The sequence below is a fragment of the Haloarcula sp. JP-L23 genome, assembly GCF_011602445.1.
Classification (GTDB): Archaea; Halobacteriota; Halobacteria; order Halobacteriales; family Haloarculaceae; genus Haloarcula; species Haloarcula pellucida.
Map to the genome: position 1 here is coordinate 1 of NZ_CP050016.1, position 230,686 is coordinate 230,686.

The window sequence follows — 230,686 nt, forward strand, 5'->3', positions numbered from 1 at the left end:
CGGCCATCGGGAGCAACGACTACTCCACTCAGTGGTATAAATATGTTGTATAGGCTGTTTAATTCCAGTCAATACTATCCAGTGACAATCAACCACCCATGATTCCAGCCTTGCTTGTTCTGTAGGCAGAGCAGGCAAAGGTACCTCGGAATCGTTCGGACATCTTTGATCTCCGTGATGAGACGCCGCCCATCCCGAACCACGTGACCTTGAGAGGGGTCGCGAATTGCGGCTTTCAGAGTAGTGCTGTACACAACTCCTGTGATGCTATGTCATGACTCAGTATCTTTTTCCGGATACCCAAGAAATGCCAATACGTTCACAGCTCGGTCGCTTCCGCGTCGACGAGAGGAAGCCTCATCCGGTGGATACGCTCTGAGGGAGCCGTCACCGGGACCGGCTGCGTTCGTTCGACTCGACATGAGAGACGAGACTGACCGAACTTACGTCATCACTGGTGCATCGAGAGGAATCGGCCGCGGCATCGCAGAGGCACTCGGCCGCGAAGGCGGGACTGTCGTCGTGAACTACCGGTCCTCGGAGGCCGCCGCCTACGACGTCGCCGACACCATCACCGACGCCGGTGGCACGGCCATCGCGGTGCAGGCAGACGTCTCGGAGTTCGACCAAGTCCAAGCCATGAAAGAGCACGTGCATGAGACAGTCGGCCCGGTCGACGTCCTCGTCAACAACGCGGGAATCACGGCCGACCGAAAATTTAGCAACATGACCCGCGAGGAGTGGGACAGCGTCATCGATGTCAATCTCGGCGGCGTGTTCAACTGCACGAAGGCGTTTTTCGAGGACATCAAGCAGACCGACGCAGGCCGTCTCATCAACATCTCGAGCGTCATCGGCAGGCAGGGCAACTACGGCCAAGCCAACTACGCCGCAGCAAAGAGCGGTCTCTTCGGGTTCACGCGCTCCATCGCCCTCGAACTTGCGTCCTCGGGATCGACCGCAAACTGCGTCGCGCCCGGCTACACCAGCACCGAAATGGTCGATGAGGTCCCTGAGAAAATCCAAGAGCGGATCCGCGACGACATCCCCCTCGACCGGTTTGCGGACGTCGACGACATCGCTGCAGCGGTCTCGTTCCTTGCGAGCGAAGACACCTCCTACGTGACTGGCGAAGTCATCGACGTCAACGGCGGACTCGATGTCTGACACGCACTGGTGACTGCGCGCTCAGCAATCACGAAACGAACAAACTCGCTTCGACGGGTGATTTGGGTGTAGTCAAACGCGTCAGGATGACTCAGCCGGTAGCTCCCCCTGGTCGTCTATGCTGTCTTCAGGGAGGGGATCGATCAGGACGATCGCTTCGCCGTCAACAAGCACGTCGCTGTCTTCGACAACGCGCGTCGAGAGTCGGTACTGGTCGTCATCTAACTCCTCGACGATTTCGCACGTCGCTGTCACTCGATCACCGACTCGGGCGGGGTTATGGAACTCGAGATCTTGGGAGAAATAGATGGGTAGCCCAGGCAACCGTGCCAGCGCCGCAGAAATAAGCCCGCTGACGAGCGTACCATGGACGATTCGGCCGCCGAAGCGAGTCTTCTCAGCGACCCCGTCGTCGAGATGCAGCGGATTCGTGTCACCGCTGGCGGCGGCGAACTGCTGGACGTCCGCCTCAGAGATGGTCTTGGCGAACTCGATGCAGTCGCCGACACTAAGTTGCTCCCGTTGGACAACAGTGCGCTCAGTGTCCCAGTTAGGGAGCGTATTGCCCGGTTCAATCTGGCTGGCGACCAGTCGGGAAGCGTCGGTTTCGGTGGGATGGATACCGGCAGCGATGAAAACGGCACGGGTCGCAGCCAAGTTTCTCTCCAGCATGTATGCCCATACCGTCATCCATCGATCAACGGAGTCCTCCCAGAGCGTATCGAAAAACGGAGAGACCATAAGACACAGCGAGAAGTTGGCTTCTTGTGCGTATGTATCCTTCGTCCAGTACAGAGGAACAGGCAGGAAGACACAGGTGTGCCACGAGTAGGATACGTCGATATTACTGACGGAAAGTGGGTTGAGTCCCTATGTATCGTCCTGCGTTTGCGGGCCGTCGACGACGGCTGTAACGAGCGTCTTGTGGGCATGTCGGAGCCGGTAGTGCAGCGTCGGCCCGGAGATGTCGAACGACTCGGCCAGTTCCAGACACTCATTCGCCTCAGTGCCGTCGCGTCGGTCTACGGGGCCAGTTGGATCGTCGCGAACACCGTTCTCCCGGGCTGGACATGGGTTCGTCGCGACGCTACTGGCCGTCGCGCCGGTCCTGCTCGTCCTCGGCGTCGCCTCGTCGCTGGGGTTCGAGTTATCGGGCGGGCAGTGCCGGGCGGCGACGGCCGACGGCGACAGATGCAGTCGGAACCGGCCACCGAACCAAGACTGTTGCTGGCAGCACCGTGAGTTGCATGACGTGACGCTCCACCCCGAGGGTGTCGCCGAGAAGAGCCGGGCCGTAGAGGACGACCTCGTGGTTCGGTAGGCTGTTCCGACCCGTAGGATATCTTAAAGGGGTTCTCAGGGTGGTTGGTTTCAGGACTGTTGGGATGAATAACCTGTTCAGTGGGTGTGCCTATGGAGCAAGTTGAGAGGTGTACTCCAATTAATCAACACAAAATTGAGCGTGAAATTCAACAGGTTGATTCGCATAGAGAGTGGTATGTTAACAGATGGTTGGTTACGGCATATGGGATGAGCCACCTCACGGCAACCCACCCTCAGCTAACGAAAAAGTAGCGAAACTTCGTCTTAGATTGAATCACCTCTCCCTTGTCGAATTAGAGGAACAAAGAGTGGTCAAGTGGGACAAAAATAGCCACGTTGTGAGGGAAGGCCCTAGATTCGACGAGAAAGAGACAGAAGTCCTGAAATAATGAGCGAGAACAAGAAAGAGTTCGTCGCTAAGCAAATTACCGAGGCTATAGCCGAGATAGAAGGGACAGACTCAGACCGTCTTGATATGTGCCTCTATAACAATGTCTCGATGGCTGCGATACGAGAGTTAGTGGCCCACGAGAGTAATGCGTGGAGGCTTCAATTCGAAACGGAAAACCATGTCGTAGAACTGGCGGGGAATGACACGGTCATCGTTGATGGCGAACGAATCCGACCAGACGTCTGAACACTGTCTTTCCTACACTGAGCGGTAGGTCTGTCATCTGTATTGGACAAAGAGAGGAGTTGAAGAACGGGTATGCAACCGTCGTATCAAACTCTCATCCCGACTTGTGCCGCTCGACACGCCGGACGTTCTGGGCGTACTCCCGCTCGGAGTCGTACAGCGGGTCGTCGGGGAACAGTTGCTCTCCCTCGGGGACGGTGACCGTCGGCCACTCGGTGTCGTCGACGGTGTCCTCCAGTTGGCCGACCCAGTCAGCATACACACCCCGTTTTTGCATGTCCTGTAGCCGCTCGAACACGGGGTCGAGGTCCGACAGATAGTCGTTCCACTCGGCCAGCCAGTCCTCGAGTGCGTCGACGTCGTCGGGCACGCCGGCGTCGGTCAGCGACTCGACCAGCGTTGCGCGTACCTCGTCGACCCAGCCACCGAGCGCGTGCCGGTTCTGTGCGTGGAGATCCTCGGCGCGATAGAGGCGATGCCTCGCGGACGATGTGCTTGTACAGGTCCGGTATCTGTTCGAGCGTGTTCAGTTCGCAGGCCCCGGTGCCCTTCCGCTGTTCCCACTCGTCGACGAGCGTGTCGTAGGCCTTCCCGCCCGTCCCAGTCTTGTCGGACTCGCTGATGGGCTTGCGTGGCAGGCCGAACTGGTCGACCTGTTCTTTCGTGACGGCGACCTGCTCGATGCACACCCGGTGATCGAGGTCGCCGCGCTGGTTCAGCCACGCGACCTTTCCGGCCATCGCCGAGGACATGTTGTCGCCCTTCGGGTCGAAATCGGAGAGGTAGCAGATGATGGCGGGTTTCCCGGCGTTGTTGACCCGCTGGACGAACTCGTGGGCGATGGTCAGCGAGAGGTCGCCCTCGACGATGACGTTGACCTGCAGGTCCTCGCAGAGTGCGTGGATGTAGTCCGGCAGGCCCTTCTCACACCACAGTTCGACGTGGAAGGGCTGCTGGCTGGCCGTGTCGAACTCGATTTGCTCCGCGAGCGACCGGGCAACGTCGTCGGCGATGTACTCGGCGACGTCTTCGGGGCCGTCGAAAGCCAGTTCCCCACGGTCGCCGGGCTCGGGCAGCGTCGGCAGGTCGACGCCCGACGGGATGGTCACGTCGCCGACATCGGCTGTTTCTCGATGCTCGCCGTACTGCGTGATGGTCCGCTGGGCGTGCTTGTTGTCGTAGATGCCACCCAGCGGGATGTAGCCGAGGATGCGCGCGAGCGTGACCCGCGAATGCGGATCGTTGCAGTCGGATACGGTATGTTCGGCCTCTACGGGCTCATCGTGTTCCTCGAATATCTCTTGATCCCGTACCTCCCCTACGCGACCCTCGAACTGCTCGAACACGCCAGTGCACTACTCATATTGGGCGGCCTACCACCAGTTCATCGAGGATATCTATCAGGAGAACGCGCTCTACCAGAACGAGCTCGTCCTGGACGGCGACCCCGTCGACATCGGGAACCTCACGATGCCGGTGTTACAGATTATCGGCTCGTTCGACCACCTCATCCCGCCGGAGGCGAGCAAGCCCTTCACCGAGGTTATTCCAAGTGAGGACACCGACATCTACGAGTTTCCGACCGGCCACGTCGGGATGGCCGTCTCGGGGAAGGCCCACGCGGAACTGTGGCCCCGCGTTGCAACGTGGTTCCGGGAGCGGTCGATAACACAGACTGAGGAGTCGGCCACGATCAGCCAAGGTGAAGCTGAAGCAGAGGCTGACCAGGATCAGTCGTTGCAGACGGTCGACGGGATCGGTCCGACGTATGAGGAGCGTCTCCACGACGCCGGGATCATGACGGTAACGCAACTCGCAGCCGCAGAATCAGTCCCGCTCGCTGACCGACTCGGTCTCAGTGAATCACGAGTGATGGCCTGGATCAAGCAAGCAAGGCAGTTCGCGGGCTCGTCCGATGAGAGTGCTGGAAGCAGCTGACCGTCGGTTCGTGACAAGCGACGAACGCTCACGTGACGACGATACCACCGTCGATCTCCATGTAGGCGTGGCCGTAGCCACAGTAGGTCAAGCAGCTCAGTGTATAATCGCCACGTCGTGCCGCACTTAATTGTCGAAAGACGGGTTTGGTGGCACTTCGGGGAAGTGCGATGGGGTGCATCATCATGCCACCACCCATATGGACCTGTCCGGACGGCATGATTGCGAGGCTGTGGTCGGGATACTGTTCGTTTGCCTCCTCCAGCAGTTCGTGGAAGCCGCCGCTAGATGGAGGTGGGATGCGCTCCTCGTTTCGCTCTTCGAGTGTTTCGTGGTCAGGAAGCGCGTCTCGTATCGAGGTCGGAAGGGCTTGTACAGCTTGATTCGCGCCGATATTGAATGCGATGACGCGGAGGACATCACCACGTTGCAGGTTGACACGCTCTTGTTCCTCGCCGCTAGTGTCGAGCATAACGAAGCCCCAGTGGTAGCCTCCGACGTAGATCGTCCTGTCGACGCCATCGCCACTGCCCGGGAGATTCCCGACGCATCCGGAGAGACCTGCGATGCCGGCGCCGAGGGCCGTGAGCAGCTCGCGTCGCTGTACTCTCGAGGACATGATAGCAGACTACTGCGACTCCTCGCGGCGGAGGTTCGCACGCCGTTCCTCGAACTCCTCCTCGGACAGATCCCCACGGGCGTACGCGACGCGGAGTTCCTCAAGTGCCTTATCGCCGGTCAGCGACGACCCGACGCCGCCGACGAGGCCGCGATAGAGGAGATATCCGATGCCGACGAGAACGATGAGCCAGACGAGCATCATCCCGATGCCCCACAGTGGTGAGAGACCTCCGGCCATCCCGCCGCCCCACCACCAGCCCATCATCCCCATCATCGGCATCGCGAACACCATCATCAACAGCGGGAACAGGACGATCACCGCGAGGACGATCAGAACAATGCGGAGCAAGCCGTCGGACGTGCGCTCTGTCGACATGATGAACCACTACGGACTTCGCCGGCTACATTCATAAAGTTGGACGACCAGTACTGCTCTATTGGTTGTTCCTGGGCTGGGTGGCGGCCAATACGTCGCTCCGTGTCTTGATTGAGTGAGTCCACTCAGCAGCAGTCGGGGTCGTCGGGCGACCACTCGCACGCGTCGCCAGTCGTCAAGCTGTTTTCGTCCACGTAGGTCGAGAGACACGCATAGTTGCAGAAGTACGTCGGCGACCCGCAGTCGTCGGTACAGTTGCGCACACAGATCGGATCGTGGTCGAAGATACGCGACCCGCAGTACGCACAAGCCTCATCGGCGTCGGGGAGTTCGACGGTCGTAGACATACCTGCGCTACGGGCACGAGTCTCAAACGTATTTCGCCAGCTGACCATCGATATACTCCGCCTCCGGACTGTCAGCGGTGTGGGAGTGACAAGGAGCGACTAGAACTCGATCGCTCCGATCATCGGTTCGCCGACACACTTCGGGCAGACATCGGTGTCGTATTCCTCCATACAGTGTCGGTGGCAGGAGATCCCGCAGTGCTCGCAGACGAACACCTCGTCATCGCTAGCGCATTCCGAGTCACAGATGTAGCACCGAACCATGGTTCCTAGAATGTAGAGTGGCGACCGGCATAAATCGCTGTGCTCATGCATCTCAGCTGTAGACACCCGATTTCGGCACGTATCGTCCAGCATCGAGACCGACGACTGGCTTGTGATCAATGGGCGTTGGAACCCCCACACACAGACCCCGACAGGCTTCAGTTCTCTTGATTCTGTACCAATCGTTCACGGCGTCGCTGGAACTCCGCTTCGTCGATCTCGCCTCGTGCGTATCGACGTTGCAGGGTTTCCATCGCGGAATCGTCACTCTCGGGAGGTACGCCACCTTGACTTAGTGCCCAATAGAGGAATCCGCCAACTAAGCCGAGCATTCCGAGTGCCCCGCCGACGAACGGCAGCCCGCCGAACCAGCCACTGTTCCGGTCGCTCATCATTCCAGGACCAGGCCCCATCCCAGGGCCCATCATTCCGCCACCGGAGTTCCCATCTCTTCCGGTGCTGGATCCATACGCTATCGCGCCCTGTACGACGATCGCGTCGCTTTCGGGCACGTCGCCGTCCGGAATCGGACTCGATTCGGCTGGCCCACCAGGACTGCCGACGACGATGCGACCGACCATCCCGACTGATTTGTGCGGGATGCAGTAGTAGTCGTACGTGCCCGGTTCCTCGAACGTGTACTCGAAGGCTCCTGACGAGATGGTTCCACTGTCGAATGCGCTGGCGTCGGCCGGAATCCGGTTCTCGTAGGCGGTCGCCGAGTGGGCTCCGGCCGCTAGCTCGAAGCGAACGGTCGTGCCGGGTTCGACATGGAGTCCGATCGGGTCGAAGTAGTTGTTCCCCATCTCGACGACGGGCGTCTCCTGTGCGGCGACTGGCTGGGTGAATCCCGCACTCGCGACTGTGCCGGCACCGAGCGCTCCCAGGAACTGGCGTCTACTGTAGTCTGTCATGGTAGTTGTTTGACTTCTGTTATCCGCGGATGATGCTGGCGAGCCGGTTCGCGAGTCCGGGCGATTGCTGGCCGGCGCTCTCGATAGTTGCCTCCAGCTCGTCCCGGTCGACGATGCCGATGAACTCGGCAGTTCGCTCCCCGTTCGCGTACACGAGCGTCGTGGGCGTCTTTCGGACACCGTACTCCTCGGCCGTCTCCAGATCGGTCTGGATGTCGACCTCCCGGAACTCGACATCCGGATACCCATCTTCGATGCCTTCGTTTTTCTCTCGCTGCGTTGCGCACGCCCCGCAGGTCTCCTGCGTGAAGAGGAGTACTTCCGTCATAGTAGTTTGTATGGTCTTGTACTTTTTGCACATTTCTATTCACATCCGAAAGCTGTGAGGCTCACAGATTTCGGATTCCAAGGAGGCGGACGTGAGTAACGCCGGAGTTGGTGGTCGGACCGTCACTCCGAGCGTTCGAGCTTGTTCCGACGCGCCTCGAACTCTTCCTCGGTGAGATCACCGCGGGCGTATGCCATACGCAGCTCCTTCATTGCAGGATTCCGCGACGACTGCGATGCCGTCACGCGACGGAAGACGAGATATCCTCCACCGAGCAGGAGGAGGAGGAAGACCAGCTGGACGAGCATCCCGACGAGTGGCCACCAGCCGCTGGTCGTCCCGTATCCGCCCATCATTCCACCGTAGCCCATCATCCCGCCGAAGCCCATCATCCCGCCGAAGCCCATCATCCCGCCGAAGCCCATCCCCATCGTGAGCAACGGGAGCAAGATGAGCGCTCCGAGGATCAGGAGGACGATTGTCGTGGTGTCGAGCTAGTTCGATGAAGACATCGAAGATCAGGCCCCCGACGTGGATCCTATTTCGTCGGTAACGGCCGAGAGAACACGCTCGAAACGCTCGTTGACCTCAGTCGCTATCGAGTCGAGCGCATCGTTGTCTGCGATGCCGACCAATTGCTTTGGATCAACGGCACTCACAACGATATCGCCGTCATCGGTTTCGTAGACGATGACGTTACACGGGAGGAGTGCGCCGAGTTCGATTTCTTCGGTCAGTCCCTCGTATGCCAGCGGGGGATTACATGCACCGAGAATGCGGTACTGGCGGAATTCTTCGCCGAGTTTCTCCTCGAGCGTCGCCTGGATGTCTATGTCACAGAGGACGCCGAATCCTTCGTCTTCGAGCGCAGCGATCGTCGTGTCGACGACGTCGTCGAAATCGCCAGTGACTGAAGTCTGTATTGTGTATTCCATGTAATATTATATCCCGTCCACGGGGTTAACGGTTGGGTGCCGCAACGGCGGGCGTTGGGAGTGTGATGTATCGGCTGGAACAGCAACTGTTCCAGTCATCCGGTGCGTTCGAGCTGTTTTCGCCGTCGATCGAATTCGTCGTCCGGGAGCTCCCCGCGGGCGTAGCGCTCACGGAGGACCGACAGCGACTGTTCATCGTTTCCACCGGATCCTCGGTTGAGGAGCGCATAGCCGATGTAGAGGGGGACGGCGATGAGGAGCCCCATCCAGAGGAGTCCCCAGAGGCCCATCGTTCCGCCGAAGAGACCCCAGCCACCGCCCATCATGCCGCCACCGTAGCTCCCGCCACCGTGGGCAGCAGCCGTTCCAGTCGCCGCGACCAGCAGCGGGACAGTGAGTATCGCGAGTCGACGAGCAGTGCGTCCGATGTGAGTGGTAAGTTGCGTCATTATCCTGCGTTGGTGAATCGTGGTGTTCGGTTGACGAGATCGAAACGGTCAGGGCCGTCAGCAGTGGCCCTGTCCGTACATCCCGCCGTTGTAGTCGTCGTTAGCCCCGTTGTGGTATTCCTCGCCAGCCATGTCCTGGGCCATCTCGTCGACGGTCACACCCATGTGCGACTCCATCCACTCGACAGCACCCGGACCCATGTGTTCGGTCATCTGCGCCTCCATCCAAGTGGCCCATTCATCTGCGGTGGCATTGTCCGTGGGCGCGTCGTCAGCGGTCGTGTCGGTGCCGTGTGCGCTGACCACGGGCGCGGCGAACGCGAGTCCGACGATCGCGAGCGCCACGAGCAGCCAGCGGCCGAGTGTGAAGTTGGTCATTGTCTTTCTCCTCGGTTACTCGTAGGACTGCTCGGGAGTTATCAACGTGGGTGTGAACTCGGGCAGGAGAACGTTCGAGAACGTGTATAAGACGATCTAACCGTCTTTCAAGACAAGGATCGTTCCTCCGGCCCGAATTCGCTGGGGCGGCCCCTCAATCCTTCCTCTCCCGGACAGGACCAAGACCACACGAACGATCCGAAACCGGGTTTTCAACCGACTCACTCGACGTATTTCACGACACGCGCCATTCCTGCATCGAGATGGTAGAGGTTGTGACAGTGGAACAACCACCGGCCGGGTTGTCGGCGTGGAAGTCGATCGTCACCTGCCCTCTATGCCCGGGCACGATGACCGTGTCTTTGATCGCGTTGCCGACTTGGAAGAAGTGGCCGTGAAGGTGCATCGGGTGAACGACCGGGCTCTGATTGGTCATCCGAATTCGGACGTGTTCGTCGGGCCGGACCTGGAGCGGATCGGCGTCTGGGTAGGCCTGCCCGTCTATCGTCCACGTGTAGGACTGGCCTCTGCCGCGTGAGAGCGTCAGATCGAACGTTCGATCCGGATCTCCACTCACCCCGTCGAGTGAGGAGATCGCCCGCAAGTCTCCGTACTGCAGTCGGTTACTGGCCGACGACGGACGCTGTGGGCTCCCCCGCCCGCTGACTCGTACTCGACAACAGCCCTGGCTGGTGGTTCGTTTCCATCGAGGGCATCCGCTTGAACGGCCCACGTGCCCGGGTTCGTCGCCTCAATCACGACGTCGTAGCGCTCACCGGCCCGAAGACGAACGAGTCCACGTCGACGGGTTCGACAGGTCGACCATCGGCGTGGGTCACCGTCATCTCGTGGCCTGCGATTCGTACACCGAAGACTGTCGCACTCCCGGCGTTCACGAACCGGAGGCGCACCCGTTCCCCTTCTGCCACTCCGAACGTTGGTGGATCCTCTGGAAGCCGACCGTTGATCAGGAGACCCTCGTACGGCGGCCGAACGTCTCCCATCATTCCGCCTCCTCCACCCATTCCACCACCGCCGCCCATTCCCCCGCCCGACGGAAGTTCCGGCTCTCCGGGGAGGTAGTCGTCGACGACGACGACGTACTCACGGTCGTACTCGACGTGCGGGTCACGCTCTTCGACGATTAGTGGGCCGAACAATCCCCGGTCGAGTTGGAGCCCGACGTGACTGTGATAAAAGTACGTCCCGGCGGGTTCAGCGCGGAACGTATACGTGAACGTGTCGCCGGGATCGACCGGGTCTTGCGTTACGTTCGGCACGCCGTCCATCGGATTCGCGACGGGAACCCCGTGCCAGTGAATCGTCGTCCCTTCTTGAAGGTCGTTGGTCAACTCGACCCTGAGTACGTCACCTTCCTGAACGCGTAATTCCGGTCCCGGAAATTGCCCCTCGTACATCCAGTTCGTCGTCGAAGTCTCGGGGGCTGGCCGAATCGTCCCGGACCCCGCGGTGAGGCTGACGGAGCTATCTGGCTCGGACGTGACTGTCGAGCGTGGCGTTACCTCACGACCACCCTCATCGCCGGTGCCCGGTAGCTGACCGGCACAGCCCGCGAGCGCTCCGAGAGTAGATGCGCCCGTCAACTGGAGAAGCCTGCGGCGGAGAATCCTGTGGAAGTCATTTCCCGTGTTTTCGTGCTCAGCGAGTATAGGCCTCGCGCTGAAGGAGGGTCATACGCCCATCGCTCGGTTCGATTTCAGCACCCCGGTGAATGGTTCTGAATCGGCGGAGATGGCCCGCTAGTTCATCTACTTCTCTCTTGTAGGTTGTCACTCGGATAGATACGATACGTCCGCCCTTGGCGCTCGCGGTACAACAGGCCGCGTTTCTCGAGGGCACTAACCGTCTGGCTCACCTTGCTCTTCGAGAAGTCCGAGCGATCCCGTAATTCGATCTGCGTGATGCCGGGCGAGGAAAGGACCGGTTCGAGGATGCGGCGTTCATCATCTGGCAAGAGGTCCAACACGCGGGCCTGCGGCTGAGACTCTGGATTGATGGCCCCATCTGGTTGTGTGGCCTCCTCCGGTGATTCGGCGATCTCGGGGTCGGTCGGCTTAGCCATCTCATTCTGTGAGCGGACGTTTACGTCTGTGCTAGTGAGGTCGTCTCGGATCGCGAGATACCCTCCACCGATGACAGCCAAGATGAGGAAGGTACCGAGGACGTACCAGAGCGGGTTCGTTCCGTGAACCGTCCCATCGACGTACCCATCATCGACCCCATTTGCTCGAAGGCTTGCTGTTGCTGGTACGCTTGCCAGCTGAGTACACCACCAACAATGAGGACAGCAACGAGCAAGCCACCGACTACTGTATCGGCTCTCCGTCGATTCATCCACCCCACCTCGATCTGCCAGTATCTCCGTTCATGCCTGAGAGTTGGCGAGACATCCGTGTACCAGTTGTGATTGGTCGAGACAAGACTCGGGGCTGCCTGGCCGCGATCCTTGGTATCACGCCGTGGCGTTCAGTGATGCTCATGGCTCTGGGAACCTCCAGCTCCTGAGACTTGGGGGTGCTGATGTGCAAATTCGGAGGGGTGTTTCTCGAACGATCGCTTGCACCGCTCCGAGCAGAAGTAGTACGTCTCGCCGTCGTGGGTGAGACTCGGCCCGCTGTCGTCGGTTCGCATCCCACAGACTGGGTCACGGTACTGGCCGGGTGCACCGAGTCCACGTTGGTAGACGTAGAGGAGGAAGCCAGAGAGGGCGAACGCGATGCTGTTGAGATAGAACGTGTAGTTGAGCTCGAAGTACGTCTGTTCGGCGGCCGTCTCCCCGCCGGCCAGATCCGGGACGATGCCGAGGACGTTGAACAGTTCCTCCATGAGGAAGCCCGTGAACGCCATCGTCACGAAGAAGACGCCGAGAATGTACAGCATCACTTTCCAGCCGTAGTACTTGCGGTAGACGTTCAGGACGGGAATCGTGATGAGGTCGGCGTAGACGAACGCGATGACACCCGCGAAGCTGATGCCGCCACCCCAAAGCGCGACGGCGAACGGGACGTTGCCCATGCTGCCGACGAAGCTGATTACGGCGATGGCGACGCCCATGATGGCGTTCTCGGCACTGACGAGGAGTCCATCACCCTGGAGGAAGAGCGTGTTCCACACCCACTGCGGGACGAACACGATAACGAATCCCGAGATGAGAAAGCCCGCAACGACGTCCTTCCAGATCATCGACCACTCCTTCCGGTACTGGTTCCCGATCTTGTACCAGCCACCCCACGAGAGGAGTTCGTTGCGCCAACCGCCGCTACTTGCGGCTTCCTGCTGGTACGTCTCCATGCAACCTTCCGAACAGAACTTCAGCGTCTCGCCCCCGTCAGTCACCAGCGAGTACTCGTCTTTGCCTTCCATCCCGCAGGTCGGGTCCGCTGTGATCCCTTGGTCGTGGTCGCGTTGATTCAGTTCTGCCCGTACTTGCTCGAAGAGGTTCTCTGGGAGGGTCAGATGAACGAGGACCGCCATCACGGCGATGAGGATGACGCCGCCAAGGAGTTCTGCAACCAGAAACTCCCAGCCGAGAAGGATGAGGATCATCAGCCCGAGTTCGACGATGAGGTTCGTCGAGGCGAACATGAACGCGAAGAAGTTCACCGTGTGTGCTCCCTTCTTGAACAACCCCTTCCCGATGGCGACCGCACCGAAGCTACAACCACTACTTGCCGCGCCGAATACGGTTGCTTTCGTGAGGCCACTCAGATTCCCTCTCCGAGTACGTTGGCCATCCGCTCTTTCGAGACGTAGACCTGAACGAGACTCGTGATGACGAGGCCCATGATGATTGCCCAGGCTGCCGTCCAGAGAAACCCGACACCTATTCGTAAGGATTCGAGAATTCCGTCGACGAGGACGGCTTGCATATCTAGACCATCGTAGCCATCTGTTTTGTTAGTTGTTCTTAAGAAACGGTGGCAGTTCGGTGGGGTAAATTTTGTATTCAAAGGCAATCCGTGCTATTAGCTGTAGTTAACCGTACGAGGAATGCATTCGCGCTCGCTGCGCGTTACTGATTCGGTTCGCTGGTTGCTGCTCGTTCTTTCGTAGAGAGGGTCCACAGAGATGAGCGTAGTACCGCTGTTTCTCCCACTATATTCCCGTGTCGTGTTCACAGAGTGACTCTCCTTTCGAATTGTAAGAGAAACCCGAATGAAGGAGTGGAGCGTATCTCTAGTCATGAGTACGACTACCACAAATCAGGACACGTACGAAACGGAATCCGCGACCAGTGTAATGCACCTCGATGCGCTGGCACTGGCGGGCGCAGCAGCAGTCGTCTCTGCCACCGTGATGCTCCTCCTCGGTGTCTTCGGAGCGGTCGGAGTCTACGAGGGGGCTGTCGAGGCGATGGAGCAGTGGCACCTCTTCTTCGAGCCGACCGTCGTCGGGACGGTGGCTGGCATGGTCGAAGCAGCGGTGATCAGCTTCGTCTTGATGTACGCATTCGCATGGCTGTACAACGCCTTCGTACGCTGAATCGAGGAGTCAAGCCATGTACGTCACCGACAACGCAGAAATCGTCATCGCTGCTACTCCGGAGGAGATTTGGGAGTACGTAACGGACCCCGTCCACTGGACGGCATCGAACCCCGAGGAACACTACGGACTCGAGTACGATACACCCGATAATCGCCCACAAGAGGGTGCGACGTTCCACCAGGCAGAAGAGGTCGCTGGGATGTACGCCGACTTGCACGGCCGATTCCAGTACATCGATCATCCACACGTGGCAGTCTGGACTGGGACAGCGTACTATCCGGTTCTTCGGGGGCTTGTCACCGTTCGTATCCCCGAAGGTGGTACGATTCGGCTCGAAGAGACCGAGGATGGAACCCGGATGTCACACGCCGTCTGGATGGACTTCCCGAACAACCGTCGGGGCCGGCTGCTAAAGCGGCTCTTCACCACCATTCTCGACGGGAAGGCCAAGCTCTACGATCACACCAACAAGGAGCTCGTCTTTTTCAAGGAACGCATCGAGTCGACAGCCCATGAGCCGCCAAAATGTACGAACGAGAATCCGTAGCAAAATCAACGCACTCATCCACCCATGTACACCGATATCCTCATCCCGACCGATGGAAGCGATAACGTCGAGCCTGCAATCCAGTCTGGACTTGATCTCGCTCACCGATACGACGCAACCGTCCACGCCCTCCACGTTGTCGACAGTTCGCCGATCGAACGAAAGCTGGAACTGACCGCGCTGGAAACCGACCTGGAGACTCTCCCAGACACATGGTATGATGCTGGCGATGCCGCCACCCAGCAGATCGCAACTCGAGCCGCAGAACATGGCCTCGACGCGGTAACTGAGGTTCGCCGTGGCATTCCAGCGCGTGAAATTCGTTCCTACATCACCGATACCGGGATTGACCTCGTCTGTATGGGAACCAGAGGACACACCGGTCTCGACCGAGTCCTGCTCGGCAGTGTAACGACCCGAATCGTCCGTACTGTCGATATCCCCGTGCTCAGTGTCAAAGCGAAGCAGGAGCTATCAGAATCCGAGATCCAGGGAGGCTTTGAGAATATCCTCGTCCCGACTGACGGGAGTAAGCCCGCACGAGAGGCAGTCATTCACGCTCTTGATTTGGCTCGGACGTACGATGCGACACTTCATGCCCTCTACGTTGTGGATAGGGGCGCCTACGCGTCTCGTCCGGGATGGACGTGGGACGAACTGCAGCAAGTACTGGAGCAAAACGGAGAGACTGTCGTAGAAGATGTCCAGTCTCGGGCAGCTGCCGACGGTGTTTCAGTCGCTGCTGAGATCACCCACGGCGTTCCTCATCAGGCAATAGGGGAATATTGCGATGAACACGGAATCGACCTCGTCGTGATGGGAACACACGGACGATCCGGCATTTCACGACGGCTCATCGGAAGTGTGACTGAACGGGTTCTCCGGAACTCAGATGAGCCAGTGTTGACTATTCGAGGAGTGTAGACGCGGCTTGAGCTACTGGCGAAGCGAGATGAGAAGGACCACGAATCCGAGACCGATGGCGACCGATTCGATGATGTGGACAATAGCGAGATCGAGCCCCCCGAACTCAAACAGTATTCCTTCGATGAACACACCGAGTGTGATGATTCCAAAGCCAATTGCAGCGTTTCGCATATAGTACGTCCCCGTTCGTCGATACGCCTCGAAACTGTAGTACGTGATCAGAATACCGAGTGCGAGTACGAGCGTGCGGACGACCAAGAGAATTGCTGTTGTCGTATCCACCATTCACTTAGTCCTCCAATTTCTTTGAGTCGCGTCCGTACAGAGCGTACAGGATCGTGAGCATACCAATCGCGACGATGGCCGTTGCCACCGTTCCTGCATTGTGGAACGTCAGGCCAACCACGTCGAACAAGATCCCCTCGATGATCGCACCGAAGCTGATGATGGCGAAGCCGACCGCGAGGTACAACATCGATTGACTGTTGCTACGTCGATAACCTCGATAGGCTTGGAATGCGATAATGAACCCGAGAGCCATTGTGACGAGCTTTGCGATGACGAGACCGATGTGCATGGTTATTCGTTCCTCATTGTGTTCCACAACCGAGCGAATCTGTCGGGAGCGTCTTCCCGAAGTTCGATCCGGACGTCGAATCCCGATTCGAGGAGCTGTACCTCAACACGGTCGAGCTGGGCTTCGTATTCGCGATAGTGGTGACCGTCGGGGTCAATATGCGTTCGCTCGATAAGCAGGTCGTACTCCAGTAACGTATTGACCCGTCTGGAAACTGTCGAGACTGACATGTCACACTCTTCGCTGAGTTCCTTGGCAGACATCTGTTTTCGGCGAGTCGCCTCAAGGATCGCGCGTGCATAGTCGTCGTCAAGGATTTCGAGAATCCCCGAGATGTCTCGCTCCTCACTCACAGGCTACGTTTCTGCGGAAGGGTATATAAAGAAACGCCGATTTGCTGACCCAGCAAATCTGCTTTCTGGACTATATCCCCTGAGCGTGTCGGTTCACCTGTAAGGTGACCGATGCCATGACCGACTCACTCACGCGTCGACGGATGCTCCAGCTGACTGGCAGTGCGGCAGTCGTTGGACTCGCCGGTTGCACCGGAACACAGACCAACGACGGCGGGGCAGCAAACGGATCGCCGACTGAAAGTGGCCACGACGATGGCGGCACGGAGACCGGTCACAGCGACGAAGAGAGCGGCCACGATGACGAGGGCGGTCACGACGAAGCGGTCGGAGCGCCGTCCGATACGGCCGAAGTGAACATGATTACCGAGGACGGGGGTTACCACTTCGAGCCACACGTCGTGCGGGTGAACGTCGGTGGCACCGTGACCTGGCACAACGAGAGCGGGAGTCACTCGACGACCGCGTACCACTCTGACAACGACCAGCCCCAACTCGTCACCGACGGCGCAGCGGCCTGGGACAGCGGCATCCTCTCCGAGCAGGGCGCGACGTTCGAACACACGTTCGAGACCGAGGGCGTCTACCACTACTACTGCACGCCCCACGAGAGCCTCGGGATGATCGGGAGCGTCATCGTTGGGAATCCGGACCCCCACGAGCAGGTCGCCCTCGAGGAACCGCCGGCTGACAAACCCGAGCGCGTCCGCGAGAAGCTTGAAGAACTGAACGGGATGATTCGGACAGCCCTCGGCGACGACCACTAATCCTTCTGAACGTTCTTTCAGCGGCGTTTCAATTCCTACTGTACGAGTAGGTTGTATCCGACGTGAACTATCGCGAGGCCGAGATACCCGAGGAGGAGTATCGCCAGGATTCGTCGAGAGGGCGACGGAAGACCGATCTCGTCGGTGCCGTGAATCTGCTCGCCGAGCGCGTATGCGAACCGCCCCGCAAGTAGTGCGAACGGCAGGTGAACGAACACCAGCGGTAGCACCAGCGAGTCGAACTGGGCTGTCGCCTCCAGACGCGATAGGAACTCGAGTTTGAGTACGAGTTCGAGAAGTGCGACAGTCAGACCGGAGGCCACAGTCGCGAGTAGTCCCTCGGTTTTCGAGAGGAGCTGTCCTTGCCAGTAGCTCCATCCATAGAAGACGAGTATCAGCGGGATGAACCGGACGAACGCTTCCTCAACGAGCCCTACCAGAAGCGTCCACGTGGTGACGGTCGTTACCTGGAGCAGGGCGAGTTCGAACTGGTAGGCGCTCCACACACCGATACCGGTCACGACGCTACTTACGACAACGAGTTCGCCCAGTGACCGATACCATGGTGGCATGAGTGACAACGGACGTATTATACGTAGGAGAGCGGCCAAAATAGGCGTACCCGTTCGAAGTCGGTACTGCGAAGAGTCTTTACTATCGAGTCCCATGTTACACGATAACACAAAACCCAACCGTAGCCGCTCACCATACTGCTATGTCATCCGACGAATCCGCTTCCGTCTCTCGACCGGCCGATACGGAGCGTGACGTAATCGACCGGATTGAAGAGACAGTTCTGTCACGCCGGGCGTTTCTTGCCGGACTTGGCCTGGGGAGCGTGGGAGGCGCTGGGGCAGTTTTCGGTCTCACGCGAGCAGGGGAGGGGTTCCAGTCGCTGGCGACGCTCGCTGGTGGGGCCACGCTTCCCGCACCAACTCAGTACTATCTTCCAGCAGTCGACGGCTCCGATAGCGGCCTCGTGATCCCGGTGACATTCGAGTTCGCTGACGGGGAGGGCGAGTTGTTTGTGAATCTGAACGGGATCGAAGTCCGTCATGATCTCCAGCTCGCACTCCGTGAAGCGATCGCAACAGCCGCACGTCTTACCGGCAGTTCGCTCGGCGACACGGCGACGCACGTCACGTTCGATCCTCCCACGTCCGGCGTGCTCGCGCTTCGCGGGAAGAGTTGGGAAGCTGGACTCACGATCGCCCTCGTCGCCAGCCTCCGTCGGCAGTCGCTCACACAGGAGACGCTCATCACAGGAATCGTCGACGACGAGGGAGCGTTGCTTCCCGTTGGGGAGATCGAGACGAAAGCCCGTGCGGCACGAGCTGTCGGTGCACAGGCACTGATCATTCCAGCGGGCGAACCGACGGAAATGGCTGTTCAGGGACTCCGAATCATCAGGGCACGCTCGATCTCGGAGGCACTCGATCGGATTCTGTGACCGAAATATCCGGCGAGTGACTACGCCGAGTGCGTGCATTGCCCAGTTATTGCGATTGCTGCTGGGCTATGATTCAAGGACTGGGTCGCTGTAGTCCACGGTATGGTCAAAATCGATCCATTCGACGCAATACGTGAGTTCGAATTCGACGGGAATGCCTACAGTATGGCGGACCTCACTGCTCTGGAAGAAGCGGGCATCTGCGAACTGGATCGTCTTCCGGTTAGCATCCGCGTCCTTCTGGAATCTGTCCTCCGTAACGTCGACGGTGATACCATCACCGCTGAGGACGTCCGGAATGTCGCTTCGTGGCAACCTGACGTCCCGGACGTCGAACTTCCGTTTACGCCGTCGCGGGTCGTCCTCCAGGACCTCACCGGCGTCCCTGCCGTCGTCGACCTCGCAGCCCTCCGATCAGCGGTTGACCGGAAAGGCAAGGATCCCGCGATCGTCGAGCCAGAGATTCCAATTGACCTTGTGATCGACCACAGCGTCCAGGTCGACTATTTCGGATCCGAGGACGCCTACGAGAAGAACGTCGAACTGGAGTACGAGCGCAACGGCGAGCGGTATCGAGCGCTCAAGTGGGCGCAGCAGGCCTTCGACGACGGCCTGAGCGTGAACGACGAACTTACTATCGTCGCTGAACGATCTGACGGATCGACCGTTGAATTCCCAGTCACTGCCCAGATTAGTACACCGGCTGCTGTTCGATACGTCGAAAACGGCGGTATTCTCCATCTCGTTCTTCGTCGCCTACTCACCCAAGAGTAGGTGCGAGGTTCTATTTCTCTCACTTCAACGTGCGGCGGGTTCGTCGCTTCTGGGAGAGTGTGGTTCGCAGCTAACTACTGGTTTCCGCAGAGCTTGTACGGCCTACTATAATCGGCGAGAGGCGCGTATCTTTATACGATGTTGACGAATCACTCTGTAGTATGTCACCACAGGAAGTCACGCTAGAAAGCACAATTGGCGGCTTCACGGCGAGCGGGAAGCTCCATACCTTAAGCGTCTGGTTTATTTTTGCGCTCAGGCTGATGATGGGGATTGCGTTCTTCCAGAGTGGACTTGACAAGGTCCTCTCGGGGAGTTTTAGTGCCGGTGGATATCTCACCGGGGCCGTGCCGAACAGCGGGAGTCCGCTTGCAGATTTGTTCGTCTCGATGGGGAACACGCCGTGGTTCGTCGACTTCGTGAACGTCGCAGTGCCGTGGGGTGAGGTGCTGATCGGCCTCGGGTTGTTATTCGGCGTGCTCACTCGGCTCGCTGCGTTCTGGGGGGCGTTTATGATGCTCATGTTCTATTTCGGCAACTGGGACGTCACACACGGCTACATCAACGGGGATTTTGCGTACATGCTCGTGTTCCTCTCTGTCGCCGCGTTCGGCGCTGGACGGATACTCGGCCTCGATGCGTATATCGAACAGTACGAGGTCGGCGGAGTGCCGCTCGTCGAACGGTATCCCTGGACTCGATATCTTCTCGGTTAATTTCCTGTATTTCGAGTCTCTCCGGGGAGATCCAACGTGTTATACGCACGATGGATGAGTTACATTTCCGCCTCCGAAGCAGATCGGTTTGTCATGATGACACCACTAATCAGCATCAGTACCGCGAGTGCGGCCATACCGAGATCCCACCCCATACCGGCGGTTATCGTCGATCCCATACTACCGGTCATTCCACCATCCGTTCCGGATCCCATACCCATCCCCCAGTTCGTGCTGCCGGTAACACCGACCAGCGCCTGGTTGATCAACATCACGAGCGAGTACCCGATCATCAGGGGGCCGCTTGCCTTCCCCAGCCGGCTCGCATAGGGCGTCAGCAAGAAGACCCCGTGAACCACGACTATCACGCCCAAGAGCGCCATGAGCAGGCCGCTGTTCGAGCCCATCATCCCGGTGCCACCAGTCGCTGAGACCAGCGAGTAAAGGCCCGAGACCAGTGCGATTGCCGCGCCGTACTGCCGTGTCGTAGCGGTTGTATTCATCGAATCCATTGTTAGACCCCGAGCATCATCCTAAGCGACCCTCTGACGCCCATCGGTAGCCCGATAGCCCCGATAAAGAACGTCATGAGCCACCACCAGGTGTGGTTCATTTTTGCTTTCGCATCCGCGAGGTACCACACAATCCCCCCGGTCACGAGAAGTTTGAGGACGAACGTCGACCCGGAGAACCCGGTCACCTGATAAACAAGGTTCGTCACGACCAGCTTGGGCGAGTAGTCGAGGAACGTGACGCCGATGAGGTTCTGCGCGCCATCCCACGTCTGACCGAAGACGGCGAGCAGGAACAGTGGATGCCGTAACGGAACACCCTCGACAACATCCGCGCCCCAGTAGTAGAGGCCGGTTACACCGAGGGCAATTCCGGTTGTCGCGACTGGCACCCACAGCCGAAGTGGCGCGGGGCTCGTCGCGCCGTGCCAGAATGCCCAGCCAACCGCACCGACGGCCCACACTACCCCGACCGCACCAACCGACTGCGGGATTGAGATGAATCCTCGGTCGCCAGCGAGTGCACCGATTCCGAGCGCGAGGACAGTAACAGCAGTGACGACGAAGTAGATTGAGGGCGTGATGAACAGCACGGCGTAGTCACCGAGCAAGCCGATATCTTCGAGTGCACGCATCGCGCCGCCGGCGACGATGATTGGCGCGAACCCATAGGCCAACCGAGCGTCGAACGTCACGTCGAGGTGGTCGAGATACGCTCGGAGGCCCGGGAGACTGTACACGACCGCGGCGAGGTACGTTACCGTGTTCACCGCGGTGTAGCCGCGGACGGCTCGAATTCCTTCGTATGCGACTGGTTGCCCGGCGGCGTCTGCAACGACTGGGCCCCACAGATACTGCCAGATGAATCGGTCGTAGACGAGCGTCGGAAACGAGAGAAATGCCAAACCGACGAGCACGATGGGGGTGAGGAGATACAGTAGCCACCATTCACGCGTACCAGTGTCGGGAAGCGCGGTTTCTACACGTCCGCTGACGGTGCTCACGACTCGCTCACCTCCAGTCGCCACGTCGTGCTCTTCGAGCGGCCCCACTGTTCGAGCGATACGTCGACGAGGCCGTCTTGGAGCTGACTGAGATACTGTGCGACAGCTTTCGGTGATGCGTCTAAATCATTGGCAATCTCCCGAGCACGGAGGTACGTCGGTTCGGAACTGGCCGTCTCGACGAGATACGCGTGTACTGTTTGGCGAGAGATATTGGACATGGGTCGGGCGAGTGACGTTCAGCGAAGGCGGCCGAGCAGCTCGTAATCGTGATCCGGAGTGTACCGACGGAACAGCAGGCTGTTCGACAGCACCGACACACTCGAGAAGGCCATCGCACCGGCCGCGAGCACGGGCTGGAGCAGCCCGAGTGATGCCAACGGGATCATCGCCGTGTTGTAACCAAGCGCCCACACGAGGTTCTGCTTGATCTTCTGGAGTGTCGCGTCCGAGATGCGGATGGCCTTCACCACGTCGAGCGGGTCGTCGCGCATCAGCGTCACGTCCGCCGCTTCGATGGCGACGTCCGTCCCGCTCCCGATGGCCGTCCCGACGTAGGCGACAGCCAGCGCGGGCGCGTCGTTGACGCCGTCACCCACCATCATCGCCTTGCGCCCTTCGTCCTGGATGGCCTCGACGGCGTCGGACTTGTCTTCGGGGAGGACCTCCGCGCGGACATTCTCGGGGTCGATCCCAACCTGCTCCGCGACGGCACGAGCAGTCCGCTCGTTGTCGCCGGTAATCATCATCACGTCGACGCCGCGCTCCTGCAGTTGGCTTACGGCCTCGGTCGCACTTTCTTTGATCGTGTCGGCGTCAGCGACCACACCGACGAGTTCGCCCTCGTAGGCGACGAGCATTGCCGTCTTGCCCTCGTTCTCGAGGCGCTCCATCGTCTCCTGAGCGGGCGAGGGGTCGATCCCGTTGTCGCGGAGGAGCTTCCGATTACCGACCAGTACCTCGCTGTCACCCACGGTCGCTTTGATGCCGTGGCCGGGGACGTTCTCGAAGTCGTCGGGGTCGCTCACGTCGATGCCGCGCTCTCTGGCTCCGTCGACGATGGCCCGGGCGAGCGGGTGTTCGCTTCCACTCTCGGCCGTGGCAGCGAGCCGCAACACGTCCTCCTCGTTGAGGCGGTCGCGTGCGGTTAGTTGGCCGCCATCGGCAGCGGTGTCGCCGCCGTCTGTGACAGGCTGTCCGTCACCATCGAAGACGACGACGTCGGTCAATTCCATCTCGCCTTTCGTCAGCGTGCCCGTCTTGTCGAAGACGACCGTGTCGACGTCTTTCGCGCGTTCGAGGATGTCACCGCCCTTGAATAGGACGCCGTTCTGGGCACCGATGGTCGTCCCAACCATCGTTGCAGCAGGCGTCGCTAACCCTAGCGCACAGGGACAGGCGATCAACACGGAGGACGCGAAGACGACGAGCGCGAACTCGAAGACTGAGACAGTGCCACCAGCCACGGCTGGTCCGCCAGCAACCGCTCCCCAGAGCGGGAGCCAGTCGACGAATCCGGCGAGTGCTTCGGGGAACAGGAACCACACAGTGCCCCACAGCAGCGCGTTCGCGATAACCGCCGGGACGAAGTACGCCGAGATACGGTCGGCAAGGTTCTGGATGTCGGGCTGGCGCGACTGGGCCTCCTTGACTGTCTGGACGATCTGCTGGAGGGCGGTATCCTTTCCGACCTTCGTCGCCTCGACGACGAGCACACCGTTCTCGTTGATCGTTGAGCCAACGACTTCGTCCCCTTCACCTTTCTCGACAGGGACCGACTCGCCGGTGACCATCGACTCGTCGACAGCACTCTGTCCGTCGACGACGACGCCGTCGGTCGGAATCTGCTCGCCGGGACGGACCTTCATACGGTCGCCGACGGTGACATCTTCGAGTGCCACTTCCGTCTCGTTGCCGTCCTCGTCGACGAGAGTGGCCGTCTCGGCCTCCATTTCGAGGAGCTTCCGAAGGGCGTCGCCCGCCTGCCCTTTCGAGCGCGCTTCGAGATAGTTCCCGAGGGTGATGAACACCAGGATGAGCGCGGCAGTATCGAAGTACAGGCTCCCCGCGATCAGTCCGGCGAGTACCGCGACCGAGTAGAAATACGCAGTGGACGACCCCAGTGCGATGAGAACGTCCATGTTGGCGCGCCTGTTGTTGACCAGCGCGTTGTACGAGTTCTTGTAGAACGGCCAGCCGAGCACGGCCTGAACGGGTGTCGCCAGCAGGAACTCGACCCACCCGAATTCGACGCCGAAGACCGTCTCCGGGAGAATTCCCCCGCCGAGCAGAAACTTCTCTGCGAGGAAAAACAGCATCGGGGCCGAGAGCGCGGCTCCGAACAGTGTCAGTCGAAGCTGTTTTCGAATCTCGCCCTGTCGTGCAGCGTCCCGAGCATCGTCACCCGATTCACCGCTGTCGCTGTCTTCACGGACCGGCGAGTACCCGGCGTCTTCGATAGCGTCGTAGAGCGCGTCGAGTGAGGTGTCCGCGGGGTTGTACCTGACCTGCGCTTCGTCGGTGGCGAAGTTCGCCTCGGCCGCGATGACACCCGGGGTGTTCTCGAGTGCGGTCTCGTTGGTCTGCACACAGTTGGCACAGGTCATACCGGAGATGCCGATGGTCACCGTGTCAGACACCGCACCGTAGCCGGCGTCCTCGATCGTCTCGTAAATCTCTGCAAGCGATACCTCGTCGGGGTCGTACTCGACGGAGCCCTCGTCCGTGGCGAAATTGGCGTTCGCCTCGACGACGCCGTCGAGTGACTCCAGGGCGTCGCCAACTGTCCCCGAGCAGTTGGCACAGGTCATCCCTGTGATGTCGAGATGTGCAGTGCGTGTTTCCATTGTCATACTATAGGGGCTACTCCGTTAGGTGAGTTTCTACTTCGAGAGTGGGGGTAATCAACGGCGTTTACTTTCGGTTCCAAACCGAAGTCAGCGCTACACGCCCTCTTCGAGACGCTGGTGTCGATCTTCGAATCGACTCTGACACGATGGACAACAGAAATGGTAGATCTCTCCGCCAATACGACTCGTCTCCCCCTCAGAATGCACAGTATTACTGCACTCGGCACACGTGAGCGCAAACTCGACGCCGTCGATCGATGGCGTCCACTCGACGTCGTCGACTAACGTGACTGTGTACTCAACCGAGTCAGCGCCATCGAGAAGCGTGTTCACCCACGCCCGGACGTTCTGTGCTTCTGCACGTCCATAGAACCAGAGGTCACCCTCCGACGTAATGAACACGTGTTCGACGGCGTCGTCGTTTCTGACCCGCTCACGAACCGCGTCGAACGACTCAGATGGGATATCTAGCTGGACGAGTACCGGTACACCAGCTCTGAGTTGGCTACGGTCAACATCGATAGTGAAGTGGTTGATGACCCCGGCCTCTTGGAGTCGTGTGACGCGATCTGAGACGGCTGGCCCCGAGAGGCCGACTTCCTCGCCGATCGCGCTGAATGGGCGACGGGCGTTCTCGGCTAACAGTGAGAGAATCTCCATGTCCGTTTCGTCCAGGTCACGCATACGAGGCGATAGGGACCCAGGATACAATACGATTCCCCAGCAGATACTTTGGAATACGTCGTTTCACGGCCGTTCGAACAGCAGTATCGAAGCAGCAAACGACAAAGAGGAGCCGTCCGTATCTCTCACTGGAATGAGTCAAACGATCACCGTCGAAGGAATGACCTGCGGCCACTGCGAACAGACAGTCGAAGAGGCACTTCAAGACGTGTCTGGTGTGACTGACGCCACCGCTGATCGTGAGGCCGAACAGGCGAGCGTCGATGGTGACGCCGACGTCACGGCCCTCGTGCAAGCCGTCGAAGACGCTGGATACACAGCCCACGCCTGAGAGCACCCAGAACGTTCGCGGACGACCGCCCCGTCGTTCTCTTCCGAGTCCGCCTGCCCTGATCGTCCCGCGCAGTATCAGGCCCCGGACAGAATAATGGGGTATGGCACCAACACCCAACCCATGAGCAACCACCTAGACCACGAGCGTACACGGGACGCTTCGTCGGAAACTGATTCCGAGGGACCCGTCTACTGCTGCCGTATCTGCCAGTTAGAAGCAGATGGAGGGAGGCGAGCGACAGATCCCTCATCCACCACGGAGCCTCCCCACTCACCCGAACACACGAACCACGACCGGACGGGCGAGACTACCACGGAACCCGAAAGCACCGACGAACACGCACACCACGATCACGAAGGCGAGTCCGGACACAGCCACGCCGAGGGTAACCACGCCCATCCTGGTGGAGACGAACACGAACACGATCACGACGCACACGACCACGGCGCGGATGTCCACGAGGGAGAGCACGAAGATCACGGGGCCCACACCGATCACTCGGGTCACGAGCGGATGTTCCGGCGGCGATTCTGGGTATCGCTCGCGCTCTCGGTGCCGGTCCTCTTCTTCAGCGAATTTATTCAGGATGTCTTCGGCTACACGGCGCCAACGTTCCCCGGAAGCGTCTGGATCACACCTGTCCTTTCGGTGATCATCTTCGCCTATGGTGGCGTGCCGTTCCTCTCGATGGCCCGGACGGAACTCGAGAACCGTGAGCCGGGGATGATGATGCTCATCTCGCTGGCGATCACCGTCGCGTTCGTCTACTCCATTGCGAGCCTGTTTCTCGAGGGGACGACGCCATTCTTCTGGGAACTCGTCACGCTGATCGATATCATGCTGCTGGGTCACTGGATGGAGATGCGGTCGGTCCGGCAGGCCTCCGGCGCGCTCGACGAACTGGCGAAACTCATGCCTGACACCGCCGAGCGTATCACCGAGGGTGGGGATACCGAGGAAGTACCCGTTTCCGAACTCGGCGAGGACGATGTCGTACTCGTCCGTCCGGGTGCATCTGTGCCGGCCGACGGCGAAGTTGTTGAAGGCGAGTCGTCGGTCGACGAGTCGATGATCACAGGCGAGTCCCGACCCGTAGGCAAGGAACCCGGATCAGAAGTGGTCGCCGGGACGGTCAACCAGGACGGGAGCCTCCGCATCAAAATCACGAAGACGGGCGAGGAGACGACATTGGCGGGTATCATGCGGCTCGTTGATGAAGCCCAGAAATCGAAGTCTCGAACCCAGTTGCTTGCCGACCGCGCAGCTGGCTGGCTGTTCTACGTGGCACTCGGCGTCGCGGCGATTACAGCCGTCGCGTGGGTCGTCGCCACGGGGTTCAACATCGGTGTTCTCGAACGCGTGGTTACGGTTCTCGTCATTGCGTGTCCCCACGCACTCGGACTCGCGGTTCCGCTCGTGGTCGCGATCAACACCTCGACGGCTGCCCAGAACGGGATGCTCATCCGCGATCGGATTGCCATGGAGGAATCCCGAAACCTCGATACGGTGATGTTTGACAAAACCGGGACGCTCACGAAGGGCGAGCAGGGCGTCGTCGGCGTCGAGACGGTAGGTGACTGGAGTGAGGAGCGAGCGTTCGAAGTCGCCGCTGGTGTCGAGGGCGACTCCGAACACATGATCGCTCGCGCCATCCGGGACGCCGCCGAGGAACGGGACGTCCAGCGAGCGAGCGTTTCGAACTTCGAGAACTTCCGCGGTCTCGGCGTCAGAGCCACTGTGGACGGTGAGACGATTCATATCGGTGGACCAAACCTGATTGAGAAACTCGGTATCGAACGCTCCGACGGCATCGCTGCCTTCGCTGAGGAAGCGGGAGCAAATGCAGAGACGGTTATCTACCTGGTTCACGACGAATCCGAAGTCGTCGCAGCATTCGCGCTGGCGGACGTTATCCGGGAAGAAAGTCAGCAGGCCATCGAGGCGCTACACGCGATGGATATTGAGGTGGCGATGCTGACCGGCGACTCCGAGGACGTCGCACGGGCTGTCTCGGAGGAACTCGGTATCGACCAGTACTTCGCGGAGGTGCTGCCCGAGGAGAAGGACACGAAGGTCGAACGGCTCCAATCCGAAGGGAAATTCGTCGCGATGGTCGGCGATGGCGTCAACGACGCGCCGGCGCTCACGAGAGCTGACGTCGGTATCGCCATTGGCTCGGGGACCGACGTCGCCATCGAATCGGGCGATATCATCCTCGTCGACAACAACCCGGTGGACGTGGTGCGGCTCATCCGGCTGTCGAAGGCGAGCTACCGGAAGATGCAAGAAAATCTTGTCTGGGCGACCGGCTACAACGTGTTCGCGCTCCCGCTTGCGGCGGGGATTCTCGCACCCATCGGTATCCTCCTGTCGCCGGCGATCGGCGCCGTGTTTATGTCGCTGTCGACGATCATCGTCGCGATTAACGCCCGCCGACTGGGGAATGTAGATCTCTCCCTGCCTGCCTAACCCACAATCTCACCCATGCCCGTCATCAAGACATCGCTGTTTGGCCTTGGACTCCTGTCCGGAGGGATACTGCTCGGTGGGCTTCTCGTGAGTATCCTGAGCCAGTCAGTCCGGTTCTGGCCCCACGGCACCCGCAACTGGACGTTCTGGCTCGGCTGGACAGCATGGATCGTCTACGTTGGAAGCCTGTTCGGAGTGGCGTACCTCGACTGGTGGAGTTGGTACCGTCCCTCGACGCTCCTCCAGATTGCCAGTCTACTGTTGCTCTTGGCTGGCGCGCTGGTCTCTCTCTGGGCGGTGTGGCGTCTCGGATTCCGCGAGAGTGCCGGTCTCGAAGGGCAATTAAACACTGATGGACCGTATCGGTATTCTCGGAATCCACAGTACGTCAGCTACGTCACGATGCTCATCGGTGGAGCGGTTATCGCTGGATCTTGGATGACAGCGGTGCTGGTCTTACTCGGAATCGCCTGGTTCCTGCTGGCGCCGCTCTCGGAGGAACCGTGGCTCCGAGACCAGTACGGAGCGGCGTACGAGGCGTACCGCGAGTCGGTTCCCCGATTCATCGGTCGTCCGAGCCAGCGGCCCGAACAACAGGAACACACCAACCCCTCACGGAGAAATGACCCATGACTGACGACACCCACCAATCGTTCGAAGTTGGGGACCAGACGATCTCTCCGGGCGAGAAGACGCAGTTCCGGTACGCCGTCGGAACGACGTTTCACGACGATCCGATCGAGATTCCGGTCACAGTCATCAACGGTGAGCAAGCGGGACCAACAGTCTTTCTGACTGCTGCGGTACACGGCGACGAACTCAACGGCATCAAAATCATTCAGGAGGTCGCGGACCACTACGAACCCGAAGATATCCACGGAGCGCTCGTCTGTTTGCACGTGCTGAACGTGCCCGGTTTTCTCGCCCAGCAGCGCTACATCCCGATCTACGACGAGGACCTCAATCGCTCATTCCCCGGCACTCCACGGAGTACGACAGCGAAACGGCTCGCGAACGAGATTTACGAGGAGTTCATCTCGAAGTGTGATCTCGGCCTCGACTTCCACACGTCGACGCGCAACCGGACGACGATGTACCACGTCCGTGCCGATATGCGCGATCCGGCCGTCGAACGGCTCGCTCGGGCGTTCGGTACGAGCGTGATTCTTGACGGTGTTGGGTCGGACGGGACGCTCCGAAGCGTGGCCTGCCGGGACGACATCCCGACGGTGACTGTCGAAATGGGCCGTGCCCACCGATTCCAGACGGCACACCTTGACCGGGCGCTCCATTGCGTCGCGAGTGTTCTCGCCGAACACAAGGTCCTACCAGATCACCCGGTTTCCTGGCCCGGCTGGACGCGCGTGATCGCCCGTGACGGAGAGAAGACGTGGCTTCGCGCTGACACCGGTGGGCTCGTCGAGATGGAGTGGGGACCCCACCCACTCGTCGAGAACGGCGACCCGCTATTCACTATCTCCGATCACTTCAAAGACGAAGTCGAAGTCGTGCGTGCGCCGTCGACTGGCCTCATCGTTGGTGTTCTCGAGAACGCAGTCGCATACCCAGGACACCCGCTGTGTCACTTTGTGAGTGTCGACGAGACGATCGCCGACATCATTCGCGACGACATTGAGCGAGGGATCTTCGATATCTACCGTGAAGGCGGCTTCCAGTGGCCCGAGCCGCGCTGGTACGCAACGCACGGACACGACGCAGATTCAGAACACCCAGAAAATGACTATGACACCAAACGAGAGGAATACAGATGACTGAGCCCGACCATCCGATTTTCGCACGACTGTACGACCCGGTGATGCGACCAGCAGAGCGAACCGTGCTCGCCGAACACCGCCGCTATCTCGTGGACGAGATTTCCGGGGCGGTTCTGGACCTTGGTGCGGGGACGGGTGCGATGTTTCCGTACTTCGGGGAAGCTACTGCTGATGGTGGAGATATCACGCTATTTGCGATAGAACCAGACTCCCACATGCGCCGGCAAGCAGTCGAACGAGCACGTGACCTGGAACTCGACATCGAGATCGAAAGCGCCGGTGCGGAAGCACTCCCGTTCGCAGACGATTCGTTCGATGTGGTCATCGCGTCACTCGTGTTCTGCACCATTCCCGATTTTGACGCCGCACTCTCCGAGGTGGCCCGGGTACTGAAGCCGGGAGGCGAGTTCCGGTTCCTCGAGCACGTCCGCGGAGAGGGCGCCATAGGTGTCGCCCACGACGCACTCGCCCCAGCGTGGCATACCGTCGCTGGCGGTTGTCACCTAAATCGCGAAACGGACGAGATGTTTCGAGACGATGATCGATTCGAGCTCGTAGATTACACACGACTGGAGGACATACCGCAGATCGTTCCAATCGTCCGTGGGACACTCAAACGCCGACGTGAGGGATCGATTCTTTCTCAGTTCGTGTGAGTAGTGACGTTGCGGTCATCTTTTCGCAACAAGGACGACGTGCTGCAGGAACGGCAACGCATGGTGTCCAGCCCTCACCTGCTCGGTGACCCCCGATGGATCAAGGTCATACGCTCGTAACAGTCGCTCAACGAGCGATCGGAGCGGGCTCCTGAGTAGCTGGAGGTACAGCGTCGTCCACCTCCGGAATCGCCCGACGCTGTGTCCCGTGATGTCTTCGACTGTTTTGAGTTCAAAACTCGCCTCGTCGAGAGCGGCGTTGTATTGTTCGACAGTACCTACCGACGGCATGTCCCACGCGTCTGCAAACGAGTCGACGTATCCTCGTTCCGTCTCGCTCACGTCGGACTGCATCACGAGGTCGGAGAGGACGAGAGCTCCCCCCGGTTCGAGGACATCCGCGACCGCGGCGAAGACGCTGTCCCGGTCAGGGAGATACACGAGCGCATCGATGGCCGTACACGCGGCAAACGAGTCGGTCGAAAACGGGAGTTGCGTTGCATCGCCGATAACGAACTCAGCCTCGACGCGCTTCTCACGTGCGTTCTCGGTTGCCTGTTCAATATTGTACGGAACGAGGTCCAGTCCAGTGACGCTGAATCCGAATCGATCGGCGAGGTGGATCGCCGGACCGCCCCGTCCACAGCCGACATCCAGAAGAGGCACCCCGTCCGTGGCGGGCAGGTGCGACGCGATCCTCGAGCCGACTTCCGTGACGAGACGGCGCTGACTCGACCCGACAATATGTGGTTGGTACCACTCCGAGTAGCCGAGATTAAGAAACTCGTCAGTGTCGAGCAGGAGGTCGAACGCCCGCCAGATGTCGGCTCGCTCGCCGCGGTAGGAGAACTGGTCGGTGATCCGCTCGTGGAGAGGGCTCTGATCCATTGGGCACCTACTCCAGTTCGGCAACCTCCGAGTAGCAGTATTCGGATTCGTCGCAGTATGCGAGGTCGGCACACCCACGGGGGCGCTGGTAATCGATCTCCTTGTGCCGTCGGAGATACGTCACGTAGCCGTCGTCGACGCGGTCCAGGATGTCGTGACAGACCCACTTCTCCCCGAACCAGGTGGCACCCAGATTCCGGTACGGGCACAGGAAGATCGTCCGTTCGACTGAATCGACCTGTGGCCTCTCGACGATCCGGACACCGACGAGGCGGTATGCGACCCGAAGCCGCTTGACGACTGATTCCGGCGTGTTCGCGCCGACGAAGAGAACATGTGCGATCACATATCCGAGGTCGTGGAGGAGTCGTCGAATCATCGTTCAAGCTATGGTCTGCCGTCCCAAAGTATCTTGACCAGTCGAAGGGCTTCGGGGAGGGAGGATTCGTGGATGCCCGGTCGACAGGGAGCAATAATAGCAGCAGTGGCGGACGTACTGCTTGCCCTCCGAGCTTCCTGCATAATTTCATTCACTGCCAGTATTGCGTATTGAAGGCACGCATCATTTCCATCCCCCGAGGTTGGGGGAAGTTGAGACTACAGCGGGCATATCAGGCCTGTGATGCGTTTTTTCGGCCGAGTCGACGAACGGAACCTGGCTCAGATCGCTCTCGAAACGCGTGTTCTTGTCGAACTGGAAACTAATTCGGAGCATTTCCGAGACCTCGGATAGTGTAGCCACTTCGACGTCGCGCTAACACAGATAGAGCCCTTCACTATCCGATTCCCGTTTCTTTCTTCAACAGTGTCAGTGTATTGTCGGCTGTTACGATCGGCGAATGCTCGTACTCACCGGTCAACTCAACCTGCACGAGCAGATCCACCGCTCGCCAGATCGAGTACAACAGGCAGGCGAATGCGAAGTAGAAGAACCGTAGCCCGAAATCCTTCGAGGTCGTCGCCGCCATGAACCGCTTAATCGATCTGTAGCCACTCTCGATTTCCCAACGGTAACCGTACTCCGTGAGGTGTCCGCTCCCTCGATTCGTCATGAACACCGAATACTGCCGGTGATCGTCGTGCTCTGAGTCCTCTTTCTGCCGGTAGATCAGCGTCGTCTCGTGCCATTCGTTCTTCCCAAGGTGGAGTTTCCGGTCGGTCTCGTATCGATCCTGATCACGTTGGAGCAGCCACTTGGCCTGCGCTTTCTCGCTGGTCTGCATTCGTTTGGGGACGACATATGAGAGCCCACGCTGGCTAAGCATCTCCAGCACGTGCTGGCTGTCGAACTCCCGGTCCATCAGCACGTTATCGACGTGAACGAGGTCCGCAGCCGAATCAAGCAAATCCTCGACGATTTCCAGTCGTGTCTCTCCCTTTCGGACGGGGCGCGCGTCCAGCACGATTGGGACGGCATTGCCGACCAACTGGACCGTCGCCCACTGGTAGGCGTATTCGTCGGTCTTCTCCTTCGTCCCGAGGATCTCATCCTCGTAGCCCGTTCGATCGCCGGTGAAGGGGGTAGCTTCGGTAATGTCGATCGCGACGACCCCCCGCTCGAAAGAACTGCTCTGTCTCCGCAACTTCGTTTAGGAGCCGAGTGATGGCCTGCCGGTACATCTCTCGAACCTCTTCAATCGAGAGGTCGCGGATGTGCTCTCGGTGGGCATGACCCAACGGCGTCCGATCCCGAGTCGATTTGTAGACGAAACTGCGAGCCCCTTCGTTAGCAGCCAGCCTCTCACGAAGTCCCAGTAGGCGTTTTCGTGGATCTCACAGCCCTCACCACGATCCAACGAGAGTGCTGGGAAGACGACGCGGCTGACGTGCTCCGTAATCGTTGCCGCCTCGTTGAGGACAGCTTGATCGTCTGGGTCCGATTCGTCCTCTTCGTCACCGTGAGATGAAAGATGTCGTTTTGGTTTCCGCGGAACAGTAACACCCGCGTTCTGGGCTTTGATGAGGATGGTCCGCGCAGCGGTCTCGACTGTACTGCGAAGCTCGGCAGTGAACCGTTTGCGCCAGCTGCGCCACAGCGTCGACTGGTCCGGTACACGTCCTAAGCCCAACTGTTCACAGAGTGCTGGGCGACGCTCGAGATACTCGATCAGCGCTGTTTCGTGGTCCCACCCGTGGCATTCTTTCAAGATGAAGACGCGAAAGAGCGTGTCCATCTCGTAGCGAGTCGACCCTGCGTAGCGGTCATACGCGTCGAATTCGAAATACGCCAGCGGGAGTGAGCAGACAAACTTCTCGATCGACTCGTGGCGGGCGTGTCTGAACCAGGTCTGTGAGACTGTCCGGATATCCGACTCCAGCCCATCAAGCGAACTTCGCTCGTACAGGGGCGTCGCATCGTACACTGGCCAGTCAGCGTGTGGACGTCGGGCGATCCGTCGAAAGACACTCCTGCTGGCTCAGAGTTCGGTCACCGAGAGTTGCTCGGACACCGTCGACTCGGTCGTCTCCATCGTGACTGCGGAGCTGAGCGCAGACAGTCGCTCCCAACGACCACCCAAAGCAGGGCTATCGTCGCAACGACTCGGCGACGTGAGGGAGTGGCAGTCATTAATTCTCCTCTTCGGTTCCCGAGTGCTTGAGCGTTGCACTGCTGGGCGTCCAAGCAGGACATATCCCCTCCACCTCGGTGGTGGAGCGGGGTATAGAGGGCTGCAGTACCTACTAGTAGTGATGTCCGAATCAGAAACGACCCGCTGGGAGTACGAGACGCTTCGCCCGCCGCGCGATGAGACCCAAAAAGAAGCAGAAGATCCGAAAGCGGAGTTGAATCAACTCGGTGCAGAGAGCTGGGAGTTTGTGGAGACAATTGACTACGAGGGAGGAGGCACCAAGTACCTCGTTTTCAAGCGACCTGCCCAATCGGATGAGCCAGTATGACTGACGAGACCGACATCAGTACGGCCAACACGATGCGTGAGCGCGCGGGAGAGAGTCGGATTAAACTCTGGGTGCTGCTGCGCGCGAACCGCCTTCTCGTCTCCAGTGTCCTGACCAGTGCCGTGTTCGTCATATTTGTGATTGCCGTTACTGTCCTCGATCCACCGTTTTCACGGCAAATCGAGTCCGGCGACATGATCGACACGATGTTCTCGACGATGATCACGGTCATCGTGACTGGGACGACACTCGTCGTCACGATCGGTCAGCTCGTTCTCACTCAGGAGAACGGCCCGCTCGGCGATCAACGCGAGCGTATGGCCAGTTCGATGGATTTCCGGGACTTTACTGAAGAATTGATCGGAGCTCCGAGTCCTGCCGATCCATCCGAATTCCTTCGGCAGATTATCGGAGTCACGGCACAACGGGCTACGGCTCTTCGAGAGTCTATCGGCAAGAATGTTGACGAGGATCTCCGAGAAGAGGTCGAGGAGTTTGCTGAAAGCGTCACTGGGAACGCTGGCACGGTACGTGACCAACTTGATGGTGCGCAGTTCGGCTCGTTCGATGTGGTATTCGCCGCACTGAATTTCAATTATAGCTGGAAGATTTTCCAAGTCGAACGTCTCGCGAACGAATACGAAGAGAGCCTCACTGAGGAAGAACACGGTTTGCTTGACGATCTCAAAACAGCGCTGTCTCTTTTTGGTCCGGCACGCGAACACATCAAGACGCTGTACTTCCAGTGGGCACTCATCAACTTGTCTCAGATGATTCTCTATGCTGCAGTCCCGGCAGTGGCCGTTGCAGGTATCATGGTCGCGATCGTCGATGCGGGAACGTTCCCGGGAAGCACACTCGGTTTCGATCACATCATCCTCGTCGTGGGCGGTGCGTTTGCGGTGACGCTCGTTCCGTTCATGCTGTTCGTCTCGTACGTCCTCCGCATCCTCACCATCGCGAAACGAACACTTGCCATCGAACCGCTGCTCCTCCGCGGATCCCAACGCTAAGCTCCGACGCAGAACTCAAACCTCAGACACCGTTGGATATGGACGCTTCATGAGGTACCTGAAAATGAATCTCCGGATCATTCGAGATTGGTCCAACCGGTCAGTACAGATGAATGATTGGTTAATATGGGAAGAATATCCACGCCGTCGTGATGGGAACGACAGGGAGACGCGGGAGCGATCGAATCCTTCTCGGGAGTGTCGCCGAGAAGATCGTCCGCTCTGTACCAGTTCCCATCATCACGGTTGGACATGGGGAGTAGCAGCTCTGTGAGATGGCTCGTGGCTATCGAACTCCTGTGCGTACGTAGCTGATTTCAGGCGTGAACTCTCGTGCTCATGGAGCACCGCAGTGCGCGTCAGCGAACGAGGAACACAGCAGGGTTGAGTGTAGCTTCAACCGTGGACTTGCGAGTAAATCACCCAGCAATCAAATAATAAATTCAGATCATCTTCCTGAAGCCGTGCAAGATACAACGCACGTATCTGGTATCGTAGTAGTCCATAGATTCGCTTTCATGCGAATCCCATACCTCTGCCGGTCGAGGGTCTCTGGACCTCCGACCGGCTACCATAATCCCGATCAGTCCACCACTGAATCATCCTCTTCACGTTCGTGGACCCAGACCGTCGAAATTCGGGTCCCCTCGACGCTCGTCACCTCAACGACGTACCCGTCGACCTCAACGCGATCGCCACGTTCTGGCGCACGGTTGAGTTGCTCGAGTACCAGTCCACCGATCGTTTCGACCTCTTCACTTGTGAACTCTCCCTCGATCATGTCGTTGATTTTCGATAGCGGGACGCCCCCGTCAATGTCGTACCCCTCCTCGCCACGCCGGCGAATCGAGGGTTCACGCTCGTCCACATCAAACTCGTCCCGGAGGTCTCCAACGAGCGCCTCGACGACGTCTTCAACCGTTGCAATCCCTCAAATGCCCCCACTCGTCGATAACTGCGACCATTTGCTGTTGATCTTCCCTGAACTGTCTCAGGAGATCGCTCAGTGTCATCGTCTCGGGAGCGATGACGATCTCGCGGGCGATGTCGCCGACTACCTCGGCGTCCCCGCCCTCCACCTCAGCTCGTAACACGTCCTTGACGTCCACGAATCCGATCACTTGGTCGCCGTCGTCGGCATCAAGAACTGGATAGCGCGTATGACCAGCCTCGAGGATAATCGACTGGAGGTCTGAGAGCGCGGCATCCGCCGGAACGCTCACCACGTCCGGTCGTGGAACCATGACCTCCCGCACCACGATGTCGTCGAGATCGAAGACCCGCTCGATCATCGTCACTTCCGAAACGTCGATGTCTCCTTCCTCACCGGATCGAGTTAGTACCCGAAGGAGTTCCCGCTCGCCGAGCGTCTCATCCGTTTCGGAAGCGGGGGGCACACCAAGTGCTCGCGTGAATGCGTTGGCAGCCCCGTTGAACACGACGATTCCTGGATAGAGGATGTAATAGAAGACTTTCATCGGCGGGGCGAGGAACAGGGAGAGTCGCTCGGTCTGAGCGATTGCGAGCGTCTTCGGCGCGAGTTCACCGAAGACGACGTGGAGGAACGTGATGATGCTGAAGCCGATTGCAAAAGCGACGAGATGGATGAGACCCACCGGGAGAATCGGCTCCAGTACGGGTTCGATGAGCGCCGCCACGGCTGGTTCGCCGACCCACCCCAACCCGAGCGAGGCGATGGTGATGCCGAGTTGCGTCGTCGCGAGATAGTCGTCAAGCCCCACCATCACTTCTTGGAGCGTCCCCGCGCCGGGGCGCCCCTCCTCAACAAGTTGGTCGACCGATGTCCCTCGTATCCGTACGAAGGCGAACTCTGCAGCGACAAAAAAACCGTTCAACACCACCAGAGCCAGCGCAAGGACGACTTGTGCTAGCGAGAGCGCGACATTTACCATCGGTGGGGCTGGGAGCTGGGGTTGCTCGATCGTCGTGTGTCCATATTTGTGGATCTCGTTCCATCTACTAAAATCATTTAAAATACTTCAAAGCGAGCTGACGGTTGTGAGTATCGAATCAGTCCTGTATATCTCCTCACCGAGACTGTCCTGTTGAACATCTGCTGAACTCACTCTCTGAGAGCATTGTAAGAAGGGGGGTAAGAGGGAGATTCATCCCTTGATATTCGGCGGCAGAGGGCTCAATTCGGAATAAATCATTATAAGTGCGCCCACACTCTCTAAGTCTTGCATCCTGTTTCTATCATACGGTCGGTTGTAACGATTTACCGGTGATTCGCCGGGCAGTCCGGCGAATCCTGGAAATGATATACAACCGACCGTATCAGAGGTTGGTACTACCGCCCGATTGATGAGGGGAAACACTCGCAAGAAGAGGGTTGAAGCTACACTGAGATACAGCATCGTCTTCATCAGGTGTACACTGTTCTGTTGCCGGCCCACGGGTCCAAAGCAACTCCTTGTGATCAGTTCTATAGGCTCTATTGAAATTATCCATATTTTATATAAACGGCGTGCGAGATGCAGAGAGTTCAGTAGAGAGGTAACCACAGATGGAGTTATTTCAGCACAGGCGGTCCAATTTGCGAGACGAGTGTGTTGGGCTGTTGTGCTATCGCCCTATGAGTCCCAGTATCCGTCTGTGAACGTCCTCGGCTGAGTCATATATTTCGTCATCAGTTGAAGAGAGTACACCCTCCAGGGATTTCTTGCCGCCCTGCGTTTCAAGTTAATAATCGCCATAGGCCTCATCCAACTCATTTGTCGTGGCTGGATAGTGGTGCGATTTGAGCGCTTCATCAAGATCACCAAGCCCCTCACCAGAGTCGACGCGCATCGGCTCTTCTTCATCGGCGCGGGTACGTGCCTCCTCTTGCATCCGCTCTCGCTGGCGACGTTTTTCGTCATCCGCTTGCTCATCTCGGTCCTGTTTATCATCTGCCAGACACTACGGTAGGGGATTCAGGCAGATAACAGTAGGGCTGCCTATCGGAGATGTGGGTCGAACTTCCCCTCCCGACTGACCCAGATCTCGAAGCCACTCCCCATGACCAGGAAAACGATTCAGCCGCCGACGGACGCGATCCCGGCGGCCCTGGCGCTGTTGCTGGTCTTCGGTTCCCACTGCTGGGTGTAGACCGCTTGGATCGAGAGGGCTCCTGAGTCGCCAATGGCTCGGGAGCACGACCCATGTAGTTCGCGCGCGGTATTCGGTGGATTTAGCTACGGTTAGGGTTTCATCCCGGACCACCTTCTGGAGCTTCTTGACCCACCAACGCCCGCCAATCCACCGCTCGGCTCACCACCGTCCGCCACTCCACCCTCCGCCTCACCAACGCCCACCCTACTACCGCCCGCGTTCCTCCGTTACCTCGCTCTACTCCTCGCGCTCGCCAAAGGGTTCCTCGTTCCGGTCGGAGGCGTCGCGGGTCCGCTGGAGGTAGTTCTGGAGTGTCTCGTGGACGGCCCGGCCGAGGTCATGTAATTCGCCGTTGATGGCCGAGACCGAACTCGAATCGAGCGATTCGGTCACGTCGCGCTCGCGCCAGTCCTCAGGCACCGTCGGGGCGTCGAAGCGGAGGTGGTCGTCCGTTGGATCACGGTAGAAATCGAAGGCCTGGAACAGGTCGAGGTCGTCGACGACTCGGACCTCCTCCTCGTCGAGATCCGTGTACTCCGCCCACTCCTCGAACCCCTCACGCCACGCGCCTTCCTGGAGGAGGTTCTCGAGATCCTCGCGGTAGAAGTCCTCGGATCCGAGGGTTTTCCGATTCTTCCCAGTCGAAACCGCTCGGTCGCCCCCGGTTCGAGAGATCGGGTGGCTCCGGGATGGATACGTCGAGTGACATACCGATAGTAGAGCGGGCACGACAATAAAGGCCCGTAGCGATTCCACGAGAAGGAAATCCGGGTGAAGTGGTAATCGACAGGTCGCTCCCCGACACGCTCTGCGGACACACCCTCCCGAACACCGCTCCCAGTCCCGGGACGGACAGTCACGGTGACTTGCCTGGCCTGCCAACGGACTCCCATGCAAGATTCGCGCTTTCTATGTAGCAGACGCTGAACGAAACCCCAGGCTATTGTCAGAACAGGCGTGGTCGACTTAGAGGGTGAATTCAGCAGATCGGTAACGATAGGCTACAGCGTTGATAGTATGATTCGTGGCTAATAATAATAATAACTCGTGACCCTGTTACTCCATTACATGGTCAACTGTGCTCGGTGTGACCGTGATGTGGATGACGTTCAAAATATCACGCCAGATGTTATCACGAAAGAACTAATCGATTCGATCGATCACGGCGAAGAAGACCTCGCCGAGGGTGGTATGGAAGTTTGCGCCGAGTGTATGGGTGAATTGAAGGGAGACTGAAAACGAAGCGGGTATGGTTACTGATGATCTCAGCTTTACACGTTAGCCTCGGAGAAGTCCGTAACCGGCATCATCCGTCTTTGATACCGCCTACGTCACGCTCCTACTTCAACGGGCAAAGCTGAGTGATGATTTCAGCATGTTCTGGGTTACAAGATTCGTGCCCTGTATGCAGCATAGAATCCGAAACATATCCTCGTGTGAGGGGTTCAACAGAGCCACTTTCCACTAATCCCCGCCCCGGACAACGTGACCGTATTTCAACAGGGCAACGAACACAACCCCGCCGACTGCGTTTCCCATCGTGGCTACCGCGAGGAACGATACGTAGTCAATCACTGATATGAGGGGTGACAAAAAAACGCCGAATAGTACCTCAACGTTACCGGCAATTGAATGCGGGAGGTGGAGGATACCGATTACACCCGTGACTATCCAGATAATAATGAGACGGCTTGTCGTCTCTTGCGCAGCAGTAACCAGCCACGCGAGCAGTCCCATCAGCCACCCCGCAAGCACGCCAGCGGCGAATAGCCATGTGAAACCGTGGGTAACGAGTGAGAGAGCGATGGTCTCAAAGGCCTCCGGCGAGGCGACACCTAGATCGGGCAGCAGCGTGACGATGAGTACGACGAACGCCGCACCACCAACGAGATTACTGACGTAGACCAAGCCCCAGAGACGGCCTAGTTCCGCGAGTGACGCTCGTCCGGCGAGGACCGGCATCACGGCCACGGTCGTGTGTTCGGTGAACAGTTCTAACCGTCCGAGGATGACAAACATGAATCCGACGGAGTAGACACTCGCAAGTAGCAACTCCGTTCCGAGATCACCATACCCACCCGGTGAGAGGGTGAGTATCACCGCCATCAATAATGGTCCAAACCCAATATCTAGACCAGCGGAGAATCCAGAAAGTAACAATCCGTTCGTCTCGCGGTTGATTTCGTGGAACCCGCTTTCGATCAACGAATCGAGGACCTCTGTAACTCGCGTTGGATCATCCGTGTTCTTGCTTTCCGGTCCTGATTCCTTCACATACTTCCTCTGTGTCCGTCGCTGCAAAAGCATAGTGACCGACACGAATCAAACTCATCTACGTGACCAGTTCGGGAGAGATCTACCCTGACCAAGGCAGAATGAACGGCCTTCAGTGACAGATACGCGCTCTGCATGCACCTATGGAAACGCTGCTACCCGGACAGACCACCGCTGGCGACAGCACGCCGCTCCTATCAGCTGTTACGAGTTTTCAACAGAGCCTCGAGATTCATACTCGAAGCTCCTGAGATTCATGATTGCGATAGACGACGATGCACGAGCACACCGCTCCGTTCTCGACCGTTACACGATGGGAAACAGCCTGTCAGCAGAGTCATCACCGTGAGAGCCGATAACAACTCATGGGTACCGAAATGCACCAGCAATGGGAATACAAGACACTCGAACCGCCGAAGGGATTGACCAAGCGAGAGACGGTCGATCCAACTGACGAACTCAATCGCCTCGGTGCAGAGGGCTGGGAACTCGCAGAGACGATCAGCTACGACGGTGGCGGCACGAAACTACTGCTGTTCAAACGCCCAGTCTCTCATGAGTGACCTCTCGACGGACAACACGCTACGTGAGCGGACGGACGTCAACAAGTACTGGTTCTGGTTGCTGCTCGGGGCCAACCGATGGGTCGTCGCCGGCGGGCTCGCTTTCCTGATTTTCCTCGTATTCATGATCTGGGGTATGATGAAGCCGGTGTCGTTGCACTCGACCATGCAGTCGAGCGACATGGTCGAGACGCTATTCGCCGGTCTCGTCGGCGCGATCATCACGGGAACGACGCTCGTCGTCACGATCAATCAGCTCGTCCTCTCTCAGGAGATCGGCTCGCTCGGGAGCCAGCGTAGTCGGATGGACACGACGATGGATTTCCGCCAGAACACCGACAGCCTTCTCGGGATGACGACACCCGCCGACCCTGCGGCCTACCTCTATGCGCTTATCGAAACGAGCGAACAGCGAGCAAAGACACTGCGAAACACACTCTCCGAGACTGGAAACCAGGCGCTCTACCAGAAGGTGGACGAGTACGTCAACGACCTGTTGGAGAACGCTGACTACGCACGCACCCACCTCGAAGACACGGATTTCGGTACCTTCGATGTCTTATCGCCTGCACTCGATTACAACTACGATCGGAAGATGCACGACGTTCGCCGTCTCGGGATGGAGTACGAAGACTCCCTCACCGACGAGGAGCGAAGCGCGTTCAGAAATTTGCTCGAGGTACTCACGATGTACGGGCCAGTCCGCGAGTACATCAAGGACCTCTACATCCAGTGGGCGCTGGTGAAACTTTCACGAGCCATCCTGTACGCCGCAGTGATTGCACTCACCGTTGCTGGAGGGATGGTCATCTTCGTCGACCCGACAACGTTCTCCGGCACGTTCCTCGGCACCGAGAGCGTTCTCTGGGTTGTTAGCGCCGCGTTTGCCATCTCAGCGCTGCCATTTCTCCTATTCATATCCTACATCTTGCGGCTCGCCACGCTCGCCAAACAGACTCTCTCGATGGGACCGCTCATGCTTAGCTAACCGACTACCGGATTCGAACGCGTACTACGCAGGTCGCCCACGGAGTCCGCGAAGGAGTCTTCCCACAAGTTCGAATCTTGGATCATCGGATTCGGTCCAATCGGATACCAGCCACGACGTCGGCCCGTCCCGACGCGCTTGGTGAATCGATCGACGATAGCGACTGTTGTCTCGCTCAGTTCGGACCGAGGCTCGTCGGACGGAGCCTGCTCGATCGGTACAATCGATTGCAGTCCCCGGAATTTGTCGTCGCCGAATGCAGACGCTGACGGATTTCAGGTGATGTTTTGATAATATGGGTGAAATACGGATGCGTTTTGGGTGCCTACCACCACACAGTAGTATGGAGTACGAGATCGGGGCGGGCGAATCAGTAAGTACGGCCGTGGTCCGTGCGGTGAGCGCCGTCGAAGGTCGTGATTCAGGGTCGCTTCGTCCGCTCGCGGACGTTCTCGATCCCGATGCATTGGATACCTTGTTCGGTCCGCGGCACGACGGCTCTCCTCGACTCGGTGGCCGCCTCACGTTCGTCTACAGCAAGTGCTGGGTCACGGTGGATAACGGCGAGTACCTCACGCTAGACCCGATCTACCCTCGAATCCGCGATGAACGGGATCTCGACGTCATTGACAGGGGGCCCCAGTGACGGGTCAACCGCCGGGCGTCCGCCGGGGACTCACGAGGCGGGGTCCCGCGCAGTCAGGAGCCCCTGTGCCATGAGTCGGCGGGCGATCACGACGAGACCGTTCCCGAATCCCTCACCGAAGATCGCCTGTTCCGCTTTCGTCTCCGGTACGATCGAACTGACGAGAATCGTCGAGCGGTCGACCAGTAACAGACGGCCGATAGCGGTCTCGTCTTCGATGGCGTCCTCACCGTGTAACCACTCCAGGCCCGAGATGAACGTCGTAGCGTCGGGGACCGCCGTCTGAATTCGCTCCTGTAGCGGTTCAGTCAACGCACTGATGAGCAACTCGACGCCGTCCCCGACCTCGTTGAGCGTGGCGATGAGGTCCTCGGTCAGCAGCGACTCGTCGCCGATGACGAGGACGATTTCTTCGGTAGCCCTCTCGATGAGTTCTTCCGTCCGGTTTTCGATCCCGCCATTCCCGGACATTGCCCACACTTGCTGAACTGGCACCTCGTCGTCTTCTTTGACGATGCCGATCGTATCGAGGGAGTCGTGAAGATGATCGATGCGGGCCTCGTATTGGTCGCGGAGGGTTTCAGTTGCTTCTTCGAGGGAAACCGCGCGGAAGCGCTGTGGACTCGAATGATGAATTTGGACTAAGCCCTGTGCTTCCAGCATCCGGATCGCGTCGTACACTCGTGTCCGGGGGACTTCGGTCATCTCGCTGAGTTTCTTCGCTGTTCCTGTCTCTAACCGTGACAGGCCCACGAAACACCGTGCTTCGTACTCCTTCAACCCGAGCTGCTGGAGTACCTCGATCGCCTCGCCTATGTTTTCGGATGCGTTCATTGTGTCCCAACCACTCGCTGCTGCGTGCTGAACTGGTCGGCGATGGTCCCGCCGCTCCCAACGGTCCGCCGGAGCGCGTCGAGAGGCCGCCCGAACCGGTGGGCGACTTGCGTTTCAGTCCTCTTGGACAGCGGAGATCGCTTCCTCTGGAGCACCACAGTTCGGGCACGTTTCTGGCAGCCCCTCATCCAGTTCGCCCATCTCTCCGCACTCGCCACACTTCCACATCAGGTACCCTTCTCCAAACTCCTGCCCCGGCCGCTCCTCGATCTCGCTCTCGTCGGGATCTATCGCTTCCACTTCGAACCCATCGTCGGTGAGTCCGCTCACGCGTCCCACCGGTCGCCCGTCGCTATCGTACACTACTTCTCCCGGTTCGATCGACGGACTGTGAACATTGTTCTGATCGTCCATACCGTGAGATTGGTTTGCACGATTCTTCAGTCTGTGGGGGAAATCTACGTGGAATCTGATCTACATGGGGGGTGAAGGTCGTTCGGCCGCGGGGAGGTGCCACATCTCGGTTCGGCACCGTGTATCCGTTCGCAAAACGGTTGGGCGGCTCTCGAGGACGAGTCCTACCTGCTGGTCACGTGTTTGCGTGGCGTATGTCCCGCGCAGAGGTGATAACTAGCCTACAACTTATACCTGTTCGACGACAACCCACCACATGGACGTTCGCCCTGCGGAGTCGGACGACCGGGAACGGATCAGAGCGATCGCGCGCGACTCGCTGCAATCATCATACTCGCTCAGCCCACAGCAGATCGAGACAATACTCGAAGAGGAGTTCGACGACACGTCACTGAACGAGCTGCTCAACGATCCTGATACGATGGTGCTCGTCGTCGACGAGACGATCGACGGCACGGAGACTGTTTACGGGTTCATCACCGTCGAAGTCGGAACACGAGCGACGATCCGGTGGCTCCACGTGGATCCAGAGGCGCGGGGCAAGGGCATCGCCACGGCGCTGCTCGATCGCGTTCGCGAAGAGTTTGTCGAGAAGTCGATTGCGGCGTGTGTCCTCGACGAAGCCGTCGAGGGCGGCAACTTCCTCAAAGGGTTCGGCCTCAAAGAGAGTGACCACGACCAGATAATACTCGGCGGGGAGGAGTTCGATGTCACCATGTTCACGGAGGGGCAAAAGACAGAGACGCCGAACGAACCCGCCGTCCCGATCCCCGAATCCGTTACCGTCGATGGAGTTGCCCGGTCCGTCAATCGCGATGAGAGTGTTCCCGGCAGGGAGGCCCCATTCTTCACGGTGTCCCGTGTGGAGGACGAGGAGGACGCGTACGGGTACTTCTGTTCACAGTGCGGCAGTACTGACGTCTCCGCCGACGGACAAGGCAGGCTCGAGTGCGGGAACTGTGGCAACGCTCACCTGGCTGACGAATGGGACGATGCGTATCTCTGAGATCGCCTGGTAATGGACGACACACAGGCGATGAATCACGACCCCTCCGACGTCGACCGGAGCTCCTCAGACGGTGCGGTACCTGAGGGCGATAAGGCGGATCAGCCCGACCAGCCGACTGTGGACGACTGGGGCGACGATGAGGCCGGGTCACCGATCGACGTGGGGATCCTCGTTGCGCACTCGCCTGGTGGGATGTCGAGCCGCTCCGGTCGTTCGCCGAGCGGATGGCGCTCCGGCATCTCGCGCTCTTCCGTGACAGGCCGTAGACCTTCGACACCGCCGGGTGAACGGGAAATGCGGCGCGTGACCTGCGACGCCACCACGTACGCAGCCATCCTTGGTACATACCCGCAAGATTTTGCGGCTGTGGACCGTACCTTATCGCATGAATTATCGATTACGGGTAGGTCCTCCCAGCCGTAGCGCTCAGGGGCCGGTATCATGAGTATCGCCAAGAGGTTCAGCCGTTGGCGGGACTGGTTTCCGGTCCCGAGTCGGAGCAGCGGATTCGCACTGAAGCGGTGGGTCTTACTCGAAGGGGACCGGCTGGCAGTGACAGGAGCGTTGCTTACGTTCGTATTTGCGACCTTCATGGGTATCGCCACTCTGTGGACCTTCGAGATGCAGACGCTGCTGACGGACACCTCTACTATCCAGACGATCCTCAACACCTTCCTGAGCGGGATGATCCTCCTGGTCTCCATCGTCGTCTCGATCAACTCGATCGTGCTCTCACACGACATGAGTTCCGTCACCGATCAAGAGGACCGCGTCCAGGGCACGATAAAATTCCGCCGGGACCTCAGTGAATTGACCGTTCCCGGAGAGAACCCGACCGACCCCGGGTCGTTTCTCAAGGTCATGTCCAGGATTATCAGCACCCGCGCGGACGCGCTCGCGGACGAGTTGGAGGGTGCCGATAAGGAACTCGTCGACGAGATCGACGAGTACTCGGGGTTGGTCTCGGACGCCGCCGAACACCTCGGGGCAGTCGATGAGACGTCCGGCGCCGAATTCGCCATCCTCTGGAAGGGACTCGGGTTCGACTACGGCTCACACATCGAGGGATCCCGGACGATTATTTCCTCCCGCGATACCCCACCCGAGCGCTTCGAGGACCTGATCGATGCGTTCGAACTGTTCGCCATCGGGAAGGAGTACTTCAAAACGCTGTATTATACCAAGGAGGTATCGAAGCTGTCCCAGACGCTGCTGATTATCGCGCTCCCTGCCATCCTGTTCAACGCCTCGATGATTATCGCGATCAACGGGCAGGTCCTCCCCAGCGGGTTGATGTTCGGCATCCCGCTGCTACAACCGTTCGTGGCGGTGGCGTTCACGGTCTCCATCGCGCCTTATCTCGTGTTGACCGCCTATATGTTCCGGCTCTCCACCGTCGCGCGGCTGACCGCGTCGGGTGGAATCTTTTCGCTGAACTAGTCGGACGTGAGAAAAGGCCCCGCTACCAATGCCTATCACACACTCGCTCGCACGAAACGTGACAACGAACGCAACGCTTGGGTGGGTATTCGTCGGTGTCGTGATCCTGATTGCCGCTGTTAGCCTCCTTATGACGCCGCTACTCTGGGGTTTGCTCGCACTGGTCGCTGCCGGAATCCTCGTGGTTCCGGCGGTGCTACGGCGGGACTGGCGGGTGATGCTCCCGTGGCCACTCGGGTTGGTCGTCGCTGTCGGAGTGACCGCGCGGACGTTCGGCGTCGCCCGGGGGTCACCGGGTACGTCGCCATCTCGTCCGTCGCGCTCGCGGTTGTCGTCGAGCTCGACTCGTTCACCGACGTGGAGATGAGTCGCCGCTTTGCAGTGCTGTTCGCCGTTATGACGACTATCGCCTTCCAGTCGTGGTGGACGATCGCCGGCTACTATTCGGACCAGTGGTTCGCCACCTCGTTTATCCACTCACAGGCCGAACTTCAGTGGGGCCTCGTCACCGCCATGATTGTCAGCCTCGTGATGGGTCAACTCTTTATGTGGTACTTCGACCGTATCGAACACGTCGGTTCACGTCACCGACCAGTCGTCCCGGAGGAGGCATCATGACAGTCTCCGAGTCTATCGGTCTCTCGGAGCGGAGAGAACGCCTGCTGACCCGACTGCTGCAGTTCGTGCTGGCGGGTGTCTTCCTCGCCGGGCTAGTCACGCTACGCCCGGGGATGGCAGTCAACGGGGCGTTCGGTCTGGCGCTTACGTTGATCCCGGCCGCGATCCGCCGGGAGTACGATTACACGATGAGTCCCGCGCTGGTCCTGTGGATTACCGTCGCCATCGGTCTCCACAGCGTCGGGTCGCTTGGCCCGTACTCGTGGTTCTCCTGGTTCGACAGCGTGACGCACACAGTCTCAGCGACTGTCGTCGCCGGGGTGGGATACGCGACCTTCCGCGGGTTTGAACAGCACTCGAAGGAACTTCACGTCCCGGCGAGCTTCCGGCCCGTGTTCATCGTCGTATTCGTCCTCGCTGTCTCCGTCGTCTGGGAACTACTCGAGTTCTCGTCCGGACAGGTAGCGCAGGTACTCGGTACCGAGGTACCGCTGGTCGTCTATGGTGTCGACGACATCGTCACAGACATGGTGTTCAACACGGTCGGCGGACTGATCGTGGCCGTCGGTGGCTCCAGGTACTTCGTTCCGCTTGCGGGATTCTTCAGTCGTCGGTTCGGCTCCTAGAACTCCGGGGTCCACCGTATCGACGAGGGACGGATGCGGGAGGAAGAGCTCGTAGAGCTTCTCGGCAGAACGTCGTGAACCATATCCGAGCACCAGATAAATTAGCCAACAACGCGGGTCGCATCGAGGCCTTCCTTTAGCTGTGCGGGGTTCTGAAGGACGCTCGACCGGAGTCGTCAGAGTGCCGGTACACCTGTGCGATCCGATTGTGTTCGTCTGGTCCGCTGATATGTTCGACTCGCTGGAAGAACCGGAGTTACTTCCGAATCGATATCGGTCTCCCCAACGCGTGTACGTCGACACCCATCGCTGGCGCAACGACAACGACATCGCAGTCGCTGTGGTATCGAATTCCGCTAGGCCAGGTATGACATGTCTTCCGGGCGGTCGAGGTGATGAATTCCGCTCGCGATAGCTGTCGGAGCCTCTGATCCCTGAACAGTCCCTTCCTTCACCAATATGACGACGGTGGGGCCTGCTCGTGGAGTGCACTCCGGACATCGTAGCGGGCATCCCCACGGAGTGAACTCACGACGGCGACCCTGGGATACGGGGTCACCCCCGGGTCGTGTTCGCTCCATCTGTATCCGACGTAGCCGTGTCGGCATCGTCTTCCTGCATCTCCTCCGCGTCGGCACCGGTCCCCTCGGCGAGGTAGGGTTCCGCCACGATGGGGTCTCCGTGGAGGAGTTCGGGGAGGACGATCCGAACCGTCTCCAGCATCAGGACGAACACGATGGGCAGGAGGAACAAGCCGTACCACCCGAACAGGATCGGGCCGAGGATGTAGGCAAAGAGGAGGAGCATCGAGTTCAGCTTTCGCCCGGAGATGTAGGGCTGGACGACCGACTGCGGGAGGATATCAAGCACGAGGAAGTAGACGACGAGGAGGGCGCCGAGGAAGACGAACTGCCGGCCTCCTGCTTGAACGGCGAGGTACGCGACGATCGGAATGTAAACTACCTTGCTGACGACTATGGGGATGAGGCTAGTGAGTCCCGTAAGAACTCCCAGCGTGAACGCCATCGGGATCTGCATCTCGGGCGGTGCGACGAGGTTCGTGATCGTGTACGCCGTCGTCGCCACCACGGACATGAAGAGGACGAACAGAAGATTCCCGAAGAAGATCGACTCGAGGTCGGTGTCCACGGCGAGGGCATACGCGAACACGGTCTCTTCCTGACCGCCGACCAACTTCGCGAACGCGCTTGAGAGCGCCTCGTCGTACACGAGCAGGGCGTACGACAGTGTCACGGCCAGGGATAGCAGGAGGATCGTTCCGGAGATCAGGTCGAGAGCCTGTAGTCCCTGCTGGAGGGCGTCCCCGGACAGCAGGTCAGTCAGTTGATCGAGCGACGGCGGATTTCTAAGCAGCGCCGCCGGACTCGTCTCTTCGACGTCTGGACCGAGGACCCGGGAGACGAGCATCGAAGACACGCTGTCGTCGAACTGCTGCTGGACCTGCAGGAGGATCCGTATCCCGGCGTAGAGCGCGAGTACCAGCACCGGAACGAGCACCGTTAGCGCCGTCAGCCCGGCTGCCATCCGCTTCGATTCGGTGACCCTCTCGAAGCGGGTAGAGATCGGCCGGGTCGCGTAGTACCCGGACACGCCCAGAACGAGCATGCCGACGAACGTGTGCGCGATAAACAGCGCCGCCCCCGCGAGGACGGATACGTACAGCCACCAGAACGTACCACCCCGGCCCGGTACCGTCACGATCCAGCCGCTCCCGTCCGTTGGCTCCTCGGGGAGGATGGGAGGTCCCTGTACCGGATCGGGGACGAACGGGTCCCCGGCCGTTTCTCACGCGCCGATGCTCGACCGCTCGCACGACTGGACGACCGGCGAGGGCGTCTCTTCCCCGACGATTCGGGCCCGTATCGTGTCTGTCCGTCCCATGGCGGTCTCATAGTGGGAGCAGCCGATGGCGGTGGTCGGCGGGTGTGGTCAGATACGCGATTGAAACGTGTACGACCACCATCACCGTGAGAAACCCAACGTTGATCCAACTAGCGTTGTACCAGACGAGGTCGATACCCCAGGACCCGTCGACGAAGGGCCACAGCGGTTCGATGGGCGTCGAGATATCGGGTGCCGAGAGCATGTCGGCGAACACGTGACTGAGGCCCCCGGCCAGGAATCCCAGAAACGAGAACACGAACAGGCGGGACCTGTCGAACCGCTCGCTCTCGATCCACTCGTCGATCCGATCGGTGAACAGCGCCGCGAGAACTGCTGCACCGACCAGACCCGCAACTGTCACGAATAGAACGGTGTGCGTCACCCCGTGGTGATGGACCCCGCCGGGGAATAGCATCACGAGCCACAGGTCGATGTCGGGGAAGAGCGATGCGACTGCCGCGAAGGCGACGAACACGACGCTGGCCCTGTCGTTCCAGACGAACCACGCCGGGAGCGCGAACAGCAATCCGAATGCGAGGTGGCCCATGACATCTACCATCGACCGCTACTTCGTACTGACTCGACAGGTATCATTCTGAGTCTACAGAATGAACGTGACAATCGCGAGAATGACGAAGATGATGACGAGCCATTTTGCGATATCCATACTGAGTCCAGCGACCCCCCGAGCACCGAGCACTGCTGCGACGACCGCGAGTATCAAGAAGAGGACTGCAAGCTCAATGAAACCACCTCCGAACTGCAACGGCACCGCCTGGACTGAGACGGCACTATCTAGAACTCCGTGTGGTGCTAACATAACCCACCTACGTCTCCTGAGTATTTTAACCCGCGACGTATTCACCCTCATCTTGTTTTTTGAGTAACCGGGTGACTCCATCTGTGTCAATAGTTCACTCGCTCGATCTGGTCATAGTCTCTTTCGGCTCTGTTGTATCCCTCTAGAGTTGATATTCAGAAGAGCACCACCTCACGCGAATTTCGCGAACCCGGTAAGAATCTGGCTTCTCAGCGATTCGCTAGGTATAGAGAGGATTTCAACAAAGCTGAATATTCTATGTCTACAGAGAGCCAGACCGTGGAAGTGCTTTCACGGCTGGTACCGTACCTCTCTGTATGTCCGATGAAACGCCAGGCGACCCAGAACGAGCAGAGGAAGCCAAACTTGGCAGCGAGATCGCCGATCACAGCACAGAGATGAGTTCGATATTGGGTGATGCCTATCGCGGAGAATTGGACCGGGAGACGACATGGCGGTCACGCCTCGACCAGACGACTACGTGGGGGGTAACGGTTGTGGCTGCGATTCTCACGTGGGCGTTTTCCAGTGGCGATAATCCACATTATATCATCCTCGTCGGTATTCTAGCGCTCTCTTTCTTCCTGTTTATTGAAGCACGGCGGTATCGTGACTATGATGTCTATCGCTCACGAGTGCGTCTCTTCCAACAGAACTTGCTTGCAGACGCGCTTGATCCGTCAGTCGGGGTTGAACATGAGGATTGGCGGAGCAAACTCAGTCGAGATTATCGGACACCGACGCTGAAAGTATCAACATGGGAAGCCACAGCAAACCGTCTTCGACGGATTTACCTTCCGCTGCTGGCTGTGTTACTCGTCGCGTGGCTGTTCCGAATCACGGCGTTCGCGCCAAACGAGAGCCCACTGACGACAGCCACCATCGCCGTCGTCCCTGGAATTCTCGTCGTAGCTGCCATCGCTCTCTATTACATAGCCGCCATTATAATTGCACTGTGGCCCCGGGAACGGCATGCAAAAGGAGAGTTTCATGAAGGCGATCCAGGGACGTGGAAAGAGGATGAGAACGACAATGGCTGACAACAGAAATCCAGTACCTGACGGCCAGAACGGGCCCACCTCGACCCGCTCAGACGGGAACGAACAGTGGGTCATCCTCAATCCGACGAGCGGAACGGCAGACCACGTCGACGACGTTCGTCAGTCCGCGGATGAACGGAACTATACGATCCAGGAAACGACACACGAAGAACACGCGGTGCAGCTCGCGCAGGACGCTGCCGCGAACGACGTTGATCGACTGGCTGTCGCGGGTGGCGACGGTACGCTCCACGAGGTCGTCCGTGGTCTCGTAGAGGCATCCGCTCTCGGGAAGGTAACTCTCGGAGTGATTCCGACGGGGACAGAGAACATCTTTGCAACCGCCATTGGGGTAGCGAGCGTCGAAGAGGGATTCGACCTGCTTGACCACGGTGAACGACGACGGATCGATATCGGGTTCGCCGGAGGGGAACCGTTCATTGTGTCGTGTATTGCCGGATTACCTGCCGAAGTCAGCGTGGCGGCATCAAGCGACCTGAAAGAACGGTTCGGCTCGCTGGCATTCGTCGTCGCCAGTCTACAGGAACTCACAGAGTTCGAGGAACTTCACATCGATCTCACTGCTATCTCGAACGGCGAGGAAACGACGTGGTCGGGAGAGGCGCTGTGTGTGCTCGTCGGGAACGTCCTGCGATTCGTCAATCGTGGCGGGCAGGCCAACGTTGAGGACGGGCTTTTCGATGTCGTCCTCATTGAACAGATGCCTGCGAGTGACATTCTGGCCGAAGCGACCGCGCAGCGAGTATTTGGTCGCGATACCGAACACGTGCGCCACGTTCAGGCGAGCCAACTAGAGATTCGAGAGCGCGGCAGTGATTCGATCACGTTCAGTCTCGATGGTGAGCTAAACACCCACGACGAACTCGTGTTGTATACGGATCCACAGTCGCTTACTGTCTGTGTGGGGTCAACGTACGAGGATATGAACTCAGATTAGTCACATCACGTGGTCATTCCCGGAACTATCGTCTCCAACGGTGGAGTAGAGCCATATACATTGAGAGCAGCAGTCTCCATTTCCCGCAATGTTCGGGAGTTGAGACTACGGTCAGGAGTGGCTGTACACGTAGCACGTGAGTGCTCGAAAGTGGCTACCGAAGTTCGTCGACGAGAGCAGTAGTTGCGGTATCGACGAGATCGTCCGCGAGACGGCCCTGCCAGAAATCGATGTCCTCGTGGCCAATTGATTGTACACCCCATGGAACGACCCGGCTCTCGTCTGGCGTACCGCCACGAAGCCACCTATCCTCGGGAATGTCGATGAGGCCGTCCATCCAGGATTTCGACGTCAACGTCAGCGCGATGTATTGCTCGCCGTAAAACGGCCGTCCCTTGTGGTTCGAGAGAATGAGCCAGGGCCGTCATCTTTGAACGGATCATCGCCGTAGACGACGTCTCCACGCTCGAAGATCGGAGCGTCTTCGTCGGTCACTGTTCATCCTCGACGCTCGGGTGGGGCTTCTGCGGTGCGTGCTCGCGCCACGCCTCCTTATCCTCTGTACCGAGTTGGTCGTTGAACAGTGCGGTCGCCCGTTCGTAGCCGCTGTATCCTTCGAGGCGCTCGGCGTCGTCGGTTATCGCCCAGTACGTCGCCTTGTGTTCGACCAGACCGCGGTCCTTCAATCGTGAGAGTGCAGTGCTCACCGCCCCCTCGTCAACGCCAATCTGAGAGGTGATTTCGCGCGCCTTGAACGCCCGATCCTCGTTGGCGGCGAGAAACCCGAGGACCTGATCAGGGACCGAAAGATCCGCGAGCTCGTCCTCGCTCGTGTTCTCGAACGTATCTCGGTCGATGGACATCGTTGAAAGGAGGTACGTCATCCGCTGTAAAGAGTGTTAGGTGTGAAAGCTACGAAATTGCTGAAGGTGAATTACTGTCCATCGCGAAGGAGTTCGAGAACCGTATGCATTGAGACGACCAGTCTCAACTACTGAACTGAGTGGATTGTATATCGATCAGTGATTTATTGGAGAGAATACGGACGGTTATATTCTCTGTGTCTGGTTACTTTTTATCAACATCGATTAAAATGGGAAGGCAGTCACAGTAGTCTGTAACAGCTGTCTGTTAGTGTTGTCTGTAACGACTGCGATTATGACCGTATTCGATACCAGTCAGGTATCGGGTGTGGCGGTTGGCGTTGGGAGAAGTCGCTGTCACAGATGTCTGTGATAGGTTACGAACCAAAGCCAGCTAGCGTATTGATCGGAGCCTGGTGATTATAATCGGCAGGTGACGACCGACTCGATTAGATCACAGACGCTAATCACAGATAGTCAATACAGATCTCTATAACAGAAACTGGCTACGTCGGATTGTTGACGACTGCCACAGATATCTGTAACAGATGCCTGTTACAGATAACCGATACAGTACTATAGAATGACTGGCATCACCGATATATCTCGGAAACTGCTAGACTCAAGACTCATAGATATCTGGTATAGGGACCTGTCACAGATATCTGTAACAGATAGCAGTCATGACCGTCTGACACAGATTTATGATACAGTGTGCTATAGCACGTGGTGTATGATTACGGCCGTGGTGTACTCAGAGTCGGGCGGGACGTACAAGACCACGATGACGGCCAACCTCGCCGTCGCACTTGAGCGGATGGGGCAGAACACACTCGTGCTGGATTTCGACCCACAAGAGGGGAACCTGACTAGCCTCTTTGATGTCGGCGAACACCGAAGCGACCCCGGCGCGGACAATCTGGTCAAGCATATCCTGGATATGCCCGACGGGGATTTCGGGGATCTCATCGAGACGACCGAAGAGGGAGTCGACATCATCCCGAGTCACGACATGCTCGGTGACTTCACGTCCAACTTGGAGCAGAAGATATCCTACGAGACGGGGATGCAAAACATGTCCCGGGAGGAATATCCACGGTTCGAGTTACTGTACGAACTCCTCTGGGAGAAACAGGCACTCCACGAGGAGTACGACGCGATCCTCATCGATCCCAACGCCCGTGCGGAAGACTTGCTGTATAACGCTATCTTCGCCCTTCGAACACTCATGGCGCCGGTCAAGCCCGCGGGGAAGGGGAACCTGAGTCTCGATGGGCTGGATGAACTGGTCGGCAACATGGAGACACAGCTCGACATCGAGATCGGTCTGTCTTGTGTCGTGCCTTCAGGCGTGGGACAGACAAATGCTCACCAGCAGTACCAGCAACAGTTCGAGAATACGGCAGAGTTCGCGACACCGGTCACCATCGGCAACCGCGAGAGCCTCATGGACGCGATGTGGGAGGCGCGAGGGTCTGCGTTCAAAGTGGTAGAAGAGCGCTGGAAGACCTTCGAGAGAGACGGCGAGATGACCAGTGAGCCCGGCCAGCGGCGTGTCCGTGACCGAGAGGTTGATACACTAGAGAAACTCTACGAACTGGCTCGCTTCATCGCAACGGAAACATTTGACGCCGAGATTGACCCAGTCCTCGAACTGGATATCGACGGCCACGACAATCGTCAAATCGACCTTGAGGAAGACGAGACGACGGAGGCGACGACCGCATGAGCAACTTCAAGTCCGGCTCCGGGAACCTCGACTTCGGGAGTAGTGACGATGACGCCGACGGTGACAAGTCGACGAATGAAGGAGACGAGAGCCAACAACTGTCCGCGGATAATCAGTCCAGTACAGCCGAGGAGAACGATTCGACGGCGACGGAGACCAACTCGGCAGACGCGTCCACCGCGACGTCATCAGATACCGAGGCAATGTCGGCAGCGGAGCCCTCAACGCCGGACTATCCATACTTCGTTCGCCGAAGCAACGTCGGCGACGAGCGTGACAAACGTCTAGAGATCCACCTTCGAGAGGAAGTCGCCGAACAGGAAGCCGCGTTCCGGAACGCACTCGCCGACGAACTCGACACGGACGAAGTCGCGAAAACCGACGCTCGTGAGTTCGCACTGCTCGCTGCGTTCCAGAACCCCGAGAAGGTCGCCGAGTTGATGAAAGACGAAGGATTTGGCGCGTTGGATTGAACCACTGTAGCGGTCTGTTTTCGTTCGTGTCGCTGGTCGAGTGACACGTCGGGCTCTCCTTGGTAACCAACACGGTGGCCGAGATTCATCTTGTGTTGGTTAGCGAGTGGAAGAAACCCGGGATGCGGTACGTCCGTCGAGGCCAACAGTCGTCTCGGCGGACGGGCGACAGTCAACTCGCCCTGAAGTCTGGAACTTTGGGTTCTCTGCGTCTAGCGGATCCGAGACGATTGCAGTACCGCACTAGTTACTGATCTGCGTCAAAAGCAGCAGCCAGCTGGTCACGCATATACTCTCGCCGGAGCTTCCGGGCCCGCGAATCCGAGAGATAATTCTGTAGGACGATATCGGCACTGGCACTGCCCTGTTCTGTCGCGATCTCGTCGAGACTGCGGAGAACGACGTCGAGTGAGGAGGAATAGGCATCGTACCAGAACCGTCGCCCCATCTTTGGAGCTGGCGACACACCATCGATTTCGTCGGGTAAACCCGCACGGTCGGCGAGCCGTGTAAACCGGTTCCAGACCGTCCAGCGAGAGATCGGGCTGCCCGATCCCTGGGGAGATGGAAAGAGATAGCCGTCCCAGTCGTCGTGATCGGCAAACGCGGCGAGACGGTCTTCGAGCACGTCCTGCCCGTAGAGCAGCGAGACCTCCCCAGGACCGTTCTTTCGCTCTTCGAAGTCAATGTACGGGATCTCGTCATCCGAGACATCAAGAACGAATTGGCGAGCACGGAGACTGGCAACCTCGTTCGGACGGAGTCCCCACGCACACAGTGCGAGGACGAGGAGGCGCTCTTCCTGATCGGTAGCCGCCTGGTAGAGTGATCGGACGTGGTCGGTGCTGAGACACGGCGTGTTGGCGTCGTCATCGCTCCCGTTCGACCAGTCGAACTCGTTGTCGAGGCCGTCAGCGGGATTGACGGCGGCCCATTTTCGCCGCACCAGATGAGCGTACCAGTTCGAGACCGCGAGATGGATCCGGCGTTTGGTCTGCCCGCCGTCGAGCTCCGCGTGGAGGCGATCAAATGCCGCCCAGCATGCATCAACTGCTTCGTATGGAGGAGTATCGCTGTCGCGAGCAACAGGTGTTACGAGGTCGCCGGACTCGTTTTCACTCTGATAGGAACGGATATAGCGGTTCAGTCGATAGCGGAGTGTATCAATCGATGAATCGGCGAGACCTTTCCGTTCTCGCCGCGAAGTGAGGAATGATTCGAGTGCTTCGATAGTTCGATCGTGATCAGTCGCCCAAGCATAGCCTGATTTCTCGACGTCGAATCCCAGATCCTCACGCCAAAACTCTGTGAACGTACGGTCGTGGTACTCTCGCAAAGCATACAGGAGTGGACGGAGGTTGTGGTCGCGAAGCCAGCTGTGCGTCGGCTTTTCCTGTTCAGGGTTGAGTCCATCTGCTTCCATCACTGGGGCGACGACGGCCCGGTACGCGTCGACGAGTTCCTCTCGGTCGAGGAGCGTCCAGGAGACGTCGTCGACGTCTTCCCAGTCGTGGTCGGTCGTTGATGCTGTAGTGTCGCTCATCGAGTGTTCCTCCAGTGTGTCCGCTGTTCGCTGCTGAAAATAGAGAGAAGGCGGCTCGCTGTGCGAGGTACCGATTCTAAGTCCGGCATGTTCTGGTGATAGCGCATTTCTCACAGTCTGCGTATATATTTTGGGGGCAAACAGACTATCAGAGTCTGTGGGGCCTCCGAAAATAGCTGTATTAGTGCCTGATATCGCATAAACCTTATGTCGATATACAGAATTGATTGGATGGCGCTGCGCACAGCTTCGGAGTTTGGGATCTGATGCGTGCCTTATTTTCACGCTATCTACAGATGGACAGGCTTGTGTCTGGCGATTAGTAGCCCGCCACGGAGTGTATCACTTAAAAAGTACACTGAGTTATATAAAATCAGAATCGCAAGACAGCACCTCTTTCACAGTGACTTCGGAAGAATAGAAGGCACGCATCAAATCCATCCTCCGAGGTGGTGCGCTGCGAATACCGCCGAATCCGTGCACAAGAACCACGTCTCTCGGTGAAAATCGGGCCAACGTACTGGCTGATCAAGGAGTCACGACCGCTACTCAGCGGTGGTGAGTAGCGGTCGGACAGGTAGTACGGGACAAACCAGCCGAATCCGGCGGTGATGCCTCTCACGAAGTGCTTCCACGGACCGGGGTTTACAGCAATGCGCTCACCTCCCGGCGAAGGCATGCACGAAACTCCACGACACCGATCAACGTCTGGACCAGAAAGTCTACCAGCAACCACAAATCGTACAACAGTACTGGGAATCCGAAATGAAACAGCCGAATCGAGAAGTTCGTCGAGGTCGTCCACGGCTTGAACTCCTTGATCTTACTGTAGGCGGTTTCGATGCCGCCGCGGCGGTTGTATCGGGGGATCTGCTTTTTCGTCCACTGTCGGTCGAGACCAATCTCGTCGTCGACGTCAAGATTGGTCGCAAACACCTGGAGTTCCTCGCGGTCTTCGTCTGGTGGGAGTCCGACGAGCGTTGTCTCGGCGCTACTCTTCATGACACCGTGTTTCACTGGCCTGTACACCGGGTGGTCGCGTTTGACCGTCACTCGCGTGTCTCCGGTTGGGGTCCTCGTTCATGCGCGCGATGATCCGCTTGACGCGGTCATCGCGCGGTGCGGGAATCACGTAGAAGAGGTCCCCTGTTCCAGCGCCGAGAACACGTCGGTCGCATAGAACGCACGATTCCGACGAGATCGAGATTCGCATTCGAGTCGGTACATCGAATCAGTAGCCCAGACGCAGACTGAGGAACTCGTCGTGATGACGCAATGCCCTACCTCGCTCAATTCTTCCTCCTCCGACGCTCTGTTGTCTGTGGGCTACTCGGGCTTACACTCGAACAGAGAGCGGAGCCACTCGTCGCATCCTGATTCGGCTGGCCGATGATACTGCCCCGGCACGGAGACTGCACTCAAGCGAACGTCCGCAGGGCAGTAACCGCAGTATAGCTGCAGACCCCTGAGAGACAGAGGGACAGGAACCACGCCAGCGTGGTGTTCCGCATCTTTACGAGGCTTACTGGTGCGTTTTCGGCCGCGTACCCACTCCCGATAATTGCACTCACGATGATCTCGTTGAACGAGACGGGAACGCCGAGGAAGACCGCGGCCTGGGCGATAACGAATGAGGGGACGAGGGCCGCGATGGAGCGTTTCGGACCCAATGCAGAGTAATCCTGCGAGAGCGCCTTTATCATCCGCGGTGCGCCTGTCCATGATCCAGCCAACAGCCCGATCCCGCCGAACACCAGCACGGCAGTTATCGGAATTTTCCACCTGCCCAGTAATGGAAGTAACGGACCCACGGCAAGGCCAACCTGCGTCGCGCCGGCTGAGAACGCGACGAGACAACCGAGGAGCAAGAGGAAACGACGCTCGGTGTCTACCGCCGAGATCGTGTGCGTCCGCCTGATAGTGAACCCGCCAACGCCAGCGATGAGGAACGAGACAGTTCCCTTGCCGAGAAAAAAATCTCCCCCCCGAGGATCAATCAAGAGCTGAAGGACCATCGATAGAGAACGACTTTCACCAGGCGGACCGAGCATTGTGAACTGCATATTGATGACGACGAAGACTGTTATGATCCCGAGTACGCTGACTACGAGATCAGTCGGGATCCGGTGAGTAGTCAGTGCCCGCGCAGTGGTATAGGCAGCGCCGCCGCCGACGAAGGGGATTAACAGCCAGAGAGTGACGATCCGCTGGTAGGTCTCCCACGCCGGTACGCCACCGAGGGCCAGTCCGACACCAGTCACTGCCCCGGTGACAGTGAATGCCGTCGCGATAGGATAGCCGGTAAAGATCCCGACCGCGACGAGGAGTGCCGCGGTGAACAGGCCGATGATAACCGCAAGCGGCGAAAGAGAGACACCAGTGATCAGTCCGCTACCGACAGTCTCGGAGACGCTGGCACCCTGCAAGACAGCGCCGGCGAACCCTAGCAGGCCAACGACGAACCCCGCACGCATCACCGAAATCGCGTTCGCCCCGACTGCTGGCGCGAATGGTGTCGATCCACTCGATCCGGCTCCAATCGTCCACGCCATAAACAGGCTCCCAAACACCGCAAAGAGTAACGTTGCTACTGCTATCGCCGCTAACATGTGGCCACAGCAACGACTGGCGTTCAAATAGATGTTTCGTCTTTATTGCCGTCGCCACGACCCGGAACGACGACGCTATCGAAAGATAGTCTTGCATGGTCGCTGAGCACATACGATCTCGGCATTCACCCTGCGTTTCGGTGTGATAACCGCCTATGAAAATCCTGCACGCCAAACTAACCACGCTACTGATGAAAAACTTCAGGTGAGCGGTCCGCTCACCCGTAACTGAAGTCGTGAATCACCAGACAGCAGCCCGCACCAAGTGGTGAACCAACCTGCAGGCGGGGGACATCTTCACGGCGAAAGCTGGTGCTACACGTCAAATCGAGCTCGGATGCCTGAGCGACCGGGCTGGTCGCTCAGGCACTCACCTCCGGTGGGTCGTATGGCTCCTTTCGCTGCAGCATGTGGAAGATCGACACGAGCATCTTGCGAGCCGTTGCGACGATCGCTATCTGGTGGTTCTTGCGCTCTTTCAGCCGTGTATAGTAGTTTCCGAGGTACTCGTCACAGCGCACAGCTATGTTCGCACACTGGACGAGGGCCCAGCGCAGTGGCGCTGAGCCCTCTTTACTGATTCCACCGCGGATCTCCTTGTCACCAGATTGGTGAACCGTCGGATCAAGCCCTGCGTAGCTCACGAGTTCTTTGTCTTCATCGAAGCGATCAATCTCACCGACTTCGGCGACGATCACAGCAGCAGTGTACTGTCCGACACCCGGAATCGTCAGCAGCCGTTGGGCTGCTGGCGATTCCAGTACCTTCTGTTCGATCGTTTCCTCAATCGCTTCGATCTGCTCATCGTAGGCGTCAATCACCGACAAATGCGCCTCAATGATTGTGCGGTCAGCGTCACTGAGCGAGAGTTCCGCCAGGAACTCTCGTCCGGTGGGGCCGAACAACTCGCTGTCGTAGGTGTTGTCAGTGCGGGTGAGGACTGCTCTCACGCGGTTTTTCTCAGCAGTCCGCTCTTCGACTAACGACTTACGCGTCCGGACGAGATCCCGCAGGGTGCGGATCTCGTCCGGTGGGACATAACTCTCAGCGAGCATGTCCGCGCGAAGCATGTGCGCGAGTCTCTTCGCATCGACGCGATCTGTTTTGACTGTTGCGTCGGCGATGATCCGGTTCTTTGATGGATTTACCAGGGTAACGTCGAGATGCTCGTCGAGCATCTCGTAGATCGGGCGGTAGTTACCCGAGGCTTCGATGGCAGCGTCGCCACCAGCGTACTCTTCGGCGAGCTTGTCAAGGCGGTCGTTTGGCAAGCGAATCTCGTCTTGCAGGTTGCCGTCGCCGTCGACGACGGCAACCTGCGAGTACTTCTTGTGGGTGTCGATGCCGAGGTACATGCAACGCCTCCGTTGGGGCTGAGCGTGCGTGAATCGGAAAGGCGCCTATACGTGCTCTGTGGCACAGTATTCTTCTTCCTTCCACGGGCTAGGACCGGTCGTTCTAGCATGCTTTGAAGCATTGGTTCACACTCGGTCTCTGCCAACCCCTGTTGTCCTGATTCACGCGCCAGGGGCTTCAAGGCAGGATTTTCATAGAGTCATTCTATGAGTCCCGCTTACAAAAGTCATCTCGAGTTCGAGCAACCTTCGGTCACGTGTTCGCCGAGGTACGTATCACCGCTCTCGCCGTCCTGTCTCACGTATCTGAACGGATCGAAGTGAGATCAAAACGGATACTCACGCGGGTCCCGCTGGATCGACGTCCACTTCGACTTCGTGAACTTCCGATAAATTGCGTCGCCGTTATATCGGCCAATACCAGAGTTCTTCACGCCCCCGAACGGAACGTACGGATCACCGTTGAACGGTTGGTCGTTTATGTGAACCATGCCGGATTCGAGTTCTTGAGCGACTCGTTCGGCGCGAGAGAGAGTAGACGATTGGACGGCGGCTGAAAGCCCATACTCCGTGTCGTTCGCCAACTGAATCGCTTCTTCGTCTGTTTCAAATGGAATCACCGGAGCTATCGGGCCGAAATGTTCGGTACAGGCGGCCTGCATCTCGTTCGTGACGTCGGAAAGAACTGTCGGCTCCACGTATAAGTCGTCGTGGTTCCCCCCAGTTTCGATTGTCGCCCCTTCCTCGACTGTCGCCTCGACTAACGAGACGAGCTTATCTCGTTGGTGTTCGTTGATAACCGGACCGATGATCGTGTCCTCGTCCAGCGGGTCCCCGACTTTCAGTTGTCTGGCGCGAGCCGTGAGCCGGTCGGTGTACTCGTCGTAAATCGACTCGTGGACTAGATGTCGGTTGATCGAGATGCAGGCCTGTCCCTGATGCATGAACGAACCGAAGATAGCGGCATCTACAGCACGGGACAGGTCAGCGTCGTCCAGAACGATATAGGGATTGTTGCCACCCAGTTCAAGAGCCGGTTCTGCTAGCCGTTCTGCGGTGACCTTCGCAACGTGGCGTCCGACTGCAGTCGAACCGGTGAACGAAACGACAGATGCGGCCGGGTTTGCGACAACTGCTTCCCCAGCTTCATCGCCATATCCCGGAACGACGTTGAGTAGTCCGTCTGGGAGATCGGTCTCGTCGAAGATCTGGGCGAGGAGCAAGCCGCCCGAAAGAGGAGTTTCCTCAGCCGGTTTCAACACAACACCGTTGCCCAGCGCCAGGGCGGGTGCGACAGCGCGGAGAGCAAGAGCGAGCGGGAAATTCCAGGGTGCAATGACGCCAACGACACCGACAGGAACCCGCTGAATTCGGTTTTCTTTTCCGGGATACGTCTTGGACGCCGAGATCAGCCCTCGTTTGTTGCGAGAGTGATCTGCAGCAACTTCCATGTGATTGATCGCTGTCTCGAATTCGGCTTCGGTTTTAACCGCGGCGCTTCCCGATTCAACAGAAAGCAGCTCTCTAACCTCGCTTTTCTTTTCCTCCAACACGGAAATTGCCTCTCTGATGACGTCGGCGCGATCACGGGGAGGCGTTTCTGCCCACTCTTTCTGCGCACGTTTGACCGCGGCGAACGCTTCGTCAACGTCTGCAGCAGTGCACGCAGGGGTTTGTGTGAGACGTTCACCAGTGGCCGGATTGGTGATCTCTATGCTTTCGGCTTCGGATTGCGACCGCCATTGACCGTCAATGTACATGCCGCTACAGTTGTCAATAACTGGCAAGCTGGTTGTGCCCATAGTTTGGTTATCTCTCGCAAGATGGTTAAATTTTCGATCTTGTAGTGACGTAGTGCGGCTTCACCGCCACCAGGTTGAGCAAAAATCGGTACGCATGTCTGTCCGAGAGGTGCCTACAGTTGTGCATCTTCATCGGCGATGGAACCGAGTAGTCAACTGCAGTCTCTCGCATCAATACGTCTATTTACAACCTTCTCGGCGCGGTCTAACGATCCAACAGATCCGTTTCGACGTAGACCATCCCATCCTTGACAATCACGTCGTAGGTAGGAAGTTGAATGCTATCGTCTCCGATATGCTTCCCGGATTCGACGTCGTAGGTCCATCCGTGCCACGGACAACTGATAACGACTTCATCTTCGTCGTGATACCAATTGAGTGGTTGACCGGGTTCCTCATGTTCGCCAGTCATTTTCTCGTGGACACGACCTGTACAAACCGGTCCGCAATCGTGCAAGCAGGTATTGCTGAGGGCGTAGAACTCGCCTCCGTACCTGATCACACCGATAGATCGACCGTTCGCCTCGATAATTTCATGGTCACCCTCATCGAATTCCGCTTCCGGCTTGACTTCAACGCGGCCACTCATAGGTCGAACACCCGTAGCGCGTTGCCACCCAGAATCTTGGATTTTTCTTCGTCACTGAGGAACGGCAGCCCTGTTATCGTTGTGGGCCTGTCATAGTCCCAGTGTGGATAATCGGATGCGTACATGATTTGGTCTGTGCCTATCATGTCAATACACTTTTCCAGATATTCGGGATCCGCATTTTTTTCGATTGGCTGTGTCCCGAAATAGATGTTCTGAATGTATTCGCTCGGTTTCTTCTCAAGAAGCGGCGTCTCCTCGGGGCGTTTGAGATACTCCTCGTCAAGACGCGTCATCAATGCAGGAACATATGTGACGCCAGATTCCATGAAGATGATATCGAGATCAGGGAACTTCTCCGGGATTCCCTCCATAACGAGGCTCGTGAGCTGTGCTTGGTTAGATGCGAGGAATCCCAGGGAATGCGTTTCCACAAATGACTGGAATCCGTCGTACCCATCTAATCCAGCACCACCAGTATGGAAAATGAAGGGGTACTCGAGTTCGACACCGGTTTCGTAGATCCGATCGTATTTTCGGTTGCCAAGTGGTGGCCGGGCACCTGCTGCGATCATGCAGGCTCCGATAAAGCCCTCGTCGTCTTCTGTCTCTTTCAGGAGTTCGACTGCCGCATCGACGTCGTGGAACGGTACCGGAACGAGCCCATAGATGCCGGCCTCCGGATCAAGTATATGTTCCCTGACGTACTTGACGTACGCTTCCATGAACTGCGTCACGCGTTGATCGTCTGCCCGAGCAGCATTCGCTGGGAGTAAGAGATGCGAGATCTGTAACTGGACATCGATACCGATTTCCTCCATTGCAGTCGAGATCTCGTCCGTTTCTGCCGGGTCGTCGGGATAACTCGAATGTTCTCGCTCAATCCGGCCGTACGCCATTCTGTCTCCAGTTGTCGTCGGGAAGTACGACGTGGCGTTCTGTTTAGCCCCGATTTCACCCCAGCCGCTTTCCTTGAGTCGCGTTCGCCACGGTTCGTCCATGTACTCAGCGATGTTTTCGAACGACTCGAGGAAGTGAGCGTCCACGTCGACTACTGTCACTTTGTCAGCTAATCGGGTACTCTGGCTAGTCTTACTACCCATAGGGGTTGGCTGGGACGCTTAGAATTTATAATCATCTACCCAGGACAATATTGCCTGGAGATGGAGAGACTGATTGTCCATCCGAAGTAACGTGCCTCACGGCGTTACAAGCGAACAACGGCGCTTATTATGTCCCAATCATCCGGTGAGGGATCTTGACTAGCGTACAGCCGACAGGATCAGTCTGATTCCTCGTTCACCCACGTCTGGTCGAAGCCAATCGATACGAGAAATATACTACTCCGTCTATGAGGGACGGAATTCAGCTATTTTTAGGAGCGATATATTCGACGTGTGAACGAGTAATGCGATGAATCCAACCACACCCGTTAGTTGAATTAGCGAGACAGGTGCGAAGGCGATAGTGAGAAACAGACCAAACGCGGCCGCTCGCGCTGGCCAGGACAGTTCTTGGCTCAAGTTGAACCCTGTGAGAGAGACGACCAGTGCGACCATTGCAATGGTGAACGTTACCACTAGGAAGAGTGTCGTTGGGTAAGCCCATTCCAACAACTGCGGATTGGTTACGAACATGAATGGGATAACATATGTCGGACCGCCGATAGTGAGCGCGGCCTTAGCGGTTTCGACGAAATCTGTTCCAGATATGCTCATAGCCACTGTGACCGCAAGTGCGACTGGCGGAGTCAACGCGGAGAGTAATGCGAAGTAAAAGATGTAGAAGTGAGCGGACATCTCAGTGACACCAACTGCTGTAAGCACAGGTGCGAGAATTGTGGCTACCAGTACGTATGCGGCCGGCGTAGGCATCCCGAGTCCGAGCAGAAGGCACACAACCATCGTAATGATCAGGAGAATGAAGAAGTTCCCACCGGCTATGTCGACCATCTCGAACGCGATGCGTTGTGCTAGTCCGGTCACACTGAACAGGTTGATCACGATCCCCAACGAAGCGAGGATAGCGAGGAACGGAGCGAGATTCTCCCCGCCAGCACGGAGACCTCGGACAGTTTCGGACAGGAATTCCCGAACGTTTCTGTTGAGACCCTGACGCACACCGCGGGCCAGCACCGCTGTACTAATCGTATATAACCCAGCTGCGAGCGGGCCGGACTGCCTGATAACCAACACGTAGATGAGTACCAGTAATGGCACTATGTACTGCAGACCGCGGGCGAGGAAATTCCATCTGGAGTTCCAAGCCTCGCCGCCTGCGTCGTCAGGAGTGGTGTTCTCCGCGTACCGCTCGGCGTTACTTCCTCCCTCGGCTTGGCCTCGAGAGGTGCGTTCACCATACCAGCCTTGGCCAACTATGAGGAAATGAATACCGATGGACGTGCCGGCGTAGAAGAGGAATGCTGGGATCACACCAGCGATCGCGATCTTCGAGAACGACACCCCTAGAATATTTGCCATGAGAAATGCGGCAGTCCCCATGATGGGTGGAAGTATTTGACCACCGGTACTCGCAACTGACTCGATTGCAGCGGCGACTCGAGGGGGGATGCCATGTTCATCCATCAGTGGGATCGTGAAGGATCCTGTAGTTGCGACGTTCGATGCTGCGGAGCCCATCATTGTCCCCATGAACATGCTCGTGATGACTGCCGATTGTGCGACGCCGCTTCTCGAGTGTTCCTTGATCCGGTCACCAACTTCTTTGATGTATTCGAAGCCTCCGTACCCCTCGATGAGGCCCGCAAATATAATGAATATGGCAATCCAAGTTGCGCCGACCTGAAGCAAGAAGCCATAGATGCCGGTAAGGGTAATCGTTTGGCGTTGAATGATCTCTTCGGCCGTCAGTCCGCTGTGACCGAGGGTCCCAGGGAGGTGTGCTCCCAGGAGCGCGTAAAGGATCGTTCCAACGACGACGAGTCCGAGAACAGTCCCGTATTTTCGGAAGGTCGCGTCAGTCACAGCGTATATGAGGGTGAGCCCGACGAGGAGATCAGTGCCTGAGTAGATGAGTAACCTCCCCTGTTCCAGCCATCGGAAGTACGAGACGTGTACGTAGGTAGTCGCAGCGAGCGTGAGAAGTCCCAGTAGGACGCAGACCGCAGCATGTACCGAGGAAGTCGTCGATTCTCGGCCTTGTTCGAGAATCTCACCTGCGTGCATGAAGTAGTACGCAGCGAGCCCGAGGCCCAGTACGATGTTTGCGTGTTGTCTCTGCGGGAGGAGACTGTTGAAGGCAAAGAGGATGACCCATAGTGCCATAACGAACGTGAGAACGCCGGATGCGGACGTTAACGTTGTTGCAACAGTTTTCCGAATGCTTGTTTTGGTCATGCCGGTTTCCATATTTGTAAGTCGAGGATTTAACAGTATTTCCTCAAATAGAACCCACAGAATACGTGTCGTCCCATACGCCGATCTCCTTGAGGAACTTCGCGGCACCCGGGTGCACGGGAACCTCTGGAGTCATGTTCTGAGTGTACCACTCTTTGGATGCCCAGAGTTTGAACGAAGAGTGAACGTTGCTCAGCGCCTCCGTGTTCTCCCAGGCGGTCTTGTAGAGATTATAGATCAGATCTTCAGACACTGCATCAGACGACCAAGCCACGTAATTTGCCGAGGCCATCGGGACTGTATCTCCGTCCGCCGTGAACTCGTTAACATTTGAGAAATGGTCTTTTTTCACGTCGACGAGCGGCACAGTTGGATCGTCTCGAATAGCCTCGAGAACATCGCTACGATATGAGAGCATCCGTACCTTGCCCTGCGAGATGACCTGCTGGGTGAATCCCGGAATGACGTTGTTCGACAGTGTCGGGCCACCAACTGAGAAGGCCTGACCAGACGACAGAAGATCCGGGAGTCGTCCCACACTAGAGTTTACAATTTCGAGACCATCTAGATTCAGTGCCTTTTCCAGTGCGAGTTTGAACACGGGCCAATAGGAGGTCCCGGACGGACCCGGACCAAAGGACTTGCCTTCGAGATCACTGAAGTACTCGGCATCGGTGTTCGATTTCACGAATCCCCCTAGGCGGATGAAGTAATAGGAAGGGAGTTGGAGGATGGCCTGACTGAAGTCGGTACCTTCGAACGCACCTGTGCTCTGACTTGCTTGAATACCAGTGAGCGTGGTACTAAATCCCATCTCTGCCTCACCGCGCCCCACGAGAGTCACCGCCTGACTGCTCGTGCCAGATTTAATGTTTACAGTGAGGTCACTGTTGTCGCGAATTACCGAAGCAAGCCCGTTGCCCATGCTAAAAGCCAGCGAATCCGATGGACCAGCAATGAATTCCATCTCCGTCTGTCGCCCATCTGTCGAGGTCTCATCGTCGGTGGATCCGTTTGTGCTGGAAGATCCTGTACTGTTACTCGTACAGCCAGCAAAGAGTCCGACAGACCCCATCGCCGCTGTGCCCAGAAGTCTGCGTCGTGTTATCTGTGGAGGGTACCTATCCGTTTTGCCTTCGTTACGTTGATTCTCTCCTTTGTGGCTATCACTGCGGTTAGGTCTCATGACTCATTCGGCTATTGAAGATACTCCTATTTATAACTATTTATTCTCTATATGGGGAAATCGGAAAAATTGGGATCGTTCAGGAACGAGACTCCGCCGGTATTCAGTCAAAGCGGGCTCTTGAGTTGCAATCCGTCCTCAGCAACGATTACCGCCCCGTCGAAGGACTGCTGTGCGTTCGACTTCATCTGTTCCGGATCGAGATACGGTGTCAGATGTGTCAATACGAGCGTATCTACATCAGCATCTGCCGCAATTTCGCCACACTCAGCTGGCGTACAGTGTACCTCTCCCAACCGATCGAGGTACCGCTGGTCGGGTGAAAAGTACTTTGTCCAGACGGGTTTGTTCGATGGGGGCGTGTCCAACATCGGGCCGATACAAGCGTCCTGGATGAGGACGTCTGCTCCCTGAGCGAACTCAGCGAAGCCATCGACGATAGTTGTGTCACCAGAGAACACAACGGATTCGCCTGTCGATTCATCGTCGAACCGATACGCGTACGTTTCGATAGAGTGGTCAACCTGCATCGCCGAAATACGACAGTTTCCGATACGACTGGCGAACTCATCATCGACATCGACAATTTCGATATCCGTTATCCCGTCGAGAGAACGGCCGAACGAACGCCGGTATTCGAGATCAGATTCGTACACCTGATACATCGCTTCGACGAGTGAGGTCGTACCAGTCGGGCCGTAAACAGTGAGATCTCTACGACCGAGTGTCCAACTCGCGATGGCGAAGTGGAAAAACGAGGCGTTGTGATCCATGTGATGGTGTGTGAAAAAGACCGACTCGATCGATTTCGGATTGATATCTGCGTCGAGCATTCGTTCTACAGTTCCGGGACCACAGTCAAGCAGAACTAGTTCTCCGTCGATAGAGATGGTTATACCTGTCCCTGCGCGTTGTGGGTCGGGGATTGGACTTCCAGACCCTAAGATGGTCACATCCATGAGAGAGAGGTTTCTCCTTCTGACATATAACACTTTCTCTGATTTGCCTTTCTCGTCAGAATTGTCAGAATATACTACAAGGCTGGTACAGTTATGATGGCGAAGAAAGATCAAGTTCAATGATGTTTTTTGCGGCCAACACGGCCGACGGTAGCTCATCTGTGAACTGTTCGCCTTCAAATCGGTGCGCTGGCCCTGATACGCCGATCGATCCCAGCGGCTCCCCGTCTTGCAGAATTGCACAGGCGACTGCTCTCCCGCCGTCAAGCCGTTCACCTCTGTTGAGCGCAAAGCCCCGCTCTCTAATCGATTCGAAATCTTCGAATAGTTCGTCTCTGGAGGTGATCGTATTCTCGGTGTGCTTTTCGAGTCCAGTCCGGTTGATGATCCCGTGTACGGTTTCCTCTGGGAGATGCGCGAGAATAGACTTCCCAGCCGCTATCGAATGTGGTCTCCGCCGCGCGCCAAGATCGCCATACGCCTGAATAGCGTCTTCCCCACGGGCGCTACAAATGAAATAGATCCAGTCATTTTCCAGTGTGGCTGCCCAGGCCGCCTCGTCTGTCTCCCTCGCTAAGTCGTCGACAGCAGACTGTGAGACCTCTCTCATTCTCAATTTATTCCGGACGGACATTCCAGTATGTAGGAACTGAAGACCGAGACGATACCTCTTGTCTTCCTTGATGACGAACCCGCGACGTTGAAGCGCCCCAAGGTGATTGTGGACCGTACTAGCCGCTAAATCAAGGTGGTCTGCCAGTACCGTCACCGTCGCCTCGTCGAGTTCGTCGAGTGTTTCGATGATTTCGAATACCGTGTCTGTGACGGGTGACCATCTTTTTGGGATGTCGTCGTTCTCCATAGCAAACAATGATCGTGTGACCTCATAAATCCACTGTATCAGTGTCCCACGGTAGACTCCCTCAGGATTCAACAACCACCCCTGGTTGCAATCCCCACAGAAGTGTTCGAAATAGAGAGCGTGATTTCGATCTGCGGATTCCCCGACAATAGACGGTTGCACAGTCAAAAACCAAGCGTACGCTTGTTAGATATGTCTCGTTGAGAGCACAGACTGCGAGTATCGCCGGACACTATCTCCGATTCATTCGAAAATTTCGAATTACTTTGCATACCATGATAAGTGGACTCCCCTTCTCCGGCCACACCGTGCAGCGTAGTCCGTTCGAACCACTCTCCGAGTATATCGAAACGGATGAAGGATTGGTTCCGGAGGCTGCTCCGACGAGGAATACTGGCGAAAGCAGGCTTATGACTGAAGAGGACTCGATCCTATCGGAAGACACAGTGTCGAGGTCGGCCATGAATTCCTTCCCGATATCGGAACAAAACATTCATATATTTGATTCATGAAGATGCAGTAAAGTGACCGCGAATTTTAATCGCACTAACGAACCTCCTGTGCACCCTATCACGCGAACTACTAAGCACACGAGTAGTGAGGACACTACAGGCCGTGAGTAATCTCCTTCGGGACGATAACACCAACACAAACCCGACCCATGAACCAATGAGTAACTCAACACTCGACAACAACCCTGCTGATTCTGCGAGCAAGAACCGCGAAGAGTACGATCACATTTCGAATGACCTAGTGCGACCCGATCTCGTTGCTGCGCTGCGCGAACGTATCGAGGGAGACGTCCGGTTCGACACCTACACTCGACAGCTGTATGCGACTGACGCGAGCGCGTACGAAGTGACGCCGATCGGCGTCGTCTTTCCTGCCTCTACTGACGACGTCGCCGCCGTCGTCTCGTACTGTGCTGAGCACGAAATCCCGGTGCTTCCCCGCGGTGGTGGGACGAGCCTCGCCGGACAGGCGGTCAACGAAGCAGTCGTGTTCGACTTCACTCAGTATATGGACACTGTCGTGTCAGTCGATGCCGACGCGCAGACCGCCCGCGTCGAGTCCGGTGTCGTTCTCGCGGACCTGAACGAGAGGCTTTCCCCGCACGGAATAAAATTTGCACCAGATCCGGCCGCAGGTGACCGAAGTACGATTGGTGGTGCAATCGGTAATAACTCGACGGGAGCGCATTCACTCGTGTACGGCAAGACCGACGCGTATATCGAAGAGTGTGAGGTCGTCTTAGCTGACGGAACTGTCACGACCGTCGGTGAAATATCCGTCGCAGAACTCCGTGAACGAGCGGATCCCGATGGGACGCTCCTCGAACAGATCTCGGCAAACGTAATCCAGATACTCGACAACGATGACAGAGCGATACGGGAGCGGTTCCCCGAGCTGAAACGGAATGTGTCTGGGTATAACCTCGACGTACTCGTTGCGGAGGCAGAGAGTGGCACGGTCAATTTAGCACGGTTGCTCGCTGGCAGTGAAGGAACCCTCGCGGTGATCACCGAGGCGAAAGTCGCTCTCGAACCGGTGCCGGAAACCAAGGCAGTGTCCTTGCTGTTCTACGAGAGCGTACTCGAAGCAGTTAGCGACGTTCAGCACGTTTTGGAACACGAACCCGCCGCCGTCGAACTCATCGACGACGTGCTCATTGGACTGGCACGTGAAACCGCTGAGTTCGAGGATATCGCAGCGCTCGTTCCGGAAGGGGCGCAGGCGGGGTTGCTCGTCGAGTTCTATGCTACGGACGACGAGCACGGTCGGAAGCAAACGGCCGGGCTCCTGGACGACCGCGTTTCCGATAGTGATCCAGAGGTCGAACCGCCGACGAATGGCCCAGATATCAACGATACAATCGCCTTCAGTGGGCTCGAAGCGCACGAGAGTGCCGACCGAGAGCAGTTTTGGAAGCTCCGCAAAGCCGGGCTACCCATATTGTTGTCACGGACCTCTGACGAGAAGCATATTAGCTTCATAGAGGACTGTGCAATCCCGCCGGAGCATCTTCCAGAGTTCGTTGCCCGGTTTCAATCCATCCTCGAAGAGAAGGACCGCGATACCGACGCCGCCTTCTACGCGCATGCTGGTCCCGGTGTGCTCCACGTTCGCCCGCTCGTAAATACGAAGGCTGCCGGGGATCGACGAGAGATGGTCGAAATAGCTGACGCGGTGACAGACATGGTCGTCGAGTTCGGCGGGAGCGTCTCCGGCGAGCACGGCGACGGTCGTGCGCGTACCCAATGGAACAGGAAACTGTACGGAGAAGAACTCTGGCAGACGTTTCGGGATCTGAAGACCGCGTTCGATCCAGAGTGGTTGCTCAATCCCGGTAACGTCTGTGGCGACCACGACATGACTGAGCACCTCCGGTACGACGACGAGTACGTCTACGATTCCGGATTCGAACCGGCGCTAAACTGGGACAACGAAAACGGGATGCAGGGAATGGTCGAACTGTGCCACGGCTGTGGTGGCTGTCGCGGCAGTCAGGACACGACGGGTGGCGTCATGTGTCCGACGTACCGGGCCGCCGACGAAGAGATCACCGCGACACGGGGCCGGGCAAATCTCCTTCGGCAGGCGATGAGCGGAGATCTCCCGGACGACCCGACTGACGACGAATTCGTCGAGGAAGTTCTCGACCTCTGTATCGGCTGTAAGGGCTGCACACGTGACTGCCCGAGTGAGGTGGACATGGCGAAGCTCAAGACCGAAGTTAAGCACGCCCGCCACCAGGAACACGGTGCGAATCTACGAGATCGGCTCTTTGCGAACTTCGATAAATTCGCTCCGATCGGCAGTACTCTCGCACCGATCTCGAACATCGTTCAACGATTGCCCGGTGCCGGAACGATTGCAGAGAAGACGATCGGAATCGCGCGAGAGCGATCGCTCCCGTCGTTCCGTCGTGAGACACTCCACGATTGGTTCGAATCCCGTGGTGGGTCTCACGTTGCTGAAGCAGACGCAGAACGTACTGCCATCTTCTTCGTCGACACATATACCAACTACAGCCACACGGAAATCGGGAAGGCAACGATCCGCGTTCTCGAAGCGGCCGGTGTTCACGTGGAACTTGCAGACAGGACCGATAGCGGTCGTCCGGCACTGTCGAAAGGATTCATCGATCAGGCTCGCGAGGTCGTCGGGAAAAACGTCACCGAACTCCACCCGCGCGTCGAAGATGGTTGGGACGTCGTACTCGCAGAGCCGTCGGACGCCGTGATGTTCCAGTCAGACGCGCTCGACCTGCTCTCCGGAGAGCCCGTCACCGCGGTTGCTGCCAACACGTACGGCGTCAGTGAGTACATAGATACGTTCCGGCTCGACGAGAATATCGAGTGGGATGCACCAACGGTGGCGCTTGCATACCACGGCCACTGCCATCAGAAGGCAGTGAAGAAAGATCATCACGCAGTCGGCGTGCTTCGACGCGCCGGGTACGCTGTCGAGCCACTCGACTCGGGCTGCTGTGGAATGGCCGGGAGTTTCGGATACGAGGCCGAGCACTACTCGCTGAGCAAAGCCATCGGCGACATCGTCGCCGAACAGATCGAAGCGAGTGACGCCGCAGTGGTTACCGCGCCGGGAACCTCCTGTCGGACCCAGCTCGAAGATAGCCGTGTCGAGCCGATACCCGATGACAGTGTACTTGCAGGTGACTCGATCGACCGTGACGAGCCACCGACACCCATCGAATTACTCGCTCACGCACTCCCGTAGTAGCTCCGCTGTTAAAAGACGACAGCGAAGATCGCGATCTGGATCGGGATGAGTACCACGAGTGTCACGATCGAGCAGAGACTGGCCATTCGAGTTAACTCGACTGAATCGACGACGTCCAGTCCGAGGATCCCGACCATCACAGCGGACTGGTACGGGAAGAAATAGGTGTTGAGTGCAACGGCCTCGATCATCGCTAACGGCACCAGTGGAATTCCAGCGCTGTTCGCGAACGAGACCAGTATCGGTGTGAGGACGCTCGCGACCGCGAGTCCCTCCATCAGCAGCGTCAAGAGCAGCGACACCACGACGACGAATCCCAGTATCAGAGCCAGCGACGCATCGTCGGGGAGATACGAGAGGAGCGTAGTAGCCGCCAGATCGGTGAACGCGGTCTGGCGGAGCCCCTCTGCGATAGCGAAGATAGCGCCCAGGAAGAATACGATTGAGAGATCCGCCTCCTCGACGGCCGTGGCATCGACGACGCCGATTCGGGGAGTGAACGCGAGGAGAGCGACGACGGCGGCACCGAACAGCGGGTGTAAACCGTGAGCGAAGTCCGTCGCCCAGATGAGTCCGCCGAGCATCAGGAAGGCAAGCATCCGTCGTTCAGAGTGCGATATGGTGACTGGCTCACCCGAGGCCCTGGTCGTCACCGCATCATGCTCGCGTGGACGATACAGAGGGTACGCAACGCCGACGATAAGCACGGTCCGGCCGACGCCGACGACCGGTCCGAGCCACAGCGCCCATTGCGTCCACGTGATAGTCGGTCCACCGCCCGATTCGAGGAGACCGGTGACGATGATGTTCGCTAGCGATCCGGTTAGAATGCCCGAAGACCCGTAGAATGTGGCAAAGATCGGGCCGAGGAAGATTCCGACTTTCGCTCTGCGTTCGCTGAACAGGTTTCCGATCGAGACGAGAATCGGACCGAGGAGGAAAACCCGGACGAGCGCCGAAGGGACGAGTATTGCGAGTCCGAGACTGGCGAACGACAACACGACGAGGAGGTATCGGTACGTGGCGACCGCATCCCCGCGGAATCGGTCGGGCATTCGGTCCAGAGTGAGGTGCTCTATCCCATCGGCGAGTCCACTCTGTCTGGCTGCTTCACCGATGAGTATCCCGACGACGACGAGCCACGTCGCCGGCAATTGAAATCCGCTCAAGGCGATGTCCGCAGAAAACGTGACACCGATCAGGCATATCCCCAGTAGCGCGGTGAACCACGGTTTGACTGGCGACCCGATCCAGAGAGCGACGCAAAACAGCGTAATCGCTACCATTTTAGCGGCGTCGGTCGCCAGCGGGGAGAAGTGTAGCACGATCCCTGCAGCCAGGAGACCACCGGGAACTGAGAGCCACGCCGGGTCGACGGAGAGCATATCATCTGCGCGACTCGCTGTAACGTCTGACATACTGATGATATACTTGACATTCTCGATGATAAAGAGACTATCGGTAGAGAAATTCAACTGGAATCCCACGGAACGAGGAGTGCCGCTAGGACGCGCCGATAACGTGGATTGGCTGGGAATCTGTCGCAGGCCTCTTCACAGAACACCGGATACACTTTATGAACCAGTGTGAGCGATATTCTTTTACCACATCCGCTGTCATACACGATCATGGCTAAGTTCGAGAACCCGTATGCCGAAGAAGACCCGTTCGTGCGAGCACATTTCGACTGTCTGCACTGTGGGGGCAAACTGTGGGAGTACGCCATTCAGCGGCAGATGGTCTGTGAGGACTGCCGTTCTGTCTTTCCGTCGAAAACGGTGTTCGACGCACAAATATAGCCAGTCACCGCGTCTTCGAGTCGGACGAACGGCCGTCGACAGTCATAAATTCAGCAATCCGTCTGGTGAACCGCTCCAGTACACTTATCTGGGATCTGGTCGGACGTTTGGTATGGCTAATCAAGAGCCTGACGAGCAGGAGCAACAGAGACAGGAGCCGGAAGACCTCCTTGAACTGAGTTCCGACACTCGAAGTACCTTAGAGCAGTACGATCTTCGACCGCTCTGGGAGGTGGAAGACGACTTCGGAAGTCTCGTGGGCGACCTCGAAGCGAGCATCTGGAAATGGGAAGACATCGAGACTGCCATCGACAGCATCGAGGACGACGTTCCCATCGCCGACCTCCCGCCGGGCTTTCAGCGACGGGTTGCGGTCCCTATTAACACCGCCTACGGGAACGCTATCTCGAACACGATCTACGTCGGCGTCCAGACGGTCTCTCCGGGCGAGACCGCGCCCTCCCACCGCCACGGGGCCAATGCGTTGCGATTCACCATCGACGGTCACGAGGAGATGAAGACGATTGTCGCGGGCGAGGAGTTCCCGATGGAGGACAACGATCTCATCACGACGCCCCAGTGGGAGTGGCACGACCACGTCAACGACTCCGATGAGACCGCCGCGTGGCTCGACGTCCTCGATCTACCGCTCGTGCTGGACTCGCTGAACGCGCGAAACGTCTTCGAGAACCACGAACTCGACCGCCAACCCGTCACGAAGACGCAGGGCTACTGGAACTCTCAGTACGGCCGCGGGCGGCCCGACGACGAGGCGAAGAGGGACGGAATACCGGGGCCGTTCGAGGGTATCCACGAGGCGACGCCGCCGTACCGTTTCAGTTGGGACGAGATGCTGGAAACTCTTCGTCAGCGGGCCAATAACGACGACCCCGACCCGAACGACGGGTACAGCCTCTCGTACGTCAACCCCGCCACAGGGGAACCACCGCTGTTCCCAACGATGTCGTTCCGGGCACAGTTACTGCAAGAGACGACCGACCCACACTTTCACAATGCTACGGAAGTGTACTTCGTCATCGAGGGAGAGGGTGCGACACACGTCGGGGACGAGGCCCTCGAATGGAGCGAGCGCGACATCTTCGTCGTTCCGCCGGACGGAATTCACCATCACGAACCCGACGACGAGGCTATCCTGCTTGGAATAACTGACCGACCGGTGCTCGAGGCGTTCAACTTCTACGCCGAGGCCGAACCGTCGTAGTCGGGCACTCACTGCGAACTCGTCGCTGTTCTATCCGTTGTCACCGTTCTATCCGGACGCTGCTACTGGTCCACTCGCTGTCTAGACAGTCTGGCAAAAAAGGGTTTGCCGCAACGTATAGCGCGAACTAGCGCTGACCGCTCTTCTGGACGTTGGCTTCAGCGTAGTGCGCGTCACGCCCGGTTACGTCAACGGTCATCGAGCCGATCTGTTCGATCTCAGCTTCGATGGTGTCGCCGTCGGCAAGTTCGCTGACGCCCTCAGGCGTGCCAGTGGTGATGACGTCGCCGGTCTCCAGCGTGCCGCCCAGCGAGGCGTACTGGACGATATCGGCACAGGTGTAGACCATGTCACCGGTGTTCTCGTACTGGCGTCGCTCGCCGTTGAGTTGCAGTTCCATCTGGAGGTCCTGTGGGTCGTCGATCTCGTCGGCGGTCGTCACGCACGGGCCGATGACGGTGAACGTGTCGTAAGACTTCCGGTTCGAGCGGTCTTGGTCGCCACGTAGCGAGATGTCCAACAGGATGGTGTACCCGAAGATATGGTCCCACGCCTCCTCGGCGGAGACATCTTTGACGTCGTCTTCCATCACGAACGCGAGTTCGATCTCGTGGTCGGTACGCCGGTCCACGAAGGGAAGTTCGATGCCGTTGTCCGGGCCGACGACGCTGGAGGGTGCCTTCAGGAAGTAGCCCTTGTCCTTGATCGAGAACCACTCCTCAGTGGTGATGTCGCGGTCCGAGATAGCCTCTTCGATGTGGTTCTCGTAGTTCAGCGGCGCGGCGATGACCTTCCCTGGCCGGCTGACCGGTGACGTGAGTTCGACGTCGTCGACGTCGTGGTCCGGGTCGGTGTCGGCGTACTCGCTGGCGTCGTAGTCGCCCTCAATATACTCCACGAGCGGCTCCTCGCTGTCGAGTCCGAGGCGGTCGGTCAGGTCGATGATGCCGGTATCGTCGTCCGTCAGCAAGCCGAGCTGACTGTCGTCATAGCGAACGAATCGCATGCGAAGTAATTCGAGAAACACCTTAATAAAAGATGCTATTTTGGGAGTTTCGAGATTGTCGAAGTCTACCTCTTTCCTGAATTTGATTGTGGTACGTCGGAGCAGATCGTTCCTTGAGGGACAATACTTATAATGGAATTTGGGTATAGACTAACCCATGAAACCTACAGATCCCCCCGACCGAAGCATCAAAACTGCAGGGCGGGTCTTCAATATCATCGAGGTCGTCCAGCAACTTAACGGGGCAACGTTCACCGAACTCTCAGAGCACATCGAGATGTCCGAGAGCACGCTGTACGATTACTTGGCGACGCTCTCTCATCTGGGTTATCTATCGAAGGAAAACGGAGAGTACAACCTTTCTCTGCAATTTTTCGATCTCGGAATATCTGCACGAAATCGGTTCCAGATATTATCGAAATCGCGCTCGATACTCAAACAGATGGCCGAGGAGAGCGGTGCCGCAGCTTGGTTGACGGTTGAGGAAGAAGGTAAGGCAGTCTACCTCGAACGGGAGCTCGGCGAGCAGTCGATTGAAACGCACGAACGACTGGGAAAGCACGAGTTCATGCACTGTCTGGCATCTGGCAAAGCGATGCTGGCGTTCGCTCCCGAAGAGCACGTTCAGAACGTTGTCGACCGCTACGGCCTACCGAAGAAGACACCGGAGTCGATTACGTCTCTCGAAGAACTGAAGGCGGAGCTTTCCACCATCCGTGAGCAGGGATATGCGATAAACCGTCACGAGATCGTCGAAGGCGTTTCAGCAGTTGCAGCGCCGATTGTCGCAAACGACCGCGTGTACGGAGCGGTCGCGATTGCAGGGCCAGAAGCGCGTTTGGAGAACGAAACGTACCAGCAGGAGACCATCGAATTGGTCACCACTGCTTCGAACGAAATCGAACTCCGTTTGACGTACGAATAAGCCGAATAACCTGACTGTTTGGCCGAGCTAAAGACTGGTTGCCGTCGTTTCTCTACGTACGAGCTATCATCCGATAGTTGATAACTATCTTAGATATATTGTGCGTAGTGGTGGCGTGTAACACGATAGCGCATATACAATGACTGCTGGTTGGTCTCCATGCCGGCCTATCAGTGGGATCGATATAGTTGTGTCAAACCGATATGCGGTTGTTATTCCGTAGGGAAGATGGTGATTTGAGTGAGGAGTATTAAACTCCCTACCGTAACACGAGTACAGTTGTTATTAACTTGATTTCGACGTTTGAATTTCGATAATACGGAACTTTGTTCTGTGACGTCATAAGCAAGGAGACGACATTATTGGTAGTCGATTACCTCCGCTGAATTCTCTGCGATCAACGATCTGAACTGACTATCTAGACAATTGTCAGCACTACACACTGCCGAGATAGATACTTCGAGTATTGATCTACTGCACTAAAATTCAGCCTTTTGAACTGTAGAGTTCCCCACCTCGGAAATATCGAAGTAATCCGGCAGTGAGATGAGTTCTACCGGCTTAGCATGTTTCTCTGTGTTAGTCTGGATTTTGCCCACCGCCCGCTGTTCGGCCATAGTTGGAGTGGTAATCGGGTGAAAACGTGTCAAACGATGAGTGTACTGGTCTCGCGTTCGTACGACTGTTCGACGGGACGATACGCCGTGGATAACTGGACAGAGACGCGCTTCGATACGCCGTCCCGTCGAAGTATCCACACGCTACAAGACCATGATATTTGTTCGCCCATCGGTCACGTACAGCGAGATATCTCGGCACCGTTGTCCGGCCGTGTCTGGTGTCACAGAGGGCGACAGTCCAACTGGCGGTACTTGGATATCGATACGTTAGCGAGGACTGGAGAAAACGGCCTATACTGCTACAGCGATGGGGCAGTCATATGCGGACATACACCTCGCCGTTCGCAACCTCTACGTCAAACGTCCCGATACGTTTTCCAGACGCTAGGTGTTCTCCTGTCTCGAGATCCCACTCCCAGAGGTGCCACGGGCAGCTCACCGTACAGGCGTCTTCGTTCACGCCGCCACGGGTATCCGTCCACGTGTCCTCGGCGTTGATTTTCTTATCTCCAGCTTTACACAGTGGCGCTTGCTGGTGGGCACACCGATTCGAAATCGCGTAGAACTCCCCGTTCGCATTGAAGACCGCGATTTCGATACCGTTGACCGTCCTCGAGATACCTCGACCTCGTTCGATCTCGTCGACGTTTGCGACTTTCGTGAAATCGTCACCGAGTTCAGTTTTTGAGCTCATGTTTACTCACTATAACCGCAGGATCTCCTCGGCGTTTTCGTGGAGGATCGACTGACGCGTGTCCTCATCGAACGCCCGCGACGTGTAGAACCACGTCGGCGGATCCAGCGTCTGGTGGGGCCAGTCACTGGAGTAGATGAACATGTCGTCGGCAAGGCTCAAATTGAGCATGCTTTCGGCTTCACCCGCTTTCCGGGGCAATGCAAACGGCTGCGTGCACACGTAGATGTTGTCCCGGAGGTACTCGGTCGGCGATTGTTCGAGATACTGCTCGTCGGCGGCGAACTTCCGCGGAGTGATTTTGACGTCTTCCGGGTGCATCTCGTAGAATTCGTCCATTCGGTATCGAAGGAACGGAATCCACCAGTGCCCCGCCTCCTGAAGCACGACGTTCAGATCAGGGAACCGGTCGAACACACCGCGCATGATCATGTTGGCGACGTTCACCATGCCGTGGATGGGCCAATCCAGACCCAGAACCTCCGTCCAGGTCAACATCTCGTCACCGACGTAGGAGTGCTGCGGCCAGTATGCGAGTGACCCGTGCAACAAGAGTGGGAGATCGTGTTCGACGAGTGTCTCGAATACCGGGTCGAACTGCTCGCTCCCCCACGGCACCTTCGGATCGAACCACGAGTACGCAGCGGCGATGTTGTCCTCTGAGCCGACCCGTTCGACCTCGTCAACGGCGTACTCGGGGTCCCACTTCGGGAGCATCATCGACGTGTACATCCCCTCATCGGCGAAGTTATCGAGCATGTAGTCGTTCGCCGCTTGACAGACCCCGTTTTTCAGAACGGGGTGATGCTGGAGTGGCAGGTTATTGATTCCGGGGTTGACTATCGGATCGTCGATAGCGAACTTCTCACAGGCTTCTTCGACGTCTTCTGCGTACTCGGCGCGTCCCTGCGTGAACAGACCCTCGTTGCCTTCTTTGATTCCGTAGGCAGCGTCCCATTTGCCCTTCAGCGGTGTCGGACCGAACTCGGTCGTCAGTTTATCTCTGACGAGACTGTCGTCGACATACGACAGTAGCTCGTCTTCCAAGGGGTTGACGTGGAAGTCGAGATCGATGATGCGATCCTCGAAAGCTTGCTCTGGTACCTCTATACTAGAACCTAACTGCTCGGTTGATGATCCCATACATAATCAACTGTGATATACTGGTTGAAATAGTTTACTATGGTGTCTATTGATATCAGATCATTTCATCTCGCAAGATAGTCATGCTACCGTCCCAGTCGACCGTTGTGCATAATCGATGTCTATATATTGGGGGAAAGGACAATAGCCAGCTATGACACTTCGAGACAGTGTCTGGTTTCCACAATCGAGAGACCGCATGGTCGTGCTGGTGTCTGTGCTGTTCATGATCGTAGCACACCACTCAGAGCTATTCGGACTCATGGATGCCGGACTACTATTTGGCTGGTTACCGATCCAACTCGCGTACGACGTTGGATATCTCCTCGTCGGTGTTGCCATCCTGTACTGGATGGCGGGGAAAGTAACCGAGAACCCTGATGTAGACACACAGACTCAGGATGCGTCGATCCCAAACAAAACGCCGAAGAAATCCGCAGAAACTGTTGAAAAATAACCATGGCACCAATACCAAACGACGTCGTATTCATCCTGGCTATCGTCACAGTGTATCTCCTCGTCGTTCTCGGCGTCGGACAGTACGCTGCACGACAGACGGGGAACTCACGCGAGGATTACCTCATGGCTAGCCGTTCGTTCGGGACGCTCATCCTGCTTGCCGCACTGTTTGCCACGAACATGTCGGCAGTGACGATGATCGGGGCACCAGCGCTCGCGTACAACATCGGACCCAATGCACTCGGGTTCTTCGTTGGCCTGTTCCCGTTCCTGTTCTCCGTGCTGATGATGACCAGCGGATACCGAATCTGGCTCGTCGGCAAGAAATTCGGACACATCACTCCCGGGCAAGTCGTCAACCACCGCTGGAACTCGAAGTATCTCGGACTGCTTGTAACTGGGCTGTTCATGTTTTGGACAGTGCCGTACCTTCTGGTCGGCGTTCAGGGGGCTGGGATCGTCTTCGAGGCGCTCACTGATGGGGTAATTCCGTACTGGGCTGGTGGACTTACCATCGTCGCAATCGTATTCACGTACGTCTATAGCGGTGGTATGCGAGGTACTGGGTGGACCAATGCGTTCCAGGGTGCTTTCTTCCTCGTCCTGTTGCTCGCGTTTGCCACGCTCATTCCGCTCCGACTCGGTGGGTTTGAAGCGGCGACTCAGGCGTCGCTACAGGTCAACCCTGATTTAGTAAACCGTGCTAATATCCCCACTCTCCAACCGAAGGAGTACTTCTCCGTCGGAATCCTCGTCTCGCTTGAAACGTTCATCCTCCCACACCTGTTCATGCGTTACATGACGGGGAACTCGGTGAGAGAACTGAAACAGACTGCAGTCGTCTATCCGGTCGCGATAGTTCTGTCGTGGGTGCCTGCGGTGCTGATCGGGTTCTGGGGCGTCGGTCAGTTCCCGGATATCGCGAATACTGACTTCATCCTCCCGATGCTCATCAACGAGACGTTTCCTGCGTGGGTCGTCGGATTAGCCCTTGCTGGCATTCTGGCCGCAATGATGTCGACGCTTGACGGGCAATCGCTCACGCTCGGGACGATGTTCACCGAAGATATCCTCCGGCCGTTCACGGACATCACCGAACGGCGTGAGGTTCTAGTCACGCGAGGCTTCATTCTGCTCCTGTTAGTCCTCGCGTGGGTCGGTTCGCTCCTCACCAGAGACTCGGTCATCAACACGACTATCTTCGCCTTCACGGGGTACGCGCTGATGTTTTTCCCGATAGTGAGTGCGTTCTACTCCGAGCGCGTGACAAAGTACGCCTCGGGTGCAGGGTTGCTCGTCGGGTTCTTCGGTCACTGGGCCTTCGAACTCGGCGTGATCCCTCAAACACTTACGCTCGGGTTCTTGCAGGTCATCCCGCTGCTGGTCGTACAACTGGTCGTGATGATTGTCGTTACGGCAGCAACGCCCAAGCCAAAGGAAGACCGAATTGAGGAGTACCGTGAACTCTTTGACGGCACTTGGTAGCCCGCAGTTGCGGACGGCTACCCCCGAGTGACCGCTCATCGATAGGTTTTTATAATTCCATCCAAATAATTCACATACATTATGACGGATAATTACCGAGTCGGGCTGATCGTCCCGAGTTCGAACGTGACCATGGAGACAGAGATTCCGGCGATGCTGGATGCGCGTCCAGATCACTACGGTGAAGAGTTCACGTTTCACTCTAGCCGGATGCGGATGCAAAGCGTGACCGAAGAGGAACTCGAACAAATGGACGACCAGTCCGAACAGTGTGCGACCCTGTTGTCGGATGCACGATGTGACGTACTTGTATACGCCTGTCTCATCGGCATAATGGCGCAGGGTCCGGGGTACCACGAAGAAAGCGAAGCGAAACTCCACCAACAGACTGTCGACAACAACGGTGGTGCTCCTGTCGTAACAAGCGCAGGTGCTCTCATCCGTGCCCTTGACCGGTTAGAGGCCGAGAAGATCGCGCTGATCGCGCCATATATGGAGGAACTCACCCAGATGATGATAGAATACTTCGAGAACACTGGTGTTGAAGTCATCGACTACGAGGCCCTAGAGTGTCCGGATAACCTCGAAGTGGCACAACTCGACCAACGGAACCTACTCAATATCGCTGAAGACTTGCAAACGGACGAGGCTGACGCACTGGTCCTCTCTTCATGCGTCCAGATGCCGTCGCTGCATTCGATCCAGGCGGCAGAAGACAGATTCGGGCTACCAGTGTTCTCCGCGGCAACTGCGACTACGTATGAGATCTTCGACTGTCTCGATCTTAGCACTCAGGTCCCCGGTGCAGGCCGCTTACTGGCCGGGGATATAAATTAGATCTCAGTAGGAGGTAAACAGGCCAAAAATTTATATATTTTCCAATATACCTATTTCGTATGTATCAGGTATTAGTAGCTGTAGATGAGAACGTACAACGTTCGATGGAACAGGCCAGAGCCGTTACCAATCTATCCGGTGAGATTGATTCACTATCGGTAACGATAGCACATTCGTTCAGTTACAAGAGTACAGACGACGACATCGAGGATCTCGAATCGGTCAGTGAGGTAACCTCGTTTTTCGACGAGATCGGTATTGACTATCAGCTGCAACAGGCCCAGGAGGAGCCAACCGATTTCGTTCTCAGCACTGCTGCGGAGGTCGGTGCTGATCTGATTTGCGTTGGTAGTCGGAAAAAATCCCCTGTCGGAAAAGCCTTGTTAGGTAGTGTCTCTCAGCAATTAATTCTCCGTTCCGATTGGCCGATACTCCTCGCTGGTAAAGCGGAGCTTCAGAATAGCTCTCCGGAGCGTGTTCTACTGCCGGTCGACGCGAACAAGGAGCGTGGCCTGAAGGCTGCAGAGTCAATCGTTGAACTGCCTCGCAACCCCGCGGACTACGAAGTCGTGGTTCTCAACGTCTTCGAAGAGTTCGACGTCGTCGACGACGCGGAAAGCGTGCGTTCAGAAGACTTGTACGATGAGACTGACGTTCCAGAGAGCGTTGACGCCGTGGTTGACGTGCTTGAATCAGCAGGTGTGAATGTGACGACGCGCCGAGAACACGGACAACCGTCTGAAGAAATACTGAACGCTGCTGAAGAGATCAACGCTGATCTCATTGCTATTAACGGCCGCAAGCGCAGTCCTACCGGGAAAATCCTATTTGGCAGCGTTACGCAGTCTGTCATTCTCTCCACGGATCGGTCGGTCCTTACAATGGGGAACAACTGATCGCTGGTCACTATCCAGTAGTGGCGTCTCTGGATACCGTCAATAGGTTCAACAGAAGACTGAGACCGCTCCAGGACGTACGAAAGAAAGAGTATATGGTTTCGAGAAGAGAGTGCCTGAGAGACTTGCCTAACTGCTCATGAATCTATGCACGAATCGTCAAGGTCGAAGGCTAGCGATACGATTTATTATCTTTGACGACGCCATAATCTGTCCCGAACAGCATAGTTTGCAAGGACAACTCCGTCTCTGAGTCTACTATCGATAGGCCTCTGCTATCTGAGCCGAACTCGTGATTCATATAGGACTGTTATATATAGGAGCTAGATGCTATTGAAAGACGACTTTATTATGATCTTTTAATTCAGTAACGAACCGAGGGACAGGGATATCTGCTGTCCTGTCGAAGGAGATGACGATACCGGTCGTGTCCTCGAGTGGAATTCGGAATACCTGTCCGTCCTCGAACCCATGCACGGCGTACTGGTAACTGCCGAGATGGTAGAGTTGTTCCTGGTACGCGTCTTCCCGCATGTCGCTTAGAACGAATTCCTCGCCAGTGGCAGTTACTTCTTGTTGCGTGTACTGCTCGTAAATCGGTGTCGTCGCATACAGTAGTTCGAAGGTATTCTGGTTGTACACGCCGACCAGTCGTAGTTCATCACCGAACAGGTCTTGGACCCATTTGACAAGACCCCCATCTGACTTGATGATACTGTCTGCTGTATCGATATCATCGGCGAATTGTAAGTGCAGTTGTTCAATCCGGTTGGATGACTCGTCGTCTGGATTAGACATACTCTAATAATTATGTGGAATAGATATAAATATGCCTGTTGGACTAAGATTTCACACCACTAACGACATATAATTAAAGACAGCTCCCAAGAATAAAGGACCGTATCCTGATTCCTGCAAGCAGTCGCTTCTTTGGGTTTGATATACAGCGCTCGCTCTTGCGTAGGAGATTGTGGATACTGCTGAGCGGCAGCTGTAGAGTCAAAGAGAACAAGGGCACCGCGTAGCGGTGCCCGATATGTTCCCAATGAGCCGATTCGTGTCGGAATCGGCTGCAGCGGACCTGCTGCAACAGGTTTGTTGGCGTGACGGTGTTACTTGTCGTCGCTGCCCGTTCTGACCGGACGGTCAGAAAAGGCTGCTACAGAGAGTTTCAGCGGTATCTCTGTAAGAACTGCGACCGCCCGTCCAACGATAAGACTGGCACGATTTTCGCTCACTCGAAGATTGCGCTCCGACGGTGGCTGTTCTCAATTTACGCGTTTCTCCGGTTTAAAACGAATCTTCGGCAACTACAATGCGAAACCGAGGTGACAAGCCATCCGTATTAAATGTCGCCGACCGCAGCACCGGGCAGCGGTACGTGATCCCGGCGAAAGCCGCAGACGAATCGACGATTCGACTCCTGCTGGCCGACCGCCAGCAGGAGTCGCTGACCGTCTATACCGACGGCTTTCGGGCGTACGAACCACTGGAAGAGGACGACGCATTCGACTGCGAATACGTCGTCCATGGAGACAGAGAATACGCCGATGACGAGATACATGTCAATACCTGTGAGAGCCACGCGTCGCGGACGCGACGGTGGCTCTCGCCCCATCGAGGTATCTCGAAGGACAAGCTGACACAGTATCTCAGAGCGTTCCAACTCCGGTGGAAACTATACCAAAACCGGGACGAGACGCACTCAAACACGCTGTTCGAGCGACGCTCTGAAATCAACAATGTACTACGCATGAGCGTTACCCCCTAGAATAAGCCTCGCGCATAGGGACACCTGTAGCAATATATCGGTATATGCTCCAGTTGTGTCTTGGAGAGGGGCATCTCTCAGCGAGGGAGTATCTGGATTAGAAAGGCATTGCTGTGGTTCAGTGACAAACACTCTGGCACAATCCACACTGCCGGAAAACCTAATCATCAAATCATGGATCCCCAAGAGGCGACAAATATTGAGGAACGAAAATCCCTCAAAGCAATTGAGCAGCAGGTTCGTGATCTTTGCCATATAAACGACCATATTACTCGCGTAATTACTAATTTCTATCCAAACTGAGCAGCTTTCGGTCTATATATTCCTAAAGACGCCTATCTTTGACTTATATGCTGTTATACGAATGTTTCTCTATAAACTTGCGCTTGGGTTTACCCAGTCTGAACTTGAGAGACGGTTACGAGGAGTGACCTATGTATATATACGCCTCGACCTCTCACGGCCGTTATCTTAACAAACCATCAGCCAAATCCGAGGACACCGGCCTTGCTGGCGGCGTAGTTGGCCTGACCGGTCCGACTGCACTGGGCAGCGATACTGCCGACGTTGACGATTCGGCCGCCCTGATCAGCGTGCCGAAGCATCTGTCTGGCCGCTTCTCTCGTGCAGTAGAACGTTCTCGTGAGGTTGACATCAATGACACGTCGCCACTACTCGGGTGTCATGCGAAGCAGCAGGCCATTGTTGACTGTTCCAGCGTTGTTGACGAGCACGGTCGGGGCGCCGTATCGCTCGGTGATGGTTTCGAAGGTGACCGCCACGGCATCGTAATCAGTGTCGTCGAACCGCTCGACAGCCGTCTCGATCTCGAATTCGGCCAAATCGCTTGCTGTCTGCTCGGACGCTGCCTCGTCTTCGTGGTAGGTCGCGATGAGGGTCGCGCCCAGCTTGGCCAACCGCTCCGCCACAGCACGTCCGATGCCTCGCGTCCCGCCAGTGACGACCGCGACTTCGCTTTTGAAATCCATTACGCGAATGCCTCCCGAGCGTCCGCCGGCGTCTCAAGAGTGATACAGTCGGCTTGCGGCGCGATACGCTCGACAAGATTCGATAGCACTCCGGCTGGCGGGAACTCGACGAACCGTTCGATACCCTGCTCGTGGAGTTGCTCGACGGCACGCACCCAGTCGACGGACGACGTAATCTGGGTCGTCAGATCTCGGTGCGCGACGTTTGGGTCCGTGTACGTGTCGCCGGTTACGTCAGAGACGATGGGGACCGTGGCTTCACGAATCGTCACTTCGGCCATGGCTTCCTCCAGACAGTCGACAGCCGATGCCATCACCGGCGAGTGGAACGCCCCGCTGACGTCTAGCTCCCGGAACCGGACTCGCGTTCGTTCCTCAAGCGTCGCTTGGACCGACGCCACACCCTCAGTGGTACCGCTGATGACAGTCTGTTTCGGCGCGTTATAGAGGGCGACACCTACGTCGTCGCGGGCAGCGCATGCGTCTTCAACTGTCTCCGGATCGGACAGCAACACTGAAATCATCGTCCCTGGTCCGTCGGCGGCCGCCGCCCGTTCCATACATCGTCCCCGCTCGTGGGTGAGCGAAACTGTCGCTACGGGATCCAAAGCGTCCGAAGCAGCTAGTGCTGAAAAGTGGCCGAGGCTGTGGCCAGCCATGAGCGCCGGCTTGACGCCGAAGCGCGCCTGTACCGCCTCGTAGACCGACACTCCAGTCGCCACCAACAGCGGATGGGTGTTGCTCACCCGTCGTATCTCTGCTTCAGTCCCGCTGAAACACATCTCCCGTAGGTCGATATCGATCGCGGCGTCGAGGCGATCGAACGTCGTGCGCATCTCGGGCCAGTTGTCGTAGAACTCCCGCCCCATACCGGCAGTCTGACTTCCCTGTCCGGGAAAGAGGAATGCTGTCCCGTCGAGCGTCGCCGGTGGTCTCTCGATGGACATGCGGGTAGGGCGTACCGGGGCGGTCGTTAGTCGTGTCGACTCGCTGCGCTCACGACGGTCACCGATCCGACGGCGTAGCCAGCAGTTCGGTCGTGACTAAGACTGACGTCGATGTCGGCCGCTTCGAGCGATGTCCCTAGTTCGTCAAGTGTGTCCGCGAGAGCGTGGGACGCAGCGGGCGCCAGCGAGAGCCGCGGTCCATCGGTCCGTCGGTCGACTTCGATTGCTACGGTCGGGACGCCGGGTGATGGGTCGGTCAGCGTCTTCAGGAACGCTTCCTTAGCTGCCCAGCGGGCGGCGTAATGCTGTGGTGGGTCGCCCTGAGCCTCACAGTACGCTTGCTCGGCCGGGGTAAACACTCGGTTCCGAAACGAGGTACCGAACTCCTCGAGGAGATCGACGATTCTGGGGATAGACACCACGTCAATGCCGTGACTGACAGCAGGTCCGACGTCAATCGCCGGTGCGTCTGGTTCTCCTGTCACGGTTACTCGAGTACGAGTGCGGCGTTTATGCCGCCAAAGCCGGCAGACGTACTCACCACGACCTCGATATCGCCCTCGCATGACTCGGTAAGGACTGGCATCTTGCAGTCCGGATCGGGCGTTTCGTAGTTCGCTGTTGGTGGGGCGATGTCCGTTGAAATAGTCTGTACGACGACAGTGGCTTCGATGGCGCCAGCGCCGCCGAGCGCATGGCCGAGGTGACCCATGACGCTCGTCACCGAGGGGGTCGCAGTGAACGCGAACACCGACTCAAGGCCCTCGGCCTCACGGGCGTCACCGATGGGTGTACTTGTCGCGTGAGCGTTGACGTGGTCGACAGCGGTAGACTCGTACCTACCCATCTCAGGCGCGCTCGACGACGTACGATCGCAGGCCGCCAACAGTTTCTATTTCTTCGAGATCCTTGTCGGGGACGTGAACACCGATATCGGCTTCGACAGCCTCAGCGATCTCAACCATGTCCAATGATTCAGCGTTGAGTTCCTCGCCATCGAAGTGCGTATCGTCGTCAAGTGCTTCCTGATCGACGCGCAGCCGGTCTGCGACGATGCTTTCGACGCTGGTGCCAACACTTTGGTTATCAGACATGGTCCGTGATTCAATAGCGGCCGTCAAAACGTTCCCGATTCCCGCCGGGTCGAGTCCCATCGAGTCCTCAGGGGATGAGGACCACTTTACCCGTAGTCTCTCGGTTGGCGAGGGCGTCATGGACCTGCTGGGGTTCGTCCAGTGGAAGCGTCCGGTCGACGACAACCGACGTCTAGCTAGAAGGGACCCAGTTGCAGTTTGCCGATGAGACCGACGGTGAGGAGAGCATCATTTTGACCGACGGCGGTTTCGTTGAATGGATGCGTGACGATTCGATTCATCATTTAAATACTCCCTGCAGAGTCGGGAGGCCCCAGTCGTAAGTGACCGCAGCTAATCGGGTCATCATAGTAACAAGAGCGCATGCTCCGGCAGCGGTACTCCCAGATACTCCGATAGCGTCTGTGATGAAGAATGCACACCCGCCCAGCACTGCACAACTTGCATAGAAATCATCAAACAAAATAAACGGAGATCGATCTAGGAGGATATCAGCAAACGCACCACCACCCACCGCATTGATCGTTGCTATAGCGATGACACCAAAGACTGAAACGCCTGCTTCAGTGGCAACGATAGCGCCTGTCGTGGTAAAAGCTGCAAGCCCGATAGCATCCGCAATAACCGTGATTGGATGAGCGTCTGGTGACTTGAGAACGGCGCTCAGTACAATCGCTAATCCAACTCCAAGGAGTCCCAGACTGATTTCGGCGGGTGACTGAAGTGCTAGTGGAATCCGTGACACGAGGATATCACGTGTTGCTCCACCAGCAAATGCCATTGTCAAACCGACAATAGTAATCCCGAAAACATCGAATTTTTCACGGACAGCTTTCGATGAACCGACGAAAGCAAAAGCGATCAGACCAATCGTGTTCATGACTGCGAACGGATCGCCAAACAATGTTGTGATGAGATTCTGAGTCATTGCTCGTTTCTAATAGAACGATCCTTTTCAGTGCTCTGAGACTTCTTTTTCCTAATAGACCTCACGTGTAGTAGCAACAAGATAGAGCAAGCCCTTTCTAAATCTTGCGGCAGTATTGGACGAGCCAGGCTGCTCCGTCGAAGACGCGTTGAAAATCACTGTGTACTTAGCAGAAATAGACGATTTCGAAGCGATGACCAAGGTCTATGTCTCGTTCTCCGGTAGGATTTAAACAGCTCGTACCCCCGTCAAGGGCGGAAGTTTGTCAAAGGTGGTCGTTATAAAGATCAAAGCTGTTGCTTCTCGGACAGAGTAGCTCGTAGCCGATACTGCGTTTCGGACTGATTCAAGGCCCAGGGCGGATATCGATTCGCCTCGCGTATTGGTACCGATCAAGTTTGACATCGGGACACTATTTTCCAAAGTGGGAAATCCTCCACGACAGTGTACTTAGTTTCGCTCAGCCGGGTGCGTACATGGAGGCCGTGGTCTTGATTAGATTGTCTCACTGCACTACTGAGTGTGGCCTCTAATGCTCATTTTGTGAGTGAGTTTTAGCGTATCCCCGAGATAGGGCCAGACGAGGTTACCCATATTAGGAACAGCACAGTGAGAACGACCACTCGAATAATAACGGGTGTACGTGTATTATAATCATCCCAGAACAGCCTGACAGAGCTGGGTCCCGTGAGAATATACTGAATTCAGTTACAGCAGTCAGACGTGGCTGTTTTTGATACTTTGTTCGATATTGTCGACTGCTTCCTGAAGACGGTCCGCGATGATCTCATCGTCAGGAAGCCTGTACGGTGGGCCGGAAATATCCAGTGTGCCGAAAAGGTCGCCGTCGGGTTCGTTGATTGCGACTGCAACCGCTCTGAGCCCCTCTAATTCCTCCTGCTTATTCACCGCATACCCCTGTTCCCTGATTTGCTGAATTTCGTGGAACAACCTGCTTCTGCTGGTTATCGTGTTGCCAGTGTGCTTTTTCAAGCCGCGTTTGTCAATGATATCTCGAATTCGCTCGTCACTAAACTCTGCCAATGCCGCTTTCCCACAGGCTGAGCTGTGTATATTAAAGTATCGCCCCACCTGGAACCCCTCCTCCGATGGCGCCGTAATCTCATCGTAGATGATCATCATACGACCGTTCTCTTCGACCGCGAAGCTAACCTCTTCTCCAACTCTGTTAGACAGTTGCCAAGCTTCTTCCTTCGCTATTTGATATCGCTCGTCGCGTCTACGTGCCTTTTCACCGAGGTGAAATATCTTCATTCCCAGACGGTATTCACTATCCTTTTTCTGAAGGTACTCATTCTGTTTCAGCGTCTGGAGGTGCGTATGGAGCGTACTGGTCGGAATATCGGTATAATCGGAAATTTTTGTCAGACTTGCACTGTCCAACTCTCCGACTGCCTCTATGATTTTCAGCGAGGTTTCCGACGTTTTCCGCGAATGATTTCCCATATTGGGAAATACGCCGTCAGGATAAAAAAACAACCGGTGTCATGGCTAACCACCCCCACTGGTCAGCACCGATATTCCTCTCTCTGTATTCTGAACTGCTATCTAAGCCTAGAGACACGAGGAATCTAACCCCAGCTACCAGTACCTATAAAATGGCTCGCGTGATCGTTGCACATGATCGGTCGGCTACTGCGTGGTTCACCGATAGTAATCATTCGGAAGCCGACCACCGGTCCAAGAGAACCATGTCTATAGAACTCGACGACATTCAGCGAGCGCAGGACCGTCTTGATACCGAATCGGTTGCCAGAGAGACACCGGTCGAGACGAGCCGCACATTAGACCGCGACACTGACGCCCAGGTATTCCTCAAAATGGAGCACCTCCAGCGAACCGGCTCGTTCAAGACACGGGGAGCGTACAACAAACTGTCTAAGATTGCAGATGACGACGATGGAGCGACCGTCGACAGAGCGATCGCTGCCAGCGCTGGCAACCACGCGCAGGGCGTCGCGCTCGCTGCAGCGAAGACCGGGCTCGAAGCCACCATCGTCATGCCGACGAATGCACCACAATCAAAGATTGACGCGACGAGGGGCTACGGTGCCGATGTCGAACTCCGCGGCAAGAACTTCCAAGCAGCAATGGACTATGCCCAGTCGCTAGTCGACGATAGCGCGGTCTTCGTGCACGCATACGATGACCCTGATATCGTTGCTGGTCAAGGGACACTCGGCCTCGAAATACTCGATCAGGTCCCGGATATCGACACGGTCGTCGTGCCGATCGGCGGGGGCGGACTGATCGGTGGCGTCGCGGCGGCGATCGCGGAACTGGCTCCCTCCGTCCGTGTCGTTGGCGTTCAAGCCGAAGACGCAGCGACCGTCCCACAAAGCCTCCAGAAGGGTGCCCCACAGACAATCGATTCGGTCCAAACGATCGCTGATGGGATCGCAACAGGCGGCATCTCCGTGCTCACGTACAACCTCATCGACCAGCATGTCGACGAGGTGGTGACGGTCTCGGATACGGAGATCGCACATAGCATCCGCTATCTCCTCGAACGGACAAAGCAGATGGTCGAGGGTGCCGGAGCCGCGACCGTAGCGGCGCTCCTGAGCGACCGACTCGCCGTCACTGACGAGACGGTTGTTCCGATTCTCAGCGGTGGGAATCTCAGCGCGACGATGCTCCAGCGGACACTCACACACGAGCTCACCTATCGACAGCAACTCGTCCAGCTCCGGGTCCGAATCGTCGATGAGCCTGGGAAGATGGGCTGCATCTCAAACATCATCGCCGACCAGAATGCCAATATCCGGACCGTGAACCACGAGCGAGCCGTCGACGAGCTGAAGGTCGGCGAGGCGTATCTCGACATCCGGATCGAGACGAGTGGCGACCGACATACCCAACGCATCATCCAATCGATCGGTGATGCGGGCTACGAGGTCTCCCGTCTCAACTGATGTGCGCCATGGAGTCTCGGGATCGAACTACGCTGTCACACGTCGCAACTTCGCACCAATTCCCAGCTCGTCGTGGTACATCCGGGATCGTGCTCACGATAAGCTATATATTGCTCCAGAAGAGCATCTAGTGCGTGTCGACCAAAAGGCCACAGCTTCACGAGAAGCATTTGCAGTCCGGGGCCGACTTCACTGACTTCGGCGGCTGGGATATGCCGGTCTCGTTCGACTCGATACAGACCGAGCATGCTGCGGTTCGTGACTCAGTCGGTATCTTCGACGTTAGTCACATGGGTGAAGTTACGGTTTCCGGTCCGGAAGCAGCAGAACTGATGAATCGGCTTACGACCAACGACGTGACCGCGCTCGATCCAGGAGACGCTCAATACGCCTGCATCCTAGCGGAGGACGGGACGATTATTGACGACACCGTTGTTTATTTTCAGCCTGACGGCGAAGAATACCTTTTCATTCCCAACGCCGGAAACGACAAGGCGATGGTCAACCACTGGACCGACCACGCGGCGGCAAACAACCTCGACGCAACTGTTGCGAACCGGACCCAGGATCTCGGGATGTTCGCCGTGCAGGGCCCAGACGCAGTTGAGTACGTCCAGGCGGCCGCGGCCGATTCCCTTGAGGATGTGTCCCGGTTCAGTACCCGCGAAACGAGTATCGATGGCGCCGACTGTCTCGCTGCCCGGACCGGCTACACCGGTGAGGACGGCTTCGAACTGATCTTCGACGCCGATGACTCCGAGATGATCTGGGATGCGTTCGACGACGTACAGCCTTGCGGGCTCGGAGCGCGAGACACACTTAGGCTTGAGGCCGGACTGCTGCTCTCCGGACAGGACTTCCACCCAGAGGACGAACCGCGCACGCCCTACGAGGCGCGACTGGGATTCGTCGTCGATAGCTCGAAGCCGTTCTTCGTCGGCCAGGAGGCACTTCGCGACGCGGACAACCCCGACGAACTGCTCATCGGGCTGGAGTTGCAGGAGCGAGGGGTCCCGCGCCACGGATATCCGATCCTGCACGATGGCGAGCAGGTCGGCCATGTAACCAGTGGGACGATGAGTCCGACGCTTGAGGTACCAATCGCGCTCGGCTATGTCGATGCCGCGTACGTCGATGAAGGCACCTCACTCGGCGTCGAGGTACGCAATAGGACGGTGGCGGCGACGGTTGTAAGCCACCGATTCCTCCAAGAGCATCGCGAGTGAACTACCAACGAATCACAAATACCACCAATGGAATTTGACATACCCGACGGACCGTACTATACCGAATCGCACGAGTGGATCGAACTAATCGAAGATACTGTGAGGATCGGGATCACCGACTTTGCACAGGACGAACTCGGTGACATCGTCTTCGTGGAACTGCCGGCTGCCGGCACCAATTTCGACGCTGGCGACGACTTTGCCGTCATCGAGAGTATCAAGGCTGTCTCCGATGTCTACGCCCCTGTTGCTGGCGTCGTCGCAGACATCAATGAGGCCGTGGAGTCCGAGCCCGAACTCGTCAACGAGGATCCTTACGGTGACGGCTGGCTGATCGAACTGGAGCTCGATGGGGACCTCGATACAGAATCCTTCCTGTCAGCTAGCGAATATCGAGAGCAGATCGAATAATCAGACGGGGCAAACAACAATGTCACAGCAATTCCAAGACACGAAAAGCGAGCACCGATCTACAGACAGCCCCTTTGCGCCACACACCGAAGAGGACGTTCAGGCGATGCTCGACGCCATTGGCGCCGAGTCCGTTGAGGACCTGTTCGACGTCCCATCGTCGGTCCAGTTCGACGGGTCGTTTGGGATCGAGTCGTCGTCGGAGCAATCGGTCGTTCGTGACGTATCGGACACGCTTGCACGGAACGACCAACTTACCGAGTTCCTCGGTCGCGGCCGGTACGAACACTACGTACCCTCGCTCATCGATAACCTCTCGTTGCGCTCGGAATTCCTTACGAGTTACACACAGTACCAGCCTGAGATCGCTCAAGGGTTCTTGCAGGCGTTGTTCGAGTATCAGTCGATGCTGGTTGAACTTACCGGCCTTGAGGTCGCGAACTGCTCGATGTATGACGCGGCGACGGCGCTGGGCGAAGCAGCGCTGTTGGCTGACCGAGTCCGCGGAACGAGCGGCTCGAAGGTACTGGTCTCAGACCTCGTCCGTGAAGAGCGTCTCTCTGTCCTCAAGAACTATCTTATTGGTAGCGATATGACGGTCGAGACGTATCCCACTGTGGACGGGACAACCGATCCGACAGCGCTTGCCGACAACGTCACCGATGAGACGGTGATGATATACGTTGAGAATCCCACGGCTGTTGGCACCATCGAGGAGAACCTCTCGACGGTCGGCGATATCGCAGACGAGCATGACGCTGCGTTCTGCTTAGGGACAGATCCCGTCGCGCTTGCACTGCTCGAGGAACCGTCCACCGTCGGCGCAGATGTAGTCGTCGGCGACGCGAGTGCCCTCGGACTGTCACCTGCCTACGGGTTAGGCCTCGGCCTCTTCGCCTGCCGCGAGGACTACCTCCGGCAAGTACCAGGACGGCTCGTCGGTGCGAGCGAAGACGCGAACGACAACCGTGCCTACACACTAACACTGCAGACCCGAGAACAACATATCCGCCGAGAGCGGGCTACCTCCAATATCTGCACCAACCAGGCGTGGGTCGCTCTGCGAACCGCGATCCACGTCGCCTGGCTCGGCGCGACCGGGCTGGTCGATTTGGCCGAGGAGTGCGTCCAACTCCCCCGAGAACTGGCGGCCGACCTTAATGACATCGATGGCGTCACTGCACCGGTCCACGACCGGCACCACTTCCGCGAGTTCCTCGCGGAGACGCCCCGGGACGCTGAGCAGGTCGCCTCTGACCTCGAAAGCGTCGGATTCGCGGTTCATGCCGTCGACGAACACCAAATCCAGGTCTGTATCACCGACGCGAACCGGTCTGAGCGGGATGAGTTCGTGGAGGCTGTCAAGGAGGTGGTGGCCTGATGCAGCACTACAATCAGGCCGTCTGGAGTGAGACGGACGACTCTCGCTACGAGCCCCTACTCGCAGAAAAGAACGAGCAGACAGTCGACGTCGAGGACCGAACCGAACTTCCCGACGAGTTAACTCGCGAATCAGTGACGCTCCCGGAGCTCTCGGAACCCGAGATTGCGCGCCATTACACGCGCCTATCCCAGATGAATTACGGCGTCGAGAGCGGGCCATTCCCGTTGGGGTCCTGTACGATGAAGTATAACCCCAAGTTCACCGAAGAGGTCGCCGCGCTTGCCGACGCGGCCGTTCACCCGGACAGGTCTGCTGAGAGTACCCAGGGCACGCTCGCGGTGTATGCCCGTTTGCAGGACTACCTCGGGCGGATTGGTGGGATGGACGCAGTGACACTCCAGCCGCCTGCCGGCGCATCTGGCGAGTTCACTGGCATTCTCGTCGCTAAGGGCTACCACGAACACAACGGTGAGGGGAACCGCAGCAAGGTCATCGTCCCCGCAAGTGCCCATGGGACGAACTTCGCGAGCGCAGTGATGGCAGGGTATGAGGTGGTCGAACTCCCGCCGAGTGACGATGGCCGGGTTGATCTCGATGCACTGGAAGCGGCTGTCGGCGATGATACGGCGGCACTGATGCTGACGAACCCGAACACGCTGGGGCTGTTCGAGCGCGACATCGAGGAGATCGCTGAGATTGTCCACGATGCAGGCGGACTCCTGTACTACGACGGGGCGAATCTGAACGCGCTGCTGGGCCAGGCCCGGCCGGGCGACATGGGGTTCGACATCATGCACTTCAATCTGCACAAAACCTTCGCCACTCCCCACGGCGGTGGCGGGCCGGGAGCCGGTCCGATCGGTGTCACAGCTGATCTGGCCGAATTCCTTCCCTCCCCGCACGTGCGGGCCGACGGCGAGAGCTACGAGTTGTACGAGCCCGAACGCTCGATTGGTAAGGTTCACGGCGCGATGGGGAACTGGCTCGTCCTACTGAAAGCCTACGCCTACATCGAGCGGCTCGGTGACGAAGGACTCACAGACACGAGTGCGAAGGCGGTACTGAACGCGAATTATCTCGGATCGCAGATCGACCTCGACATACCTTTCGGACCGTTCCACCACGAGTTCGTCGCTAGCGCTGGCGACCGCGACGCCGCCGACTTCGCGAAGAGAATGCTCGATTACGGGGTCCACCCGCCGACGACAAAGTGGCCGGAAATTGTTTCCGAGGCCCTCATGACAGAACCGACGGAGATGGAAAGCCAGGACACCCTCGACCAACTCGCCGATGCGTTCAATACGGTGGCAGGAGAGAACGAGGAGTCGCTGTCGACGGCGCCGTCATCAACGGCAGCCCGTCGCATCGATCAGACAAGCGCTGCCCGAAACCCGCGCCTCTCCTGGCACTCGCTTGAGTGAGCTGCGGCGCTAAGCCTTTCCCGTCAAGGTCGTGCCGGTGATCCGGCTCGGCTCTTCCACAGCACTGCGTTTATCCTGACCCCCTCCAGCTTGACGGGGAAGTATTAACAGGAGGCAGCCGAGAATGTTCCAAGAGGCCAGCATACCCATGCAAGAGACAGACGTACTTATCATAGGCGGCGGTCCCGCGGGCTATGTCACAGCCATCCGTGCGGGACAGCTCGGCCAAACCGTCACTCTCGTTGATCGGAGTGGCGTTGGCGGAACGTGTCTGAATCACGGCTGTATCCCTTCTAAGGCGCTGATCGACGCAGCCGACGATGTCCACTCGATCCGGAACGTGGAGGATCGAGGCATCGAGGCAGATGTTTCGGTCGACTTCGCGCGTCTCGTCCAATGGAAGGATCGCGTTGTTCGGCGGCTCACAAAGGGGGTTGAGAAGCTCTGTAAGGCCAACGACGTCACACTACGCAAGGGAACGGCCCAATTGGTCGCCGAGCACCGCGCAGAGGTCTGGGAGGATGGGAACGGAGACACCGAAACGATCGCGTTCGACCACGCAATTGTCGCTACCGGGAGCAGACCGATCGAACTCCCCGGATTCTCGTTCGACGACGAACCGATTCTGAACGCGAAGGCGGCGCTCGATCTCGATGCGATTCCTGACGAACTCGCGGTCGTCGGTGCGGGCTACATCGGGATGGAACTGTCGACGATGTTCGCCAAACTTGGTGTGGACGTGACCGTCGTCGAGATGTTGGACGCGCCGCTGCCGCGGTACTCGGATGATTTAACCCAGCCGGTGCGAAAACGGGCCGAGAAGCTCGGGTTGTCCTTTCAGTTCGGTCGCGTCGCAACAGACTGGGAGCGAATCGACAATGGACAGATACGGATTGCCACCGAACCTGCCAGGAACGAAACGAACGAGGACGCGGTCGAATGGCTAACAGCCGATAAGGCGTTGATCGCGATCGGTCGTAATCCGGTCTCCGACACAGCAGGGATTGACGCACTCGGGGTCGAGTGCGACGAGAATGGATTTGTCGAAACGGACGAACTCGGACGAACGAATATCGATCAGATCTTCGCCGTGGGTGACGTTGCAGGCGAACCAATGCTTGCCCACGAGGGAAGCGCTGCGGGCGTCGTTGCAGCCGAGACGATTGCAGGTGCGGCGCCCGACCCAGTCCGTACCGTTCCGAGTGTTGTGTTCACTGATCCCGAGATCGGGTCTGTTGGGTTGACCGAAACCCAGGCGCGCGAACAGGGCTACGAACCTACTACGGGCGAGTTCCCGTTCCGAGCGAGCGGGCGAGCGCTGACGTCTGGAGAGCGGACGGGGTTCGTGAGACTCGTCGCTGACGCCGAATCTGGGACCGTCCTGGGTGGACAGATCGTCGGCCCCGAGGCATCCGAGTTGACTGCCGAGATTGGACTCACCGTCGAGCAGGAACTGACACTTTCGGACATCGTTTCGACCGTCCACGCCCATCCCACGCTCTCTGAAGCGATCATGGAAGCGGCCGACTGCGCGCTCGGCCATCCGATCCATACATTGGACCGGTAATTGGTTCTGCCCAGTGACTCAAGCCATGAACGGGAGGTCTGGCCGCGAGCAGTCCAACGCAGGTCACTGTAGGCCGGGGACATGGTACTGCCGTCTGCTGCAGTGCCGCGGTCCTGTCGACTCAAAATCGCAGTCTGGGATCGGTTGGGGGAAGTCGCCTTACTGGCCGGCGATGGCTTCGATCTCGACACCGACGCCTTTCGGGAGTTCGCTGACACCAACGGCGCTACGTGCGGGAGGTTCGTCGTCGAAGTAACCGCTGTACACCTCGTTCATTGCCTCGAAATCGTCGATGTCGTCGAGAAAGACGGTTACTTTGAGGACATCGCTCATCGCCAGTCCTGCCTCGGCCAGTACCGCTTCCACGTTATCGAGCGCCTGTTCGGTTTGTCTGGCGATCGGCGCGTCGTCTAATAGATCGCCATCGGGTGTCGCAGGGATCTGTCCGGCGGTAAATACAACACCGTCGTGTTTGGTCGCTTGGCTGTACGCACCGACCGCTGCCGGCGCTTCGGCTGTCTCTATGGTTCGCACCATACACCAATCACTCCGGCCCATCGACTTAAAATATGGTACAGACCGGTGGTTTGGTGGTTGTTTTCAGGACCGACTCGGGGACCTATGAACCGACTACGGGAGTTGCGTTCTTTCCAAATCGTCCCGAGACCACAGTTTCGACCGAGGGTTTTAATTCTACTAGTGGTGATAACTGAACACGTATGTTACCGGACAGTGACCTGTCAGCGTCAGAGCCAGACGTTCAAGCCGCCATCCGAGGAGAAAAGAGACGACAAGAAGAGAACCTAGAGATGATTGCCTCGGAGAATCACGTCTCCAAGGCTGTCCTTGAAGCGCAGGGTTCGGTACTAACCAACAAGTACGCCGAGGGGTATCCCGGATCACGGTACTACGGCGGCTGCGACCACGTCGATACTGTGGAACAGCTGGCCATCGATCGGGCGAAAGAACTCTTCGGAGCCGAACACGCGAACGTCCAGCCTCACAGCGGTACGCAGGCCAATATGGGTGTCTACTTTGCGATGCTGGAGCCTGGCGACCGGCTCCTCTCGCTGGACCTCACCCACGGCGGTCATCTCTCGCACGGTTATCACGTCAACTTCTCGGGTCAGTACTACGAGGTTGAGCAGTACGGCGTCGATCCGGAGACGGGGTACATCGACTACGACGAACTCGCCAACCACGCCGAGCAATTCGACCCGGGTCTCATCGTCAGTGGATCGTCAGCGTACCCGCGAGAGTTCGATTACGAGCGCATCGGCGAGATCGCCGACGCCGTCGACGCGTACCACATGGCGGACATCGCCCACGTCACGGGACTCATCGCTGGTGGCGTCCATTCGAACCCGGTTGGGGACGCCGACTTCGTGACGGCGAGTACGCACAAAACGATTCGTGCTGGCCGCGGTGGGATAATCCTCACGACGGAGGAGCATGCCGAGGAAATCAACAGAGCAATTTTCCCCGGCGCGCAGGGCGGCCCGTTGATGCATAACGTCGCCGGCAAGGCCGTCGGCTTCGGGGAAGCGCTCACCGACGAATTCAGAGATTACGCGGAACAGATCGTTGCGAATGCAAAGGCGCTCGCAGACGTATTCACCGATCGCGGAGTGTCGCTCGTCAGCGGTGGCACCGACAAGCATCTTCTCCTCGTCGACCTGCGTGAATCGCATCCGTCGATTACCGGAAAAGACGCCGAGGAGCGACTTGAGAGTGTCGGGATCACGGTCAACAAGAATACCGTCCCGGGCGAGTCACGGTCGCCGTTCATCACAAGCGGCATCCGCATCGGGACGCCTGCGTTGACGACGCGCGGGTTCAACGAGCCGGAGATGGAAACGATCGGCAATTACATAGTCGATCTCCTCAACAACCCAGACGACGATGACCTGGCCGAGGAGGTATCGATGGAAGTGGATCAACTCTGTTCGGAGTACCCCATTTATGACTAATCATCGATCGACTGTCAAATACTATGAGCAAGGCGCGTAAACCGGACTGGCTGAAGATTCGGCCGCCATCGGGCGAGCGATTCACCGATATCAAGCAATCGCTCCGCGAGCGGGGCCTCCACACCGTCTGTGAGGAGGCTAACTGTCCAAATATGGGCGAATGTTGGTCCGGCCGTGACGGTCCCGGCACTGCGACTTTCATGCTCATGGGCGACCGCTGCTCGCGGGGGTGTAACTTCTGCGATGTCGAGACCGGTGGGATGGAGCCGCTTGACGAGGACGAACCAGTGAACGTTGCGGAAGCTGTCGCTGACATCGGTCTCGACTATGTCGTCCTCACGTCAGTCGACCGTGATGATCTGCCCGATCAGGGCGCGAATCACTTCGCCCGGACCATCCACGCAATCAAGGAACGGGATCCCTCGATCCTCGTGGAGTGCCTGATCCCAGACTTTCAGGGCGATCCTGACCTGGTTGGGAAAATCGTTGACGCCGAACCAGATGTGATCGCTCATAACGTTGAGACCGTTGAGCGCCTCCAGTGGCCGGTCCGGGACCGCCGCGCCGGTTACGAGCAGTCGCTCTCAGTCCTCAAGCAGGTCGGGCGAGAGAGCGACATCTACACGAAGACAAGCCTGATGCTGGGCGTCGGCGAGTACGCCCATGAGGTGTACGAGACGCTATCGGACCTCCGGCAGGTCGGCGTTGATGTCGTGACGCTGGGTCAGTATCTCCAGCCCTCCCGATCACATCTTGAAGTCAGCGAATACGTCCACCCAGACGCCTTCGACACTTGGCAGCGCGTCGCCGAAGAGGAACTGGACTTCCTCTATTGCGCCTCTGGCCCAATGGTCCGATCCTCGTACCGCGCCGGTGAACTGTTCATCGAGGCGGTACTCAACGGGGAGGATATCGAACGGGTACGCGAGCGAGTACGGACCCAGTCGCGAACAGACCTGGTGATCAAATAAGAAAACAAATGACGAAAACGACAGCAGACACGGGACTTGAGGAACTTGAGCACGGAACTGAACTGATCAAACAGGGGTTCGCGAAGATGCAGAAGGGTGGCGTCATCATGGACGTCGTCACGCCAGAACAGGCCCGCATCGCCGAGGACGTCGGTGCCGTCGCAGTGATGAACCTTGAAGCGGTGCCGGCCGACATCCGCAAGCGCGGCGGCGTCGCCCGGATGGCCGACCCCGCCTCCCTGCAGGCGGTCATCGACGAGGTGTCCATCCCGGTGATGGGCAAGGCGCGAATCGGCCACACGAAGGAGGCCGAAATCCTTGAAGCCGCGGGCGCAGACATGCTGGACGAGAGCGAGGTGCTCACGCCGGCCGACGACCGCTACCACATCGACAAGCGCGACTTCACCGCGCCGTTCGTCTGTGGTGCCCGCAACCTGCAGGAGGCCCTGCGCCGCATCGACGAGGGCGCGGCGATGATTCGGACCAAGGGTGAGGCCGGCACCGGCGACGTGAACCAAGCCGTCCACCACCAGCGCAACAACAAGGGCTCGATTCGCAAACTCGAAGGCATGAGCTACGAGGAACGCGAGAAGTGGGCCCGCGAGCACGAAGTGCCCGCCGACCTCGTCCACGAGACGGCCGACATGGGCCGGCTTCCAGTCGTCAACTTCGCCGCCGGTGGCATCACGACGCCCGCCGACGCCGCGCTGATGATGCACCACGGCTGTGACGGCATCTTCGTCGGCTCGGGCATCTTCGGTGCCGAGGACCCCGAGGCGATGGGCACCGCCATCGTCGAGGCCGTCAACAACTGGGACGACCCCGAGAAACTCACCGAAATCAGCAAGAACGTCGGCAAGGGCATGAAAGGCGACGCCAACGCCGACCTGCCCGAAGAGGAGCAACTCCAAGGACGCGGCGTTTAGGCTCGCATGCTGGGGTACCGACAGGCGCCGACTGTCCTCCAATGAACGAGTGTCGGACTCACCGCTTGTGAGGGACATCAAACCATTTGATGAGACTGTTTACATACGAACTTCGAAACTGCAATATCGGTTTTGCGCGCATGATTGCGGCGAATCTAACGCGTTTTCGGTGCAACGCCCGGCTCTTTTAGCCATCGCATCTACGGGACTCTGCATAGCGGATTGTTATATACCTGTGAGACCCCACCGATGGTTATATATGGTAGTTCGTTATATAACGAATATGCTATGATGTGGCTAGAGCTAGTACCAATAGCACCAGCGTATATGGACGTCGCCAATAGTCGCTGGTTGTGGCTCTCGACGTTACCAGTTGTTTCAGTAGTACTGTTGCAAGCCGCTATCTTTCTCCGGCGCGCGTGGAACGACGGGAGGGAGATGGGGCTATCGGAGAAGAAACTGAAGACTGGGTTTAAAACAGGGTTGATCTCGGCTATCGGTCCTTCAGTCGCGGTATTAGCTGGGATGTTGGCTTTGATTGCGACAGTCGGTGGTCCCGTTGCGTGGATGCGTCTTTCAGTGATCGGGTCGGTGGCGTTCGAGCTACCAGCTGCTGAGTTAGGCCTCAGCCAGTTCGGATACAGCCTGGGTGACGAGGGCATCACTGAAACGGCGTACGCAACGGCAGTCTGGTCGATGACACTCGGTGGCACTGGCTGGTTGCTCGTCTCGGCATTCGGAACGCGGCATATGGAGAAAGTCAGAACGAAAATCAGCAACGGCAATGAAAAACTCATACCCATTATCAGCGCCGCAGCGATGCTTGGCGCGTTCGCGTACTTTCTGAGTGGTGAAGTCACAGCCGGAACTCCAGAGACTGGTGCCGTCGCCGTTGGAGGACTTGCTATGCTCGCGTTGTTGCACCTTGCTGACAGTCGAGATATTCAGTGGCTCAGGGAGTGGGCACTTGGAGCAGCGATGTTAGTTGGCCTCCTGGTCGGTGTTGTGATACAAGTGACTCTCGGGAGTTTGTGGTAACATGTCTAAAAGTCAGAGCAAGCAAGTCAGCAAGTCCCAAACGGCGGACAGTAGTGACGTTTATGAGGAAAGTTTCATTCCTTATATCAATAAGTGGGGGAGAAGGACCAACCTCCTCGCGGTCGCGCTCTCATTGGGGCCGGCAGTGGCTCTGCTGGTCGTCTTCGATATTCTCCCCACTACAGCGGCGATCGTCGGAGCTTTCGCTTCGGTCGCACTCACGTTTGGCTGGGCTTGGTTCATTGAACCGTTGTCGTATTACCCGGTGCTGGGTATTCCTGGGACGTATATCGCCTTCCTGTCGGGGAACATCTCAAACCTTCGCTTGCCCTGTGCTGCAGCGGCCCAAGAGGCTTCAGACGTCGAGACAGGAACGCCCCAAGCGAGTATCATCTCGACAATAGCGATAGCTGCTTCGGTCATCGTCAATACGGCCATGTTGGGGATCGGTGCGGTCGCACTCGTCTCAGCCTTTCAGGCACTCCCCGAACTGTGGAAAGGCGCACTCGAATCGTACCTGGTACCGGCGGTTTTCGGTGCTATCTTCGCACAATTCGGAAGAGATTACCCAAAGGTTGCTGGTATCGGGTTCACGATAGCGTTGATTATGACGCTACTGTTGGAGCTTGGATATCTGGCCTTCCTGCCGAGTTACCCTCTGTACGCGGTGATAATCGTCTCCGTATTCGGCACGACGTTCATCGCCCGCTGGATGTGGCACCACGACATGATCTCAGCGCCCGACGAGGCAAACGAATAACGTAGATACTAGCGCCACGAACGAGTACATATCATAAGTTACCAATGACAACGAAGATGCACCTCCCAACGGAACAGGAACTCATCGATCTCCGGCGTGAATTCCACAAATTCCCGGAGCCTGGGTGGCGTGAGTTCTGGACAACGGTCAGAATCGTCGAAGAACTCGAACACTTGGGTGTCGACCAGATTCACATTGGGGCTGACGCACTCGATCCCGACGAGCGTTTGGGGGTTCCGGACGAACAGGAACTATCTGATTGGCTCGAACGAGCGGCATCTCGGACGGACCGAACCGATGTGCTTGAACAGGTCGCAGGCGGCCATACTGGGGTTGTCGCAGTCGTTAATTGCGGTGACGGCCCGACAGTAGGGCTTCGCGTTGATATCGATGCGCTCCCTATCACCGAATCGTCCGACGCGAACCACAAGCCGGCTGCCGAGGGATTCCGCTCCGAGAATGAGGGGTTTATGCACGCGTGTGGCCATGACTCACACATCACATTCGGCTTAGGGACGCTCCAGACAGTCCTCGAAAGCGACTTCAGCGGTACTTTCAAGCTCTTTTTCCAGCCGTCAGAGGAACTCCTCGGGGGTGGGAAAGCGATGGCCGCCGGACCACATATCGACGATGTGGACTACCTGATCGGAACACACGTCGGGCTCGATTATCCGACTGGGACCGTGACAGCGGGCCTCGACGAGGTGCTTGCCTTCTCACGTTTCGATGTCTCCTTTACCGGCGAATCTGCTCACGCCGGGTTAGCGCCCAATGAGGGCCGCAATGCGGTCCAAGCACTTGTGGACGCCACGAGCAATATCTACGGGATTCCGCGTCACAGAGACGGTGCCACTCGGGTAAATGTTGGCGAACTCAGGTCCGACAATGCCTCCAATGTGATCGCCAGTAAAGCGACTGCGACAGTCGAAGTGCGTGGGGAATCGGATGAGTTGATGGAGTATATGCGAGATTCTGTTCGCCGACACATCGACTCAGCGGCAGAAGCGCACGACTGTGAGGCCGAGACGTCACTTATTGGAGAAGCGATCCGTGAGGACAGCGACGAAGAACTGGTTGATCTTGTCGACGAGATAGCAGGCGATGTTAATGGAGTTTCTTCAGTGCGCCGACGTGATAGTTTAGGTGCCAGCGAGGACGTGACCTATCTTATGCGGGCTGTCAAAGAGAACGGCGGGAAAGCGACGTACGTCGGAATCGGCGGTGGCAATCCCAGTGGACATCATACACCTACGTTCGATATTGAGGAAGATTGCCTGCTGATCGGTGTCTCGGTACTCTCAGAACTCGTTCTTGACCTTCTTTCATGAACCAGGCAGAGGGTTAAATTTACCGAGGTCCTCTTGTGGGGTCGTCGGATGACGTACCTGCAACCCATACGGCCGAACAATAAAAAAACAGCTGCAATAATCGGCAGAATACTGCAAATTATCGACATAGGTTCTGATCCCTCAACAAGCGGAGGAAGTTCAGAATGAAAGCCACCACAGACGCCGAATACGACGGTAGCGATGTTCTGGCCGTTACTGATCGTAGATCCACCGGGGTCGATGAAATAAAAAAGAGGTTCAAATTAGCGTTGATGCTGCCGGTGTGAATTTCACCGACGTCGAACAGCAGTGGGGAAACTATCGGAAGGTCCGTCCCAACCGTTCGTTCCCCGTCTTGAAGCCGCTGAGGCCGTCACCGTAGCCGCCGTTCATCCGAAGACGGGGATATTCCTGCCCAAACTTCCGTTGCCTGCCGACGGCATCACTGGCGTGGTTGTTAGCGCTGTCGTCTTCTTCACTGCCAATCAGATGGCCACGCCGTCGGTGGCACAGGAACCTGAGACGGCGGGCTAGTTGTACCTCGCCCGGAGCGAATATTTCGAGAGCTAAAGCGCTGAACCTCGATGTTCTCGATCATTTTCAGTCACGCCGACTTGGGAAACCTCCAATCTTGGTTGCACTCCTTCGGTCGCTGGTACAATGCTCCAAACTAAACAATATCGCCTGTCTGGAACACTCCGTATGTTGCTTGGTCGGTCATCTCTTCCGAGATGTGTCGTTGATCGAGTATACCTTTTGTCGAGCATCACCGTATTTTACCCGTGACGTGATCTCATCGATCTCTTCAAGCTTATTCAGTGCTGATCTGACTGTCCGGCCAACAAGAGTGGTTTTCTCTACGAGTTCTTTCTGTGTGAGATCTCCTTCGTATTGGAGTGTCTTGAAAACCAATTTTGCGCTTATCGTGAGCTCTTCTACACCTCTCTCTTGAGAGTCACGTATCTCGGATTTCTGCGTCATCAATTCCACTTTCCCGTCTGAGGGTACTTTGTGATACCGGTTCCCAGCCTGAGCCGTATCCACCCCATCGTACAGACGATCACCATTCGAGAAACGGGTAGAAACGCGTCTCACACCATGTAATCGGCGTCTACAGTGTAATTTCGGCCATGGTGGCCGAACGCTATCGACCCCTTCGTGTATCGAGTGCGATGCATTCATACGCTGTATTCAGTAGTGATACGATATCGTAAACAGGTGAGATATCGCACTCCTGCATAACCGAATTATAATACATGTACTTGTGTTATTAATGTCTCACACCCATCGGTATTTACAGCCGTATACATTTGTGTATTCGAAACTCGAAAACACAGTTTTCCGCGGCTGTGTCGAATTACTGTATGCCGAGAAGGTTACTGCTTTGGGCTTGGCTGCTTTCAGACAAGCCACTCAACGCAATTTCGCGGCGCCCACGGAGCCACACGCGATGTTGTAGGACATAGAGTGGAAATGTCGGGATCACAGAATGACTGAGAAGACAGCGACCGAACTAACCGAGACGACTGACGAAACCGAAGTGGTATCACGCTGTAGAGGCGGCAGTCGGCTCGTTCCACCGCGTCCGCAAGTCCGTCATTGAGGCTGCTAACGCCGCACAGAAGGTTGCAGCTGTGACCGACGGCCGTGCCGAAAGGTCCATCAGATTGTGTAAATAGAGGCCATGGTCGATAGCTTGGTGTGACTACAGCGACTATCACCAGATAACCATGTTCGTGTTCTGTTCAAGCTACAACATCGGGGCGACCGAATCGACATAATTGGATCACTTCTAGGGGTTTTATTTCAGTAACGGCAGTTGTTTGACCATGGCACGCGATCCAGGTGTTGGAAGCCATTCACCTGTCGTCCGCGTCTCGGCAGACGCGGCACGAATAAACCACGAACCGGTGGTGACCGCGGCGCGGGATGCGACCGACGCCGTTTCAGTCCGTCAGACGGGGCCGTCCGGCATCGCGGGTGACGGGCCACTCTTCATGGCATCGCTCGAACGGCGAACCGCGTTCTTTCACGACCCGCCATTGTCGAGTATTCCGCCGCTCGTCAAAAGCATCGAAGGTGGCCTCCTGCCCACCGACGATGCAGACGCTGTCGTTAAGCACGATCCACAGACAACGACACTTCCTTTACCAGACACAGGGCCAGTGTCAGTAGGGCACCGACTCGTGTTGGGTCCCTGTGGCTGGGTCGACCCGCTTGACCCTGCCCAGCATACCTTTGTCTCGACGTCCACGACGGCCGAAACGGTGGCGGATGTCGGTCTGATCGGCCGTGGTCGGGGTGATGCGGCCGCCGACAACCCGGTTGTCGACGTGTGGGAGACCGCACGTACGGCCGACGGTGACCCGGTCGTCGTCGTCAACGCGAACGAGACACGGGAGGAACAATGTGCCGACAGGACACTGCTTGCCGCCACGCCGATGACGATCCTTGATGGCGTCGCGGTGGTGGCCGAGTACGTCGGCGCTGAGGACGCCGTCGTCTACCTGAACGAGGCAGACTCCCCGCTACACCGGCATCTGCAACGGGCCGTCGACGCCGCCGCCGAAACGCTTCCGGTCGTCCCCCAACTGGTGGCCGGTCCCGACGAGTATCGGGCGGGCGAACCGACGGCGGCGCTCGAAGCACTGGAGGGCGCAGACCGCATCGAACCGCGGCTCCAGCCGCCGACGCCGGCCGAACGCGGGCTCTACGGCCGACCGACAGTCATCCACACCCCACGGACCTTCGCTCACGTGCACCGACTCCTCACCAACCCAGATGCCTACGACTCGGATGCTCCCGACCCTGGTACTCGACTCGTCACCGTCACCGGCGACGTGGCGAACCCGGCGACCGTCGAATTGGGGTCCGGCGGGAGCCTCGCCACGGTACGGGAGGCAGTCGAGATGGACGGCGCGTTCAAGATGGCCTGCGTCGGCGGCGTTCTGGGCGGTATCACCCGTGACCTCGACGTTGCCCCGACCGCACAGTCCTTGCGCGCCGCCGGTCTCGGCACCGACGGCATCGTGGAACTGCTCGCCGACGACCGTTGTGCGCTGGCGACCGTCGGCGAGCGAGCGCGGTTCGCCGCCACGGAGAACAGCGGTCGGTGCGTCCCCGGCCGCGAGGGGACCAAACAACTCGCCGAACTCCTGCGCGAGGTGTACGACGGGTCGTTCGACACCGAGAAGATACGCGAACTGGGGCGGGTGATGCGCCGGTCCAGCAACTGTCAGGTCGGCGCGCACGCGCCCCGGCCCGTGACCACCGCCATCGAGGAGTTCGAACCGGAGATTCGCGCACACGCAGACGGCCACTGTCCGGCCGGCACCTGTACGGAGCAACTATGAGTACCGACGAGACACTCCCCGGCGTTCCCGACCTCACCGATCCACAATCGGAGACGCCGGTCACGGCCGAGTTCGAGACCGGCACCGCCAACGACCCCGACGTGGGGACGACTGGCGACGCACCGACTACCGTTACCGTCGACGGCGAACCCGTCACCGTCCCGCCCGGGTCGACGCTCGTCGACGCCATGGAAGCGGCGAGTGGCGTTTCGGTCGACCCCGGCGCCGACGGCCTCGAAGACGCCGACGTGCCCGCGCTCTGTTACTACGACCGCGAGGGCGACTGCAGCGACGAGGTCGGCCCGCGGAGCGAATGCCGCACCTGCATGGTCGAGACGGACGAGCACGGCCTCGTCCCCTCCTGTTCGTTCCCCGCCGAAGACGACCTCGACGTGCGGACCGACACGCCCGACGCCGAGGAGGCCCGGAGCGTCAACCTCGACCTGGTCCTCTCGAACCACAATCTGCGGTGTACGACCTGCAACGGCAACGGCCGATGTGAACTGCAGGACGCCGCCATCAGCGAGGGCGTCGACCACCCGCGCTACGGCGTCTTCGACGAGCGAGACCAGTACGAACCTATCGACGACACGTCGTCGTTCATCCAGATCGACCGCAACAAGTGCATCCTCTGTAACCGGTGTGTTGACGCCTGCAACGACGTGCAAGTCGAGGGCGTCCTCCGCATCGAGGGCCACGGCGAGGACACCCGCATCGGCTTCCAATCGGATGCCGAGACCATGGGCGATTCGGAGTGTGTCTCCTGCGGGCACTGCGCCACAGTCTGTCCAACGGGGTCGCTCACCGAGAAGGGTATCGGCGGGGCCGCGACGCTCCCGCTCCCCGGATTCACCCAACGCAACTCCGTCGGGAAGGTCATCGAACACGAGGACGTCGAGACCATCGACGACACGACGGCACCGAACCGCACCTTCGGGGCCGCCAAACCGCTCGACGGCGACAAGAAAGGGCTGGCGAAGTTCGTCTCGAAGGCCAAGCGCAACGCCGGCGACCTCGCGAAGCAGTTCGGGAACGAGGCGTTCCTCGCGGCGGAACACACCGCCGAGAGCATCGCGGCGAACACGCTCCCGGAGGGCCGCCTGTTCGACGTGGCCAGCATGGTGAGCAAGTACCGCCTCGGAAAGATAGACAAGCAGGAGACGACCTGCGGGTTCTGTGCCGTCGGCTGCCGGTTCGAGATGTGGGGCAAAGACGGGACTCGCTGGGCGTCGTCCCCGTCGACGACCCCGATACGGCGCCGGCTAACAACTTCTCGACCTGTGTGAAAGGGAAGTTCGGCCACGAGTTCGCCAACAGCGAGAAGCGCGTGACCGAGCCGTTGGTCCGCAACGACGACGGCGAGCTCGAAGCCGTCGAGTGGGACGAGGCGTTGGATTACGTCGCCGACCGCCTCACCGAGATTCAGGACGAGCACGGTATCGACGCGCTTGGCTGTCTCGCCTCCTCGAAGGGGAGCAACGAGGAAGCGTACCTCGTCCAGAAGTTCGCCCGGCAAGTGCTGGGGACGAAGAACATCGACAACTGCGCGCGCCTCTGTCACTCCTCGACCGTGGCGGCGCTCCAGCAAACGGTCGGGTACGGGGCGATGACCAACCGCATCAACGAGGACATCGGCGAGGCCGACGCCTACCTCATCAGCGGGTCCAATACGACTGAGTCTCACCCGGTGCTCGCGACCCGCATCAAGCAGAACGTCCGCGACGGCGCGGACCTCGTCGTGTTCGACCCCGAAAAGTCGGTATCGCCGAACACGCCGACCAGTACACCCGCACGAATCCAGGGTACGACGTGGCGTGGCTCAACGGCCTGATGCGCTACATCATCGAGAACGACCTGCACGATACGGCGTTCATCGAGCGCAACACGAAGAACTTCGAAGAACTAGAGGAGAAGGTGCAGGCGTTCACGCCGGAGAAAGTCGAGGAGTTGGCCGGGGTCTCTCCGGACGAACTCGCCTCGGCCGCCGAGACGCTGGCCGAAGCCGACACCGTCGTCTTCGGCTGGGCGATGGGGATGACCCAGCAGTCCCACGGCACCGAGAACCTACTGGCGATGGCCGACCTCGCGCTGTTGCTCGGCCAACTCGGCAAGCCCGGCGCGGGCCTCTCGCCGTTCCGGGGCCAGAACAACGTGCAGGGCGGCGGGGCGACATGGGGACCCTCCCCGGGAGTCTCCCGGGGTATCAGGACCCCGCCGACGACGAGGTGGGCGAGAAGTTCGCCGAGGCGTGGGCGAGCGCCCGCCCGAGGAACCCGGGCTGAAAGTGCCGGAGATGCTGGCCGAAGCCCACGAGGGCAACCTCCGTGGGATGTACGTGGTCGGGGAGAACCCGGCGTTGTCGGAACCGGACATCCAGCACGCCGCCGAGGCGCTGGAGGATCTAGAGTTCCTCGTGGTGCAGGACATCTTCGTGACGGAGACGGCCGACTACGCCGACGTGATTCTGCCGGCGGCGACCTCGCCGGAGAAACACGGCACGTTCACCAACACGGAGCGGCGCATCCAGCGGGTGCGTCCGACGGCGGAGCCGCCGGCGAGGCCCGACAGGACTGGGAGATTACGCAGGCGCTGGCGAACCGTCTGGGCTACGACTGGGACTACGACCATCCACGCGAGGTGATGGACGAAATCAACTCGCTGGCACCCATCTACGGCGGCGTCACGTACGAGCGCCTCGAAGCGGGCGAGGAACACGGGCTGCAGTGGCCGTGCTGGGACGAGGACCACCCGGGGACGCCGTACCTCTACGACTACGAGGAGGGGAACTTCAACCACGACGATGGCCTCGCTCGATTCGTCCCCGCGGACGGCGGCCATCCCGGTGAAGTTCCGGACGAGGAGTTCCCGTTGACGCTCACGTCGGGACGCGTGCTGTACCACTGGCACACGGGCCAGATTACGCGGCGCGTCGAGGGCTGATGAGCCACGTTGGGGAGAGTTTCGTAGAGATTCACCCGACACCGCTGACCAGTTGGGCGTCGCCGACGGCGAGTACGTCCGGGTAGAGTCCCGCCGCGGGTCCATCGTCGTCAAAGCACAGGTCACCGACCGCGTGGGCCGGGGACGCTGTTCATCCCGATGCACTTCGCCGCGGGCGCGGTGAACAAACTCACGGCGAGACGTTCGACCCCACCGCAGGGATTCCAGAGTACAAGGTATCGAGCGTCCGCCTCGAACCGCTCGGTCCGGAGACGGACGAGGCCGTCCTCCGGACGCCCGACGCCGGAGCGGGAAGCGTGGCCGGCGACGACTGAGATAGGGTTCCTAGATTAGATCGAACGCGGAGGTCGCTAAAACAGTCGATCCATTTTATTCGGCGTCTGACTCCGCCGTCGTGCCGCCACAGACGAGTACGGGTCGGTTCGTCCCGAGAATTACTTCCTGGGTGACGCTCCCGAACAGTGCTTTGCCGGTAGGGCTTCGCTTTCGTCCACCGACGCAAATCTGGTCGACGTCGTACTCCTCGGCGTAGACGAGTATCTCGTCTGCAGGGGCCCCGCTCGACTCGAGTAGTTCAACGTCGACGCCGAGGTCTTCGAGGTGTTCTTTGGCTTCCCGTACCGCTTCGACCTGACCGACTGACGCTCCCTCCGGGTTGTCGCCGAAGACGTGCAAGAGATATGCTTCCATCTCTTGCCCCGACTGAACCATGTCTTCGACTGCGGCAATCTGCGCGTTGGCCTGTGGTAGTGGTGTGTCTAATGCAATCAGTTCTCGAAGCATACGACGTCTATATCTCCAAACATACTTATAACCTCCGCGTGGTGCCGAATATCTGCTCGTCTGATCCCTCAACCGCCCGGAAGGAAGACGGGACAGTCGAATTCCCTGCGCTATCTATCTCGCTGTGCCGGAAACAGTTGGACGCGGTCAACGATCGGTTCATCCATCGACAGTTCCATCTCGACGTCGGTCTCGGTCCGCTCAATTTCGTCAAACCCGATATTCTCGTAGACAGTAATCGCTCGATTGTTTCCACACGAAACGTTGAGCGTTAGTCCGTCGCGGTCTTGGTCGTCCGCGTGTGCGATGAGGTGTTTGAGCAATTCCGAACCGATACCTCTGTTTCTGACGGATTGATGGAGGAAGATCACGAGTTCGGGCGCAGAGGCCGACGCGGGAACGGCCGCAGCGTGGCCAATGATTCGGATGTTATCTTCGACCACGAGATTCAATCCTCTCTCGACGAGCGACGAGACCCAGCTCTCTATCTGTGACCGCGTGGCTGGCGGAATTCCCTGCGTCCGACTGTAGCTGTCGAGGTCGTTGTACATGTCGACGATGGCGTCGAAGTCTGCTGGCTCGAAACGACGGGCGATTCGGGGGACGCCCTCCTTGTCGACGAAGCGGGGACAGCGCGGTGGACAGTGTTTGGTCCCTTCACACGAGGAGTTATCCCATCCGGTACAGACTGAATCTGTTTCTTCGACGTTGCCAATCATGTGATGGTGTAACACGACAAAGGATGTATAAATTGTGCCGAATCCCATCGGGTGAGAACGGTCGAGGCGGACTATGAAACCGTTAGTCCCACTCGGGATCTCGCTTCTCGACGAACGCGTTCAATCCTTCGTCGAAGGTGTCGGACTTGCTTGCCATGCGAATCATGTCTCGTTCCAGTTCGAGATGATCGTCAAGTTGCGATTGGAACGCGCTGTCGACCAACGTCTTGATTTTCCCGTACACGTCTGTCGGCCCCATTGCAAGCCTATCTGCTAGCTCGGATATTTCGTCGAGAAACTCTGTGCGTGACCCAGTGATAATACGATCTGTTATGCCGAGACTCTTGGCTTCGGCGGCCGATATCGGTCGTGGATCGAAGAGAAGGTCGCGTGCTTGGTACGGACCGACGGCACGCGTGAGGAAGAAAGGTGTCGCGTTATCGGGGGTGAGGCCGATACGTGCGTACGCTGTGTCCAACGACGCCGGCTCGTGCATGACGACCATATCACAAGCGAGGGCGAACCCGAGACCACCACCGGCAGCAGTCCCCACGATGGCGGCGACGACCGGCGCATCGAGTGACCGAAGTTCCCGAATGAATCGGTTCGACGCCGCCGCAGTGTTGTCTATTTTCGGTGGGCGGAGTTCCTGTGGCGTTTCCTGTACATCTGTTAGGTTTGCCCCGACAGAGAAATCACTCTCTCCGTAGAGAACGAGACACTGTACGTCGTTTCGCAAGTCGGTCACCGCCTCGGTGAGCGCGTCCACGCTCGTTGCGGTAAACGAGTTCACGTCATTCTCATCGGCTTCCATCACGAGCCACGCGACACCGGTGTCGGTGTCGATGTCTGCCCGGACATCTTCGTGGTATCGTCGAGTCTCCCCGTCGGTCTGGTCTAAAGTCACGGCTATCGAACTCCCAGATACGTTTCGAGCACGTCTTGGTCGTCGAGTAACTCGTCAGCGGGTGCTGTCAATTCGATATGGCCGGTCTCGAGCACGTATGCTCGGTCGGCTAACTCTAGAGCTAAGTGTGCGTTCTGTTCGACCAGAAGTATGGTCATCCCTCGCTCGTTCAACTGTTCGATCATGTCGCTTACGTCGTCAACGATTTGTGGTGCGAGGCCTTCTGACGGTTCGTCGAGTGCCAGCACTTCGACTGGCGGACCGACGAGCGACCGAGCGATGGCTAACATCTGCTGTTCGCCGCCACTCATCGTGCCCGCCCGCTGGCCCCGTCGTTCGTCAAGACGATCGAAACTGTCGTAGACATCCTCGATACTGAACGTCGTGCCCCGGTTGGATCCTTCGTTGTCGGCTTTGACTCGGTTGGCTATCTGGAGGTTTTCGGCGACAGTCAGGTCGGGGAAGACGCGGCGGTCCTCGGGTGTCCAGGAGATTCCGCGCCGCCGAATCTGGTTAGGTGGAAGGTCCTGAACGTCGTCCCCGTGGAGTCGGACCAACCCGTCTTTCGGGGGTGTGACGCCCATTATCGTCCGGAGCGTGGTGGTCTTCCCGGCGCCGTTCCGGCCGATGAGGGCGACTATCTCGCCCTCGTTGATGTCTAACGAGACGTCGTGGAGGACGTGGCTCGGTCCATAGTACGTGTCGACGCTGTCAACTTCGAGTACCGTCATGCCGTCTCACCCCCGAGATACGCCTGTTGGACACGCTCGTCTTCCTTTACGGTTTCTGGTGGCCCGGCGGTGAGTAACGACCCGTTCTCCATCACGGCGAGCCGGTCGGCGACACGCATGACGACGTCCATGTCGTGTTCGACGATGACGATGGTGATGTCCTCGGCGAGGTCCTCGACGAGTTTGCGCGTCTCGACGGTCTCGTCGGGGCTCATTCCCGCAGTTGGTTCGTCCATCACGAGGATGTCGGGGTCACAGGCCAGTGCGATGCCGATTTCGAGGTGGCGTTGCTGCCCATGGGCGAGCGAACTGGCCGGTTCTCGTGCGATGTCGAGGAGGTCGAGCCGTTTCAGCACGTCCCTAGCCGCGTCACGCGGACCCGGTTCGTCGTCGTGATGCCGAAGCAATGCCCCCGGAGACAGTTCCGTCTGCTGTGCCTGTGCCGCCAGTCGAACGTTTTCGAGCGCGGCCAGGTCGGGGAAAAAGTTCGTTATCTGAAACGAGCGTGCGAGCCCTTGCCGAACGATCTCCTGAGGCTCGAGCCCGTCGATTCGGCTCCCACGTAGTTCGATGTGTCCTTCTGTCAGCTCGTATCGGCCGGTGATCAGATTGAACAGCGTCGTCTTGCCAGCCCCGTTGGGGCCGATAACGGCGGTCACCTCGTCTTCACGGATATCGAGCGTGACCTCGTCTACAGCTCGGATCTTCCCGAACTCTTTCGAGACACTGTCCAACGCCAAGAGGGGCGTTACCATACGAACAACAGGCCCTTACGCGTATAAAAATCTATCTCTGTCCGTAGAACTCAGGTATAGTGGCTATCGCACTGCTTGGCGGAACCGTAACATATATTCATGCAGTATGCGTTCGTCACCGTATGCCATCAGAGAGCATGCCCCACGAGAAGCGTAGCGAGCAGTACAGCCGTCGGAAGTTCCTCGCAGGAACCGGCGCCGTCGCGGGAACTTCGATTGCTGGTTGTATTGGCGGCGGTGGTGGCGGGTCAGACACAGTCAAGATCGGGTTCGTGCTGCCCTTCTCCGGGACGTACTCGTTCCTGGGCGAGAGCATCGTCAACGGGGTGAAGCTCCGTCTCGACCAGCAGCTGGGTGGTGAAATCGACGGGCGAGAGGTTGAATATGTCCGACAGGACACCGGCGCGGACCCGGCGACGGGAGCGTCTATTACACAGGAGTTCCTCCAGTCGGAGAACGTCGATTTCATCGTCGGACCGGTCTCCAGTGCCGTTGCGGGCGCGATGAAGCCCGAGATAGCTAGCGCCGGTAGCGCCATCTGGCTGAACGCCAACGCGGGTAACTACAAACTCGTGCAGGACAGCTGCACGAGGTATCACTTCCGCACCTCCTTCAACACGTGGCAGACGAGTGCACCGCTCGCCTCTTACGTCAAGGACAACATCGCGGACAACGTCGTCCTCTCGTACGCGAACTACACGTTCGGACAGCAGTCGAAGAACCTCTTCCAGGAAGCGTTCGAAGAGGCCGGTGGAACGGTCGTTGACGAAATCGGCGCGCCACTCGGGACATCCGACTACTCGTCGTTCCTCCAGGAGATAGAGAACAGCGGTGCCGACACCGTGTTCTCGTTCTTCGCCGGGAGTGACGCCGTGAACTACATCAAGCAGTTCAGTTCCTTCGGACTCAACGAGAAGATGACTCAGACCGGAAGCGGCTTCCTCTTGTCGGCGGACACGCTTCCGGCGCAGGGGAAGGCGGCTCTCGGGATGTACTCGCTCTTGCACTACACACCGACGAAGCAGTCCGACCGCAACCAGGCGTTTGTCGACGCGTACTCGGAGCAGTACGATACGACCCCGAACGTGTACGCGTGTCAGGGATACGACTCCGGGCTCGCAGCCGAGATGGCCGTCAAGGAAGCAGGTGGCACCGATACCGACAGTATGGTTAGTGGTCTCGCCGGGAAGGAACTGAACAGTCCGCGCGGCTACTTCAAATTCAAATCTACTACGCACGATCCGATTATGGACATGGATATCCGCCAAGTCGTCGAAGCGGACGGCGGCGGCGTCCAGAACGAAGTGGTCGAAACGCTGTCGCAAGTCGAAGGCCCAACGTGGGGGTGCAGCCTGTAACATGGTCCTTGACGGAATAGCGAAAACCGCGCTGCTCGGCGTCGAGATGGGCATGACACTCGTGCTCGTCACTGTGGGGCTGACGCTGATATTTGGTATGATGGATGTCATCAACTTCGCCCACGGGTCGCTATACATGCTCGGGGCGTACTTCGGCCTCGCTGTCGTCTCGGTGACCGGAAACTGGTGGGCAGCACTCTTGATCGCACCGTTATTGGTTGGTCTCCTCGGAGGTCTCATTGAATTCTTCTCGATACGCCCTCTCTATGGTCGGAACCCGCTCTATCACATCCTCCTGACGTTCGGGTTCGCCATCATGCTCCACGGGTTGGTGACAGAGATCTGGGGCGGGCAGGTGCAGAACATTTCGACTCCTGCGCTCCTTGACGGATCGGTGAATCTGGTATTGTTCTCGTACCCACTGTTTCGGCTGTTCCTGCTGGGTGTGAGCATCGCTGTTACGGCCGCGTTGTGGCTGGCGATTCGCCAGAGTGACTTCGGTATCGTTATGCGCGCAAGCGCGCACGACTCGGAGATGGTGAACGCCCTCGGGACGGACGTCAAGCGGGTGTTCACTGCCGTATTCGTCCTCGGTTCGGTGCTCGCCGGATTGGCAGGTGTTCTCCTCGGAACTTCCCAAGCGGTTGATCCGGGAATGGCCGCGAGCATCATCATCCAGGCGTTCGCCATCGTCGTCATCGGAGGGCTCGGGAGTTACCGTGGCGCCGTCGTCGGCGCATTCATCGTCGGGATGCTCAATGCGTTCGGGCCGACGTTCGCGCCGCAGTTCACTGACGCCCTCCTGTATCTGTTGATGGCAGCCGTCTTGCTTGTGAAACCGGCTGGGCTGTTCGGCAACCCGGAGGCGACGTGAGATGAGCGTCAAGGACATCGTCGGCAGACATTTCTCTGCGCACGCAGAAACAGACGTCCTCAGCGGTCGAGTCCGACTCGGCCTGTTCGCCGCTGGCGTCGTCGCTGTGCTGTTCGCTCCGGTGGCACAGATGGTTCACCCGTTTTGGATGGACCTCGTGACACATATGTTCATCTTCGCGCTGTTCGCACTCAGTCTGGATTTCGTCTTCGGGTATGCCGGGCTGCTCTCGTTCGGCCACGCGGCCATGTTCGGAGCCGGCGGCTACGCTGTTGCGTTGTTGATACAGAATGTGACCTCCAGCGCATTACTGGTCCTGCCAGCGGCAGTTATTGTCGGCGCCATTGTTGCGGCGATTATTGGGTGGTTGAGTGTCTCTGCGCGTGGCATCTACTTCGCCATGCTCACGCTGGCGTTCGCCCAGCTGTTCTACACGATAGCGTTCAACGACATCCCGGCGATGTTGCTCGGCGTTGACGCCGTGACAAACGGAGACAACGGACTCGTCGGCATCACCTCACTGACACTATTCGGGATGGACACCGGTTCGCTCATGTCGTACTACTACCTCGCGCTCGTGATACTCGCGGGGATGCTGGCATTGGTCACTCGACTCGCAAACTCGCCGTTCGGCCGCGTGCTACAGGCTATCCGCGAGAACGAGGACCGCGTCGCGTTCATCGGCTACAACGTGGACCGGTACAAGATTGTTGCGTTCACGATAAGCGGTGCGATGGCAGGACTGGCGGGCGGACTCTGGGTGCCGTTCAATAGTACCGCCACCACGTCGATGCTCCACTGGACGACCAGCGGTGAACTGATCGTGATGACGCTGCTGGGAGGGATGGGGACGCTCTGGGGCCCGATAGCCGGTGCATTCCTCGTCGTGTTCCTCGAAGATTCGCTCTCAGCCATCGGCAACTGGGAGATTTACCTCGGTATCGTCTACATCGTCATCGTCATTTTTGCGCCACGTGGACTAGCCGGTATCTTCCAGACGGTCCGGTCGAACCCCCACCCGAAAGTCTTGTTGAGCAGGGTGCGGAGCGCACTGGTGACCTACAGAGAGAAGGTCTTCTCCTAACCCCTACATTTTATATCCGACGGCAGAGTTTGGGATTGTATGCCAGACACGAAGGTGCGAGACCTTTCTGCGGCGATCGGGATGATCGAACCGGGGAGTTCCATCGCGATGGGACTCGCCCTCGAACACGCGATTCCATTCGCCGCTGGGCACGAACTCATACGTCAAGGGATCGACGACCTGACACTGGTCGGTCCTATCAGTGACCTCCTGTTCGATCAGTTGGTGGCCGCAGACTTAGTCGACAGGGTTCGGGCCGCGTGGGTCGGGAACGTGAGTGCTGGCACCGGCTACAACTTCAGACGGGCCGTCGAAGATGGCGACCTTGAGGTTGAGAACCACTCGAACTTCAGCATCGCGCTGTCGCTGAAGGCCGGCGCGATGGGTGTCCCGTATCTTCCGACGCGGTCGTTACTCGGGAGCGACATATTCAGAGAGAGCGATCGCTTTCGTGAGGCCGAAGACCCGTACTCGGGTGATCGACTGGCTCTCGTTCCGGCCATCCGGCCGGACTGGACGATCGTACACGTCCAGCGGGCGTCGCCATACGGCGACGCTCACTTCTGGGGCAACTCCGGAGTAACGTTCGAAGGCGTCGACGCTGCGGAGAACACGCTCGTCGTCGCCGAGGAAGTCGTTAACCCCGACGTGATAAAGAGCGACCCCAGCCGCACCGCGATAACCAGAGAGTCAGTGACTGCGGTCGCGGAAGTACCGTACGGTGCCCACCCGTCCCCACTCGCGGGCCGGTACAACCGGGACAACGAGTATTACGTCGACTATGCCGAGCGGACGAACGACCGGACGGACGCCACAGACTGGTTGGAGGAGTGGGTCTATTCCGTTCCAGATCGGGCGACGTACATGGAAAAAATCGAGTGTGTCCTGAGTGTCTCTGAGCGGACCGTGGCCGCGGAGGTGGAGTATGGACAGTGAGGCGTACACGGACCGGGAACTGATGGTCGCTGCTGCGGCACGTGAAATCGACGACGGTGACGTCGCGTTCGTCGGGATGCGACTGCCGCTCATCGCGTTTCAGGTCGCGGTTAGCACGCACGCCTCGAACGCGCTCTCTGTGTTCGAGAGTGGCGTCGTGCGTGACGACCCGGCGGACGGGTTCCTGCACACGATGTGTGACCTTCCGAACCTCGATCACGCCGTCTCGACGACGAGCATGATTGACATCATGTCACGCCTCCAGCGAGGTGACATCGATGTCGGGTTCCTCGGCGGCGCGGAGATAGACCGCTACGGGAACCTGAACACGACCCGGGTCTCGACCGGGTCTCGTCAGATCCGTCTTCCGGGAAGCGGCGGTGCCTGCGATATCGCCTGTCTATCCCAGCGGACGGTGATTTTGATGCCTCACGAACCACGTCGGTTCGTGCAGAACGTCACGTACAACACGAGTCCCGGCCACGGCGAGGGCGATGACTGGCGTGAACGCGAGTCGGTGGCGGGTGGCGGTCCGGAAACGCTCGTCACGACGAAGGCCACGTTTGGCTTCGACAACCACGGGGAGATGTACGTTGAGTCGCTCCATCCGGGCGTCGGTGTTGACGATATCGTTGACGACTTCCCGTGGGACCTCAGGACTGCCAAAGACGTAACCGGCGACGCTGTGGGACGAACCGATCCGCCATCGCAGACGGCACTGGACCTGATCCGAGAGTTCGACCCTGACGGCTTCTGGACTCGCTGAGTCGGTCTTCGGGTAATGTCTCTGATAAATGGTGTCAATTACCGAAACAAACAAATATGATGTTCCACATTATCTGACTGAGAGATGCAGCAGAACGTACCCGAGTCATGTCTGCCCGACGCAGCGTACGGCCCGGAACCAGTCAATGCGCTCCCCGAGACTGACTATCCGTCCCACATCAACGTGGCGGTGGAGTTAGTCGACAAGCACGTTGAGGAGGGTCGCGGGGACAACGTCGCCATTCGGTTCCGAGACCGAGGAATCACGTATAGTGGCCTCCAAAAGAAGGTCGACCGGTTCGGGAACGCGTTGCAGGACCTCGGCGTTGAACCGGGAGACCGGGTGCTCGTCCGATTCCCGAACCGACCGGAAGCCATCGTCTCCTGTCTGGCCGTCCAAAAAATTGGGGCGATTCCACAGCCCTCGATGAAACTGCTGCGAGCCAAAGAGCTCACACACATCCTCGACGACGCCAAAATCAAGGTCGCTATCGTCTACGACGACCTGCTGGACGAGCTCGAAGATGCCGTAGATGCCGTTGACTGCGTCGAGGAGATCGTCGTCGTCGATGACGTCGGTGTCGAGCACGACCACCCGAGTTACGGGTCACTCATCGAGAATGCGAGCGAGGATCTAGAGCCCCACGACACGGAAGCGACGGACCTCGGGCTAATGCTGTACACCAGCGGAACGACCGGCCGCCCGAAAGGCGCTGTACACTCGCATTCTGCCATTCTCGCAACGGCAGACGGGTACGCACGATACTGCATCGAACCGACGGAGGAAGATGTCTTCGGTGGGAATCCGCCGCTGCCATTCGCGTACGGGTACGGTGATCTCGTCACGTTCCCCCTCCGATTCGGCGCCACTACCAGTCTCGTGCAGGATGCAACGCCAGAGACGCTTCTCGAAGCTGTCGAGGATCACGGAATCTCCGTGTTCTGCTCTGTCCCGACCGCGTACAATCAGATCCTCTCGAAGTTCCCGGACGGACACGAAGAGTACGACGTGAGTTCCCTCCGCCTTGGACTGAGTGCCGGTGAACCGCTGGCGCCGCACACGTTCGACGAGATCAACGAAAAATACGGAATCGATGTTCTCGATGGAATCGGTACGACGGAGATGCTCCACATCTTCATCTCTCATCGCCACACGGACGACATCGACCCTAGTGCGACGGGATTCGCAGTTCCGGGCTACGAAGCAAAGATCGTCGATCCGAAGACAGGTGAGGAACTGGAACGCGGGCGGTCCGGCCAACTCGCGGTCCGCGGCCCGACGGGTATTACGTACTGGAACCGTCCGAAAAAGCAGAGCGAAGCTGTGGAAGACGGCTGGAGCTTCCCTGGCGATATCTTCGTCCAGCGCGAGGACGGCCGGTTCGAGTACCAATCGCGCGAGGACGACCTTATCATCTCCAGCGGATACAACATCCCTGGCCCGGAAGTCGAGATGGTCCTCGAAGAACGGGAGGCCGTACAGGAGGTGGCCGTCGTCGGTGTACCCGACGAGGAACGCGGCGAGATCGTGAAAGCGTACGTCGTTCTGCACGAAAACTACGAGGGAAGTGATGAACTGGTCACGGAACTCCAGAATCACGTCAAGAACACGCTCGCACCCTACAAGTATCCACGCGCGATCCAGTTCCTTGGCGAACTGCCCCGCACAGAGACGGGCAAAATACAGCGGACGAAGCTTCGAGAGCGAGAACAGACTGCATAGCTACGGGGCTGTGCCGGTCTGAAGCAGACCGGAATGATTGCTGTATCGTGGCAAGACCTCTCCTTCCGATCGGTACCCGTAGCGATAGTCAGCAGATACCTTCGTCAGTGTCGATTGTCTCATACAGATGTACACTGTGCTCTAATAGTGATTCTCCCCTATCATTTACAGAGGGCGAAAACAGAACTGTTTACATTATAAATCACCAAGAATAGGATTTAACCACAATGTGAGAATTGTTGTTATTATAGTATGTCTTTGATGATACGGGCCGTGTTGGTTCCTATACTTGGCAAATGAGCGAAAAGACATTACGCTTCAGCGATAATAACTGGTGTACATGTGTTATGCCCGGGCCAACTCGATCACGGTGTCAGTGCTTCGATAATCGAGGGGACGTGTAGTCATCTCCTGATGGAAATAACGAGTGTACTTGTGTGATTGTTTCCTGCTGGTACGAGAGTTCGCGGCGGGACTGGCCGATTCCATAATAAAATTTATGTTTGTCATTCGTTCACACCCAACATATATCTCGCACATTTGGCAACTTGGGATCTGATTTCGAGGGGCACGGCATGCAGTTGCATTGTACATAGATGGCGTTTACGATTACTGTAAACAGGTTAGCTGAAGACCCTTCCCGGTAGCTCTGATTCGAGACCACAATGTGGGAGAAGGAATCCCTATGGACCCTCGTTAGACCTGAGCTTCAGGTCTGAGCGAGGCTTGGCAACGCAGGTCAGCACGTACCCTTCTTTTTTTTCACTGGCAGAGAGAAACATTGCTTCTGTCTGCTGGACTTCTCCTTCCTCGAGAAGAAGCGCACTACAGACACCACAGACTCCCATTCGACACTGGTACGGCAATTCGAGACCTGCTTCGTCAGCTGCTTCGAGAATCGTCTGCGTTTCGGGGACCTCTATCGATCGTTCGAGATCGACGAACTCGACTGTATGCGTCGTAACCATCGTTATAGCTTGCACTCGTAGACGTGTTCGATCGGTTCGAAGTCGAGTTCTTCGTAGATCGACATACCCTGTTCGTCGCCCTCGATCACGTCGACGCGACAGAAATCGATCCCTCGTGGATGGTCTCGGAGCCAGTCGGCAGCCGCCTCGAGTAATTGCTGTCCGATACCTGATTCACGATGTTCCTCTAACACGAAGTGGCCGTTGATGTACCCGTGATCTTCCAGACGGAATATCGGATGGTCACCGACAACTCGCACCTCGAGAACACCAACGAGATTGTCGTCTAATTCGGCGACGAAGACTGTCCCGTACTTCGAATCGAGGAGCTGATTCTCGAAGTACTGAAGCCAACGTTCGTCAGCCTCGTCTTTGTGTTGGTATCGGTCGTCGTAATTCGAGAGGTAATCGGTGAAACCGTGCCAGAGTTCGATGAGCTCGGTACCATCTGCTTTCTCAGCCTGCCTAATCTCGGCTTCCATAACCCCCTATAGAAACCCCTTAGATAAAAAATTCCCTCCTCGCTACGGATGATTCGTCAGATTCTGGGAAAGGCTTATATGTTATCGCTCGAATATCACGGTGTATCGAAATGTCCGTAGACCCAGCCACACTCTCTGAAGAAGAGTTCAAGGAACAGCTACAGAACGGGAAGATGGTCGAATCGGAAGCGGAGATGACTGAAGGATACAAAGAGGCACTGAAGCAAATCCTGCTGGTTTCGGCCGACACCGAATTGATGAGCGCGCCGGCGTACTACGAGCAGTCGCTCAACGCTCCGAGTCTCGACGCACGGGCTTCGTGCGTGAGCGTCATCCAAGACGAACTCGGGCACGGCCACATTGCCTACCGCCTGCTGGAAGACCTCGGCGAGGACCGAGAGGATCTGATCTTCAACCGCGAACCGCACGAGTTCCGCAACACGTACGGTTTCGACCAGCACATCGACAACTTCGCCGAACTCGTCTGTGCGCACGGCCTGTTTGACCGAGCGGGGATCACGCTCCTAGGCGACATCCACGAGAACACGTCCTATGCTCCGTGGAAACGCGCACTGACGAAGGTGTCCAAAGAGGAGCAGTTCCATCTCCGTCACGGTGAGACGTGGATGCGCCGCCTTGCCAACAAGAACGAGACAACCAAAGCAAAGGTCCAGGAAGCCGTCGACTGGATGTTCCCGATCGCGCTGGAATGGTTCGGGCTCCCCGACGACAAGAAGCGTCACGACGACCAGCTCGAATACCGTATCAAGGGGAAATCGAACGACGAACTTCGGCAGGACTGGTTGGACCGGACGGTTCCCTTCCTCAACGAAATCGACATCGAGTTCCCCGCACACTACGACGAGGACACCGACGAATACGTCATCGACTACGAGTTCCCGGTCGCGTTCGACGAAGAGAACAAAGAGTGGCTCTTCGACGAGCCGATCTCGTGGGACGATGTCATCGACCGTTGGCGGGCGCGCGGACCAGCGAACGAGAAGTACGTCAACCTGATCCAGTCTGGCAAAGTCGACGTGATGCCCTAACCGCTGTACTATGAGCAAGAGTTCGAAGACGGAAATCGACGAGATGGGATTCGGTCCGTTCGACATCGGTCCTGACGGTACCGAGTCCGAACTGGAACAGGCAGTCTGGGCGAACCTCGACGAGATACCGGACCCACACATTCCGCTGAGTCTGGTCGAGATGGCGATGATATATGACGTCGACGTGGACAGAGACGGAGTTGCCCAGATCGACGTTTCGTTTCCCTGCATGGGGTGTCCAGCGTACGAGTTCATTCACGACGACATTCGGGGATGCCTCCGGACGATGGACGGGATCACCGACGTCGAAATCGACGTAGTTTGGGAGCCCGTGTGGACCAAAGACATGCTGGACGACGAGGCGCGCGAGAAACTCCGAGAATCGGGGATTGCACTATGAAATACGAAGTATTCGCACGCATTAGACCAGGAGAGGAACTGATCCACGTCGGCAACGTGGACGCACCGGACGACAAAATCGTGAAGACGTACGCACGGACGACGTTCGATGAAGAGGACTGGGACCGGATGATCGCCGTCCCAAGAGCTGAGATTGTCGAAGTAGCGGGCAAACAGAAGGCGGAATCACCGCCCAGGAGCACACAATGACTGAGAACTGGAGTGACGACGCTGTCGAGTATGTACAGGCAATCGCCGACACGAAACTCATCCTCTCGCATCGATATGCGGAGTGGATGCTTTCGGGGCCGGTGCTAGAGGACGACATTGCAGGTGCGAGTGCCGCCCAGGACGAGATCGGTCACGTCCGACAACTGTTCGAGAAGCTCTCCAGCCACGGTCGCGCCCTGTCGTGGTTGCAGGGTGACCGACCGCCCGAGGAGTTCGCTAACGCCGCCTGCCTCGACGACGAATTCGACTCGTGGGTCGAGTTCGTCACGGTCGCGGATTTGACTGAGCGCGCCGCTTGGTATCTCATCGACTCCATCGTCCACGATGACTTCACTGGCCTCGGCGAGCGCATCGGACAGGACGAGTACTTCCACTTGGAGCACCTAGACGGCAGTCTCGAACGTCACGCCGACGAGAACACCGAAGAGGTCGAAGCCGCACTCGAAGCGGCGGTCCCGGGCGTACTCGCGTTCATCGGACCGGCAACGCTCGACGCCGACTCGGACCCGCTCGTACAGTCGGGCTTCACTGACAGGTCGGTCGTCGACGTCCGTGACGGGTTCAAAGCGCAGTACGAGTCCATCTTCGAGGACACCGACGTCGACATTTCGGTGGCCGACTGGGACGTACCCGACTCGGACGAATGGGACAGCACGCGCCGCCGAGTCGGCGAGGGACACATCCGCTCCGAACTGGTCGACGCGTTGACCGGCGTCAAGAACGCGGAGTTCGCACGCGCCTGACTCATGAGTGCATCTATGAACAACGAACCGGATGCGGAGAAACACCCGGAGTGCCCGTTCTGTGGGTCCCGAGACACAGAACAGGAATCGGCGTTCGGGTCGGAGATCTCCAAGAGCCAGTACTACTGCCACGGTTGCAACACGATGTTCGAGCGGCTCAAGTACGACGGGAAGTCACCCGACGACGGGCGGTAGTCCGCGACTGTGAATGGCGTGTGCGCATAGAGCACCTACTGTGCTATCGGGGCTATCAAGCTCCAAGAGCACAGTCTGATTCGACTCTTCTGTCCCACTTACCCAAAAAGTTTATATCCTATGCATGAGTTTTCGATAATGGACAATGGAGTCATTCGACCAGCTAGACCTAGAGTACTTCCAGACTGAAGTAGAGAACCACGTCGGTATCCTTCGGATCGACCGGCCGCCCGTGAACGCCCACAACATCGATGTCCTGCTCGAACTGCAGCGCGCCGTCGAAGGCGTTCGGTTCGACGACAATGTCCGTGTGTGCGTCTTCGGGAGCGCCAACGAGGACATCTTCTCGACAGGGTTCGACATCAACGATCTCCAAACAGAGGAAGCCCACCAGATCGGCTACGCCAGCCAGACCTCGAAGGAGATCATCATGAAGATGCGGACGACGGACACGGTCTTCATCGCCGCTGTCGACGGGCACTGCATGGGTGGTGGCCTCGAACTGGCCCTTGCCTGTGACTTCCGCTTCGTCGGTGACGACGACGACTACCGCGTCGGGATGCCTGAGGTCCACCTCGGCCTCATCGCTGGCGAGGCAGGGACGCAGCTCCTGCCCCGGTACATCAACCGCTCGGACGCACTCCGCATGATGATCACCGGCGAGGAACTCACGCCGCAGGAGGCCTACGAGAAGGACATCTTCGACGAGATCCACCCACCGGAAGATGTCGAGGACGCCGTCTTCGAGTTCGCCGAGGAGATTGTCGAGAAGCCCGCTGGTGCCGTCGGCCACAACAAGCTCGCCGTCAACGAGGGTCTCGAAATGCCGCTCTGGGATGCGCTCTCCCACGAGCGCGAACTTCAGAACGCGCTGCTCGGCTCGGATTCCGCGAAGGAGGGTGTCAACGCGTTCCTCGAGGACCGTGAACCGGACTTCGTCGGTGTCGAAATCGGCGAGAAAGAGGCGCCCGAGCCCCAGTCGGACGACTAACTACAGCGAGAGCGATTCAGTCGCGACAGTCGTCTGTTGAATCTCGGTGGTCCCACCGATCAAACTCAGTATTTTTGCGTCACGGAAGTACCGTTCGAGCGGGTAGTCCGTCCGGTACCCCTTGCCGCCGTAGATCTGCATCGCGTTGCGCGTGACGAACTCTGCGACGTCACTCGCGTAGTACTTCGCCTGACTCGATTTGCGTGTGTTACCACCCTCGTCGGCGATAGTCGCCGCCGACTCGTAGACGAGGTGCCGTGCCGCGTCGAGTCGCGTGTCCATCTTTGCCACGAGAACCTGGACCGCCTGATACTCGCCGATGGCGTTGCCACCCTGTCGACGTTCGCTGGCGTAGTCAACGGCATCCTCGTACGCGGCCTGTGCGATACCCGTCCCGATGGCACCGAGTCCAGTTCTCGCCATGTCGATGGTCCCCATCGCGATGCGGAAGCCCTGCCCGACCTCGCCGAGGAGTGCGTCCGAATCGACGTGGACGCCTTCGAGCGTCGAATCGCCGGTGACGTGTCCGCGCATCCCCATGAACTCCGCCCGGTCGAACACGAACCCGTCTGTGTCGTCTATCGACGGCACGAGGAAGACGCTGACACCGTGGGAATCCGAGGGCTGCGGTTGCTTGCGCCCGACGACGAGATGGACGTCGGCGACGCCGGCGTTCGTCCCAAAGGACTTCTCGCCCGTTAGGCGGTACCCGTCGTCACTCTCTTCGGCGACAGTCTCGAGCTCTGTCGGCGAACTCCCCGCCCCGGGCTCCGTGAGCAACATCGCCCCGACGGATTCGCCTGCCACCATCTCCGGGAGCCAATGTTCTTTCTGTGTCTCCGTGCCGTGACGTGCGATCGGGAGTGCGGCGAAGGTGTGGCCCTGTATAGTCTCGGCGACTGCACCGCTCGCGCGCGCGACTCGTTCGACTGCGAGCGCGTACGAGACGAAGTCAGAGTCCAGCCCACCGTACTCCTCCGGCAGGAGGATGCCGAGGAGACCAGCATCGCCGGCGGCCTCGATGACATCTCGTGGGAACTTGTCGTTCGATTCGATCTCCTCTGCACGTGGTTCTACGACATCGCGCGCGAACTCGTCGGCGCGGTCTCTGATCTCACGGTGCTCCTCGGACAGCGATCGTTCTAGAAGCTGCATACAGGTTCACCTCGGCCCTGACGTATTAAGATTTCGCGGTCCGCTGTGGGTTGTACGGTCGACAACTCTACTCAGGGGGTGAAACTACCACCCCGTTACGCTCACATGTGCATCGGGAAGTGCTGAGGGCTCGTGGATTCGCGACGTTAGTCGCGACATCCCTAGTTCCAGAGAGTGGCGAAAAAGCCGGTCGTGGGATGGGACGTCCGTTACCGGTCGATGTTGACGTTGACGTTCTTCGCCTGCGTGTACTCTTTGATAGCCTCGGTCCCCTGTTCGCGACCGACGCCGCTCTCTTTGAATCCGCCGAACGGCGTTTGTGGGAACGTCTGTGGGTATTCGTTGATGCTGACCATCCCGTAGTCCAAGCGTGCTGCCGTGTCGTGGGCGCGGTTGATATTGTTCGTCCAGACGCCCGCGCTCAGGCCGAACGGAGAGTCGTTCGCGATCTCGATGGCCTCTTCGTCGTCGCTGAACTCGATGACCGAGAGGACCGGACCGAAGATTTCCTCGCGCGCGATGGTCATGTCGTTCGTCACGTCAGTGAACACCGTCGGTTCGATGAAGTAGCCCCGTTCCTTGTCCTCGGGGATACCGCCGCCGGTCGCGACCGTCGCTCCCTCCTCGATACCGGTCTGGATGTAGTCGAGCACCTCTTCGCGGTGGCTCTCGCTCACTGCGGGACCCATCCGGCCGTCGTCGTCGATACCGCTGCCCAGCGGCGTCGCCTCTGCGCGGTTCACGACCCGTTCGACGACTTCGTCGTGGATGTCCTCGTGGACGAGCAGGCGCGACCCAGCCCAGCACATCTGGCCGCAGTTCATGAAGATGCCGTAGTGGACGCCCTTCGACGCAGCTTCGAGATCGGCGTCGGGGAAGACCATGTTCGGCCCCTTCCCGCCCAGTTCCAGCGTGACGCCAGTCACGTTGTCCGCGGCCTCCGACATGATGTGCTTCCCGACGCCGGTACTACCGGTGAATGCGACGTGGTCGACCGCCGGGTCGGAGACGAGTGCGCTTCCAGCCTCAGATCCTCTGCCCGGAATGACGTTTAGGACGCCGTCGGGGAGGCCGGCTGCTTCGGCAGCTTTCGCGTAGTAGAGTGCAGTCAGTGGCGTCGTGTTCGATGGTTTGAGAACAGCCGTGTTACCGCACGCGAGCGCCGGCGCGAGACTGCGACCCGCGAGCTGGAACGGGTAGTTCCACGGCGCGATATGCGCAGTGACTCCGAGCGGCTCCTGCAGCGTGTAGTCGAGTCGGTTTCCGGGGACCGGAATCGTCTCGCCCGTCAGTTTGTCTGCCCAGCCGGCGTAGTAGCGGAACGTGTCGACCACCATGTCGACGTCGAGGCTGGCTTCGAACGGCGTCTTGCCGTTGTCGTGGGACTCAACGAGACCGATCTCGTCGGCCATCGCCTCTATCTCGTCGGCCATCGTACGGAGGTACGCACCGCGATCGCTCGGGCTCATCGTCCGCCACTCCGAGCCGCGCTCGGCGGCCGCGTCCGCCGCGGCCACCGCGTGAGTGACGTCTTCAGCAGAAGCGCATGCCACCGTCGCATACGTCTCTTCGGTCGCTGGGTCGACCGTTTCTATCGTCTCGCCGTTTTCCGCTGCCGTCCATTCACCGTCGATATACAGCTCTGTCGGACCGTCGTAGCTCATACGTGGTTGACTATCATGCACGTCTATAAAAAAACTTGCCTAGACGCCTGCTTACCGGAAGTCGGGTCGCTCGTCCTGTAAAAACGCGTTTACCCCGATTTCGTGAGCTTCGCTCCCGTACGCAAGGGTCTGCAAGTAGGCTTCTCGCTCCAGTGCGTCACGGAACGGCCGTCCGATGTTCTCGTGTATACCGCGCTTCGTCAGCCCGAGTGTCTCGGTGGGCTTTCGCTTGAGCGTGTCCAGCAGTTCCTCGACGGACTCATCGAGTTCATCCTCAGAGACCGCGCGATTGATTAGGTCCATCTCCGCTGCCTCCTCGGCGTCGAACAGCCTGCCGGTCATCGTCAGTTCCTTCGCCGTCCGGAGGCCGACGAGTGCCGGGAGCAGAAACGTGCCGCCCGAGTCGGGAATCAGCCCGACATTGCCAAACACTTCGCCGAAGCGCGCCTCACTGTCAGCGTAGGCAAAATCACACGCGGCCGAGATGTTCGTTCCTGCACCGACGGCATCGCCGTTGACTTTCGCGATGACGGGGAACGGCGCAGTCAAAATGCGCTCGATGACAGTGTTGAGTGTCGACTGGAGACGTTGGTAGGCCTCAGTGGGCGTCTCGTCGCGCTCGGCCATTGCATCGATGTCGCCGCCAGCACAGAACGCATCGCCGTCGCCCGTGACGACCACTGCTCGAGCGTCTTCACTCTCAGCAGTCTCTAGTGCGTCCACGAGTTCGTTCGCCGCGTCGACAGTGAAGGAGTTTTTCGTCTCTGGGCGGTCGAAAGAGAGTGTGTATACGCGGTCGGCTGACTCGACTCGAACCATACACGATGTGCTGCTCGAAGCAATATAAAACCAGCCGGCCGAGACGTTTTTAATACTTGTCACACTCCTCACCTAGTGTGCGAACTATCGATACACACGACGTTCGGTTTGGCGAACTCGCTGGACCTCTGGTCCACGGGGCACGGTTCTTTGACTGGGAGCTCATCTCGACGCAAGTCATTACCGAAGCATTCGGCCACGCGTTCGAGGACATCGTCGATGATGGCGGCATCCCCTACGCGCCCGTCGTCGCTGCGACGACTGTCTACCGCTATCCCGGGTTTCGCGATACGGTGACTGTCGAAACGACGCCGGTATCGGTCGGTGAGAGTAGCGTCGAGTTGTGCTACGAGATGACTGACGGCGACGGTAAACGTCTCGCTATGGCGCGACTCACGCATGTCACCATCGCTCCGGACGGGGGTACAGAGCCGCTTCCTGAGGAGACTCGGAATCAATTCCAGGAGGCACTCGAAGATACAGCTCCCGAAGTTGGCCCACGTGGGGTAGACGGTGACGAGGATTTGCCATCGTTCTCAGCATCGTTCGACGTCCGAGGTCCCCATATTGAAGGCTCTGAACTCGCATATTTCGAGGAGTATCCGCGCCTTGCAGACGTGGCGCTCGAACGCTTCGTCGAGTCGGCGGAAACGAGTCTCGAGACGATGAGCCAGGACTGCAAACCGTTCCGTCTGCGCGACTGGCGCTGGGAGTTTGTCTCCCCCGTCCAGTACGAGTCGACGCTTACAATCGAATCGGACGTTCGATGCGTCACCGAAGATACTCTCCGAATCAAACACCAACTCAAGAGTGACGGCCGCGTAAGTATCGAGGGAGTTTCCGAGTACGGGAGTTTCGACGAGTCGGGCAACCCGATCTCGTTCACTCCCCAGATGCGTGCACTGTTCAGCGATGAGTGACTGGTTTGCCCGTACTGTGGGCAGTTCTAGTTAGTCGCTCGCTCTGGCGAGGCGGTCAGGGTTTTTGAACAGGGGGAATGCTCGTTCGCTTCACTTTTCGATGCTATCTGCGCATTGTCACTCTCCGGACCCCCGTATCTTATAGTCGCCCGTCATCATCTAACGTGTATGACCGATGCGTACATCATCGGCGCTGGACAGTCAGACTTCGGGTCGTTCCCTTCGGAGTCGTACCGGTCGCTGTTCGACGACGCGTTCGACGAGGCCATCGAGAGCGTCGACAGCGACTTCGATACCGATCGAATCGACGAAGCGTTTCTCGGCACCCTGGGTGTCGGTGGTCGGCAACTGGGGTTGAGCGGGCCGGCCGTGACCGAACACCTCGGGCTCCACGGTATCCCGACAACACGCGTCGAGAACGCGTGTGCGGCCTCCGGGTACGCGCTCCGGCAGGCTGTGATGGCAGTCCGCTCGGGAATGGTAGACGTCGCACTCGCCGGCGGCTACGAGGTGATGACCGACATGAGCGGCGACCACACGAAGTGGTGGCTCGGCGTCAGCGGTGAGACGGAGTGGGAGCGTCTCTCCGGAACGACGTTCGCTGGCGTCTACGCGCAGATGGCGAGTGCCTACATGCGCGAGTACGAAGCGACGAAGGAGGATATCTCCCGCGTCGCGGTCAAGAACCACGCCAACGGGGCACAGAACCCGCATGCACAGCTCGGCTTCGAGTGTTCGCTGGAGGATGCGATGAATGCTCCTGATGTCGCCGCCCCATTGAACCTCTATCACTGTTGCCCGACGACCGACGGCGCGAGCGCAGTTCTCGTCGCGAGCGAGGACGCCGCCCGCGAGCTTTCGGATGCCCCAGTTCGTGTCGCGGGCGCGGGTGCGGCCAGCGGTCGCGTCGGCCTGTTCCAGCGCGACTCGCTTACGAGTATCCCGGCCTCCGAGACGGCTGCAGAACGTGCCTACGACGAGGCCGGCGTTCGGCCCGACGACCTTGACTTTGCGGAGGTACACGATTGCTTCGCTATCGCCGAACTCGCGGCCTACGAGGACCTCGGGTTCTGTGATCGGGGTGAGGCGCCCCGACTCCTCCGGGAGGGCGTCACCGACCCGGACGGCGACCTCCCGGTGAACACATCTGGCGGCCTGAAGTCGAAGGGCCATCCCATCGGGGCGACCGGAACGGGACAGGTCGTCGAGGCGTTCTCTCAACTCCGTGGTGAAGCTCACGTACAGGTCGACGACCCGCAGGTTGGGCTGACACACAACGTCGGTGGCTCCGGTGGGGGCGTGACAGTCCACGTCTTTGAGCGGGTTGACGGGGGTGAACTATGAATTACGCTCGCGGTATCGTCGAAACCGGCGTCTACCTGCCGCAGTCTCGACTGGATGGCGACGAAATCGAAGCGGCGTGGGGGACCAGCGCACCTGTCTCACAGATCGCCGTGCCAGCGGCCGATGAAGACGCGCTCACGATGGCCGTTGCAGCGGGTCGTAACGCACTTGATACTAGCAAAATAGATGCAAGAGACATCAATCACCTCGCGATTGGAACGACGACGCCACCGCTCGAAGAGGAGGAGTTCGCGCCCCGGGCTGCGTCGGCACTTGGCCTCACTACAGACTGTGAACTGGAAGCAGCCACGCAGAGCACGGTGGCTGGTGCGAACGTACTCTTGTCGGCGGCCGCCGCTTCGGGTCCCGCACTGGCCGTCGTCTCGGATGCGCCGAAGGGCGACCCAGCTGAAGTCGGACAGCGCGTCGGAGCTGGTGCGGCCGCGTTCCTCTTCGACGAGGGCGGTGCAGTTGTCCTCGCAGACTCGGCCACACGCTCCCGTGACGCACCGGGACTTCGGTTCCGCGAACGCGGGAGCGAGACTGTCGAGGAACTGGACATCACGACCTACGAGCGCGAGACGATCCGTGATTTAGTCTCGACGGCCGCCGAAGCACTCGACATTGACCACCAGGCCGTCGACGGCGCCAGTCTGTATCAGCCTACTCCTGACATCCCGCACCGAATCGCCCGTGCGTTACCCTACGACGCCGAGACGGTCGAACGCGGCACGCTCGTCGACGACGTCGGCGACTCTGGCGCGGCGACCACGGCTATAGGCTTGCTCGCCGCCCTTGACGAGAGCGACCCCTCGTCGATTACTGTCGCTGGCTTCTTCGGAAGTGGCGCGACGGCCGTAGCACTCGCGTTCGAAACCCGAACAGCCGTCGACGCCCCTGTTTCCGAGGCTATCGACGGCGGCGTCTCTATCCAGTACGCGGCGGCGCTCCGCGAACGTGGTCACCTCGGTGAAACCGAGGTGGCCGGCGGCGGCGCTCACGTCAGTCTCCCTTCGTGGCAACGGACGATTCAACAGCGCTATCGCCTCGAAGCCGGCCAGTGTCCAAACTGCGAAGCGGTCGCGTTCCCGCCAGAAGGTGCCTGTCCCGACTGTCACAAGCGTGTGGAGTTCGACAAAATTGAACTCCCGCGCTCCGGTGAAATCGTTGCTGTGACCGTCATCGGGCAGGGTGGCGCACCGCCGGAGTTCGTCGAACTCCAGCGTCGTGACGGACCGTTTGCGGTCGCTATCGTCGAGGTTACCGCCGGCGACGGGACGGCCCGGTTCCCCGTCCAGTTGACAGACTGCGAACCTGACGAGGTCTCCGTCGGTGATCGAGTCGTCGGACGAGTCCGCAGAATCTACAGCGTCGAAGGCGTCACTCGATATGGACTGAAGTTCGTCCCCGAGTGATTCAACTGCTGTTTGAGGAATCGAAACCGAGGTCGTCCCACATCTCCGAGACGGTCTGGCGGACTTCTTCGGGGTAGGACGTCTCGTAAGTCACTCGCGGCGCGATGTACTCTTCGTCCCAGCGTGGGTCCCACGTGGCGTTGATGAACAACCGCGACCCTGGTGTGCCGTCAGTACGGTACTTCGGCGCAGTCGCAGCGGGTGCACTCGGTTCGCTAAACACCCAGTCCTGTGATGGATGTGCTTTCACCCAGATATCGTCGAGCGGGCGCGAGAGATCAGCAGCCGAAGTGTCCTCGTCGAGGATGAGTATCTTGTCGAATAGGTTAGAGAATGAGAACAGGGTATTGGATAATTGCCACTCGAACCCGGCGTACAGTATCTCGGAGGCGACGACGCACATCCCAAGCCCCATCTCACCAGGGAGGCGGATCCACTCGGCAGGTGCGATACCCCAATAGTTGTTCACCCGATAGTTCAGGCGTGCGGATTCGACGATGCCGACTATTTGGATGTCGTCAGTGAGTGGTGTTCCGAGCGGGACGAACGGGACCCGCGGTGAGTCACGGTGCGCCACCGCGTCGGCGCTGATGTCGACGATGTCCGTATCCATTGCCAGTTCCCACGCCGTTTCTATGTCGGAAGAAGACGGTCCCACCTCGAAATCAGCGACGCGTCCAGTCACCAGCACTTCGGACGTTGCTGGTACTGTCACCCCTTCGTGCTTCGCGATTGATACGGCGTCAGAACGCGTACTAGGACGGATACTCCCCGTTTGTGTCCTATCAAGCCAGTGGAGTATGGTGTTGGTCAATACCGCCGCTGGGACGCCGAGACAGAGCGAGACTGCTGCGCCAGGCTGAATGCCGCTGTTCGCTGGGATAACTGCGCGGAGACGATTCGTGCCGCGGACCGTCCCGCGGACTGGGAGCCACTGTGTCTCGTCGCCGTCCTTGATAGCGAGCACACCGAGCGTGAACGCGGGCGGCTCACCAGGGTTGAGTGGTGGCAGGCCCAATGAGTAACAGTCTGCGTCCGACGACTCGGCGAGTATCTCAGTCTCCTCTGGCTCTGTCGTTGTTGCCAGCGGCGCGGCAACGCCTTCGACGACGCGCTGGTACGGCGCGTCTGTTCCGAGGCCGAGTGCAAGGGCGAGGCGTGTCCACGGCTTCTCTTGGTACTGTGTCGCCTGTTCTGGTCCTGCGAACGCTCCAGAGACTGGGGTCACGACACCGCTAGTCTCTGAAAATCGCACCGCCGGCCCGTTCGAGCGTATTGCCTCAGCCGCCACTGCAGCGATATCTTCGTCCGGGACGTGGTTGTCGACGTCCAGAAGATCGTCGCTCTCGTTTAATATATCGACCCCCTCACGGAACGAGCGTCCGTCCGTCATCAGTTCTCTCCCTCCCGTGAGACGCTTGATTTCTCGAAGATTTCGGCAGACAGTCCCGCATTTTCGAGTATCTCACGCGCACGCTCTCGACGGTTCTCGTATTGGGAGCGATTTATCTGCTCAACACCCTCGGGACGTGTCGCATCGATGTACGTCTTGGCCGTCTTCGCCTTTGATGTTCCCATCTGCACGTCTCCTTTCTCTTCAGGCGTCTGGTAGATGTTGAGTGGGACTTTCGGCATCGTCTCCGTACCGAATTGGTGGAAGTCTTCATCTGGGTCGGCGTACAGCGCCATCGCTTCGAGCACTGTGCACTGGTCGAACGGGTCAACATCCGAATCGACGAAGACGAAGAAATCCACGTGGAGCATACCCCACGTCGTGAAAATGAAGTTGGCGAGTTCGTGGAGGTACGACGGTCGGGTCGTATCCGTGGAAATGACGTAGACCGTCCGTGGCGTGAAGGGCCACGGTGCCAGTTTCTCCACGTCGAACCCGGCCGCACGGAGGCCCAGTGTTGCGTCGGGGCCGACACACGCGACTTCCATTGAGGATGTCGTGTTGTGGGCGTACCCGACCTCCGACCACTCCACGGTGAAGGGAATGTACGGTTGCTCTCGGTGAGTGATCGCGTCTATCTCGAGCACTGGCATCGACCGGCGAGGGCCGTGCATGTAGCCGAAGTAGTCCCCGTATGGCCCCTCGTCGAGTCGACTGTTGGGGAGGATATGGCCTTCGAGGACTATCTCTGCAGTTGCGGGGACGAGTAGATCGTTCGTCTCGCAGGGACGAGTTCGACAGGCGAACGTTTCAACCCGCCCGCGAACTCGGCTTCGTTCCGGCCGGTTGGGATCCACATCATAGAGACGCACTCTACCGCCGGTTCCGCCCGATGGCTAGGGCGACCGGCATTGGTTCGTCATGCCGTTCGTACTTGTAGTAGTAGATGTTCGGCGTCTGTTCCCCGCAAGCAACAGGACGCTCGCTCGAGTGTTGTCGTGGAACATCGTCCGATGCGATGACCAGTCCGTCCACTCCGTGTCTCGGTCGTCCGCGATGAGCGTGTGCAGGTTCGAGTAACGACCGCCGTCGCCGACGTGGAGGAACGGCCATGGGAACGAGAGCAGGTCCACGTCTTCGTCGGTGTGAATCACTTGTTTACACGGCGCGGCATCGTCGTCGACAACGGTTGGTGCTACCGGCGAACGCAAGCGGTCGATGATTTCCTCGTAGAAGCCATCGGTCGTCAGGTCGTCGCTTAGACCTAACCCAGTCGCGACACGCTCCCAAGGCTGTCGGCGGGACCCACGATACGGGTCTCCCACGAGTCGGGCCTCAGACTCGTCGCTCACGTCTTCGAAAACCGGAATGGCCGAGTCACGCTCGTTGGCTCGCATCGTCACCGCACCGGTTTCGAGATTCCACGATATTTGCTGGTCGATTCGGTTGCATGCGCCGCGTTTCTCTAATCGCTCTAGATAGCCACGAAAACTATCGGTTGCGTCGCTCTCATCTGCACTCATCTGTTGTCACCGAACGAACTAGAAATCTCGTCCCGGATGCGTTCTGCTTTGACGTCAAGATAGGCATCGAGCAGTTCGGGATACGCGTCCTGCATGTATGAGTTGACTATTGTACGGACGGCGTCGGATACGGAATCAAACTCGCCGACTGTTACGAGATACTGAAGCATCGCTCGGGCGTCCTCCGACCGCGCGTTGATCACGTTCGATTCGGTACGGCTGTACTCGATGCAGTCGTGGAGAACCTCCTCGTCGATCTCGTCGAGTTCCGGATTTGTTTCCAGAATATCGATGTACCACTCCTCCTTGATGTTCTCGTGAGGGCCACGGACAACCGTCAGTGGCTCTGGGTCATCAAGTTCGCTTTCGGACTCTGCCACGCGTGCCCGCGTCACGAAAATTTCCTTTGTGTCCGTATCTGTCAGCTGAATTCGCACTTCGCCCTCTGGGTCGTCTGGGAGATTCTCTTCCGCAGTACTGTATCTAGTCATGATGAAACACTCTCGAGTGTGTTTTCGGGACCTACGACGGTGTATACATCGGTCATATATATATCTATGGCCGACCGTCCCGACTACTCGGTCAGCAACCGTGAAACGTCCTCGACGGTTCGTTCCGTCGGTCGATACGTGAGTGGGTCTTCGTCGACTCGCTCGACTAAACCCAGTTGCGCGGCGTGAGTGAGATGCGCAGCTGCTTCACCAGCCCCCATCTTCGCGTGGATTCCGGACATCTCGCCGAAGAGCGTCTGTGCGACCTCCCACGGTGTAGCCCCGCCGTTCGGCGTCGCGTTGACGACGTCGGCCACGCGATCTCGGTGGTGCTTTCGGATGACTTCGATGCGGTCGTCAAGCGTAACGGTTGGGCCGTGTCCTGGCCTCGCCGTTTGCGAGACATCCCACCTGGCAATCCGATTGAGCGTCCGCAGATACGTTTCGAGGGGATTCCCAGTGGCAGTTCGAGTATCACTCCCACCAACGTTTGGCGTGTACATCGGCAAGACCGCGTCACCGACGTAGAGCGTCCCCTCGGCATTGACTGCTATATGTCCACAGGTGTGACCGGGCGTGTGCCTGAGTTCGAGGCCGGCGACGCTAGCACCGTCTGTGTGGCCGATTACTGGCACGGTTTCAGGCATCGGAGACGGAGAATCGGTTTCGCGAACGTCTGAAACAACCGCGTCTGAAGCTCCCCATGAACGGAGTGTTTCGGCGTCTCGTTCGACCCGGCGCTGGCGTTCAGTTCCGTAGTCCCGGATCAACGGTGCGTCTCGCTCGTGCATGTGAATAGTGGCATCCGCGGCAGCTGCCAGCCGTGGGCCGAGTCCGGCGTGGTCAGAGTGCCAGTGTGTGAGTACGATCTCCTCCACATCGGCCACTCCGAGTCCGTGGCCTTCGAGTCCGGCGCGGAGTGTCTCCCAAGGTTTCTCACCCGGTGGGCCGGGATCGACGACCACTCCTCGTTCTGGGAAGACGTACGTGCTGTTCTCGCCTTCCGGACTACCGTGGCTGTGTGCGATACGGAACGGGCTCATTCGATGTCGAACAGGTCTGCCGAAGTCCCGTACAGGATCCGTTCCAGCGCCTCTGTTGAGAGCGGAAGCGACCGGACCGACTCGGCGTTCTCTTTGATACCGGGGACCATCGGGCCCGGCCAGTCAGTACCGAACAGGACCTGTTCTACGACTTCCTCCAGCCGTGGGAAGTGATCCAGCAGGTTTGACGGGGGAATCGATGAGATGTCAAAGTAGACGTTCTCGTGTCGACGCAGCAGGAACCACGCTTCGTCTGTGTACATCGGTCGTCCACCGTGGGCCATGATGATGTCGAGGTCGGGGAAATCGACCGCGACGTCGTCCAACGGCATCGGGTCCGAGAGCCGAGAGCGAGCGCCAGGGAAGATGCTCGTCCCTGTGTGCACCATGACCGGAACGTCGGCTTCCGCACAGCGTTCGTAGAGGCGGCGGAGGCCGTCGGACCCACGATACCCGGGGTCAGAGAGGTAATCGTTTGCCTGCACGTTCTGGTGTGGGGGATGTATCTTGATGCCGTCTAGGTCGAGGTCGTCAAGGGCGTGGTCAAGTTCCGCCTCGGCGTCGTCAGTCTCGTTTGGGTCGAACCCCCCGAAGGCGAGGATACGGTCTGGCGCTGTATTACGGAAGTCCGCGGCCCAGTCGTTCACGTCGTGCGTGTAGCCCAAAATTGGCGACACGTAATTAATGATGGCCGCTTTCTCGACGCCCTGTTCGTCGAGGTACCTGACGAACTGTTCCGGATTACGCGCTAATTCCAGCTTCTTGTCGAACCCGTGTCCGTGTTCGCGAAGCAATGCACGGGCATCGTCGTCCAGTCGCCAGAATGGATTCATGTGGACGTGTGCATCGATAATCCGTCCGGTATCGTCGGTATTCGCTGAGCTATCGGCCATGTATCTCCTGATAGTCGATATCATCTTATAATTGCTGGTATATTCAACCGCTGTCGTTCTTCTGTGACGGTTCGGAACGAGGGGGCGCGTTTAGACCTATGTAGGCCACAGAAAGACAGAAATCGCTACTTAACGGAACCGTGCCGACACTACTCGAATTGTCGCGTCAGCATCCCGGCTCACTCCTCGCGTGTCTCGATGGAGACGGCGACATCGCCAGTTCTCGGATCGAGATCGTCGAAATCGACTCGCAACGGCATATCACAAGTCGGACAGTCGACTGCAACGCGTAGACGACCGTCTTGGATACTTTCCGGTATATCTCCGTCGTCGTCTTCAAGTGGGTCACCGCATGCTGGACACGTTAGCACGTCATACCTCATGTCTCACCTAAGCAATGACGTTCCAGCGTCATAAGTGGGTGTCATCTCATAGTCACTCGAACCGGCCAGTCTGCTTGTAGTCCTGTCCGAGTTCTACGTAATGTTCGTGGACCATCGAAATTTCCTCACGCTGCGTATCGCTCAGTGGGCGCGTTTCCGCCGGGACACCATAGGCTAAGTGACCTTCGGGTATCGTCTGATCTTGTCGAACGAGGCTGCCCGCAGCGACTAAACAGTTCGACTCTACCGTCGCACCACGTAACACCGCGCTGTTCATACCGATGAGAGAGTGTTCCTTGACAGTGGCGTAGTCGATGACAACGTTGTGTCCTACCGACACTTCATCTTCGAGGGTCGCACCGTGGAGCATCGTGAACTCCTGAACGTTGCACTCGTCACCGACGGTGGCTGGCATATCGCTCTCGTCCCCGCGGAGACAAACGAACGGCCAAACACTGCTCCGTTCCCCGACAGCGACATCGCCGATAAGGTACGCCATCTTCGAGACGAACGCTGAGTCCGCCACTATCGGTGCCGCACCGTATATTGACTCTTGCACAGGAACTCTCTGATCGGCCAGGCACATGTCTTTTCCGCCACTGCACACAGCATGGGTAGACCGACTCCACCTGGACTGCCGAAGCCGCGGTTATAACATTAACACTTATACTTGTTCCTGTAGCGTTCCTACGTATGCGGATAACTGTACTAGGCGCAGGAACCATGGGTCATGGTATCACACAGGTCAGTGCAATGGCTGGTCACGATGTCACCCTTCGAGATCTTGACGACGATCTCGTCGCTGACGGCATCGACGCCATCGAATCAAACCTCGACGGTGGCATCGAACGCGGGAAGGTCACCGAAGAAGAAAAGGCAGAAACGCTCGGTCGCATCTCCGGCGAGACTGACTTAGAGACTGCTGTCGACGGGTCCGACTTAGTCGTCGAAGCCGTTCCCGAAAAAGTCGATCTGAAAAAGAACGTCCTCTCTGAGGCCGAGGGAGCGGTCGACGAGGACGTTGTTCTTGCAACCAACACCTCGTCGCTCTCGGTAACCGAACTGGCGAGTACCCTTGACCGGCCTGGTCGGTTCGTCGGTTTGCACTTCTTCAACCCCGTCCACATCATGTCTCTCGTCGAAATTATCGTCGCGGAGCGGACGACCGACCGGACGCGAGAGTTTGCTGTGGACTACGTCGACAGTATCGATAAGACACCGGTCGTCGTGCGTGACACTCCGGGATTCGCGTCTTCTCGCCTCGGCGTCGCACTCGGCGTCGAAGCTATCCGGATGGTTGAGGAGGGCGTCGCGTCGCCGGAAGACATCGACAACGCGATGGAACTCGGGTACAACCATCCAATGGGGCCACTCGAACTCACAGATGTCGTGGGGCTAGACGTTCGTCTCGACATTCTCGAGTACCTCCGTGAGGAACTTGGTGAGCGGTTCAAACCCCCACAACTGCTGAAGCGGAAGGTTCGTGCGGACAAGAACGGACAGAAGTCCGGTGAGGGCTTCTACGTCTGGGAGGACGGCGAACCAGTCGCTATGAGCGGCGAATGGGGTAACTGATGACTGACGACCCGATGGCAGTCTTGGACGCGGACTACGAGACGCTCGGTGTTGACCGAGATGGTGCTGGTACGGTCACGATAACTATCGACCGGCCAGATGCACGGAATGCCCTGAATGGCACCGTCCGAGCGGAGTTGACCGACGTTCTGCAGGCCGTTGAGGATGCTGATGCTCGCGTTGCGGTTATCACCGGCTCGGCGGAATGTAACGCCTTCGTCGCTGGCGCGGACGTGAGTGAACTTCGTGAGCGCAATATGCTCGAACAGCGCCGAGCGAGCGAACGACCTCGAATCTACGAAACCGTCGCAGAACTACAAACGCCAGTCGTCGCTCGCATCAACGGGCACGCGCTGGGTGGCGGACTTGAACTCGCGACTGCATGCGACATTCGTATCGTCCAGCGGGGTAGCAAGCTTGGACAACCAGAGATTAACCTCGGAATCATTCCGGGTGGTGGTGGGACACAGCGGCTTCCACGGCTGATCGGCGAGGGGCAGGCAATGAAACTGATCCTCACCGGCGACCTTATCAACGCTGATGAAGCCTACAACATCGGGCTCGTCGACGAAGTGACCGATCCCGACGGCCTTGACGACGCCGTCGCATCGATAACGGACTCTATCGCCGAAAAGAGCCCTATTGCACTCCAATACGCCAAGGAGAGCATTCGTGCGGCGTCACAGATGGACCTGAACGACGGCATTGACTACGAGGCGGAACTGTTCGCGCAGCTGTTCGCCACCGAAGACAAAAAGGAGGGTATCGACGCATTCTTCGAGGACCGAGCACCCGAGTGGAAAGGTCGTTAACTCGTATAGTGGGGACAGGGCAGTGAGATATTGGATGGGACCCGCGACAGCCCTATTTATGATCCGTTGATCTATTTCTCACTGGTACGACCTGAGCAGGATAACTTAAATAATCATGATGTACCGTCATCTTTATACTGTGTGCGTATGCCAGTTTAAATGGCAGGAACAGTAACGGCATCCATGACATGGTGAGTCCTCAGCCTCTGACAACGTCACCGACTCAGCCAGCGTAACGGTTAGAGAGCCCCGGTGTTGTAGCCCGCGTATCAGTGCCTCTCTGTCCCACGCTAATGTTGTTCCTGCCATGTTTTCACCTCTGCGAGCGTAGTCTTCTTCAGGATTGAATGTACATTTTAGCAGACATCTCCGAAGTTAGTCTGTGCGGCGACTATATCATTCTTTTGTCACTGTCTAGTTTAGCACCTCTTCGACTGGCGTTCGATCGTCGAGCGACTGGTGCGGTCTGAGATAGTTGTAGTAGTGTGCGAATAACGCAAGCCACTCGCGGACACTTGCCCGACTGCCCACCCACGAATTGTGAAAGCGGTCGACCCGCATCGTGAGGGTATGAAACCACTTTTCGATGAGGTATCGGTCGACAGAGTCGACCCGACCGCTCAATCCGAGTCGTGAGAGGGCAGTCCGATAGCCGAATTGGTCGGCGAGAAACACGGCGTCGGACAGATCGTGTTTCTCGCGGAGGCCATGCAGGAACGCCGCCGCTGGATCGATGCCGTGGCGTCCAAACAATGCCACGTCAAGAATGAGTTTTGTATCGATATCTATTGCAGCGTACAACCAAGATCACTCGCCGTTGATCTTGACAGCGGTCTCGTCGACCGCGACCCGCGACGGCTGCGCCGTCGGCGGGTCGGGAACGCTGTCAGCCAGCCGATGTACCCATTGCCAAACTGCTTGGTGAGAACGTTCAACGCCTAATTCGGCGAGAATCGTTGTTGTCTCCCTGAGTGAACATCCGGTTGCGTGGAGGCGAACGCCCTGACGGGCGTCGCCGTCCGCTCACGCTCCCAAGTTTCTTCTAAATCTGCCGCAAAGCACTCGCTGAGCAGGTCTGCGAGCGACATGACCAACTCACTCAACGACCTGCTCACTTCTCAAACTGGCCTAGCTAGACAGTGCCGAGATTCCGGTAATTAAAGACGTATTGCAACATGCAGTATTCGCTTGAGGGATTCATAGTTAGATAGTACGCAGTTCTCGATAGTTACTCATGTTAGAGATACCAAAACAAAATATGGGGCAAAAATAAAAACGCATCGCCGAAATATAGAACGGAATTTAGAAGTTGACGGTCATACAACATTAGATACGATAAACGACTGACTATACAACAAAAGATAGATACAAAGAGGATGAGGTGACTGTAGTCAAAGAGATACAGTGGATGTCATAGAAAGCGTCACACGTCAACCGCTCCGGCTCAAGCCCCGATGCTGTTAACCTGGGCAGTACAACGGAGGCTATAATGAACGTTATATCATAGCGCTGTGAAACGATTCCAGTATGGGTCGCGTGTCAATTCCGGATCTCACTGAAAAGTATGAAGAGGGAGATTCGCTCACGATGTTGACTGCATATGATGCTCCGATAGCCCGTCAAATAGATAGAGGTGGCGTGGATATGATTCTGGTCGGCGATAGTGCTAGCGATAATCACTTGGGGTACGATGACACGCTCCAGGTGACTCTCGACGAAGCATTGTCGAATACCGCAGCCGTTGACCGGGCGGTAGAGGATGCAATGGTAATCGGCGATATGCCATTTTTGTCCTACGGCATGTCGCTTGAAAAGTCAGTCGAGAATGCCGGCCGATTCATGAAGGAGGCAGGGGCCGATGCTGTGAAACTAGAGACTGCCCCCTACGGAGAAACGACCATTGAGATCGTGTCTCGGCTAACTGAACTTGGAATGCCAGTCGTCGGCCACATCGGGTTGACCCCCAACGGATGAATCAAATTGGAGGCGGGTACGTACAAGGCGGGGAGATGGCAGTTCGGCTACGGTTGAGGCGCTGGTTGAGACGGCGGAACAACTGGAAGAGGCCGGAGCGTTTTCCATCATCCTTGAAGCCGTCACAGAAGAGACGGGAAAGCTGGTCACCGAGGCAGTCGATATTCCCACGATCGGCATCGGGGCAGGTCGGTACGTTGACGGGCAGGTTTTGGTCCTCACCGACGTATTGGGTTTAAATGAAGAAGCATACCGATTTTCGAAACAGTACACCGATCTCAATTCGATCATCCAAGAGGCAGTGGGATCTTATGTAGACGACGTTCGAGAAGGTGAGTTCCCATCCCAGGAGAACGTATTTGACGCCATTGATGAGGAAACAAAGTAATTGTCGACGGGGATTCGCACAATTACTGAGCTTTTGATTGAGCCAAGACGCCCCAAAGCGGCTCTCCTGAATCTCAAGTGCACGGTCGCATCCGTAAACTAATTTTCCGGGTGCTTACAGAGTTGTCACCCAAGATTCGATTTTGACAAGAATGATAGACTATCCATCCAATTCCCGCTGTCTTCTTCAACAGTGTGAGCGTGACATCAGCTAACGGTTGCTGAACAGTTGAAATAAATGGCACGGATGGAATAGGTTCCAACTATCTGCCCAACTATATAGCCACTCAGACAACATTTTCACTACATTCCAACGCTGAGCAAGTTATAATCCCCGAATCCACAGTATTAAGGTGGTGAATACATTTGGTCCTTAATGTACAAAAGAGTCCATTCATGAGTGAAATAACACACTACATAGAACACGTAACCAGCGGTAGGAATTTGGATATCGAAGAGGCACGCGAAATCGCACAATTGATTCTCGGAGAGGCAACTAAGACTCAGATTGGCGCATTGCTCGCTGCACTCCGTAAAAAAGGAGAGACTAAGGCCGAGATCGCGGGCTTTGCACAGGGGATGCGAGATACGATGCGGACAATCAATCCGGATTGCTCCCCGCTAGTCGATATCTGCGGCACTGGTGGTGACGATTATAATACGATCAACGTCTCTACGACCAGCGCGATAGCCGCAGCAGGAGCCGGTGTGGTAGTAGCCAAGCACGGTAACTATTCAATTTCTTCTTCATCAGGAAGTGCCGACGTACTGGACGCTGTAGGTGTAAATATTGAGGCTGAACCACAGGATGTTGAAGCCGCAATCGAGTCCGACGGAATCGGGTTCATGTTTGCACCAGTGTTTAACCCGGCGATGGAAGCTGTCACTGGTCCACGTGAAGAAATTGGAATACGGACGATCTTCAATATACTTGGACCATTAACCAATCCTGCCGGTGCTGACGCACAAGTGGTCGGTGTCTACAATCCAGATTTAGTGCCGATCATAGCTGAAGCGCTTGCCCAGCTGGAGGTTGAGCGAGCGCTTGTGGTGCATGGGTCGGGACTTGATGAAGTTGCAGTCCATGATGAAACGATTGTCGCTGAAATCACCGGCGATTCTGTTGAGGAATACAGAATCACTCCTGAAGATCTCGGGCTGGAAATCCATGATATTGAATCAATTGCAGGTGGCACGCCCGAAGAGAATGCAGCTGATCTCCGGGGAATACTCACGGGTTCAGTGACTGGCCCGAAGCGTAATATCATCCTTGCAAACGCAGGCGCTACAATATATGTCGCTGGTGTCACAGAAACGATACAGCAAGGCGTTGATTGTGCCCGTGATGCAATCGATTCGGGAGCTGCTGCGGCCAAACTTCGTGATTTGTGCGAATAATATCTAATATATAGACTCAAAAATAACATATTGAAAACACTGGATAAACATGATACAGAAACTCAGTCGATCACATCGGGTTAGAGTAAGCGTCTGCTTGGAGAGGATGTGCAACCAACCCAAGCAGACAGCGAGATAGAGGAAGAGCACCTGCTTAATTTTGTCGTCAACAGCCTTGACGAGGAGCTTCCGATAGATCTCGGTGAGAACGTTGAGGTCACGACAGATGCCTTGTACGAGGTCCTCGCCGGCGCCAGCGCCGGCGGGACCTCGATCAACCACGTCTGCGAAACAACCGACGACTCACCGCATGCCAACACCGTCCGAGGATATCTCACCGATCAGTTCGACCTTGATACTGTCGAGGCGGTTGGAGACACGCTTCTCCAGAGAGATATCCTTGAGACACTCCCGGATCGACCGGTGGAGGTCGTCGCCGACCTCCACCTCGACCCCTACTACGGCGACGAAGACGAGACAGAAGCGCTGTATTCGTCGCAGGCCAAACGCGGAACCACGACTTTTCACGCGTATGCGACCCTCTACGCGCGGGTACGCAACAAGCGGTACACGCTGGCGGTCCGCCAGCTTGTCGCTGGCGAGACCACCAGCGATGTCCTCGCTGAGTTTCTAGACCTCCTTGACGGCCTTGACCTCGGCGTCAAGGCTGTCTACCTCGATCGCGGATTCTACAACAGCACCTGTCTCGGACTGCTGTACGCACACAACTACGCCTACGTCATGCCGATTGTCAAGTGGGGAGAGACGATTCAAGACGAACTCAGCACAGGCTGGAGCCGCGAGATCGAACACGATCTCGCCGGCGAGGTGACGTTCCCCGTATTCATCGACTGCGTTTACCAGCAGGGACGATACGACGAACACGGGGTGGCGCGTCACGGCTACGCCGCTGACGCGCCGTTCATCGACACACCACGAGATGCACGAGAGCACTACAGCAAGCGCTTCGGCATCGAGTCTAGCTACCGATTAGCCAACCAGAGCCTCGCATTCACTAGTTCTCAGGACGCTGGTCTACGGCTGGTGATGTTTGTTGTGAGCCTGCTTCTCCAAAACTGCTGGCGGTATCTTCACTGGAGGTACGTGGCGGCGCCCCGCCGCGGGGGCGCCGCCTCTGGAGGTGGCCGTTCACGGAGTTCTGTGAGATGGTGCTGCGGGCCGCCTGGACAGCGCTTGGTGTGCGCAAGGCTGTTCCAGCAAATCAACCCTCGACGACCGGTTCTTCCGGTAGCTGTCCACCGATCCGGACAGCGGTCGTGAGTGGCGACGCTGTCGCGTCGGCGGCAGTCCGCCGCCGACAGCGACTCCTCACCACCGAAACTCACTATCCGTCTCACTTCGAGAACTGACCGCCCATCGAAGACGCAGATTCAAGCTCTACTGGAAGGGCTAGTGGGCTTTCGATGTGATCGACTGAAACTAGAACGAGCGGACTGTACGCAAGTGATGGGTATTCTGAACGTTACTCCCGATTCGTTTTCTGATGGAGGCTGTTACACGACGGTTGAGGACGCCGTTACACGTGCTCGGAAGATTGACAAGGCGGGTGCAGACATAATCGACATCGGTGGAGAAAGTACCCGGCCGGGCGCCGATCCTGTTTCAACTCACGAGGAACTGGAACGAGTTATTCCGGTCATTGAACAGATCACTGAAAATCCTGAGATTAATGCGTTGGTTTCGGTCGACACATACAAACCAGACGTTGCGGATGCAGCATTAGATTCCGGTGCCGACGTCATCAACGATCAGAACGGGCTTGACGATCCTGAGATGCGGTCGTTAGTCGCTGCTCGAGAGTGCAGTGTAGTGCTCATGGACGCAGTTAATCTTCCAGTCGATCCCGAGTATTCTTCGGACACGGAAGATATAGTTGTCGAGGTCTGTGAACGGCTAGAAAACAAGGTTGAGCGTGCTATCGCTGACGGGGTTTCTTCAGACCAGCTCATCCTTGACCCCGGGATCGGTTTCGCAACTGGAGACGGTGAGGATATAGAACTTGTCGCTCGCACTGATGACATCGCTGAGCTCGGATTCCCAGTCCTCATCGGTGCATCACGCAAATCGTTCACAACCGAACTCATGGACCTCCCGCCGAACAACCGATTAGCACCGAGTCTTGCTGCCCACCTCGTCGCTGCGGGAAACGGAGCAGATGTTGTTCGCGTCCACGACGTCGAAGAAACCGTACATGCGCTTCGCACAGCGGAAGCAATGTGGGAGCATCGTACGAGTAACTAGGATGGTGGCCGCATAACGATGACGCGGTCAACCGCTGGTATTTAGAAGTGAAAAGTAATCTCGAAGCACTCAATAGATTCGTTCTATTAGGAACAAGTAATGGGTCAGAACCTCCTCACAGCATTGTTTGGCGATCCGTTCGCAGTGATGAATACGATTGGTTTGATAGCATTCGCCCTCGTTGGATCCTCGAAAGCGATCCGTGAGGGGTTCGACTTACTCGGAATTACTATCGTTGGTTTGACAATGGCCTTTGCTGGTGGAGCGACGCGCGATATCTTCGTGTCACGGATTCCACTAGCACTTCAGTCTCCACTCGAAATTAGTTTAGGACTCTTTGGAGTTGGATTGGCGATTGGACTGAGTGTCATCCTGACATCTCCAGATACTCATCCAATCACTGTTGTTGCGGATGCTATCGGGCTCGCGGCTTTTACTACAACCGGTGCTATCGTCGCCACCGAAGCAAGTGTCTCAGTGTTTGGTGTTATCGCTGTTGCAACGATCAATGCCGTAGGTGGCGGTGCGTTTGCCGATATCCTTCTGGATCGATCTCCGTTCATCCTGTTCGATGACTTCTATGCGAGTTGTGCAGTGCTGGGTGGAACTGCATTCTTTGTAGCCGAGGTTATCGGGACCTCTGGGACCAGTGCTGCTGGAACATGCGCGCTTGTTACTATCATAACCCGATTAGCGGCGGTCAGTTATGATTGGAAGCTTCCTACACTACAAGGCGTAGTTAAACAGTGAGCTAATATTGAATGTACAATCCAACTTTCAGCAAACAGAACTTGAGGGAAACTAGATGTAACAGTATCCCCCGGGCGAATTTAAATAATCTCTCCGCGTGGTTCGCAGTTATAGATTCTTTATTTGTTGAAAGATGCATTTTAAAAAAATTAGTACAATGGGGTGTGGAGGTCTCGGAGAAGACCTGGTACAAGCAACCACGAGGGGGCAATAGATGCCGGCCAAACCACGGACCTATTGCAGCAACAACCTGCTTTTAGACTACGATCCAATCTGAACACTGGAACTCTCTGACGTCACAGGTTCAGTCCGTGTAGTTCAGCCATTTGTGTAGTTGGGATTTCGCTACTTAAACTGTTCGATTTGTGGCCAGCGACGAGTTGCAGACACTAGAGGGTCAGTAGTCTGAAAAGGACTTGTCGTAGCCTGTGCAACTCTGACCAGTGTGCTGTACAGATTGCGGTGTAATTGTCTCATCATCCTGGTGTATCATTTTCCTCCTCTCCATGGACAAAGGTAACCGGACAGGGTGCACTGAGCATCACATTTTGAGCAACACTGCCGAATACGGCTTTGTCAGTCGGCGAGCGTTGTCGGCCGCCGACTACGATCTGGTCTGCGTTGATTTCTTTGGAAAGCGCGACGAGTGCATCCCCTGGTTTGCCGACTACACCTCGAATGGCGTATGATGGAGCTTCGTCACTCAGCAACTGCACGGCGTTCTGAACGGTCTCGTGCTTGGCCGCAATGTCGTTGGCGGACTCGTCGTCGATTTCTTCGAGCTCCCCTTCATCCAATACCTGGTCATACTCCTGTTCGGTGAGGAGATAGGGTGCAGTACCACTGAGTGCAGATATCCCGTCCAGTACACCCGGTTCTCTGTCACTCTCGAAGACATGGCCGATTACGATAGTTGCGTCAGTCGGTCTAGCCATTTCGAGAGCGACCCGAGTGAGTTCGTCGACACGCTGTTCGTCGTTATCTCCGAGTGCAAGCAAGATTGTGTCTATCGCCACAAAGGAAGCTACCAGCTTTAGCAATAAAAACGGCTCTATACCGGATAATACCGTGATGTCTCCGCGGGGCCTGTCTGGTTGATAACGGATAGAACGCAGAGCAGCACCAGCACGGGCGCGGTTGGAACGTCAAATCCACTGAAGACAAACCGGTTCTGCGACAGGCAATCGCTGGCCGGTTTGAGTTAGGCCACCAGTCTCGACGTCGATATCGAAGACAACTACCTCGTCGGTATCCCGATTCTCTACGAAGAGCGCCTCCCCGGTTGGGCAGATGTTGAAGTGCCGGGGCCACTCGCCACCGGTCGGTGTTTCGTCAATGCGGTGTAGTTCGTCACCATCAACAGCGAATGTGACGATAGTGTCTCGACCCCGGTTTGAGACGAACACGTATCGGCCGGAGGGATGAACTTGGATCTCCGCAGTCTTGTTTTTTCCATCGAAGTCGGATGGGAGAGTGGATACCTCCGACTGCTTCGTCAAATCTCCGTCGAGGGTTCGCTCGAAGACGGTGACTGTCGAATCGAGTTCGTTGATGAGGTATACGTACTCGTCGCCGGGACTGAAAGAGAGGTGGCGTGGACCGGACCCCGGCTCGATATCCACCGTTCGATGCAATGCGATCTTGTCCTCTGCAGGCCGAATCTCGTAGATGACGACTTGATCAGTTCCGAGATCTGGAACGTAGAGGTAGTCGTTAGCCGGCCCGGGATTGACCGAGTGCGGATGTGGACTTGTCTGCCTGTCGGGGTCGGTACTGGAGCCGCTGTGTTCTACCACTGCGGTCGGCGCAGCTACAGCACCATTGGCTTCGAGCGGGAGCATTGACACGGCCCCACCTGCGTAATGAGCAACAAACAGATACTCTCCTGTCGCATCGACACTACAGTGACATGGACTGAGCGCCCCACTCTCGACGCTGTTTACGAGCGATAACTCGCCGGTGTCGTTGTCAACCTCGAAGGCCTTGATCACACCTTCTGGTTCAGTTCGAACTGCGGCGTAGATGTAATCACCGTGCGGATGCGATGCGACGAACGTAGGGTCCGGGCCAGCGACGATGGAGTCGAGTTGGTCCAACGCACCAGTATCCGGATTGACTGCGACCGTGTGGACTCCTGCACTGTTTGCAGGGCTATACGTCCCAATAACTGCCATGGGGGATTTGTGTGTCACATACTTTGATATCGTACCGTCGTACTCAGGCTTTCTGGTTTGGACGTGTTACGATTCCATGTCGCGCTGCTCGGTCGTGGGGGGTTCGTTCCAAGCTTCGCCATTGTCCTGGGGCTGATATCCAAGTCGTTCGCGGGCGTTCTGGATGGAGAACCAGCGGCGGTCGTTAGCGCTGACGCCGTTAAATATCCCGTAAGTCACGTCAGAGTCCTGCAGACAACAGTCGATCAGGTGAGCGAAGTCCCGACGGGAGTGCCACGTGGCTTTCGTTCGGTTCACTGATTGTTGATACGCTGCGCCGCCCCGAGTGATTTCGCCTTCTTCGACGTGTCTCTCTGCAGGGCCGTATGGATTGTCGAATGCGGCCGACTGGACAGTACAGATCCGCAGGGCATAGAACCGTCGCGGCCAATCCATCGCTTCCGCGTAATACCGGCCGATATCTTCGCCGAAAGATTTCGTCGCACCGTAGAACGAATCCGGCCGGACGGGGTCCGTGTGGTCAAGTAATAGCGGGTGTTCTCGCCGGTAGATATCGGGTGCCAGCTCGGCTTCGTACAGCCCTTGCACGTGGTTCGTAGATCCGAACACAAAGGACTCAACTTCCGCATCCCGGGCAGCCTCCAAGACGTTGTACATCCCGAGGACGTTTGGTTCGAAAACATCTGACCAGTCGCCGTCAGTGTAGGGATAGGCTGCAAGATGAACGACGGCGTCCTGCCCGTCGAAGGCGGGACGAATCGCATTGTAGTCGGATACGTCGGCGACGTGCGTATCGAACGAACCGTATCGGTGATCGTCAGGCCGGTCAGAGCGGTTCAGATACGTGAACTCGTAGTCCGAGCTCTGGTGCAGATTGTCGATTATGGCGGTTCCACACCGACCGTATGCGCCGGTGACCAGCACGTTCATAGAACATACCTCGGTTGAGCAATCAAATAAACTTGCGATATGGTCCCACAACGTGTCTTCACTGTCAAAATGGGTCGTTCAGATACTGCCGGTCAGCGGCTATTACTCTCGCCGAGAGCACGCGAGCAGACCGTTGAGATACGCGATAGCATGAGCACGGGAGCGGTGACCCCACTCCGTGTCGTTAACGATTTCTGGGACGTGGTCCGGAACCATCACGCCATCGAACCCGACCTCTTGTAGCGCTTCGATAGCATCTAGTGCATCGAAGTTACTCTGCTCGTCGTCGACGAACGTCTCCGTGAAACTTGGCCAGGTGCCGATGACATCTCGGAAGTGGACGAAGACGATATCGTCGTTAGAGCCGAAGTACTCTATCACGTCGGTGATGTCCGTGTCCGGCATCTCGGAGAAGCACCCAAGACAGAGCTTGAGTCCGTGATTATCGCTCGGGACGAGATCCATCGCGCGCTGGAACGCCTCGAAGTTACGAAACAGGCGAGGAATACCGCCGAGTTGTTCGACCGTCGGCGGGTCGGCCGGGTGAAGTGCCATCTCTACGCCTGCCTCCTCGGCGACGGGCAGAACCTCTTCGAGGAACCGTTCGTAGTTGTCCCAGAGTTCCGCTTCCTCGTACTCACGCTCCACACCTGGAGCTTGCTCGTACGGGTCGGAGATGTCCTCAATGTCGAAGCCTCTCCCTCGCGCATCGCCACGCAGACGGACCGTCTGTGAGGTGCGCATCGGCACGACGCCCCGGGGATTCCACTGATAGCCCAGTATCGGAATGTCGGCCTGTCCCACGTTCCGGATGAGGTTCTTGATGGTTTCCAGTTGCGCTTCCTGTCCATCCTTGCCGAGCATGATCTTCCCGTAGACGTTGTAACTCAGCGACTGGATACCCATCAGCCGCAGGCCCACATCTTCTGCACGCCGGCGTGCCTGTACTAACTCGGAAACGGACGGGACGACGCCCTCGTCGATGGTGATCGTCTCGCTGTCGTTGCTACCCTCGTCCTCAAAAACGTCGCCACGTGGATCCCGGTGGTCTAGAAAGATGTCTTCGACGCCGATCTGCCGGCAGAAGCGAAGCCGTTCGTCCGAGAGCGTCCGCGTCCTGAGTCCGCTCCGCAACGGGAGCGATTCTGTGTCGGTTGTCATGTCTTGTGTCATGTGCTAACTTACGTAGGTCTCTGTCTTAGCTCTTTGTTCTACGATAGCTCACTCAATCAGCCGTGCGATATCGTCGTCCAATTTGTTGTAGATTTCCGTCGCTTCTTGTGCTTCTACCGATGACAGGGGCCGGATCGGCTCTCGCACGCTCCCGCCGTGCATCCCGGCGAGGTCGAGCCCCTTCTTTACAGCCGGGACACTGATGGCGCCCGCAATCGAGTTGTCTTGGCCGGTTCGATCGCGGAAGTTCTGATAGGGCAGACAGATGTCCCGGAGCGTTCGAGCGCGTTCCCAGTCCCCGTTCGAGAGCGCTTCGAACAGGGCGAGACCGACCTCTGGTCGGAAATTGCTCACACCGGCGGAGAAGCCTTCTGCACCCTCGGCCCAGTAGGAGACTGCGTAGGGCTCTGCTAAGCCGTTGACCCACACGACGTCGTTAGCACCCTTGCTCGTCGCCGCACCGAGTTTTATCGGATCTTCGAGAGCATACTTGATGCCAGCGACAGCGTCGATTTTAGAGAGCTCCGCGAGATACTCGACAGATGGGTCGAAGCCACGGACGTACGGGACCAGCGGCGTTTCCGTCACGTCGGCTAATTTGTGATAGTAGTCGAGCAACCCACGTTCGTGCAGGTACGTGTGGTCTGGCGGCATTATCATCATCGCGTCGACGCCGATGCGGTCGTAAGCCCGAATCAAATCACGGGCTGCCGACGTGCTACCACCGACGCCGGCGAGTACACACGCGTCGGATGGGAGTCCCTTCACGCTCGTTTCGGTCACGTCAACACGCTCCTCCTGGGACAGGGAGTGGTACTCGCTGATGTTCGCAGCCGCGAGGTACGTGCGAATTCCGCGTTTATAATGCGTCTGCGCGTTTTTTTCTATCTTCCAGTATTCTATCTCGCCTTGCTCGTCGAAGGGGGTCAAGAGACCGACCGCCACACCTCTAAGACGGTCTCTGACCTCGTCTATACCGAGTGACATTGTGTAGGTTCAGTAACTGCTAGTATAAAAAGCTGTCTATAAACCTCATTCCAATTAGCTAACGACGGAGACGTACGTGAGCAGTTGAGGAGGCGATGCAACAGTCGATCTGCTCTGTCCACTGATAAGTGGTTTCAGTAATTTCGATAGACGGTCTTTGTCGAGGTGAAGAAATCGAGGCCAGCATCTCCTTGTTCACGATACGTGTTCGTTGAGGAATCTTTGTAGCCGCCGAAGGGAACGTGTAGCTCCAGTCCGGTCGTCTTCTCGTTCACTTTAGCGACGCCGGATTCGATACGGTCGACGAACGCGTCGGCCTCAGAGAGTCGATCGGTCACGATGCTCGCGGCGAGCCCGTAGTCGGTGTCGTTCGCTAACTCTATCGCGTCGTCGAAATCACCAGCTTCAATGACGGACAGCACCGGGCCAAATATCTCCTCCTGGGCGATGCGCATGTCGTTGCTCACGTCGGAGAATACGGTCGGAGCGACATAGAATCCGTCTTCGAATTCGTTCCCGGTCAATCGGATCCCGCCGGTTTCGAGAGTCGCACCTTCCTCACGTCCGATATCGACATACTCGAGCGTGGAGTCGAGTTCGCTCTTCGAAACGTGTGGTCCCATGTCCGGGTCATCCAGACCGGCACCGATATCTACTGCTTCGGCGTATTCGACGACCTCCTCGACGAACGACTCGTAAACGTCCTCGTGAACGATAGCCCGTGACGCAGCAGTACAGGATTGGCCCGTCGTGCCAAAGGCTCCATTCGCGACGATTTCTGCGGCTTCGTCGAGATCCGCACTCGGCATCACGACAGTCGGGTTCTTTCCTCCCATCTCACATTGAACCCGCTTGCGTTCCGCAGCGGCAGTCTCTGCGATGTGCGTTCCGACCGCCGTACTTCCGGTAAAGGAGATGCCGTCAATATCGTCGTGTTCGACGAGCGGTGTTCCGACTCGGCTCCCGGAGCCCGTAACCATGTTTGCGACGCCGTCTGGCAGACCAGCCGAATCAAGGCATTCGAAGAGTATTCGTGTCGGGCCAGGGGCGGCAGTCGCGGGATTGATGATGACTGTGTTCCCTACCGCGAGTGCTGGGGCAAGTTTCCAGGCCGGAATCGCGATTGGATAATTCCATGGCGTAATGAGTCCGACGGTCCCCAGCGGTTCGACTTTAGTGTAGAGATCCGTGTTCCGACTGCTGGATGCTTTGTGTCGCCCTCCGAGGTCTCGCGCCTTCTGACCGTAGTACGCGAAGATATCGATGGCTCGCTGCACTTCGCCCGCTGCTTCGGACCGTGCTTTCCCTTCTTCCCGCACCAGCGCCTCGATGGCTTCCTCTTTCCGGTCCGCGAGCGTGTCGCCTGCCTGCTTCAGCACCGCTCCCCGCTCTGGTCCGGGTGTTGCCGCCCACGTGTCCTGTGCAGCAGTTGCGACCTCTATCGCTCCGATCGCGTCCGCCTCACTGGATTGTTGATACATTCCGACGACTTCGTCGGACTGTGCTGGATCGATAACTTCGAACGTCTCTCCGGACTCGGCGGTGACCCACTCACCGCGTACATAGTTCTTGTAACTCTCCGACATCATGGATAGGTATCCGACACCCGCTTACAAATGTTTTGATGAGATAGTCTGCTTCCTGCCGTAGATCAATGTGAGACGTGAGATTACGAGTACATTGAGTTGACCTCAATGACGTTGGCGGCCTGCGCAATCTTCTCCGAGAGCTCGTTTTCGATTCTATCTTCGGTCATCCGCTGTGATGGCGCCGAAATGCTGAGTGCACCGAAGACACCTGCATCCGGGTCCGAGACGGCCATCCCGATACAGCGAACGCCTGGGATATTCTCCTCGTCGTCGATAGAATATCCACGCTCACGCGTCTCGCTTAGTTCCGCCAGCAGTGCGTCGGGATCAGTAAGTGTGTGTTCTGTCCGCGCGGTCAGTTCGTGCTGTTCAATGATTTGTTCGGCGTCTTCATGTGGTAGCTCTGCCAGGATTGCCTTGCCCAGCGACGTCGAGTGCATCGGCATCCGTTTGCCGACTTTCGAGGCGGTCTCGACGGCTGAATCCCCTTTCGACTTCGAGAGATAGACCACCTGTCCGTTCTCCTCCGCACCAAAGTGAACGACCTCACCGGTTTCTTCCGCGAGCGTACGGACTTGCTCTCTAACGATCTCTCGCTTCGCGATCCGCTCTTTGATTGACTCGGCAATGTCAATGAACCGCAAACTGAGATAATACGAATGTCCGTCTTTCACTACGAGTCCCTCGTCTGCGAGAGTAGCGAGATGGCCGTGCACTGCACTCTTCGAGAAGTCCATCTCCTCGGAGATTTCCGTGATACCAGCCTCGCCACGTGTCTGGAGAATGTCGATGATTTGGCAGGTCTTGCGGACCGCCTCGATCTTTCGCGGCGTGTTCGTTGGCATGGCCTATACAAGGATACGACGCAACTTATAGCTTGTTCTCTCCTATCGAATCACGGGACTCAGACCATCTAAGTGCGAAAAATTGGCGAATATATATATTTCAGTGTGATTTGTCTTCGGAACTTTCGTACTTAGCTGGCTACTTGTCTGGACGTCTGCACCAGGCTGGGAACAGACAGAACGTCGTTCCTTGTCTGAAAGATAACTAGTGTACTAGTGTTATTTAAGTTAGTAGTCACCGTCACTTCTTACCTGTCTCGCTCTCGGAATCGTTCGGCCGAGCGAGTCAGTCTCCAAATTCCGATGATCACTTACGATGGGATCGTTCGATAAGTGAGAAACGACCGGTTAGTGGGCTAAGAATACCATTATCACTTGAAACAGTCTCCCCACTCTCGACTTTCTATTCCTCGGCGGAGCTAGAGTGGTCTGTCGAAATAACTTCTGTACTCGTGTTATTCTGGAGCGTTTCCCTCTGATTTTTGCTACGGCTCGATGCTGAAGCTATCGTTCCGGCGTGTAATTCGCTCTTCGAGAACACGAGGTTGTTTTCGGTATTCGGTTCTCACATGTGCAGCACGTAACGAGTAGCAATGGCTGACAAACGAGCTATCTCAGCCGTTTGTGAACTCTTGCTGCTCGGACTAGAGTCTGTGTGAAGCCCTCTTTCGCCAGATTCGTTGCTGGAGAATCTACTGGATTCCAAGAGAGTCGACTCGATACCACCCGGCCTGTCGTTAGATTTATATATGCGAGTCGGTGACCCGAGTACATGGGCTTCGTTGATGACAGTTACCTCCTCGAGTCGGGGACAGCTGTCGAACTGTACGACAGTATCAGAGACCTCCCGATTGTCGACCCGCACAGTCACGCTGACCTGAACGAAATCGTAGCCAATGACGGCTGGAACGATATCTGGGAGGTAGAAGGAGCGACAGACCACTACGTGTGGTCGATGATGCGAAAACGAGGTGTTCCGGAGCGCAAGATAACCGGCGACGCTCCGAACAAAGAAAAGTGGATGGCATTGGCTGAGATCTTCCCAGAACTTGCGGGCAGTCCGACTTACGAGTGGGTACATCTCGATTTGCAACGGCAGTTCGGTATCGAGAAGCCGCTATCATCGGAGACTGCTGAAGAGATCTGGCGCGAGACAGAGACACAGTTGTCCACCCGTGCCATGCGTCCTCAAGAACTCCTCGATGCCATGGATGTCGAAGTTCTCTGTACGACGGACGACCCGACTTCTTCGCTCTCGGAGCACGAACGTGCTGCCGACAACATTGACGGTCTTAACGTGCGTCCGACGTGGCGTATTGACCGAGCGTTCCACGTTGACAGTGGATCGTGGTACGGGTTCGTCGAAGAACTTGAGTCGGCAACCGGAATTCGGACCGAGACACTATCGGGGTTTCTGGATGCCCTAGCCCAGACACACGACTACTTCGCTGAACACGGCTGTCGGGCGAGCGACCTCAGTCTGACCGAACCAATCTCCCGACCGGTCAGTCGAGAGCGTGCGCGAACCCTATACCAACGGGCCATCGACGGGCAAAACCTGACGGAAACGGGTGTTCGTGACCTTCAGGCGTTCTTGCTTGAAGAGGTAGGGAAGCTCAACGCCGAGAAAGACTGGGTCACACAACTTCATATCGGGCCTGTCCGCGACTACCGTGACTCCCTCTACGAGACCGTCGGCGCCGACGCGGGTGGGGATGTTTCGACGCAGTCTATCGAGCTGACGGAGAACCTCCGGTATTTCCTGAACACGTTCGACAATGAAATGGATATCGTCCTCTACACTGTCGACCCGACACACTATCCGTCCATCACGACACTATCGCGGGCGTTCCCGAACGTCAGCGTCGGTCCTGCGTGGTGGTTCAACGACAGTCCGTACGGAATAGACGAGCAGTTGCGTCAGGTCGCCAGCGTCGACCTGCTTGCGAATCATACTGGGATGGTGAGTGATTCCCGGAAGCTGATGTCGTTCAGTTCCCGTTTCGAGATGTTCCGCCGTTCGTTGGCGAACATGCTTGGCGACTTGGTCGATCGAGGGCAAATGCCGATAGCTCACGCCGAGAACCTCGCGACTCACTTGGCCTACGATCGACCGAAGTCCCTCTACGGATTCGAGTAGTGTAGGCGGGCGGTCTGACAGGCCGCTCGGCATAATCTGTCCCCGAACGACCGGTTGCGATACGATTTGTCCTCGGCTCGTCCACGTTCGTCAAAAACACGAACATACATACACCTCCGCTACGATTTGGATTGTAGACCACGATGACTGTTGCAAACGATTTCGATATCGACGGCAAGGTCTGCGTGATAACTGGCGGATCGGGCGTCCTGGGCTCCGAAATGGCGAAAGCGATCGGTGAGAACGGCGGCAAGGTCGCGCTCCTCGCTCGCGGTGAAGAGGGGCTTGAGGAGACACGAGCCGAACTTGCGGAACAGGGAATCGATGCCATCACTATTCCGGCGTCGGTGCTCGACCGCGCTGAACTGGATGCGGCCGCTGAGACGGTCGTCGACGAATTCGGGCGCATCGACGTTCTCGTCAACGCCGCCGGCGGGAATCATCCCGACGCAACGACAGGGCCGGAGACGTCCTTCTTCGATCTGTCGAAGGAGGGCCTCGAAAGTGTCGTTAACATCAACTTCGTGGGAACAGTCCTCGCGTCGCAGGCCTTCGGCGAGTACATGGCTGGTCAGGGTAAGGGGACGATCCTGAACGTTTCGTCGATGAACGCGTTCACACCTCTGACCAAGATTCCGGGGTATTCAGGCGCGAAGGCCGCCGTCTCGAACTTCACGGAATGGTTGGCCGTCCACATGGCACAGGAGTATTCCCCGGAGATCCGCGTGAACGCGATTGCGCCGGGGTTCTTCCTCACCGAACAGAACCGCTACCTGCTGATCGACGAGGAGACCGGCGAGTTCACGGATCGCGGACAGTCGATCATCGACCATACCCCGCAAGGCCGGTTCGGCGATCCGGAGGACCTCTCGACGACCGTTCTGTGGCTGATCGCGCCCGGTTCTGAGTTCGTTACCGGGACAGTCATTCCGATTGACGGCGGGTTCTCCGCGTTCAGCGGCGTCTGAGGCGATCGGTTTTCGACGCTATGCTTGGCCGCGCTGGCCCCCAGCTTCATTTACACCGATATCACCGACGAGACACAAGAATCCGCGGACTACACCGATTAGGACATCAAGCGACGGTCACCGATAGGGTAGTGTGGCTCCGTTGCAAGTATGGCGAATTGTGCTGCCTTCTTCGCCCGTGAGGATCCCTTCGTCACCGGCGAGGTGCTTCACGCCGACGGCGGATGGACCTCGGACGCGTGGCGGTATCGCGAAGGATGAGCCTGACACGCCGGTCGCTTGGGTAGCCAGAGGGATGCAGTAAGCCCCGAGTTGAGACATTCAGCAGCCAATTCCTCTTCTCTGTCGGTAGCCAATCTCAGACTACATTTTAGTGGCATGGTTGTGCCTTTCAAGCATGGTCAGAAATTGCATGGGCCAAAAACTATTAATATTATAGTATATGTATGTCTGGTCGTAACATGTCCGACGATAGTGGTGTACACAGACGACGGTTTATTCGAGCAGTTGGTGCGACAGGCATTGGAGCCTCGATTGCTGGATGTTCGGGCGACGGTGGTAGTGGATCGAACACGACCGGGGGAGGCAGTAGCGGTTCAAGCGGGTCGACGACAGTATCGATGAACTTGATCGCTCGGACGCCAAAGCAGGCCATAGAGCAGTTCGAGCCAGCGCTCCACGAGGCGGGGCTCTCGGAGGACATCAATATCGAGGTCAGTACCAAGTCACCCGGAACGCTGGAAGAACAGTACCGCCAGTGGCTCAACGCCGGTCGGAGCAGTCCGGACATCCTGACTATGGACGTCGGGTGGTCAATCCCGTTCATACGCCGTGGACAGTTGCTGAACCTCAGTGAGGCACTCCCCAATGAACACGTCCAGACCCTCGAGAACGAGTACAACGCCGAGAGCATCGATTCGAGCCGAGGCCGAAACGGGAACATCTTCGGGGTCCCTCTCATCATGGACGTTCGGGGAATGTGGTACCGGCGCGACCTAGCTCGGGAGGCCGGGTACGATCCCGATGCTGAGAACTGGGGTACGGAACCAAAATCGTGGGAAGAGTTCTCCCAGATCGCCGCTGATATTCAGGAACAGCAGGGGCTCCAGTATGGACTCACGATGCCCTTCGAGCTTTCACAAACCATCACATGTTGTACGTTCAACTCCATCATGTCACAATGGGGTGGCGCGTACTTCGGCGGTCGAGAGCATCTGTTCGGACCTGTCGGGGACCGGCCGATCACTATCGATGAGGAACAGGTTCTCAACGCACTCCGGATGCTTCGGACGTTCATGTGGGGGCACGAGGACCAGCACTCGCTGGACAACGATTCGTTCGTCGGTGGCATCGTCCCATCTGACGTGCTCGGCTGGCGATACACTAAAGACCTCGATGCCTTCCTCAACGGAAATTCGTTCGCCTATACGGTCGGCAACCCTGCGTTCGCCAAGCTCGCGTCTTCGGGAGACAACTTCGGCGACACCGTGAACGAAAAACTCGGTCTCATGCCGAAGCCGTATGGGATTCAGGAGTCAGACTCGACGTATGAGGGTGTCGGCGGGACGATGTCACCACTGGCTGGCTACAACCTCTCGGTCAATCCGAACTCCAACAAGCAGGACGCAGCTCTCGAAGTGCTTCGAACGGTGATGAAGGACGACTTCCTCGTCAAGTGGTTCAATCTGTCGGGCTATCTGCCAGCGAAGCCGAAACTCCTGCAGTCCGAGGCGGTGAAGAACCACTCGCTCTTTGGCCAGTACATGGATACGTTCTCGGTGATGGCCGACAACGCCATGCCTCGTCCGGTCACACCCATCTACTTCCAAGAGTCGAAGGTCATCTCTCAAGAAGTCCACAACGTAGTCTCCCAGAGCAAGGCTCCCGAGAAGGGGATGGCCGATGCCAAGGAACAGTTAGCGCAGATCGAGGACAGCTATGGCCAGTAGTAACCGGACAGCAACGCAACAGGCGTCGATAGTTCCGAACAGTCTCCGACGGAGCGGCGCCTACGTGAACAACTGGGTCGAGAACCTCTCGGAGACCAAGTTCGCGTATTTGGTGCTCGCGCCGACGCTCGTGATATTCACGGCTATCGCGCTGTGGCCGATCCTCTTCACGCTCCGGACATCGATGTATGCGGACAGTTTCAGTCAGTTCACGGGCGCGTTCGTTGGCCTGCAGAACTACGTCGAAATCGTGACTGGGCAGCGCGGGGCGATACTCATCCGCCCGTTCTTCGACCTTAGCAATCCGTTCCAGAGCATCCTGCCGACTACGATGATCTACACGGCGGTGAGTGTCGTGCTGATTACCGCCCTTGGCTTCGTGCAGGCGCTGGTTCTCAACAAGACGTTCCGAGGCCGTTCCATCGTCCGGACCGCGGTACTGATTCCATGGGCTGTTCCAATCGTCATCCAGGGGATGATCTTCTATCTCATGTTCATCCCCGGTGGGTTCGGGACCCGGATTCTCCACGATATCGGCCTCGTAGGAGCGCGGCCGCTCAGCAACAGCGCCTCGACAGTCGGAATCGTGACGTTAGCAGCCATCTGGAAGCGCTCGGCATACGTCGCACTGATCGTGCTCGCGGGGCTCCAGAGCATCGACGAGCACCTCTATGACGTTGCGAAGGTCGCCGGGGCCTCCCGATGGCAGCAGTTCCGCATGATCACGCTCCCGCAGGCGATACCGACGCTGATGGTCGCGATGCTCCTGACCTCTATCGGGTCGATGCGCGTCTACGGGCAGATCGACGCTATCGCCAACTGCAGTACGATGCCGTCGATCACGTGTGCCGTCGTCGGGACGTTCAACGGGAGCCTCTACGGGACCGCATCGGCACTCGCGTTCCTCACGGCGTTATTGATAGGCTCGGTCTCGATGATCTACCTCGTGGTCCTCAGCCGATCGCGTGCGGGGGGTATCTAAGATGGCGACCGACTCCTCGCTCTCGGACCGGCTGTTCGCGGTTGACCTCGACGACGACTCCAGCCCGCTCTTCAGGTACACATTCTACGGGACGACGCTCCTTATCCTGCTCATCTCGCTGTTCCCCTTCTACTACCTGCTGATGCTGGCGCTCTCGGCACCAGGCGACACGACGAGTGCCGGCCTGCTGCCAGCGGGCTTCGACCCAACATCGTTCATCGGCGCGTTTCAGGCGGTCCCGTTCCACCTCTATATGCGCAACAGTCTCATCATCGCGACGGGCGTGACGGCGTTCGTGCTGGTGTTCGCGAGCCTCGCGGGATACACGTTTGGGCGAATGGAGTTCCGGGGGAAGCGGCCACTGTTCCTCTTGCTCATCTCTATCTCGTATTTCCCCGGCGCGACGTTCATCGTCGGGCTATTCAAACTCCTGACGGGGAACGTGACCGTGCTGGGAGTCAGCAGTCCGAACCTGTTCAACTCGCCAGCGGCCGTCGGACTTCCGCTGACGGCGCTTTCTCTACCGTTCGCCATCCTCCTCCTGACGACGTTCTATGGCCAGATTCCCGACGGGCTCGAAGACGCTGCCCGAGTAACCGGTACGACTCGGATCGGCGCGCTCTACCGTATCATCGCGCCGCTCTCCGCGCCGGGATTCGTCACTGCGGGTATCCTCACGTTCATCACGGCCTACAACGAGTTCTTTTTCTCCCAGCTGATGACGACCGGCTCCCCCCAGAACTGGTCGCCCATCGTCTGGGGGCTGTTACGCTATCAGACCGAGGTCTCCGTCAGGTACGACCTGATGGCGGCCGCGAGCCTCATCGGCGTCGTGCCCGTCGCGCTCATCGTCCTGCTCGCACAACGCAAGATAGTGAGCGGGCTCACGTCCGGCTCTATCAAGGGATAGCCTTGGCACACAATTACCACCAACATCCAGACAGACCATGACACACCTCAAACTCGACGGTGTAACGAAGCGGTACAGCGACGTCGTCGCGGTCGACGACATGAACTTAGATATCAAAGACGGCGAGTTCGTCTCGCTCATCGGCCCATCGGGCTGTGGGAAGTCGACGACACTCGAGACGGTGTCCGGGCTGACCAAACCGACCAGTGGTCTCATCGAGATCGCCGGGACCGATGTGACGAACAAGCCACCGAAGGACCGGGACATCGCGATGGTGTTTCAGAACATCGCGCTGTTCCCCCACATGACCGTCCGGGAGAACCTGACCTTCGGCCTACGGCTGAAGAACTACAAGGAGTCGGAGATCGACAAACGCATCGAACAGGCCGCCGATATCTTACAAATAAACGGGATGCTAGACCGGATGCCCGACGAACTGTCGGGTGGGCAGCGACAGCGAGTCGCCATCGGCCGAGCTATCGTAATGAACCCGGAAGTATTCCTCATGGACGAACCGCTGGCGAACCTCGACGCGAAGCTCCGAGTGCACATGCGGACGGAACTTCAGCGGCTCCAACAGGAACTGGACGTGACTACGGTGTACGTCACACACGACCAGGCAGAGGCGATGACGATGTCCGACCGCATCGCCATCATCAACGACGGGCAGCTCCAGCAGTTCGCGCCGCCACTGGAGTGCTACAACGAACCGGCGAACCTGTTCGTCGCGGGCTTCGTCGGCTCGCCTAGCATGCGGTTCGTCAACGGTCGGAGAGACGGTGGTTCGTTCGTCGCTCCCGACCTCGACATGGATATCGATATTCCGCCGTCCGTCGGCGTTAGCGACGGCGATGATATCGTCCTCGGTGTTCGTCCGGAGGATGTCTACCTCGATTCCCACCGCACCACGGCCACCGCGACGGACGTGGTTACGCTGGAGGTCGACGTCGTCCAGCCGATGGGCGACGAACTCGTCGTTTATTTGCGTCCCGAGGGAACGGACGTGGCCTTCGAGGCCGATCTTGACGAGGGAGAGCAGACCGACACGCAGACGGACCAGTTGCTGATGACCGTCGAGCCGACTGTCGACATTGAGACCGGAGAGACGGTAGACATCGCGCTTGACCGTGCGCAAATCCATCTCTTCGACAACGCGACCGGCGATGCGCTTGTCCACGGTCTCGAACCGCAAGTCGAACAGGTCTCAAACTAACGACGGACCGGCAGCGGGGCATCGGAGATCGACGTCGTAGACTGGGCGATCTGCAGACGACGATCGAACACCTAAATTTCCACGGGCCGTGGAGTGTTGACCCGTCACAGAACTTTTTTATGTGGTTGACTCATTCACTACAATTGATGCAACTGTTAGAGTATCCGCGAGACAGCTACTCGCTTGACGGCGAATGGCAGGCGATTCCCGATCAGTACGAGATGTTCCGGGATTACTTCGACGACTTCGTCGACGATGAGGACGACGACGTCGCGGCACTCCCTGACGATGACGGCCAGCCGGCGCTGAGCTTCGAGTCGATCTACGAGCCCAGTGCGTCGGGCAGCGACGACATCACGGACTTCAATATCTATGACGGGTACTCGGTGGATGTCCCATCGAGCTGGGGCGAGGAGATGCCCGAGTTCCGTCACTTCGAAGGCTGGGTGTGGTTCGCGCGAACGTTCGACCGAGAGGAGATCGACGAACAAGACCGTACGTACCTCCGTTTCGGCGCGGTCAACTACAAGGCCGAGGTCTGGCTCAACGGCGAGCGCCTCGGAGACCACGAGGGCGGCTACACACCCTTCAGTTTCGAGATCACCGACGAACTCCAGGACAGCGAGAACGTGATCGTACTCCGGATGGATAACAAGCGCTACGAGGACGGTATTCCGAACGAGAGTACCGACTGGTACAACTTCGGTGGTGTCAACCGATCGGTCGACCTCGTTTCGGTCCCGGAAACGTACCTGCGAAACTTCAAAGTCGAGACTACCGTCAGCGACGACGCAGTCGATGTCCAAGTCGATGCCTGGCTTGACGGGCCCGCTACGGGCGCTGAGGCTGCTGTCACGCTTCCAGAGCTCGACGTCGACGAATCGCTCACGTCCGACAGCGATGGACGGATCAGTGCGGAGATCTCGTTCGACCGTGACGACCTGACGCTGTGGAGTCCTGATAACCCGCGCTTGTACGAGATCGAGCTCACGTATGGCGACGACGCGGTCACCGACCGTATCGGGTTCCGTGAGATCGAGGTTCGAGGGAGCGATATCCTTGTCAACGGTGAGGAGGTGTGGCTCCGCGGCATCGCACTCCACGAGGAAGTCGCTGGCAAGGGGCGTGCGCTTGATGCCGAAGATGTCCAGACGCGCTTCCAGTGGATCAACGAACTGGGCTGTAACTTCGCACGGCTGGCACATTATCCCCACACCGAAGAGATGGCCCGGACGGCGGACGAGGAAGGCATTCTCCTCTGGGAAGAAGTACCCGCATACTGGGACATCAACTTCGGCGACGAGGACATACAGGAATTGTACCGGCAGCAGCTCCGCGAGCTGATCCAGCGTGACTGGAACCGCGCATCGGTCGTGCTCTGGTCGATCGCGAACGAGACTGACCACAATGACGAGACTCGAAATGAGGTACTCCCCGAGATGGCCGATTATGTCCGGAACCTCGACGACACGCGACTCGTGACCGCGGCGTGTTTCGTTGACGAGACCGACGACGGGCTTGTCATCCAAGATCCGCTGGAGGACGCCCTTGACGTGGTTGGTATCAACGAGTACTTCGGATGGTACTACGGCGACTCCGAGGATATGCAGCACTTCCAGGATGATCCCGACGGGACGCCGGTCGTTATCTCCGAGACCGGCGGCGGTGCCAAGTGGGGCAACCACGGAACAGAGGACGACCGCTGGACCGAGGAGTATCAGGCTGCGATCTACCGAGGTCAGACGGAAGCGGTCGCAGCAAAAGAGCAAGTGGCCGGCATATCTCCGTGGATCCTCTTCGACTTCCGAGCACCGATGCGCCAGAATGAATACCAGCGAGGTTACAACCGGAAGGGCGTCGTTGATCAGCACGGTCGCAAAAAGAAAGCATTCCACGTCCTCCGAGACTTCTACACCTCGGACCAGCGGTAGTGACGAAACTGTAGGAGTACGCCAGGACCACTTCAAAGATCACCAGCCACCGACGCCAGAAAGTATCGGTCGGTAGTAGCGGTCGTTGACCGGTACGACAGATTATTTTTGCCCTACTCGACCGAGTCCATCAGACCGCGCATGTAGCCGATTGCGAACAGCCGACCTTTCGTGTGGTAGCCGGGATTAGAGTTATCCTCGCCGGCCATCGTTGGTACGTGATCGGGGCGCATCGGCACGCCGCCGTCGACGGCCTCCTCGTAGGCTGCCATCGCCGCGTGCATGTCTGTCGGACCGTCGTCGTGCCAGGTCTCGACGAACTGGTCTGCATCGCCCTCGACATCGCGGAAATGAACGAAGTTGATTCGCTCGCCGAAGTTCCGAATCGCCTCCGGGATGTCCGCACCCATCGCGGCGAAGTTGCCTTGGCAGAACGTGACACCGTTGTGATCGCTGTCGACGACATCTAAGATCCGCTCGTAGTTCTCGACACTATTGGCAACACGGGGGACGTCGCGAACGGACTCGCGTGGCGGATCATCCGGGTGGAGTCCAAGCTTGACGCCCGCCTCCTCGGCCACTGGAATGACCTCCTCAAGGAAGTACGCCAGCGCCTCGAAGATCTCTTCGTGGCTACGTTCGGAAGCCGCCACAGTCGGTCCGCCCTGCATCTTCTCATTGTCGTAACCGGTCACGTAGGACCCACCGCGAGACTCGACGTGTGCCTCAGTCCGAGCCCAGCGGACGCCGGCCATCCAGTCGTAACAGACGACAGAGATACCGAGGTCGCCGCAGTCCCGGAGGAACTGTTTGAACTCGGCGATGTCTTCGTCTCGGCCATCGAGCCCGAGGCGGACGCGATCGGTTAGCGGAACGCTGCCTTCCAGCACGGAGAAGTTCAGGCCGGCGTCCTCAAGCCAGTTCCGGAGTCCGCGGAGCTCGTCGTATGTCCACGAAGTCTTGTCATCGCCGATTTCGAGAGGATGGATTACGGCGTCGGTGACGCCCATCTGCTTGGCCAGTTGCCAACGCTCGTCGGGCTCCGGGGGGAGCACCAAGGCTGGTCGAACCATATGAGTCAAATGTTGGCAGAAGCGTATATACATTATCGTTTCGAGACCACTACAGATCCCAGTGCCCGTACCGTTGCTCGCAATACAACGAGACAGCCGCTGCGAATACAGACATGGTGCCGACGCGACCGGTCCGCGTCTTTTTTGACGCTCTCTGACCCAATCCAGTATGAATGGAGGTTTTCAGCCCCGCCGCGCTCGTGGATCCGCTGGTCACGACGTTCGTCCTCGCGACCATGTTCTCGGTCGGTCTCGAGCTTCGTATTGACGACGTCCTGGCCTCGGTCTCCCAGTTCGGGCTCGTGATGCGGTCTGTGTTCATAAATCTCGTCGGCGTTCCCGTATTAGCGATGGCAGCAGTCCTTATCGCTCCACTGAAGACAGGTCACACAGTCGGATTGCTCTTAATCGCTGTCTCTCCCGGTGCACCGTTCGGACCGAAGCTCGCAGAGATATCGAACAGCAATGTTGCCTTCGCAAGCGGTCTCATGGTCATGCTAGCGACTGTTTCCGTTTTCACCATCCCGGCGTCGTTGGCGCTCCTCGTCCCCGGGAATGTAGGTGTCAACCTATTCGGGATGGCATGGATGGTCATCGTCGTTCAGCTTCTTCCACTACTCGTAGGATTCGGTCTACGTGAAGGATATCAGGCGCTCGCCTCGACGTTACACGCCCCGATGCGCAGGTTCTCGACTATTTTACTTTTTGTTCTAGTAGCGCTCTTGCTGGCAATCAACGTCAACGAGATCGGTCGGCTCGTCGGGACCGGCGTGATGATTATCTCTTCCGTGATCGTGGTTTGTTCGATGATCGCAGGATACGCCTTCGGTGGTCCGGATAAATCTACCCGAGAGGTCCTCGCGACGTCGACTACGGCTCGAAACGCGGCCATCGCGTTGCTCGTTGCGACGACAAGCTTTCCCTCACCAGATGTCCTCGTGACGATCATCGCATTCAGCCTCGTGAGCGTCATCGTTCCAGGAATCACCGCCAGTGTATGGCGATCTCGGTCACTGCCGTTCGACATCCGTTAGAGACGGCGCCTAATCGGACAGATCCACAAAAGGTTGTGTCTAAGCGTCTTGCACTCACCGCGACCATCATAGAAAGATATTTATAATAGTTATGGGTACACATCTACGTGTATGCCACGTCATCTCTTAGGGAGTCGATTTGCAATTATGCACCGTTCGGAGAACGGAACAAGATCCGGTGAGTGAGCATGTCGGCAGACCACTCGAAGTCGTTCCACTGGTCGATGCTCGTGACGTTGGTCTTAATCGGCGTTATTCCCTCGTTCTCTGGGGCGCTGATCAACCCGACCATTCCAGCAATCCAGGAGACGTTCGCCCACCTGCCGAACTCGGAGACGCTGGCGCAGCTCGTTAGCACAACCTCTGCGTGGGTCGTAATCGTCGTCGCGCCGCTCACGGGGTATCTGCTCGATAAGTACGCTCGCAAGCCCATCTTGATCGCTGCAGTGATCATCTACGGTGTCGGGACGAGCGCCGCGTTCTTCCTTGACTCGATCTACCTGATCCTCGCAACGCGTATTCTTGATGGCATCGCTGTCGGTGCACTCATGGTGACGGTGCCGACACTCATCGCAGACTACTACTCAGGCAATCGTCGCGAATCGGTTATGGGTTACTACGGCGCGGTACAGGCTGGTGGCGGTGCTGTCGCAGCCACCCTTGGGGGTTACATCGCGTCAAGTATCGGTTGGCGATATATCTTCCTCGTTTTCGCCGGGGCGCTTTTGTTCGTCCCACCGATCATTCGATTCCTGCCGGAACCCGATGTGAAAGAGTCGGAAAGAGACAACGAAGTCAGCCGGCTTGAGGCAGCCGCCAAGATCGTGCGGGAAGCGCCTGCGAAGTTAGTGGCCGGTATCTACCTCTTGGTGCTACTCGGGATGATGGCGACCAATCTCGTCATGATTGAGGTTCCGTACTATCTTCAAAGCTCCCTCGGCGTGGGCGGTTCACAGATCGGGCTGGTGATCTCGGGCGTGATGATTGCGGGCGTCGTTGCCGCCACGCTGTACGGCCGCATCAAACAACACGTGCAGCACATTACAGTGATGGCAGCCGCCTTTGCCGTCGGAGGGGCTGGTTTCCTCCTGTTCACAGCCGCCAATTCCGCCCCACTCGTGATCGCCGGCGTCGTCATCGCCGGTGCGATGGGATTCGGCATCGTCATGCCCACGGTCAACGACTGGGTCGCATCGGTCGTCCAGGAGGAAGTCCGCGGGCGCGCCCTAAGTGGTATCACCATGATGACCTACGGTGGGTTTGCGCTCTCGCCGTTCGCTCCAATGCCGCTTGTGGATGCATTTGGGCGTGTGGGGATGCTCCGGACTGTTGGCTACGCCCAACTCGTCGTCGCAGGAGCCCTCGTGACGGCCTGGTTCGTGACCCGATCTACCGTTGACTCAACGGTGAACAAAACGCCGTCCGACGACTGATCGTTGGTGGAAACCCGGTGAGATCGGCGCCAATCGGTCACGGTAGTCAAGTCGAGCCTCACCAGTAAGCGGTGTCACATAACGCGACACGTTCTTCTAATCTGCCGACCATTTACGGAAAGTGAATTTTATTACATTTGATGGTCACTAGTATACATATGACAGTAGAGTCAATCCTGCTTCCCGTCAGCGTGCGCCGACTCGTTGACGTCGCTGTGGAAAGCGCCAACCCGACCGATGCCACCGTCGTAGTGGCTCACGGGCAGTGTCTAATTGAGCGGCTTTGAGAAGCGAGCAGATCGTAGCGAGAAGTGCTCATGAACTCGCAGACCTGCTCAACGAGACGTTAGATGTGGACAGCCAAGACGTTTGGGTGAACGAGCGCACCCCGACACCCGTCCGGCGATTCGGGGTGCGTCTCCACACGGCAGGGCTGTCGATCAGGGAGACGGTCGCAATCTTAGACTTACTGGGTGTCCAACGCTCACACGGTGCGGTCTGGCAGTGGACCCATCGGCTGGCCGACAGCGACTCGGACCCGCTGACGGCGAAGTTGTCGCGGGTCGCTGTCGACGAGACTGCTGTCCAAATCGGAACCGAGTGGTACTGGCTATACGCGGCAGTCGATCTTGATTCGTTGTATCTGCTGGATATCGCGAGGCTCGAGAGCCTGTGCACACTGGAACATCAAGACCGTTCCCTAAGGGTCACGCTCAGTGTAGCTTCAACCCTGAACTTGCCGGTCCTCTTCGATTTCAATTTCGACCGGGTAGAGCCGGCGTAGCTTGATTCGTGCGTCGTCGGTGGTGAACTGCCAGTCGATGAGTCGGTTAGCCGCGTTCCGATGATCTTGCCACGCAGCGACCTCCGACCGGAGAGTCGCTGCGTGGTAGATTCGACGGTCGAGACACTGTCGTTTGAGCACACCCAGTTCGATCTCGGCCATATTCAACCAGCTTCCTTTCTTGGGCGTGTAGTGGAACTCGAACCGATCAAGGTACGCTTGGGCTTCATTCGGCGGGAAGAACTGATAGAAGCCAGCGGGGTTGTGCGTGTTGAGTTGATCGACCACCACCCGGATGCGGTCCGCATCCGGGTAGTGGTTGTCTGCGAGTTCGACCATCCGGTCGATGAACTCGGTGGTGCGTCGTCGCTCGGTGACTTCGACGTTCACCCAGCCAGTCAACGGTTCCGTGGCGAGGTGAATCCGTTCTTTCCCGTTGCGTTCGTAGCGGTGATCGACACGGGCGACCGCTCCCGGTCGCGCCGGGAGCGGGTCGCGTTCGTGCCCACGGAGTGCTTTGCTGGATTCGTCGAAGCAGATGACTGGACGCGTCTCGTCGTATGGTTCGTGGTAGAGGTCGAGAACGTCCTCCATATGGTAGACGAAGTCAGCGTCATTCTCGGCTGGGATCGACCAGTAGTCAGAGAGATGGGGTTTCAGGGTGTTTTTTTAGCCGCTGTCGGACGGTTTCGTGAGAGATCGACTCGAAGTCGATCTCGTCGAGGGTAACGAGTTCGTCGGCAAGGAGATGCAGCGTCCAGCGAGCGTGTCCTTCCGGGGTTCGCTACAGGCGAGTCGGATGAGGTGGGCTTCGGCGGCACCATCCATTTTGACCTCGTATTCACGGTCGGGCTTGCGGCGATGAATCGCCGCGAGCCCTCGCTCACAGTATGCTTTGCGCGTGTTAGAGACCGTCTTGGGAGAACAACCGACGTGCTCACTGATTTCCGAATCAGTGAGCCCGTCATCGGCTTTCAGTAGGATCCGTGCTCGTGTATTATCCTCGGCCTTGCGTTCACCGGTCGAAATGAACCACTCAAGCGTGTTGCGGTCTTCCTCAGACAGCTCCACGACGTATTTCTTCGCTCCCATTCCAGTAGATACGCGCCCAGAGGAGATAAGCAGGTACACTCACGGTTGAAGCTACACTCAGTGTATTTGTTCGGTAACTACGAGCCAACCCCTTTTAGAGAGACGGGGGGCATACTACTCGGCTTTAGCTGTGAAATGAGTTAGTTTGCTACAGTGTATCATCCTCCTCTGTCATCTAAATAAGAGTGGGCGGTTTTTCACCCAGACATAACAAATTTACCATGCAAGATTTTAATAGATGGAACCACACTCTTGGCGTATGACCCCCTCCGAACAGGTTTCTAAAACAGCAGAATTCACTGTAGAGAATATCGGCGGTATCGACAGTTCCCACGTTTCGATTTCCCCTGGTGTGACTGCTCTCACTGGGAAGAACGCGACTAACCGGACGTCGTTCCTCCAGTCAATCATGGCAGCCATGGGAAGCACTCAGGCGACACTGAAAGGTGATGCCGACGAGGGACGCGTCCAACTCGATCTCGATGGCGAAACCTACGAACGGACACTCACCCGAACAGGAGAGACAGTCGTGTTTGACGGCGACGGCTACCTCGACGATCCCGAAGTCGCCGATCTCTTCGCCTTCCTACTGGAAACCAACGAAGCGCGCCAGTCTGTCGCCCGTGGCGACGACCTTCGCGAGATTATCATGCGTCCCGTCGATATTGGCGACATAAAAAATAGAATACGCGAATTAGAAGAACAAAAAGACAAAATCAATGACGAACTAGCCACTATTGAAGATAGAAAAACGGATATCCCCGAACTCGAACAACGGCGACAGCAGATACAGGAACAAATACAAGCCAAAAAGGACTATCTTGCGGACAAAGAAGCAGAAATTGACGAAAGCAATCGAGATATTGAGTCGAGTCGGCAGGAACAGGAAGCGCTGGAAGAGAAACTCGACGAGCTCCGCTCGACGCGCTCAGATCTTGAATCGACGCGTCGCCAAATCGAGACGCAAAATGAGAGTATTACCTCACTCAAACAGGAACGGAGCGAGCTTGAGGCCGATATCGAGGAGTTGCCCGAGACGCCGATGGGCGATCACCAGCACCTCGACACCGAGATTGAACAGCTCCGCGAGAAACGCCAAACGCTGAATTCCCAGATTTCCGACCTCCAGAGCCTCATCCAGTACAACGAAGAGCGATTAGAAGAAGACGACTACGAGATACTCGAGGGGCTCGATGCAGCTGATCAGTCTGAATCAACTGGGTCACCGACCGACGAACTGCTTGCTAGCGGCGATAAGTCAGTTATGTGTTGGACGTGTGGGTCAACAGTCGAGCGTGACCAGATCGAGGATACTGTCGAGCGCCTCCAGGAACGCCGGCAGGACCTGATGCAGGATCTTAGCGACGTCAAGTCTGAGCTTGAAGATTTGAAAGCTGAGCAGCGCGAATCCAAACAACAACAGAAGCGGCGTGAAGAGATCGAGCGTAAGCTCGCGGACATCGACGACGAACTTGAGAGCCGCAACGCGCAACTCGACTCGCTCAAATCCCAGCGCGAAGAATTAACCGACGACGTCGAAACACTCGAAGCCGACGTCGACGACCTCGAATCGGGCGACTTCGAGGAAGTGCTCTCGCTCCACAAAGAAGCCAACCAACTTGAGTTTGAAATCGACAGTCTGGAATCTGATCTCGAGGACGTCACCGAGGAAATCGAGGAGATCGAGGAAATGCTCGACCGTGCCGAAGACCTTCGAGAAGAACGCGAGGACTTGGTGGAGCAATTGACCGACGAACGGACGAAGATCGACCAGATCGAAGCCGACGCCGTCGATGAGTTCAACGAGCATATGGACGCGATGCTCGGGATTCTGGACTACGAGAATCTCGACCGAATCTGGATCGAACGTGTCGAACAGACGGTACGGGAGGGCCGACGGAAAGTCGACCAGACAGCGTTCGATCTCCATATCGTCCGGACCACAGAGAACGGGGCAGCCTACGAAGATACGGTTGAGCACCTGAGCGAAAGTGAACGCGAAGTTACGGGGCTCATTTTCGCCCTGGCTGGCTATCTCGTCCACGACCTGCACGAGACGGTCCCGTTCATGTTGCTTGACTCGCTGGAAGCCATCGACTCGGACCGGATCGCCCAGCTCGTCGACTACTTTGAGGAGTACGCCGACTATCTCGTAGTGGCACTGCTTCCGGAAGACGCAGCGCCACTCGGCGACGACGTGACCCGGATCACCGCCATCTGAGCGCCGTCGTCGTTCAGACACTCGGTTTTTCCTTGCAGTGGTGCTTTGGTCTTGTGTACACATTGTGCAGGTCACCGAACGCTTTCGAGATGCGGAGGACGAGCTATCGAGGATAGTCGTCTGTCAATGTGTGTCGTCCAGACACCGAGGGCAGTGATTTAATGGGCTGTCCCACGAATCAACAGACATCGGATAGCCTAGGTGTATACACATGTGGTCAAATGACTCGCGGTCACTCCCGGACTGGATCATGGAGGCATACGAGATCCTCGAGTCTGGAACGGAGTCACCGACGGACGGAATCACTCATGAACGGGCACAGACGCTGTTGCGCGCTCACGAGTCGTTCCCAGCCGATCAGGCAGACACTGAGTATGCTATCCAGCGGCTGATTGACTACGGCTGGCTCTACGAGGTTGAGGGCGAACTACGTATCACCGACTCAGAGTCCTAAACTACACGGGCAGCCACTCGCACAATTCCGAGAGGTACAATTGTAGTGCTAGCACAACTCAATCATTTTAGTAACGCATATGGCACACAACTATTTTTGATCAAGTCAATGTCGTCATGACATACCATGCCACATCTGAGCCATTAGTGATTCGGACGTGAGCCAAATATATCCTATCTATTTAAGTAGATTGGATATGCAAGATTAAAATTAACGATAGCCAATACACTTTTTAACCTCCCGAGTGACGGATATGGGTACGATAGGAGTTGATTTCACCAAGCCCACGGTTCCGTATATGACAGCATTCTAATACAGTGGGACAATAGGTCATTCGCTGCCCACTCGCGTGGGGTCACGCATTCGATCTGGTCTCCCAGGTCAGTTACCGCATCGCTAGCCAATCAGAGCCATCAGCATCCAGACTATGAGTACAACACCACGGTCACACACCGAATCACCCTCCAGGAATCACTCGCAGAGTCGCCTCCATGCTGTCCGCAAGCGTGCCCGCCACGGATTGCGGTCCATGACCGGCCGTCCATTCCTCCAGACCACGATGCAGCTAGCGCTGGTGGCCGTCCTGTTCAGCGGGCCGGCGTTGGCACAGTCCGACGTCGGCTCGGTATACTGTGGAACGCCGGTCGAAACGGGCATTAGTGTCGTCTTCAGCGCGCTTGCGGCTCTGGGTCTGCCGGCGGGGATGTTCTTCACCGGCCGCAGTGGACTCGCCTACATGCGGTCGACGGGTAATCCGAACGCACAGAATCAGGCTCGTCGAGACCTCATCCTCTCGGGTATTGGACTCGGCGTCGTCATCATGGCGTTGGTCGCGCCGGAGATCGTGGCGAAATTCGGGAACGAAATCGGCTTCTCGTTCTCTGATTGCGTGACGCCCTTCGCTGGCGGCTCTAGCTAACCCACCACAGCCCTCCTGCCAACCCGACCTGATGTCCGCCCTGCATCGCCTCCTCGTGGCCACAGTCATCACCAGCAGTCTGGTGACGCCAGCTGTGGCTGCGTCGACAGACATGGCGGCTGGGCGAGCATCGGTCGACAAACCGCTCGCTCAACAAGGGCATCAGTGCTTTGCCGACGACTCACCGCGGCCGGAGCAGCCGGGCACGAACCCCCCAGCGTACACACATACGTTCGACGCGGCGTTCTTCCGAGCGTACTGGTCCGGCGATCCGGATTACCGACAGACGACGAACGCCTCGGAGCCTGCGGACTCACTGAGTCAGATCGGGCGCATCCCCTGTGCCAGTGACATCACGTTCATGCAGCCACCAAACGTCGAAGCGTGGAACGACCGCGAACTCGAACGATATCGACGAAACAGTAGGTCCGCGTATCCGACACGGGCCGCGCCGACGTCTGGTGTCGTCGACGACACGTATATCGAGATCTTCGCGGTGAATCCCCTGACCGTGGTTCACCAACCAGAAGGGACGACGCAGTACGCCAGTCCCAACGGGACGGTCAGGACGATTGGTGCCTACTCCGGGTCGGCACCTCGCTGTCCGGATGAGAACGACATTGAGATTTCCTGCCATGTCCAGTCGACCACGGTTGACCACGTCGCGCTGTACGTCGACGGCGAGCGACAGGACACGGCGTCGTCGCCAACTGCAGAGCTCCAGTACCACAACCTCAGCGGACAGTCAACGCTGACTGTGCAGATGCAGGTCACCGTGACTGTCGAAAAACGGTGGGACGATCCGGATGAGAATGACACGGACGTTGCCCATCCGACGTTCACCACGACGGTGTCTGATTCACGGCAGGTCACGGCCTACAAACTCAACGCATCGGAGATTACCGTCTCACTGGCGGATCACCGCAACAGTACCGGTGTCAGCATGACGGTGCCAGACCTGTGGCGGAGTGCCTCGTTCGAGACGGGCGATACGATCCATAGTCGGTGGCGATTCTACACCCGGAGTCCCGAAGGCTGGGCTGCATGGAACTCGACGTCGGGCGGGGAAGCTCCTGTCTCGCAAACGGTCCGCCCCCTGCAAGTACATGCCATCCCGGCAAAACAGGGCCCGCTTGCGAACAGCGACCAGCACTCGCTGGCGGCACAGGGCCAGTTCTACGAGTTGGGTGACGACTACGACCGAATCCAGCGAGATTTCGTCGTGACGCACCGCCCGGGGCCTGAGGCACGTACTCCGCTGCTCGGCCCCGAAATCCTATTGAATCAGTCAGCGACCACCACCCGGACGGACCGGGTCACCGTTCGGGCGAACAACTCCCACTCGTTCCGAGCGTATAGCTTGCCGAACGTAACGGGAATTGTCCGCGGAAGTTACACCGAGGGCAGATTGTCGGCGTCGAAGACGGTCAGTGCGTACCCGGCGAATATGACCGCAAGCGTCGTGAACCGGACGCGAAACGCGACGACGCTGTCGGTAACGGTCGAATCGACGCGCGGCTATCCCGTCGATTTTGGGACAGTGACTGTGACCGCACGCAATCACACGCGGTCGCATACGTTACAGCCCACCGAGCGAGGGACGTTCACCATCACTCTACCGGCGCGCGGCATCGACCGGGTGCTGCTGACCTACCGGCCGAAGTCCCACTGGTGGGAGCAGTCGAACCCGGTATTCGGAGATATCGTCGCGACGGAGCGAACAACGACGGTCGAGTCCGTTGCGTCGACCTATCCGCTATTCGAGACGATCGTCTCGCTGATCGTCGCGACCGCGCTGTGGTTCCTCCCGCTTGGACTCCTCCTGTATGGAATAGACATCTGGACGAATGGACGACTGTTAGGACTCTACTCACCATGAGTGACAACACTACCACTACAAGTACTGCACGTTGTATCGACCGACGAACGCTTTTGAGCGGACTGGGCGGCGGATTAGTCGCCCTTGCTGGCTGTAGTGACAGTACCGGCTCATCGAATAGCACAGACCGGTCGCCGGCTCCGAGCCCGAGCTCGGAAACGGATGTTCTTGAATCGGTTACGTTTGAGGGGAAGAGCGGTTATGGTGCTCGAATCATCGCGAAAATCGAACTTGGAGAGGACTCGAAAATCACCCAGATTGGCTTAATCAACGGGAAGGGAAACGAAGTTCACAGAGCCCTCATTTCGGAACGCGAAACGGTCGCCGAGTTCGTCGTTGCGCGCCAGACAGATGCACCACCCGATAGAATCACTCGTGGCGAAAACACGCTGGTGTTGGTTGGAGATGAAACAGAGACAGAAATCCCGCTGACTTACTCTACTTCACTTGATCTACTCGATGTTGTGGGGCCAAGCGAAAATTCAGAGTTACCTGAGCCACATCGCAGATTACGGTATCCCATCGGGCTTGTTGTCGAAAATACCAGCAGTTACCCAGATATCATACAGGCTGTCGTCTCGAAAAAAGGCCCACATTTGGAGAACTTCGACTTGGAGACTTCGACGTACGAACTCGATATGATGGTTAAGTCAGGAGAGACGAAATTGTTACCGGTACGAAGCTATCTAGCTCAAGATTACACTTGTTCAGAGAGCCACACGCGACAGGCTACAATGACCCTGAAAACAGCATTTAGTAAGCCGGTGTCTTTCACTCAGGGGTTCAGCTATACTCCGAAACGAGAGGGTTCTGTAAGATTTCTCCTGAAGGGATCAAACGATGATTGACCGTCACCTAACGTCGACTCCAACGCCGACCGAATAATATGCAGAGTCTTGAAACTCTCCGAGATACGTTCTACCAAGCGCTAGTCGACTTGATGGGTTATTCCCTGGTGCGTTTGAGAAGTGGCTTCGCGACCATGTAATGAACACGCTCGTGAAGCCGCTTACAGGAACTCCATCTCCGAGAGGACCCGGTCCCACTGGTGGTTTCAATATTGCTTTTCAGAGCGCCGTTAACAGCCGTGGGCCACACTCATAGAGAACATCTATATAGAGTATGTCTTAGGGCTGGCGTTAGGAATTCGCTCTTGTGAAGCACGTTGTTGATTTTCAGAGGGCGGCGTCGAGAGCATGTTTGAGCGCTTCGTCACCTGGTTTTCTGTAGAGTTCGCAGCGGAGCTGAAAGGCTCTAAGATACGGTGTTAGCTTGTCTTTTGACACTCCTCGGTGGGGCGAGAGCCACCGTCGCGTCAGCGACGCGTGGCTCTCGCAGCTGTTGACGTGGATATCGCCGTCAGCGTATTCGCCGTCGCCGTGGACGACGTATTTGCGGGTGAATGCGTCGTCTTCTTCGAGCGAATCGTAGGCCCGAAATCCGTCCGTATAGACGGTCAGCGACTCCTCACCGTGGTTAGCAAGCAGGAGTCGAACGGTCGATTTGTCGGCGGATTTCGCTGGGACGACGTACCGATCGTCCGAGCCCCGGTCGACCAGCGTGAACACCGGCGGTTTGTCCCCGTCGTACGAACCACGCCCGCGCGTAGACAGGCCACGCGAGCGCGACTCCCGGTCGCGCTCGCGGCCTTTGAGACCGGCAGACACGTACACTTCGTCGATTTCAACCGGTCCAGACAGCGTGATCGAAGGCGCGTCGAGCGCTCTGGCGAAGCGCTCGACGCGCCGTCTCACCGTCTTGTAGGAAAGATCGAGTTCCGCCTCAATCTGCCGAATACTCGTGTTGAACCGTAAAAACACGTAGATCGTGAAGAACCACTCTTTCAGCGAGAGCTTCGAGTGAGCGAAGATCGTGCCGGTCTTGTCGTTGAACGTCCGACCGCAATTCTTACACAAATACCGCTGATACACCCGATAGCTGCCGTTTCTGACCGTCAGGTCAGAACGGCAGCGGGGGCACTCAACGCCATCACGCCAGCGAACCTGTTCCAGCAGGTCCGCTGCAGCCGATTCCGACACGAATCGGCTCATTGGGAACATATCGGGCACCGCTGGCGCGGTGCCCTTGCCCTCTTCGACTTTCAGCCGCAGCTCTCGCTATCAACAATCTACTTCCCAAGAGCGTAGGAATTCAATTCATTGTCGTTGCAGCAGTTGGCCTACGCTACCAATCAATGAACCCGGTTATCCGGAAAAAGGTAGGCCGTCGGCTCTTTATTGCGTTCCTATCCTCTTTTTCTGGCTCCCGTTGGCCTCCATGGCCCTACAATTCTTCAACGCAATCGGAACAAATATCGGTACATTCGCGGCTGCTAGAGAAGGGTCAGTAGCCGCCGAGATTTTCGTTTTCAATTCTCTTATGTCATTCACCCCGTCGGTTGCGTTTGTCTTGCTCTTTGTTTTGCTCTACATCTACGCGAAGGTTCTCGCGATCTCGATTACTCGCTGGATTGGCGTCATACTGCTCACACTGGCGATGCCGCTTGTGGCGACGTTCTGGGCCATCGAGGTGTGGCCGTTCGGGAAGTTCAGCGGCCTCTCGAAGCAGATTGCTGCGACGTATCCCGGACTCATCGCGGCAAGCCTACCGTCGGCATTGCTCATCCGCATCGGCATCGAAGTGAATGACTGGGGGGTGCCAGGAATGGGGCTCTTCGCTGCGCCCCTCCTGCTGTACCTCTCTGCGGAAGCGCAGAAAATGCTGATTCAGAAGTGCAGTCCTGCGCTCATCCAGATGAGCGACCAGGCCTGGGCTGCAGGCAAAAAACCCGTCGAGGTCGGCGGTGCTGCCGCCACACTCGGTGCCTACGCCGTCGGCGGCCCGGCAGCTGGTGGTGCAATGACTGCCGCACAGAGTGCGATGCAAGGCAACTCGACTGGGACCGCACTGGGCGCTCGCATGGTCCATCGCGAGCTGTCCGGCAGTGCACCCTCTGGAAGCGGTCCGTCACAGGGGCCAAGCGGGTCAGGATCCAGCGGGACTGGCGCAGGGAGTGCACCAACTGGAACCGGCGGAGGTGGTCCGCCCGGCACCTCGGCGCCGCCGACGAGTAGCTCGTCAGGTGGGTCTGGCAGTACTGGGCGTTCGTCCCCATCAATGGGGACTACGTCAACCGCCGGGAGTTCGTCAAGCCCCGCTGCTGCAGACCCATTCGAGCACGCCTTCGGCGGGGAGACAGACGACGGGACGACCGCCGACAGTAGCGAGGTCACATCGCGGCAGACGGAACCGGCCGATGGTGACCAACTCCGAAATCGGCCAACAGCCGTCGTCGACGGCGAGGAAGTACCGTATAATCGGGATGATACCACAGTGTATCACCACGACGCAGACGCACCAGAGGGCGGCAGCACTACAGAGTCCGAGTCCAGAGTAGAACAGCTCCATGAAGCGCTAAAGACAGACGACGATATCCTGGGGCCGGACGCGTACCGGTTCCCGGACGACAGCAGCGCCCGTATTCAAGAGATGGAGGACACCGATGAGTAACGCATCGACTGACGAGTTCAACACGAATATCGTCCACGACGATCTCGGCGGGACAACCGAGTTCTGGGGACAGTACACGTTTGGAGAGTTACTGCTGTTCATCCTGCCCGTCTTCGGGTGGCTCATCTTCCTCGGGATGCCGTTCGTACCCTCGGGGTTCCTCGTCCCGGCAACAGGCCTGCTCATCGCGTCGGAACTGTTCCTGCTCGGGCTCCACAAAGCCCGGCCCCGGTACTATCGGCTGACCGAGTGGCTGGCAGTCCGCCTCCGGTGGGCCATCAAGAAACCCGAGTATCTCTTCGACGACGGCGCACAGGACACGCGGTCTGTCACCCGTGTCGACCGGGTCCTTCCACACGGAATCAAGCGCGTCGACGGCGCACATCTCGGCGCGGTCCGAGTTACCCCCGCCAACATGGCCCTGCAGGATGGTGAGCAGTGGCAGCAGGCAGTCCGCTCGCTCACCGACCTCGCGAACTCACTGGAAGGAGAGACGGACCTGTACGTCACGACCCGAGAAGTCGACCAGTCGGATCACATCCGCGCCCATCAGGAGCGCCTGAGCGATCCCGACACGAACCAACTTCCCATTCTCCGAGGGCTGCTAATGGAGTGGGTCAACCGCTACACAACCGACGATGATGAGCCAGTAGCCGGAACGGAGATGGAACGAGAGTACTACATCATCGTCTCAGTCACCGACAACGATATCGATGCGATCGACCGCGAGTCTGCGTCGCTGCTCCATACGCTGGCAGAAGTGCCTGTCCTGGGCCGTCTTGCTGAAGTCGTCTCCGCCGATGGCCTTACCCAGAGTGAGCACGAGACCTACAAGGCGAAGAAACTGAAAGACCGCGTCACGTCGACGACTCGCGCAGTCAACAGTCTGTACCGGTGTAGCGGCGATCCGGTTTCGCCGCTCCAGTTGGCGAAGCTCACCAAGGAATACTGGGCGTGTGGGTCCCAGTCGTTCGGAGCTCTTGCGGAGACGTCTGGCATCTCCCCACTGCACTACACTCGTGGGCAGGATGCAGCGACGCAAGACCTCGATCGAGAGGACTTGCAGGAGGGCGTCCCTGAGTTCGACGATGTCGATACCGATGCAGTTCCGCCGGCGTTCCATCAGCCCGGCCAAGAACAGCAGTCATTGCTCGCGCCATCAGCGATTGACTGGTACGAGGACTACACGGTACTCGATAGCGAGACGTTCGCGCGGACGTTCTGGATCGAGACGTTCCCCGAACATCCGACCAATGGGATGCTCGAACGCCTCCTGTTGGATACGGACCTGAAAGCCGACGTCTCCATCCATATCGACCCGTATGACTCGCAGGATGCCGTGGAGGTTATTTCGGAATGGGTCTCCTCGCTGCGGGTCTTGCAAGAGGACGTCGGCGAACTCGATAGTGAAGACCTCCAGCATGATATCCAGCGTGCGAAGTATATTCGACAGGCCGTCCGCCGGAATCACACGTCGCTGTATCAGGCTGGCGTGTTCATCCGCGTCACCGCAGACTCCAAAGAGGACCTGCGCCAGCAGACCACCCAGTTAGAGACCCTGCTGCGGGACTCGCCGGCGAACTGCTCGATCAAGAGGGCGACCCGGCGGCAGGAACAGGGGCTAGTGACGGTCTCGCCCATCGGCGGGAACGAACTCGGGCGCAACCGTCTGTCGTCGATGACCGGTGAAGCACTGGGATCGCTGTTCCCGTTCTCGTCGAACTACCTGCGGATGGCCGACGGCATCCAGTACGGCACCCACGACCACAACGACTCGACGGTGCTCATCGACCCGTGGGAGCTGGAGACCGGCCACTCGGAACTCGTTACGGGGATGCCCGGCGCCGGGAAGACCCACGGCACCCAGGCCCGAGCGCTGCGGATGCTGAAAAAGCGCTCGGACGTCAAGCAAGTTTACATCGATCCGGTCGGGGACATGCGTGGGAACGCGCAGGTGCTGGACGCGAAGACCATCACTATCAGCGGGGACACGCCGTTGAATCCCTGCGAGATGCATCCCACGCCCGAGCATGTCCTCGAACAGTCGCCGGATATGGAGCCTGTCCGGGCGAAGATCGACGAGGTGTACGGGGTCATCATGAACTTCCTCGCATCACGGGATATCGACCTCGACATGCACAGCGGCCTGATCACGTTCCTCATCCAGACGGTGTTCGAGAAGTCCGCTATCGAACGGGATGTCCCGTCGACGCACACGCCCGAAAATTCCCCGACGATGCAGGACATCCTCGACCTCATCGACGAGATTCAAGCAAATCCGGAACGGTTCCCTGGTGCCGAAACCGAGAGCGCGAAACAAAAAATTCGGGAGTACGCCGACGAGCTGTCAGTAGCGTTGCAGCCGTTCCGCAGAGGGAGTACGTATGGGAACCTCGCGGAAGAGTCGAATCTGAATCTCATCGACAACGACAGCAAAGGCGTGTATCTGGATCTCCAGCAGGTCGAAGGCTCCGGCGAAGGGCTGGGCAAGCAGTCGTTTATCATGCAACTGCTGCTCTCGACGCTGTACCAGCAGGCCAAGAACATGGAGACGAAGGTGGAGGTCATCATCGACGAGGCCCACTACCTCTTCGCCGACGACGCCAACCTGGCGTTCCTGAACCAGATTGCCCGCCACCAGCGACATGCGGGGATCCGACTGGTGATGCTCTCCCAGACACTCAAGGAGTTCTACGACGGCGACGCCGCCGAAGAGATCGCGGGGATGTGTCCGATCATGGTGCATCACCGGGAACCGAGTCTGGATGCTGAGACCGCTCAGCGTGCTGGCCTGACCAGCGAGCAACAGCACTACGTGAACAATGCCCAGGCCGGGAAAGAATCGGTCGGCAACGGCCAGGGCTACAGCGAAGCGCTAGTCCGTGTCGATGAGCAGGGCGACTACCCCGTCCAGATTCGCACCTCGTGGGAGGAAAAGCGTGTCATCGATCTCGACACGACAGGGGATGATCCGCTGGACGTCCTGATTGAGAATCGACCTGAACAGGTCGAAGCGTTCGACGAGTTCCTCACCCACGAAGCGATGGTGAGTGACCTGACCAAACAACACGGACTGACCAGAGACCAGGCCGAGACTCTCCTGTCCGGGGTGTCGGATGCAGAACTCCTCGACGTATTGTCGGTCGCGCTTGACCGGGCGACCGACGCCGGCGAGGAGCGTTCCAGTTCATCATCGGCCGACGACGGACAGGACGCAGCAACGGCAAATCGTACGACAACTGACGGTAGCGACGACCCGCTTACTGATTCTATGACACAAGTACTCGATTCCATGGAGGCGCAGCGCCAGTCAACTACGACGAACGGTACAGCCCCAGCAGCGCACGACACTGGTGGTGATGCTGATGAGTAAACACGTGACCTTCTACACATCGGATGAGCAGAAGGAGATGATCGATCAGATGGCAGACAAACGAGATATGAGCCTCTCTCAATACTGTGTACTCGCGCTCGATAGACAGCTTGCTCGCGATGTCCGTTTGGAGCGCATCTCGGAGACTGACCTGGACCAGCAGCTAGAGCAGATGCAGGACGAAGTTCTTGACGAGATAGAGTCAACGTTTGCGCCGTCGACTGAGGAGGAACAGTTCTACGGGGTTGCCCTGTGGAATCTCCTCAGCTCGGAGCATCCCAGCGAAGCACAGGCCGATGCGATGTCAAACGCGTCGGAGCAGCTGGACAGAGGACTTGAGAAACTCCGACAGAAGGAGGATGATGCATAATGTCGGATGCTCGTTTGCAGGTCTACACGAATGAGGAAGTGGTGGAGATGGTTGAAGAGCAGGCTGAGCAGGAAGGCCTGTCAAAGTCGGCGTATTGCGAGATGGTTCTGAAGAATCATCACGATATGGAACCGGAGAAGCGCCACTCTCGGTACTCGGCTGATACGGATCTCATATCGACCATCAACGACGCTGTCGGTGACCTCGCCACCTCGATAGACGAACTACAGGACAACTCAACCCCAGATTTCGAACACCTCCAGTCGCTGCGGACGATGTACGTAATGGCGCTCTGGGAACTGCTCAAACACGAGTACAGCCCGGAAGAACGCGAAGACGCGATCAAACGGGCTGCTCTCCGGCTGGCTGACAGTCAAACGGGAGCGAGTGCTCTCTCGGAGGATGATGCCGAAGCGGCTGACCAGGTGTCGTCACTCGCATCCTTGCTCGCTCCTGACTCATGATTCTGAAAACTGACTTCCAGCGGTCCGGTGCAAGGGACCTGCTGAAATACATTCGTCGGGACAGAGAGACAGACCGGCAGAAGGTGCCGCTTCGGGACCGGACTGGCCGGGCACTCCCCGAAGAACAAATCGAACAGTTCGTCAAGAAGAGCGAACGGTTCGGGTTCCAGCGCCACTTCATTGTCTCGCCCCATCCGGACGCTCAGTTCTCGCCCCAGGCGGTCGGCGAGAACACACGCGAGTTCATGGAGGACGCGTTCGGACGACAACCAACGACAGACTACGTGTACGCTATCCATGAGGACAGCGAGATTGTCCACTCGCACGTTGCTGCGACTGGGACCGAACCGGAACTGCAGATGGCTAAGGACGATCTTGAGCGACTCCGTGACCGTGCCAGGGAGGTCTTTCGAGAACCCGACCGCCTCAAAGAGCGGGCTCCCGAGCGAGCGTCGGCGATCACTTCTGATGCTGCCCACGATCAGGCTCGCGACTCTGACCTAGCGGAAACCACCGACTCCGACTCGACAGTAGTTGAGGAGTCAGAGCGGGAAGTCACGCCGGATCGTGACTTCGACCGTGGCGGGGGACGTTGATGCCACAAGACTCTCAGTCGTCGACGCCGCCGGGACAACAGCCGGCGGAATTGCCGGCCAGTCTCAAGTACGACGAACCGGCGATGATCGTCTGGAGTCTATTCATGCTCTTGTTCCCGCCAATGTGGATGGACGGGGACAAGCCGTTCCACAAGCGGTTCTGGGCCTGGCGATATATCTACCTCGGTTTCCTTCTCGCGACCGCGTTGTACTACGCTGAGGCGCTTCTGCGCGGCGACTATCTCGTGTTGGTGCTGTTCCCGTTTGCGCACGTCCTCGCCGCGTTCTCGATCACCGGCCTGTTCATGGGATTCCAGGTGCCCGGCGCTGCGGTTCCGTTCGTTCCCTATCCCGTCGCGGCGACGACGTATGCTGGGCTCGTGGTGACGATCGGTGCTATCGAAGTCGGTCGACGAACCTCTCCCCAACTGTTGACCCGCGAACCATGGGACTGTGAAGATGACGAACTGGTCGTCCCGTACGGGGATATCGAGACCAAACACGACGACGCACCAACCCCACCGACACTCAAACAGGACGTCTCGACGGCCGTCATCGGTGAAACGGGGAGTGGAAAGTCCTCAGCCATGCAGTTGCTCGCCTACCAGCTTCCCTACAACGCGGACACTGCCATCATCGCACACGACGCTGGCGAAGAGTTCCAGCAGTTCTACTCTGATCTCGGGTTCGACGTCAATCGTGTCGGCCTCGACGGCGATATCACGTGGAACCTGTTCAAGGACGCCGAGTCGATGCAGGACTTCCGCGAAATCGCAGCCGCCGTCTTCGGAAACCCGGACGGTCACAACCCGTTCCACACACCGGCCAAGCAGGTCTTCGAGGACATGCTCATGTACCTCCATCTGGAGGCCCAGCGGAACAACCGCCGGGACAACCTCTCGCACATGGATATCGTCTCGCTGCTCGAAGAGGGGCGGGCTGGCATCTACAAGAAACTCGACCGCTACGACCGACTCGAATCCGATCATCTGGACACTGATCAAGGGAAAGGCGCACAGAACGTCTACCAGACGCTCATCGAGTATACCCGGCCGGTCTTCGTCGACGACTTCGGAGACCATGGATCGTTCTCGCTGCGCGAGTATATCCAGAACCCCGACGGCCGCGTGCTGATCATCGACTCCAGTCCGTCGCGGATGGCAACCCTCGGCCCGATGTTCCAGCTGCTCATCGACTGGTCGATCCGCTTCGCGATGGAGTCACCCAACCCAACGGTCCACGTACTCGACGAAATCGATCAGTTGCCACCGCTCGGCCAGATCACGAATCTCACCGCCCGTGGTCGTAAGGAGAAAGCACGGGCGCTCGTCGGCGTCCAGACGATCGGCCAACTGGAGGATACGTATAGCGACATCTCCGGAATCCTCGGCAACTGCCCGCAGGGCCTGTACTTCGGGCCTGGCGATGCCCAGTCGACCGAGTTCATTCGCAACGAGATCGGCGAGCGACGGATCCTCGACCGCACCGAAACCCATGCTCTGTCACGGAATACGGGTGCGAAAACGCAGCGCTCGCAAGCACGCGAAAGTGTTCGGGAGACGGAAAAAGCGCCCGTCACGTCTGGGCAACTCCGGGATTTCGAACCCGGCGAGTGTATCACCGTCACGCGAACGGCTTGGTGGCACGGGCAGACGTACGAACTCCATCAGGTCCGCGACGACTTGCCCGACCGTGGTGTAGACTCGCCCGGAACGCCCCGTGAGGAGGACCCCGACGGTGGGCTGACGGAGACAGATAGCTGGATAGAGCTGGTCAAGCAGTATGTTGCTCGACGGGAGACGGCTGACGATGGCGTGAATGACGACCAGTCTGTCGATGAAACAAGCTTGGATGTGTGGGCGGATCCGGATGTTGACGAGACGCCGGCGATTACGTACAGTGACCGGCACTGGCAGGATGCACTCTCACGCCTTGATGTCGATAGCGCCCCGATCACGCAGGGACAGAACGTCGACGCCTTCTCGGACCTGTGTGCGATGCTCGACCGGCGGGTGCTGGACTTGCCTGAGGGTGAAGAGGTTACCGCCGAAGTTCGTGAACTGCTCATCGAGGTCTACCGTGCGACTGGACTCCTGCCCTCAGAGGTCCTCGATGAGGTTGAGAAGCGAACCAGTCTTCTCCGGATGAGCGATACATTCCGCGAGACCTACATCACGATGGCGTTGGCTAGCGATGCGACAGCTGTCACGCCAGCCGACGAGAGTACCGAGGAACTGCCGCACACGCTATTCGAAGAGCAACTGGACTCGCCACTCCCCTCGGACAGCGATAGCTCGATGTCAGCAGACCAGTGTGGCGAATCTGGGCGTCAGATGGATGCGGAAACGGCGATATCTGATACGGGGTCACCAGTGTCCCCAGACGATACTGACACCCGAGACACAGCGACTCCTGACTCGATGTCGGCCAGTGACTGCGAAGATCAAAAGGGCCCCACTGATGACAATGACCGATCGTCGAAAACTGCATCTGACCCAGCGTCCGACACCAACTCCGAGTCGGCTGACGACGACGTCGACGCGGCAGACTTCATGTAACCTCTCACGCTGCTGGGTCACGTGGCTCGCTCCTGATTGACCTGCTTCTCCCGGCGCTTTCGTCTTGGCACATCCCCCAGCGACAGTGTTGCTCTGTTATCTTAGCTTTCTAATCATTCGAGTTGTCCCGACGCTGGACAACAGTCAGTTCGTGTCGTCCAATCTCGGTAAGCGTGATGCTGACCGAGCTATCTATAAGGCTTCCAGTAAAGTATTTTCTTCCAATGTGTATTTTCTCGAAAACGCAAGACGGAGCCGACTAGAGTCACATCTATACAAGAAATTATTGCCGTGGCTCCATCAAAACCGCAAGACGGCAGTCGGATGAGTCAGATTTAGCATGACCATTTATCTTGCCCCAAAAATTCGCGGAAGTCTGGCTCAGATATTCAGAGTGACATATCGAATCAATTAACGTTCTGTGATGACTGTCGGCGTGCAAAATTGGAGCTGCCAGCCGACGTTCTGAGTCGGCTATCAAACCTCTTAGAATCCGTAGACGTTCGCACGCTACCGGATGGGACACACCCACCATAGCCGGCACTGCTGAACCATTTCGAGATGCACAGTCCACCGGGTGCAACCACTCTTGGGACGGGTGCTCGAACCGGTTTGAGAGAGTCCTCGTAGCGACAACAGAGATGACAGTACTGTCGACGTTTGTCGCCGTCGACGACACCCGCTAGTCGTCGCTCACAGTAAGCACGGGGACGTCGTCGGACCGTTCCTCTTCGGTCCAGTCGAGTGACCAGCGATAGTAGTCGCCTCGATACCAACCTGACTCGGAGTCGTACCGGAGACGCTGAAAGATGACGAGGTACTCGACCGGCTCAGCATGTCCCGGCAACACGCAGGGCCTGATGTCGACTTCGCACACCCGGCCAGTCGTTTCGAGAAACTGTGTCACGAGTGCGACGGCGTCGGGCCACGTGTCGACTCGAATCTGTCCGTACTCGTCGAACTGGGCAGCTAACCACCGTGGGTGTGGCAGGTCAGTCATGGTTCTCCACTCACTCGTGGAACGCACAAATCGCGCTCACGAGCGTAGAGGCTGCCGTCGACGGACGAAATACCTAATACTGTCCTGCAGAAAGCGCCGGTAAGAACGACAATGGCGAGTGAGACAGTCTGGATCAAGAAACGGGGTCCAGTCGGGGCAGGGGCCACCGTACACATTCACACAGATCCAGACTGCCAACCGCTCCAGCAAGCAACCGCTGTCGAAAAAACGGAGCGACAGAAACTGCCGGATCACTGGCCCGACTGCTCGCTCTGTGCTGGGACAGCCGCGACAGGTGGCGTTTCGGAAGGCGAAAACACGCACACCCGCCGGAAACTCCTCGAAGAGACTGATCCAGACACCCTCCCGTAATGCTGGCGACTCCCCCCACTGCGCGGCCGTGCTGTGGCGACGGCGTGGCGGACACTGGTCGGACCAGGTGTGAACCAATGCTATTCGGGACAGACAACATCTTCACAGGCCGGACACTCGGCCCAGATGCCAGTCGTGCCGTCGGCCTTCTCGTACTCGACTAACACCCAGGCAGCAGAGATGCTCGCCCTGCATTCTGGACACCGACCAAGCATCGACGCATCACGGGTCATGGAAAGGGGGAAGGAGCGTGTGACAGGTGCCCTTCCACGAGAGTGTGATTTGGCCACGAAAATAAGCGTTTGGTGGTGTATTGTCGCTATGTCCGGCGGTTTCGAGCGAAAAAGGTCTCCGGAAGGGTTACATCGGTGCCCCGTGCATTGCAGACCAGGATGGGAGTCCGCACAGTTCTCGAGCAGTTCCTCGACGATGAGGTGACTGTCGTCGTCGAGTGTCGACAGTGCGGCACAACGGTCGACCCAGAGACTGACGAGTGTGACGCGTGTGGGGCGACTGCGTTTTGTCGATACGAAATACCCGAGTAGCTGTAAGTAGCTGTTTGGGGGGATTTGATGCTTAGTCCAATCTCACCACTGAGTGCCTGAAAGGGTTATTCTGTCGAGGTTGAGGTGTGATAGGTGCTGCCGGGTTCAAACGACGTGAGGTCCTCAATACGGTCTTCAAGCGCTTCGATTTCAGCCTGGAGCTGTTGCACCTCATCGTCATCCGCATCGCTGGCGGCAAGACGGTCTTTGAGGCCCTGAAGGCGTGTTTCCTTCGTGGCTTCGTCGACGTCGGCTTTGCGGACGTACTCAGTGGTTTCGACCTCGTAGACATCAGTTTCGGACAACTCCGTCACGTCCAGTGCGTCATCGACTTTTCCGCGGTCGACACTCAATACGCGCTCACGATCGATGCCGGCGGCATCAAGCGCGTTTAGCACTGTGTCGTCGTCTTTGAGTGAGCGTTGACGGCGGGCAGTCCGCTGGACCGATCCGAACTGACCGCTCACCGGCTGGTCGTGATGCAGGCGACCCAACAGCACGTCACTGACCTCTTTTCGTAGCTCGTCGGCACTGCGCTGAACATCTGATAAGACGGTGTATAAGTCGACCAGGACATTGCTCTCCAGCTCGGCCAGATCGCTCATGTCGTGACGTTCCAACGTGTCGGTCACCAGTAGTACATCGCTATACACCTGGAGGTCTGGTTCCGCCCGTTCGATATCGGCTGTCTCGTCTTCACTAGTCGTAGCGAGCTGGGTCGAGGTACCAGCCTCGGTGTGGCGAATGACGCCAGCGTCTTCATCAACCTCGATACGAGGATGCATGGACAGCACTGCCGCGTACGGATCAGCGTCTGGAGGGAGGCGATCCAGCGCGAACGCCTGATCGGGTGCGTCTTGGACCCGCTGGAAGAGCGTCGCAAACTGCTCGTGCTGGAGCGGTCGGCGCTCGTCTTTCTCGACGTACTCGATACTGACGCGGTGTTCCTGCGTGTCGGTGATCCTGAAGGGGTTCTGCCGGACCGGCGACAGCAAGACTGCATCTGAGGGCAAGCTGTCGAGTTCCTCCAACAGCGTATGCCAACTGACGCTGAACGTCATACGTGAGCCAGTCTCGCCGGGGACAAAGGACTACTGTTCACCCCACTGGTTCCGCTGAAGCAAACCCATTGAATACATTGTCAGTCGATCAGTACAAAGGACACACCGAACAGTATATCCAGATTTCTCACTCCGAAAATTGAAATCAAGATATCCGATTGTGCCTATGACATATTGAGTGAGGTTGAGAGCTGTCGTTTGGTGTTAAGTCCGGTATGGAACCGCTCAACGATCTCTGCCTGATGATCCGGACACGCAAGAACAGCAACTGCACCATCTTGGACTGAGACCATGGGGTAGTGCGGATCATAGGGCGAGAGGTGGCAGCTGGGACACCCAAGACCTCCGGCGGGTTGGTGATCAAGAAGATCTGCGGTATTCTCGGTCGTATACTCACAGATATCGGAAAACTGTGTGAGATGGGCATCACAGCCGACAAGCGGAATTGTGAGCTGATCAAGGAGTAGGAATGAGGGCATAGCGTTCGAATGGAACGCAGACTCACACGCAGTACAGGGAATCGGCGGATGACTCTGGAAGCCGTCCGATTGGTGGGAAGAATCTGGTGGAGACATACTGAGTTGCCTGACTCTGGGTCGTCTCGCCAGACGGGTAAGTCATGGGAAGACGCTCGTCATCGATTACACCTACAGAGCGGTGTATTCTCACATTCAATTATGAAATGAAGCGCTTACTGGCGTACCGACGTTTTGAACACGTCGTTACTCTCGACTCGCCTCGGTCGTCGGCGGTGTAGGCACCGCTCCGATGTTCACTCCGATGGACCGCGAGGACCAATCGGTCGTGGTCAAGGATACAGGCGAGTCGGTACTGTCCGATCCGGAGTTTCGAGAATGGACCACCGGTCAGCGGTGCAAGGAAATCGTCCGGATCTCGCCACTCAGAGCCGACGACCTCGTCGAGTTTCGAGACAACCCGGTCCTGAACGTGGGGTCATGCCCGTCGAACTGGGTGGCAACCCGTGGCGGAAACTTCCAAGTCCAGTCGCCACTACTCGTCATCCTCGTCCCGGTCCATCATCTCAACGACGTCCTCTCGCGAAACCAATTCTGCAGTACCGGACCGAAGGTCGTGCTCACTTGCAGCGATTTGCTTCCACCCCTCCCGAGAAAACGCAGGATGTTTCACCGCGTCCCGAGCGGCGTAGCGAAGGAACTCGCTTCTGGAGTTGAACCCCTCTTCCTGCCACGTCGCATCGATGTTTTCGAGAAACGCCTTGCTCAGTCGCAGGTTGATTTGGACCATCTCGGGCCCGTCATCAGTGCCTGCCGTGTCAGCATCGGACATATACAAATGCTTTACGCCTGCATAGGCCTAAGTCTTCTCCTAGTGCTAATCAACAATCGGGTTGGATATCTCCAGTGTTGGTTAGAGACCCCACCGCTTTCGGGGTCGTCGCAGCTGAGCGCAAATCGCCCTCTCGTGGATACTGTCTGCGGGGACCGCGCGCAACGCAGTGAGCACGGTGGACCGCTGCGAGGCGCGCGCTTGCGCCGAGCGCAGCGCTCCGTCGTCCTCGTGAGCGACAGCGAACGAGGGCCCGGCAAACGAACGGAGTGAGTCTGCCGGCGGCGCCGCGCGCGGTCACACACGATTTGCCCACACTGTCGACACCCAAGCCGGCTGGCCCACGCGAGCGCACCACCCGGGATACCGAGTCTCTCGGACATTCGGTTCGACTGACCAACGCGACGCGCTGATCCGGCTCCAGTCCGTGCGCGCGGTTGGCTCGTCGCCGCCCTGGTGTGCCGATGGGCGGCGACGAGGCCGCGTGCGCGAGGTGGCTCCGCGCTGATGGGGGCCTACCCCGACGAGACGGCGCCGGTCGACTGACCGGCCTAGTCGCCGAGCGTCACCGCAACGGCCATATCCATATCCATCTGGTTCGCCCATGCGTGGGTATCTGACTCGGCATCCCACGGGGCCAGCCGGGGACTGTCACCGGCACAGCCGAAGGAGGCCCGACAGTCACCGGTCGGAGCGGGTCCGTCGCCACGGTCGAGAATGCACATGGTGGTGTCGCTCGTGACCGAGACAGTTTTCAGGCCGTTGTACTCGTCGGGCTTACCCCCACAGATGCGCACGCGGTCACCCTCGCGAAGAGTGCGCACCATCCGGCCACCGTGGACGGACTTGACCCAGACCGTGACCTTCGCCGTGTCACCGGCGTCGTCCTCAACGTACGCCACCTGATACTGGTTCGGTGCGTCGGGGTCCTTGATGAGGTGGGTGACCGTCCCCTCAATAGTGGTTTCGTAGGCGTAGGGGTTCACGTCTGCAACCGGGACCGGCGTGTTCATCGCGGCGCGTGCATCGAGGAGTGCGCCAAACACGCCGTCGAACACTGACCCGCCATCGCCGGTGTGGTCGGCCACGAGTCGGCTCGCGGCGGCCCGAGAGATGCCCGTCTGGTCGCTCACGCGGACGGCATCCTGATTCACGTCGGCCAGCGTCGCGGCGTCCATGTCAGCCCGTGGGTCGGCCTCGGCTTCGAAGCCGTCGGCTCGCTCAGTCTCGCGCGTGGTGAGCTGGCGGGCCGACGCTTCACGGTCGACGTCGTCCGTGTGGGCATCGCGTGCCGTCTCGGTGTGTCGGGCTTGCTCGACTTCGCGGCCGTGACGTTCCTCTTGTTGGGCCAGCGTTTCGCCAACACGACGGTTCGGGCCGACCTCGGTCGAGCGGGTCCAGTCGTAATCCGTCTGGCGTTCGTAGTAGTTCCCGCGCGAGTCGTGGCCGCGGTTGGGGCGGTAATCGAGTTCGTCGCCGTTCGCGGTTTCGGCGACGGCTTCGAGCATATGCTCGGCTCCCTCAACGTGGGCACTAAGGCGAACCGTCTGGTCGAAATCGGACGATGCTTTCTTACCGGCGGAGTCGTTAGCGTACATTGTCTTTCTCCATCCACGGAAAGACACTTGCCGGGTGCTGGTACACCCGGTTTTCCTGCGACGCAAAACGGCTTCGAGAGCGCCGCGTGTCGTGCCTTTCCGTACATAAGCCCATGGGCGCCAACCACTTAAAACCAACGACTAGATGTAGTTGGATCAAGTGTATTAAATCGAGTATAGTAGCGTTCTATTGCCTGATTCCAGAGTCTCGTTTCCGGCCGAGTTAGTATATAAATGCTAGTCGAGATGCCACCCTCGGCGGCGGGGGACATCGTCTGCGGTGGCGGTTGCGGTGACAGCGAGCATCCCGAGGGATCGACCGAGTGCCGGATGGGTGAAAGCCCGGCAGCGCAACGCAGTGAGCAGCCCGGACCACAGCGAGCGGTGCGCGGCCGTCTGCGGCCGCGCCGACGAACGACGCTGTCGTGAGTCAGCGAGCGTCCTCGTTCCGGCGAGGGAGGGCGGTCCCGAGGGTTCCTGCCGTGTTGGTGGGACTGAAAGGGGCACGCCGCTGGCGCGTGTTGTGGTCGCCTCAGTGACCCCTATCCGAACGCAGTGAGGATATGTCGCTGAGCGACCGCCAGCGGCGTGGGGCTTTCAAGCTGTACTGGGCCGACGTCGACGTTGCTGTTGTGATGATTTAGCGGTCACAATCAGGTGTCATTTCAGGCGTACCGTTGTTAGTGCCGCCAATTCGCCCTGTACGACTGCATCCACCCCTACCTCAAGCTAGTTCTCTACACGAATGCCCACTCGTAGTCCCAGCACTGCAACCAATTGTAATCCCACGTGTAGGAGCACTCGATTCTGTCATGTCTGGGCTGCCAGAATCTGTGGGAACACCAGTGCAGATTATCCCGGCCAGCATCCAACTGGGACAGCCGCTTAGCGGCGGCTGACGCCGCTGCCTGTGCTACACCAAGGAAACCCCTTCTCAGCTCACTCTGTCAGTCCCACCCCTACTTCACACTGTTCTTGCGGCGATCACTCCCGGTCGCCAGCCCCACGCGATAGTCCACCGGAAACTCGGTGTCTATCAATCTCACCGTCTTGACTAACGACCCGATAAGTGACCGCAGCATCCAGTACGTCAGACACCGGGGCCCAAACGCCAACTTACCAGAGCCGTTAGTCGTCACCCTTATATGCGCCTTCGCGCTTCCGAACACTCTCGACCCGGAGCAGTGTCGACTCGCGGTGTAACCGACAACCGAGCCGGTAACCGCCGGCACGCAACTTCTGGAACGGGGAGTTTGTCAGTGGTTCGAGGAACTCATCGGGATCGCGCCACTCTGAGGAGACCACGTCGTCCAGCTTGTCGATGATTCGCTGCTGGGTGTCAGATCCGAGCTGCGCGAACTGTTTCTCGGCTCGCGGCGAAAATTCCCAATCCCACCCTTCGTCACTCGTTGTCGGATCCATACTGTGCTCGAATCTCGTCGCTCGATATGCCGTCCCCCTCGTCGAACTGCGCTTCGCTAATCGCGAGATCCTTCCAAACGCCCGCGCCTTCCGGGTGGTTTACGGCGTCGCGTAGTGCGAACCGGATGAACTCGCTGCGGCTGTTGAAGCCCCGCTCGCGCCACGTCTCGTCGACGACGTCAAGGAACGACCGTGCGATACGGAGGTTGATCCGGTCAATCTCGGGGTCACCGTTGTTTGAGTCCACTTCCGACATACAGGCGTACGTCTATCGTACTCACAGAAAACGCTACCGCCATCCCTCGAAACGTGTCCGATACTGAAACTACGTTGCTCATCGGAGACTAGGTATGCAGCTTCAGCCACTATCACAGCCGCTCAGCGGCGGCTGACGCCGCTGCCTGTGACACATCAGAAAACCTCTTCCCAGCCCAGTCTGTCAGTCCCACGCCAACTGCACACTGTTCTTGCGGCGATCACTCCCGGTCGCCAGCCCCACGCGATAGTCCACCGGAACCCCGGTGTCTATCGACCCGATTGTCTGTCCCACCTCGTGGACCCGCTGGATACCGACCTCACCGCCAGGCGAGACAGCCGATGTCAAGAGCGAACGACTACACTCCCGTTGGCAGTTGTGCTGCTCTCGCCCCCAACTGCACACGAGTCAGGTCCTACGAAAAGAAAGGTACCGTCACAAAAAAGAACGCTTTGCGGACTACGCACTGACAATCTCCGTTTGACTTGATTCGAATAGATTTAATTTTCCATTATTAAAAAATATAGTTATATATTAATATTAAATTCTAATTAGTAAGTTTTAACATAGTATTCTTTCACTTGAAGATATGAGTGAGGAAAACGAAGCATCCTCCAGTAAAGAATTAGTGAACCGCCGCACAGCTCTCCAAACCCTCGGTCTGGGAGCTATATCATCTGGCATTTCAACGTTGGCTGCTGGAAGTCGAAAACCGGAAGAGGAAGTCCGCTATCCTAAATTAATATCAGGTGACGAGGTTGTAGAATATATTACTGTGCCAAAAAGGTGGGATGAGCACAGGAAACAGGCACAAAAAGTCCTAGACAAGATCCGTGCTGGTCTACACAACATTCCAGCAGTAGAAGAAACACAGCTAGAAGCTTCATCGGAGTCATTTGGAGGAGTTTCTGGTAAGAAGATCGTCGTGCTTGTTAATGATGTCAATGCTGATGGTATTCAAAACATCCCTTCAAAAGAAGGAGGTATTCCAATTGAAGTGAGAGAGATGCCTCGGAGGCAACAAGGTAGTAAGAATTGTTCAGATGAGACAAGTGATGACAATTGTGGGAACGATGAAGCCACTAGCTCTGTCCCTGGAGGATATTCATTCGGAGAAGAAAATAAGAACAAAGGTAGCAGTTGTTGTGAAGTAATATATAATGGAAAAGATAGAATGCTGACAGTTGCTCATTTATTTGGAGACCACTGTAGCAATCCGGAGAATATCGTAGGGACAAAAGCATCCGCTGGTGGAACAACCGTTGGCAAAGTGACTGAGTTTAATCAAGATGAGGACTGGGCCATTGTCGACAAGAGCGAAGGAGGTTCCTATCTCAATTATATTCAAGAAAGCTCAGTACCTCACAAAGCATCCTCGGCTAGCTGTTTCTGAAGCCTGAGTTCTGTGTCGGAGCGGTTGCACTGATGGTCTCGACGAGAGTATCATTGGGCGAACCGACGGAGAACGGTCGCTGTCGGCGGCGATCAGCCGCCGACGCGACAGCGTCGCCACTCACACCGCTGGCTAGCCCGGTGGGAGTTACCGGTGGAACCGGTCGTCTGGTGGCCGATTGGCGGGGACGGCCCGACGCACCGCGAGGGCCGTCCACGCTGCCCGACACAGCATGTTGATGAACTCTTCGAACGACCACGGCCAGAGGCGACGCCCGCCACGGCGGGGCGTCGCCACATACTCCCAATGGAGGTACCGCCAGACATTCTGCAAGAGTAGGCTTACCACGACGTACAGCAGCCGTACAACTGGATTCTGCGTTGTAGTCGTCGCAATGCTTTGTTCGGAGAGCCGGTAGCTGGCCTCGATACCGAAGCGTTTCGCGTAGTGGTATCGCGCATCTCGTGGTGTCTGGATAAACGGCGCGTCAGCGGCGTAGCCGTGACGCGCCACCCCGTGTTCGTCGTACCGTCCGTTTTGGTAGGTACAGTCGATGTAGACGGGAAACTCGACGGTCCAGCTGTGACCGTCGAGTTTCCCTGTCAGATCGTGTTGAATGACCCGACTCCATCCTTCCGAGAGTTCCTGCTTGATCGTCTTTCCCCACCGGACGATCGGCATGACGTACGCGTAGTTGTGAGCGTGAAGGAGCGTGAGACACTTGCTATCGTAGAATTCCCGATCAAGATAGACGGCCTTGACGCTCAGGTCAAGGCCGTCGAGGAGGCCAAGAAACTCAGCGAGCACACTGCTGGCGGTGTCGCCGTCGACGAGACGGCGCACCGCCAGCGTGTATCGTTTATTCTTCACACGCGCGTAGAGTGTCGCGTAAGCGTGGAACGCGGTGGTTCCACGCTTCGCTTCTGAGTGATAGAGGCCATCTGTTTCGGTCTCGTCACCGTAGTAGGGCCGCAGGTGGAGGTCTGCGACGACCTCCACCTGCTCGGGAATCTAGAACGTCCTTTTGCAGGAGTGCGTTCCCAACTTGTTCAACCGACGCTAGGTCGAACTTCTCGCGGAGGTGGTACAGAACCGTGTTTTCGTGGGGAGAGTCTTCACTGGTCCCACAGAGTTCGGATATCGAGGTCCCGTCGGCGCAAGCGCCGACGAGGACCTCGTAGATATCCTTAGCATCGAATTCAGCATTAGCTCCAAGACAGAGAGCAACTTCCTCGTCAAGGGTGTTGACGAGGAAGTTAAGAAGCTGGTCCTCGTAGATTTCATTGTCTGCTTGCTTGTTGGAGTGCACATCCTCAGCAAGCAGACGTTCTAACTAACCGGCTTTGTGAGGTACTGAAGCTCTGATACACCCACTGTCACCGGCTATGTTGGGTACTTGACTCTTGACTACTGGGCTAGCAACCAGACAGATTCACCATGTTTAGAAAATATGGGGAGGGCAACCGGTCATACAACTGGTAAAATCCAGGCTACAGACGTGAGCTCCACACTTACTTGTACAGATTACAATGATAACGGTGTAAAAACATATTGTAACTTTGCCGAAGGTGACTCTGGATCGCCCACATATTATACCAACGACGACGGGACGCATATATTATCAGTACTACCGGGTATGGGTACAATTGGATTGGAACTCTCTACTGCAATAACGAGACACTTCAACAGTTTGGTAATAGCGGGGGAACTGCAGCTTACCACTTAGCTAATAGCCATGATTTGAAATTCGGAAGCAACTCTTCAATCTGAGATAAGCACTCAGATCAGACCATTGAAATATAGTCAGAAGAAATACAACAGTCCAAATTTTATTCTAATTCATGCACACCAGTATACTTCGCATGTTATTTGGAAATAAAGAATCTAATCCAGAGCTTCAATTAACCTATTCAGCTGTTATCGCGCTCGTTCTTGGTTTCGGATACATTTTGAATATCTTCGGTACAAGCTCCTTCGCTCCCCGAGGAGGGCCGGTGCCCCCAACAGTTACGACAATACTTGCGATTTCTTTAGCAGCGGGAGTAGCGTACTTTCACGGAGGTTTCCTTACTGGACTGATAGCCTCGGTTATGACATTCTTTTCGACAGCAATGGTTGAAGTCTCCCAATACTCGGGCTACACACTTTTAGAACGATCTCAATTCTTGTCACAATTGCTATTTCTCATTTTCTCGTGGGGCGTCTTATTCGGTTGTATTGGCCTTGTTGTTGGAGTTGTACTTAGATCGGTGAGATCTCGTATTAGAAGCTAGTGGTACAAGACAGTTGTCCCGGCAATACGATGCCGTCATCAATTGGTCCTACTACCACACATGACATATCAAATAGACACATTATTATCAGGAATTTCGTTATCTGTAATAATAGTATTTGTTTACACCCAGACTGATTTCGGTAGTCTTTCGTAGGAACGAGTAACTTTCGCGATAGATCGATGCAGCATGCGAGCAAGGTCATTCTTGAGGGATATAGTCACCAGGCCGGAGATCATCTCGTACCGCCGGCACATGACTGTTTGGAGCCTTCCAAAGAAGAGATACTCACACGCCTCGCTTCATTTGAGGTGGAAGTTGAGGAGTTTCGCAAAGAAAACGGGAAACTTCGTGAATAGAAATCGATTCGCGACCGCTAGATATCTACAAAATCAGTATCGAATCAGAGCAGCGTGACCCATTCAGGGCACAGTCGTGGGTGCCACCATAGATCGACCCGTCGGGATACTGATCGGCGTCGGCTTCGACGGCGACGATCACGTCGCCGGCGCTTCGTGAGATCCCGGTCACGGTGCCGACGAATGCGTCGAGTGGGCCTATGCCCTCGGACCAGTCAACGTGTACTCGATCGCCGTCGTCGAACGCGTACTGCTCGAAGCTGACGTTTTGGTGATTGCTCATTGGAAGTGCCTCCACTCTCCAAGGGAAGCACAAAATGGGGAATGCGCTAACCAACAAGAGCCAGCAATCCGAAGAAGTGTTGGGTAGCACAGTGTCGCTGAGGACTGCAGACGGTTCGCTACCACACTCTTCGTGATCCGTCACACCCGTTGTGACGCCGTCGGCCGCACCCACTGGGTCGCTCGTGTTACGAACACGCACTATCACGCTGAACCGGAGGGGGTCCTGCCTAGTCCTGCAGCTAGCGAACAGCGGCGTCGACGACAGCAGGGCACGTGCTGTCGCGTCCCCACAGCCAGTTCATGGCCGAAACGTGTCTCAGTACGCTGGCGTCACACCGTGGCCCCACCACCCCCAGTCACAACGGGTGTGACGCCACCCGTCGTTACTTTGCCCGCACTGCCAGCTAGCAAGTCCAGCCCGACATAGCGTTGCTCCAGCAACCCCTCAGCAGTTTCCATGTCTATCGCCAGGATCTCGGTCTGGGTCTGTCGACGGCCGACCTGTCGTGTCTTCTGGACCAGGTCCGTCCCGCCGAGTTCCTGCAGTGTGTCCCACACCCGGGCGATCGTCTGGCGATGGGGCGTCCTCCCGAGTTCGGCAAGCAACGCGTCCTCGACGTCGTCTTTCGTCAGGAACACGCCACTGCCGTCGGTCCGCTCGGTGGCGAACTCCGGCCAGCGTTTGGCGACCGCGATCGCTCGGTAAGTGTTCTGGCGGTTGGACTGCTCGACGAACACCTGTTTGAGTGTCTGCTGGCGACAGTTCGCGAAGAAGTCCAGCGGTGAGGAACTGGGCTCGACGCCCTCTGGGAGGGTTTCGGCGTCTGTCTGGTGATCGGCGTCGGCGTCGAGCTGTTGGGCTTTCGCGATCGCACTCTTTGCGACGTCGTGGGTCTTCGATTGCTCGGCTTCGATGTCGTCAAGGCGGCTCGCGTTCGCAGCGGCGTCGCCGACCGCCGTGGTCGCGACGTCATGCGTGCTATCGAGAGTCGCTTCGAGATCGGCAACCCGTGTCTGTAAGTGGTCGATAGTCGTGACCAGCGCCTCGAGAACACTCGAAACGAGGGGTGAGATCGGGCCCTTTAGCTGGTCGACGAGGGACTGAAGCGTCTCAGTATCTGGCACAGACTGGTCACTGTCGATATCGAGTTGGTCGGCTAGCGCCATGTCGGCGGTCTCGGAGTTATGGTCGGTACGACTGTCCTGAGTGAGAGCGCCATCCATAGGGACCACAGGGCCCGCCCCCGGAATCGAACCGAGTATCGCCGACCACGGCACAGGCTATCGATGACTCTCTCGAGACGGTGTGTCCACTGTCTCACCTCAAACCGCCCCGTCGCGGTGGCTAGGTGGGTGTCGTGGTAACCACCGCGTAGCGGCTGTCTATCCCGACGGTGGGATGCCGCCAGCGAGAGTCAGTGCCGTCGGACGCACCCATCAGGTGTCACCACCTGTGACGGGTGTGGGTCGACGGGCTGTCCGTTGGCGGTGCAAAATGGAACGGCAATTACATCTATACTGGACTGCGTTCTGACTGATGCCGGAACAGAGCGGTTCGCTTTGTCCCGGTGTGCTGTCAGAGGCACGCGATGTCGACCCCCATCGCGCTCGTCGATGGGGTGTCGAATCGCTTCGGACAGTCGTGATAGACGACCAAGAGAAACAGCTATCTACACGTTTAGCGTAGCAGTTCGTAGGATTCCAGTCAGTCACCACGCTCACCGTGGACCCATGCCTCTGACAGCATCGATTGGCTGGACTCCAGTTTCTGGTCGCTGAGCGATGCCTTCGCGGTGTCACTAGACGGTCCGTCATCGATACCCACTCCCGTCGGCGACGGGCCGGGGCTGGTCACACAAACTAGCAAGCGTTTCAGCTTGGCGCTGGAGGAGGCGTCTACCAGCGTCGGTCAGCGTATACGCGTTCGTGCGGTCGTCAAGGGCATCCCGGTTGATGAGGCCCTGCTCGGTGAGGTCGTCGAGGTTCTGGTAGAGGCGGCTGTGGTTGATCGGGTCGGCGTAGCGCTCGTCGAGGTAGCGTTTCAGCGCGAGGCCGTAGGGGTCGCCGTCGACGGCGGCGATGGCTTCCAAGAGGTCACGCTGGAAGCCGGTCAGCTCGTGGTAGGTCGTCATGCAGACCCTCCCTGCGTGGGCATGGTTGAGGGGTCGGACAGGCGACTCATAAGGCTACGTTGAGTGCGTGACCGAAAGTCAATTTTCGCGGATCGGTTTTCATCTGTGGGTCGCTGTGGCGGGTTTTCGGCCGTCTCATGCAGTGACCGCATACTAACCGAAAGTGGCTGAAAGTACCGGCGTCTGGTGGTTTCCGGCGTGACCGAAAGTGGTCGAAAGCGATGCCTCTCGTCGTGGGTGGGCTGGGCTGTGGTCATGTGTTTGATGCGACGCCGCCGTCGTTCTGGGCGTCGCCTATCTCATGCTGTTACACTGACGGCACTTAACTATTGCTAGCTTGCAACACTTAGTGATGGTCGTATTTTTTGCACCAACAGAGAAAAACAGGAGGTAGTGACTGACCGTCCCGGCCCAAACCCTTCGGTAGACGATGAAACGTTAATCCGGACGATTTTGGAGGCATATCCTCCAGCTCTGGGGACTTCCGATGTGGCTGAGAAGGTTGGCCTCAGCAGCGAAGCAACCAGACGTCACTTGGGACGCTTGGAGGAAGAGGGATACCTTTCGACAGATATGCTGGGGTCCGTTCGAGTTTGGTGGGTTACGGATGTCGGGAGAGCTTACCTATCTGGCGAAGGTGAATCATCAACCCAATAAAGAACAACGCTACCGCTGATTTGCTCTCGCTTGAGATCCCCCTGATCATTTAGTCGATTCAGCCGTTGGCGAACCCTTTCCCGGCTGAGTGGGACCTGGCCAGTTACTGTCGTAACGGTCGCAAAAGGTCGGTCACTACTTCTAATCGATTGTAGTAGCGTTTCGTCACTGACCTTTGGGTCTGGGCCTCTCATGGACATACACTCTGTCGGCATATCTGTTGCGAAGTAACAATAGTTTTTTGTTGCTGGGGACAAACAGTATCAGATAGGGACACACGCGTCGCTGGTTAATTTCCGTCGGAAATCGCCCCGGTGATGCAACACCGAGACGCGTGGTTCCGGATAGAACCAATGGTAACTACGAAATCCAACCCTCAAGAACGTATCGCACGCCAACTGCTCACCCAGTCGCCGGGCCTGTTTCTCGGCGTCGACGACGACGCCGCCCACTACTGGGACAGCTCTGAGCGCACGGTCGCCGTGGTGCCCCGCGTTGCTGCGTCTGTCGAGGAGGCAGAAACGTTCGAACTAGATGAAACGACGTGTATGACGCTCGGTGATTGGTGCGAGCATGCCCGTGACACGCACGGTTGGGACGTTGAGCCGCATGTTGGTGGGTCGCTCGTCGGTGATCTCGTGCGGGGTGTTGAGGCGTGAGTTGCACTGTGGAGCAACGCGAACAGATTCGACGGGCCGCTCGGGCTATCGAGGACACCGTGCCGACCGTCGCCGTTGACGTCGTTGCACCGAACGCGAGTCAGTACGATGCGTGGACGCTTGATGCCGTACTTCGGAACGTCGACGGTGTTCCCCCGGAAGTGTTGCGTGAGTTGGCGCTCGCTGGGTTGACGCTGCGGCCGACGCCGTCGCAAGCCGAGTTTCAGCACGTGACAGCGACGGTGCAGTCGCGAGAATGCTAACCAACAACCGGTGTGTATCTGGTTGACTGTTGGTTAGCCAGTCACCAAGCCACAACTCAGGCTGATCGACCTACTTACGGCGCTTGTTTCGCGCGTTCGGTGGATGGACAGTACGTGGAATAGCGTTTTGAGGGGATCTAATTCGCAAACCTCCGCCCGAAACCCCCGCTCATTTCGATTGGGAATCACGTTTACGTCCGGCGATTGCCACGGGCTGACTTCCACTTACACTGCGGTCTACTCACCATTAAGTGGCAAACGGCGCTACGAATGTATCGACATCACAGGCAAAAAATGACGCAAACAACCTACCGCTTCGTCGCTCCCGACCGTTGGCGCGCTCGGGAGCCTGAACTGTGTGGTCTACTCGGTTTCCCAACGCGAGTTGACACCAGCACCGTGGAACTGGTGTCACTTAGTTCCGGGTCGCATGGTGAAAGTGATCTCTTTACCCCACAGAACCGCCACACGGCGCCCTATTATCTACGGGGGAGCGAGTGGTATCCCATAGGGCTCTCCGGTGGCACGCTTACCTAACGAATGGTACGACCCACCATCGAAACAGAATCGTTCAGCGAAAACGGCCTGTTCCCTCGTCGACGACTCCGTATCGGCGACAAGATCGTCGATACACCAGCGAAGGCGATTCCGGTGTCGAAGCGACGAGACGACGATCCAGAGCTCAGCGACGACAGCCGAGGCACCAACGAGATTTACCGCACTGTAGATGCTCAAAAACTCCGTGCAGAACGCGAGGGAGACAGTGAAGCGATCCGGACCAGCCTCCAGCGTTCCGTCAACAAAGCCAACGACGACGAACTAAACGTTGTGTTCTTGGCCTTCGAGGAGACACGGGCACTCCAGCAGGTCGAAGCTGAGTTTATTGTCGACCTCCTTACGACGTACTCCGATCTGCTGGTCGCTCCGCTGCAGTACAAGCTTGCTCGGGCGGTTGAGTCCGATGACGAAGACGAAACAGTACCGTACCGAGAGTACCGGAACGGCGTCAAGACGTTCATCGAGACCGTCCAAAAACTAGAGTCTGAGATGCCGATCATGGGCACCATCTCGCCCCGGCTCAGCTGGGCGAACATGCAGGACTTGATGGGCGTGTACGAACGTCATGAGGTCTACGCCTACTGTCTGAATATGGACCGGCTGAAAGCCACCTCGCAGCAGCAGGTGTCGGTGATTCAGCCGATGATGCGAAGCATCGCTCGGCGCGGTATCGAAGAGGAGGTACTATTCTACGGTATCAATATGCATTCCGGGAATAGTGACGAGAAGTTGGGTCTAAAACCAGCTTCTGACATGGCTGCCCTCGGTCTGGGACTTGACATCGTCGGTGAATGCCACATCCCGCCACGGATGCCCGAAGAGGTCTACGATGATTTGGGCCAGGATGACGAGACTGTGACGTTTGAACTGTTCGACGAGGACGCGTACGGTCGGCGTGAAGTTCTCCTGGCAGAATTACCGCAAGAGCTACCAGAGTGTTCGGCATTCGATGCAGAGTATCTCGTCAGACAGGGTTCCCAGTCCGAGCAGACACGGCGCCGACTAGAGAAGCTCGTCAATGCGGAGTTGATGGGGCAGGCAGCGACCAACCTCCAATCGGAGATCAAGTCCGGGACTGCCTTCCGGAGCGTGACATCGAAGCGAGGTGTGGACCGACGAACGGCCACAGCGTATCAGGCTGTCCGCGACGACTTCGGTGATGGCCACGGGCAAAGCGGCCTCGGCGACTTCATGTGATGACGTTAGTCGTCACCTGAACACTGGCCTACACCCGCCCTTCGTTCGTGTTCAAGCGTTTTGAGGGGGTCACCACAGTAGGGGCAGAGATCGTACTGGGGCTGCTGGTCCGCAAACGACGTTGTCACCTCAGCCAACTTCTGCCAACCATCGCGGAACCCATCATTGTCGGTCTTGGTAGACCAGAGGAGAAGGTCGGAATCAGGACCCGGTGCGGTGAGCATGTAGTCAGAGACGCCATTTGTGAGTTTGAGTTTCGGCCCGAAATAGGTCGAATTCCGTTGTTGAACACGCAAAGAGTCCGGAATCTCGTGAGCGGAATCAACAACCGTGACGACACGGTCTATTGTAATTTCGTCATGGCGCTCGGCTCGTAGCATGGTGATTTTGCTATCATACTCGGTGACTGTGCTTCTCTCGGGATCATCCCGCTCAGTTACCAGATCTTCCGTAGCGTGTTTCTGTGACATGGGTTTGGTTTCTTTCTGAAACCACCTAGGTGTTTATGTAGGCTCTCAGTACGGAACGGATAGTTCTCAGTACCCGTACCAATTGGTTCTGTACACACAGTGTGTTCAAGGCATCTTAATGACTAGTCAGACGGTCGTCTGCTACTGCTAACCAACAATCATCCCGAACACACCCGGATGTTGGTTAGCCACGATCCACCGAACTGCTCACTCCCCGACCGCTTCCTCAACAATCTCGATTTCCTCGTCGGTCAGTCCGTACAGATCGTAGACGATCTCGTCGATCAACTCGTCGGTCCGCTCGATTTTCACCACCAACTCCTCGGCCCGCTCGACCGTCTCCATATAGCTCGCCAACCCGTTACGGACGTCGTCGACGGCCGGCAGCGTCAACTTCCGAAGCCGGTCGATCAGCGAGTTCGTCTTCGTGGCCGCCTCGCGGAAGCTCGCGAACCCACCAGCTTCGTCAACGGCGACCGGCACGAACGCCTCGATCAGGTCGGCCTCGGCCTCAGTGAGGTCCGTGATCCGCAGTGCCGGCAAGGGCTCGGTCTCCGTATAGCCCCACTGGTCGGTCTCGTGGGGGTCCTCGTCGTCGGGCTTGTAGCGAGCGGTGAGTTGGATCTCGATCGTGTTGTCGGACTCGCGAACGACGACGGCGTTGCCGACACGGAGATTCGGCTTCTGCTCGGTGGTCTGCTGGAGGATCGAGTCAGCAGAGCCCTCGGGGGGCTGGGTGAGGCCGACGTCAGCGAGGGTTGGGCCATCAGAGTAGGACCCGAGGTGGTCACAGAGGGAGAGGTTGAGCTTGTGCAGACTCTTACGTAATCCAGTAGCTTCCTGGGCAAGTTCACCGAGTGACTGTTCATCTGTCTCGAAAGAGTCTACTACTGGGAGTTGCTGCATATACTGCGTCCGGAATTCGTAATACAGGCTGTCCGCCGTACTCCCTTCGAGTTTTGCAACGACCTGCGAGAGATAGAATAGACACAAACTGCTATTCAAGAATGCGAGTAGTCCACGATTCGACGAGGGGATAAAGAAGCACTTGTTGTTCGGGTATCGCTGCTCACCATCGAATACGAAACGAGCCTCAGGGGCAATCTCTGGATAGAGAATCTTGTCCGATTCAATAAAATCAATATAGGCCTCTTGTGGTTGCTGGAGTTCATACCACGCATCGATAGCGGCTCGCTGTTCTAGGTCACTCCTGTACTGTTCGAGATGCTCTTTTACAGCCGGATAGTCATCGATATCAACACCGCTGTGAACGTACAGGAGCCATTCATTTCCGGTCTGGATGAGATACCGACGGAGTTGTTTGCCCCTGACGAGTGGTTTCGCGATCTCTATCGTTCGGGGATCTTTCTCGACAAGTTCGTTCTTCCGTTCGTCGCTGATTATAAATGCCGAATTGAGTCCTGTCTTCACCCCCCATCCGATTTGTCCGCTATCGATCCATTCGGATAGTGGTTTTCCTCGGTTCTCGACCTTGGCCATCAGCCCCGACACCCTCTGGTCAACAAGTCGCCAAGTCTCACCGCTAAGACCTTCACTAGATACCTCATGTCCGATCTTCTCCACCTCGTCGGAGAGAGAGTTGAATTCTAAGGTCTCGATCGAAGCGTAGTATCCGGGCTCTTCTGATTCCGAATCCCGTTCAGTCAAAACGATCGCGGATCGAACAGTCGCATCAGGAAATACAGGAAGCCCCCCGAAGTCTATTACCTTCCGAACAGTTGTCTCTCGTCCGAGTAGGGACCGAACAGACTTGCCATAGTTCGCTCGGAGAAATTTATTCGAAATGATAGATCCGTACTCGCCATGCTGTCTCGCCAGCCTAATTGATTTCTCGATGAAGTATGTATACAAATCCGTGCGGGCAGCGTGGACCTCGTACGATCCCTCAAGGTACTCCTTCAGCGATTTGAATTCTTCCATCCGCACATACGGCGGATTCCCGACCACAGCATCGAACCCCGCCCCGTCCAACTTCGCCCCGTCCTCCCCAAAGAACACCTCGGGGAACTCCAGTTCCCAGTGGAAAAAGTCCTCGTCGTCGGCCATCGTCTGCGCCGTCGTGAACCAATCCCGCTCTCGAATCTCGGCCCACGCAGCCTCGTCCTCAATAGCCTTCGCCATGTCGCGATACGCGTCTTCACCACTCCCATCGTCACGAGGCACATCCAGCCCGAACTGCTCGGCCGTGTGTACGTTGGCGATCTCGAAGAGTCGCTGGTACAGATCGTCCGACCGGATTTCGTTGTAGATCTCCTCCATCGACTTGATGTCCTCCAGCGTCTCGTTGTCGATGTCCAGCAGCTCACCCATCAGGTCCATCACGTGCTCTAAGGTCTGTCGGCGTGCCCGAGCGGCCACCTGAGTCAGCGTCAACTGCCCCTCCTGGCCGTCCGTGTCGTCGCTCAGGACCTCCGTGATATCGGACCCCACCAGCGAGTTCCCAGCTTTCAGATGGTGATCAAGGAACGCTAGCGGCTGGTCGGCCGCCAGCGTCTCGAGCCACATCGATAGCTTCCCAAGCTCGACGGCCATCCCGTTGATGTCGACGCCGTAGATGCACTCTTTGGCGATTTCCCGCCGGAGGTGCTGCTCGTCATAACTCTGGATCTCCTGTTCGCGAACGACTTCCATCACCTGCTCGGTCAGATACCCCGTGGCACTCGTGAGGAAGTGGGCCGACCCCATGGCCGGGTCGAGAATCTTCAGGTCTAACACCTGCTGCCAGAACCGGCGGAAGTACTCGGTATCGCTCGGTTCGAGCCCGTCGGCTTCCAGCTCGGTTTTGATGTCGTCCAGCAGCGGGTCGACTGTCTCCTCAACGATATACGACACCACGTAGTCGGGTGTGTAGTATGCGCCCGTCGCTTTCCGCTCGCCGTCGTCATTGACGACGTACAGTTCGCCCTCGTCGACGGTCTCGACGGCGTCAGCGACGGTCACCTCGGTCGCCGGCTTCCACACCTGTCCACCGTCCTCGGCGACAGCAGCGTACTGCTCAGGCGCGATACGGAACTCGTGTTCCAGCAGCCCCTCGTAGATACTGCCGAGGTGGCGCGTATCCAGATCGGCGTAGTCGGCTAGTACGAATTCACCACCGTCTCCCTCAGTCGTCCCCAGCCGATAGATCACTTCGGCGATGTGCCGGTCCGACACCTCGTTTTCGGCGAGGAATGCGTGGCTGTCGTCGTCGAAGAGCCCGCCGTTGTAGGGTGGGATCCCAGCGACTCCTCACCTGCGTCGACGAGGCCGAACAGGTCTTCGAGCCGGCCCACATCGACGTCGAAAAGCCGCTGTAGTCCTCGAAGCTGTCGCCGGACTGGACGTCCTCGTGAATCTCGGCCCGCAACTGATCGAGGCTGAAGTGTTCCTCGTACTCGGCTTCGGCGTCGGGGTCGTCGGGGTCGTCGGGGTGGATCAGTCCGCGTGATTCGGCGTACAGCACGAACATCAGCCGATACAACAAGACGAGCGACTGCTCTTTCAGTTCGGCGCGTGCGTCCTCGTCGTCGGGGTCGATGTCGAGGTCGTTCGTGTGGATGAACCCCTCGCCCAGCACTCGGAGTGCCGTGAAGACGTTGTCCTGCAGGTCCTCACCGAGTTCTTGGGCGGCGGTTTCGCTCTCGTTCCAGACCGTATCGAGGAAAGAGGTCCCTGCAGTTTCGCGGAAGGCGTCGGGTCGGAAGAACGCGTAGAAGTACTTGAAGCTCTCCAGATCGCCGTGTTCTAAGAGCGACGGCAGGTCGACCTCGTAGTAGGTTTCGGTGGCGTAGTCTTTGGTGCCGTAGAGGCGCCACTTACGGCCGTTGGTCAGCACGCCCCAGTTGACTCGTTCCGGCGTGTGTTCGAGGTAGTACTTGATCTGGTGGGAGGCGTCGCGATACGAGCGCTGTTCGCTGAACCGCTCGTCGAACGCGGCGTCCCACTGCTTGGCTTCGAGGACGGCCGCCGAAAGCCCGTACATGCTCTCGGCGTTGCCGTCGCGTTTCTGCCGGGCGGCGTCGCGACGGGCGTCCGCCGAATCGAAGAGTAGACGGTCGTTGTAGCCGCCGCCGTCGGGCAGCGTCGTCTCCTGGAGCGTGTCGAACCCGAGGACGTCCAGCACCTCGTCAATCCATGCTCCCAGCAGTTCGTCCTCGTTGTAGGAGGGCAGCAGATCGCCTTCAGCGGCCCAGAGTTTCTGGAGGTCATCGAAGGCCTGCTCGGCCTCCTTGTTACAGTCCCAGTCGTCCAGATCAGCGACACGTTCGTCGAGATAGTAGCCTGAGAAGAGGCTCGAATTCCGGTAGGGCGTCGAGCCAAGCGTGGCCTGGCTCATTGTGTGCTGTAGGGTCGATTAGCTGCGCAGATCAAGGGACTGTGCGACTTGCTCACCGTGTCCATTGTAATAATTACGTCAGCAGGGAGGCGTCTGGCATCGGCAATAGGGTTATAGGATGTCATACACTGGTAATTAAATTCCTATTAAAAGAAGCTACTCCCTCAATTGAGCACTGATAGGTTGTCGACCAACGCTTCCTCCCCGTGTTTCCTCTGTCGACACGGTGAGCAAGTCGCACAGTTTCTCAAGTGATGAGCAATGAGTGCGACAGGTCCGCAGAGTTCGGTTGCCACAGAGTTCGTCGCTAATGCCTTCGAAACTGAGGTTCCAGCCGGTGCCGTTGAAACCATTGCTACCGCTGTCGAGAAACACGTTCAAACGCTCCGAGAAAATATTACATCCGAAGATCGCCTCGAAGCACTACTACGAAGCCAACCCGGTGGAACTGGCCTCACATCCAATGATTCGGTCGATAATGAGGACCCCGAGCCACTGACACAGCGGGCTTTGATCAAGCCGCTCTTCGCAGCACTGGAATATCCTGAACTCGCAGTCGAAGCAGGCGATCTCTCCGATGAATATGGGCAGCAAGCAGACTACTCGGTTTCACTGCGGGACTACGACGCCATCGATTCCGAGCGCCTGCTGGTGGAGGCTGAACCGCTGAACAAGCCACTCGATCAGGAGAGCCATGGCATCGGGCAGGTGCAAGACTGGCTCGAGAAACGCCATTTCGCCGCCGACTTCGGCATCGCGACCGACGGCGTGCGCTGGGTCTTGCTCAAATACGACGCGGACACCTACAGCTACGACACACTCGCCAAAGTCGACCTCCAGCCGCTGTACATCGCAGCCTTCGAGAATCTGACCGGCCGGCGAGTCTCGCTCGACGAGTGGCTTGACGACACGACCGAGACGATCGCCAAGGAGTTCCTGCGCTCGTTCGGCTGGCGGAACTTCCGCACGATCGCCGGCGAGGCCCGCGAGGTCATCCGTGAGCGCAAGGAGGCGATTACCGACGAGTTCTACGACGACTACGTCCGGCTGGTTTTCGGCGAGTACGACGAGGGTGAGGAGACTGCCCGGTCGCTGGTCGGCGACGGCGTCATTGCGCCAGAGTCGGCGACCGGCGACGACGTCCGGTTGTTCTCGGTCGGGCTGATGAATCGGCTCATTTTCATCAAGTTCCTCGAGGACAAAGGGCTGGTCGGGGAGACGCTCCTCCAGGACCTCGTCGACGAGTACGAATCAGCAGGGATCCCCCAACGGTTCTACAAGGCATATCTGGAACCACTTTTCTTCGGCGTCCTCGACGAACGCCCAGACGACCGGCCAGACCACGTCCAGCAGATGGATATCTACGACGATATCCCCTATCTGAACGGCGGCCTGTTCCGACCGAGTATCGAAGGAAGCAACGGGTTCTCCGATCGAGATTTCGACGTTCGGGACTCGGTGTTGACCGCCATCATCGACCTGCTGGAGCGCTACAGCTTCTCTGCCGACGGTGGTCCGACCGACCTCGATCCGAGCGTCCTTGGGAACGTCTTCGAGAAGACGATCAACCACATCACGACCGACTCGGCAGACACCCAGAAGGAACTGGGCGCCTACTACACGCCCGACGAGATCACGCGCTTCTGTGCCGAGGAGACCGTCCAGCCGGCGCTACGAGAGCGGTTTGCCGATCGGATGGTCGCTGAATGGGGCTGGACCGAGGCGATGGCTGCGGAGTACGACGACGTGTATGCGCTGATCGAGGCACTGCCAGGCACGAACGTCGACGTGATCGACGATCTGCTGGACATGGTCGATCACTTCCGGGCCCTGGACCCGGCCTGTGGTAGTGGTCACTTCCTGACGAGTGTGCAAAGCGAGATCGTCGGGATTCGGAAGGCGCTGTACGAGAAACACGATACCGACCCAGCCAACTGGGAACTGCACAAAGAGACGGTCATCCAGAACATCTACGGCGTCGACATCGTCGACCCGGCGGTGGAGATCGCGAAGCTACGGCTATGGCTTTCGATTATCGCCGAAGTCGATCCAACGACCGTCGACGAGTACGACGACGACGAGTTGGCGCTGCCCAACGTCGTGTTCAACGTCCGGCAGGGCAACAGCCTGATCGGCTACACCGAGTTGATGGAGACGACCGGTGACGGGGCGCAAGCGCAGTTGGACGCGTGGGGGGCAGACAGCGTCCGGTCGAAGTACGGCAACATCATCGCGAAGGTCGAGCGGCACAAGCATGCGACGGATACGAAAGAGGCACAGCGGTATCTGGCAGAAGCGGAGGATTTGCTTGCGGAGTATCGGGGGGATCTGGATAAGAAGGTGCTTGAGGACTTCCAAAAGGCAGAGGTTGAGGAGATTACTCTGGGGCAGGTCCAAGAGTTTGACCCGTTCCACTGGGTGCTTGAGTTCGCAACGGTGTATGCTGATGGTGGGTTCGATGTCATTGTCGGGAATCCACCGTGGGAGCAACTCCAGCCTAGTCGGCACGACTTCTTTTCCCGATACGATCCAGAGTTCCGAATTCGGTCTAGCAACGAACGTGATGCCAAGCAGGAAGAGTTGCTTGACGACGAAGAGATTTCTGCTGAGTGGGAAGATTACCAACAACGGATATCATGTCAGGCGGAGTATTTCAAAGACAGTGCATCGTATCAGCTACAGTCTCCAAAAGTTGATGGCCGGACGGTCCCGACAAAGAGAGAGCTGTCTGCCCTCTTTTTAGAACGGATATTTGCTCTTGGAAATGAGCACTGTCAAATGGGTCAGGTCCTCCCGGGCCGTATATTCAGTGGAACCACTGGGAAAGATTTGCGTGAACACTTAATCAGCGAGGCAAACCTACGCTATGTCGTCGGATTTCAGAATAAAGGAATCTTTGAAGACATTGATAACCGATATCGATTCGCAACAATAATTCTGGAGAACGGTGATACTGAATCTACGATTAACACGGTCTTCCAGAGAACTGATTTAGGTATTCTTCGGCATGTTAACTCCGAAACCATTCCTGTCCCACGGGCGATTTTCGAACGGTTCTCTCCCAAAGAGGGACTGTTCCCTCAAATCCGGTCACCGGAAGAAGTGGACGTGTTGGAAACAATCATTCGTCATCCGACGATCGACGAAGATCTAGGTGCGTGGAATCTGAGGCCCTATGACGAACTCAAAACGACTGATCGACAGTGTTTCATCGAGGATTCAGATCAAGGCGAATATCCAGTCTACGGTGGTCGGAATATCAATCAATTCCTATACCAGCCACTGAATGATGCCGACGGGATCACACCACCTGAGCGCTGGAGTGTAGAAGAAGAAACCGACCCAGAGACGAGCGCAAAACGGCGCATTCGAGAAAAGAACGTCCGGACGCTCAAACGTACCCTCTACGAGCACTTCGATGGCACGGGGACACAGAAAAGTTTCGTCAACGACCTCTTTCAGGAACATCGCGATCAAGGACTCACCGAGGACGACGTTCTCCTGGACTGTACTGAGTACCGTCTTGTGTTCCGGGATATTGCGAACTCAACGAACGAGCGGACGCTAATTGCAACTGTCGTCCCGCCAAGTGTCGTATGTTATGAAAAGGTTCACACTACACGGCCATACCTGATTGACCCATCTGATGATGACTTAAATGAATATCCTGCACATGGGATATACGCACGCGAATTCACAGATCGAGAGTTGTTCGTCGCTTTAGGACTTGTCAATAGTCTTCCGTTCGACTATTTGATGCGACGCAAGACAGAGACGAATATTGTACAATATGAATTCCGGGAGTCACAATTGCCAAGACTGACTGCTGGTGACGAGTGGTTCGAGTATATTTCGTATCGGGCCGCGCGGCTGAACTGCTATGGTGAGGAATTTTCTGAAATGCGTGACCGACTGGAAGGTGTGTATGGCGAAGCCGATGAGGTCGTCCCAGCGACTGATGAAGCTGAACGGCGTCAACTCCGTACGCAACTCGACGCAGCTACTTTCCACGCCTATGGTTTGGATAGAAATGAGACGGAGTTCTTGTTGGGCGACTTTCACCAGGTAAACAACCCACGGATGATGACCGACGAGTACTTTCAGGCAGTATTAGAAAGCTATGATGAACTATCAGAAAAAGGTCCAATGCATTGACCCACTCAGCGCTGGTGTCTGTCGACTAAGCAGTACACCAACTAGGTTCTGAATGGTCGCGACGAAGACGAACTCGCTGATCGACCGGCTTCGGAAGTTGACGCTGCCCGCCGTCGACGACGTGCGCGACGGGCTGGCGAGTTATATCGAGACCAAGGAGCGGGCCGAGGAGCTGGAGGCGAAGATTGAGCAGACCGACGAGTTGATCGACGAGATCGTCTACGAGCTGTACGGGCTGACCGAAGAAGAGATCGAGATCGTTGAGGACGCAGTCGGTGGAACAAGCTAACCAATCCAAGCAGCAGATTTTCCGAACGCGTTGTTTGGTGGAATGTGCTAAGTCCGATGAGCCATCGCTGAAAACCGCCATACATCGCGGGGCTTAATCGAGACTCGGGGGAGTGGGTAGTCATGCCACCGACACGCGACAAAGCGCTCACGGAACGTGATTTCGAACGGCTCCTCGAGGGCACCTACAGAATCGACGACACAGATGCAAGTCTCGAGGCCCGCGCAACGGTCCTCATCGGCGGACGACTGGGCCTCCGTCCTGGTGAGCTCACACACCTCTCTTCAGACTGGGTTGACTGGCAGCGGCAGATGATTCGAGTTCCAGACCATCATCCGTGTAACAAGGGACGTGATGGGGGACTCTGTGGCTACTGTCGGCAAGCAGTCAGTCAGCAGTCGAAGTCTGCTGCCGAGTACACGACACTCCGCGAACAATACTGGCAGCCAAAGACCTCAACAGCAGCTCGTGCAGTCCCGTTTCATTTTTCATCACGAGTCCACGTCGCTCTGGAATATCTCGACGACGAATACGGTGGGTGGCCGTATTCATTTTCCACACTTCAGCGTCGGCTCGACACTGCACTCGACCATGCCCCAAAGCTTAATTCGAACGCAACATCCCCGCATGGACTTCGGGCGACTGCAGCATCATACCACGCTGGTCGGGGCCTGGACATGGCTGCTCTCCGGGCGATGTTCGGCTGGAAGGATCTAGAAACGGCTCGGCAGTATCTAAATGTGGATGGTGCGATGACTAGACGGGCGCTGAGTAGTATTCATTGATACTGGCAGGGCTCAGGAAGTCTATTTTGTATCGTACGAATTAGAGTGCAGATTTTAGTACGGAGTGGGTGAAGGCTTTTGATACTACCATCTCTCTCCCCACATAGGCGTTCACGCGAGACACGGGCTGACGCCCGGCACAGACTCGCTGCCAACAGTATCACTGGCGAGAGCCATCGCTATCGCTCGTGAGCGCCGAACCAGTGTGCGCCCCACCCTACCAAGATGACGGGCGCACACCAGACGCACCCATCTGCCACCGAGGTGCCCCGGCCGCCGACGGACACACAGGCCGTCGCAGCGCCCGCCTGTGTGTCTGCCGGTGCGGAAGATGGTGCCACTAGGAGCTCCAGCTATGTCCAGCACGAGCCACACAGCAGCCGCATCGCGTCGCACAGCCACCGTCGGCGAGCCCACAGAGGGACGATGAACAGCACGCAGCTCGAACTCCTCGCGAAGAACAACCTCATCGTCGCCAAATTGCTGGGCGCCGTCGTCGTCCTGGCTCAGTTGTACGAGCTGCCACGTGCCATCCTGGTGGGCGTGCTGGTCGTTGCGACGTTCGGGTTCTCGACGGCGTCGACGATCGCCTGGATGTCGCGGTGAGTGGGTTCGGCGTCGCAGTCTCACAATCCTGCCCCCGTCGGCAGCGACGGAGCGAACGTCTTGATCTGGTCGGACCTGATTCGTTTCTACCGGCCCTATCGATCAGTTCTCGACAAAGAGCAAACTCCTATCCCATGAATTCTGTTGAATCATGGAAATCAATTAGATCACTTCCCTGAATGCCAGTCTCTTTCGATGTAATACGCTGAATATCGACAACGCCCTCTTGTTCTAACTCACGCAACGCTTCACGGTAGTCTGATTCTGTTGCATCTTGATACCGTCGCTCCTCAGTGCACGTTTCAACAAGTTTGTCGAATGTGACGATATACTCCTCAAACCGATCCTGCAGGAACTGTTTAGTTTCATCACCACCGCCAAACAGACGTGCCTGGTTCCGGTCATATTCTGGCTGCTTGGGGGCGTATGCGAACTTTCCCGTTCCACAGTAGCTCATCACCTCACGCATAGTTCGCAGACCTTCTGAGTGATTTGTCCCGTAGACAAGATAGTAGATTGTCTGTGTCGTTTCGGGTTCTGAAATCATATACTCAAATGTTTGATCGGGTCCATTTGCTTCCAACCGATCCGTATAGTATTCTACTAGGGGGACCCAGTTGGTAGAATCGTACTCGCCAATCATGTCTCTCCAGCTCTCGTTGCCAAAGACTGTATTCAAGGCTTCTTCATGATCCTCAGACTCCAAGAACCGGTTCATGTCCCGCGACATAAACGTAATAAGGAACTCGAATTGCGGGGTTGACCCAATTTCTGTGACAACGTCGTAATCCAAGCTACTGAATCCAAATGGGTCTATGAAAAAGAATGTTGGACAGTCGCTACCGTCAAGGTCTTCGACGACATCTAAGACTGTATTTTGGAATTTTCCGTGTTTACACTGGACAGATATGCTATCAGCATATCCGGTTGTTCCGGAGATTGTGTCGGAAAGAGTTTCGTAATTCGTCGGATGGGCCTCAATAAACACACACTCAGCCGAATCAAACTGGTCTGCTCTGTTCGTAAGGCGATCTAAAATGAGTTGTGGTGAGCCAGGAATCTCAGCAGGCGTTGAAACGAATTCGAGATCAATAGGATCGGTCGAATCAGTGTCAACATATGATCCACGTCCCGCGAAACAGTCCACAACCCGAATCTTGTTCGGATTGTCAACCGCGAGATTGTAAGAGGTGAGCTTGTTTACCCACGGGATTAGATATTTACCCAGAACTTCGTGTTTAGCCGCAGTATGTGGCCGATAAACCCACTTGTCATCATCATCGTCAGCTAATGGCATGGAAGGGGATATCTGATGTAAAGTGTTTGTCCTATTTTATTCTGCCGGAGGGATAAGTATCGAACGTAAAATAACCAATTCGTTGAAAGAGGTGACTCCAGTTATTGGGTGAGCTATGCTGCGGGGTGGACCAGAGGTGACTCCACCGGCACATCCCGTTCGGCAAACTCCTCAGGCGACTGCCGATCTCGCCAGTGCTGCAACCACGCCGCCGTCTCGTCGTCAACGTGCTTGATCAACTGCTTGTCCGGCCACAGATGCACGGGGAGATCTAACTCCCGGCCAATCTCCTGCACCCACCGCAAGTGATTCGTCGCGTACTCGACCCACCGTTTCCGCGTCCGCAACGCATCTAAGTCCTCGGCTAACTCTTTCTCCCCAGCGTCCCGAGCGGCCTCAACCGTCATCTCGAAGTTCCCACCACGGGGATTGATTGGCTCGTGAAAGACCACCGCCGGATCGCACTCAGCGACGCGCTCTAACTGCTCGCGAAGGTCGTCCTTATCCTGCGTGGGATAGGTCGGACTCATACTCACGAACGTCTGGACACCGTGGTCGTGGAACTCTTTCAGGCCTTTGAGCCGCAACTCCGGCGCCGGCGCACTCGGCTCGATAGCGCCGACCTGGTCGGCGTCCATACAGGGAATCGACGACCCGATCGTCACGTACTCGCCAGCCCCCTGGAAGACGTCGAGATCCTGCAACGCCAGAATCGGATTCCGGGTCAATACTCGGACGTACTCCCCGTGACTCGCGATGGCGTCGACGACGTTCCGAGTGATTTCCCCGGCCCGACCATCCATGTAGCAGTCCGTCGAGAACGAGACACCCACGACACCTTGCCCACGCTCGGTTTCCCGCCAGGTCCGCTTGCGGTCTAAATGCTCATCCAGTCGCTCACCCAGTCCGTCCCGGTACAACACGTAGTTGCCCCATTCCTTCTGGCCGTTGTCGACGTCGGCTTCTTCTTTGAGCATGTCCGGCCGCGTCCGGATGTTCGGCGTCGACGGGACGTAACAGAATTTGCACCCGTGCCGACACCCCGTCGCGACGTTGACGACGTAATCACATAGGTGCTTACTGTTGAGCCCTGACTCACTGAGAATCGCTTTCGTCGGGTCTTCACCTGTTCGAACCCCGTCCGAAGCGTCGGTCATACTAGTTCTTGTCTCGCTAATTCTTCGCTAGATGTAAATATGTTAGCATGCATATTGTTTATTCTATTTCCACTTTCACTCTGGTTGGCTGACTTCTTTTGGGGTACAGTATAAATACAGCAGTACGGAGCACAGCATGGAACTCACATGGGATACCGGGGATAGCTGGTTCGAGCGGACTTATGCCGTCGACCACGACGGCCAGACCATCGCGACCTTCGACGACCAGCCGACGCTCGATGAGCTTCGCGAACTCGACCGCCAACACGGTGACCCCACCGAACGGTTGGATCTCTGGCAAGCCGGCCTGCTGTGTGCCGAGTGTAACGACGAAATCAACAACCGCTTCGCGGCCAACCCACAAGGTGAACTACTGTGCTGGGACTGTGCGATGGCGACCGACAGCCACGACGAACAGGCAATCACTGTCAACACCGACCCGACGAAGTCGGTGATGAGCGAGTCCCATCTCCACACCAAGAGCCTCTGTGACCACGTGATCAACGTCGCCACCGGCTGCCGACACGGCTGTGAGTTTTGCTACGTGCCGACCACACCGGCCATCGACAGCCGCGACGGAATGTTGGCCGACCAAGCTGACGTCGACGACCCACAGGGCGACTGGGGGAGCTACCTCCTGTATCGGGACGACCTCCCAGAACGACTCAGCAACATCCTTGAAGAGCGTGATCCGAGCGGCCGCAAGCAAACCGGCCGCGGCCGGGGCGTCGTGATGCTCTCCAGTGGGACCGACTGTTACCAAGATCGACGAGCCGCCCAGATTACCCGGGGAGCTGTCGCCGAACTCGTCTGTCACGACATCCCTGTCCGGATCCTTACCCGTAGTCCGGCCGTCGTTCGCGATATCGACCTGTTCCAGGCCGCCGACGACCGTATCACCGTCGGCTCGTCAATCCCCTCCTTCGAGACACCACTCGTGAGAGCCATGGAGCCGAATGCCCCGCCACCCATGCAGCGCTGGGAAGCGCTGGACCGCCTCCAGCAGGCCGGTGTGCCGGTCTTCGTTTCGATGTCGCCGACGTACCCAACCATGGACAAGGACGACTTTCACGAACTGCTCAGCTACTTCAGGGCACTCGGGGAGGTGGTCGTCTTCCACGAACCGATCAATCCGCGGGGGCAGAACTTCCAGCAGTGTCTCGACGCCGCCGACCGTGCTGGCTACGATAATGTCGTCGAGGAACTCCAGCAAATGCAGGACAGCCACCAGTACTGGGTCGAGTACGCGCTCGAACAGCTGAACACCGTCCAGCAGGTGGCAACGCGGTTCGACGGCCTGCAGGTGCACTCCTGGCCCGACGACGAACTGGTGCGGTCGACCAGCGGGCAACTCCGGTCGAAACTGAAAGCGATGCAGCGAGCGGTGTCTCCAGAGCCCTTCTCGAAGTGTGACCCAGAGACGCCCCCGGAGCAATCCGAGTTAGCTCGGGAGAGCGAGTCGATCAACCAACTCATCTAATGCGACTCAGTTATCTTCCCGTTTACGTCGACGGGGCGCGCCTGTAGACGTTCCAGAAGTTGGGCCGACGCATCGTGGACATCGAGATGGTAGCGTCAACTTCTGGAACCGGTCGACCAGCAAGTTCGTGGTGGCCGTCAGCAGAACCCGACTTATCAGGTTGTCACCATCGTTCGATGATATAGTTATAACTTCCTCAGCAGATATGTCAAAACAGACATCATGCCGGGAACAACCGCCACCAACACTATCTGCACACTCTTTGCGGTCTCGCTACTCATCTTCGCTGGTTGTAGTAGCGGAACGAGCGGTGACATAGCAACGCCGGAGTTCGAAGAGGGCATCTCGATCGTCGAGACGGTAGATACCGATGGAGACGGACAGTACTCGAACGTCTCTGTAGAGGTTCGGGCGGACACCACTGAGCTCACGAGCTATTTCTTCGAAATACGGTTCAATAGCGACAAAATCGGCAGAACAGTAACTTCACAGACGGCTGCTCTACTCACAACAGTAATCCCGATTTATGCAGACGACTTGGAACCGTACGATGCGGGCCAACTAACGGTCGCGATTACGCTCGTCGATGCATCGTCGAACACGTCAGTTGAGACATGGCGGACTACGGTCCCATATGAACCCGAGAATCAGACCACTACAGAACGTCAGAAGACGCCAGCGACACAGACAACTTCTGAACAGATACAGACGACGTCGACACCCCAGCCAACATCGTCACCGACGCCCATGGCTAGGGGCCCGGCTGAAGGACGAGAATGGACCGTCACGATAATCCGTGTCGTCGACGGGGATACCGTCGAAGCTCGGTTCCCGAACGGCGAGATTGACACACTCCGGCTACTGGGCGTCGATACCCCAGAGACGTCCTACAATAGCGTCAGCCCCGACGAGTTCGAGGGTATTCCAGACACGACCGCTGGCCGTGACCACCTGTACAACTGGGGCGAACGGGCGTCGTCCTTTGCGACCAGCGAACTCGAAGGTGAGACTGTCAAGATCGAGGTCGATCCGGCGGCCGACCGACGTGGGAGTTTCGGGCGGCTCCTCGTGTATCTCTACGTCGACGGCGAGAACTTCAACAAGCAACTGCTCGACGACGGCTACGCTCGGCTGTACGAGAGTTCCTTCTCGAAGCGCACCTCCTTCGGGAACTCGGAAGCGCTTGCACAGGCCACCAACACTGGTCTCTGGGACTTCGAGCGTGCGACAGCTATAGCGACGTCGACGGAATCCGATGCGTCGGATATCCCACCGCCGCCGCCGGATGGTGATTACGACTGTTCTCACTTCGACACGCAAGCGCAGGCACAGGCGGTCCTTGAACGGACCGCTGGTGACCCACACCGGCTGGATGGTGATGACGACGGCGTCGCCTGTGAGTCGCTTCCGTGAACGGGTCCACTCGAACACAGTCGACGTCGTCGTGCCGACCGCCGTCAATACGACGCCTGGACGCTGGATGCGGTGTTGCGTGAGTGCGAGGGCGTCCCGGCCGAGGTGCTTCGGGAATGAGCGGTGGCCAGAGTGACGCTGCGGCCAGCGCCGTCGCAAGCCGAGTCCCAGCACGTCATAACGACAGTGTTGGTCGACAGGATGTATCGGTTTCATCGACCCCGCCATCTCCAGCAGCGTCTCGTCGTCCTCCTGCTGGTACGCCAGCGTCTCCGCGATGGTGACAACTTCTTTCGGGACCGGCGGTGGACTCGATCGTAACGTGTTCAGGGTAAGCCGGGCCAAACCGCCCGGTATCACCTGACTGTTTTTGTGTCGGGAGTGCAAGGTCACGATACGGTCGTCGGCCACTCGTGTTCTCACCCAAGAGCGTCTGGATGGCCGACGACCACTCAGCATCGATCAGTCGCAATGCTGTGCCCATGCACATAGACAGGCGTGTCGGTCATCGCTCGACCACCGCTCGGCGTTCGATGATGACACGTAGCGAGCAGAACCCCATATCCCTTCATCAGAGGTGGGAAGATATCGAGCCGACAAACCGTCAGGATTCCTCGTCCGACGGCGGCCGACTCGATAGCCGGTCAAACCGATCCTGGGCTGCCTCTTGCCGTGCCTCAGTCGTGTCGGGATCGTACTCCCAGTCGACCACCTCTCCACCCTCGATCGTCACCGTAAGGATGGCGTCGGCGTGTCGGCCCTCCTCAGGTATCGTCGACGCCTCCAACACGGCATCACCAATCTCCTCGCCATCGTGCTCGAAGAAGACGGTCACGAGACTGTCCTCGATAGAGTCGACAACGGCAGTATACTGCCCGTCAGCGAGTGTGTCAAGCCCAGTCATTCGTACGTCTCCTGTCGCACGACATCCCCGTTACTGTTTCGCACGGTGACCGTATCGCCGCCGTTGTTCCACACTGGCGACCCAGCATCCCAGTACAAGTCTGTGTCCGTATCGGTGCCACTCCCCGTATGCAGCGTCACCGTCGCACCAGCGTCGAGCGTGTACCCCTCAGGCACTGTGTAGGTCTTCCCCGCCTCGTCCGAGACCGTCCAGCTGCCAAGATCGAGTGGCCCATCACCCGTATTCCGGAAGACGATGTATTCGTCGTTGAGGTTCTCCCTCTCGTCACCACTGGCGTCGGCATGGATCGTCTCAATCGACAACGTTCCCGTTTCAGTCGTGCCACCGTCGGTAACCGTGGGCTGGGGCGTGGCGGTCGATCCAGAGTCGGTGCAGTACGTGGCCCGCTCGACGACGTCGCCACTCGTCCCCGGCGCAACGGACTCGCCATCGCGAAGATCAAGTGGGTTGGTCGGCGCCGCCTGTTGGGTCCGAACAGACACGGACTGCCCGTCGCTGACCAACACAATATCGCCGTGGGTGGCGGTCCAATACGTTGGGAGCGAACGCTCGGCTAACCGTCCTAACAGCTCTTCGGTCGGATGGCCGTACTGGGAGTCGTAGGCACTCGAGACGATCACCGTCTTCGGATCGACAGTATCGAGCAACTCCTCACTCGTCGAACTCGAGGAGCCGTGATGACCGGCTTTCAGCACCGTCGCCTGGAGCTGGCCGCCGTACCGCTCGACGAGATTGGCCTCCTGATCGTTCTCGGCGTCGCCGGTCAACAGGAAGCTCGTCTCACCGTGAGAGAGTTTGAGGACGATGCTGTTCTCGTTACGGGCGTTATTTTCGAGATACGGCTCCGGCGGGCCTATGACTTGGACGTCGACACCCTCGAAGGGGATGGAGTCGCCAGCACGGGTCTCGTACAGCGTGACACCGTGCTGTTCGACAGCATCGAGGTACTCGCTGTAGGTCTGCGTACTCGCAGCAATCCCCGGATCGTAGATCGCGCCGATGCCGTCGGCTTCGGTTTCGTAGTAGTCGATGATCGCCGCGTTGCCGCCGATGTGGTCGGCGTCGTTGTGTGAAACCACCATGTAGTCGATGCGGTCGACGTTGTGTTTTTGGAGATACTGCAACACGTACACGCCGTCGTCGTGATAGTGGCCGGTATCGATCAGCATCGTTTCGCCGGTTGGCCCGACGACGAGCGTGCTCACTGACTGGCCGACGTTGATGAAGTGGACCGCGACCGTGCCGTTGGCTGTGGTCGCCGTCGTCGTCGCTGTCGTGTCTGGTGTGGTCGTCGCCGTGTCGACTGCTGGCGCCGCACCTGTACACCCAGCCAAGAGCACGACACCGATCAGACAGACCACTCGCACAGACGAGGACCCAGTGTGCATAGTGCCGGCCTACGAATGTGACAGGGATAGGTGTGTGCCCTACCGACAGAGACCTACGTCCGTCCGCTATGAGTTCTCCAACAGTACTCGCTAGCTGCCGAAGACATGTCTTGCATCGACAGCGAGTGCTGACACGCTCGTGTTTCAGTTTCTGAGTTGCTCACAACAGTTGAGTATAGTTAGTACATTGGTCCCTCACGGGCTCGAACGCCCGTGCCTCTGACAGCTCACGTCGGCGACCACATGACGATGACAGGTCGTCGACATATCGCTAGGGTATCCTCAGCGATTTTCCATGGACACTCGCGTAATGGCAGTAGAACTATAAGACAGCCATCTGACTATCTCCTGCAGGCTGTCAGAGGCACTACAGAGTCACCAGAGTAGCCTCCAAGATGGAACCTCCACTGGACTCACGGCTCCAGATTCGATACCTGGGCCAGAATATTCATATGTAGTACACGGATAGCCCCCGTTGCGGGCATCGCTGAAGTCATCACTCCCAGCGTGTCCGTCATCCCCCACTTCCCACCCCATTACCAGTTTCGCCGGGTGTGTTAGCCCGGCAGATTTTGTCACACAGAACAAGAGTGCCGAGTATACTCCCGCTCGTTACTGCAGCGGACCAGCGCCGCAGCAATGTCGACGTATCGACTACGCGTAGTAGCTGAGTCGTTCAGTGACAGTACCGAACGCCACGTTCTGGGTGACCGACTCAATCTCGACAGCGACGCGTTCACCGATTTCAGTGTCGGGAACGATGACGACGTACCCGCGCTCGATTTTCGCGATCCCATCACCCTGATCACCAAACGTCTCGATTTCGACGCGGCATGTCTCCCCTTCCTCGACGGGTGGCTGTGGGACTGCAGAATCAACCGACTGCGATACGCTATCGGACTGCTGTGTCGCTGGCTCTGTCGGGATGAGTGCGACCCGATACGTCTCACCAGCATCCAAAGCTCCGGCGTCGATCTCACTTTCGGGAATCTCGACGACGAACGACTCTTCGGTCTCCTCAATGTTGGCAGTAAACAGACTGCGAAGTTGGGATGGAATATTCATCTATGCCAGATGTCCTCGTGGTCGTGTGTCAGTGTCGGTCTATTTGAGTCTGTTGCCAGGGATAGCGCCCATTTCGCTCGCGATAAGCCGTGATCTGAGCGTCGAACGCCTGCGTCTGGAGTCCGGCCATCTCACAGTGGGTCGCTCCACCGACCGAAACCGAAGACCGCTCAGCTAGTGCTGATCGGTCGCGCAAGTCTGGCCGAGCGTCGGCCGACGCCGGTTCGTGGCGAGGCTGGCCACAGTCCTGACACACCCATATCGCTCGGCTGGCGTACGGGTGCGTCGCGACCCCATCCGCACCAACGTAGGTATGCGTGGTACCCGCCTGACACGCTCGACAGGCGAACTGGTGCTCACTGGTCGCGCCTTCGAAGAGCTCGATGAGTGCGTCAACGTCCGGCGGTGCGTCATAGCACTGGACGAGTCCTGGTACAACCCAGTACGCCATCTCAGCGGAGTCAGCTATGAGGGAGTCGAACTCGCTCTCGTCCAGGATTGGCGTCCCATCCTCGCGATAGATGACTGGGGTAGCGTCGTCGGCCGCCCAGTCGGTCCGTGTGCCAGCAGCCGCAAGCACCTCGCGTCCGGTCTCGTCCGTGAGAGGTGCTGCCGCCGGCAACGAGGACCACCCCTCAGTAAGATGTGAGGCTGGCTCGGTTTCGAAGTCCGCGATGGGCTTGACCTCTCCGCGGGAGGAGTTTGTCCCGGCAACGAGATCGTCAGCAATGGAGAGTGCCGCTGCCCCGAGCGCCCTCGCGTGGTACGTGGCATTCGCCTCGACGACGGCGACGACGACACGACCGAACGTCCACTCATCGTCCGACTGTCCCTCCGCTGGAGAGTCGTTAACACCTTCAGTCGCACAGAAGGGACACTGCTGCTCCTCGGCAGGATCGTCCGAGAGCAGGAATTACACCGGTTTGGGTTCTCTGTAGACCGCATTGGATAGTCGCCACGCCGACCGTCGCCGTTGTCTCGACTGGTCTTGGGGTCAGAACTCGCCGCGCCTCGGAGATCTGCGGGTCGAATTCAGGGTTCCGATCGGTCACACATCTGCGTCTGTTCGTCCTCATTGATAAACTACCGTCCCTTCAGAGAGTTTACAGAACACATCGATAGCGGGGTGTGAAACGACGGTCAGTCGTCGACTGTGTGCGTCGAGATGTCGGTGAGGACGCCGGCCCGCTCGGCTATCTCGGTATGCGTGGCGATCCAGTCCCGCGCTTCCGTTTGCGCATCAGTGATGTCCCCAGCGTCCCAATGACCGTCTTCGATCCACTGCCCACCGTCGGTGATGACTACGGCACAGGCTTCGGCGACGACCTCAAGGGCACGTTGTCGGGCGACCCAGCCGAGGCGTCCCCACGCTTCATCGAGTTTCGCTGCGAACGCCTCGTCACCACGAATATCGAGCGCTTCGTCAGCGGCCGCGGCCGCATCACAGAGCCGTGCCAATTCCGCGTCTTCGTCGACGGTCTCCCACACCGTGTTGTGGACGGCAGCGGCGTCGAACTCGCAAGCGAACGACGCAGCGAACTCCGATTGGCGCTGTTGCGACGTGCGAGAGCGGTGTCGCGACATCAGCACTCCTCCAGAGATGCCTCGGCGAGCGAGTCGACGTCGAACGTCTGGAGATGCGACCGCAGGCGAGCGTAGGGTCCATCGCCACTACTGGTGACACAGTACCGATTCGGGCGGGCCGCCTGCGGATCGCCACCGGCGTCGAGCCACTTCTCCAACGTGAACTCTTGAGCGTCCATGCTCCCGTCGCTGGTCCGGAACACCGCTGCAACCACGGGCGTGCCGTGGTTCTTCGCGTGGTAAGCGACGTCGACAACATCATGGTCGGCGTCAAACCGTGTCCAGTCGTCGAACTCGGCCGGTGGGTCCTGTTCGAACGCCTCGATGGCACGCCGTTCTTTTGCAGCTTCGGCGGCGTCGCGCCAGGCCTGCTCGATATCGGTCAGCTGGGCGTGTTCGATCTCCCGCAACACGTCCTCATCGATGCAGTCGCTGGCCCACGCCAGTACGGTTCTGGCCTTCTGCAGTTGCTCGTCGGGGCCGCCCTGCAGCCGGCCGAAATTGCGCTCCCGAGGCGAGATGGTGTAGACCACCTGCCGCCAGTAGCCGGGATCACCCGCTTGGTCTTCGCCCCGGTCAGGTGCCCACTCGGCCATCGACCGACGGAGTTCCTCGTGGTGACCGAAGCCGGTACGGCGGCCACCGGCGGAGAGTACCCGTTCGGCGAGGTCGATAGTACGTTCGAATTCGTCTGCTGGCACGTCGTCCGGTCGATCGATGTCGACGTAGAACGGGAGCCCGTGTTCGGCTGCGATGGTTCGTTCGATGTCTGGTTCGAACGGAATTTCCTCGACGAAAGTCGGTTCGACTGTCTCGTCTGTCTCGGCGTACATCGATGGAATGCCTCCACCGCAAGAGGCAGCACAAAATCGGCCAGTGATAGACAGGGATGGCCATATTGGGGCCTAGCTGGGAGGGAGGTTGCAGGGTCTGTTGGTTACACGACGCACCGTTAGCAGTACAGCAGTTCAGAGGGGAGGAAAGAGTGGTCACTCATTGCAGTGAGTGTGTGTATCGCCCCGCTTGCAGAGTTCACCCGTCGAACGGGACCGTACTGTCCGACGCGGGTGGGTCGGCGTCATCACCGAACCCGCTCCCGTACGCCTTGACGACTTCCGCGACGGTGACTTTGTACGCGTCGTACCACTCCGCCCACCGTTGCTTCGCCCGTCTGTGGTCCGAGTCTGTCCCGAACGACTCGAGCGCGTCCAGCGAGTCCCAGTAGTAGACGACGAAAACCTCCTCGCCCTCGGGGCCTGCCACGTCCGTTTCCCTAGATATCCCTCCGTGGCCTCCGCAGCCGCCTGAACCGCGTCGTTCAACTCGTGAAACTCCGCGTCGTACTCTCCTAGGTCGAGACGGAGCGTGACGAGATACATCACTACCAGTTCACTCGCCCACTCAGGTAAGATACTACCCCACCGAGAACATGGCCGCTCGCGACGGCCTGCTTGTACCCCTAGCGTTCCTCTCGGGGTTGTCTCTCTGGCTACTCTTGCCTCGGCCTCCACATCTATCCATCGCTCCAGTGAACACACATATGGTGTGCCTCGTAGCGGAGGTCTGTACCGCTCCGCATGGGCCTTGAGGTGAGTCAGTTATGACACGAAACGATGACCGGGACATAGAGAACCGCTTCGCGACCATTGCCGCCGGCGCTGCCGAAACCGAGACGCACCCTCACAGAGAGGGAACGAACGACGTTGTCTCGCCAATCCACCTCTCGACTACCTTCGAGTGGGCCAGCGGGGGCGACGGCAACGAACACGACTACTCGCGCGAGAGTAACCCGACACGGGCAGCCCTCGAAGACCGGTTAGCCCGCCTCGAAGGCGGCGAGCATGCGTTGGCGTTTGCTTCGGGATGGCCGCGATCTCGACCACGATGCTGTCACTCGTTCCGCCGGTGGCCACCTCGTCTCGTCGGACTCCATCTATAGCGGCACCGAAAAACTGCTCACGGAACTCGCCGCTGGCCATTTCGGCATCGACATTGACTTCGTCGACGCCCGCGACCCCGAACACGTCGCCGCGGCAGTCGATTCGGACACCGACTTGATCTGGGCGGAGACGCCGACGAACCCGCTGATGCGGCTGTGCGACATCCGGGCAATAGCCGAGATCGCCGCCGACTACGACGTCCCATTCGGGGTGGATAGTACCTTCGCGAGCCCGTACTTCCAGGCGCCGCT

Annotated in this window: 203 protein-coding genes and 23 pseudogenes (1 of these 226 cut by a window edge); 112 read left to right on the forward strand and 114 right to left on the reverse strand. The window is 57.8% G+C overall.

Annotated elements, in window-relative coordinates:
* Positions 1-420: 420 nt before the first annotated feature.
* A complete protein-coding gene (locus tag G9465_RS21225; protein WP_166974328.1) occupies positions 421-1,167 on the forward strand; it encodes a beta-ketoacyl-ACP reductase in 747 nt (248 codons plus the stop codon).
* 81 nt (positions 1,168-1,248) lie between these two features.
* Here the strand turns inward: G9465_RS21225 and G9465_RS21230 are convergent, their stop codons facing one another.
* Positions 1,249-1,839: a MaoC family dehydratase gene (locus tag G9465_RS21230; RefSeq protein WP_193571771.1), complete on the reverse strand. Its 591-nt coding sequence runs from the start codon at positions 1,837-1,839 to the stop codon at positions 1,249-1,251.
* Between the two features lie 292 nt (positions 1,840-2,131).
* Here G9465_RS21230 and G9465_RS21235 point away from each other — a divergent pair, with 292 nt between their 5' ends.
* The gene (locus G9465_RS21235; RefSeq protein WP_166974331.1) at positions 2,132-2,488 is read left to right on the forward strand and encodes a hypothetical protein; all 357 of its coding nucleotides are present in this window, start codon (positions 2,132-2,134) and stop codon (positions 2,486-2,488) included.
* A gap of 390 nt (positions 2,489-2,878) precedes the next feature.
* A complete protein-coding gene (locus G9465_RS21240) occupies positions 2,879-3,127 on the forward strand; it encodes a HalOD1 output domain-containing protein (protein ID WP_166974334.1) in 249 nt (82 codons plus the stop codon).
* A 94-nt stretch (positions 3,128-3,221) separates the two neighbouring features.
* Here the strand turns inward: G9465_RS21240 and G9465_RS21245 are convergent, their stop codons facing one another.
* On the reverse strand, positions 3,222-3,389 hold the full coding sequence (locus G9465_RS21245) for a hypothetical protein (RefSeq protein ID WP_166974337.1): 168 nt from the start codon (positions 3,387-3,389) through the stop codon (positions 3,222-3,224).
* Positions 3,379-4,473, reverse strand: coding sequence for a hypothetical protein (locus G9465_RS21250; RefSeq protein WP_166974338.1), 1,095 nt, complete (start codon positions 4,471-4,473; stop codon positions 3,379-3,381). The genes G9465_RS21245 and G9465_RS21250 overlap by 11 nt, the downstream gene beginning before the upstream one ends.
* A gap of 4 nt (positions 4,474-4,477) precedes the next feature.
* On the opposite strand from G9465_RS21250, the gene G9465_RS21255 reads away from it, so the two are divergent.
* A complete protein-coding gene (locus tag G9465_RS21255) occupies positions 4,478-5,065 on the forward strand; it encodes a helix-hairpin-helix domain-containing protein (RefSeq protein WP_227015839.1) in 588 nt (195 codons plus the stop codon).
* A gap of 28 nt (positions 5,066-5,093) precedes the next feature.
* On the opposite strand, the gene G9465_RS21260 is transcribed toward G9465_RS21255, so the two are convergent.
* The 12 genes and pseudogenes from G9465_RS21260 to G9465_RS21315 all read right to left on the reverse strand — a co-directional run bounded on the left by G9465_RS21260 (position 5,094) and on the right by G9465_RS21315 (position 13,567).
* Positions 5,094-5,684 carry a hypothetical protein gene (locus G9465_RS21260; protein WP_166974340.1) on the reverse strand — a complete coding sequence of 197 codons (591 nt, stop codon included), beginning with the start codon at positions 5,682-5,684 and terminating at the stop codon, positions 5,094-5,096.
* A gap of 9 nt (positions 5,685-5,693) precedes the next feature.
* The gene (locus tag G9465_RS21265; RefSeq protein WP_166974343.1) at positions 5,694-6,062 is read right to left on the reverse strand and encodes an SHOCT domain-containing protein; all 369 of its coding nucleotides are present in this window, start codon (positions 6,060-6,062) and stop codon (positions 5,694-5,696) included.
* Between the two features lie 125 nt (positions 6,063-6,187).
* Complete coding sequence (locus G9465_RS21270; protein WP_166974346.1) at positions 6,188-6,409, reverse strand: hypothetical protein; 222 nt, start codon at positions 6,407-6,409, stop codon at positions 6,188-6,190.
* Positions 6,410-6,831: 422 nt separating this feature from the next.
* Complete coding sequence (locus G9465_RS21275; RefSeq protein ID WP_166974349.1) at positions 6,832-7,587, reverse strand: plastocyanin/azurin family copper-binding protein; 756 nt, start codon at positions 7,585-7,587, stop codon at positions 6,832-6,834.
* A 19-nt stretch (positions 7,588-7,606) separates the two neighbouring features.
* Positions 7,607-7,915, reverse strand: a complete 309-nt coding sequence (locus G9465_RS21280) for a thioredoxin family protein (RefSeq protein WP_166974352.1) — start codon at positions 7,913-7,915, stop codon at positions 7,607-7,609.
* Positions 7,916-8,037: 122 nt separating this feature from the next.
* A complete protein-coding gene (locus tag G9465_RS21285; RefSeq protein ID WP_166975106.1) occupies positions 8,038-8,394 on the reverse strand; it encodes an SHOCT domain-containing protein in 357 nt (118 codons plus the stop codon).
* A gap of 39 nt (positions 8,395-8,433) precedes the next feature.
* The gene (locus G9465_RS21290; protein ID WP_166974355.1) at positions 8,434-8,850 is read right to left on the reverse strand and encodes a DUF302 domain-containing protein; all 417 of its coding nucleotides are present in this window, start codon (positions 8,848-8,850) and stop codon (positions 8,434-8,436) included.
* 95 nt (positions 8,851-8,945) lie between these two features.
* Complete coding sequence (locus G9465_RS21295) at positions 8,946-9,299, reverse strand: SHOCT domain-containing protein (protein WP_166974358.1); 354 nt, start codon at positions 9,297-9,299, stop codon at positions 8,946-8,948.
* A gap of 57 nt (positions 9,300-9,356) precedes the next feature.
* On the reverse strand, positions 9,357-9,677 hold the full coding sequence (locus tag G9465_RS21300; RefSeq protein WP_166974361.1) for a hypothetical protein: 321 nt from the start codon (positions 9,675-9,677) through the stop codon (positions 9,357-9,359).
* A gap of 221 nt (positions 9,678-9,898) precedes the next feature.
* Positions 9,899-11,347: pseudogene (locus G9465_RS21305) on the reverse strand (multicopper oxidase family protein).
* Between the two features lie 95 nt (positions 11,348-11,442).
* Positions 11,443-12,032 (reverse strand): annotated as a pseudogene (locus tag G9465_RS21310) (MarR family transcriptional regulator).
* Positions 12,033-12,164: 132 nt separating this feature from the next.
* Positions 12,165-13,567: pseudogene (locus G9465_RS21315) on the reverse strand (permease).
* A 313-nt stretch (positions 13,568-13,880) separates the two neighbouring features.
* On the opposite strand from G9465_RS21315, the gene G9465_RS25825 reads away from it, so the two are divergent.
* Genes G9465_RS25825 through G9465_RS21330 form a run of 3 tightly spaced genes read left to right on the forward strand, consistent with a single transcriptional unit; the run spans position 13,881 to position 15,654 of the window.
* On the forward strand, positions 13,881-14,180 hold the full coding sequence (locus G9465_RS25825; protein ID WP_227015840.1) for a hypothetical protein: 300 nt from the start codon (positions 13,881-13,883) through the stop codon (positions 14,178-14,180).
* Between the two features lie 16 nt (positions 14,181-14,196).
* On the forward strand, positions 14,197-14,730 hold the full coding sequence (locus G9465_RS21325; protein WP_166974364.1) for an SRPBCC domain-containing protein: 534 nt from the start codon (positions 14,197-14,199) through the stop codon (positions 14,728-14,730).
* A 24-nt stretch (positions 14,731-14,754) separates the two neighbouring features.
* Positions 14,755-15,654, forward strand: coding sequence for a universal stress protein (locus tag G9465_RS21330; protein WP_166974367.1), 900 nt, complete (start codon positions 14,755-14,757; stop codon positions 15,652-15,654).
* Positions 15,655-15,666: 12 nt separating this feature from the next.
* Here G9465_RS21330 and G9465_RS21335 read toward each other — a convergent pair whose 3' ends face one another.
* The 3 genes from G9465_RS21335 to G9465_RS21345 are packed head-to-tail and all read right to left on the reverse strand — an operon-like array spanning position 15,667 to position 16,587.
* A complete protein-coding gene (locus G9465_RS21335) occupies positions 15,667-15,942 on the reverse strand; it encodes a hypothetical protein (protein ID WP_166974370.1) in 276 nt (91 codons plus the stop codon).
* 4 nt (positions 15,943-15,946) lie between these two features.
* Complete coding sequence (locus G9465_RS21340) at positions 15,947-16,234, reverse strand: hypothetical protein (protein ID WP_166974372.1); 288 nt, start codon at positions 16,232-16,234, stop codon at positions 15,947-15,949.
* A 2-nt stretch (positions 16,235-16,236) separates the two neighbouring features.
* Positions 16,237-16,587 (reverse strand): helix-turn-helix domain-containing protein, encoded by a 351-nt coding sequence (locus tag G9465_RS21345; protein ID WP_166974373.1) that lies wholly within the window; start codon positions 16,585-16,587, stop codon positions 16,237-16,239.
* 116 nt (positions 16,588-16,703) lie between these two features.
* Between G9465_RS21345 and G9465_RS21350 the strand changes: the two genes are divergently transcribed.
* Complete coding sequence (locus G9465_RS21350) at positions 16,704-17,354, forward strand: plastocyanin/azurin family copper-binding protein (RefSeq protein WP_166974376.1); 651 nt, start codon at positions 16,704-16,706, stop codon at positions 17,352-17,354.
* A gap of 35 nt (positions 17,355-17,389) precedes the next feature.
* Here the strand turns inward: G9465_RS21350 and G9465_RS21355 are convergent, their stop codons facing one another.
* Positions 17,390-17,926: a hypothetical protein gene (locus G9465_RS21355; protein WP_166974378.1), complete on the reverse strand. Its 537-nt coding sequence runs from the start codon at positions 17,924-17,926 to the stop codon at positions 17,390-17,392.
* A gap of 143 nt (positions 17,927-18,069) precedes the next feature.
* On the opposite strand from G9465_RS21355, the gene G9465_RS21360 reads away from it, so the two are divergent.
* From G9465_RS21360 to G9465_RS21370, 3 genes and pseudogenes are all read left to right on the forward strand, one after another.
* Complete coding sequence (locus tag G9465_RS21360) at positions 18,070-18,804, forward strand: S16 family serine protease (RefSeq protein WP_166974380.1); 735 nt, start codon at positions 18,070-18,072, stop codon at positions 18,802-18,804.
* Positions 18,805-18,906: 102 nt separating this feature from the next.
* Positions 18,907-19,413: pseudogene (locus G9465_RS21365) on the forward strand (aconitase family protein); the annotation flags it as partial.
* Positions 19,414-19,739: 326 nt separating this feature from the next.
* Complete coding sequence (locus G9465_RS21370) at positions 19,740-20,294, forward strand: DoxX family protein (RefSeq protein WP_166974382.1); 555 nt, start codon at positions 19,740-19,742, stop codon at positions 20,292-20,294.
* A gap of 59 nt (positions 20,295-20,353) precedes the next feature.
* On the opposite strand, the gene G9465_RS21375 is transcribed toward G9465_RS21370, so the two are convergent.
* From G9465_RS21375 to G9465_RS21395, 5 genes are all read right to left on the reverse strand, one after another.
* Positions 20,354-20,806, reverse strand: a complete 453-nt coding sequence (locus tag G9465_RS21375; RefSeq protein WP_166974384.1) for a hypothetical protein — start codon at positions 20,804-20,806, stop codon at positions 20,354-20,356.
* Positions 20,807-20,808: 2 nt separating this feature from the next.
* Positions 20,809-21,810 carry a DUF63 family protein gene (locus G9465_RS21380; RefSeq protein ID WP_166974386.1) on the reverse strand — a complete coding sequence of 334 codons (1,002 nt, stop codon included), beginning with the start codon at positions 21,808-21,810 and terminating at the stop codon, positions 20,809-20,811.
* Complete coding sequence (locus G9465_RS21385) at positions 21,807-22,031, reverse strand: hypothetical protein (protein ID WP_166974389.1); 225 nt, start codon at positions 22,029-22,031, stop codon at positions 21,807-21,809. Before G9465_RS21385 ends, G9465_RS21380 begins: the two co-directional genes overlap by 4 nt.
* A gap of 18 nt (positions 22,032-22,049) precedes the next feature.
* Complete coding sequence (locus G9465_RS21390) at positions 22,050-24,656, reverse strand: heavy metal translocating P-type ATPase (protein ID WP_166975113.1); 2,607 nt, start codon at positions 24,654-24,656, stop codon at positions 22,050-22,052.
* Between the two features lie 96 nt (positions 24,657-24,752).
* On the reverse strand, positions 24,753-25,343 hold the full coding sequence (locus G9465_RS21395; protein ID WP_166974392.1) for an AsnC family transcriptional regulator: 591 nt from the start codon (positions 25,341-25,343) through the stop codon (positions 24,753-24,755).
* Positions 25,344-25,476: 133 nt separating this feature from the next.
* Between G9465_RS21395 and G9465_RS25425 the strand changes: the two genes are divergently transcribed.
* The 5 genes from G9465_RS25425 to G9465_RS21420 all read left to right on the forward strand — a co-directional run bounded on the left by G9465_RS25425 (position 25,477) and on the right by G9465_RS21420 (position 30,577).
* Positions 25,477-25,674: a heavy-metal-associated domain-containing protein gene (locus G9465_RS25425; protein WP_193571765.1), complete on the forward strand. Its 198-nt coding sequence runs from the start codon at positions 25,477-25,479 to the stop codon at positions 25,672-25,674.
* A gap of 123 nt (positions 25,675-25,797) precedes the next feature.
* On the forward strand, positions 25,798-28,146 hold the full coding sequence (locus G9465_RS21405; protein ID WP_166974398.1) for a heavy metal translocating P-type ATPase: 2,349 nt from the start codon (positions 25,798-25,800) through the stop codon (positions 28,144-28,146).
* Positions 28,147-28,233: 87 nt separating this feature from the next.
* A complete protein-coding gene (locus G9465_RS21410; protein WP_166974401.1) occupies positions 28,234-28,779 on the forward strand; it encodes an isoprenylcysteine carboxylmethyltransferase family protein in 546 nt (181 codons plus the stop codon).
* Positions 28,776-29,918, forward strand: coding sequence for a succinylglutamate desuccinylase/aspartoacylase family protein (locus G9465_RS21415; protein WP_166974404.1), 1,143 nt, complete (start codon positions 28,776-28,778; stop codon positions 29,916-29,918). Before G9465_RS21410 ends, G9465_RS21415 begins: the two co-directional genes overlap by 4 nt.
* Positions 29,915-30,577: a class I SAM-dependent methyltransferase gene (locus tag G9465_RS21420; protein ID WP_166974407.1), complete on the forward strand. Its 663-nt coding sequence runs from the start codon at positions 29,915-29,917 to the stop codon at positions 30,575-30,577. Before G9465_RS21415 ends, G9465_RS21420 begins: the two co-directional genes overlap by 4 nt.
* A gap of 15 nt (positions 30,578-30,592) precedes the next feature.
* On the opposite strand, the gene G9465_RS21425 is transcribed toward G9465_RS21420, so the two are convergent.
* The 3 genes and pseudogenes from G9465_RS21425 to G9465_RS21435 all read right to left on the reverse strand — a co-directional run bounded on the left by G9465_RS21425 (position 30,593) and on the right by G9465_RS21435 (position 33,858).
* Positions 30,593-31,465, reverse strand: coding sequence for a class I SAM-dependent methyltransferase (locus G9465_RS21425; RefSeq protein ID WP_166974410.1), 873 nt, complete (start codon positions 31,463-31,465; stop codon positions 30,593-30,595).
* A 7-nt stretch (positions 31,466-31,472) separates the two neighbouring features.
* Complete coding sequence (locus G9465_RS21430; protein ID WP_166974413.1) at positions 31,473-31,844, reverse strand: hypothetical protein; 372 nt, start codon at positions 31,842-31,844, stop codon at positions 31,473-31,475.
* Between the two features lie 397 nt (positions 31,845-32,241).
* A pseudogene (locus tag G9465_RS21435) lies at positions 32,242-33,858 on the reverse strand (transposase).
* A gap of 298 nt (positions 33,859-34,156) precedes the next feature.
* Between G9465_RS21435 and G9465_RS21440 the strand changes: the two are divergent.
* The 3 genes and pseudogenes from G9465_RS21440 to G9465_RS21450 form a co-directional block, all read left to right on the forward strand.
* Entirely contained in the window at positions 34,157-34,363 is a 207-nt protein-coding gene (locus G9465_RS21440; protein WP_166974416.1) for a hypothetical protein, read from the forward strand.
* Complete coding sequence (locus tag G9465_RS21445; RefSeq protein WP_166974419.1) at positions 34,360-35,376, forward strand: hypothetical protein; 1,017 nt, start codon at positions 34,360-34,362, stop codon at positions 35,374-35,376. Before G9465_RS21440 ends, G9465_RS21445 begins: the two co-directional genes overlap by 4 nt.
* A 128-nt stretch (positions 35,377-35,504) precedes the next feature.
* Positions 35,505-35,639 (forward strand): annotated as a pseudogene (locus G9465_RS21450) (universal stress protein); the annotation flags it as partial.
* A 320-nt stretch (positions 35,640-35,959) separates the two neighbouring features.
* On the opposite strand, the pseudogene G9465_RS21455 reads toward G9465_RS21450, so the two are convergent.
* The 3 genes and pseudogenes from G9465_RS21455 to G9465_RS21465 all read right to left on the reverse strand — a co-directional run bounded on the left by G9465_RS21455 (position 35,960) and on the right by G9465_RS21465 (position 39,219).
* A pseudogene (locus G9465_RS21455) lies at positions 35,960-37,289 on the reverse strand (hemolysin family protein).
* A gap of 673 nt (positions 37,290-37,962) precedes the next feature.
* Positions 37,963-38,295 (reverse strand): annotated as a pseudogene (locus G9465_RS25830) (hypothetical protein).
* Positions 38,296-38,727: 432 nt separating this feature from the next.
* Positions 38,728-39,219 (reverse strand): hypothetical protein, encoded by a 492-nt coding sequence (locus G9465_RS21465; protein WP_227015841.1) that lies wholly within the window; start codon positions 39,217-39,219, stop codon positions 38,728-38,730.
* Positions 39,220-39,588: 369 nt separating this feature from the next.
* Here G9465_RS21465 and G9465_RS21470 point away from each other — a divergent pair, with 369 nt between their 5' ends.
* Positions 39,589-39,726 (forward strand): hypothetical protein, encoded by a 138-nt coding sequence (locus G9465_RS21470; protein WP_166974422.1) that lies wholly within the window; start codon positions 39,589-39,591, stop codon positions 39,724-39,726.
* A gap of 228 nt (positions 39,727-39,954) precedes the next feature.
* On the opposite strand, the gene G9465_RS21475 is transcribed toward G9465_RS21470, so the two are convergent.
* Positions 39,955-40,764 carry a formate/nitrite transporter family protein gene (locus G9465_RS21475; protein ID WP_227015842.1) on the reverse strand — a complete coding sequence of 270 codons (810 nt, stop codon included), beginning with the start codon at positions 40,762-40,764 and terminating at the stop codon, positions 39,955-39,957.
* A 365-nt stretch (positions 40,765-41,129) separates the two neighbouring features.
* On the opposite strand from G9465_RS21475, the gene G9465_RS21480 reads away from it, so the two are divergent.
* The 3 genes from G9465_RS21480 to G9465_RS21490 all read left to right on the forward strand — a co-directional run bounded on the left by G9465_RS21480 (position 41,130) and on the right by G9465_RS21490 (position 42,961).
* The gene (locus tag G9465_RS21480) at positions 41,130-41,327 is read left to right on the forward strand and encodes a DUF4177 domain-containing protein (protein ID WP_226479151.1); all 198 of its coding nucleotides are present in this window, start codon (positions 41,130-41,132) and stop codon (positions 41,325-41,327) included.
* On the forward strand, positions 41,320-42,315 hold the full coding sequence (locus G9465_RS21485) for a hypothetical protein (protein WP_166974425.1): 996 nt from the start codon (positions 41,320-41,322) through the stop codon (positions 42,313-42,315). Before G9465_RS21480 ends, G9465_RS21485 begins: the two co-directional genes overlap by 8 nt.
* A gap of 343 nt (positions 42,316-42,658) precedes the next feature.
* Complete coding sequence (locus G9465_RS21490) at positions 42,659-42,961, forward strand: HalOD1 output domain-containing protein (RefSeq protein ID WP_166974428.1); 303 nt, start codon at positions 42,659-42,661, stop codon at positions 42,959-42,961.
* A gap of 30 nt (positions 42,962-42,991) precedes the next feature.
* Here G9465_RS21490 and G9465_RS21495 read toward each other — a convergent pair whose 3' ends face one another.
* On the reverse strand, positions 42,992-43,795 hold the full coding sequence (locus G9465_RS21495; RefSeq protein WP_166974431.1) for a TrmB family transcriptional regulator: 804 nt from the start codon (positions 43,793-43,795) through the stop codon (positions 42,992-42,994).
* 114 nt (positions 43,796-43,909) lie between these two features.
* A complete protein-coding gene (locus G9465_RS21500; RefSeq protein ID WP_166974434.1) occupies positions 43,910-44,209 on the reverse strand; it encodes a hypothetical protein in 300 nt (99 codons plus the stop codon).
* A gap of 256 nt (positions 44,210-44,465) precedes the next feature.
* Here G9465_RS21500 and G9465_RS21505 point away from each other — a divergent pair, with 256 nt between their 5' ends.
* The 4 genes from G9465_RS21505 (at position 44,466) to G9465_RS21525 (ending at position 47,902) form a co-directional block, all read left to right on the forward strand.
* Positions 44,466-45,215, forward strand: coding sequence for a GNAT family N-acetyltransferase (locus G9465_RS21505; protein WP_166974437.1), 750 nt, complete (start codon positions 44,466-44,468; stop codon positions 45,213-45,215).
* Positions 45,216-45,809: 594 nt separating this feature from the next.
* Positions 45,810-46,658, forward strand: a complete 849-nt coding sequence (locus G9465_RS21515) for a hypothetical protein (protein ID WP_227015843.1) — start codon at positions 45,810-45,812, stop codon at positions 46,656-46,658.
* Positions 46,659-46,883: 225 nt separating this feature from the next.
* Positions 46,884-47,276: a hypothetical protein gene (locus tag G9465_RS21520; RefSeq protein ID WP_227015844.1), complete on the forward strand. Its 393-nt coding sequence runs from the start codon at positions 46,884-46,886 to the stop codon at positions 47,274-47,276.
* On the forward strand, positions 47,273-47,902 hold the full coding sequence (locus tag G9465_RS21525) for a hypothetical protein (protein WP_166974443.1): 630 nt from the start codon (positions 47,273-47,275) through the stop codon (positions 47,900-47,902). The genes G9465_RS21520 and G9465_RS21525 overlap by 4 nt, the downstream gene beginning before the upstream one ends.
* Before the next feature lie 555 nt (positions 47,903-48,457).
* Here the strand turns inward: G9465_RS21525 and G9465_RS21535 are convergent.
* From G9465_RS21535 to G9465_RS21545, 3 genes are all read right to left on the reverse strand, one after another.
* A complete protein-coding gene (locus tag G9465_RS21535) occupies positions 48,458-49,621 on the reverse strand; it encodes an AI-2E family transporter (protein ID WP_193571767.1) in 1,164 nt (387 codons plus the stop codon).
* A gap of 190 nt (positions 49,622-49,811) precedes the next feature.
* Positions 49,812-50,366 carry a metal-dependent hydrolase gene (locus G9465_RS21540; protein ID WP_227015845.1) on the reverse strand — a complete coding sequence of 185 codons (555 nt, stop codon included), beginning with the start codon at positions 50,364-50,366 and terminating at the stop codon, positions 49,812-49,814.
* A 42-nt stretch (positions 50,367-50,408) separates the two neighbouring features.
* A complete protein-coding gene (locus G9465_RS21545; RefSeq protein WP_166975128.1) occupies positions 50,409-50,627 on the reverse strand; it encodes a DUF1328 domain-containing protein in 219 nt (72 codons plus the stop codon).
* A gap of 317 nt (positions 50,628-50,944) precedes the next feature.
* On the opposite strand from G9465_RS21545, the gene G9465_RS21550 reads away from it, so the two are divergent.
* On the forward strand, positions 50,945-51,667 hold the full coding sequence (locus G9465_RS21550) for a DUF2270 domain-containing protein (protein WP_166974446.1): 723 nt from the start codon (positions 50,945-50,947) through the stop codon (positions 51,665-51,667).
* On the forward strand, positions 51,600-52,625 hold the full coding sequence (locus tag G9465_RS21555; RefSeq protein ID WP_227015846.1) for a diacylglycerol kinase family protein: 1,026 nt from the start codon (positions 51,600-51,602) through the stop codon (positions 52,623-52,625). Before G9465_RS21550 ends, G9465_RS21555 begins: the two co-directional genes overlap by 68 nt.
* A 154-nt stretch (positions 52,626-52,779) precedes the next feature.
* On the opposite strand, the pseudogene G9465_RS21560 reads toward G9465_RS21555, so the two are convergent.
* Positions 52,780-53,120, reverse strand: a pseudogene (locus G9465_RS21560) (type II toxin-antitoxin system PemK/MazF family toxin).
* Positions 53,117-53,488 (reverse strand): helix-turn-helix domain-containing protein, encoded by a 372-nt coding sequence (locus G9465_RS21565; RefSeq protein ID WP_166974449.1) that lies wholly within the window; start codon positions 53,486-53,488, stop codon positions 53,117-53,119. The pseudogene G9465_RS21560 and the gene G9465_RS21565 overlap by 4 nt, the downstream one beginning before the upstream one ends.
* A 733-nt stretch (positions 53,489-54,221) precedes the next feature.
* Here G9465_RS21565 and G9465_RS21570 point away from each other — a divergent pair.
* Positions 54,222-55,217: a ParA family protein gene (locus G9465_RS21570; RefSeq protein WP_166975134.1), complete on the forward strand. Its 996-nt coding sequence runs from the start codon at positions 54,222-54,224 to the stop codon at positions 55,215-55,217.
* Positions 55,214-55,690: an acyl-CoA dehydrogenase gene (locus G9465_RS21575; RefSeq protein WP_166974452.1), complete on the forward strand. Its 477-nt coding sequence runs from the start codon at positions 55,214-55,216 to the stop codon at positions 55,688-55,690. Before G9465_RS21570 ends, G9465_RS21575 begins: the two co-directional genes overlap by 4 nt.
* 247 nt (positions 55,691-55,937) lie before the next feature.
* Here the strand turns inward: G9465_RS21575 and G9465_RS21580 are convergent, their stop codons facing one another.
* From G9465_RS21580 to G9465_RS21630, 11 genes are all read right to left on the reverse strand, one after another.
* Positions 55,938-57,233, reverse strand: a complete 1,296-nt coding sequence (locus tag G9465_RS21580; RefSeq protein ID WP_166974455.1) for a hypothetical protein — start codon at positions 57,231-57,233, stop codon at positions 55,938-55,940.
* Between the two features lie 645 nt (positions 57,234-57,878).
* Entirely contained in the window at positions 57,879-58,286 is a 408-nt protein-coding gene (locus tag G9465_RS21585; protein WP_227015847.1) for a hypothetical protein, read from the reverse strand.
* Between the two features lie 365 nt (positions 58,287-58,651).
* Positions 58,652-59,842 (reverse strand): inorganic phosphate transporter, encoded by a 1,191-nt coding sequence (locus G9465_RS21590; RefSeq protein ID WP_166974458.1) that lies wholly within the window; start codon positions 59,840-59,842, stop codon positions 58,652-58,654.
* Positions 59,843-60,204: 362 nt separating this feature from the next.
* On the reverse strand, positions 60,205-61,197 hold the full coding sequence (locus G9465_RS21595) for an IS110 family transposase (protein ID WP_166974461.1): 993 nt from the start codon (positions 61,195-61,197) through the stop codon (positions 60,205-60,207).
* Positions 61,198-61,523: 326 nt separating this feature from the next.
* The gene (locus tag G9465_RS21600) at positions 61,524-62,999 is read right to left on the reverse strand and encodes an aldehyde dehydrogenase family protein (RefSeq protein WP_166974464.1); all 1,476 of its coding nucleotides are present in this window, start codon (positions 62,997-62,999) and stop codon (positions 61,524-61,526) included.
* A gap of 205 nt (positions 63,000-63,204) precedes the next feature.
* Positions 63,205-63,588 (reverse strand): Rieske 2Fe-2S domain-containing protein, encoded by a 384-nt coding sequence (locus G9465_RS21605; protein WP_166974467.1) that lies wholly within the window; start codon positions 63,586-63,588, stop codon positions 63,205-63,207.
* Positions 63,585-64,649, reverse strand: a complete 1,065-nt coding sequence (locus G9465_RS21610) for an amidohydrolase family protein (RefSeq protein WP_227015848.1) — start codon at positions 64,647-64,649, stop codon at positions 63,585-63,587. The genes G9465_RS21605 and G9465_RS21610 overlap by 4 nt, the downstream gene beginning before the upstream one ends.
* 288 nt (positions 64,650-64,937) lie before the next feature.
* Positions 64,938-66,956 carry a TRAP transporter fused permease subunit gene (locus G9465_RS21615; protein ID WP_166974473.1) on the reverse strand — a complete coding sequence of 673 codons (2,019 nt, stop codon included), beginning with the start codon at positions 66,954-66,956 and terminating at the stop codon, positions 64,938-64,940.
* A 31-nt stretch (positions 66,957-66,987) separates the two neighbouring features.
* Positions 66,988-67,911, reverse strand: a complete 924-nt coding sequence (locus tag G9465_RS21620) for a TAXI family TRAP transporter solute-binding subunit (protein ID WP_166974476.1) — start codon at positions 67,909-67,911, stop codon at positions 66,988-66,990.
* Positions 67,912-68,237: 326 nt separating this feature from the next.
* Positions 68,238-69,089 carry an MBL fold metallo-hydrolase gene (locus G9465_RS21625; RefSeq protein ID WP_166974478.1) on the reverse strand — a complete coding sequence of 284 codons (852 nt, stop codon included), beginning with the start codon at positions 69,087-69,089 and terminating at the stop codon, positions 68,238-68,240.
* Between the two features lie 91 nt (positions 69,090-69,180).
* Positions 69,181-69,951, reverse strand: coding sequence for an IclR family transcriptional regulator (locus tag G9465_RS21630; RefSeq protein ID WP_166974480.1), 771 nt, complete (start codon positions 69,949-69,951; stop codon positions 69,181-69,183).
* Positions 69,952-70,620: 669 nt separating this feature from the next.
* Here G9465_RS21630 and G9465_RS21635 point away from each other — a divergent pair.
* A complete protein-coding gene (locus G9465_RS21635; RefSeq protein WP_166974483.1) occupies positions 70,621-73,692 on the forward strand; it encodes an FAD-binding and (Fe-S)-binding domain-containing protein in 3,072 nt (1,023 codons plus the stop codon).
* Between the two features lie 11 nt (positions 73,693-73,703).
* Here G9465_RS21635 and G9465_RS21640 read toward each other — a convergent pair whose 3' ends face one another.
* A complete protein-coding gene (locus G9465_RS21640) occupies positions 73,704-75,113 on the reverse strand; it encodes an SLC13 family permease (RefSeq protein WP_166974485.1) in 1,410 nt (469 codons plus the stop codon).
* A 210-nt stretch (positions 75,114-75,323) separates the two neighbouring features.
* On the opposite strand from G9465_RS21640, the gene G9465_RS21645 reads away from it, so the two are divergent.
* Together G9465_RS21645 and G9465_RS21650 are read left to right on the forward strand one after the other, a co-directional pair.
* Positions 75,324-75,494: a hypothetical protein gene (locus G9465_RS21645; RefSeq protein WP_166974487.1), complete on the forward strand. Its 171-nt coding sequence runs from the start codon at positions 75,324-75,326 to the stop codon at positions 75,492-75,494.
* A gap of 112 nt (positions 75,495-75,606) precedes the next feature.
* On the forward strand, positions 75,607-76,716 hold the full coding sequence (locus tag G9465_RS21650) for a cupin domain-containing protein (protein WP_193571768.1): 1,110 nt from the start codon (positions 75,607-75,609) through the stop codon (positions 76,714-76,716).
* A 127-nt stretch (positions 76,717-76,843) separates the two neighbouring features.
* Here G9465_RS21650 and G9465_RS21655 read toward each other — a convergent pair whose 3' ends face one another.
* Positions 76,844-77,722 carry a fumarylacetoacetate hydrolase family protein gene (locus G9465_RS21655; RefSeq protein ID WP_166974490.1) on the reverse strand — a complete coding sequence of 293 codons (879 nt, stop codon included), beginning with the start codon at positions 77,720-77,722 and terminating at the stop codon, positions 76,844-76,846.
* A 157-nt stretch (positions 77,723-77,879) separates the two neighbouring features.
* On the opposite strand from G9465_RS21655, the gene G9465_RS21660 reads away from it, so the two are divergent.
* Positions 77,880-78,647 carry an IclR family transcriptional regulator gene (locus G9465_RS21660; RefSeq protein ID WP_166974492.1) on the forward strand — a complete coding sequence of 256 codons (768 nt, stop codon included), beginning with the start codon at positions 77,880-77,882 and terminating at the stop codon, positions 78,645-78,647.
* Between the two features lie 936 nt (positions 78,648-79,583).
* Here G9465_RS21660 and G9465_RS21665 read toward each other — a convergent pair.
* Positions 79,584-79,961, reverse strand: a complete 378-nt coding sequence (locus G9465_RS21665) for a Rieske 2Fe-2S domain-containing protein (RefSeq protein WP_166974495.1) — start codon at positions 79,959-79,961, stop codon at positions 79,584-79,586.
* Between the two features lie 9 nt (positions 79,962-79,970).
* The gene (locus G9465_RS21670) at positions 79,971-81,104 is read right to left on the reverse strand and encodes an amidohydrolase family protein (RefSeq protein WP_166974497.1); all 1,134 of its coding nucleotides are present in this window, start codon (positions 81,102-81,104) and stop codon (positions 79,971-79,973) included.
* Positions 81,105-81,303: 199 nt separating this feature from the next.
* Between G9465_RS21670 and G9465_RS21675 the strand changes: the two genes are divergently transcribed.
* The 4 genes from G9465_RS21675 to G9465_RS26470 all read left to right on the forward strand — a co-directional run bounded on the left by G9465_RS21675 (position 81,304) and on the right by G9465_RS26470 (position 84,781).
* Positions 81,304-81,561 carry a hypothetical protein gene (locus G9465_RS21675; protein WP_166974499.1) on the forward strand — a complete coding sequence of 86 codons (258 nt, stop codon included), beginning with the start codon at positions 81,304-81,306 and terminating at the stop codon, positions 81,559-81,561.
* Between the two features lie 2 nt (positions 81,562-81,563).
* Positions 81,564-83,048 (forward strand): sodium:solute symporter, encoded by a 1,485-nt coding sequence (locus G9465_RS21680; protein WP_166974502.1) that lies wholly within the window; start codon positions 81,564-81,566, stop codon positions 83,046-83,048.
* Positions 83,049-83,129: 81 nt separating this feature from the next.
* The gene (locus G9465_RS21685) at positions 83,130-83,885 is read left to right on the forward strand and encodes an aspartate/glutamate racemase family protein (RefSeq protein ID WP_166974504.1); all 756 of its coding nucleotides are present in this window, start codon (positions 83,130-83,132) and stop codon (positions 83,883-83,885) included.
* A 59-nt stretch (positions 83,886-83,944) separates the two neighbouring features.
* Entirely contained in the window at positions 83,945-84,781 is an 837-nt protein-coding gene (locus G9465_RS26470; RefSeq protein ID WP_166974506.1) for a universal stress protein, read from the forward strand.
* A 330-nt stretch (positions 84,782-85,111) separates the two neighbouring features.
* Here G9465_RS26470 and G9465_RS21695 read toward each other — a convergent pair whose 3' ends face one another.
* Entirely contained in the window at positions 85,112-85,579 is a 468-nt protein-coding gene (locus tag G9465_RS21695) for a hypothetical protein (protein WP_166974509.1), read from the reverse strand.
* Positions 85,580-85,817: 238 nt separating this feature from the next.
* On the opposite strand from G9465_RS21695, the pseudogene G9465_RS21700 reads away from it, so the two are divergent.
* Positions 85,818-86,515: pseudogene (locus G9465_RS21700) on the forward strand (IS1595 family transposase).
* A gap of 519 nt (positions 86,516-87,034) precedes the next feature.
* On the opposite strand, the pseudogene G9465_RS21705 reads toward G9465_RS21700, so the two are convergent.
* From G9465_RS21705 to G9465_RS21730, 6 genes and pseudogenes are all read right to left on the reverse strand, one after another.
* Positions 87,035-87,541 (reverse strand): annotated as a pseudogene (locus G9465_RS21705) (SDR family NAD(P)-dependent oxidoreductase).
* On the reverse strand, positions 87,541-88,488 hold the full coding sequence (locus G9465_RS21710; protein ID WP_166974511.1) for an ACP S-malonyltransferase: 948 nt from the start codon (positions 88,486-88,488) through the stop codon (positions 87,541-87,543). Before G9465_RS21710 ends, G9465_RS21705 begins: the two are co-directional and overlap by 1 nt.
* A 26-nt stretch (positions 88,489-88,514) precedes the next feature.
* On the reverse strand, positions 88,515-88,973 hold the full coding sequence (locus tag G9465_RS21715; protein WP_227015849.1) for a holo-ACP synthase: 459 nt from the start codon (positions 88,971-88,973) through the stop codon (positions 88,515-88,517).
* A gap of 2 nt (positions 88,974-88,975) precedes the next feature.
* Positions 88,976-89,335 carry a hypothetical protein gene (locus G9465_RS21720; protein ID WP_166974516.1) on the reverse strand — a complete coding sequence of 120 codons (360 nt, stop codon included), beginning with the start codon at positions 89,333-89,335 and terminating at the stop codon, positions 88,976-88,978.
* 1 nt (position 89,336) lies between these two features.
* Positions 89,337-89,642, reverse strand: a complete 306-nt coding sequence (locus G9465_RS21725; RefSeq protein WP_227015850.1) for a phosphopantetheine-binding protein — start codon at positions 89,640-89,642, stop codon at positions 89,337-89,339.
* A gap of 220 nt (positions 89,643-89,862) precedes the next feature.
* The gene (locus tag G9465_RS21730) at positions 89,863-90,510 is read right to left on the reverse strand and encodes a trimeric intracellular cation channel family protein (RefSeq protein ID WP_166974518.1); all 648 of its coding nucleotides are present in this window, start codon (positions 90,508-90,510) and stop codon (positions 89,863-89,865) included.
* Between the two features lie 148 nt (positions 90,511-90,658).
* Here G9465_RS21730 and G9465_RS26475 point away from each other — a divergent pair, with 148 nt between their 5' ends.
* Entirely contained in the window at positions 90,659-90,742 is an 84-nt protein-coding gene (locus G9465_RS26475; protein ID WP_394353992.1) for a hypothetical protein, read from the forward strand.
* Positions 90,743-91,227: 485 nt separating this feature from the next.
* On the opposite strand, the gene G9465_RS21740 is transcribed toward G9465_RS26475, so the two are convergent.
* Positions 91,228-91,977, reverse strand: coding sequence for an IclR family transcriptional regulator (locus G9465_RS21740; protein ID WP_166974523.1), 750 nt, complete (start codon positions 91,975-91,977; stop codon positions 91,228-91,230).
* Between the two features lie 245 nt (positions 91,978-92,222).
* Between G9465_RS21740 and ilvA the strand changes: the two genes are divergently transcribed.
* The 6 genes from ilvA to lpdA all read left to right on the forward strand — a co-directional run bounded on the left by ilvA (position 92,223) and on the right by lpdA (position 99,455).
* Complete coding sequence (gene ilvA, locus G9465_RS21745) at positions 92,223-93,446, forward strand: threonine ammonia-lyase (protein WP_166974526.1); 1,224 nt, start codon at positions 92,223-92,225, stop codon at positions 93,444-93,446.
* A gap of 134 nt (positions 93,447-93,580) precedes the next feature.
* Positions 93,581-94,672, forward strand: a complete 1,092-nt coding sequence (gcvT, locus tag G9465_RS21750; protein WP_166974528.1) for a glycine cleavage system aminomethyltransferase GcvT — start codon at positions 93,581-93,583, stop codon at positions 94,670-94,672.
* A gap of 27 nt (positions 94,673-94,699) precedes the next feature.
* Entirely contained in the window at positions 94,700-95,083 is a 384-nt protein-coding gene (gene gcvH / locus G9465_RS21755; RefSeq protein WP_166974531.1) for a glycine cleavage system protein GcvH, read from the forward strand.
* A 19-nt stretch (positions 95,084-95,102) separates the two neighbouring features.
* A complete protein-coding gene (gcvPA, locus tag G9465_RS21760) occupies positions 95,103-96,464 on the forward strand; it encodes an aminomethyl-transferring glycine dehydrogenase subunit GcvPA (RefSeq protein ID WP_166974534.1) in 1,362 nt (453 codons plus the stop codon).
* Positions 96,464-97,888 carry an aminomethyl-transferring glycine dehydrogenase subunit GcvPB gene (gene gcvPB, locus G9465_RS21765; RefSeq protein ID WP_166974537.1) on the forward strand — a complete coding sequence of 475 codons (1,425 nt, stop codon included), beginning with the start codon at positions 96,464-96,466 and terminating at the stop codon, positions 97,886-97,888. Before gcvPA ends, gcvPB begins: the two co-directional genes overlap by 1 nt.
* A gap of 124 nt (positions 97,889-98,012) precedes the next feature.
* Positions 98,013-99,455: a dihydrolipoyl dehydrogenase gene (gene lpdA, locus G9465_RS21770; RefSeq protein WP_227015851.1), complete on the forward strand. Its 1,443-nt coding sequence runs from the start codon at positions 98,013-98,015 to the stop codon at positions 99,453-99,455.
* Positions 99,456-99,614: 159 nt separating this feature from the next.
* Here lpdA and G9465_RS21775 read toward each other — a convergent pair whose 3' ends face one another.
* Entirely contained in the window at positions 99,615-99,992 is a 378-nt protein-coding gene (locus G9465_RS21775) for a Rid family detoxifying hydrolase (RefSeq protein ID WP_166974540.1), read from the reverse strand.
* Between the two features lie 182 nt (positions 99,993-100,174).
* Between G9465_RS21775 and glyA the strand changes: the two genes are divergently transcribed.
* The 7 genes from glyA (at position 100,175) to G9465_RS26170 (ending at position 106,735) form a co-directional block, all read left to right on the forward strand.
* Positions 100,175-101,425, forward strand: coding sequence for a serine hydroxymethyltransferase (glyA, locus tag G9465_RS21780; RefSeq protein WP_166974543.1), 1,251 nt, complete (start codon positions 100,175-100,177; stop codon positions 101,423-101,425).
* Between the two features lie 23 nt (positions 101,426-101,448).
* Complete coding sequence (gene lipA / locus G9465_RS21785; protein WP_166974546.1) at positions 101,449-102,396, forward strand: lipoyl synthase; 948 nt, start codon at positions 101,449-101,451, stop codon at positions 102,394-102,396.
* A gap of 8 nt (positions 102,397-102,404) precedes the next feature.
* Positions 102,405-103,322 (forward strand): pyridoxal 5'-phosphate synthase lyase subunit PdxS, encoded by a 918-nt coding sequence (gene pdxS, locus G9465_RS21790; RefSeq protein ID WP_166974549.1) that lies wholly within the window; start codon positions 102,405-102,407, stop codon positions 103,320-103,322.
* Positions 103,323-103,610: 288 nt separating this feature from the next.
* The gene (locus tag G9465_RS21795) at positions 103,611-104,360 is read left to right on the forward strand and encodes a DUF5058 family protein (RefSeq protein WP_349674920.1); all 750 of its coding nucleotides are present in this window, start codon (positions 103,611-103,613) and stop codon (positions 104,358-104,360) included.
* A gap of 1 nt (position 104,361) precedes the next feature.
* The gene (locus G9465_RS21800; RefSeq protein ID WP_166974552.1) at positions 104,362-105,120 is read left to right on the forward strand and encodes a hypothetical protein; all 759 of its coding nucleotides are present in this window, start codon (positions 104,362-104,364) and stop codon (positions 105,118-105,120) included.
* A 56-nt stretch (positions 105,121-105,176) separates the two neighbouring features.
* On the forward strand, positions 105,177-106,448 hold the full coding sequence (locus G9465_RS21805; RefSeq protein ID WP_227015852.1) for an amidohydrolase: 1,272 nt from the start codon (positions 105,177-105,179) through the stop codon (positions 106,446-106,448).
* 164 nt (positions 106,449-106,612) lie between these two features.
* Positions 106,613-106,735: a hypothetical protein gene (locus tag G9465_RS26170; RefSeq protein ID WP_255492002.1), complete on the forward strand. Its 123-nt coding sequence runs from the start codon at positions 106,613-106,615 to the stop codon at positions 106,733-106,735.
* 430 nt (positions 106,736-107,165) lie between these two features.
* Here the strand turns inward: G9465_RS26170 and G9465_RS21810 are convergent, their stop codons facing one another.
* Positions 107,166-107,429 carry a MarR family transcriptional regulator gene (locus tag G9465_RS21810; protein WP_193571769.1) on the reverse strand — a complete coding sequence of 88 codons (264 nt, stop codon included), beginning with the start codon at positions 107,427-107,429 and terminating at the stop codon, positions 107,166-107,168.
* Positions 107,430-108,277: 848 nt separating this feature from the next.
* Here G9465_RS21810 and G9465_RS21815 point away from each other — a divergent pair.
* Both G9465_RS21815 and fdhF read left to right on the forward strand, forming a co-directional pair.
* Positions 108,278-109,801: an NADH-ubiquinone oxidoreductase-F iron-sulfur binding region domain-containing protein gene (locus tag G9465_RS21815; protein ID WP_166974558.1), complete on the forward strand. Its 1,524-nt coding sequence runs from the start codon at positions 108,278-108,280 to the stop codon at positions 109,799-109,801.
* Positions 109,798-113,076 (forward strand): annotated as a pseudogene (gene fdhF, locus G9465_RS21820) (formate dehydrogenase subunit alpha). Before G9465_RS21815 ends, fdhF begins: the two are co-directional and overlap by 4 nt.
* 55 nt (positions 113,077-113,131) lie before the next feature.
* Here fdhF and G9465_RS21825 read toward each other — a convergent pair.
* The 5 genes from G9465_RS21825 to G9465_RS21845 form a co-directional block, all read right to left on the reverse strand.
* Complete coding sequence (locus G9465_RS21825; RefSeq protein ID WP_166974561.1) at positions 113,132-113,545, reverse strand: universal stress protein; 414 nt, start codon at positions 113,543-113,545, stop codon at positions 113,132-113,134.
* Positions 113,546-113,655: 110 nt separating this feature from the next.
* Entirely contained in the window at positions 113,656-114,264 is a 609-nt protein-coding gene (locus G9465_RS21830) for a GNAT family N-acetyltransferase (protein ID WP_166974564.1), read from the reverse strand.
* Between the two features lie 82 nt (positions 114,265-114,346).
* The gene (locus G9465_RS21835) at positions 114,347-115,171 is read right to left on the reverse strand and encodes an enoyl-CoA hydratase/isomerase family protein (RefSeq protein WP_227015853.1); all 825 of its coding nucleotides are present in this window, start codon (positions 115,169-115,171) and stop codon (positions 114,347-114,349) included.
* A 2-nt stretch (positions 115,172-115,173) separates the two neighbouring features.
* On the reverse strand, positions 115,174-115,902 hold the full coding sequence (locus tag G9465_RS21840) for an ABC transporter ATP-binding protein (protein WP_166974567.1): 729 nt from the start codon (positions 115,900-115,902) through the stop codon (positions 115,174-115,176).
* Complete coding sequence (locus G9465_RS21845) at positions 115,899-116,657, reverse strand: ABC transporter ATP-binding protein (RefSeq protein ID WP_166974570.1); 759 nt, start codon at positions 116,655-116,657, stop codon at positions 115,899-115,901. Before G9465_RS21845 ends, G9465_RS21840 begins: the two co-directional genes overlap by 4 nt.
* A 122-nt stretch (positions 116,658-116,779) precedes the next feature.
* Between G9465_RS21845 and G9465_RS21850 the strand changes: the two genes are divergently transcribed.
* The 6 genes from G9465_RS21850 (at position 116,780) to G9465_RS21875 (ending at position 123,397) form a co-directional block, all read left to right on the forward strand.
* The gene (locus G9465_RS21850; protein WP_227015854.1) at positions 116,780-118,015 is read left to right on the forward strand and encodes an ABC transporter substrate-binding protein; all 1,236 of its coding nucleotides are present in this window, start codon (positions 116,780-116,782) and stop codon (positions 118,013-118,015) included.
* A 1-nt stretch (position 118,016) separates the two neighbouring features.
* Positions 118,017-118,889: a branched-chain amino acid ABC transporter permease gene (locus G9465_RS21855; protein ID WP_166974572.1), complete on the forward strand. Its 873-nt coding sequence runs from the start codon at positions 118,017-118,019 to the stop codon at positions 118,887-118,889.
* Between the two features lies 1 nt (position 118,890).
* Positions 118,891-119,973: a branched-chain amino acid ABC transporter permease gene (locus G9465_RS21860; protein ID WP_166974575.1), complete on the forward strand. Its 1,083-nt coding sequence runs from the start codon at positions 118,891-118,893 to the stop codon at positions 119,971-119,973.
* Positions 119,974-120,012: 39 nt separating this feature from the next.
* The gene (locus G9465_RS21865; RefSeq protein WP_166974578.1) at positions 120,013-120,909 is read left to right on the forward strand and encodes a CoA transferase subunit A; all 897 of its coding nucleotides are present in this window, start codon (positions 120,013-120,015) and stop codon (positions 120,907-120,909) included.
* Complete coding sequence (locus G9465_RS21870; RefSeq protein WP_166974580.1) at positions 120,899-121,675, forward strand: CoA-transferase subunit beta; 777 nt, start codon at positions 120,899-120,901, stop codon at positions 121,673-121,675. Before G9465_RS21865 ends, G9465_RS21870 begins: the two co-directional genes overlap by 11 nt.
* An 84-nt stretch (positions 121,676-121,759) precedes the next feature.
* Positions 121,760-123,397, forward strand: coding sequence for an acyl-CoA synthetase (locus tag G9465_RS21875; protein WP_166974582.1), 1,638 nt, complete (start codon positions 121,760-121,762; stop codon positions 123,395-123,397).
* Between the two features lie 683 nt (positions 123,398-124,080).
* On the opposite strand, the gene G9465_RS21880 is transcribed toward G9465_RS21875, so the two are convergent.
* Together G9465_RS21880 and G9465_RS21885 are read right to left on the reverse strand one after the other, a co-directional pair.
* The gene (locus G9465_RS21880; RefSeq protein ID WP_166974584.1) at positions 124,081-124,365 is read right to left on the reverse strand and encodes a 2Fe-2S iron-sulfur cluster-binding protein; all 285 of its coding nucleotides are present in this window, start codon (positions 124,363-124,365) and stop codon (positions 124,081-124,083) included.
* Between the two features lie 2 nt (positions 124,366-124,367).
* On the reverse strand, positions 124,368-124,847 hold the full coding sequence (locus G9465_RS21885; protein ID WP_166974586.1) for a GNAT family N-acetyltransferase: 480 nt from the start codon (positions 124,845-124,847) through the stop codon (positions 124,368-124,370).
* Between the two features lie 173 nt (positions 124,848-125,020).
* Between G9465_RS21885 and G9465_RS21890 the strand changes: the two genes are divergently transcribed.
* The 6 genes from G9465_RS21890 (at position 125,021) to G9465_RS21915 (ending at position 128,455) form a co-directional block, all read left to right on the forward strand.
* The gene (locus G9465_RS21890; RefSeq protein ID WP_166975158.1) at positions 125,021-125,896 is read left to right on the forward strand and encodes a Phenylacetic acid catabolic protein; all 876 of its coding nucleotides are present in this window, start codon (positions 125,021-125,023) and stop codon (positions 125,894-125,896) included.
* Between the two features lie 10 nt (positions 125,897-125,906).
* On the forward strand, positions 125,907-126,296 hold the full coding sequence (locus G9465_RS21895) for a metal-sulfur cluster assembly factor (protein ID WP_166974588.1): 390 nt from the start codon (positions 125,907-125,909) through the stop codon (positions 126,294-126,296).
* A complete protein-coding gene (locus tag G9465_RS21900; RefSeq protein ID WP_166974589.1) occupies positions 126,293-126,505 on the forward strand; it encodes a phenylacetic acid degradation PaaB family protein in 213 nt (70 codons plus the stop codon). Before G9465_RS21895 ends, G9465_RS21900 begins: the two co-directional genes overlap by 4 nt.
* A complete protein-coding gene (locus tag G9465_RS21905; protein WP_166974591.1) occupies positions 126,502-127,269 on the forward strand; it encodes a Phenylacetic acid catabolic protein in 768 nt (255 codons plus the stop codon). Before G9465_RS21900 ends, G9465_RS21905 begins: the two co-directional genes overlap by 4 nt.
* Before the next feature lie 3 nt (positions 127,270-127,272).
* Positions 127,273-127,464, forward strand: a complete 192-nt coding sequence (locus G9465_RS21910) for a hypothetical protein (RefSeq protein WP_227015855.1) — start codon at positions 127,273-127,275, stop codon at positions 127,462-127,464.
* A gap of 145 nt (positions 127,465-127,609) precedes the next feature.
* The gene (locus tag G9465_RS21915) at positions 127,610-128,455 is read left to right on the forward strand and encodes an enoyl-CoA hydratase/isomerase family protein (protein WP_166974593.1); all 846 of its coding nucleotides are present in this window, start codon (positions 127,610-127,612) and stop codon (positions 128,453-128,455) included.
* Here G9465_RS21915 and G9465_RS21920 read toward each other — a convergent pair whose 3' ends face one another.
* The 3 genes from G9465_RS21920 to G9465_RS21930 all read right to left on the reverse strand — a co-directional run bounded on the left by G9465_RS21920 (position 128,456) and on the right by G9465_RS21930 (position 132,093).
* The gene (locus tag G9465_RS21920) at positions 128,456-129,610 is read right to left on the reverse strand and encodes an acyl-CoA dehydrogenase family protein (protein ID WP_166974595.1); all 1,155 of its coding nucleotides are present in this window, start codon (positions 129,608-129,610) and stop codon (positions 128,456-128,458) included.
* A 209-nt stretch (positions 129,611-129,819) separates the two neighbouring features.
* On the reverse strand, positions 129,820-131,274 hold the full coding sequence (locus G9465_RS21925; protein ID WP_166974598.1) for an aldehyde dehydrogenase: 1,455 nt from the start codon (positions 131,272-131,274) through the stop codon (positions 129,820-129,822).
* Between the two features lie 51 nt (positions 131,275-131,325).
* The gene (locus tag G9465_RS21930; RefSeq protein WP_166974601.1) at positions 131,326-132,093 is read right to left on the reverse strand and encodes an enoyl-CoA hydratase/isomerase family protein; all 768 of its coding nucleotides are present in this window, start codon (positions 132,091-132,093) and stop codon (positions 131,326-131,328) included.
* Positions 132,094-132,170: 77 nt separating this feature from the next.
* Between G9465_RS21930 and G9465_RS21935 the strand changes: the two genes are divergently transcribed.
* From G9465_RS21935 to G9465_RS21945, 3 genes are all read left to right on the forward strand, one after another.
* Positions 132,171-133,013 carry an acyl-[acyl-carrier-protein] thioesterase gene (locus tag G9465_RS21935; RefSeq protein WP_166974604.1) on the forward strand — a complete coding sequence of 281 codons (843 nt, stop codon included), beginning with the start codon at positions 132,171-132,173 and terminating at the stop codon, positions 133,011-133,013.
* A 168-nt stretch (positions 133,014-133,181) separates the two neighbouring features.
* On the forward strand, positions 133,182-134,357 hold the full coding sequence (locus G9465_RS21940; protein WP_166974607.1) for a thiolase domain-containing protein: 1,176 nt from the start codon (positions 133,182-133,184) through the stop codon (positions 134,355-134,357).
* Positions 134,354-135,772, forward strand: coding sequence for a zinc ribbon domain-containing protein (locus tag G9465_RS21945; protein WP_166974610.1), 1,419 nt, complete (start codon positions 134,354-134,356; stop codon positions 135,770-135,772). Before G9465_RS21940 ends, G9465_RS21945 begins: the two co-directional genes overlap by 4 nt.
* A 1-nt stretch (position 135,773) precedes the next feature.
* Here the strand turns inward: G9465_RS21945 and G9465_RS21950 are convergent, their stop codons facing one another.
* The 8 genes and pseudogenes from G9465_RS21950 to G9465_RS21975 all read right to left on the reverse strand — a co-directional run bounded on the left by G9465_RS21950 (position 135,774) and on the right by G9465_RS21975 (position 142,084).
* On the reverse strand, positions 135,774-137,165 hold the full coding sequence (locus G9465_RS21950; RefSeq protein WP_166974613.1) for a UbiD family decarboxylase domain-containing protein: 1,392 nt from the start codon (positions 137,163-137,165) through the stop codon (positions 135,774-135,776).
* Positions 137,165-137,839, reverse strand: coding sequence for a hypothetical protein (locus G9465_RS26480; protein ID WP_394353993.1), 675 nt, complete (start codon positions 137,837-137,839; stop codon positions 137,165-137,167). The genes G9465_RS21950 and G9465_RS26480 overlap by 1 nt, the downstream gene beginning before the upstream one ends.
* A pseudogene (locus G9465_RS26485) lies at positions 137,816-138,027 on the reverse strand (UbiD family decarboxylase domain-containing protein); the annotation flags it as partial. The gene G9465_RS26480 and the pseudogene G9465_RS26485, both read right to left, overlap by 24 nt.
* Before the next feature lie 34 nt (positions 138,028-138,061).
* Positions 138,062-138,688: a UbiD family decarboxylase domain-containing protein gene (locus G9465_RS26490; protein WP_255492004.1), complete on the reverse strand. Its 627-nt coding sequence runs from the start codon at positions 138,686-138,688 to the stop codon at positions 138,062-138,064.
* The gene (locus G9465_RS21960) at positions 138,685-139,068 is read right to left on the reverse strand and encodes a hypothetical protein (protein WP_227015856.1); all 384 of its coding nucleotides are present in this window, start codon (positions 139,066-139,068) and stop codon (positions 138,685-138,687) included. Before G9465_RS21960 ends, G9465_RS26490 begins: the two co-directional genes overlap by 4 nt.
* 194 nt (positions 139,069-139,262) lie before the next feature.
* Positions 139,263-140,222 carry an MBL fold metallo-hydrolase gene (locus G9465_RS21965; protein WP_166974616.1) on the reverse strand — a complete coding sequence of 320 codons (960 nt, stop codon included), beginning with the start codon at positions 140,220-140,222 and terminating at the stop codon, positions 139,263-139,265.
* Complete coding sequence (locus G9465_RS21970) at positions 140,219-141,115, reverse strand: amidohydrolase family protein (RefSeq protein ID WP_166974619.1); 897 nt, start codon at positions 141,113-141,115, stop codon at positions 140,219-140,221. Before G9465_RS21970 ends, G9465_RS21965 begins: the two co-directional genes overlap by 4 nt.
* Positions 141,116-141,550: 435 nt before the next feature.
* Entirely contained in the window at positions 141,551-142,084 is a 534-nt protein-coding gene (locus G9465_RS21975; protein WP_227015857.1) for a gamma carbonic anhydrase family protein, read from the reverse strand.
* 107 nt (positions 142,085-142,191) lie between these two features.
* On the opposite strand from G9465_RS21975, the gene G9465_RS21980 reads away from it, so the two are divergent.
* Positions 142,192-143,073 carry a 3-hydroxyacyl-CoA dehydrogenase family protein gene (locus G9465_RS21980; protein ID WP_166974622.1) on the forward strand — a complete coding sequence of 294 codons (882 nt, stop codon included), beginning with the start codon at positions 142,192-142,194 and terminating at the stop codon, positions 143,071-143,073.
* Positions 143,073-143,885, forward strand: coding sequence for an enoyl-CoA hydratase/isomerase family protein (locus G9465_RS21985; RefSeq protein ID WP_166974625.1), 813 nt, complete (start codon positions 143,073-143,075; stop codon positions 143,883-143,885). The genes G9465_RS21980 and G9465_RS21985 overlap by 1 nt, the downstream gene beginning before the upstream one ends.
* Positions 143,886-144,299: 414 nt before the next feature.
* Here G9465_RS21985 and G9465_RS21990 read toward each other — a convergent pair.
* A pseudogene (locus G9465_RS21990) lies at positions 144,300-144,973 on the reverse strand (IS6 family transposase).
* A 439-nt stretch (positions 144,974-145,412) separates the two neighbouring features.
* Between G9465_RS21990 and panB the strand changes: the two are divergent.
* The 5 genes and pseudogenes from panB to G9465_RS22015 all read left to right on the forward strand — a co-directional run bounded on the left by panB (position 145,413) and on the right by G9465_RS22015 (position 150,656).
* Positions 145,413-146,247 (forward strand): annotated as a pseudogene (panB, locus tag G9465_RS26495) (3-methyl-2-oxobutanoate hydroxymethyltransferase).
* A 404-nt stretch (positions 146,248-146,651) separates the two neighbouring features.
* Entirely contained in the window at positions 146,652-147,644 is a 993-nt protein-coding gene (gene trpD, locus G9465_RS22000; RefSeq protein WP_166975170.1) for an anthranilate phosphoribosyltransferase, read from the forward strand.
* A gap of 108 nt (positions 147,645-147,752) precedes the next feature.
* A pseudogene (locus G9465_RS22005) lies at positions 147,753-148,896 on the forward strand (ISH3 family transposase).
* 215 nt (positions 148,897-149,111) lie between these two features.
* On the forward strand, positions 149,112-149,906 hold the full coding sequence (folP, locus tag G9465_RS22010) for a dihydropteroate synthase (protein WP_166974628.1): 795 nt from the start codon (positions 149,112-149,114) through the stop codon (positions 149,904-149,906).
* A 99-nt stretch (positions 149,907-150,005) separates the two neighbouring features.
* Positions 150,006-150,656: a trimeric intracellular cation channel family protein gene (locus G9465_RS22015; protein ID WP_166974631.1), complete on the forward strand. Its 651-nt coding sequence runs from the start codon at positions 150,006-150,008 to the stop codon at positions 150,654-150,656.
* 476 nt (positions 150,657-151,132) lie between these two features.
* On the opposite strand, the gene G9465_RS22020 is transcribed toward G9465_RS22015, so the two are convergent.
* The 7 genes from G9465_RS22020 to G9465_RS22050 all read right to left on the reverse strand — a co-directional run bounded on the left by G9465_RS22020 (position 151,133) and on the right by G9465_RS22050 (position 158,354).
* Positions 151,133-151,672, reverse strand: coding sequence for a universal stress protein (locus tag G9465_RS22020; protein WP_166974634.1), 540 nt, complete (start codon positions 151,670-151,672; stop codon positions 151,133-151,135).
* Between the two features lie 129 nt (positions 151,673-151,801).
* A complete protein-coding gene (locus G9465_RS22025; RefSeq protein ID WP_227015858.1) occupies positions 151,802-152,848 on the reverse strand; it encodes a lactonase family protein in 1,047 nt (348 codons plus the stop codon).
* Positions 152,849-152,896: 48 nt separating this feature from the next.
* Positions 152,897-153,760 carry an NAD(P)-dependent oxidoreductase gene (locus G9465_RS22030; protein ID WP_166975176.1) on the reverse strand — a complete coding sequence of 288 codons (864 nt, stop codon included), beginning with the start codon at positions 153,758-153,760 and terminating at the stop codon, positions 152,897-152,899.
* Positions 153,761-153,862: 102 nt separating this feature from the next.
* Complete coding sequence (locus G9465_RS22035; RefSeq protein WP_193571770.1) at positions 153,863-154,933, reverse strand: mannonate dehydratase; 1,071 nt, start codon at positions 154,931-154,933, stop codon at positions 153,863-153,865.
* Positions 154,934-154,981: 48 nt separating this feature from the next.
* Positions 154,982-155,920 carry a dihydrodipicolinate synthase family protein gene (locus tag G9465_RS22040; RefSeq protein WP_166974637.1) on the reverse strand — a complete coding sequence of 313 codons (939 nt, stop codon included), beginning with the start codon at positions 155,918-155,920 and terminating at the stop codon, positions 154,982-154,984.
* Between the two features lie 134 nt (positions 155,921-156,054).
* Positions 156,055-157,506, reverse strand: a complete 1,452-nt coding sequence (locus tag G9465_RS22045; RefSeq protein ID WP_166975183.1) for an aldehyde dehydrogenase family protein — start codon at positions 157,504-157,506, stop codon at positions 156,055-156,057.
* An 83-nt stretch (positions 157,507-157,589) separates the two neighbouring features.
* Positions 157,590-158,354 carry an IclR family transcriptional regulator gene (locus G9465_RS22050; RefSeq protein WP_166974640.1) on the reverse strand — a complete coding sequence of 255 codons (765 nt, stop codon included), beginning with the start codon at positions 158,352-158,354 and terminating at the stop codon, positions 157,590-157,592.
* A gap of 772 nt (positions 158,355-159,126) precedes the next feature.
* Between G9465_RS22050 and uxaC the strand changes: the two genes are divergently transcribed.
* From uxaC to G9465_RS22090, 8 genes are all read left to right on the forward strand, one after another.
* Positions 159,127-160,494, forward strand: a complete 1,368-nt coding sequence (uxaC, locus tag G9465_RS22055) for a glucuronate isomerase (protein ID WP_166974643.1) — start codon at positions 159,127-159,129, stop codon at positions 160,492-160,494.
* A 143-nt stretch (positions 160,495-160,637) separates the two neighbouring features.
* Positions 160,638-161,462 (forward strand): SDR family oxidoreductase, encoded by an 825-nt coding sequence (locus G9465_RS22060; protein ID WP_166974646.1) that lies wholly within the window; start codon positions 160,638-160,640, stop codon positions 161,460-161,462.
* 150 nt (positions 161,463-161,612) lie between these two features.
* A complete protein-coding gene (locus G9465_RS25850) occupies positions 161,613-161,723 on the forward strand; it encodes an SDR family oxidoreductase (protein ID WP_166974649.1) in 111 nt (36 codons plus the stop codon).
* Between the two features lie 359 nt (positions 161,724-162,082).
* Entirely contained in the window at positions 162,083-163,411 is a 1,329-nt protein-coding gene (locus G9465_RS22070) for an ABC transporter substrate-binding protein (RefSeq protein ID WP_166974652.1), read from the forward strand.
* Positions 163,401-164,393: a carbohydrate ABC transporter permease gene (locus G9465_RS22075; RefSeq protein ID WP_166974655.1), complete on the forward strand. Its 993-nt coding sequence runs from the start codon at positions 163,401-163,403 to the stop codon at positions 164,391-164,393. The genes G9465_RS22070 and G9465_RS22075 overlap by 11 nt, the downstream gene beginning before the upstream one ends.
* Before the next feature lies 1 nt (position 164,394).
* Positions 164,395-165,303, forward strand: a complete 909-nt coding sequence (locus G9465_RS22080) for a carbohydrate ABC transporter permease (RefSeq protein ID WP_166974658.1) — start codon at positions 164,395-164,397, stop codon at positions 165,301-165,303.
* Positions 165,304-165,340: 37 nt separating this feature from the next.
* A complete protein-coding gene (locus G9465_RS22085; RefSeq protein WP_166974661.1) occupies positions 165,341-166,516 on the forward strand; it encodes an ABC transporter ATP-binding protein in 1,176 nt (391 codons plus the stop codon).
* A 146-nt stretch (positions 166,517-166,662) separates the two neighbouring features.
* Complete coding sequence (locus G9465_RS22090; protein ID WP_166974664.1) at positions 166,663-168,447, forward strand: glycoside hydrolase family 2 protein; 1,785 nt, start codon at positions 166,663-166,665, stop codon at positions 168,445-168,447.
* A gap of 113 nt (positions 168,448-168,560) precedes the next feature.
* Here G9465_RS22090 and G9465_RS22095 read toward each other — a convergent pair whose 3' ends face one another.
* Positions 168,561-169,520: a mannonate dehydratase gene (locus tag G9465_RS22095; protein WP_166974667.1), complete on the reverse strand. Its 960-nt coding sequence runs from the start codon at positions 169,518-169,520 to the stop codon at positions 168,561-168,563.
* Positions 169,521-169,693: 173 nt separating this feature from the next.
* Between G9465_RS22095 and G9465_RS22100 the strand changes: the two genes are divergently transcribed.
* From G9465_RS22100 to G9465_RS22110, 3 genes and pseudogenes are all read left to right on the forward strand, one after another.
* On the forward strand, positions 169,694-170,554 hold the full coding sequence (locus G9465_RS22100) for a bile acid:sodium symporter family protein (protein WP_166974670.1): 861 nt from the start codon (positions 169,694-169,696) through the stop codon (positions 170,552-170,554).
* A 188-nt stretch (positions 170,555-170,742) separates the two neighbouring features.
* Entirely contained in the window at positions 170,743-171,987 is a 1,245-nt protein-coding gene (locus tag G9465_RS22105; RefSeq protein WP_166974673.1) for an MFS transporter, read from the forward strand.
* 298 nt (positions 171,988-172,285) lie between these two features.
* A pseudogene (locus G9465_RS22110) lies at positions 172,286-172,642 on the forward strand (IS6 family transposase); the annotation flags it as partial.
* A 69-nt stretch (positions 172,643-172,711) separates the two neighbouring features.
* Here G9465_RS22110 and G9465_RS22115 read toward each other — a convergent pair.
* Positions 172,712-173,863: pseudogene (locus G9465_RS22115) on the reverse strand (IS630 family transposase).
* Between the two features lie 259 nt (positions 173,864-174,122).
* On the opposite strand from G9465_RS22115, the gene G9465_RS22120 reads away from it, so the two are divergent.
* The 5 genes from G9465_RS22120 (at position 174,123) to G9465_RS22140 (ending at position 180,184) form a co-directional block, all read left to right on the forward strand.
* Positions 174,123-176,084: an archaea-specific SMC-related protein gene (locus G9465_RS22120; RefSeq protein WP_166974676.1), complete on the forward strand. Its 1,962-nt coding sequence runs from the start codon at positions 174,123-174,125 to the stop codon at positions 176,082-176,084.
* A gap of 250 nt (positions 176,085-176,334) precedes the next feature.
* A complete protein-coding gene (locus G9465_RS22125) occupies positions 176,335-176,538 on the forward strand; it encodes a hypothetical protein (RefSeq protein ID WP_227015859.1) in 204 nt (67 codons plus the stop codon).
* A 529-nt stretch (positions 176,539-177,067) separates the two neighbouring features.
* Positions 177,068-177,457 carry a hypothetical protein gene (locus G9465_RS22130; RefSeq protein WP_227015860.1) on the forward strand — a complete coding sequence of 130 codons (390 nt, stop codon included), beginning with the start codon at positions 177,068-177,070 and terminating at the stop codon, positions 177,455-177,457.
* Between the two features lie 94 nt (positions 177,458-177,551).
* The gene (locus tag G9465_RS22135) at positions 177,552-179,336 is read left to right on the forward strand and encodes a hypothetical protein (RefSeq protein WP_166974682.1); all 1,785 of its coding nucleotides are present in this window, start codon (positions 177,552-177,554) and stop codon (positions 179,334-179,336) included.
* Positions 179,333-180,184 (forward strand): hypothetical protein, encoded by an 852-nt coding sequence (locus G9465_RS22140; protein WP_166974685.1) that lies wholly within the window; start codon positions 179,333-179,335, stop codon positions 180,182-180,184. The genes G9465_RS22135 and G9465_RS22140 overlap by 4 nt, the downstream gene beginning before the upstream one ends.
* A 327-nt stretch (positions 180,185-180,511) precedes the next feature.
* Here G9465_RS22140 and G9465_RS22145 read toward each other — a convergent pair whose 3' ends face one another.
* Entirely contained in the window at positions 180,512-181,396 is an 885-nt protein-coding gene (locus G9465_RS22145) for an IS1595 family transposase (RefSeq protein ID WP_166974688.1), read from the reverse strand.
* Positions 181,397-181,613: 217 nt separating this feature from the next.
* Between G9465_RS22145 and G9465_RS22150 the strand changes: the two genes are divergently transcribed.
* Genes G9465_RS22150 through G9465_RS22175 form a run of 6 tightly spaced genes read left to right on the forward strand, consistent with a single transcriptional unit; the run spans position 181,614 to position 190,207 of the window.
* A complete protein-coding gene (locus G9465_RS22150; RefSeq protein WP_166974691.1) occupies positions 181,614-182,846 on the forward strand; it encodes a hypothetical protein in 1,233 nt (410 codons plus the stop codon).
* Positions 182,839-186,219: a VirB4 family type IV secretion system protein gene (locus G9465_RS22155; RefSeq protein WP_227015819.1), complete on the forward strand. Its 3,381-nt coding sequence runs from the start codon at positions 182,839-182,841 to the stop codon at positions 186,217-186,219. Before G9465_RS22150 ends, G9465_RS22155 begins: the two co-directional genes overlap by 8 nt.
* A complete protein-coding gene (locus tag G9465_RS22160; RefSeq protein ID WP_166974694.1) occupies positions 186,212-186,589 on the forward strand; it encodes a hypothetical protein in 378 nt (125 codons plus the stop codon). The genes G9465_RS22155 and G9465_RS22160 overlap by 8 nt, the downstream gene beginning before the upstream one ends.
* The gene (locus G9465_RS22165; RefSeq protein WP_166974697.1) at positions 186,589-187,053 is read left to right on the forward strand and encodes a hypothetical protein; all 465 of its coding nucleotides are present in this window, start codon (positions 186,589-186,591) and stop codon (positions 187,051-187,053) included. Before G9465_RS22160 ends, G9465_RS22165 begins: the two co-directional genes overlap by 1 nt.
* Positions 187,050-187,649 carry a relaxase/mobilization nuclease domain-containing protein gene (locus G9465_RS22170; RefSeq protein WP_166974700.1) on the forward strand — a complete coding sequence of 200 codons (600 nt, stop codon included), beginning with the start codon at positions 187,050-187,052 and terminating at the stop codon, positions 187,647-187,649. The genes G9465_RS22165 and G9465_RS22170 overlap by 4 nt, the downstream gene beginning before the upstream one ends.
* A complete protein-coding gene (locus G9465_RS22175; RefSeq protein WP_166974703.1) occupies positions 187,649-190,207 on the forward strand; it encodes a type IV secretory system conjugative DNA transfer family protein in 2,559 nt (852 codons plus the stop codon). Before G9465_RS22170 ends, G9465_RS22175 begins: the two co-directional genes overlap by 1 nt.
* Before the next feature lie 682 nt (positions 190,208-190,889).
* Here the strand turns inward: G9465_RS22175 and G9465_RS22180 are convergent.
* The 8 genes and pseudogenes from G9465_RS22180 to G9465_RS22215 all read right to left on the reverse strand — a co-directional run bounded on the left by G9465_RS22180 (position 190,890) and on the right by G9465_RS22215 (position 198,117).
* Complete coding sequence (locus tag G9465_RS22180) at positions 190,890-191,207, reverse strand: hypothetical protein (protein ID WP_166974706.1); 318 nt, start codon at positions 191,205-191,207, stop codon at positions 190,890-190,892.
* Positions 191,208-192,189: 982 nt separating this feature from the next.
* Positions 192,190-193,185 (reverse strand): hypothetical protein, encoded by a 996-nt coding sequence (locus tag G9465_RS22185; protein WP_166974709.1) that lies wholly within the window; start codon positions 193,183-193,185, stop codon positions 192,190-192,192.
* Positions 193,186-193,926: 741 nt separating this feature from the next.
* Positions 193,927-194,207, reverse strand: a pseudogene (locus tag G9465_RS25855) (type II toxin-antitoxin system RelE/ParE family toxin); the annotation flags it as partial.
* A complete protein-coding gene (locus tag G9465_RS22195) occupies positions 194,197-194,493 on the reverse strand; it encodes a ribbon-helix-helix domain-containing protein (protein ID WP_166974712.1) in 297 nt (98 codons plus the stop codon). The gene G9465_RS22195 and the pseudogene G9465_RS25855, both read right to left, overlap by 11 nt.
* A 551-nt stretch (positions 194,494-195,044) precedes the next feature.
* A complete protein-coding gene (locus G9465_RS22200) occupies positions 195,045-196,091 on the reverse strand; it encodes a hypothetical protein (protein WP_227015820.1) in 1,047 nt (348 codons plus the stop codon).
* Positions 196,092-197,219: 1,128 nt separating this feature from the next.
* Positions 197,220-197,513 carry a type II toxin-antitoxin system RelE/ParE family toxin gene (locus G9465_RS22205; protein ID WP_166974718.1) on the reverse strand — a complete coding sequence of 98 codons (294 nt, stop codon included), beginning with the start codon at positions 197,511-197,513 and terminating at the stop codon, positions 197,220-197,222.
* Positions 197,494-197,769, reverse strand: a complete 276-nt coding sequence (locus G9465_RS22210) for a ribbon-helix-helix domain-containing protein (RefSeq protein ID WP_166974721.1) — start codon at positions 197,767-197,769, stop codon at positions 197,494-197,496. Before G9465_RS22210 ends, G9465_RS22205 begins: the two co-directional genes overlap by 20 nt.
* Before the next feature lie 183 nt (positions 197,770-197,952).
* Positions 197,953-198,117, reverse strand: coding sequence for a hypothetical protein (locus G9465_RS22215; protein ID WP_166974724.1), 165 nt, complete (start codon positions 198,115-198,117; stop codon positions 197,953-197,955).
* 241 nt (positions 198,118-198,358) lie between these two features.
* On the opposite strand from G9465_RS22215, the gene G9465_RS22220 reads away from it, so the two are divergent.
* The gene (locus tag G9465_RS22220) at positions 198,359-199,162 is read left to right on the forward strand and encodes a hypothetical protein (protein WP_166974727.1); all 804 of its coding nucleotides are present in this window, start codon (positions 198,359-198,361) and stop codon (positions 199,160-199,162) included.
* Positions 199,163-199,309: 147 nt separating this feature from the next.
* Here the strand turns inward: G9465_RS22220 and G9465_RS22225 are convergent.
* From G9465_RS22225 to G9465_RS22240, 4 genes and pseudogenes are all read right to left on the reverse strand, one after another.
* Positions 199,310-200,471 (reverse strand): annotated as a pseudogene (locus G9465_RS22225) (ISH3 family transposase).
* A 1,348-nt stretch (positions 200,472-201,819) separates the two neighbouring features.
* Entirely contained in the window at positions 201,820-202,077 is a 258-nt protein-coding gene (locus G9465_RS22230) for a hypothetical protein (protein WP_166974730.1), read from the reverse strand.
* A gap of 332 nt (positions 202,078-202,409) precedes the next feature.
* Positions 202,410-203,303: a hypothetical protein gene (locus G9465_RS22235; RefSeq protein ID WP_166974733.1), complete on the reverse strand. Its 894-nt coding sequence runs from the start codon at positions 203,301-203,303 to the stop codon at positions 202,410-202,412.
* 587 nt (positions 203,304-203,890) lie between these two features.
* A complete protein-coding gene (locus tag G9465_RS22240) occupies positions 203,891-204,211 on the reverse strand; it encodes a PadR family transcriptional regulator (protein ID WP_166974735.1) in 321 nt (106 codons plus the stop codon).
* A gap of 393 nt (positions 204,212-204,604) precedes the next feature.
* Here G9465_RS22240 and G9465_RS22245 point away from each other — a divergent pair, with 393 nt between their 5' ends.
* The 4 genes from G9465_RS22245 (at position 204,605) to G9465_RS22260 (ending at position 207,545) form a co-directional block, all read left to right on the forward strand.
* A complete protein-coding gene (locus G9465_RS22245; RefSeq protein ID WP_227015821.1) occupies positions 204,605-204,868 on the forward strand; it encodes a winged helix-turn-helix transcriptional regulator in 264 nt (87 codons plus the stop codon).
* Between the two features lie 353 nt (positions 204,869-205,221).
* Positions 205,222-205,527 (forward strand): hypothetical protein, encoded by a 306-nt coding sequence (locus tag G9465_RS22250; protein WP_166974738.1) that lies wholly within the window; start codon positions 205,222-205,224, stop codon positions 205,525-205,527.
* A complete protein-coding gene (locus G9465_RS22255) occupies positions 205,524-205,790 on the forward strand; it encodes a hypothetical protein (RefSeq protein WP_166974741.1) in 267 nt (88 codons plus the stop codon). Before G9465_RS22250 ends, G9465_RS22255 begins: the two co-directional genes overlap by 4 nt.
* Before the next feature lie 540 nt (positions 205,791-206,330).
* On the forward strand, positions 206,331-207,545 hold the full coding sequence (locus G9465_RS22260) for a hypothetical protein (protein ID WP_166974744.1): 1,215 nt from the start codon (positions 206,331-206,333) through the stop codon (positions 207,543-207,545).
* Between the two features lie 5 nt (positions 207,546-207,550).
* Here the strand turns inward: G9465_RS22260 and G9465_RS22265 are convergent, their stop codons facing one another.
* A complete protein-coding gene (locus G9465_RS22265) occupies positions 207,551-208,015 on the reverse strand; it encodes a hypothetical protein (protein ID WP_166974747.1) in 465 nt (154 codons plus the stop codon).
* Between the two features lie 207 nt (positions 208,016-208,222).
* Positions 208,223-212,351 (reverse strand): annotated as a pseudogene (locus tag G9465_RS22270) (Eco57I restriction-modification methylase domain-containing protein).
* Between the two features lie 261 nt (positions 212,352-212,612).
* Between G9465_RS22270 and G9465_RS22275 the strand changes: the two are divergent.
* The 4 genes and pseudogenes from G9465_RS22275 to G9465_RS22290 all read left to right on the forward strand — a co-directional run bounded on the left by G9465_RS22275 (position 212,613) and on the right by G9465_RS22290 (position 218,186).
* Positions 212,613-216,506: an Eco57I restriction-modification methylase domain-containing protein gene (locus G9465_RS22275; RefSeq protein ID WP_166974750.1), complete on the forward strand. Its 3,894-nt coding sequence runs from the start codon at positions 212,613-212,615 to the stop codon at positions 216,504-216,506.
* Between the two features lie 58 nt (positions 216,507-216,564).
* Positions 216,565-216,795, forward strand: a pseudogene (locus G9465_RS22280) (restriction endonuclease); the annotation flags it as partial.
* Between the two features lie 122 nt (positions 216,796-216,917).
* Positions 216,918-217,580, forward strand: coding sequence for a tyrosine-type recombinase/integrase (locus G9465_RS22285; protein WP_166974753.1), 663 nt, complete (start codon positions 216,918-216,920; stop codon positions 217,578-217,580).
* 426 nt (positions 217,581-218,006) lie between these two features.
* Positions 218,007-218,186 (forward strand): hypothetical protein, encoded by a 180-nt coding sequence (locus G9465_RS22290; protein ID WP_166974756.1) that lies wholly within the window; start codon positions 218,007-218,009, stop codon positions 218,184-218,186.
* Positions 218,187-218,313: 127 nt separating this feature from the next.
* Here the strand turns inward: G9465_RS22290 and G9465_RS22295 are convergent, their stop codons facing one another.
* Both G9465_RS22295 and G9465_RS22300 read right to left on the reverse strand, forming a co-directional pair.
* Positions 218,314-219,483, reverse strand: a complete 1,170-nt coding sequence (locus tag G9465_RS22295) for a three-Cys-motif partner protein TcmP (protein ID WP_166974759.1) — start codon at positions 219,481-219,483, stop codon at positions 218,314-218,316.
* Between the two features lie 113 nt (positions 219,484-219,596).
* Entirely contained in the window at positions 219,597-220,640 is a 1,044-nt protein-coding gene (locus G9465_RS22300) for a radical SAM protein (protein ID WP_166974762.1), read from the reverse strand.
* 136 nt (positions 220,641-220,776) lie between these two features.
* Between G9465_RS22300 and G9465_RS22305 the strand changes: the two genes are divergently transcribed.
* Together G9465_RS22305 and G9465_RS22310 are read left to right on the forward strand one after the other, a co-directional pair.
* Positions 220,777-222,120, forward strand: a complete 1,344-nt coding sequence (locus G9465_RS22305; RefSeq protein ID WP_193571761.1) for a radical SAM protein — start codon at positions 220,777-220,779, stop codon at positions 222,118-222,120.
* 747 nt (positions 222,121-222,867) lie between these two features.
* Positions 222,868-223,533, forward strand: coding sequence for a thermonuclease family protein (locus tag G9465_RS22310; protein WP_166974765.1), 666 nt, complete (start codon positions 222,868-222,870; stop codon positions 223,531-223,533).
* A gap of 604 nt (positions 223,534-224,137) precedes the next feature.
* Here the strand turns inward: G9465_RS22310 and G9465_RS22315 are convergent.
* The 6 genes from G9465_RS22315 to G9465_RS22340 all read right to left on the reverse strand — a co-directional run bounded on the left by G9465_RS22315 (position 224,138) and on the right by G9465_RS22340 (position 229,758).
* Positions 224,138-224,437 carry a DUF3006 domain-containing protein gene (locus tag G9465_RS22315; RefSeq protein ID WP_166974768.1) on the reverse strand — a complete coding sequence of 100 codons (300 nt, stop codon included), beginning with the start codon at positions 224,435-224,437 and terminating at the stop codon, positions 224,138-224,140.
* Positions 224,434-225,846, reverse strand: coding sequence for a lamin tail domain-containing protein (locus G9465_RS22320; protein ID WP_166974771.1), 1,413 nt, complete (start codon positions 225,844-225,846; stop codon positions 224,434-224,436). The genes G9465_RS22315 and G9465_RS22320 overlap by 4 nt, the downstream gene beginning before the upstream one ends.
* Positions 225,847-226,500: 654 nt before the next feature.
* Positions 226,501-226,911: a TRAM domain-containing protein gene (locus G9465_RS22325; RefSeq protein ID WP_166974774.1), complete on the reverse strand. Its 411-nt coding sequence runs from the start codon at positions 226,909-226,911 to the stop codon at positions 226,501-226,503.
* A gap of 1,140 nt (positions 226,912-228,051) precedes the next feature.
* Complete coding sequence (locus G9465_RS22330; RefSeq protein WP_166974777.1) at positions 228,052-228,495, reverse strand: hypothetical protein; 444 nt, start codon at positions 228,493-228,495, stop codon at positions 228,052-228,054.
* The gene (locus tag G9465_RS22335) at positions 228,495-229,328 is read right to left on the reverse strand and encodes a hypothetical protein (protein WP_166974780.1); all 834 of its coding nucleotides are present in this window, start codon (positions 229,326-229,328) and stop codon (positions 228,495-228,497) included. The genes G9465_RS22330 and G9465_RS22335 overlap by 1 nt, the downstream gene beginning before the upstream one ends.
* A 199-nt stretch (positions 229,329-229,527) precedes the next feature.
* Entirely contained in the window at positions 229,528-229,758 is a 231-nt protein-coding gene (locus tag G9465_RS22340; protein WP_227015823.1) for a hypothetical protein, read from the reverse strand.
* 337 nt (positions 229,759-230,095) lie between these two features.
* Here G9465_RS22340 and G9465_RS22345 point away from each other — a divergent pair.
* A pseudogene (locus G9465_RS22345) lies at positions 230,096-230,686 on the forward strand (trans-sulfuration enzyme family protein); it runs 589 nt beyond the window's last position.

What these genes read in the sequence shown, in the direction of transcription:
- G9465_RS21225 (WP_166974328.1), top strand. Translation starts at nt 421, where the DNA reads ATGAGAGACGAGACTGACCGAACTTACGTCATCACTGGTGCATCGAGA.
- G9465_RS21230 (WP_193571771.1), bottom strand. Translation starts at nt 1,839, where the DNA reads ATGCTGGAGAGAAACTTGGCTGCGACCCGTGCCGTTTTCATCGCTGCC.
- G9465_RS21235 (WP_166974331.1), top strand. Translation starts at nt 2,132, where the DNA reads ATGTCGAACGACTCGGCCAGTTCCAGACACTCATTCGCCTCAGTGCCG.
- G9465_RS21240 (WP_166974334.1), top strand. Translation starts at nt 2,879, where the DNA reads ATGAGCGAGAACAAGAAAGAGTTCGTCGCTAAGCAAATTACCGAGGCT.
- G9465_RS21260 (WP_166974340.1), bottom strand. Translation starts at nt 5,684, where the DNA reads ATGTCCTCGAGAGTACAGCGACGCGAGCTGCTCACGGCCCTCGGCGCC.
- G9465_RS21265 (WP_166974343.1), bottom strand. Translation starts at nt 6,062, where the DNA reads ATGTCGACAGAGCGCACGTCCGACGGCTTGCTCCGCATTGTTCTGATC.
- G9465_RS21270 (WP_166974346.1), bottom strand. Translation starts at nt 6,409, where the DNA reads ATGTCTACGACCGTCGAACTCCCCGACGCCGATGAGGCTTGTGCGTAC.
- G9465_RS21275 (WP_166974349.1), bottom strand. Translation starts at nt 7,587, where the DNA reads ATGACAGACTACAGTAGACGCCAGTTCCTGGGAGCGCTCGGTGCCGGC.
- G9465_RS21280 (WP_166974352.1), bottom strand. Translation starts at nt 7,915, where the DNA reads ATGACGGAAGTACTCCTCTTCACGCAGGAGACCTGCGGGGCGTGCGCA.
- G9465_RS21290 (WP_166974355.1), bottom strand. Translation starts at nt 8,850, where the DNA reads ATGGAATACACAATACAGACTTCAGTCACTGGCGATTTCGACGACGTC.
- G9465_RS21295 (WP_166974358.1), bottom strand. Translation starts at nt 9,299, where the DNA reads ATGACGCAACTTACCACTCACATCGGACGCACTGCTCGTCGACTCGCG.
- G9465_RS21300 (WP_166974361.1), bottom strand. Translation starts at nt 9,677, where the DNA reads ATGACCAACTTCACACTCGGCCGCTGGCTGCTCGTGGCGCTCGCGATC.
- G9465_RS25825 (WP_227015840.1), top strand. Translation starts at nt 13,881, where the DNA reads ATGAGTACGACTACCACAAATCAGGACACGTACGAAACGGAATCCGCG.
- G9465_RS21325 (WP_166974364.1), top strand. Translation starts at nt 14,197, where the DNA reads ATGTACGTCACCGACAACGCAGAAATCGTCATCGCTGCTACTCCGGAG.
- G9465_RS21330 (WP_166974367.1), top strand. Translation starts at nt 14,755, where the DNA reads ATGTACACCGATATCCTCATCCCGACCGATGGAAGCGATAACGTCGAG.
- G9465_RS21335 (WP_166974370.1), bottom strand. Translation starts at nt 15,942, where the DNA reads ATGGTGGATACGACAACAGCAATTCTCTTGGTCGTCCGCACGCTCGTA.
- G9465_RS21340 (WP_166974372.1), bottom strand. Translation starts at nt 16,234, where the DNA reads ATGCACATCGGTCTCGTCATCGCAAAGCTCGTCACAATGGCTCTCGGG.
- G9465_RS21350 (WP_166974376.1), top strand. Translation starts at nt 16,704, where the DNA reads ATGACCGACTCACTCACGCGTCGACGGATGCTCCAGCTGACTGGCAGT.
- G9465_RS21355 (WP_166974378.1), bottom strand. Translation starts at nt 17,926, where the DNA reads ATGCCACCATGGTATCGGTCACTGGGCGAACTCGTTGTCGTAAGTAGC.
- G9465_RS21360 (WP_166974380.1), top strand. Translation starts at nt 18,070, where the DNA reads ATGTCATCCGACGAATCCGCTTCCGTCTCTCGACCGGCCGATACGGAG.
- G9465_RS21370 (WP_166974382.1), top strand. Translation starts at nt 19,740, where the DNA reads ATGTCACCACAGGAAGTCACGCTAGAAAGCACAATTGGCGGCTTCACG.
- G9465_RS21375 (WP_166974384.1), bottom strand. Translation starts at nt 20,806, where the DNA reads ATGGATTCGATGAATACAACCGCTACGACACGGCAGTACGGCGCGGCA.
- G9465_RS21385 (WP_166974389.1), bottom strand. Translation starts at nt 22,031, where the DNA reads ATGTCCAATATCTCTCGCCAAACAGTACACGCGTATCTCGTCGAGACG.
- G9465_RS21390 (WP_166975113.1), bottom strand. Translation starts at nt 24,656, where the DNA reads ATGGAAACACGCACTGCACATCTCGACATCACAGGGATGACCTGTGCC.
- G9465_RS21395 (WP_166974392.1), bottom strand. Translation starts at nt 25,343, where the DNA reads ATGCGTGACCTGGACGAAACGGACATGGAGATTCTCTCACTGTTAGCC.
- G9465_RS25425 (WP_193571765.1), top strand. Translation starts at nt 25,477, where the DNA reads ATGAGTCAAACGATCACCGTCGAAGGAATGACCTGCGGCCACTGCGAA.
- G9465_RS21405 (WP_166974398.1), top strand. Translation starts at nt 25,798, where the DNA reads ATGAGCAACCACCTAGACCACGAGCGTACACGGGACGCTTCGTCGGAA.
- G9465_RS21415 (WP_166974404.1), top strand. Translation starts at nt 28,776, where the DNA reads ATGACTGACGACACCCACCAATCGTTCGAAGTTGGGGACCAGACGATC.
- G9465_RS21420 (WP_166974407.1), top strand. Translation starts at nt 29,915, where the DNA reads ATGACTGAGCCCGACCATCCGATTTTCGCACGACTGTACGACCCGGTG.
- G9465_RS21425 (WP_166974410.1), bottom strand. Translation starts at nt 31,465, where the DNA reads ATGGATCAGAGCCCTCTCCACGAGCGGATCACCGACCAGTTCTCCTAC.
- G9465_RS21430 (WP_166974413.1), bottom strand. Translation starts at nt 31,844, where the DNA reads ATGATTCGACGACTCCTCCACGACCTCGGATATGTGATCGCACATGTT.
- G9465_RS21440 (WP_166974416.1), top strand. Translation starts at nt 34,157, where the DNA reads ATGTCCGAATCAGAAACGACCCGCTGGGAGTACGAGACGCTTCGCCCG.
- G9465_RS21445 (WP_166974419.1), top strand. Translation starts at nt 34,360, where the DNA reads ATGACTGACGAGACCGACATCAGTACGGCCAACACGATGCGTGAGCGC.
- G9465_RS21480 (WP_226479151.1), top strand. Translation starts at nt 41,130, where the DNA reads ATGGGTACCGAAATGCACCAGCAATGGGAATACAAGACACTCGAACCG.
- G9465_RS21485 (WP_166974425.1), top strand. Translation starts at nt 41,320, where the DNA reads ATGAGTGACCTCTCGACGGACAACACGCTACGTGAGCGGACGGACGTC.
- G9465_RS21490 (WP_166974428.1), top strand. Translation starts at nt 42,659, where the DNA reads ATGGAGTACGAGATCGGGGCGGGCGAATCAGTAAGTACGGCCGTGGTC.
- G9465_RS21495 (WP_166974431.1), bottom strand. Translation starts at nt 43,795, where the DNA reads ATGAACGCATCCGAAAACATAGGCGAGGCGATCGAGGTACTCCAGCAG.
- G9465_RS21500 (WP_166974434.1), bottom strand. Translation starts at nt 44,209, where the DNA reads ATGGACGATCAGAACAATGTTCACAGTCCGTCGATCGAACCGGGAGAA.
- G9465_RS21505 (WP_166974437.1), top strand. Translation starts at nt 44,466, where the DNA reads ATGGACGTTCGCCCTGCGGAGTCGGACGACCGGGAACGGATCAGAGCG.
- G9465_RS21515 (WP_227015843.1), top strand. Translation starts at nt 45,810, where the DNA reads ATGGGTATCGCCACTCTGTGGACCTTCGAGATGCAGACGCTGCTGACG.
- G9465_RS21525 (WP_166974443.1), top strand. Translation starts at nt 47,273, where the DNA reads ATGACAGTCTCCGAGTCTATCGGTCTCTCGGAGCGGAGAGAACGCCTG.
- G9465_RS21540 (WP_227015845.1), bottom strand. Translation starts at nt 50,366, where the DNA reads ATGGTAGATGTCATGGGCCACCTCGCATTCGGATTGCTGTTCGCGCTC.
- G9465_RS21545 (WP_166975128.1), bottom strand. Translation starts at nt 50,627, where the DNA reads ATGTTAGCACCACACGGAGTTCTAGATAGTGCCGTCTCAGTCCAGGCG.
- G9465_RS21550 (WP_166974446.1), top strand. Translation starts at nt 50,945, where the DNA reads ATGTCCGATGAAACGCCAGGCGACCCAGAACGAGCAGAGGAAGCCAAA.
- G9465_RS21555 (WP_227015846.1), top strand. Translation starts at nt 51,600, where the DNA reads ATGCAAAAGGAGAGTTTCATGAAGGCGATCCAGGGACGTGGAAAGAGG.
- G9465_RS21565 (WP_166974449.1), bottom strand. Translation starts at nt 53,488, where the DNA reads ATGTCCATCGACCGAGATACGTTCGAGAACACGAGCGAGGACGAGCTC.
- G9465_RS21570 (WP_166975134.1), top strand. Translation starts at nt 54,222, where the DNA reads ATGATTACGGCCGTGGTGTACTCAGAGTCGGGCGGGACGTACAAGACC.
- G9465_RS21575 (WP_166974452.1), top strand. Translation starts at nt 55,214, where the DNA reads ATGAGCAACTTCAAGTCCGGCTCCGGGAACCTCGACTTCGGGAGTAGT.
- G9465_RS21580 (WP_166974455.1), bottom strand. Translation starts at nt 57,233, where the DNA reads ATGAGCGACACTACAGCATCAACGACCGACCACGACTGGGAAGACGTC.
- G9465_RS21590 (WP_166974458.1), bottom strand. Translation starts at nt 59,842, where the DNA reads ATGTTAGCGGCGATAGCAGTAGCAACGTTACTCTTTGCGGTGTTTGGG.
- G9465_RS21595 (WP_166974461.1), bottom strand. Translation starts at nt 61,197, where the DNA reads ATGTACCTCGGCATCGACACCCACAAGAAGTACTCGCAGGTTGCCGTC.
- G9465_RS21600 (WP_166974464.1), bottom strand. Translation starts at nt 62,999, where the DNA reads ATGGGCACAACCAGCTTGCCAGTTATTGACAACTGTAGCGGCATGTAC.
- G9465_RS21605 (WP_166974467.1), bottom strand. Translation starts at nt 63,588, where the DNA reads ATGAGTGGCCGCGTTGAAGTCAAGCCGGAAGCGGAATTCGATGAGGGT.
- G9465_RS21615 (WP_166974473.1), bottom strand. Translation starts at nt 66,956, where the DNA reads ATGGAAACCGGCATGACCAAAACAAGCATTCGGAAAACTGTTGCAACA.
- G9465_RS21620 (WP_166974476.1), bottom strand. Translation starts at nt 67,911, where the DNA reads ATGGAATTCATTGCTGGTCCATCGGATTCGCTGGCTTTTAGCATGGGC.
- G9465_RS21625 (WP_166974478.1), bottom strand. Translation starts at nt 69,089, where the DNA reads ATGGATGTGACCATCTTAGGGTCTGGAAGTCCAATCCCCGACCCACAA.
- G9465_RS21630 (WP_166974480.1), bottom strand. Translation starts at nt 69,951, where the DNA reads ATGGAGAACGACGACATCCCAAAAAGATGGTCACCCGTCACAGACACG.
- G9465_RS21635 (WP_166974483.1), top strand. Translation starts at nt 70,621, where the DNA reads ATGAGTAACTCAACACTCGACAACAACCCTGCTGATTCTGCGAGCAAG.
- G9465_RS21640 (WP_166974485.1), bottom strand. Translation starts at nt 75,113, where the DNA reads ATGTCAGACGTTACAGCGAGTCGCGCAGATGATATGCTCTCCGTCGAC.
- G9465_RS21645 (WP_166974487.1), top strand. Translation starts at nt 75,324, where the DNA reads ATGGCTAAGTTCGAGAACCCGTATGCCGAAGAAGACCCGTTCGTGCGA.
- G9465_RS21650 (WP_193571768.1), top strand. Translation starts at nt 75,607, where the DNA reads ATGGCTAATCAAGAGCCTGACGAGCAGGAGCAACAGAGACAGGAGCCG.
- G9465_RS21655 (WP_166974490.1), bottom strand. Translation starts at nt 77,722, where the DNA reads ATGCGATTCGTTCGCTATGACGACAGTCAGCTCGGCTTGCTGACGGAC.
- G9465_RS21660 (WP_166974492.1), top strand. Translation starts at nt 77,880, where the DNA reads ATGAAACCTACAGATCCCCCCGACCGAAGCATCAAAACTGCAGGGCGG.
- G9465_RS21665 (WP_166974495.1), bottom strand. Translation starts at nt 79,961, where the DNA reads ATGAGCTCAAAAACTGAACTCGGTGACGATTTCACGAAAGTCGCAAAC.
- G9465_RS21670 (WP_166974497.1), bottom strand. Translation starts at nt 81,104, where the DNA reads ATGGGATCATCAACCGAGCAGTTAGGTTCTAGTATAGAGGTACCAGAG.
- G9465_RS21675 (WP_166974499.1), top strand. Translation starts at nt 81,304, where the DNA reads ATGGTCGTGCTGGTGTCTGTGCTGTTCATGATCGTAGCACACCACTCA.
- G9465_RS21680 (WP_166974502.1), top strand. Translation starts at nt 81,564, where the DNA reads ATGGCACCAATACCAAACGACGTCGTATTCATCCTGGCTATCGTCACA.
- G9465_RS21685 (WP_166974504.1), top strand. Translation starts at nt 83,130, where the DNA reads ATGACGGATAATTACCGAGTCGGGCTGATCGTCCCGAGTTCGAACGTG.
- G9465_RS26470 (WP_166974506.1), top strand. Translation starts at nt 83,945, where the DNA reads ATGTATCAGGTATTAGTAGCTGTAGATGAGAACGTACAACGTTCGATG.
- G9465_RS21695 (WP_166974509.1), bottom strand. Translation starts at nt 85,579, where the DNA reads ATGTCTAATCCAGACGACGAGTCATCCAACCGGATTGAACAACTGCAC.
- G9465_RS21710 (WP_166974511.1), bottom strand. Translation starts at nt 88,488, where the DNA reads ATGTCCATCGAGAGACCACCGGCGACGCTCGACGGGACAGCATTCCTC.
- G9465_RS21720 (WP_166974516.1), bottom strand. Translation starts at nt 89,335, where the DNA reads ATGGGTAGGTACGAGTCTACCGCTGTCGACCACGTCAACGCTCACGCG.
- G9465_RS21725 (WP_227015850.1), bottom strand. Translation starts at nt 89,642, where the DNA reads ATGGGACTCGACCCGGCGGGAATCGGGAACGTTTTGACGGCCGCTATT.
- G9465_RS21730 (WP_166974518.1), bottom strand. Translation starts at nt 90,510, where the DNA reads ATGACTCAGAATCTCATCACAACATTGTTTGGCGATCCGTTCGCAGTC.
- G9465_RS21740 (WP_166974523.1), bottom strand. Translation starts at nt 91,977, where the DNA reads ATGGGAAATCATTCGCGGAAAACGTCGGAAACCTCGCTGAAAATCATA.
- ilvA (WP_166974526.1), top strand. Translation starts at nt 92,223, where the DNA reads ATGTCTATAGAACTCGACGACATTCAGCGAGCGCAGGACCGTCTTGAT.
- gcvH (WP_166974531.1), top strand. Translation starts at nt 94,700, where the DNA reads ATGGAATTTGACATACCCGACGGACCGTACTATACCGAATCGCACGAG.
- gcvPA (WP_166974534.1), top strand. Translation starts at nt 95,103, where the DNA reads ATGTCACAGCAATTCCAAGACACGAAAAGCGAGCACCGATCTACAGAC.
- gcvPB (WP_166974537.1), top strand. Translation starts at nt 96,464, where the DNA reads ATGCAGCACTACAATCAGGCCGTCTGGAGTGAGACGGACGACTCTCGC.
- lpdA (WP_227015851.1), top strand. Translation starts at nt 98,013, where the DNA reads ATGTTCCAAGAGGCCAGCATACCCATGCAAGAGACAGACGTACTTATC.
- G9465_RS21775 (WP_166974540.1), bottom strand. Translation starts at nt 99,992, where the DNA reads ATGGTGCGAACCATAGAGACAGCCGAAGCGCCGGCAGCGGTCGGTGCG.
- glyA (WP_166974543.1), top strand. Translation starts at nt 100,175, where the DNA reads ATGTTACCGGACAGTGACCTGTCAGCGTCAGAGCCAGACGTTCAAGCC.
- lipA (WP_166974546.1), top strand. Translation starts at nt 101,449, where the DNA reads ATGAGCAAGGCGCGTAAACCGGACTGGCTGAAGATTCGGCCGCCATCG.
- pdxS (WP_166974549.1), top strand. Translation starts at nt 102,405, where the DNA reads ATGACGAAAACGACAGCAGACACGGGACTTGAGGAACTTGAGCACGGA.
- G9465_RS21795 (WP_349674920.1), top strand. Translation starts at nt 103,611, where the DNA reads ATGATGTGGCTAGAGCTAGTACCAATAGCACCAGCGTATATGGACGTC.
- G9465_RS21800 (WP_166974552.1), top strand. Translation starts at nt 104,362, where the DNA reads ATGTCTAAAAGTCAGAGCAAGCAAGTCAGCAAGTCCCAAACGGCGGAC.
- G9465_RS21805 (WP_227015852.1), top strand. Translation starts at nt 105,177, where the DNA reads ATGCACCTCCCAACGGAACAGGAACTCATCGATCTCCGGCGTGAATTC.
- G9465_RS26170 (WP_255492002.1), top strand. Translation starts at nt 106,613, where the DNA reads ATGAAAGCCACCACAGACGCCGAATACGACGGTAGCGATGTTCTGGCC.
- G9465_RS21810 (WP_193571769.1), bottom strand. Translation starts at nt 107,429, where the DNA reads ATGACGCAGAAATCCGAGATACGTGACTCTCAAGAGAGAGGTGTAGAA.
- G9465_RS21815 (WP_166974558.1), top strand. Translation starts at nt 108,278, where the DNA reads ATGGCACGCGATCCAGGTGTTGGAAGCCATTCACCTGTCGTCCGCGTC.
- G9465_RS21825 (WP_166974561.1), bottom strand. Translation starts at nt 113,545, where the DNA reads ATGCTTCGAGAACTGATTGCATTAGACACACCACTACCACAGGCCAAC.
- G9465_RS21830 (WP_166974564.1), bottom strand. Translation starts at nt 114,264, where the DNA reads ATGATTGGCAACGTCGAAGAAACAGATTCAGTCTGTACCGGATGGGAT.
- G9465_RS21840 (WP_166974567.1), bottom strand. Translation starts at nt 115,902, where the DNA reads ATGACGGTACTCGAAGTTGACAGCGTCGACACGTACTATGGACCGAGC.
- G9465_RS21845 (WP_166974570.1), bottom strand. Translation starts at nt 116,657, where the DNA reads ATGGTAACGCCCCTCTTGGCGTTGGACAGTGTCTCGAAAGAGTTCGGG.
- G9465_RS21850 (WP_227015854.1), top strand. Translation starts at nt 116,780, where the DNA reads ATGCCATCAGAGAGCATGCCCCACGAGAAGCGTAGCGAGCAGTACAGC.
- G9465_RS21855 (WP_166974572.1), top strand. Translation starts at nt 118,017, where the DNA reads ATGGTCCTTGACGGAATAGCGAAAACCGCGCTGCTCGGCGTCGAGATG.
- G9465_RS21860 (WP_166974575.1), top strand. Translation starts at nt 118,891, where the DNA reads ATGAGCGTCAAGGACATCGTCGGCAGACATTTCTCTGCGCACGCAGAA.
- G9465_RS21865 (WP_166974578.1), top strand. Translation starts at nt 120,013, where the DNA reads ATGCCAGACACGAAGGTGCGAGACCTTTCTGCGGCGATCGGGATGATC.
- G9465_RS21870 (WP_166974580.1), top strand. Translation starts at nt 120,899, where the DNA reads ATGGACAGTGAGGCGTACACGGACCGGGAACTGATGGTCGCTGCTGCG.
- G9465_RS21875 (WP_166974582.1), top strand. Translation starts at nt 121,760, where the DNA reads ATGCAGCAGAACGTACCCGAGTCATGTCTGCCCGACGCAGCGTACGGC.
- G9465_RS21880 (WP_166974584.1), bottom strand. Translation starts at nt 124,365, where the DNA reads ATGGTTACGACGCATACAGTCGAGTTCGTCGATCTCGAACGATCGATA.
- G9465_RS21885 (WP_166974586.1), bottom strand. Translation starts at nt 124,847, where the DNA reads ATGGAAGCCGAGATTAGGCAGGCTGAGAAAGCAGATGGTACCGAGCTC.
- G9465_RS21890 (WP_166975158.1), top strand. Translation starts at nt 125,021, where the DNA reads ATGGTCGAATCGGAAGCGGAGATGACTGAAGGATACAAAGAGGCACTG.
- G9465_RS21895 (WP_166974588.1), top strand. Translation starts at nt 125,907, where the DNA reads ATGAGCAAGAGTTCGAAGACGGAAATCGACGAGATGGGATTCGGTCCG.
- G9465_RS21900 (WP_166974589.1), top strand. Translation starts at nt 126,293, where the DNA reads ATGAAATACGAAGTATTCGCACGCATTAGACCAGGAGAGGAACTGATC.
- G9465_RS21905 (WP_166974591.1), top strand. Translation starts at nt 126,502, where the DNA reads ATGACTGAGAACTGGAGTGACGACGCTGTCGAGTATGTACAGGCAATC.
- G9465_RS21910 (WP_227015855.1), top strand. Translation starts at nt 127,273, where the DNA reads ATGAGTGCATCTATGAACAACGAACCGGATGCGGAGAAACACCCGGAG.
- G9465_RS21915 (WP_166974593.1), top strand. Translation starts at nt 127,610, where the DNA reads ATGGAGTCATTCGACCAGCTAGACCTAGAGTACTTCCAGACTGAAGTA.
- G9465_RS21920 (WP_166974595.1), bottom strand. Translation starts at nt 129,610, where the DNA reads ATGCAGCTTCTAGAACGATCGCTGTCCGAGGAGCACCGTGAGATCAGA.
- G9465_RS21925 (WP_166974598.1), bottom strand. Translation starts at nt 131,274, where the DNA reads ATGAGCTACGACGGTCCGACAGAGCTGTATATCGACGGTGAATGGACG.
- G9465_RS21930 (WP_166974601.1), bottom strand. Translation starts at nt 132,093, where the DNA reads ATGGTTCGAGTCGAGTCAGCCGACCGCGTATACACACTCTCTTTCGAC.
- G9465_RS21940 (WP_166974607.1), top strand. Translation starts at nt 133,182, where the DNA reads ATGACCGATGCGTACATCATCGGCGCTGGACAGTCAGACTTCGGGTCG.
- G9465_RS21945 (WP_166974610.1), top strand. Translation starts at nt 134,354, where the DNA reads ATGAATTACGCTCGCGGTATCGTCGAAACCGGCGTCTACCTGCCGCAG.
- G9465_RS21950 (WP_166974613.1), bottom strand. Translation starts at nt 137,165, where the DNA reads ATGACGGACGGACGCTCGTTCCGTGAGGGGGTCGATATATTAAACGAG.
- G9465_RS26480 (WP_394353993.1), bottom strand. Translation starts at nt 137,839, where the DNA reads ATGCACGGCCCTCGCCGGTCGATGCCAGTGCTCGAGATAGACGCGATC.
- G9465_RS26490 (WP_255492004.1), bottom strand. Translation starts at nt 138,688, where the DNA reads ATGAGTGCAGATGAGAGCGACGCAACCGATAGTTTTCGTGGCTATCTA.
- G9465_RS21965 (WP_166974616.1), bottom strand. Translation starts at nt 140,222, where the DNA reads ATGAGCCCGTTCCGTATCGCACACAGCCACGGTAGTCCGGAAGGCGAG.
- G9465_RS21970 (WP_166974619.1), bottom strand. Translation starts at nt 141,115, where the DNA reads ATGGCCGATAGCTCAGCGAATACCGACGATACCGGACGGATTATCGAT.
- G9465_RS21975 (WP_227015857.1), bottom strand. Translation starts at nt 142,084, where the DNA reads ATGTGCCTGGCCGATCAGAGAGTTCCTGTGCAAGAGTCAATATACGGT.
- G9465_RS21980 (WP_166974622.1), top strand. Translation starts at nt 142,192, where the DNA reads ATGCGGATAACTGTACTAGGCGCAGGAACCATGGGTCATGGTATCACA.
- G9465_RS21985 (WP_166974625.1), top strand. Translation starts at nt 143,073, where the DNA reads ATGACTGACGACCCGATGGCAGTCTTGGACGCGGACTACGAGACGCTC.
- folP (WP_166974628.1), top strand. Translation starts at nt 149,112, where the DNA reads ATGGGTATTCTGAACGTTACTCCCGATTCGTTTTCTGATGGAGGCTGT.
- G9465_RS22015 (WP_166974631.1), top strand. Translation starts at nt 150,006, where the DNA reads ATGGGTCAGAACCTCCTCACAGCATTGTTTGGCGATCCGTTCGCAGTG.
- G9465_RS22030 (WP_166975176.1), bottom strand. Translation starts at nt 153,760, where the DNA reads ATGAACGTGCTGGTCACCGGCGCATACGGTCGGTGTGGAACCGCCATA.
- G9465_RS22035 (WP_193571770.1), bottom strand. Translation starts at nt 154,933, where the DNA reads ATGACACAAGACATGACAACCGACACAGAATCGCTCCCGTTGCGGAGC.
- G9465_RS22040 (WP_166974637.1), bottom strand. Translation starts at nt 155,920, where the DNA reads ATGTCACTCGGTATAGACGAGGTCAGAGACCGTCTTAGAGGTGTGGCG.
- G9465_RS22045 (WP_166975183.1), bottom strand. Translation starts at nt 157,506, where the DNA reads ATGTCGGAGAGTTACAAGAACTATGTACGCGGTGAGTGGGTCACCGCC.
- G9465_RS22050 (WP_166974640.1), bottom strand. Translation starts at nt 158,354, where the DNA reads ATGCCAACGAACACGCCGCGAAAGATCGAGGCGGTCCGCAAGACCTGC.
- uxaC (WP_166974643.1), top strand. Translation starts at nt 159,127, where the DNA reads ATGGGCTTCGTTGATGACAGTTACCTCCTCGAGTCGGGGACAGCTGTC.
- G9465_RS22060 (WP_166974646.1), top strand. Translation starts at nt 160,638, where the DNA reads ATGACTGTTGCAAACGATTTCGATATCGACGGCAAGGTCTGCGTGATA.
- G9465_RS25850 (WP_166974649.1), top strand. Translation starts at nt 161,613, where the DNA reads ATGGCGAATTGTGCTGCCTTCTTCGCCCGTGAGGATCCCTTCGTCACC.
- G9465_RS22070 (WP_166974652.1), top strand. Translation starts at nt 162,083, where the DNA reads ATGAACTTGATCGCTCGGACGCCAAAGCAGGCCATAGAGCAGTTCGAG.
- G9465_RS22075 (WP_166974655.1), top strand. Translation starts at nt 163,401, where the DNA reads ATGGCCAGTAGTAACCGGACAGCAACGCAACAGGCGTCGATAGTTCCG.
- G9465_RS22080 (WP_166974658.1), top strand. Translation starts at nt 164,395, where the DNA reads ATGGCGACCGACTCCTCGCTCTCGGACCGGCTGTTCGCGGTTGACCTC.
- G9465_RS22085 (WP_166974661.1), top strand. Translation starts at nt 165,341, where the DNA reads ATGACACACCTCAAACTCGACGGTGTAACGAAGCGGTACAGCGACGTC.
- G9465_RS22090 (WP_166974664.1), top strand. Translation starts at nt 166,663, where the DNA reads ATGCAACTGTTAGAGTATCCGCGAGACAGCTACTCGCTTGACGGCGAA.
- G9465_RS22095 (WP_166974667.1), bottom strand. Translation starts at nt 169,520, where the DNA reads ATGGTTCGACCAGCCTTGGTGCTCCCCCCGGAGCCCGACGAGCGTTGG.
- G9465_RS22100 (WP_166974670.1), top strand. Translation starts at nt 169,694, where the DNA reads ATGGAGGTTTTCAGCCCCGCCGCGCTCGTGGATCCGCTGGTCACGACG.
- G9465_RS22105 (WP_166974673.1), top strand. Translation starts at nt 170,743, where the DNA reads ATGTCGGCAGACCACTCGAAGTCGTTCCACTGGTCGATGCTCGTGACG.
- G9465_RS22120 (WP_166974676.1), top strand. Translation starts at nt 174,123, where the DNA reads ATGACCCCCTCCGAACAGGTTTCTAAAACAGCAGAATTCACTGTAGAG.
- G9465_RS22125 (WP_227015859.1), top strand. Translation starts at nt 176,335, where the DNA reads ATGGAGGCATACGAGATCCTCGAGTCTGGAACGGAGTCACCGACGGAC.
- G9465_RS22130 (WP_227015860.1), top strand. Translation starts at nt 177,068, where the DNA reads ATGACCGGCCGTCCATTCCTCCAGACCACGATGCAGCTAGCGCTGGTG.
- G9465_RS22140 (WP_166974685.1), top strand. Translation starts at nt 179,333, where the DNA reads ATGAGTGACAACACTACCACTACAAGTACTGCACGTTGTATCGACCGA.
- G9465_RS22145 (WP_166974688.1), bottom strand. Translation starts at nt 181,396, where the DNA reads ATGTTCCCAATGAGCCGATTCGTGTCGGAATCGGCTGCAGCGGACCTG.
- G9465_RS22150 (WP_166974691.1), top strand. Translation starts at nt 181,614, where the DNA reads ATGGCCCTACAATTCTTCAACGCAATCGGAACAAATATCGGTACATTC.
- G9465_RS22155 (WP_227015819.1), top strand. Translation starts at nt 182,839, where the DNA reads ATGAGTAACGCATCGACTGACGAGTTCAACACGAATATCGTCCACGAC.
- G9465_RS22160 (WP_166974694.1), top strand. Translation starts at nt 186,212, where the DNA reads ATGAGTAAACACGTGACCTTCTACACATCGGATGAGCAGAAGGAGATG.
- G9465_RS22165 (WP_166974697.1), top strand. Translation starts at nt 186,589, where the DNA reads ATGTCGGATGCTCGTTTGCAGGTCTACACGAATGAGGAAGTGGTGGAG.
- G9465_RS22170 (WP_166974700.1), top strand. Translation starts at nt 187,050, where the DNA reads ATGATTCTGAAAACTGACTTCCAGCGGTCCGGTGCAAGGGACCTGCTG.
- G9465_RS22175 (WP_166974703.1), top strand. Translation starts at nt 187,649, where the DNA reads ATGCCACAAGACTCTCAGTCGTCGACGCCGCCGGGACAACAGCCGGCG.
- G9465_RS22180 (WP_166974706.1), bottom strand. Translation starts at nt 191,207, where the DNA reads ATGACTGACCTGCCACACCCACGGTGGTTAGCTGCCCAGTTCGACGAG.
- G9465_RS22185 (WP_166974709.1), bottom strand. Translation starts at nt 193,185, where the DNA reads ATGACGTTCAGCGTCAGTTGGCATACGCTGTTGGAGGAACTCGACAGC.
- G9465_RS22195 (WP_166974712.1), bottom strand. Translation starts at nt 194,493, where the DNA reads ATGTCCGATGCTGACACGGCAGGCACTGATGACGGGCCCGAGATGGTC.
- G9465_RS22200 (WP_227015820.1), bottom strand. Translation starts at nt 196,091, where the DNA reads ATGTACGCTAACGACTCCGCCGGTAAGAAAGCATCGTCCGATTTCGAC.
- G9465_RS22205 (WP_166974718.1), bottom strand. Translation starts at nt 197,513, where the DNA reads ATGGATCCGACAACGAGTGACGAAGGGTGGGATTGGGAATTTTCGCCG.
- G9465_RS22210 (WP_166974721.1), bottom strand. Translation starts at nt 197,769, where the DNA reads ATGTCGGAAGTGGACTCAAACAACGGTGACCCCGAGATTGACCGGATC.
- G9465_RS22220 (WP_166974727.1), top strand. Translation starts at nt 198,359, where the DNA reads ATGAGTGAGGAAAACGAAGCATCCTCCAGTAAAGAATTAGTGAACCGC.
- G9465_RS22230 (WP_166974730.1), bottom strand. Translation starts at nt 202,077, where the DNA reads ATGAGCAATCACCAAAACGTCAGCTTCGAGCAGTACGCGTTCGACGAC.
- G9465_RS22235 (WP_166974733.1), bottom strand. Translation starts at nt 203,303, where the DNA reads ATGGATGGCGCTCTCACTCAGGACAGTCGTACCGACCATAACTCCGAG.
- G9465_RS22240 (WP_166974735.1), bottom strand. Translation starts at nt 204,211, where the DNA reads ATGACGACCTACCACGAGCTGACCGGCTTCCAGCGTGACCTCTTGGAA.
- G9465_RS22250 (WP_166974738.1), top strand. Translation starts at nt 205,222, where the DNA reads ATGGTAACTACGAAATCCAACCCTCAAGAACGTATCGCACGCCAACTG.
- G9465_RS22260 (WP_166974744.1), top strand. Translation starts at nt 206,331, where the DNA reads ATGGTACGACCCACCATCGAAACAGAATCGTTCAGCGAAAACGGCCTG.
- G9465_RS22265 (WP_166974747.1), bottom strand. Translation starts at nt 208,015, where the DNA reads ATGTCACAGAAACACGCTACGGAAGATCTGGTAACTGAGCGGGATGAT.
- G9465_RS22275 (WP_166974750.1), top strand. Translation starts at nt 212,613, where the DNA reads ATGAGTGCGACAGGTCCGCAGAGTTCGGTTGCCACAGAGTTCGTCGCT.
- G9465_RS22285 (WP_166974753.1), top strand. Translation starts at nt 216,918, where the DNA reads ATGCCACCGACACGCGACAAAGCGCTCACGGAACGTGATTTCGAACGG.
- G9465_RS22290 (WP_166974756.1), top strand. Translation starts at nt 218,007, where the DNA reads ATGAACAGCACGCAGCTCGAACTCCTCGCGAAGAACAACCTCATCGTC.
- G9465_RS22295 (WP_166974759.1), bottom strand. Translation starts at nt 219,483, where the DNA reads ATGCCATTAGCTGACGATGATGATGACAAGTGGGTTTATCGGCCACAT.
- G9465_RS22300 (WP_166974762.1), bottom strand. Translation starts at nt 220,640, where the DNA reads ATGACCGACGCTTCGGACGGGGTTCGAACAGGTGAAGACCCGACGAAA.
- G9465_RS22305 (WP_193571761.1), top strand. Translation starts at nt 220,777, where the DNA reads ATGGAACTCACATGGGATACCGGGGATAGCTGGTTCGAGCGGACTTAT.
- G9465_RS22310 (WP_166974765.1), top strand. Translation starts at nt 222,868, where the DNA reads ATGGCTAGGGGCCCGGCTGAAGGACGAGAATGGACCGTCACGATAATC.
- G9465_RS22315 (WP_166974768.1), bottom strand. Translation starts at nt 224,437, where the DNA reads ATGACTGGGCTTGACACACTCGCTGACGGGCAGTATACTGCCGTTGTC.
- G9465_RS22320 (WP_166974771.1), bottom strand. Translation starts at nt 225,846, where the DNA reads ATGCACACTGGGTCCTCGTCTGTGCGAGTGGTCTGTCTGATCGGTGTC.
- G9465_RS22325 (WP_166974774.1), bottom strand. Translation starts at nt 226,911, where the DNA reads ATGAATATTCCATCCCAACTTCGCAGTCTGTTTACTGCCAACATTGAG.
- G9465_RS22330 (WP_166974777.1), bottom strand. Translation starts at nt 228,495, where the DNA reads ATGTCGCGACACCGCTCTCGCACGTCGCAACAGCGCCAATCGGAGTTC.
- G9465_RS22335 (WP_166974780.1), bottom strand. Translation starts at nt 229,328, where the DNA reads ATGTACGCCGAGACAGACGAGACAGTCGAACCGACTTTCGTCGAGGAA.